We start from the raw sequence: 230,686 nt of genomic DNA on the forward strand, positions 1-230,686 counted from the left end.
GCTGCTGGTTGCGCGCGGCATCGCGCCGGCCGTGCTGCCGCGCCTGGCCGAACTGTATGCGACCAAGGACGTCGAATTGCGCGCCGATCCGGAAGCGTTCGCGATCCTGGCCGGCTATCCGCACCTGGTCGCGGCAACGGAAGAAGACTGGTCGACCGAATACCTGGCCCCGATTCTGGCCGTGAAGGTGGTGGCGGGCATCGACGAGGCGATGGACCACATCGATGCGTATTCGTCGAAGCACACCGAATCGATCGTTACCGAAGACCACAGCGGTGCCATGCGTTTCTTGCGCGAAGTCGACTCGGCATCGGTGATGATCAATGCATCGACGCGCTTTGCCGATGGCTTCGAATACGGCCTGGGCGCCGAGATCGGCATCTCGAACGACAAGCTGCACGCACGCGGCCCGGTGGGCCTCGAAGGCCTAACGTCGCTCAAGTACGTCGTGTTCGGGCACGGCGAAGTCCGCAACTGAATTCAACGTTCACCACAAGGAAAGCATGTACCTCTGGATCAAAGCACTGCACATCGTCTTCATTGCGTCCTGGTTCGCCGGCCTGTTCTACCTGCCGCGCCTGTTCGTCAACCTGGCCGAGGAAACCAACCCCGCAGCGCGTGACCGCCTGCTGGGCATGGCGCGCCGGCTATACCGCTTCTCGATGATCCTGTCGGTGCCAGCGGTGCTGCTGGGCGCGTGGCTGTGGATGGGTTACGGCATCCAGGGCGGCTGGCTGCATGCCAAGCTGCTGCTGGTGTTCCTGACCATCGGCTACCATCATATGTGCGGCGGCATCCTCAAGAAATTCGAGCGCGGCGTCAATACGCGCAGCCACAAATGGTATCGCTGGTTCAATGAAGTGCCGGTCGTGCTGATGCTGGCGATTGTCATCCTGGTGACCGTCAAGCCGTTCTAAACCTGCATTTTTTGTATGCCTGCGTCATCGGCCCGGGCCGGTGGCGCGTTTAATTTTTCATCGTTTCATCGTTTCATCAACGGACAAAGGGTACCCCTCATGGCTTCCTATTTTTGCCCATGCCCGCGCGGCATGGAAGCGGCACTGGCCGAAGAAATCGGCGAAATCGCCGCACAAAGCACCACGCTGAAAGTGCACAACCAGGTGCCCGGCGGCGTGCACTGCTCGGGCACGATGCAGGATGCCTGGCTGCTCAACCTGCACTCGCGCATCGCCTCGCGTGTGCTGATGCGCATGGCGCAGCGCAGCTACACCACCGAAAACGACATCTACGACCTGGTGCTCGAGCAGACCTGGGAAGACTGGTTCGGCCCCGATCACACGATCCGCGTCGACGTCACGGCCGTCAAGTCGCCGCTGCGCAGCCTTGAATTCACCACGCTCAAGATCAAGGACGCGATCTGCGACCGCTTCCGTGACCAGTACGACAAGCGCCCGTCGGTCAACACGCGCGAACCGGACATGCGCATCGTCGGTTTTCTGGACGCCCGCAACTTCATCGTCTACCTCGACACCTCGGGCGAAGCGCTGTTCAAGCGCGGCTGGCGTGAAGAGACGGGCGACGCGCCGCTGCGCGAGAACCTCGCCGCGGGTCTGCTGCGCGTGTCGGGCTGGAAGCCGGGCGTGCCGTTGTTCGACCCGATGTGCGGCTCGGGCACGATTCTGGTCGAAGCGGCCCAGATGCTGCAAGGGATTCCATCCGGCGCGCGCCGCAGCTTCGCCTTCGAAAAATTCGCCGACCACGACCGCCAGGCCTGGGCCGCGATGAAAGCGGCGGTCAAGCCGAACGTGCTGCCGCAGGAGCCGACCATCTTCGGCTCGGACATCTCGGGCGACATGGTCGAAATGACGCGCCATAACCTGAAGATCGCCGGCATCCTGTTCGACGTGCCGCTCAAGCAGATCGAAGCGCAGCACGTGTCGGCGCCGACGACCGAGCCGGGCATCCTGCTCACCAACCCGCCGTACGGCGAGCGGATCGGCGTGCGTGGCGACAGCACGGTGCCGCAGGACGACATGGCGGCCGGCTTCTACGCCGCGTTTTCCACGACGCTCAAGCAGCGCTTTGCCGGCTGGACCGCCTATCTGTTCACGGCCGACCTGGGCCTGCCGAAAATGCTGCGCCTGAAAGAGTCGCGCAAGACCCCGTTCTTCAATGGCGCGCTCGAATGCCGCCTGTTCCGTTTCGACATGGTGGCGGGCTTCAACCGCCGCGAGGAAGCCAAACCAAAGCAGGACTGACCCGGAACCGCCCCATGCTGCCAGAACCATCCGATCTGCCCAAGGACCCCGTCACACCCGTGCCGGCACCGCCGCCCCACAAGATCGCGATGCTCTCGGCAGGCGGACTGGCAACGCTGCTGGCAGCGCTGTCGATGCTGGGGCCATTCTCGATCGACGCCTACCTGCCGGCGTTCCCGCAGATCCAGGCCCAGCTTGCCGCCACGCCGCTGCAGGTCCAGCAAACGCTCACCGCCTACATGCTGGCCTTTGCCGTCATGGTGCTGTGGCATGGCGCGCTGTCCGATGCATTCGGGCGGCGCAACGTGATCCTGGTGGCGCTGGTGGTGTTCGCGATCGGCAGCTTCGGCTGCGCCTCGGCGTCCTCGGTGGAATACCTGTGGGTGTTTCGCATCCTTCAGGGTGTGTCGGCCGGGGCCGGCGTGGTGGTGGGGCGCGCGATCATCCGCGACCTGTATTCGGATACGGCGGCGGCGCGCCTGCTGTCGATGGTCACGATGATCTTCTCGATCGCCCCGGCCATCGCGCCGGTGGTGGGCGGCTGGATCGTCACGCTGCTCGACTGGCGCGCGATCTTCCTGGCGCTGTCGGTCTATACGGTGCTGCTGTTCTGGTTCTGCTGGAAGCACCTGCCCGAGACGGTGCCGCCGACCGAGCGCCAGCCGTTCAATCCCCGTTTTCTGGCGCAGAGCTACGGCGCCATCTTCAGCTCGTTCCTGTTTCTGACGATGGCCGGCGTGACGGCGCTGAACTTCGCCGGCCTGTTTTTGTACATCGCCGCGGCGCCCGTCATGCTGCCCGAAAGCCTGGGCCTGGGCCCGTCCGAATTCGCGTGGCTGTTCGTGCCGACCGTGAGCGGCATTTTCTTCGGTTCGCTCGTTGCCAACCGGCTGGCCGGCAAGATGGACTTCGCGCGCCAGATCCGCATGGGCTTTTTCTTCATGCTGGGCGCCGTGACCTTCAACGTGGTCTACCACGCGTTCCTGCCGCCGGCCCTGCCGTGGACCGTGGCGCCGATGTTCTTCTTCACCTTTGGCAGTTCGCTGATCGCGCCTGGCGCGACGCTGCTGGCGCTCGACCTGTTCCCGCGCATCCGCGGCACGGTCGCGTCGTGCCAGTCGTTCATCCTGACGCTGCTGGGCGCGGTCGTGGCTGGCGCCGTCGCGCCGGCGCTGTCGCATTCGGTGCTGGCGCTGGCGCTCGGCCAGGCATTCTTCGTACTGTTGTCGCTGGCATGCTGGGATACCGCGCGGCGCCATCGACGCAAGCTGCGCGCGCGGGGCGAACTGACACCCTGACCTTGCAGTGAATGAGCGTGAATTGGGGAAACAGTCGTATCGTTACAACAAGTTTTGGAGTGTGGCTGTGTTTACAGCCTGAGGAAGCCCGTTGCAACGGGTATTCCCGTAACTATTGTTCCTGATCAGAAATGTATATATGTTACGATACGTTTTTATCATCTGGAGCAGTTGGCAGACCTCTCGCCTGTTCCATGCACTGAAGTGCAGGGCGACGTGGCATGCCTGTTCGGGCGCGATCGCCACCTAATAGAACCCTTCGACAAGTGGCGGCCGTGCTTGATAATACGCTCCTATCCGATCAGGATATTCGCAATCGCTTGCTGATCGCCCGGCTGCCGGCCATGCCGCAGATCCTGGTCAAGCTGATCGAGCACCTGCAGGCCGACGATCTCGGCATGCCGGAACTCGCCGCGCTGATTGCGAAGGATGCCGGCATGACGGCCAAACTGCTGGCGGTCGCCAACAGCTCGGCGTACCACCGCAGCACGCGCAGCGCCAACCTCGAACAGTCGCTGGTGGCACTGGGTACCGACATGATCAAGACGCTCGTGATCAGCGATTCGGTGTTCCAGACCTTCAACAGCTTCCCGCATGCCGGCAGCATCGACCTGCGCGCGTTCTGGAAAAACTCCCTGACGGCCGCCGTGATCGCGCGCGATGCGGCGCGCATGCTCGACTACGTGCATCCCGAAGAAGCCTATCTGGCGGGCCTGCTGCACAATGTCGGCCGCCTGGCGCTGCTGGCCGCCGCGCCCAAGGAGTACGCATTCAACTTTACCGCGCTCGATGACGAAGACCTGTGCGCGGTCGAGCAGCGCACGCTCCAGATCACCCACGCCGAAGCAGGCGCCTGGCTGATCGAGCGCTGGCAGCTCGATTCGTTCCTGGCCGATGCAGTGCTGTACCACCACGAGCCGGGCGACCGCCTGGAAGGCAGTCACCTCCTGATCCGCATCGTGCGCCTGGCGCATGTGCTGACCTGCCACGCGCACGACGAGACGATGGTGCTGGACGCCTGCGCGCTTTGCGGGATCGACGCCGTGCGCACGGCGCACCTGATCGACGGCGCCGCGCGCCAGGTCGAGCAGGCCGCCGCGCATCTGGGCATCGATCTGACGGGCGCCGACGACATCCCGCAGCCATCGGCCTATGCGCCGCCGCCGCCGGTCGACCCGGTGCAAAAGCGCCTGAACGAAGAAGTGCGCAATATGGTGCTGGTGTCCGAGGTCGGCCAGACCCTGGCGCGCCAGCAGGGCGAGTCTGGCCTGCTTGACGCGATGACGCGCACTGCCCGCATCCTGTTCGATTTCGAAAGCGCCGTCGTGCTGCTCGAGAACCCCACCGGCCACCTGTTGTCGGGCGCCCCGGCGCCGGGCGTGGCGCGCATTGCCGATTTTTCGGTGTCGCTGGCCAAGGGCGGCCCGGTGGCGCGCAGCGCGCTGGAGCGCCGCCCCGCGTTCGTGGGGGGCAACCGCCAGCAGCTTGGCCTGGCCGAAGAGCAGCTGCTGCGCATCCTTGGCACCGACAGCCTGGTGGTGGTGCCGCTGGTGGCCGGCGCGCGCTGCCTGGGCGTGCTGATTGGCGGCGTGCCGGCCTGGCAGCTGCCGCATTGCCAGCGCCGCGAGCGGTTCATGCAGGCCTTCGGGGCGCAGGCCGCCGGCGCCCTCGAGAACCTGCTGCTCGAACGCGGTCACGCACGCCGCCAGCTGGCCAACGTGGCCGAAGAATTCCGCGACGCGTCGCGCCGCGTGGTGCACGAAGTGAACAACCCGCTGGCGATCATCAAGAATTACCTGAGCATCCTGGATGGCAAGCTGGCGCGCCAGGAACCGGTGGGCGGCGAGCTGTCGATCCTGAACGAAGAAATCGACCGCGTGGGCCAGTTGATCGGCTCGCTGGCCGAACCGCAGGTGCCGGATGCCGGCCCGCGGCCGGTCGACGCCGCCCGCGTCGTCGACGATGTGCTGCGCCTGTTCCGCACCAGCGGCTTCGTGCCGGGCGGCGTGCAGATCGTGGCGCACATGGATGGCGACAGCGCGATCGAGGGCGACCCCGATGTCCTCAAGCAGATCCTGGTGAACCTGATCAAGAATGCGGTCGAAGCATTCGGGCCGCAGCACAAGAACAGCGGCCGGATCGAGGTCGTCAACCGCGGCCACGTCAACCGTGAGCGCCACCTGTACGTCGAACTGGGCGTGAACGACAATGGCCCGGGCCTGTCGCGCGAGGTGCTGGCCAACCTGTTCATGCCCGTAAAAAGCAGCAAGGAAGGCGCGCTCGATGGCGGCAAGCGCGGCCTGGGCCTGTCGATCGTTCATGGCCTGGTCAAGAAGATGGGCGGCCATATCGCCTGCCGCAGCGCCAGTTCCGGTACCTCGTTTGAAATACTCCTGCCGGCGTACACCGGCGCTGGCAAGGCGCTCGCGCTGCCGGCGCGCGCGCTCGGTTCCGCCTGACCCTCACCATGCACGCGCACCCTGCCACCATGCTCCCTGGTGAACCCTCCCCATTTTCCCCGACACTCGACGCCGACAGTCAGCCACGCCTGCTGCTGGTCGACGATGAACCCCGCCTGCTGGCGTCACTGCACGAATTGCTGCAGGGGCGCGGCTACCGTCTCACGACCGCGGCATCCGGCACGGAGGCGCTGGCGCAGCTGTCGCGCCAGCGCTTCGACCTGGTCCTGCTCGACCTGCGCCTGCCCGATATCGGCGGTCACGAGATCATGGACTTCATCAACGACAAGGGGATCGACGCCGACGTGATCGTGATGAGCGGCGAGGTGGGCATCGATGCCGCAATCGGCGCGCTCAAGCGCGGCGCCTACAGCTACCTGCGCAAGCCGTACAGCCGCGAAGAGCTGCTCTCGACCGTCAGCAACGCACTGGGGCGCCGGCGCCTGGCGCTGGAAAACGCGCGCATCGCGAACCAGCTCGAGAACTCCGAGAAGATGTACCGCTACCTGGTCGACTCGTCGCCGGACATCATCTATACGCTCAACCACGAAGGCCGCTTCACGTTCGTCAACGACCGCGCCTACCAGCTGCTCGGCTACACCCGCGAAGAGCTGATCGGCAAGCATTACTCGATCGTCGTGCACGAAGAAGACCTGGAACGCGCGCGCTACGTGTTCAACGAACGCCGCATCGATGAACGCGCATCGCGCAACGTCGAATTGCGCCTGAAGTGCCGGGGCGGGAATGGCAACACCAGCAACGACCGCACGTTCAACACGACGCTGATGACGATCTCGCTGAACGCGATCGGCATGCACGTGCCGGACCAGGAAGTGAAAAAGCTCGAGTTCTTCGGCACCTACGGCGTGGCGCGCGATATCACGGACAGGAAGCGCGCCGAGGAAGTCATCGCCTACCAGGCCTACCACGACATCCTGACCGACCTGCCGAACCGCATCCTGTTCAAGGACCGCCTGGGGCTGGCCGTGATCCAGGCCAAGCGCAAGCAGACCGAACTCGCGGTGATGTTCATCGACCTCGATCGCTTCAAGCTCGTGAACGACACGCTCGGCCACGTCAAGGGCGACGAACTGCTGCAGCAGGCGGCCAGCCGGCTGAAGGAATGCCTGCGCAAGGGCGACACGCTGGCGCGCCAGGGCGGCGACGAATTCACCATCGTGCTGCCCGAACTGGTCAGCCACGACGACGCGCGCATGGTCGCCGATAAATTCCTCACCTGCCTGCAACTGCCGTTCGATCTCGATGGCCACGAAGTGCACATCTCAGCCTCGATCGGCATCGCGATCTATCCGAAAGACGGCGAATCGATCGACGAACTGCTGCGCCACGCCGACATCGCGATGTACCAGGTGAAAGCGCTGGGCAAGAACGGCCACAGCTTCTATCACGACTCGATGCTCGAAGTGTCGCACCAGAAGATCGCGCTGGAGCAGGCGCTGCGCCGCGCGCTCGAGCACGACGAGCTGGAGATGTTCTACCAGCCGCAGATCGACGCCATGACCGGCAACATCACGGGCGCCGAAGCGCTGATGCGCTGGAACCATCCAACGCGCGGACGCTTGTCGGCCGGTGAATTTTTGCCGTTCGCCGAAGAAAACGGCCTGATGCTGCCGATCTCGGACTGGATGATCGGCGCGCTGTGCCGCGACATGCTGCGCTGGAATGCCGTCGGCGGCAGCGACATCCGGCTCTCGCTGAACCTGTCGCCGCAATACCTCGACCGCGGCGACTTCTTTGAAAAGATGCGCGGCGCCCTGGCGCGTTACGCGATCTCGCCGCAGCAGATCGAAGTCGAGATCACCGAGAACATCTGCATCCGCAACCCGCAGTATGCGATCGAGCAGCTCAACAAACTGTGCGAGCTGGGCGTGTCGATCGCGATCGACGACTTCGGCACCGGCTACTCGTCGCTGTCGTATCTGCACCGCTTCCCGATCCACACGATCAAGATCGACCAGTCGTTTGTGAAAGAGATCCACGAGGAAGACGGCCACTATCCAGTCATCCTGGCGATCATCTCGATCGCGCGCGGCCTGGGCCTGAACCTGATCGCCGAAGGCGTCGAGACCGAGGAACAGGCGCGCTACCTGCGTGCCAACGGCTGCATGACGATGCAGGGCTACCTGTTCTACCGCCCGATTTCGCTGGGCGACTTCATGGTGGCGCTGCGCACCCGGCCCGGATCGAACCTGCGCGCCGTGCTGGCCTGAGTGGGCATGCCCGACACGTCGTTGTACAGCGCCGAATTCCTGCGTGTGAAAGGACTGGCCGAGCGTGGCGTCGCTGAAGCCCAGCACAGCCTGGGCTTCATGTACGTGAACGGCCAGGGCGTGGCGCAAAGCGATGAACTGGCAGTGCGCTGGTACCGGCTTGCGGCCACGGCCAACCTGGCGCAGGCCCAGTACAACCTCGGCGTGATGCTGCAGAAGGGCCAGGGCGTAACGCAGGACTTCATGCTGGCCGCCCACTGGTACGAGCGCGCCGCCAGCCAGGGCTACGCGCTGGCCCAGTACAACCTGGGCTGGCTGTACGCCAAGGGGCAGGGCGTGGCGCAGGACGTGGGCCGCGCGCTGCACTGGTTCCGCCTCGCCGCAGAGCAGGGCGAACCGGGCGCCCAGCACAATCTCGGGATGATGTACGACACCGGCAAGGGCGTGGCGCAGGACCAGGATGCGGCCCTGGACTGGTACCGGCGCGCGGCCACCCAGGGCTACGCGCGTTCGCAGCACAGCCTCGGCCTGCGCTACGACAGCGGCCAGGGCGTGGCACGCGATCCGGCGCAGGCGCTCGAGTGGTTGCGCAAGGCCGCGCTGCAGGGCTACGCGCCGGCCCAGTTCAATCTGGGCCTGCGCTACGACAAGGGCCAGGACGTGGAAGCGGACGGCGAACAGGCGATGCTGTGGTACGGCCGCGCGGGCATCCAGGGCCATGCCAGCTCGCAGTTCAATCTGGCGCTGATGTACGACACGGGCCACGGCGTGCCGCAGGACGATGCGCTGGCCGCCATCTGGTACCGGCGCGCCGCGCAGCAGGGCCATGCGGGTGCGCAGGACAGCCTGGGCATGCGCCACGAGCACGGCCAGGGCGTGGTGCAGGATGCGGCGCAGGCGGCCATCTGGTACCGCCGTGCGGCCGAGCAGGGCTTGCCGGTGGCGCAGTACCACCTCGGGCAGCTGCTCGACACCGGCAACGGCGTCGAGCGCGATGCGGTGGAGGCCACCGCCTGGTACCGCAAGGCGGCCGAGCAGGGCCACCTGGGCGCGCAGTTCGACCTGGGCCTGCGCCACGAAAACGGCATCGGTGCGGCGCAGGACAGCGTGCAGGCACTCGGGTGGTACCGGCGCGCTGCAGCGCAGGGTTACGCGGCGGCCCAGTACATGGTGGCCACGCTGCTCGACCGGCTCGATCTGGGCGATCCGGCCGAAGCTACCGACTGGCTGCACAAGGCGGCCGACCAGAAGCACGCGCTGGCGCAGTTCGAACTGGGGCTGCGCTACGACTGCGCCAAGGGCGCGGACAAGGATTACGAAGCCGCCCATTTCTGGTACCTGTGCGCAGCGCGCCAGGGCCACGCGCGGGCCCAGTTCAACCTGGGCGTGATGTATGCGGCGGGGCAGGGCGCGCCGCGCGATCTGGTGGAAGCGTATGCGTGGCTGCATCGGGCGGGCGGCGCCGGGATCCGGCCGGCACGCGACTACCTGGCCCGCACCGCGCGCCGCATGGATGCGCAGCAGCTGTCACTGGCCGAAAGCTTGCTGCATGCTTAACTAGCGTCCCGGCTTTGAACCGGCGCCACCCGCGCACGGGTGCGCTGCCGCACCCTCTGTCATGACACGCCACGCTATACTGTATGCCCATACAGCCACGGGCGTCCGATGGAACTCAACGACAAGCTCGAAATCCTGGCCGACGCGGCCAAGTACGACGCATCCTGCGCCAGCAGCGGTGCGCCCAAGCGCGGCTCCGAGGGCAAGGACGGCCTGGGCGCTACCACCGGCATGGGCATCTGCCACAGCTACACGCCCGATGGCCGCTGCGTCTCGCTGCTCAAGATCCTGCTCACGAACTTCTGCATTTACGACTGCCAGTACTGCATCAACCGGCGCACGTCGAACGTGCCGCGCGCGCGCTTTGCGGTCGACGAGGTGGTCAAGCTGACGCAGGATTTTTACCTGCGCAACTACATCGACGGCCTGTTCCTCAGTTCCGGCATCATCCAGTCGGCCGACTACACGATGGAGCAGCTGGTGGCCGTGGCGCGCACCCTGCGCGAGGTGCACAACTTCCGCGGCTATATCCACCTCAAGACGATTCCCGATGCCGACCCGCTCCTGATTACCGAAGCGGGACGCTGGGCCGATCGCCTGTCGGTCAACATCGAGCTGCCGACGCACGACAGCGTGACCAAGCTGGCGCCCGAAAAGAGCGTGCACACGATCAAGCTGGCAATGGGCTCCATCCGGCGCAAGCTCGATGAAAAAGCCGAAGAGCCAAGGTCACCCGCATTCGCGCCGGCCGGCCAGAGCACGCAGATGATCGTCGGGGCCGATGCCAGCGACGACCACACGATCCTCAACACCGCCGAGACGCTGTACGGCAGCTATAAACTCAAGCGCGTGTACTACTCCGCGTTCAGCCCCATCCCGCAAAGCCCCAAGAGCGTGCCGCTCGCGCCACCGCCGCTGCTGCGCGAGCACCGTCTGTACCAGGCCGATTTCCTGCTGCGCAGTTACGGCTTCACGGCCGGCGAGATCATGCCGCAGACGGGCAACCTAGCGCTGGATATCGATCCCAAGCTGGCCTGGGCGCTGTCGAACCGCGACCAGTTTCCAATGGACCTGAACCGCGTCGATGCGACGCTGATCGCGCGCATCCCCGGCATCGGCCTGCGCAACGCCAAGCGCATCGCGGATCTGCGCCGCATTCGCCGCATCCGCTGGGAAGATTTATCGCGGCTGCGCTGCAGCCTGAAAAAACTGGCGCCGTTCGTCGTCACCGCCGACTACAAGCCGGCGCAGGGCGCGACCAGCTCCGACCTGCTGCGCAAGCACATGGCCGACGCGCCGCAGCAGATGAATCTGTGGCCGGAGCTGCAGGCGGCATGACCCCCGCGGCCAGCGCAGCCGTCGTCGCCAGCGAAGCCGTTGCTGCGGTCCGCGCGGGCCAGCCGCTGCTGGTGGCCTCGTTCGTCGAGTGGCGCGCCACGGCCCGCGCCCTGCTGCGCGCTGGCGTGCCGCCCGAGGCGGTGACGTGGGGCGAGCCAGGCGCCGATTTGTTCTCGAGCGCGCCGGCAGCGCCGGCATCGGCCCTGGAGACGGTGCAGCCGACTGGCGACCTGCTGGCTGCGCCGCCTGCCGAACGGGTGGCACAAGCCACGCCCAGGCCGCAAGTCCCGCGCTCCCTGATGGAGATGCTGCAAACCGCCGCCTGCTACCGCGACCACGACCGCTGGGCCTTCCTGTACCGCGTGGTCTGGCGCTGGCAGCAGGGCGAGCACGATGTGCAGTCGCCCGCCGATCCCGATGGCGCGCGGCTGACGTCGATGGTCAAGGCCGTGCGGCGCGAGGTGCACGACATGTTTGCGTATATCCGCTTTCGCGAACGGCCGATCGAGGCCGGGCCACCACAGTTCGTCGCCTGGTTCGAACCCGCGCACGATGTGCTGCCGCAGGTGGCCGAACATTTCGTCGCCCGCATGGGCAAGATGACCTGGATGATCGCCACGCCCGAGGCCAGCGTGCTGTGGGACGGCGCCACGCTGCACGATGCCGGGCCGTTGATGTCCGGCCCCGCCGACCTCGAAGACGACGGCGAGGCGCTCTGGCTGACCTACTACCGCAGCATCTTCAACCCAGCGCGCCTGAACACGAAGGTCATGCAAAGCCATGTGCCGTCGCGCTTCTGGAAGAACCTGCCCGAGGGCGCGCTGGTGCCGTCGATGGTCAGCCAGGCCGGCCTGGGCGCGCGCCGCATCGGCCAGGTTGCCGAGGTGGGCCAGCGCCGCGGCACGACGATCCCGATCGCGGCCGAGAAAGCGCAGCCCGACCGCGAGCAGCCATCGAAGCTCGACGAATGCCGGCGCTGCGAACTGTGGCAGCACGCGACGCAGGCCGTCGGCGGCATCGGGCCGGACCATGCGCAGATCATGCTCGTCGGCGAGCAGCCGGGCGACCAGGAGGATCTGTCCGGCCAGCCGTTCATCGGTCCAGCGGGCCAGTTGCTCGATCGCGTGTTTGCGCAGGCGCAGGTGGACCGCAAGGGCGTGTACATCACCAACGCCGTCAAGCATTTCAAGTGGGAGCCGCGCGGCAAGCGGCGCCTGCACAAGACGCCGGCGCAGAAAGAAATCGAGGCCTGCCACTACTGGCTCGAAAAAGAAATCGCTACCCGCAAGCCGAAGGTGATCGTGGCGATGGGCGCTACTGCGCTGAAATCGGTGCTGCAGAAGGGGAACGTGACGCTCAGGGACAGTCTCGGCCAGCCGGTGCGCCATGGCGACGCGTGGGTGGTGACGATCTACCACCCGTCGTACGTGCTGCGCGTGCCGGACGAAGCGACCAAGCACGAAGCGTTTGCCGTGATGGTCGAGGGCTTGCGAGTGGCGCAGTCGCTGCTTGAGCAGTCTGGCGAGAACTGATCCACGTCGCGATATCGTGACGCGTGCGGAGGCGGGCTGGCACCCCTCCCAGGCCATCCTTGTCCGCACACTGCGTCTTGCGTATGCATTCGAAAGTCCTTGTGATCGCCGCGAAGGCCGCCGCATAATCGGCGCACGCTTCTGGCCACTTTCACAACAGGATATCTTCATGCGCCCACTCGTCGTTCCCGCACTGTGCTTGTCGTTGCTGGCTGCCCCTGGATGGGCACAGTCGCTTGACGGGGCCGATGCCCCGCCTGCCGCTGTTGTCACCACGGACGCGGTCGAACCTGCGCCGGAACAGATTCACGTCGTCGCCCAGCGCCCTGGCCCGGGCATGTGGAAGGTAAAGAAGGGCGATCATGTGCTGTGGGTGTTTGGCACCTACGCGCCGCTGCCGAAGAACATGACGTGGCGCTCGCAGCAGGTGGAAAACGTCATCAAGCATTCGCAGGAGTACCTGGCACCACCAGGCGCCACAGCCAAGCCGGGCTTTTTCAAAATGGTCACGCTGCTGCCAAGCCTGATCGGCGTGCGCAAGAATCCGGATGGCGCGCAGCTGCGTGATGTTCTGCCGCGGGAAGACTACGCACAGTGGAGCACGCTCAAGGCAACCTACCTGCCCGAGAACAGCGACGTCGAACGCGAGCGGCCGATCTTTGCCGCGCAGGCGTTGACGGAAGCGGCGCGCAAGGAAGCGGGCCTGGTGAACGGCTATGCGGTGCGCAAGCAGCTGCTCGCGCTGATCAAGAAGAGTGAGCTGAAACAGACGTCGACGGAGGTTGAACTACCGACGGACAATGCGCGCGCGTTGATCAAGAACTTCAAGAAGTCGAATCTGGCTGACGCCGCCTGCCTGAGGACAACGATGGCCACACTGAAGCAGGATCTCGACGGCGCAACAGCGCGCGCCAATGCATGGGCCAAGGGTGACGTGGATGAAATGCGCAAGCTGAACTACGCCGAACGCGAGGAGGCGTGTTTCGGCGCGCTGATGAACAGCGCCGCGCTCGATACGGAGCCTGAATGGAAGAACGTGAAGGCGCGCTCGCATGCGAAGTGGATTGCGTCGGCCGAGAAAGCACTTGCTGCCAATGCATCGACCTTTGCGCTGTTGTCGATGGATGATATTTTCGATCCGAAAGGCGTGATTGCGGCGCTGGCGGCGAAGGGGTATGAGGTCGTGGCACCTGAATGAAGTGATACCGCGCGCATGGCTGGAAAGCGGCATGCGCGCACTTCAGTTGGGAATTCTTTGATTAAAAAACCAGCAAAATCCAGGGGTTAGTTGCCATCGCATTTTCGACCCCACTTCCGTGTCGAAAAGCTGTTGTGGTGCATCGGTGACTTCAAGCCGCAAACCCGGGCGGTCCCTCGCCTTGACGGTGGACGATCCGCGCAGCATCGTCAAGGACTTCAATAAACCCTCGCTCGACGCCACGCGCCGGCGCGCCAACGCCTGGGCCAGGGGCGACATCGACGTCATCCGCAACAGCGCCGCAATGCGCGACAACCCGGCCTTCCAGATGGCCGAATCACGACTGAAGGCGCTGTGGGTCGCCAACGCCGAGGCGGCGCGGGCCAGGAACACGTCGAGCTTCGCCGTGCTGTCGATGAGGGACATCCTCAACCCGAAAGGGCTGGTAGCGGCGCTGGCAGCAAAGGGCTACAAGGTTGAGCGGCCGGGCGCGAGCGCGGCGCCTTTGCCGGGCAGCTGCGCTGGCATACAATGAGTCCCGATTTGCCCGTACACAGAGATGAGGAAGAGGACCATGACCAAAGCCGGGCCGGGCCAGGACGACCCCGAGCGCGTCCAGCGCCGCCTGCAGATGGCAGACATCGCGCGCCTGGCAGGGGTGTCCACGGCAACGGTGTCGCGTGCCCTGAGCCATAGCCCGCTGGTGAGCGAGGAAACGCGCACCCGGATCCAGGAGCTGGCCGGATCGCTGCGCTATTCCGTGAACGTGGCGGCGCAAAATCTGCGCATGAAGCAGAACCGCACGGTGAGCGTGCTGATTCCGTTCGACCACGCGACGCGCCAGCCGCTGTCCGACCCATTCCTGCTGGCCATGCTGGGCAGCCTGGCAGACGCGCTGACCGAGCAGGGCTACGAGATGCTGCTGTCGCGCATAGGCACCGATGAATTCGGCGCTGCCGCAGCGCCCTTCGATACCGGCCGCGCGATCGGCATCATCATGGTCGGACAGTGGGGGCGGCATCAACAGCTCAACGAGATGGCGGCCCGCAAGCTACCCATTGTCGTGTGGGGCGCCCAACTCCCCAACCAGCTGTATTGCTGTATCGGCAGCGACAATGTCAGCGGCGGCCGGATAGCCACTGAACACCTGATTGGCAAGGGGCGCCGCCGCATTGCTTTTCTCGGCGACATTGCGCTGCCGGAGCCGCAGCAGCGCTACCTCGGTTATTGCGAAGCCTTGGCCGCCCACGGCATCGGGTTCGACCCCCAGCTGCAAGTGAACGTGCCCTTTCTCTCGCAGGGCGGCATCGAAGGCGTACAGGCGCTGGCCGAGCGTGGCGTCGCTTACGATGCGGTGTTTGCGTGCAGCGACTTGCTGGCCATGAGCGCGGTCGACGCCCTGCGTTCCCGCGGGATCGGCGTGCCGGACGAGGTGGCGATCGTGGGCTATGACGACATCGCCCTGGCCGCGCTGTCGCACCCCCGGCTGACGACGATACGCCAGCCGATCGACGTCGCCGGCAAGGCATTGGTTGAAGCACTGCTGTCGCTGGTTCAAGGCCACGCCCCGGTCTCACTCCAATTGCCGACCGAACTGGTCGTCCGCGCCAGCACCTGATCTGTCCCCATACAAGGCTGAGAAAATGCAATCGATTGTATTTTCGCCGGTTTTTTTGATCCTCTCCCACAAAATTCCGTGCTGCGGCGCAGCAATTGCCCGTCAATTCCTACGGATTAAGACGAGAAATCGGTAGAGCTCCAGAGAGGGTTTGCGCCGAAAACAACATGCTGCGCCGCATCTTTGCAATCGATTGCACTAACTCTCACTTGGTGCGCATAATGTACATACCGCCTGGAATATGTCGACGTCTGCAGACGAGATCGATACCACCCCAACGGCCAATAATTACAATTCCGGAGACAAGTCATGAAAGCGAATATTTCACGGATGGCTGCTGCCGTGTCCGTGGCAGTACTGCAGATGAATGTTGCGTACGCTCAGCAGGAGGCGCCAGCACCGGCCGCCACGCCGGCGGCCGACAGCCTGAACATGGAGCGCATCGTCGTCACGGGTACCAGCAGCGCATCGTCCAAGATGAAGTCGAGCGTCTCGATCAGCACCATGGACAAGGACGTGATTTTGCAGGCCGCACCGACCAGCGCGGCCGAGGTATTGCGCTCGATCCCCGGCGTGCGCTCCGAGTCATCGGGTGGCGAAGGCAATGCCAACATGACGGTGCGCGGGGTACCGATTTCCGCCGGCGGCGCGCGTTACGTGCAGATCCAGGAAGATGGCTTGCCAGTGCTGCAATCGGGCGACTTCAACTTCATCACGCCGGACGCCTACGTGCGTATCGACGGCGCGCTATCGCACCTGGAAGTAGTGCGCGGCGGTTCGGCTTCGACCCTGGCGACCAATTCGCCGGGCGGTATCATCAACTTCATCAGCAAGACCGGTACCGAACAAGGCGGCAGCATCGGCCTGACCAGCGGACTCGACTACGACAGCACGCGGGTCGACTTCGACTATGGCGCGCCGATCTCCGACAAGACGCGATTTTTTGTCGGCGGCTTCTATCGCAATGGCGAAGGCATACGCAACAGCGGGGGCACCAGCGAGAAGGGCGGCCAGATCCGCGGCAACCTGACCCACGAGTTCGACAACGGATTCGTGCGCCTGTCGTTCAAGCACCTGGACGACCAGACCCCGACCACGCTGCCAGTGCCGGTCAGCGTGAGCAATCAGCGCATCTCCACCATCGACGGGATCGATCCGCGCACGGCCACGTTCTACTCGCCATACTGGGTACCCGATGTGACGCTCGACAAGGGCAACCGGCGCATCGCCAGCGATGTCAACGACGGCTTGACCGTCAAGAGCAACACCGTGGGGCTCGAAGCGCAATGGCGGATCGGCAACGGCTGGACGCTCAGCGAAAACTTCCGCAAGTCGCACAACAGCGGCCGCTTCATCGGCGTGTTCCCGGCCAATAACGGCACGGTCGGCAACTACGTCTTTGCCACCGGCCCGGCCGCCGGCAAGCCCTACAATGGCCGCGCATTCTCGGCCGTGGTGTTCAATACCTCGATCGACGACGCCGGATCGACCATGAGCGACACCCGGCTGGCAAAGAGCTTCACGCTGGCCGATCAGTCGAAGCTCACGGCCACTGCGGGCCTGTATGCGTCGCGCCAGCAGCTCGGCCTGACCTGGAACTTCAATGAGTACCTGATGCAGGCCAGCGGCGACAAGCCGGCCCTGCTCAGGACCGCCAGCAGCACGCCCGGGCTGATCGGGCCGGCATTCGGCAGCTGCTGCTCGCGCGCACTCGACATGCAATACGATTACCTGTCGCCCTACATCAACCTGGGCCTGGAGCGTGGCGCTCTCAATATCGACGCCAGCGTACGCCATGACCGGCAGGACGTGACCGGGGTCGCCAACATCGCCACCGCGGCGACCCGCTACGACCCGGCCACGCGCCAGTTCGTCGATTACGCGTTGAGCCACAATTCATTTTCCGTCGGCGGCAATTACCAGCTGACCTCGTCGCTGGCGCTGTTCGCCCGCGTCAGCGATGGTGTCGCGTTCAATGCCGACCGCATCCTGTTTGGCACGCCGCTCGACGGCAGTGCCCCCATCAACCTCAATACGGTCGAGCAGGTCGAAGGCGGCGTCAAATGGCGCAGCGGCGGCCTGAGCACCTTTATCACGGCCTTCCGCGCCAAGACCAAGGAAACCAACTACGAAGCCACCACGCAAAAGAGCACCGCCAACAGCTATGACGCCAAGGGTCTCGAAGTCGAAGCGGCTTACCGGCTGGGAGCGCTGCGGGTGGCCGCCGGCCTTACCTTGACCGATGCCGAGATCACGGCTACTGCGCCGGGGGGCGAAGCGGTGATCGGCAACACGCCGCGGCGCCAGGCGCGCGTGGTCTACCAGGTAGCGCCGACCTACACGGTCGGAAATGCCATGTTTGGCGTGAGCGTGATCGGCACCGGCAAGTCGTGGGCCGACGACGCGCACACCATCCTGATGCCTGCCTACCATGTCGTCAACGGCTTCCTGAACTACCAGGTCAGCGCGCCGCTGTCGGTGTCGCTCACCTTCAATAATGTGTTCGACAAGCTTGGCTACACCGAGGTCGAGGGCGACGGTCACGCTGCGCGCGCGATCACCGGGCGCTCGGTCAAGCTCGGCCTGAAATACACGTTCTAGAGCACGCTCTGTCCGGCGCGCGTGCGCGTGCGCCGGTCCACCCCACTTTCTGAACAATACGATGCAGATTCCCGCACCAGACCGGCTACTCGCCGTTCTTCCCTCGCACTTGCACGCCGACGCGCGCAGCCGCTACGCCGAACACGGCGCCACCTTGTACCGGCGCCTGGCGCAGCTTTACGGGGGGAGTGCCGGTTTCGATGCATGGTATGAGGACCTGCTCGCCTTGGCCGGCCAGCTCCTTGGTGCGCGTCCGGCGTCCCTGCTGGCGATCGACGCGCAGCGCGCCGCGCAGCCGGACTGGTTCGCCAGCGAGCATATGCTCGGGTACAGCGCCTACGTGGCGCAGTTCGGAAGCAGCTTCAAGGGCGTGGCCGAGCGCATCGGCCACCTGCAGGAAGCCGGCGTCAGCTACCTGCACCTGCTGCCTTTCCTGCGCCCGCGCGCCGGCGAGAACGACGGCGGGTTCGCCCTGGCCAGTTTCGATGACGTCGACGCTGCGCTGGGCACCAACGAGGATCTCGACGCGCTATGCACGGCGCTGCGCGAGGCCGGCATCAGCCTGTGCGCCGACCTGGTACTGAACCACGTGGCGGACGACCATCCGTGGGCCGTCGGTGCCGTCCAAGGCGATGCCCGGCTGCGCGAATTCTTCCACGTTTTTCCTGACCGCAGCATGCCAGACCGCTACGAGCCGACCCTGGGACAAGTGTTTCCCCAGGCCGCGCCTGGGAATTTCACCTATGTCGAGGCGCTGGACGGCTGGGTATGGACCACTTTCTACCCATTCCAGTGGGACTTGAACTACGCCAATCGCGCGGTGTTCGCCGAGGTGGCGGCAGCGCTGCTGCGCCTGGCCAACCGCGGCGTGGAAGCATTCCGGCTCGACTCCACCGCTTTCCTGTGGAAGCGTGAGGGAAGCAGCTGCATGAACCTGCCGGAGGCGCACGCCATCCTGCAGGCGCTGCGCGCGCTGGTCAGCATCGTCGCGCCCGGCGTGCTGCTCAAGGCCGAGGCGATCGTTCCCACCCGCGACCTGCCGGCCTACCTGGGCAGCGCCGACACCGCCGAATGCCATCTGGCCTACCACAGCACGCTGATGGCGGCCGGCTGGGCTGCGCTGGCCGAACAAGACACCTCGCTGCTGCGCGAGGTCATCGCCAACACGCCGCCCTTGCCGCCGGCAGCAAGCTGGGTCACCTATATCCGCTGCCACGATGATATCGGCTGGAAGATCCTCGCCGAGGAAGCACGCTCGCAGGAGCGCCTGGACGGCATCGCCGATTTCTTCCATGGCCGCCATGGCAGCTTCGCGCGCGGGGTGGCGTTCCAGTCGGGTCGGGCGACCAATGGCACTGCCGCGTCGCTGGCCGGTTTTGAGACGGCCTCTACCCCCGAGCAGGCGGCCGACTGCCTGCGCCGGCTGGTGCTGCTGCACGGCCTGGCGTTCTCATTCGGCGGCCTGCCCTTGCTCTATATGGGCGACGAGCTGGGCACGCTGAACGAGCATGGCTACCTGGCCGATCCAGGGCGCGCGCATGACACGCGCTGGGTGCAGCGGGCGGCGCTGGACCCGGCACGCCTGGCGCAGCGCCATGACGCGAACGGCGCTGCCGGCGCTGTGTTCGGCGCCTTGCGCACGCTGGCCGCGCGCCGCCAAAGCCAGCCCGACCTGGCTGCCGGACAGCCGCGCACCCTGTTGCACGCGGTCGATCCGGCGGTGCTGGCTCTGGCCCGCGGCGAGCGTTTCCTGAACCTGTCGAATTTTTCAGCCCGCAGCATCGAACTTGACCTGGCGGCAATTGGCGCCGGCCAGTGGGCGGTCGATGGCGGCCGCGTGGTGCTCGGTCCCTGGGCCATGCTGTGGCTCGAGCGCTAGCACGACTTTTGAAGGAGCACGACATGCAAACCGAGAGCACTGGCATCGCGGTCTTTGGCGAAGCGCTGGTCGATGATTTCCTTACCGAGCAAGTAGTCGGGGGAGCGCCGTTCAACGTGGCGCGCCACCTCGCCGCGTTTGGTATCGCGTCCCTGATGATCACGCGGATTGGCAGCGACAACAACGGCGCCATGGTGGCAGCCGAATTCGAGCGCTTCGGCATGCGTATCGACGGGCTGCAGATCGATCCGCAGGCGCCGACCGGGCGCGTGATCGTCGAGCGCAGCGCCGGCAATCACCGTTTCGAGATCCTGCCGCGGCAGGCCTACGACCTGATCGATGTGGACGCGGCGCTGGCCGCGATGGCGCGCTGCACGCCAGGCGTGATCTGTTTCGGCACGCTGGCACAGCGCGAAGCCACCTCGCGCGGGGCGCTCAGGGCGCTGCTGGCGGCCACGCCGGCGATGCGCTTCCTGGACCTGAATCTGCGCGAAGGGCAGGTGACCGAACGCTGCGTGTTCGAGTCGCTGCACGAGGCCGACGTCGTCAAGGTCAATGAACAGGAGCTGAGCGAACTGTTTCGTTGGTACACCGACACGCAGCCGCCGACGACGGACATGGCCGCCTCCGAAGTGCAGCTTGCCTGCTCGCGGCTGATGCAGGTGTTCGGAGTGCGCGGCCTGATCGTGACACTGGGACCGCGCGGCGTGGTCTATTTCGGCCCCGATGGGATCCGGCACGGCGCCAGCCCGCAGGCGGATACGGGCGCGCTGGTGGACACGGTGGGGGCGGGCGACGCCTTTTCGGCGATCTTCCTGCTGGGATCGACGCTTGCCTGGCCGCTGGCGACAACGCTGCAGCGCGCCAACGATTTTGCTGCGGCCATTTGTGCGCTTGCCGGCGCAGTACCCGCCGACATTGCGTTTTACGAGCAGTGGCATACTCGCTGGCTCGCTGACTGAACCTACAGAGGGAAACCGCGATGACGCATAAACCGCACTTGTCGTTCTGGCAGATCGTCAACATGAACGTTGGCTTCTTCGGCATCCAGTTCAGCTTCGGGCTGCAGCAAAGCAGCATGAGCCCGATCTACAAATACCTGGGCGCGGACGAGGCAACGCTGCCCTTGCTGTGGCTGGCAGGTCCGGTGACCGGCCTGGTCGTGCAACCGATCATCGGCGCGATGAGCGACCGTACCGTCACCCGCTGGGGCCGCAGGACCCCTTACTTCCTGATCGGCGCGATCCTGTGCAGCTTGGGGCTGCTGGCGATGCCGTTCAGCCCGACCCTGTGGATGGCGGCCAGCCTGCTGTGGATTCTCGATGCCGCCAATAACGTGACGATGGAGCCCTACCGGGCCTTCGTCAGCGACAAGCTGGCGCCGAAGCAGCACTCGCTCGGCTTCCTGACCCAGAGCGCATTCACCGGGCTGGGCCAGACGCTGGCTTACCTGACGCCGACATTGCTGGTGCTGTTAGGCATGAACAAGGACGCTACCAATTCCAGTAACATCCCGCATATCGTGATCGCGGCCTTCATGATCGGTGCTGTGTTTTCGATTTCCAGCGTGTTGTGGACCTTGAAGACCACCAAGGAGATACCGCTCGACGCAGACGAACTGGCCAGGCTGCGCGCAACGCGTCCGGGAGTGAAGGCAATCACTGCGGATATCGTGCTGGCCATCCGCGAGATGCCGCCGACCATGAAGCAGCTGGCTTTGGTCAAATTGTTCCAGTGGTACGCGATGTTCTGCTACTGGCAATACATCATGCTGTCGCTGGCAAGCACCGTCTTCGGAACCTCCAACCCGGCCAGCGCGGAGTTTCGCGACGCCGGCCTGCTCAACGGCCAGATCGGGGCATTCTATAATTTCGTCGCCTTCATCGCCGCCTTTGCACTGGTGCCGTTCACGCGCCGCTTCGGGCCAAAGGCCGTGCACAGCGTCTGCCTGGCGCTGGCGGGCGCCAGCATGCTGTATATCCCGATGATCCAGGCGCCAGGCCTGTTATTCGTGGCGATGATCGGAATCGGGCTGGCTTGGGCCAGCATCATGGGCAACCCCTACATCATGCTGGCCGGCTGCATTCCGCCGCGGCGCACAGGCGTGTATATGGGGATCTTCAATATGTTCATCGTGATTCCAATGATCATTCAGATCTTCACGCTGCCGCTGTACTACCACGCCTGGCTGGGAGGACGGCCCGAGAACGTGATCCGGCTCGCGGGGGCGCTGATGCTGTGCGCCGCTGCCGCAGTTTGCTTCGTCAGGATCAGGCACGCCGACACCGGCCAGGCGGCCAGCATGGATACCGCCGACGCGTCGTTGCCGCTGCGTCCGAGCGGTCACTGATTCAGGCATCCTGGGCATCCCGGCCCAAGCGGTCGAGCAAGCCGGGGCCGGGGCTTCAGGAGTCGCGGCGCCGCGCGGCAGCGGACTGGTGGCTTACTACGCTCGGTAGAGTATTCGGGAGACGTCCTTGGACAGTGGCGAATATGGGGAGTTTTTGGTCAGCCATCACACCTCGGACGAAGCGGCCATTCCATTTTCCATCACAGCTGCCGCAGTGGAAATTTGTCAAACACGCTGGAACCCGCGTAGAATGCGGCTGACGCGGGTGTAGCTCAATGGTAGAGCAGAAGCTTCCCAAGCTTACGACGAGGGTTCGATTCCCTTCACCCGCTCCAGGCGCCGCAGCACCGCGCCGCGCCATGTTCTGCTCAGACGACGTATCCTTGCATTTCCCCTTCAAAGCAAGGAGCGCGTCATATGTCTCCGATTTCTCCTTCACGCCGACGTCTGCTGGAATCGCTGATGGCCGCTATGGGCGGTCTGGCCCTGTCATCGGTTCGCGCAGCAACCCCACCCGTGTCCTTGCTCACCCGCCCGATCGCCTCGACCGGTGAACAACTCCCCGTCATTGGCCTTGGCAGCTGGATCACCTTCAATGTCGGCCGCGACCCGCAAGGCCGCCGCGAATCGGTCGACGTAATGCGCCAGTTCTTCGCCGGTGGCGGCAGGCTGGTCGACTCCTCACCCATGTACGGCTCGGCCCAGGATGTGATCGGCGAGGCCGTGCAAACTCTCAAACCCGCGCGGCTGTTTGCAGCCGACAAGGTCTGGGTCAGCGGCGGCGCGCGTGGCGTGGCGCAGGTCGAGGCGTCGCGCAAGTTGTGGCGCGTGCCGCGCTTCGATCTGCTGCAGGTGCATAACCTGCTGTCGTGGGAAGAGCATTTGCCAATCCTGCTGGCGATGAAGCGGGACGGGCGGCTGCGCTACGTTGGCATCACCACGTCCGAAGGCCGCCGCCACGCCGAGATCGAGAAAATCATGGCGTCGCAGCCGATCGACTTCGTGCAGATCTCGTACAACGCGCTCGATCGCGACGTCGAGCAGCGCATCCTGCCGCTGGCGCGCGAGCGCAGGATCGGCGTGATCGTCAACCGGCCATTTCGCCAGGGCGACCTGACGCAGGCGCTGGCCGGCAAGCCGTTGCCGGGGTGGGCGGCCGATATCGGCTGCACGACGTGGGCGCAGGCGCTGCTCAAGTTTATTGTTTCGCATCCGGCCGTCACGTGCGCGATTCCGGCCACGTCCAGCGTCGCGCATGTGCGCGAAAATCTGCTGGCCGGCACCGGTCGCATGCCGGACGAGGCGCTGCGCAAGCGCATCGCGCAGGATGTCGAAAGGCTGGCATGAGCGAGTGGTGGACGTATTCGCTGTCCGATTTTTTGATGTTTTCAAGCCGCAGCTACTACCGGCTTATCGAGAGCTACAACACCGCCATCTGGCCTGCGCATCTGCTGGCGCTGGTGGTGGGCGTCATCGTGATCGGCGCCATCGTGCGGCCACGCCAGCACCTTCAACGATCAGCGGCGCTGGTGCTGGCCGCCGCCTGGGGCTGGGTCGCCTGGGCGTATCATCTGGAGCGCTATGCCGAGATCAACACCGCAGCGCCGTATTTTGCTGCGGCGTTTGCCGTGCAGGCGCTGTTACTGTGCTGGCTCGCGTACAGGCCAGCTAACGTAGCTAACGCAGCGCCAGCACCGCAACCTCTAACACTCGGTCTTTCTGGCCTGGCCATCTGCGCCTATCCCTTGCTGGCACTAGCTCGTGACAACGGCACATGGCGCCAGGCAGAAGTCTTCGGCATCGTCCCCGATCCCACGGTCGCCGCCACCCTGGGCGTGCTGCTCGCATGGCGTGCCCCTGCAATCTTCTGGCTGATCCCGGTGAGCTGGTGCCTGGTCAGCGGCGCGACACTGATGGAGTTGAAGATCAACCATGCATGGCTGCTACCGGCGCTCGCATTGACAGCCGTACTTGCCCGAGTCATGCGCAGCAAAACACCGCACGACCTTAACTCGACAGCAAATCTCCGATCCTGAACGAGTCCGTCCCGGCCACTTTACAGACGTGCATCCCGCGCAGCAGATGCCGGTGCGCCGTGCAGGCAAACAGCAACCCCGGCCGGCTCGCCGCCACCGGCGTGACCTGCCCGCTGACCGGATTGACGATGTCCGCAATCGGCTCGCCCGCCTCGACCCGGTCCCCCAGCGTCTTGCGCAGCACGAGCACGCCCGCATGCGGCGCGGTCAGCGGTTCGACGGCGTCGAGCGGTGTCGGCGCGCAGGCGTAGGCGGGCATGTTGCCAACCGGGATGTCCAGCACGCCCTGGTGTGCCAGATAGCGCAGCAGCGCGTCGGCATCCTTGCGCGCGTAGTCGTAACTGACGTCGTTCTCGCCTCGCAGTTCGACGGTGACGGCCACGCAGGCCGGCGGAATCGCAGCATCCGGATAGTGACGCGCGAGGTCCCACCACAGGCGGCCGCACGCTTCGTCGAACGGCTCGCCGCCCGATTCGGTCGCCACCAGCAGCACGCGCGCTTCCATCAGCGCGGCCAGCGGCAGCACTGCCTCGACCAGCGGCGTGCCCGCGTACATGTGCAGCACCGCCTCGGTGTCGCAGTGCAGGTCGAGCATGATGTCGGCGTCGATCGCCATCGTGAGCAGCGTCTTCTTGAGCGCGGAGGTTGCATTGCCAGGCTCCCAGCTGGCCACCGAGCGCCGTGCATGCTCGCGGATCAGCGCGACGTTGGCGGCGGCGTCCTGCCCGAGCTGGCCATCGACTGCCGCCATCACATCCTGCGCCACGTGGCGGTAGGCGCGATTGAAGTTGGTGCCGGTCGCCAGGTCGTAGCGCCCGAACGGCGCGCCGTGAATCACCTGCGCCAGCCCGATCGGATTGGCCACCGGCACCAGGATCACCTCGCCCTTGATGCGGCCTTCGGCATCCAGCCGCTCGAGTTCCTGGCGCAGCACGTGCGCGACCAGCATGGCCGGCACTTCGTCCGCGTGCAGCGAGGCCTGGATATAGACCTTCTTGCCGCTGCCCGGCGCGCCGTAATGGAACGAGGTCAGGTTGACGGCGGCGATATGCTCGTCGGTGGCGATCGGGTGTTTCGTGGAATGCATGGACAGACTCCGGCAAGCTGGGTGAAGACGCGATTATGGCCGATCCGGACGGCGCAGCGCGTCGGCTATAATGACAGCCGCATTTTCCTCTTCACTTTCTTCGTCCCCACATCCCATGTCTCTTGATAAGCCCAACAATGGCCCGGCGCGGTCCATGCTGTACGATCCCACCGAACACCGCATCCGCAGTTTTGTCACGCGTGCGGGCCGGCTGTCGACCGCGCAGGCGCGGGCCTTCGATGAACTGGGCCCCAAGTTCCTGATCGGGTACAAGAAAGAACCGCTCGACGTCGCGCAGGCCTTCGGCCGCACCGCGCCGGTGATCCTGGAAATCGGCTTCGGCATGGGCGACACCACTGCACATATCGCCAAGCTGATGCCCGAGAAGGACTTCATCGGCGTCGAAGTACACACGCCTGGCGTCGGCAGCCTGCTCAAGCAGATCGGCGAGCAGGACATCGCCAACCTGCGCCTGATCCAGCACGACGTGTTCGAGGTGCTGAATCACATGATCGCCGATGGCTCGCTCGACGGCGTGCACGTGTTCTTCCCCGACCCATGGCACAAGGCGCGCCACAACAAGCGCCGCCTGATCCAGCCGGCATTCGTCAAGCTGCTGTGCCAGAAGCTGGCCCCTGGCGGCTACCTGCACCTGGCAACCGACTGGGAAGACTACGCGGTGCAGATGCTGGAAGTCTTGAGCGCCGAGCCCGAACTGACCAATACCGCCGACGGCTACGCGCCGCAGCCGGCTTACCGTCCGCTGACCAAGTTCGAGAACCGCGGCATCAAGCTCGGTCACGGCGTCTGGGATCTGGTCTTCACCCGCAAATAAGCCACATCGTCGCTCGTGCCTGTCTTCTCGTCGTTCGTCGCCCGTTGCTGTGCGCAGGCGCAGTAGTTTCCTAGACTGATCTCGTTGCTATACATTGACGAGAACGGAGGACACCATGTGGGCAGGGATCGCGAAGTGGTACCGGCAGTGGGAGCAGGAACAACTGGCAGTGCTGCAGGACCCGGCGCTGGCGCGCCAGGCGCCCTTTGGTTACCGCCGCTATGTCGCCTGCAAGCTGGCAGCGCTGCCGCTCCGCGAGCGCCAGGAGTTGTACCGGTTTTCCGTCTATTGGCGTGGACCCCGGGTATGGCTGGCACTAGCCTCGCTGTGCCTCGTGCTGTCCGTGCTCGGATTGCTGCTCCATCTGGCCTTCATGCCTGCCGCCCCATGGTGGAAGACGGTTGTTGCGGCCAATACGATCGGGCTGGCACTGTCGGCATCATTCGCGGGGGTCTGGTTCAACTACCGGAAGATCGCGCGCGCCAAGCTCAGGGCGCTGGCCTCAATGGTTGGCCTCGGAGCGATCGGTGGCCTGTTCGGGACCCTCATCGTTACGGTAAGCCGTGGCAAGCCATGGCAGGAACTGATCGATGATCTGCCACGCACGTTGATGCTGGTGACGGGTGCCGCAACGGTGCTGATCGCAGCACCGTCGATCGTGCTCGCTGTACTGCGCAACCGGCACTACGAAACTGCGAATGCCCAACTCCAGCGCGATGCCGAACAGGCGCGCCTGGCCCGCGAACTGAGCGAAACCCAGCTGCGCCTGTTGCGCGCCCAGATCGAACCGCACTTCCTGTTCAATACCCTCGGCGCCGTGCAGCAACTGGCACAAGAGAAAGCGCCGCGCGCCGCCGAACTCACGGCGCACCTGATCGATTTCCTGCGCGCCAGCATGAGCGACATGCGCTGCGAGCAGGTGAGCCTTGCCACCGAATTCGGTCTGGTCGAATCGTACCTGGCCGTGATGCAGATCCGGATGGGCGAGCGCCTGCGGTTCCGGATCGACCTCCCTACCAGCCTGGCCGCCACCCAGGTCCCCAGCATGCTGGTACTGACCCTGGCCGAGAACGCGATCAAGCACGGCATCGAGCCGTCGCTGCGCGGCGGCGCCATCACCGTCACCGCCCACGAAGACGCCGACCGGATCCGCATCGCGGTGCACGACAGCGGCGTGGGCATGAGCGACACGCCCGGCAACGGCACGGGCCTGGAGAATGTGCGCAGTCGTCTGCGCCTGGCCTATGGCGAGAGCGCCAGCCTGGTGCTGAGCGAAGCCGAACCGGGCCTGCTGGCCGAACTCTTCATCCCCCGCAAGGACGCGCAATGACAGTCACGATTCTGGTCGCCGAAGACGAACCGCTGATGCGCGAGCGCCTGCTCGGCATGCTGGCGCTGGCCTGGCCCGACGCGCAGGTGATCGCGGCGGTCGACAATGGCCTCGATGCCTGGGACGCCTATCTGGAGCACGCGCCGCGCGTGGTATTTCTGGATATCCGCATGCCCGGCCTGTCGGGCCTGGAAGTGGCCGAGCGTATCGGCCGTCAGGCGCACGTGGTGTTCGTCACCGCCTATGACCAGTACGCCGTCGATGCGTTCGACGCGGGCGCGGTCGATTATCTGCTCAAGCCCATCCAGCCGGGGCGCCTGGATAAAGCGCTGGCGCGGCTGCGCGAAAAACTCGACAGCCAGCCGATGGATGTGAGCGCAGTCGTCCGGCAGGTCAAGGCGGCGTCGCCCGCGCCAGCACGCGAAAAATTGAAATGGCTGAAAGCCAGCGTGGGCAAGCAGATCCGCCTGATCGACGTCGAGGAGGTGCTGTTCTTCCAGGCCGATACCAAGTACACGCGCGTGGTGCTGGAAGGGTCGGAGGCGCTGGTGCGCATCCCGCTGAAGGATTTATTGGGCGGACTCGATGCCGACCGTTTCTGGCAGATCCATCGCGGCACGGTCGTGAAGGTGACGGCGATCCGCGCCGCCGAGCGCATCGACGCCGAGCGCATGCAGGTGCTGCTGCGCGGCAGCAGCGAAGTGCTGCCCGTCAGCCGCAGTTTCACGCATCTGTTTCGCGAATAGCGTTACAGCATCTCGTTGATGATGGCGACGATCGCGTCGCCATACGACACGAGCTTTTTCTCGCCCACGCCGGTCACGCCACGCAGCTGGTCGATTGACGTTGGCTTGACCTTGGCGATCTCGCGCAGCGTCGCATCCTGGAACACGACGTAGGCCGGCACGCCGTGCTCGCGCGCGGTGCCCATGCGCCACGAGCGCAGGCGCTCGAAGATGCCTTGCTCGGAGCGCGACAGCTCCACTTCCTCGAACGTCGAGCGTGACGTGGAAGGGCGCTTGGCCTTGACCGGTTTCTGGTACTGACGCAGCTGCACCGTCTGCTCGCCCTTGAGCACCGGGCGCGCGGCGTCGGTGAGCTTGAGCGAACTGAAGGCGTCGTGGTCGACCGTGACGAGGCCCAGCGCAATGGCCTGACGCAGGATGGCGCGCCACTCCTGTTCGCTACGGTCGGCGCCCACGCCATACACGGTGAGCTTGTCGTGGTGCCACTGGGTGATGCGCTCGGTGGTCGCGCCGCGCAGCACGTCGATCACGTGGCCTCCAGCAAAGCGCTGGTCGACCCGGTAGATGGTGGACAGCAGTTTTTGCACCGGCACCGAGCCGTCGAAGCTCACCGGCGGGATCAGGCAGGTGTCGCAGTTGCCGCACGGGCCGGAGCGTTCGCCGAAGTAGTCGAGCAGGCGCATGCGCCGGCACGACAGGGTTTCGCACAGGCCCAGCATGGCGTCGAGCTTCATCGACAGCACGCGCTTGAACGTTTCGTCGGCCTCGGACTCGTCGATCATCCGGCGCTGCAGCACCACGTCTTGCAGGCCGTAGGCCATCCAGGCGCTGGCGGGGCCGCCGTCACGGCCGGCGCGGCCGGTCTCCTGATAATAGCCTTCGATGCTTTTTGGCAGATCGAGGTGGCACACGAAGCGTACATCGGGTTTGTCGATGCCCATGCCGAAGGCGATGGTGGCGACCATGACGATGTTTTCTTCGCGCAGGAAGCGCGCCTGGTTCTTGGCACGCACCGCGTATTCCATGCCGGCGTGGTAGGCCATGGCGCGGATGCCGTTTTCGTTGAGGAAGTCGGCGGTTTCTTCGACCTTCTTGCGCGACAGGCAGTAGACGATGCCCGAGTCGCCTGAATGCTCGCCGGCGATGAAGTCGAGCAGCTGCTTGCGGCCGTTGGCTTTCTCGACGATCGAGTAGCGGATGTTCGGGCGGTCGAACGACGAGACGAACTGGCGCGCTTCACCCAGTTGCAGGCGCAGCGCGATTTCGGCGCGGGTTTGCTGGTCGGCCGTCGCCGTGAGCGCGATGCGCGGCACGTTCGGGAAGCGCTCGTGCAAGATCGACAGGCGGATGTACTCGGGGCGGAAGTCGTGGCCCCATTGCGATACGCAGTGCGCTTCGTCGATCGCGAACAGCGAGATTTTGGATGCATCGAACAGCTCGAGGCAGCGCTGCGTCATCAGGCGCTCGGGCGCCACGTAGACCAGGTCGATTTCGCCGGTGCGCACGAGGCGCTCGATGCGCATCGCTTCTTCGAACGTCTGGGTCGAATTGAGGAACGCGGCGCGCACGCCGACTTCTTCGAGCGCATCGACCTGATCCTGCATCAGCGCGATGAGCGGCGAGATGACCACGCCGACGCCGTCGCGCAGCAGCGCGGGAATCTGATAGCACAGCGACTTGCCGCCGCCGGTGGGCATCAGGACCAGCGCGTCGCCGCCACTGGCCACGTGCTCGACGATTTCGCCCTGCTGGCCGCGGAAGGCGGGGTAGCCGAAGACGGTCTCGAGCACGTGAAGCGCACGTGCGCTGAGGTCGGCGCCCGTGTCGGCGCCGGTGTCTGAATTCATACGTTCAATGTCGGACAGAGTGTTCAAGCTGTGTGTTGGACCGGCTGATGCTGCAAGTTTAGTCCGCCCAGGTAAGCAGATCGAATTGGGCGGTCACGAGAATCAGGATACCGAATACGATACGGTACCAGGCGAAGATCGTGAAGTCGTGCGTACTGATGTAGCGCAGGAGCCAGCGCACGCACAGGAATGCGGAAATAAACGCTGAGAAAAAGCCCAGGCTAAACAGCGGCACATCGGCCATCGACAGCAGGTCGCGCTCCTTGGCGATCGAGTAGACCGTGGCGCCCAGCATCGTCGGCATGGCCAGGAAGAACGAGAATTCGGTGGCCGCCTTGCGCGACAGGCCGAACAGCATGCCGCCAATGATCGTCGAACCCGAACGGCTGGTGCCGGGGATCAGCGCGAAGGCTTGCGCGAAGCCGACCTTGAGCGCATCGAGCATGCTCATGTCGTCGACCGTCTCGACCCGCGCGGCCTTCGGATTCTGGCGGTTGCGGTGTTCGACCCACAGGATGACGATACCGCCGAGCACCAGAGCAACGGCCACGGGAATCGGGTGGAACAGCACTTCGGTAATGGCCGCGCTGAACAGCACGCCAGCAATCGCGGCAGGGAAGAATGCAATCACGACATTGCGCGCAAAGCGCTGCTGGACGGGATCGGCACCCAGTCCGGCGAACACCTTCGCGATGCGCGCACGGTATTCCCAGACCACGGCCAGCATGGCGCCGGCCTGGATGACAATCTTGAAAACAGTTGCCTTGGTACCCGTGAAATCGAGCAAGCTGCCCATCAGGATCAGGTGGCCGGTCGACGAAATCGGAAGGAATTCAGTGAAACCCTCGACCAGGCCCATGATGATTGCCTTAATGGCTAGAACGATATCCATGGTGTTTTTGTGCTGTGGAAGTGAACTGTGGGAGGTACATGCGAGGGGGCAAAGCTTACCATGAGCGCGGGGGCTGCCGTTGGGCTAACTGAACCGTACGAGCTGCCGCGGATGGCATCGGGGCTGTTTTAATCTCGCTGTAAAGATGTGTCATGCGTAAAAACGCGTGCTACACTCAAAGCCATGAGTCTTTTTCTTGTCCTCATTCTTGCTGCGCTGGCCTGGGTAGCATTTCATGATTGGCAGTTGCCCAACGCCCTGCGTTACCGGCCTTTCCAGGGCCGGGCGTGGCGTAGTTCTTTCCCTTCCGCATCCCGCAAGGACATCCGCGATTTCCTCGCCGTGTGTGGCTCGGCCTGCGCCTTTGGCGCTTGCGACCGGTTGCATTTGCGCCCTGACGACCCGGTACTCAATGTCGTGCGCGCCGCCAGGCCAACGCGCTGGATGCCCGACGCCACCGACATCGAACCGCTGGCACGCGCAGTGCGCGAACGCTATGGTGTCTTGCTGAGCGACATCTGGCACGACGGCCTGACGCTCGGCGGGTTGTTCCAGCGCGTGCAACAGGCCCGCGGCAAGCCAGCGGTCTAAGTCACCGCGTTTACACGGACTCCGGCGCCGTCAGCCGTTCCAGTTCACTCAACCAGATCATCGCCTGCGCGCGGGTATCGCCACACATCTCGTGTGACGGTTGCAGCCCGCCGCAAAAGGCCGGCCGCTCGGGTTGCCCGAAGATGCGGCAGCGCTCGTCCTCTCCCAATTGCACGCAACGTACGCCTGCCGGCTTGCCATTGGGCATGCCGGGGATCGGACTGGTGATCGACGGGGCGGTGCAGCAGGCGCCGCATTGCGGCCGGCACTGGAAGGGGGCGGGAGTGGACAGCATGGCGTTTGAAAAGTAGCAGACCGCGAGTATACAACGGACCGCGACGCCAGCATCAGATGATGCATTGACTACTTATTGTGGCTAAATATAATATATTTTTAGTTACGCAGCGGTCGCTTGACGGCAGCAACATGACGGGTCTATATTGGTTGTTCCTTAGATAATTTCTGAGTGGGAAAATGGACTGCCAAACAGACAGCAAGCCACGTTGGGAACGTCGCAAGGAAGCGCGGCCGCAAGAGCTGCTCTCGGCTGCCGTCGAGCTGTTCGTCGAGCGCGGCTTTGCCTCCACCCGCCTGGAAGACGTGGCCAAGCGCGCCGGTGTCTCCAAGGGCACCTTGTATCTGTATTACACCAACAAGGAAGATCTGTTCAAGGCCGTCGTACGCCAGAGTATCGTGCCGATGCTGGGGCAGGCCGAAATCTCGGTCGCTGAATTTGAAGGCCATAGCGCCGACCTGCTGCGCAGCGTGATCCTGTCGTGGTGGCATCGGGTGGGTGCGACCAAGGCGTCCGGCATTAGCAAGCTGATCTTTGCTGAAGCCGATAATTTCCCTGAACTGGCGCGCTTTTACCAGACAGAAGTCATGAGCCGCGGCATGCGCATGATCTCCAGCATGCTCGAGCGCGGCGTGCAGCGCGGCGAGTTTCGCGCGATCGATATTCCCCAGACCACCCAGGTTTTGATCGCGCCGATGCTGATGCTGTCCACCTGGAAACACACCATCGCCCCGTGCGAGCGCTGCGACCTGCATCCCGAAGCCTTCCTCGACGCCTTCCTCGACATCACCCTCAATGGCCTCGTGCCGGCTGGCCAACCGGCCCGCTGAACGCCCGTTCACGCCAGGGACGGTTTTCTGGCGTTCATCCCCTCCAAACTGCAGACTGTCGCAATTTTCCTCTGGGGAAGGCGTGCGTCGATAAGATGTGCCTCGAGATACCTATTCAGGTAGGTTCCAGCACCGTTCACGGATTAGAATATCGGATTGTTTATTTTTCCACCGAGAACTGAAATGAATATCGAACAAGCCCGCTTCAATATGATCGAACAGCAGATCCGTCCTTGGAATGTGCTGGACCAGGACATCCTCGACCTGCTGCACGTGGTCAAGCGTGAACAATTCGTGCCACAGGCCTACCAGAACCTGGCATTTGCCGATACCGAAATCCCGCTGCCGGGCGGTGAAGCCATGCTCAATCCGAAGGTCGAAGCGCGCATGGCGCAAGAGGCTGGCGTCAAGCAGGGCGACAACGTGCTGCAGATCGGCACCGGTTCGGGCTACCTGGCAGCGCTGCTGGCAAGCAAGGCGCGTCACGTGACGAGCGTTGAAATCCTGCCGGAAACCGCCGCCCAGGCCAAGCAGAACCTCGACGCTGCCGGCATCACCAATGTGGCGGTCGAAGTGGGCAATGGCGCGCAGGGCTGGGCGACCGGCACCGATTACGACGTGATCGTCGTGTCGGGCGCACTGCCGCTGCTGCCGGAGTCGCTGATCAAGCAACTGAAAATCGGTGGCCGCATGATCGCGATCGTCGGCACTGCGCCGGCCATGACGTGCCAGCGGATCACCCGCACCTCGGCCACCGCGCATGAGGCGGTCACCGTGTTCGAAACCGTCGCCAAGCCGCTGACGGGCGCAACGAAGCCGTCCGGTTTCACGTTCTGAGGACGCTGTGATGCAACAGATTACTGCTCCCGAACTGGCCGCCTTGCTGGCCGATCCGGCGCGCGAGCAGCCGCTGCTGCTCGACGTGCGCGAAAACTGGGAATTCGAGACGTGCCGCATCGCCGGCTCGACCCAGATTCCGATGAACCTGATTCCGGTGCGCGTGACCGAGATCGACGACGACCGCGAGGTCGTCTGCATTTGCCACCACGGGGCGCGCAGCATGCAGGTTGCTGCCTTCCTTGAGCGCAATGGTTTTGACAATGTAACCAACTTGACGGGCGGGATACACGCCTGGGCTGTGCAAGTCGATCCGTCGATGCCGACGTATTGACCTGATTCCAAAAACTTGATGACCCCTGTGGAGATAGCAATGCAGAAACCCCTTATCGCCGTGCTGCTTGCGAGCGCGTGCTTCTCGCTCAACGCCGGTGCTGCCGACCTGATCCAGGTGTATCAGCAAGCACTGGCCAATGACGCGACGTACGCGAGTGCGCGTGCTTCGCTGTCGGCGAGCCGCGAGCGCATCATCCAGGGGCGTGCAGGGCTACTCCCGACCGTTGGCATCAGCGGTGCACTGAGCAAGAACGACAGTGACTTCGACCCATGGAATGTGGGTCAGCTCGGCACCTTGCCGAACGGCCAGCCGGGCATCGTCGGCAGCAGTGGCTCGAATCTGCGCACCAACGAATACACGCTGGCGTTGCAGCAGCCGCTGTATCGCTGGGATCGCTGGGAAACGTACCAGCAGAGCAAGCTGCAGCAAGCCATTGGCGAAGCCCAGTTTGCCCAGGCCCAGCAAGACCTGATCACGCGCGTGGCGCAAGCCTACTTCGACGTGCTGGCAGCACAGGACAAGCTGGAATCAACCCGCGCCCAGAAGGAAGCAACCACGGAGCAATTGGCATCGGCCAAGCGCAATTTTGAAGTCGGCACCCAGACCATCACCGACACGCACGAGGCGCAAGCCGCGTACGACCTGGTGCTGGCGCAGGAATTCGCCGCCGTCAACGACCTGGACAACAAGCGCAATGCGCTGCAAGCCATCATCGGCACTGCGCCGGGCAACCTGGCGGCCCTGAAGCCCGGCACGACGCTGGCCGTGCCGCAGCCGGCCACGGTTGATCCATGGGTGTCGTCGGCCGAGAACCAGAACTATGGCGTGACGGTCAGCCAGCTCCAAGTGGAAATCGCCACGCGCGACATCTCGCGCAACCGCGCCGGCCACATGCCGACGCTCGACCTCGTGGCCAGCTCGACGCGCCGCGACGTCAACGGCCGCACGGGCAATTCGGGCGACACCAAGAACAATGCGATCGGCCTGCAATGGAGCGTGCCGATCTTCAGCGGCTATGCCGTCACCAGCCGCGTGCGCGAATCGATCGCACTGGAAGACCGCGCCCGCAACGAGCTCGAAGCAACGCGCCGCAATGCAGCGCTGCAGGCGCGCCAGTCGTTCCTGGGCGTGAACAGCGGCCTGGCGCAAGTGAAAGCACTGGAAGCGGCGGAAGTGTCGAGCCAGTCGGCGCTCGAATCGAACAAGCTCGGTTACCAGGTGGGCGTGCGAATCAATATCGACGTGCTCAATGCGCAGCGCCAGCTGTACCAGACCCGCACCGACCTGTCGCGTGCGCGCTATGACGTGATCGTCAATGGCTTGCGCCTGAAAGCGGCGGCAGGTTCGCTGCGCGAGACCGACCTGACGCCAGTGAACAGTTTGCTGGTAGAGTAATTTCTGCTGCATCACGCAAGCCCGGTCGACCATGCAAGTGGCGACCGGGTTTTTTGTTTTACAGCGCCCGCGCCTTGCGCCACTGAATCAGTTCAGCAATCGTCAGGATCGGAAAGTCGCGTTCCGCGGCGAACTGCTCGATCTGCTCGCCGCGCATCATCGTGCCATCGGGGTTCATCAATTCGCACAGCACGGCTGCCGGCTGCAGACCGGCCAGCCGGGCCAGATCGACCGAACCTTCGGTGTGCCCGGCGCGGGCCAGCACGCCGCCTGGCGTGGCGCGCAGCGGGAATACATGGCCCGGGCGCACGACGTCGTCCGGCCGGGCGTCATGCGCGATGGCGGCCCGGATCGTGGTCACGCGGTCGGCGGCCGAGACACCGGTAGTCACGCCATGACGCGCCTCGATCGACACCGTGAACGGCGTGCCGAAGCGGCTGCCGTTGTCCGGCGCCATCGGCGGCAGTTCAAGTGCGCGCACCTTGTCGTCAGGCAGGCACAGGCAGACGATGCCGCTGCATTCGCGGATCATCAGGGCCATGGTGTCACTGGTGATGTGTTCGGCGGCGACGATCAGGTCGGCCTCGTTCTCGCGATCGAAATCGTCGAGCAGGATGACCGGAATGCCGGCGCGCATGGCGTCCAGCGCCGCGGCGATGCGGCCTTCCAGGTCGTGGCTGAAAAGGGTATGGGTAGAAACCAGCATGTGAAACGCTCCTCGCAAAGTGGGCGAAAAACGCATCAGGGCAAAGCGCAGCCGCGCGCCCGTCTGCCCCACGCAAGGCAGGGCAGGCCGGGCGCGTGAACGCGCACATCTTCTTTCATCCGGACTATACCGTCGGCTCTGGCATCGCACCAGATCTGCTGACCCTGCCCGGCATGATGCCGGGCAGGCGCTCGCGGGCTCGACCGTTGCCGGTCATACCGCCGGTGGGGAATTGCACCCCGCCCCGAAGACGTAATGTTGTGTGCCTGCAGGATGCAGGCGCGGCGATTGTAGCAGCGCCGCGCGATCGCTGCAGGCGGCAGGCTTACTTGCTCAGGCCGCCACCGCTGGCGTTGTCGGCGCGTTCGATCAGCTCGACCTTGTAGCCATCCGGATCGGTAATGAACGCGATGACGGTGCTGCCGCCCTTGACCGGGCCTGGCTCGCGCGAGATGTTGCCGCCGGCCGCACGCACCTGATCGCACGTGGCGTAGATGTCAGCGGTGGAGATGGCGATGTGGCCGTAGGCCGTGCCCATGTCGTAGCTGTCGGTGCCCCAGTTATAGGTCAGCTCGAGTTCGGCGTGATCGGGATTGCTGCCGTAGCCGAGGAAGGCCAGGCTGTATTTGTACTCGGCGTTCTCGCTCGTGCGCAGCAGTTTCATGCCCAGCACGGTGGTGTAGAAGTCGATGGAGCGTTGCAGGTCGCCGACCCTCAACATGGTATGCAGGATGCGCATCGTGTGTGCCTTATGTGGTTCGGAAAGACCGTCATTTTATGCCTTTGACGGTTTCCTTGCCGGACAGGGCCCGATGCGCATCCAGTCCCGCTATCAGCTCTCGAGCTTGGCGTCGAGCGTGATGGTGGCGTTCAGCAGCTTCGACACCGGGCAGTTTTCCTTTGCCGTGGTCGCTGCCTTGTCGAAGGCTTCCTGGCTCGCGCCCGGGATCTTCGCGCGCAGTTCCAGGTGAATTGCCGTGATCGAGAAGCCGCCTTCGACTTTTTCCATCGACACGGTGGCCTTGGTGCGCAGTTCGTCGGCGGTCAGGCCGGCCTGGCCGAGCTGGCCCGACAGTGCCATCGTGAAGCAGCCCGCGTGCGCCGCACCGATCAGTTCTTCGGGGTTGGTGCCTGGTGCATCTTCAAAGCGGGTGTTGAAGCCATATGGCTGGTCCTTCAGTGCGCCGCTACCGGTCGACACCTGGCCCTTGCCATCCTTGATGCCACCACTCCATACTGCGCTGCCGTCGCGTTTGATTGTCATGTTTTATTTCCTTTCGTTGGTGTTGTCAGTATCGTCGTCTTCGCTTGCCTCGGGTGCCGGTTCGGCCTCGTGGTCGCGCATGTCGCGATGGCGGTCCGGCAGCGGGGTGGCCTGGCCACTCGCGCCGGGTGCGGCGTTGACCGCCTCGGAAATGCCCGGCGTGCCGCGTGCTTCGGTATCGATCAGGCCTTGTTCGAGGTCGCTTGCTGCCTGCTTCATGATGCCGCGTGGCTCGGTATCCTGGCCATCCGGCGTTTCATCGCGTTCGTGCGGCTGGCGTTTGACGCCATCGTTGCCCATCGGTTCGTCCGTATTCACGGCGCGGTCTTTTGCGTTGGTCGCCATCGCGATCTCCTTTTGTATTTTCGTCATCCTCATCCTAACTGCCCACGCCCAAAACGGTCGCTCAATTGAACTTTGTAAATATGATGCTTTTTTGCAATTACTTGGCTAAGATAGGATTTTGAACGTCTTGACGGAATATGCACCGTGACGCCTGACACCCTGCCGCAGCACGCCACCTCAGTCTGCAAGAACTGCTGCGCCGCCACTGATGGAAACTATTGCCATCAGTGCGGCCAGGCCACGCACCTGCACGTGCCGAGCGCGCGCGAGTTCCTGCACGAATTCATTGCGCACTACGTGGCGCTGGAAGGCGCGCTGTGGAAATCGCTTGGCGGGCTGATCTTCAAGCCGGGCTTTCTCACCTGCGAATATATTGAAGGCCGGCGCGCGCGCTACCTGCAGCCGCTGCGCCTGTATCTGACGTTCAGCATCATCTTTTTTGCGCTGTTCAAGTTCAGCGGGATGGAAGTGATCAATCTCGGCGAAGAGATACCGCCGTCGGCCGTCGTCGTGTCCGGGGACAGGAAAGCCCCTGAGCCTGCCACGGAATTCAACCGCGCCGTCGCGCCCCTCGTGACTGGCGCCGGATCCTTCAACGCCACCCTGGGCCAGAAAGTCCAGCACTTCCTCGACCTGCCGCGGCGCGATCAGGAAGTAGCGCTCAAGGGGGCGTTCTTCAGCTATACGCCGTATGCGGTATTCGCGCTGATGCCGGTGTTCGCCTTCTACCTGCGCATTCTGTATGTGCGCACGGGGCGGCGCTATGGCGAGCATTTCCTGTTCGCGCTGCACACCAATGCGTTTGCCTTTCTGATGTTCAGCGTGCTGCTGACGCTGCCGCCGATGCTGGATTTCCTGGAGCTGCCGCTGGCGCTGTGGCTGCTGCTGTATCTGCCGCTGGCGATGCACAGGGTGTATGGCGGGGCGCGCCTGGCCACCGGCCTGCGCTGGATCGTGCTGAGCCTGCTTCATGTGCTGAGCCTGGTCCTGGCGGTCGTGGTTGCCATGGGAGCGGCACTGGTGGCCTGAACTTGCGGGACCGGGGCGGCGACCGGTATACTGTGCATCTGTACAGTGTTTGCCGAGCGCTGCTATGGCAGCCGCAGGAATTATCGGTTAATCTCCAGCGTGTTGTTAACCTACTACTGCCGAGATCGCTATGCCCGCATCACCCCAACCGCAACAGATCATCGCGCTCGTGGTGCGGCATAACACGCCAGGCGTCGAAGAGCCGGTCAGCCGCATCCGCGATTTTCTGGCCGGGGCCGGCTACCGCGTCGTGTTCGAGGCCGATACCGCCGCCAATCTCGCGCTCGACAATCTCGAATCGATGACCGTGGCCGAGATCGGCGTGCAAGCGCAGATCGGCATCGTCCTCGGCGGCGACGGCACCATGCTCGGCATCGCACGCCAGCTGGCCGAATACGATATCGCCCTCATCGGCATCAACCTGGGGCGCCTGGGCTTCATCACCGACATCGCGCTGGACGACATGCTGCCCCAACTGAGCAACATCCTGGAAGGCCGCGCGCGGCGCGAAGAGCGCACGCTGCTCGAGGCGCGCGTCATGCGCGATGGCGTGCTGATCTTTTCCAGCGTGGCCGTCAACGACGTGGTCGTGGCACGCGGCACGGGCGCCGGCATGGTCGAACTCAAACTGAGCGTCGACGGTCAATTCATGTACAACCAGCGCTCGGATGGCCTGATCGTCTCCACGCCCACCGGCTCGACGGCATATGCGCTGTCGGCCGGCGGGCCATTGCTGCATCCGAGCCTGGGCGGCACGGTGCTGGTGCCGATCGCGCCGCACGCGCTGTCGAACCGGCCGATCGTGGTGCCCGACACGAGTGAGATCGTGGTTGAACTGGTCAGCGGGCGCGACATCAGCGTGAATTTCGACATGCAGACCTTCACGAGCCTGCAGCTGGGCGACCAGATCGTGATTTCGCGCTCGCCGCACACGATCACGTTCCTGCATCCACTCGACTGGAGCTATTACCACACGCTGCGCCAGAAACTGCACTGGAACGAGTACCCCACCAACGACGGCAGGCTCAAGTAAGCTAGCCATCGCAGCCGCCCGCATTTGCTACAGAGTCGTCAAAGAATCGCCCTAACCGCCGGAGACCCGATTTTTCATGCTGCGCACACTTACCATCCGCGACTTCGTCATCGTCGACGCCATCGAACTGGAATTCTCGAACGGCTTCTCGGTGTTCACCGGCGAAACCGGCGCCGGCAAGTCGATCCTGATCGATGCGCTGCAGCTGGCGCTGGGCGGCCGCGGCGACGCCAGCATGGTGCGCGAAGGCGCCGCCAAAGCCGACATCACCGCTGATTTTGCACCGACCGAAGTGGCGCGTGTCTGGCTGGCCGAACACGACTTCAGCGCCGACGAGGGTGGGGCGCTGCTACGCCGCGTGATCGATAACGCCGGCCGCTCCAAGGGTTATATCAACGGTGTCGCGGCCACGGCGGCGCAACTGCGCGAGCTGGGCGACCTGCTGGTCGACATCCACGGCCAGCACGCGCACCAGAGCCTGCTCAAGCCCGACGCCCAGCGCGCGCTGCTCGATAACCAGATCGGCGTGCGCGATCCCGCCGCGCGCATCGAAGCGCAAGAAGTCTCGCAAGCCTGGCGCACCTGGCGCGCGCTGGTACGCCAGCGCGAAGAATACGAAGCCGATGCCAAGAACGTGCTGATCGAGCGCGAGCGTCTCGAGTGGCAAGTGGCCGAACTCGACAAGCTGGCCCCGAAGGCCGGCGAGTGGCTCGACATCGGCAACGAGCACAGCCGCCTGTCGCATGCCGCGACGCTGCTCGAAGGCGCGCAGGAAGCGCTGGCGGCCATCTCGGAATCCGACCATCCGATCCTGTCGCAACTGTCGACGCTGAACGCCAAGCTGGGCAAGCTGGTCGACGTCGATACGCAGCTGCAATCAGTGCTCGACTGCATGGAGCCGGCGCGCATCCAGCTGCAAGAAGCCGTGTCCGAACTCAACACGTATATCGACAAGGTCGAGCTCGACCCGGCGCGTCTGCGCGAAGTCGACGCCCGCATGGAAGCGCTGCACACGGCGGCGCGCAAGTACCGCGTCACGCCCGAAGAACTGCCGGACGAACACGCGCTGCTGGCCACCAAGCTGCGCCAGCTGGCCGACGCCACCGACATTGACGGCCTGCGCAAGCAGGAAGAAAAAGCCGAGGCGGCGTACATGGACGTGGCCGGGCGCCTGTCGGTGCGCCGCGCGGCCGCGGCGCACGAGCTGGGCACGCAGGTGACAGCGGCAATGCAGGAGCTGAGCATGAGCGGCGGCAGCTTCGCCATCGGCCTGAACCGCGGCGAGCCAGGCGCGCATGGCCTGGAGCACATTGAATTTCTGGTGGCCGGTCACGCGGGCGTCGTGCCGCGCGCGCTGGCCAAGGTCGCGTCGGGCGGCGAGCTGGCGCGCATCTCGCTGGCGATCTCGGTCATCACGTCGAATGCAACGACGGTGCCGACGCTGATTTTTGACGAAGTCGACACCGGTATCGGCGGCGGCGTGGCCGAGGTGGTGGGACGCCTGCTCAAGCGCCTGGGCCAGCAACGCCAGGTGCTGTGCGTGACGCACTTGCCGCAGGTGGCCAGCCAGGCAAACCAGCACTTCCAGGTGGCCAAGGGCACGACCGACGCCGGCCGCACGGTCTCGCGCATCGACGTGCTCGACAAGCGCGCGCGGGTCGAGGAAGTGGCGCGCATGCTGGGCGGCATCGAGATCACGGAGACGACGCGCAAGCATGCAAGGGAATTGCTGGCGTCGTGATGGCTTGCATGCGCGGGCCCCGGGTGTTTTTGTGGCACAGTAAACATCCCCATCAACCACTCCGGAAGGAACTCGCATGAGCATCGAAAAAGTCCTGTATCGCGCACAAGCCACGTCGCAAGGCGGCCGTGAAGGCACGTCGAAAAGTTCGGACGGCGCCCTGGACGTGACGCTGTCCACGCCGAAGGAACTGGGCGGCGGTGGCGGCGCGGGCACCAATCCCGAGCAGCTGTTTGCTGCCGGTTACTCGGCCTGCTTCCTGGGCGCGCTGAAATTTGTCGCGGGCCAGGCCAAGGTCACGCTGCCGGCCGACCTGACCATTACCGGCGACGTCGGCATCGGCCAGATCCCGACCGGCTTCGGCATCGAAGTCGACCTGACGATCAAGGGGCCGGGCATGGACCAGGCCCAGTTGCAGGAGCTGGTCGACAAGGCCCACATCGTGTGCCCGTACTCGAACGCCACCCGCAACAACATCGACGTGCGCCTGCACGTGAGCACCTGATTCTGATTCTGACCTCGCGCTAGCCTTGCCGGTCCGTGGCTCGAACACCACGGACCGGCAACCCAAAGCGCGCTGACCCGCTGTTGGGTCCTGCGGGCAGGACATGCCAGACTTATAATGGCCAGATCCTGTCTTCACTACGCCCCCATGTCATTTCGCCCTGAACCGCCTTATACCCACGGTACCATCCCGCGCAGCGCGGTCTTGCTGGTCAACCTCGGCACGCCGGACGAGCCCACACGCGGCAAGGTGCGCAGCTACCTGAAGCAGTTCCTGTCCGATCCGCGCGTGGTCGAGGTGCCGCGCCTGGTCTGGTGGTGCATCCTGCACCTGATCATCCTGCCGTTCCGCTCGGGTCAGTCGGCCGCGAAATACCGCACGATCTGGACCCGCGACGGTTCGCCCCTGCGCGTGAACACGGCCCTGCAGGCCACGCGCCTGCAGGCGATGCTGACCGAACGCGGCCACGAAGACGTGAGCGTGGCGATGGCAATGCGCTACGGCTCGCCATCGATGCCCGAGGTGCTCGATCGCTTGAAAGAAGAGGGCGTCGACCGCATCGTCGTGCTGCCCGCCTACCCGCAATATTCCGGCACCACCACGGCCTCGATCTGGGATGCCGTGTTCCAGCACTACGCGAAGGTGCGCAACATTCCCGAGCTGCGCCTGGTGAAGCACTACCACGACCACGAAGGCTATATCCACGCGCTGCGCGATAACGTGCTGGCGCACTGGGACAATCATGGCCGCGGTCAGAAGCTGGTGATGAGCTTTCACGGCGTGCCCAAGCGCACCCTGCTGCTGGGCGACCAGTACCACTGCGAGTGCTATAAAACCGCGCGCCTCTTGGCTACCGCGCTCGACCTGTCGCAGGACGAGTACATGGTCACGTTCCAGTCGCGCTTCGGCAAGGCCGAGTGGCTGCAGCCGTACACGGCGCCGACCGTCGCGCAGCTGGCGCGCGATGGCCTCGAACGCATCGACATGATCTGTCCGGGCTTTACCAGCGACTGCCTGGAAACGCTGGAAGAAATCTCGATGGAAGTGCGCCACGATTTCGAAGCGGCTGGCGGCAAGGAGTTCCATTACATCCCGTGCCTGAACGCGTCGCCCGCCTGGATCCGCGGCCTGGCAGAAATCGCCGAGCAGCACCTGATCGGCTGGCCGACGATCCTCACGCCGGCGCAGCGCGAAGCGCGCCGCATCGATACCGAACGTGGCGCTGCGCGCGCCAAGAGCCTCGGCGCTCCCAACTAGTCCATACCGACTTGCCTGTTGACAACCTGCTAAAATAGCGGGTTGTTGGCGCTGCAGGGCCGCATTTGCCTGAATTTCAGATGGCTTTCCTGCAATTCCCCTTGTAATTGTAGGAGATCGCCCCATCTGGTGCGCTGTGTATCAATCAGGATACGTTTTTAAATCAGCCAAGTCCTTGATTCCAGGAGTTTTTCCGATGCAAGACCAAGACAACAAAGAGATGAGCAACGAACAGGATGTACAGGCGCCTGGCGCTGACATCAATGATGGTGCTACCGCTGGCGCCGCGCAGGCGGGTACGCCGGGCCTCGAAGAACAACTGAGCGCCACCGAAGCCAAGCTGGCCGAGATGCACGATGCCTTCATGCGCGCCAAGGCCGACGCGGAAAACATCCGCCGCCGCGCCCAGGAAGACGTCAGCAAGGCCCATAAATTTGCCATCGAAAGCTTTGCCGAGGCCATGGTGCCGGTGCGCGACAGCCTGGAGATGGCACTGAAGGTCGAAGCGCCGACGGTCGAGTCGATCAAGGAAGGCGTCGAGATGACGCTCAAGCAGCTCACCAGCGCGTTCGAAAAGAACCGCCTGGTCGAGGTGCTGCCGCAGGTAGGCGACAAGCTGGATCCGAACAAGCACCAGGCCGTTGCCGTGGTGCCGGCGGAGCAGGAAGCCAATACCGTGGTCACCGTGCTGCAAAAGGGTTACATGATTGCCGACCGCCTGCTGCGTCCGGCCATCGTGACGGCAGCAGCACCAAAATAAGAATGGCCGCGTGCCGCGTAATGCTCTTGAAAGCACGCCGTTTTTCCCAATATTGAATCCATCAGAAACTCAGCATATAAAAAGGAATACATCATGGGCAGAATTATCGGTATCGACCTTGGCACCACGAACTCGTGCGTGGCCATCATGGAAAACGGTCAGCCAAAAGTGATCGAGAACGCCGAAGGCGCGCGTACCACGCCATCGATCATCGCTTACCAGGAAGACGGCGAGATCCTCGTCGGCGCGCCGGCCAAGCGCCAGGCCGTGACCAACCCGAAGAACACGCTGTTCGCAGTCAAGCGTCTCATCGGCCGCAAGTTCGATGAAAAAGAAGTGCAAAAAGACATTTCGCTGATGCCATATGCCATCGTCAAGGCCGACAACGGCGACGCATGGGTTGGCGTGCGCGACAAGAAACTGGCTGCCCAGCAGATCTCTGCTGAAGTGCTGCGCAAGATGAAGAAGACCGCCGAGGACTACCTGGGCGAAGAAGTCACCGAAGCGGTCATCACCGTGCCGGCGTACTTCAACGACTCGCAGCGCCAGGCAACCAAGGATGCCGGCCGTATCGCGGGCCTGGACGTCAAGCGCATCATCAACGAGCCGACCGCTGCTGCACTGGCATTTGGCCTGGACAAGACCGACAAGGGCGACCGCAAGATCGCCGTGTATGACCTGGGCGGCGGCACGTTCGACGTCTCGATCATCGAAATCGCTGACGTCGATGGCGAAAAGCAGTTCGAAGTGCTGTCGACCAACGGCGACACGTTCCTGGGCGGCGAAGACTTCGACCAGCGCATCATCGATTACATCATCGACGAGTTCAAGAAGATCAACGGCCTGGACCTGTCGAAAGACGCGATCGCCCTGCAGCGCATCAAGGCTTCGGCCGAGCGCGCAAAGATCGAATTGTCGTCGTCGCAGCAGACCGAAATCAACGAGCCGTACATCGCCATGGCGAACGGCGCGCCGGTCCACCTGAACCTGAAGATGACCCGTGCCAAGCTCGAGTCGCTGGTGGAAGAGCTGATCATCAAGACGATCGAGCCATGCCGCATGGCCATCAAGGATGCCGGCGTCAAGGTCTCGGACATCGACGACATCATCCTGGTCGGCGGTATGACCCGTATGCCGAAGGTGCAGGAGAAGGTCAAGGAGTTCTTCGGCAAGGAAGCACGCAAGGACGTCAACCCGGATGAAGCCGTCGCTGTCGGCGCTGCGATCCAAGGTTCGGTCCTGTCGGGCGAGCGCAAGGATCTGCTGCTGCTGGACGTGACGCCACTGTCGCTGGGTATCGAAACCCTGGGCGGCGTGATGACCAAGATGATCCACAAGAACACCACGATCCCGACCAAGTTCTCGCAGGTGTTCTCGACTGCCGACGACAACCAGCCGGCCGTGACCATCAAGGTGTTCCAGGGCGAGCGTGAAATCGCGGCCGGTAACAAGGGCCTGGGCGAGTTCAACCTGGAAGGCATCCCGCCAGCATCGCGTGGCACGCCACAGATCGAAGTGACCTTCGACATCGACGCCAACGGCATTCTGCACGTCGGCGCGAAAGACAAAGCCACCGGCAAAGAGAACAAGATCACCGTCAAGGCGAACTCGGGTCTGACGGAAGAAGAGATCCAGAAGATGGTCAAGGACGCCGAGCTGAACGCCGAAGAAGACAAGAAGGTCAAGGAAATGGCGGAAGCGCGCAACCAGGGCGACGCCCTGGTGCACTCGACCCGCAAATCGCTGACCGAATACGGCGACAAGCTGGAAGCCGGTGAGAAAGAGCAGATCGAAGCAGCGATCACCGACCTCGAAGGCGCGATCAAGAGCGGCGACAAGGCGGACATCGATGCCAAGACGGCAGCCCTGTCGAGCGCGTCGCAGAAGTTGGGCGAAAAGATGTACGCCGACATGCAGGCGCAGCAGGCTGGTGGCGCTGGCGCGGCCGGTGGCCCAGGCGCCGGTGCAGCCGGTGGCGAGCAGTCGGGCAAGCAGGACGACGACGTTGTCGACGCCGACTTCAAGGAAGTCAAAGACGCGAAGTAAGCGTCTCCGGCGCGAAGGCCTTGTGCCTTCGCGTACAGGCCGAGCCGACACCTTCCAGGTACTCGGCTCGGTTTTTTTGGTTTAAAGAATTCAGTTTTCAGATAACTTTAGGTGCCGACCATGGCGAAGCGTGATTTTTACGAGATCCTTGGGGTCGCGAAGGGTGCGTCGGAAGACGAGATCAAGAAGTCTTATCGCAAGCTTGCGATGAAGTTCCACCCTGACCGCAATCCGGATAACAAGGAAGCGGAAGAGAAGTTCAAGGAGGTCAAAGAGGCCTACGAGATGCTGACCAACCCGGAGAAGCGCGAAGCGTATGACCGTTACGGTCACGCGGGCGTCGATCCGAACAGCGGCATGGGCGGCATGGGCGGCGGCGCCGGTGGTTTCGGCGATGCGTTCGGCGACATCTTCGGCGACATCTTTGGCGGTGGCCGAGGCGGGCGCAGTGCTGGCCCGCAGGTGTACCGCGGCGCCGACCTGCGCTACAACCTCGAGATCACGCTGGAACAGGCCGCTCACGGCTTCGACACGACGATCCGCGTGCCAAGCTGGGACAAGTGCGACACCTGCCATGGCAGCGGCGCCAAGCCGGGTACCCAGCCTGTGACTTGCACCACCTGCGCCGGTCATGGCCAGGTGCGCATGCAGCAGGGCTTCTTCAGCGTCCAGCAGACCTGCCCGAAATGCCATGGCAGCGGCAAGATCATCCCTGAGCCGTGCGCGGCCTGCGGCGGCGCCGGACGCATCAAGCGCAACAAGACGCTGGAAGTGAAGATCCCGGCCGGTATCGACAACGGCATGCGCATCCGCTCGTCGGGCAATGGCGAACCGGGTACCAATGGCGGGCCGGCGGGCGACCTGTATGTGGAGATCCACATCAAGCCGCACACCGTGTTCCAGCGCGAAGGCGACGACCTGCACTGCGAAATGCCGATCTCGTTCTCGAAAGCGGCCCTGGGCGGCGAAATCGAAGTGCCAACCCTGACCGGCAAGGTGTCGTTCACGGTGCCTGAAGGCACCCAGACCGGCAAGACCTTCCGCCTCAAGGGCAAGGGCATCAAGAACGTGCGTTCGGGTTACACGGGCGACCTGTTCTGCCACGTGATCGTCGAGACGCCGGTCAAGCTGACTGACAAGCAGAAGGACATGCTGCGCGAGTTCGAACGCCTGACGATCGAGGGCGGTGCCAAGCACAGCCCGCAGAGCAAGGGCTGGATGGACAAGGTCAAGGACTTCTTCGAGTAAGTCTACTTACCGCTGAACGGCATATGCCTTCAGCGGTTTTTTTTGCCTGTCCGGTTGGCCCGCCAACACGGTTATACTCCCCCTGTTTCGAGACCTACCCGCCTTTGAAGCCTGCTCCAGAACAGGCCTGGCAACGCCCCTTCTGGGACGGTAACAAGCACAAGGAACCATGATGGACAAATACAAGACCAAGGGATTGACCGCGGCAGAGCTGTTCGAACGCAACCGCACGTGGGCCGCCACGATGGTGGCCGAGGACCCGAACTTCTTCAAGGCGCTGTCGGAACAGCAGGCGCCGGAATACCTGTGGATCGGCTGCTCGGACAGCCGTGTTCCTGCCAACGAATTGCTGGGCATGGCGCCGGGCGAACTGTTCGTTCACCGCAATATCGCCAACGTCGTCGTGCATTCGGATCTGAATTGTCTGAGTGTGCTGCAGTTCGCCATTGACGTGCTGAAGGTCAAGCACATCATCATCTGCGGCCACTACGGCTGCTCGGGCGTGCACGCGGCGCTGACCGATGCGCGCGTGGGCCTGGCTGACAACTGGCTCGGCCACGTGCGCGACGTGCGCGACAAGCACGGCAAGTACCTGGGCCATGTGAGCGGCCGCGCCGCCACCAACCGCCTGGTCGAGCTGAACGTGGCCGAACAGGTCATGAACACGGCCCACACCACCATCGTGCGCGATGCGTGGGAACGCGGCCAGCCATTGACCATCCACAGCTGGGTGTACGGCGTGCACGACGGCCTGCTGCGCGACCTGGGCATCACCGTCAGCAGCTTCGACGAGATCGAGCCGAAGCTGCGCCGGGTGCTCGATGGCTACGTCGATGGCGGCGTCGTGCGTGAAGAGCGGCGTGGACAGTGATCTGATGCGACTGCGCGCGCTGGTGCGCGCGTTCGTCGACGAGCGTGACTGGGATCAGTTCCACACGCCGAAGAACCTCGCGGCGGCCTTGACGGTCGAGGCGGCCGAGCTGCTGGAGCATTTCCAGTGGCTGCAATCGGGCCGCGCCGATGAACTCGGCGCGGATAAACTGGTCAAGGTGCGGCACGAGATGGCCGATGTGCTGGTGTATCTCGTGCGGCTGGCCGACAAGCTCGACGTGGATCTGGTCGCGGCGGTCGAAGAAAAGATGGTGCTCAACCGGGCGAAGTACCCGGCCGAGCTGGTGCGCGGCGATGCACGCAAGTACTACGAGTACAAAGAGTACAAAAAAACGTGATCGCTGGCGCCGCTTACATGCCGCCCATGCAGATGTACTTCACGACCAAATAATCATCCATCCCGTAGGTCGAACCTTCACGGCCCAGGCCTGACTGCTTGACCCCGCCGAACGGCGCGACCTCGGTCGAGATGATGCCGGTATTGACCCCCACCATCCCGCTTTCGATCGCCTCGGCCACGCGCCAGACGCGGCCGATGTCGCGCGCATAGAAGTACGATGCCAGCCCGAACTCGGTGTCGTTGGCCATGGCAATCACGTCGTCTTCGGTCTTGAAGCGGAACAGCGGCGCCAGCGGCCCAAAGGTTTCCTCGTGCGCCACCAGCATGTCGGACGTCACGTCGGTCAGCACCGTCGGTTCGAAGAAGCTGTGCCCCAGCGCGTGGCGTTTGCCACCCAGCAGCAGCTTGGCGCCCTTGGCCTGCGCATCCTCGATGTGCTGCTCGATCTTGCGCACGGCTTTCTCTTCGATCAGCGGGCCTTGCGTGATGCCTTCTTCGCGGCCATCACCCACCTTCAGTTTGCCCACCGCGACGGCGAGCTTGCGCGCGAATTCGTCATACACGCCATCCTGCACGTACAGGCGGTTGGCGCACACGCAGGTCTGCCCGGCATTGCGGAATTTCGAGGCGATCGCGCCCTCAACCGCCGCGTCCAGATCGGCATCGTCAAACACGATGAACGGCGCGTTGCCGCCCAGTTCGAGCGAAATCTTTTTGACCGTCGGCGCGCACTGTTTCATCAGCAGACGCCCCACGGCGGTCGAGCCGGTAAAGCTCAGCTTGCGCACGAGCGGATTGCCCGTCATTTCGCCACCGATGGCTTTCGAGTCGCCAATCACGACGCTGAACACGCCTTGCGGTACACCGGCGCGCTCGGCCAGCACGGCCAGCGCCAGTGCCGACAGCGGCGTGAGTTCGGCCGGTTTGAGCACGATCGGGCAACCGGCGGCCAGCGCCGGCGCGACCTTGCGGGTGATCATCGCGGCCGGGAAGTTCCATGGCGTGATCGCGGCGCACACGCCGATCGGCTCCTTGGTCACGACAATGCGTTTGTCCGGCCACGGCGAGGCCAGCGTCTCGCCGGCCACGCGCTTGGCTTCTTCGCCAAACCACTCGAAATACGACGCGGCGTAGGCCACTTCGCCTTTGGCCTCAGCCAGCGGTTTGCCTTGTTCCAGCGTCATCAGCAATGCCAGGTCGTCGGCGTTTTCCAGCATCAAATCGTTCCACTTGCGCAGGATCGCGGCGCGTTCTTTCGCGGGGAGTTTGCGCCAGGCCGGCCAGGCGGTGTTGGCGGCATCGATGGCGCGCTTGGTTTCAGCAGCGCCCATGTGCGGCACGCTGGCCACGGTTTCGCCGTTGGCGGGATTGATCACGGCAATGGTCTGGCCGTCATCGGCGTCGCACCAGGCGCCGCCAACAAAGGCTTGCTGGCGCAGCAGGGAAGGGTCTTTCAAATTCGGCATAGTGTCCTCGTCAATTCATGTCGAGCATCGGCTGCAGGGCGCGGATGCAAGCCGTCATGGTAGACCCATTTACAAACGAACGTGCCGCCGCGCCCGATTACTGCATACTGAAATTCTCGAAATTGTCATGACTTTTGGAAACGTGTGGGCTGCCTCAGCCGAATGAAGTTAAGCTTTTGACATGAAATTTCCCCCGCGCCCGACCCGTTGACTGCCTTGTGGTCGCGCGCCTCAAAGAGAAGGACAACACCATGCGCCCTATCGTAATCGTCCCCGCATGCACGCGTGATTTCGGCGAACATCCGTATCACGCCGCCCAGCACAAGTATGTCGACGCCGTCACCCTGGGCGCCGATTGCGCCTCGCTGATCCTGCCATCGTCCGGCGAATCGCTGGATTTGGAAACCATCTTCGGCACCATCGACGGCATCATGCTGACCGGCTCGGCATCCAATGTGCATCCCAGCTACTACTCGGAAGAAGTGCTGGATCCAACGCTGCCACAAGACCCGGCGCGCGACCAGACCACCTTGCCCCTGATCCGCGAAGCGGTGCGCCGCGGCGTGCCGATCATCGCCATCTGCCGCGGCTTCCAGGAGATGAACGTGGCGCTCGGCGGCAGCCTGCACCAGGCGGTGCAGACGGTCGTCGGCAAGTTCGATCACCGCGAAAAAGCCGAGCTCGGCATGGATGAGCAATACGGCGACGCGCACAACGTCACCGTCACCCCCGGCGGCATGCTGGAAGCCATTCTCGGCGCGGCCGAGATCCCCGTGAACTCGCTGCACGGGCAGGGCGTCAATGAACTGGCGCCGGGCCTGTCGGTCGAAGCCGTGGCCGAAGACGGCCTGGTGGAAGCATTCACCGTGTCGACCTCGCCCGGCTTCACGCTGGCCGTCCAGTGGCATCCCGAATGGCGCATCCAGCACAACCCGTACTCGATGAAGATGTTCCGCGCCTTTGGCGACGCCTGCCGCGCTTACCGCGAGCAGCGCCTGAGTGGCGGCTCGCTGTTGAAATGACCCGGCGCGCCCCGCATGAAGCGGGCGCGCAATCGACTACCGACATGAGGCAATGATGGCAATACGTGAAAATTTCAGTTACACCGATATGGAAGAGTGGCTCGACGCAAAGCGGGTCACCGAAATCGAATGTTTGGTACCCGATCTGACCGGCGTTGCGCGCGGCAAGATCCTGCCGCGCGTGAAGTTTACGGACGATCGCGGCATGCGCCTGCCCGAAGTCGTGCTGGGCATGACCGTGACCGGCAACACGCCGGAACGCGACGATGCCTACGAGCGCGCCATCTCGAGCATCGACCGCGACATGATCCTCAAGGCCGACCCCACCACCATCACGATGGTGCCGTGGGCGGTCGACCCGACCGCGCAAGTGATCCACGACTGCTATTACGCCGACGGCCGCCTGGTCGACTTCGCGCCGCGCAGTGTGCTGCGCCGCGTGCTCAAGCTGTATGAGCAGCGCGGCTGGAAACCGCTGGTGGCGCCCGAACTCGAGTTTTATCTGACCGCGAAGAACATCGACCCGAACCTGCCGCTGGTGCCGCCGATCGGCCGCAGTGGCCGCGCCGAAACAAGCCGCCAGGTCTACAGCATCGATGCGGTCAACGAGTTCGATCCGCTGTTCGAAGACATCTACGATTACTGCGAGCTGATGAACCTGGACGTCGACACGCTGATCCACGAGATCGGCGCCGGCCAGATGGAAATCAACTTCCAGCATGGCGAGCCGCTGGGACTGGCCGACAAGGTGTTCTACTTCAAGCGCACGCTGCGCGAAGCAGCGCTCAAGCACGACATGTACGCGACCTTCATGGCCAAGCCGATGGTCGACGAGCCGGGCTCGGCGATGCACGTGCACCAGAGCGTGGTCGATGCCGGCACCGGCAAGAACATCTTCAGCACCGAAGACGGCGCGCCGTCCGACCTGTTCCATCACTACATCGGCGGCCTGCAGCGCTATATGCCGTCGGCGATGGCGATCGTCGCGCCGTACGTGAACTCGTACCGCCGCATCGTGCGCCACACGGCTGCGCCGATCAATCTGCAGTGGGGGATCGACAACCGCACGGTGGGCTTCCGCGTGCCGGTCTCGGGTTCGCAGGACCGCCGCGTGGAAAACCGCGTGATCGGCGCCGACGCCAACCCGTACCTGGCGCTGGCGATCACGCTGGCCTGCGGCTACCTGGGGATGGTCGAAGCGATCGAGCCGTCAGCGATGGTGGAGGGTAGCGCCTATGATCTGCCGGTGGAACTGCCACAAGGGCTGTCCGAAGCGATCACGGTGCTGCGCCGCGAAGACCGCCTGCGCGACGTGCTGGGCGAGCGCTTCATCGACGTCTACACGGCAGTCAAGGACCTGGAACACCAGGAGTTCATGCGGGTGATCAGCCCGTGGGAGCGTGAGCATTTGTTGCTGCACGTTTGATCGGACGATCGTTGAACGCGTGGACGGGCGACCCGTCCACCCTACGCGGGTTTGCGTGGTGATGAAATCGTTCCACCGATTGCCACGATGATCGACGTCCAACTAATGCTTACGCCGCCACTTCGCGGCGATTGACCAGCACCTGCGGCGCCAGCGACCCGACGACCATGCCGACAAACGCCATGATCAACCCGGCCAGCTGCCCCGGGAAATGCACGCCCCACCCGGTGATCTGCTCGAAGAACAGCACCCATGTCAGCAAACCACCCGCGATCGACAGGATCGCACCCTGGGTGGTCGCACACTTCCAGTACAGGCCCATCACCAGCGGCACGAAGGCCCCCACCAGCGGCACCTGATACGCGCTCGACACCAGCTCGTAAATCGACGTGCCTTCCATCGCAATCGCATACAGCAGCACCAGCGTCGCAAAGATCACGATCGTGACGCGCATCGCCAGCAGCTGCTGGCGGTCGGTCATGCCGGGCCGGATATTCTTGAGGATGTTTTCGACGAAGCTGGTCGACGGCGCCAGCAGCGTGGCTGACGACGTGCTCTTGATCGCCGAGAGCAGGGCGCCGAAGAACAGGATCTGCATCACCAGCGGCATCTTGGTCATCACGAACGTGGGCAGCAGGCGCTGGTAGTCGTTCTGCGCAATCTCGAGTGCCTGGCTGCCCATCACCACCACGGCAGCGGCCACGATGAACATCGGGACAAACGCGAACAGGATGTAGCTCACGCCGCCGATCACGGCGCCGGTGCGCGCAGTCGGGGCGTCCTTGGCCGACATCACGCGCTGGAACACGTCCTGCTGCGGGATCGAGCCGAACATCATCGTCACGGCGGCGGCGATGAAGAACATGATGTCGGTAAAACTCGGCTCGGGCCACACGCGCCACAGGTCGGCGTTCTGCGCCATCGCCATCACGTTGCCGGCGCCGCCGGCCAGGTCGGCCGCGAACCAGGCGATCACGCTCATGCCCACGACCAGCACGATCATCTGGATGAAGTCCGTGATCGCCACCGCCAGGAAGCCGCCCACCACCACGTAGATCAGCACCGTCAGCGTGCCGACGATCATGCCGGCGGCCGGCGACATCGCTCCCGCCGTCAGGACGCTGAACACTAGGCCCAGCGCCGTGATCTGCGCGGCGACCCAGCCGAGATAACTCATGATGATCGCGACCGAGCAGAAAATCTCGATGCCCTTGCCGTAGCGCTGGCGGTAGTAGTCGCCGATCGTGAGCAGGTTGAGTTTATACAGCTTGGTTGCAAAAAACAGGCCCACCAGCACCAGGCACATGCCGGCCCCGAACGGGTCTTCGATCACGGCGTTCAGGCCGCCCTGAACGAACTTGGCCGGAATGCCCATCACGGTTTCGGCGCCGAACCAGGTCGCAAACGTGGTGGTGATCACCATGACCAGTGGCAGGCTGCGCCCGGCGACGGCAAAGTCGCTGGTGTTCTTGATCCGCGTGCCCGCCCACATGCCGAGAGCCAGCGTGCCGAGCAGATAGAGCACGACGAAGGTGATCAAAGTGAGGTTCATGCAGTAGGTGCTCCGAGGCCAGGAAATTTATGAGCGGAAAATTCCGCGATTATAAATCCGAAACCTGGCCGGCGGCCTAAATTGCCATCTCGCGCAGCAGTCGGGATGCCTCGCGGTTGGCGCCGATGCAGGTCCCGTCGCGCATGAAGATCTGCAGTTGCGACTGGTCGTCCGCGCGCATCGATTCGACGAAGTCCAGGTTCACCAGCGCCGAGCGGTGTACGCGGATGAAGCGTTGCGGGTCGAGCTGCGCCTCGAGCTCCGAAATCCCGATCCGTACCAGGAAATGCTGGCCCCGCGCCGCGATCACGGTGTACTTCGAATCGGCCTTCATGTACTCGATCTCATGCGCTGCGAGCGGGAAGATGCGGCCACGGTCGCGCACGAGGATGCGGTCGAGCCGCGCCGGTCCTGCGCTGGCGCGGACCAGCGCGCCTTCGACGGCGGCGCGTTCCGGCTGCGCGCCATCGAGCAGGCGCGCCACGCTGTCGGCAAAGCGTGCCCGCGTAAACGGCTTGAGCAGGTAGTCGACGGCGTGCAGCTCGAACGCGGCCACCGCATATTGATCATAAGCGGTCGTGAAGACGATCTGCGGCAGGTAGTCGAGCTGGCGCAGCACCTCCAGGCCCGTCATCTCCGGCATCTGGATATCCATGAACACGACGTCAGGGCGCAGCGTCACGATGCAGGCCAGTGCGCTCGCGCCATCGGCCGCTTCGCCCACCAGCCGCAGGCCCGGATGGGCGTAGATGGCATCGCGCAGCACGTCGCGCGCGAGCGGTTCGTCTTCGGCGAAAAATACGGTCTTCATGGTCATGGCGTGATGGGCACGGTGACGCAGGCGGCAAAGCCGGCGCCGGGTTGGGAGTCGATGCGCAGTGCGGCGCGGCCGGCGTAGTCGAGGTCCAGGCGCCGGCCGATGGTGCGGATGCCCAGGCCGGGCGAGGCATCGATCGTCGCCGCTGCGGCGCCGGGGCCATCGTCGCGCACGGTCACGCGCAGCAGGCCGGTGACGGGTTCATGTCGGCTCTCGATGCGCAGGATGCCATGGCGGGTGAACGGATTGAAGGCGTGCTTGATGCTGTTCTCGACCAGCGGCTGCAGGCTCAGGGCCGGCACCAGGCAATCGCCCAGGTCGGGGTCAAGATCCCACTCGACCCGCAGGCGCTCGCCCAGGCGCAGGCTTTCCAGCTCCAGGTAGTCGCGCACGAAATCGAGTTCGGCGTCCAGCGTCACGCGGTCGATGCCGGCGCGTTCGGTGTCGAGCACGTAGCGCAGCATGTTCGAGAACTGGAACAGCGCTGTTTCGGCCGCCTGCGGATTGCGGCCGGTAAGGGCGATGATCGAGTGCAGCGTGTTGAACAGGAAGTGCGGATTGAGCTTGCTGCGCAGCGCGCCCAGTTCGCTCGCCACCAGCAGCGTCTGCGCCTGCTGCGTGGCGAGCGCCTGGCGCTGGGTCGCGGCGTTGGCGCGCACCAGGTGAAACACGCCGGCCACCACGGCGTAGCTCATCATGTTGTACAGGAAGGGCCACAGGTGCCAGGACAGCGGATGGGGTGGCGGGTTCTGCGTTACCACCAGCACCGTGTGCGCATAGGTGGCAAACGCCACTGCCGCCAAGACATGGATGACGAAGCGTTGCACGCCGGGGACGGCGCGCCGTTCGAAGCGGCCACTGAGCGGCCAGAGCAGGGCCAGCATCGCAGCCGATGGCGCAATGCTCACAAATGCTCGCCAGAACAGGGATGGATCGAGCCGACCCGCCAGCAGGGTGTCAGCCTGCATCACCAGCGCAATCACCAGCATGTAGCTCAGCCAGGCGGCGATGTACAGGCGCCACATTGGCGAGAGGACGTAAGACTTGGTCGTGGTCATCTGTCGAGTATCGCGCAGAAAAACCCCGCTGCGGCGGGTCTTGCGCCGAAATGCGGGAATCCGGTGCGAACTGCAGGATTACGTCATCAGGACACGGATCACGTCCTTGCGTTTTTATGCACGTTATTGCACGGACTTGCATGTTTGTGTACAGTGACGTGTCTAGAACAAGGAGAACGCCATGCAATTAGCCGAAGAACGGCGCGATGCCATCCTCGATGCGGTCGAGCGCGAGGGCAGGGTACTGGCGGCAGAACTGGCCACACGCCTGGCAACCTCGGAAGATACGATCCGGCGCGACCTGCGCGAACTCGATGCAGCCGGCCTGCTGCGCCGCGTGCATGGCGGCGCGATCCGGCGTCAACCGGAGCCCAGCTTCAGCGAGCGTGCGACCACCGACCTGCCGCGCAAGACCGCACTGGCGCATGGTCTGCGCGCCTGTATCCGGCCTGGCGACACCGTCCTGATCGACGCCGGCTCGACGCACCTGGCGCTGGCGCGCCTGCTCGACGATGGCTGCGCCGCGACGATCGTCACCAACAGCCCGCAGATCGCGCTGGCACTGGGCGCGTTCCAGCGTACCCGCATCGTGCTGCTGGGCGGCACTTACCATCCGGCGCTCGGCGCGACGGTCGGCGCAGCCACGCTGGCCGAAGTGGCGCGCCTGCGGCTCGATCTGGCGCTCGTCGGCGTCTGCGGCCTCGATCCGGCCCGTGGCGTGAGTGCCTCCGACCCTGAAGAAACAGCGCTCAAACGCGCGATGTTCGCCGCCAGCACGCGCCACGCGGTCGCGGCGCTCAACGAACGTTTCGACGACAGCGCGGCGTTCCTGTTCGGCGCGCTGTCAGAGATCGACCATCTGGTGCTGGAGCACGACGCACCCGCCGCCAGCATTGCCCTGCTGCGCCAGCATCATCCGGCGCTCGACATCACCATGACCACAAAGGCTGCCGCATGAATCCTGTCACTACCGCCAATCCACGCAGCATCGACGCGGCGCGCTGGGCCATCTCCACCGTGTTCCTGCTTAACGGCGCCGGCATCGGCCTGTGGGCCGCGCACGTGCCGACCGTGCAGGCGCGCATGGGGATCGATACCGGCATGCTGAGCATGGTGCTGCTGACCGTCGCCGCTGGCGCGCTGCTGGCGATGCCGCTGATGGGCGGTCTGACCGGGCGCTGGGGCACGCGCCGCATGGTGCTGCTCTCGGGCTTCGCGTTTGCGGCGATGACGCCCCTGATCATGGGCGCGCCGAGTCTGCCGCTGCTGTTCATCGCCGCGTTCCTGTTCGGCGTCAGCAACGGCGCGCTGGACGTGGCGATGAATGCCAACGCGAGCGAAGTCGAAAGCGCGCGCGGCCTGCCGACGATGTCGTCGTTCCACGGCTTCTTCAGCCTCGGCGGCCTGTTCGGCGCCGGCATCGGCGGGTTGCTGGTCGGGCAGGGCCTGGGCCATGGGCAGGGCGCGCTGATGGTCGGCGTGGTCACGGCGGTCGTGCTGGCGCTGTCCGCGCCGCGCGTGATGGGCTTTGCCGCCACGCACGGCGCGGGCAGTCACTTCTCGCTGCCGCGCGGCGCGGCATTGAGTCTGGGCCTGTTGGCGCTGCTGTGCTTTGCGGTCGAAGGCGCGCTGGTCGACTGGAGCGCCTTGCTGATGGAAGAACGCACCGGCGCCACGCCGGCATCGGCGGCGCTGGGCTTCTCGGCGTTTTCGATTGCGATGGCGGCGTGCCGCTTCGCCGGCGACCGGCTGATCGTGCGCTTCGGCGCGCTGCGCATCATGGTCATCGGCGGCCTGGCGATGTTTGCCGGGCTGGCGCTGGCAGTGGCCAGCACGCACTTCGTGCTGTCAGCAGTCGGTTTTGCGCTGGTGGGTCTGGGCGCGGCGAACGTGGTGCCGCTGCTGTTCGGGGCCGCCGCGCGCATTCCCGGCATGAGCGCCGGGAACGGCGTGGCAGCGGTGGCCACGCTCGGCTACGGCGGCTTGCTGCTGGCGCCGCCGGTGCTGGGCTGGGTCGCCATGCACTCGAGCATCATGGTGGCGCTGGGCGGACTGTCGTTGTCGGGCCTCGTGATCGCCCTGAGCGCCCGTATTATCAGGCGCTAGGGCGTCGCGTAGATCAGAAGCAGTGCTCGACGGCCGGGAAACTGCCATCCTTCACGGCTGCGACGTAGCTCGTGACGGCTGCGTCGATGCTGGTCTGGCCGTCCATGAAGTTCTTCACGAAGCGTGCCTTGCGGCCCGGGAATACGCCGAGCAGGTCGTGCATCACCAGCACCTGGCCCGAGCAATCGGGGCCGGCGCCGATGCCGATCGTCGGCACCGACAGCAGCTCGGTAACTTCCTTGCCCAGCGCCGCGGGCACCGCCTCGATCAGGATCAGCGCCGCGCCGGCCGCCTGGAGCGCCAGCGCATCGTTCTTGAGGCTGTCGGCGCCGGCGTCGGTCTTGCCCTGCACCCGGAAACCACCCAGCTGGTGCACGAACTGCGGCGTCAGGCCAATGTGCGCGCACACCGGAATGCCCCGTTCCACCAGCAGGCGCACAGTGTCGGCCAGCCAGGCACCGCCTTCGATCTTGATCATCTGCGCGCCGGCGCGCATCAGCTGCACGGCGCTGTCATAGGCTTGTTGCGGGTTGCCGTAGGCGCCGAACGGCATGTCGGCCAGCACCAGTGCGTGCTTGTTGCCGCGTGCGACCGAGGCCGTGTGATAGACCATGTCGGCCACCGTCACCGGCAGCGTCGAATCGTGACCGGCGCAGACCATGCCCAGCGAATCGCCGATCAGCAGGATCTCGACGCCGCAGCGGTCCATCAGCGACGCGAAGCTGGCGTCGTAGCAGGTCAGCATCGCGATCTTGTTGCCGGCTGCGCGCATGGCCAGCAGCGATGGCACGGTGACGGCTTTCGGGGTTGCCAGTACGGGGGCCGCGGGCGCGGGCACAGCGGCGGGCGTGGGTGCACCTGCGCCAGCCGTCATCTCGTTACCCTGCAAATATCCACTCATGAGAAATCCTTTAAAACAATACGTCCTGGCGCCTAGTGTAATGCGGCGCCTGTGAAGCTGCGGTCAGCGCGCATTCTACTGCAGCCTGCCTTTCCTGACACGGCCACCCCCATGTCATCAAGCCGTCAAAATACTTCAATATTCTTTGAATTGTTGTACCGTTCGGCTATCATTCTTATATCTTGTAATGCATCAATCGGGAACACCATGGATACCAAAGCCACACTTGCCGCCCTGTCAGCGTTGTCGCAGGGGAGCCGCCTTGCGATTTTCCGGCTGCTGGTTCAGGTGGGACCGGCGGGGCTGGCGGCCAGCCGGATTGCCGAACACCTCGATGTGCAGCCTTCGGCGCTGTCGTTTCACCTGAAAGAGCTGTCGCACGCAGATTTGCTGTCGTCACGGCAGGACGGGCGCTTCGTGATCTATTCGGCCAACATCGCGACGATGAATGGCCTGGTCGGCTTTTTGACCGAGAACTGCTGCGGTGGCGTGCCGTGCGACGCGGCCGCTGGCGAGCCATGCAAACCAAACTGACGCTGCACATAACCCCTCACCAGACCAACCATCCCATGAACATTCTCTTTCTCTGCACCGGCAATTCGTGCCGCTCCGTCCTCAGCGAGGGCACCTTCAACCATTTGGCCCCCGAGGGGTTCAAGGCAATCAGCGCCGGCAGCCAGCCAACGGGCACGCTGCATCCGCGCGCTGTCGCGCTCCTGCACCGCAAGGGCATCTCGACCGAGGGCTATTACAGCAAGTCGTGGGACGACTTGCCGGTCACGCCGGATATCGTCGTGACCGTCTGCGGCAGCGCGGCCGGCGAGACCTGTCCTGCCTATCTGGGCCCGGTGCTGCGGACGCACTGGGGCCTGGACGACCCGAGCCACGTCGTTGGTACCGACGAACAAATCGAAGCGGCGTTCGAGCGTACTTATGCCATCATCCTGGCCCGCACGCAGGCCTTCCTGGCCCTGCCGCTGGAAGAACTGCAAGCTGACCGCAACCGGTTCAAGGCAGAGCTCGACCGCATCGGCACCCTGTTGCCCTGAACGGCATCCGGCACTGCCGATGCTGTATTTGATTGAACTGTTCACTAGGACCCTTCGTGCTGATCGCATCGCTGATTTTTCTCGCAACACTCATTCTGGTCATCTGGCAGCCCCGTGGGCTGGGCATCGGCTGGAGCGCCACTGCCGGCGCTGCGGTCGCGCTGCTGACCGGTGTCATCCACGTTGCCGACATCCCAGTGGTGTGGGGCATCGTCTGGAATGCGACGGGGGCATTCGTCACCATCATCATCATCAGCCTGCTGCTGGACAAGGCGGGCTTTTTTGAATGGGCGGCCCTGCACGTTGCGCGCTGGGGCAAGGGCAATGGCCTGCGCCTGTTCATCCTGCTCGTGCTGCTCGGCGCTGCAGTGTCGGCCCTGTTTGCCAACGATGGCGCAGCGCTGATCCTGACGCCCATCGTGATCGCCATGCTGCTGGCGCTGCGCTTCACGCCCAAGGCGACGCTGGCCTTCGTCATGGCGGCCGGCTTCATCGCCGATACGGCCAGCCTGCCGCTGGTCGTGTCAAACCTCGTCAACATCGTCTCGGCCGACTATTTCGGCATCAGCTTCGCCCGCTATGCGTCGGTGATGGTGCCGGTCAATCTGGTCGCGGTGGCGGCAACGCTTGGCGCACTCATCTGGTTCTTCCGCAAGGACATCCCGGCGAACTACGACATGGCGCAATTGAAGCATCCAGGCGATGCCATCCATGACCGGGCAACCTTCATCACTGGCTGGTGGGTACTGGGGATCCTGCTGGTCGGGTTCTTCTGGCTTGACGACATGGGCGTACCAATCAGCGCCGTGGCGGCGGCCGGCGCAGCACTCCTGCTGGCGGTGGCCGCGCGCGGGCACCGCATCTCGACGCGCGCCGTGCTGCGCGATGCGCCGTGGCAGATCGTGATCTTTTCGCTCGGCATGTACCTGGTCGTGTATGGCCTGAGGAATGCCGGGCTGACGGTGTATCTGACCGAGCTGTTGAACTGGTGCGCGCAATACGGTGTCTGGGGTGCCGCGCTCGGCACCGGCTTCATCACGGCGATCCTGTCCTCGATCATGAACAATCTGCCGTCGGTGCTGGTGGGCCTCCTGGCCATCGACGCCACCACGACCAGCGGCGTGGTGCGCGAGACGATGGTGTATGCGAACGTCATCGGCGCCGACCTCGGCCCGAAAATCACCCCGATCGGCAGCCTGGCCACCCTGCTATGGCTGCATGTGCTGGCGGCGAAGGATATCCGGATCTCGTGGGGCTACTATTTCCGGGTGGGTATCGTGCTGACGCTTCCGGTCCTGTTCGTTACCCTGTGCGCGCTTGCGCTGCGCCTGAGCTAAGAAAGCTATCGCCATGAATGACACCATCCCGAACCTGCCGAATATCCGGCCCGAGCTGCTGGACATGCCGACCGTCGACAAGCTCGAGCCAGTGGGCGACATGAATCACCCGCCACGCATCCTGCTGCTGTACGGTTCGCTGCGCGAACGCTCGTTCAGCCGCTTTCTCACCTTCGAGGCCGCGCGCATCCTCGAGCACTTCGGCGCTGAGGTGAAAATTTTCGATCCGATGACCTTGCCGATGGTGGGCAGCGTGCCGGAGACGCACCCGAAAGTCGTCGAACTGCGCGCGTTGTGCCTGTGGTCGGAAGGCCAGGTCTGGTGCAGCCCCGAGCGCCACGGCACGGTAACCGGCGTGATGAAGAACCAGATCGACTGGATCCCGCTGGAACAGGGCGCCGTACGCCCGAGCCAGGGCCGGACGCTGGCCGTGATGCAGGTCTGCGGCGGGTCGCAATCGTTCAACGTCGTCAACACGCTGCGCCTCCTGGGGCGCTGGATGCGCATGATCACGATTCCGAACCAGTCGTCGGTGCCGATGGCGTACAAGGAATTCGATGACGAAGGCCGAATGCGGCCCTCGGCGTATTACGACCGCGTGGTCGACGTGATGGAGGAGCTGGTCAAGTTCACGCTGCTGACCAGGGGCCGGAGCGACTATCTGACCGATCGGTACAGCGAGCGTAATGAGCGTGCGCTCAAGGCGATTGACCGGCAGATTGGGAAAATTTGAACGACATCGATCTTCGTCGGACGCAGTTGTGTACGAACAATAAAGTTCAACACAAGAGGCGAGGGCGGACATGCTTTGGCGAACTTCCGCCTTCGGCCAAAAGCGGAAAGGATGGAACGTGAAGAATATTCAGATTTTTGATGGCGCCGATAACGCAGTCTATGACATCTTTGCTGCAGCTGATGAAGAATTCGCCCTTATCTTCCCAGACGGCACAGACGTAGCCTTTATCGATGAGGTCTATCAAAACCAGCCACCGGAAGCCTTAAATGCAGCCTTCACAGCGATCTGGAAACGCCGTGTCCCCAAGCGCGAAGCAATGGGCATTCACGGCATCCTCTTTTACGAGCGTGAGCACAAGAAGATCTACTATCCTACGCGTCGCGATGAGCAGGCAATCAATCCAGACGGTTCAAAACTAAGATAGCGAAGGTCCACAATCGGTCGGAACCGGTCCTTTATGCCAGTCTGCAATTTGCGGCCTTGATGGGCTGCTATGCTGGTCTGAAGGGCCGAGATCGGCCAGAAGCAGTCGTTCAAGAAAACGTGAATACGTCAGGCACTTGGCGTTGGCAGCATCGTTGAATCGGTCATCATTCGATGGAATCACAGATGAGTTTCGAAACCGTACGTCAAATTCTTTGTATCCGTGACGGCGACCTTCCTGACATCGATTTCGATTTCGGGCAGAAGCCGGTTGTCGGTGATGCATACGCCATTATTCAAGGCCGTGCTACTCATTTGGTGTCAAGGTCCGCTTATTACTGGTCACGCAGTAGAAGCGAAGAATGTGTGATTAGTTTTGGTGAAAATCCTGCACTTGCCGTTCTTACGGGCGAGGCCGAGCCGTTCCACGTCGTGTTTGGCGGGCTACGGTCAGCGAGTGGCGCACCAATTTCCGACTTAGGTGTCTTCGTTTGGGAAACTTCTATCACCTTGGACTATAGAGGGGGACCGGATTGGGATGACCCTGCAATACTTGGGCTATTTGAGATCATGCGGGATTTAAAAGCACTTGCGAAGCGTGCAACGATTTCTCACACCGGCAACATATATGAAACTGAAGAGGAGATCCTGCTCTCCGCGTTCCACGCCTGGTCAGACGCTCTTGGGAATTAGGCCAGCTCCGATTACGGATGGGTCAAGGTCTGCCTCGGGTCGGGTCCGGCTTTTCGTTACAGTCCGCGAACGTCCGCAGTGGGTCGGTACCGGCCTGTCGCGGCCACCGCCGAATTTTCAACGGGCAACCTGCTATGCTGGCTCGACCGACCGAATTCGGCCAGAAGCGGACATGCATAACGACTCTAAAGGGATGTAATGGACGTACTTACAGTGACGATTGAGCGATTCGTTGACGACCACTTTCCTGGTTTCGTGGAGTGCATCTTGCTTGACTCTGAAGACTGCTCACATCGTTTCGTTGAGAAAGTTCCTGTCGTAACTACTGCAAACCTGTCGCTCGACAGCGCCTATCCTCAGCCAGGTTGTATCGCTTGCGTGGTTGAAGACGAATGGATTGATGAGCGAGGGCGGCCACTGGCCCGCGTCAGCACTACCAATCCATGGGGTGTCGAATCGACAACTGGCGATACAACCTTTACGGTCCTGCGCAACCAGATTGATCGTGTGTGATGCCGTCTGCTTTGGGTCGGGAGCTGCCGTACACCTGGAGGGCAGAAACCGGCCAAACGCAATCGTTCGTGTCGAGACAAAGATTTGCCGGGAGAATGGATGCTAGATCCGACAATCAAGCTCTATGACGCTGTCAGGATCACGGAGTTACGGCAGCCCGTCCGTTCTGACTTGGGCGCCGGTGACATTCGCAAGCCACAGGTTGGTGACGTCGCATGGGTCATCGAGATTTACGAAAATCCACCGGGGTACGAGCTGGAATGCAGCGACAAGGACGGTACGACCGAATGGTTGCAGGGATTCCGGGCGGAAGAAATCAAGCTTGAGAAGCTCGTCAAAGCATAGTGCTCATGGAGCTTGGCATCTCCGCTTCGGGTCGGATCCGGTCCTCCATGACAGTCTGCGATTTTCCGCTCCTAGCGACCTGCGATGCCTGAACTGAACGGCCGCCATCGGCCTTGGATTCAACCGGTCGAATAGGGCGAAGTAACCAACAGGCCGTGTCAAACTTTATCCGCATACCCAGCATGTCGACATCTTTCGCCTCATAGCAGGGCTTGCGTCGAACTTTATTGTTCGCCCACAGCAGCGCCTGCCGCCAGCATGGCCAGCGCATACCTGAGCATCCACGTTTCACGCGCAATCGACAACCCCATGTGCGCCGGCTTGGTACCCAGTATCCGCTCGTTGTGTTCGATGGCGGCGTCGATATCGATCCAGCGCGGCACCATGCCGTTGGCCACCTCGTACGCTTCGGGCGAGGTCGCGCCCAATTCGCCGTCAACGCGGCAGCGATAGAAGTGCGAGCGCATTAACAGCACGTCGTAGCCACTTTTCAGCGGCGGGCGATGCTCGTCGAGATAGCCGACATAACCCTCGACGGTAACATTGGCGGCGCCCGTTTCTTCCCGCAGTTCGCGGCGCAGGCCGTCGATTGGGTCTTCGCCCGCATCCAGCCCGCCACCCGGGAAGCTGTAGTCATCGTACCGACGGGTATACAGCAGCAAAATGTCGCGGCCGCGCAGGATGATGGCGCGCACGGCCTGCCGTTCGAAGATGGTACCTTCGAGCGAGACGCCAGGATGGGTCAGTGTATGCAGCAGCGTCACAAGAACTCCTGGTACTTCATCAAAGTGGGCGCCGTGGCATCAAGGTCACAACTGGCGCGCTGCGACTGACGCCCGGGTATCAGTCGAGTTTGGCGATCGTCTGGCCGGCCACCAGTTGCGCGAAGTCGCGCGCAGCGCCGTGGCCGGGAATGACGATGTCCGGCGCGATTTCCAGCAGCGGCGCGATCACGAACGCGCGTTCGTGCATGCGCGGATGCGGCACGGTCAAGGTATCGGTGGCGATCGTCTCGTCGCCGTACAGCAGCAGGTCGAGGTCGAGTGTGCGCGGGGCGTTGTGGTACGGGCGCTCGCGGCCATGGGCCTGTTCGATGGCTTGCAGCGCCGCCAGCAGTTCGTGCGCGCCAAGTGACGTATCCAGGCAGGCCACGGCGTTGATGTAATCGTCGCCGCTCGAGTCGATCGGGGCGGTGCGGTACATGCTGGACGTGTGCAGCAGCATGCCGCCGTCCATGCGCGCCAGGCGCGCGAGCGCATCGAGCACATTGCCACGCGCGTCGCCCAGGTTCGCACCGATGCCGATATAGGCGATCATTTGCCGCGCATGGCCCGGTACTTGGCTTCTTCGTGCGCTGCATAGGCAGCATCGCGGGCCCGGTCTTCGGCGGTCAGGCCATCGTCAGGGTCCGGCGCATGCACGGCGCCGCCGACCTCGCCTTCGCCGCCGGCCTTGCGTGGCGCGCGCCGCGGACGGCGCTTCTTGGCCGGGCCGCCTTCGCGCTCGCGCGAGACGGCCACTTCAACCAGGCGCTCGCGATCGCCTCCTTCGGCGGCATAGAAATCGGTCCACCAGTCGCCGATTTCCATGTCGAGTTCACCCGATTCGCAGCGCAGCAGCAGGAAGTCGTAGCCGGCGCGGAAGCGCGGATGTTCGAGGAGCTTGTACGGCGCGCGGCCGGCGCGGCGTTCGAAGCGCGGCTGCATGGCCCAGATGTCGCGCATGTCGGTGGCGATGCGGCGTTGCAGGGCCAGGTTCTCGGTCTGCGTTTCGAGCACGTCGTCGGCCGCCAAGTGCAGGGCAGGGATCGGCGACTCGCCGCCGGCAACATAGGCCGTCCATTTTTCGAGTACCTGGTGCCACAGCAGTGACGCAAACAGGAAGCCTGGCGAGACGCCCTTGCCGGCCTTGATGCGGTTGTCGGTGGACTCGAGCGCCAGCGTGACGAACTTCATGCCGATCGGCTGCTCGAGCACGACATCCAGCAGCGGCAGCAGGCCATGGTGCAGGCCGGCCGAACGCAATTGCTGCAGGCAGGCCAGCGCGTGGCCGGACATGAGCAGCTTGAGCATCTCGTCGAACACGCGCGCGGCCGGCACGTTGTCGATCAACGGGGCCATGACGGGGATCGGCGCCAGCGTGGCCTGCTCGATCGAGAAGCCCAGCTTGGCCGCGAAGCGCACCACGCGCAGCATGCGCACCGGGTCTTCGCGGTAGCGTTCCTCGGGCACGCCGATGATGCGCAGCAGCTTGTTGCGGATGTCTTCCATGCCGCCGTGGTAATCGAGCACCTGCTGGCTGGCCGGGTCGTAGTACAGGGCGTTGATGGTGAAGTCGCGGCGCGCCGCGTCTTCGTGCTGCGGACCGAAGCTGTTGTCGCGCAGGACGCGGCCATGTTCGTCCTTCGGCGCGTTGTCGCTGCCGTTGCCGCGGAAGGTGGTCACCTCGAGCAGGTCCTGGCCGAACATCACGTGCACGATCTGGAAGCGCCGGCCGATGATGAAGGCGCGCCGGAACAGTTTTTTCACCTGTTCGGGCGTGGCGTCGGTGGCGATGTCGAAGTCCTTGGGTTTGACGCCCAGCAGCATGTCGCGCACGGCGCCGCCGACGACGAAGGCCTGGTAGCCGGCTTCCTGCAACGCCTGTGTCACGCGGATCGCGTTGGACGACACGCTGCGCGGGTCGATCCCGTGTTCGTCGGGGCCAAGGATGACCGGCTCGGTCGGGTCGCGCTGGTCTTTCACACCCAGGATTTTACGGATGAAGGTTTTAATCATTGAATAGTTGGATGGTTGGCCAGCCCTGTTCGCGCGCGTGGCTTGCGAGCGCCTTGCCGGGATTGGTGGCGACCGGGTGAGACACGATCGACAGCAGCGGGATGTCGTTGTGCGAATCGCTGTAGAAGTAGCTGCGCCCGAAGCTGTCGAACGGCTGCCCCAGGCGTTCGAGCCAGGCGTGCATGTGAACGACCTTGCCAGGGCCCGATGTCGGCGTGCCGGCCAGGCGCCCGGTGAGCATGCCGGCCGCGTCGAATTCGGGCATGGCGGCGATGTGGTGCTCGACGCCGAAGGCTGCCGCGATCGGCGCCGTGATGAAGTGGTTGGTGGCGGTGATGATCGCCACCAGATCGCCGGCTTCCTGGTGATCGCGCACGAGCTGAAGGGCCTGCGGCGTGATGGCCGGCTCGATCACTTCGCGCATATAGCGCGCATACAGTGCATCGAGTTCCGCGCGCGGGAACGCCGCCAGCGTGCCGAGCGCGAATTCGAGGTACTCGACCGGATCTAGCACGCCGGCATTGTACTGGGCGAAGAAGGCGTCGTTGCGGGCGCGGTAGGCGTCGCCATCGACCGCGCCGACCCGCGCCAGAAATTCGCCCCATTCGTGATCGGAGTCGATCGGCAGCAGCGTGTGGTCGAGGTCAAACAGGGCGAGGTTTTTCATTCTTTGGATTCGAGCGGCAGGTTTTCTTGCAACAGCAGGTCGCGCAGCAGCGGCAGCGTGACCGGCCGCTGGGTTTCAAGCGAATACTGGTCAAGCGCATCGAGCATCGTCGACAGGGAACGCATGTCGCGTTTGAAATGAGACAACAAATAGGGTAACACGCTGGCCGACAGCGTCAAACCGCGCGCCTCGGCGGCGTGCGTCAGCGCTTCGATCTTCTGGTCGTCGGACAGGCCGTGGATCTGGTACACCAGGCCCCAGCCCATGCGCGTACGCAGGTCTTCGCGCACCTGCAGCACTGCCGGCGGCACGGGGCCGGTGCAGACCATGTAGGCGCCGTGTTCGCGGATCTGGTTGAACAGTGCAAACGCATCGATCTGGCGCCGGGCACTGAGGCGATGGCAGTCGTCGAGCAGGTACAGCGTGGTGCCGGCGGCATGCACGAACTGGCTGGCCGGCGCATCGAACGGGATGTAGCGCGCGCCCGGGCTGGCGGCCAGGCCGTGCAGCAGGTGGGTCTTGCCGGCGCCGGTGTCGCCCCACAGATAGGCGAAATGCTCGCGCGAGCTGCGCTCGGCGAACAGGTGCATCAGGTGCGTCAGCTCGGCATTGGCCCCGACCTGGAAGGTGTCGAGGCTCTGGGCCGGTTCGGCGCCTAAATCGAGCACCAGCTGTTTCATCGCGAGGGCCGATTCATGCCGGAAGATGGAGGAATGGGCATGCCAGTAAGGATAAGTTTTCGTTGTTATGTACGTTAAACGGCGGCGGTCGGCCCATAAAAGGAATACAGGGGAAGCCGTTTTGCTAAAATAGTGGATTGACCAGTTTCGCCGGTCGCCTCCTATTTTACCGCCTCCGCTGCCAAATACCATGAACCAACCATCTAATGTTTCTCTCTCCTACCGCGATGCGGGTGTTGATATCGATGCCGGCGACGCGCTGGTCGAAGCGATCAAGCCACTTGCCAAGCGCACCATGCGTGAGGGCGTACTGGGCGGCATCGGCGGCTTCGGCGGTCTGTTCGAAATCAGCAAGAAGTTCAAGGAGCCGGTCCTGGTCTCGGGCACCGACGGCGTGGGCACCAAGCTGCGCCTGGCGTTCGAGCTGAACCGCCACGACACGGTCGGCATCGACCTGGTGGCCATGAGCGTCAACGACATCCTGGTCCAGGGCGCCGAGCCGCTGTTCTTCCTCGACTACTTCGCCTGCGGCAAGCTGGACGTGGCCACCGCCACCGCTGTGGTCAAGGGCATCGCCTTGGGCTGCGAACAGTCGGGCTGCGCCCTGCTGGGCGGCGAAACCGCCGAAATGCCGGGCATGTACCCGGACGGCGAATACGACCTGGCCGGCTTCGCCGTCGGCGCGGTCGAAAAATCGCAGATCATCGACGGCAGCAAGATCGTGCCGGGCGACGTGGTGCTGGGCCTGGCCTCGTCGGGCATCCACTCCAACGGTTACTCGCTGGTGCGCAAGATCATCGAAGTGGCCAAGCCTGACCTCGACGGCGACTTCCACGGCCGCAAGCTGGCTGACGTGCTGATGGCGCCAACCCGCCTGTACGTCAAGCCGCTGCTGGCGCTGATGGCATCGATGGAAGTCAAGGGCCTGGTCCACATCACCGGCGGCGGCCTGGTCGAGAATATCCCGCGCGTGCTGCAGGATCACCTGACGGCCGTGCTGGATGCTTCGTCGTGGACGATGCCGCCGCTGTTCCAGTGGCTGCAGCAGCACGGCGGCGTGGCTGACGCCGAAATGCACCGCGTGTTCAACTGCGGCATCGGCATGACCGTCATCGTCTCGAAAGAGAACGCCGACGCCGCCTTCGCCCAGCTCGAAGCAGCTGGCGAGACCGTCTACCGCATCGGCGAAATCCGCGCCCGCGCCGACGGCGAAGCGCAAACCATCGTCGTCTAAACCGCGATGACATCCCTGGCACCGTCCCTGTCCATTCGCGACGAGGAACGGCGCCAGCGGGCCGGCCACGGCGGCGCCGTGGTCTGGATCACCGGCCTGTCCGGCGCCGGCAAGACCACGCTGGCCGACGCACTCCAACGCACGCTGTTCGACCTGGGCTGCCAGGTATTCGCACTCGATGGCGACAAGGTCCGCAATGGCCTGTGCGCCGATCTCGGTTTTTCCCTCCCTGAACGTTCTGAAAACATTCGCCGTATCGGCGAAGTGGCGCACCTGTTCTGTCAGGCCGGCCAGATGGTGATCGTCTCGGCCATTTCGCCGCTGCGCGCCGACCGCGCCCGCGTGCGCGCGCTGGTGCCGGCGCCGCAGTTCATCGAGGTGTATTGCCGCTGCCCGCTGGCGGTGTGCGAGGCGCGCGATCCGAAAGGGTTGTACCGGCGGGCGCGGGCAGGGCAGTTGGCGGAGTTTACGGGGATTTCATCGCCGTATGAGGCGCCGGAGGCGGCTGAGGTGGTTGTTGATAGTGCTGCGGCTTCGGTTGATGATGGGGTGGGGAAGGTGTTGGCCAGGCTGCGGCAGCATGGGATTATCAATACCTCAAACGCCGACGGCGCGTAATTCCGTCGCAGGCATTTCAAACATCGATGCAGGATCGCTAACCGACGCTGGCGGGCTGGCTGCCGATCAGCTTGCAGCCGCATTCTGTTGTGCACCCTTCGACAGCAACAGGTACGCCGTTAATGGTGACGGTATTACAGGCGGTAACGATTTTGTTGATGCCATGTGGTTTTCCTCCAGGGTAGAACTGTGGACAGTCGACTTTATCTCCAAGCCTTGCGACCGCGCGGCCATGAATATTCTGGTTGGGCGCGCCGCTGATGACGGTTCCGCCGTGATCGGTCTTGTCGCCGACGGTGATGATTTTCAGGGACACGTCGTTCTCCTTGAAGTCGTTGATGTCAGTAGGTCGGGGGGCCGTCCGGCTCCGGCTCGATCGCGTCATTGATGCTCTGCCATGCGGGCAGTTCGGCAGGGGGCAATGGCAGTACCTGATCCAATCGGGAAAGTTTCAGATCTGGGTTGAGGTCGAGCGCGTCGGCGAGCTGATCGTACCGATGCTCGCGTTCCGGATCGGGCAGAATTTGCAACTCTTTAAAGGCAGCCTGATCCTGTTTTTCGCGTAGATCCCACTCCCTGATGTCAAACATCATCCGCAGTGATACTGCGGAATTCTTGCTACCGAATCTTGTTCCCGCCTGGTGGTACCTCACCGCAGCAGCGAAATCTTTTAGGATTTCCGCCCTGATTCCAAGTTTGTAGGCAGCAGGGCCATGGCCCTGTTTATAAGAGCACATCACCATAGCGGCATCGGCATCGCGACGCCCAGCTTTCAAATAAGCGCCTGCCAAGGCCATTTGTGCTTCCGGACTGCCAAGCTCTGCCGCTTTTAGGTAATACGCCCACGCGATATTTTTATCGTATGCGGCTCCACCGTAGCCATGCTCGTGAGCGACACCGAGATCGTAGTAGCCCCAAGCTTGGCCTGCAGCGACAGCAGTGCGCACGATCTCGACGACCTTGTCACCGTCGGGCTCAAGTACGTGATTGGACTTGAGAGGGCCGAGGCCGGACCGGTAGAAGTAGGCCATTAATGCGCGAGCACCCCAGTCACCCAGGTTGGCGGCGGTCTGTACGTCGCTTAGAATGGAAATTGCTTCTTGGCGCGTTAGCTGCCATTCGATCTTGCTGCGCCACAGATTGCGGGCATTGATATAGAGCCGATAGGCGTTAGCGTCACGGGTCTTCGGCATCGTGTCCTTCCAGCGGCCGCAGGCCGGGATCGGGTTGTTGACATCGAACGTGCGCAAGCCGGTAGGAATGGTATGCATCTTCACGTACTCCAAATGTCTTTGCAGGAAATAGGCCCCGGTCAAAATAGCGACGAATGCGGTGGCGATATAAATAGATTGACGAAGTAGTACTCGCATATCAGATCACTGGCCAGCCGGGTTGTCGGTTGACGTGAAAAGTAGCGATCTGGCCAGATAGCGGTGAGCAATTCGCCATCGCTTCAGTGTTTTTACTCATCAAGTCCAGCCATTTTCCAAACGTTTTATTCATATCTCCGAACTGCGCCGGCCCTTCATCATTCGTGCACTGTTTGAACAATTTCCTGCGTAATTCGAAAGCAACATCCATAGCCTGACTGAGCAAATTCAATTCGCTGTCCAATGCCATGCTGCGCACGTTCAGATTGGCCGACCCGACCGTGAAGGCCGCGTCATCGACGATCGCCACCTTTGCGTGGATATAAGTTTCCTCATAATCAGCTGCGGATGTTGGCTTGGCAGCGCCACTCCACATTGACGCCATGAGTGCCTTGATTCCTCGCTTTTCCAGCGCTTCGGGCGTAATCGGCATCTTGGCCTTGCCTTGTTCAGCCTGCGCGACCGTCTCCGCATGCTCCACCTTCATCTTCTCACTGCTCCCAAGCCGCAAGGCGATGTCGTAGGTCGCCAGATCCATGCCATCCGACTCTGGCGTCGAGGTCACGATAAACACGTAGATCGGCTTGAGATAGCCGGCGTTACGTAGCTTGTCGGCGCACTCGGTCAGATGGGTGGCCCAGTCTTCATATTGGACGTACTGGTTCTGGATGAAAAGGTAGTGCTCGGTGAGCCGATTCAGATTTGCATAGCATTCCTTGATCGCTTTTTCTTTCGTGGCCGGGTAGGTGCGCAGAAGCTGCGCACTGTGGCGAGCGCCGCGCACGATGAATTCGGCTGCCTTGATGTGCTTCCTGCTCTGCGCCGGATCGGGCAGGCGCGGCGCTGCGGTGGCGATCGCCCCGACAATGGCCTGTGTCGCCTTGACTGCAAGGCCAATTGGGGTCAGGCCCAAGGCCGTGCTGAAGGTCGATTTCACCGACCCGGTTTCGGCCCAGCCAGTGCAGAAATTGTGATTCAGGTCGTAGAGGACGGGACCGCACACGCGCAGCGATACATCTTGGTAGGGTTTGGCGACAAAGGCGTGCTGTTCCGCGAATTTAGCCATGCGCCCGGCCCGCCTGAGTCCCGGTTGAAAAGGGGTGGCGGAATAAGCCATTTGTTCGTAACGATCGTGGGCTTCATCGATCGTGGCCGTATACTGGCTGATCGCTTCGGCCGGATTTTTATTGAAGAGTACTTCACGATTCGGGTCGTGGAAGCGATGCTCGATCGTGTCCCAAAAGTCGGTCGTCGAGTTATGACCCATCACGTAACCAACGGCCCGCGCCGGCGTTTCGTAGTCGATCAGCAGCGACTTCTGGTGATGTGTCGGATAGGCTGATCCGAGCATGCCCTTGGCGCTGCTTTTGTAGTTTTCTCCTTCGAGCGCAGGGCCGCGACATTTCAATGCGACTTCACGCCCCTGCAGCACAATATTCGCTACCTTACCCCCGATGATGTCCTCGAACCACTCGCAGTTATAGCGTTCGTGCAGTTCGCCGAAAAAACCCGCATAGCCTTTGATAGTCGGGATACGGCCCCCGTAGTAGCCGGGGTTGTTCTTGGCCATTAAGTGCGAGGCGACGTCGTCGTTCCATAAAAGAAGACGAACCATGACCGGGTTGTCCTTGCGTGTCGCAATCCGCTTGAGCAGGTCTCCGTAGCGTAGGCCGGTTTCGCCTGCGCCAGTGCGAACCAGCACCATGCCCGGATCAAATCCCCACGTGATGATATCTACGCTGTGCTGTGCTGCCAGAAGGTCGGTCTGTATGCTGCGAAATACCTCTTCGCCACAGACGAGCGCCTCAAGGCAGCATGCGTGGCGCGGCGGGTATATTGCGTGTTTGCCAGTCCGTATCCACCAGGGTTTGGAAAGGCATTGGTACGGCCCCATTGTCTTGTTGTAGGTGAGCTTCTGCGTGTACAGTCCTGCATTCTCGTCCATTCCCATTGGGATCCTCTTTGGCTAGAGCTGCTATGAAAGACCGCATCAAGGCTTCTCGCGTGTCAAGGGACTGGCATCGATGCGATCCTGTTCTGAAGACACGACGTCTTCGGGCAGAAGTCCGCCAGGATTCTCGTAGCCGTGGTATCCCACGCCCGCATTGATTTCGTGCTGCTCGGCGGGATCACCGGGCGCGATGTCAAAGGACGGGCCAGTTGGAAGCTCAACCTTGTAGTTCGCCATGGCATCGAGTTCGTGTGCGAACCCGATATTTCCCTTGGCATCGAACTGTCCCTGCTCGACCAATGCGCCGTCCTTGAACAGCTTGAAGGGCAGCCCGGCACTGATGCGCCCGGCGGTCTCGGCATGGCTACCGATGTTCAGGGTGCCGCTCCCATTGCGCAAGACATCGGCCACCGGCGGCATATTGACCGCCATCGCCATGTTCTTTGCGCTGAGCAGACTGTGATTCGCAGCGTGCGCGACGAATGTCCCATTGGTGCCATGCTCAATGCCGCCAGCAGTGAATTTGACGTAGCTGCCGCCGCCGTTGATGACGACTTCTTCCTTGGCGGTGATCGTGATCCGGTTGGCCGTCTGCGTGATGTCCAGTTTTGCCAGAAGCTTGATGTTGTCCGTCAGCGCCTGCAGATCGATGTCGCCAGCGGCAGCGACCATTTTCATGCCGGCCTTCTGGACAAACAGCCGGAAGCTTTGGCGGATGCTGGCAAAGAAGTGCGTACCGGTAGCCAGCGACAGACTTTTTCCGGATGTGAAGGCGGTATGGCGGTCACTGGCGATGTGCGTGTCGCCGGCTGTCGTCGTGGCGATGCCAGCGGGGCTTGCCAGAACCAGATGCGGTTTACCCAGTTCCGGGAAGCTGCCAGCCTTTGATCCTGCCCCCTGCACCGCATCGGTTTGCACTTGCAGGAGTGCGGCAACGTCGTTCTGATTGTCTACAGGCTCTTGGGTACCGTTCTTTTGCGCGATTTCCGCCAGTAATTGATGCTGTTCGGTAGCGAGCGTGAGCCGGCGCGCTGTCTCATCCATATCCTTGATCGCCCCACGCGCCGCCTGCCTAGCCTCGGTCGTGATCAACAGCCCCTTGGCTGCCCGTGCGACGCCATGCCCGTCCGTACGCAGTTCCCAGCCTTCCCCGCGCGTATCCTTGCGCCCGGCGTTGTCCTCGATCCGCGTGATATGCCCGAGTGACAGCTGACTGCACTGGTGGTCGCTTTTCAGCTGCGCCTGAATCATCTCTTTCGTGTCATCCAGAACCAGGTGATTGCCGCGTGCACCACCGCCGAGCTCGCGGCTGCGCAAGCCTGCCAGGGCCGATTGCGCCGGCAGCGCCCATGGCGGCATGTGTGTGCCGTTGTAGAGCGCGCCCAGTATCAGCGGATGGTCGATGTTCCCGTTCGGATAGACAACGGCGACTTCTTCGCCAACGCGCGGCAGGCGGATGTGGCCGAACTCTTTGCCTGCAGCCGGGCTCAGCACGCGAATCCATGGCGAGCTGTTTTCGTCGTGCTGGCCCAGCCGGTCCCAGTGAAATTGCAGCTTGACCCGGCCGAAGCCATCGGTGTGGATGTCGGCGCCAGCCGGACCGACGACCGTCGCCGTGTGCAAGCCCATGTAGGCGCCTGGCTCGCTGTTGAAGTCGCGACCCGGCCGCCAGCGGATGTCCCTGTTGATGCAGGTGAACCGGTTTTCGTAGTGCGACGGGGCGCCCGCGCCAGCCTGGTAGTTGTTGGTGGCTTCGTGCTCGACAGACAGGATCAGGTAACTGCGATCACCGATGCCGCGGCGCGGTTCGGGGTCGTAGTCCATTGAGCGCGGCTCGGCACTGAAATGCCCGCCGAGTTTGAAGGTGCGCCCCGGCTGGACGCTGCGGGCATTGCTGGTGGCATCGAACGTTTGCGTATCCTTGTCCTGCTCCACCATGCGCTGCGTTGCGAGCCGTTCGCCATCGCTGCGCATGCGAAAGCCGTAGGCGCCGCTGTCTTCGTACACTTCGTAAGCGAATATGTCGCCTTGCCGGTTGGCGGAGTAACCGGCGGCGTGCTGTGCGCCGGGATTCTTGTAGTCGACGCTGGCCAGCGTGGTCGTGCCGGAGCCGAGGCGCCGGCTCGCGCTCCATTGATGAATGCCGTCATCTTCGAGCGAACCGCTCTTGTCGTGAAACGCGATGACGTCCACGTCGTCGTAGCTGGTGGCGTCGATCGGCTCGTTATGGAAGCTCTTGTCGGAGAGCATGAGCTTGTGACCATCAAAGCGGTGCTCGTACCAGTAATGCATGCCCCGCGCTTCCCAACGGCGGTGCAGGTGGTTGTAGTCGGTCTCGTTATATTGATTGGCAACGGTCAGTGGCGGATCTTCTTCAAACACATGCATGTGCCAGTCGGCCTGGCGGTAGTGCTTGAGCGTTGCTTCGGTGATCTGCTGCACGCTCTTGCCATGAAACGACACGTTGTCCTTGCGCAGTCGCGCGAAGGCAAGCCAGGGCTCGAGCACCATCCGGTAAAAGGCAAAGCCGCCATCGGCACGCAAGAACGACAGCTGCGTGATGTACCCGTTGAAGTAACGCAGCGAGCCGTCCTGGCGTACCAGCGAAATCGTGACCAGCCGGCCCATCAGCATCTTGAGCGGAATGCGCGGGTCGTCCGACAGGACGTCGACCTCGAACCGAAATCCGCGCGAGATCTCCTCGCGCGCGACCAGCTTGTTTGGTAGCAAAATGGCGGGCGGGCCATCCTCGAAAGGAAAGTCCAGTCGCATCAGCCGGTTGTGCTGCGAGTTGCCGCGAAATGCCGATAGTGCGGCGCCGGCTGCGATGGTCTGGCTCTCGCCCATTGCGTTGCTCCCGATGGCCGCTGCACGGCCGCAGTTGAAATAATCGACATGGTCAGCGACCACGTTAGCCCGCCGTCACGCAGCCTCAATTGACCGGCATCAACGCCGTTTTTTAAGCCACGACACCGTTTTTCTGTCTGTCTCTTTTTCGAGTCATCGGAGTCTGCAGCATCAACCGGACGTCGGGACGATCCGTGATGCCTGGTGTTGCGGTGAGAAACGTGTTCCATCCGAGCTGACGCGACGGCGTCTTCGTGCTCAGCGTGAGCGGCTTGATGACAGGCGGTGCAAGCAGTAACCGTAGTTCATAGTGCAAGGTCGGCACCGCAAACATCCTCGTCATTTCCCGCAGTGCCGCCAGCGCCGTGCCACCGGGAAGAAAACTGCGTGCTTGCGCTTCGTCCAGTGGCCCGACATGCAGACGCGCACAGATGTCATGCCGCCACAGGCGCGTGCCCAGCGCCGTACTGATGCCGAGCACGGGCCTGGTGACGCCCAGTGTGCTGCGCCGGTGTTCGGGAACCGGATCCCAGCAGCCAACGAATTGTTCGAGTCTGACCGGCACGTCGAAATAGTTGCTCAACACCTGTTCGACTGTGCCGGCCGCCACCGGGCGGGTGCGCAGCAGCCCGGCGAAACAGGCTGCAGTATCCGGTCTGACGTGCCTGACGGGTTGCCCGGCGCTTGCGGCCCTTGGCGCGCACGTGCCTGCCAAGGCAGTCATCATCGGCAGCAACCGGTCCCCGTCGCCGATGGCCAGGTCGTGTTCGACCCGGTACTTGACCGACGCCTCATAGAACAGGCCGATCAACCGCGTCGACATGACATCGAGCAGTTCGCGCTGGCTGGCATCGTCCCCAAGCGACTTGCGCGCTGCGATCCGTTCGGTATCGTGCACCGGCAGGGTGCCACTGGCGCCGAGCAGGCCGATGAACGCGGGCGTGATCCGGACGCGCCGTAGCGTGCCCGAACGCAGCGTGCCAAGTGGATCTTGTGTTGCCGGCTCGACGTCGAGCGCTTCGACTTCGCTGGCAGGAAACGACAGCGACAGGCTGTTGCGAAACGACAGCACGGTGCGCAACGCGCGTTCGCGGCCGATGCCATGGCATTGCAGCGCGCGTAGCAGGATGTTGACCAGCTGGGTGAAGCCGAACCGGTACGGCTCGGCCAGGAGCAGGGCCATTACAGCAGGCTCATGCTTCCGCTTCGTGGGGCGCATCGGATCAGCTCCTTTCCGCTTTGATGCGAGAGGGCGACGAGTTCGACGAAGCTGTTCAGCTGCACGTACAGCGCAAAGAACTGGTGCAGCACCTGGACGAACAGATGCAGGCCGGCGCCGGCATACGCTTCTTCGTCGAGCGTGACGCGCACTTCAAGGCCGTGTACCAGCGATGTGCCGCTCCTGTGCCTGATCCAGGCCGTGGTGTCCTGCTGGTCGAGCGCGATGATGCCGCGGATTTGCCGCCGCGAGACGGACGACGAGGCCAGGTCGTACAGGGACAGCATTTCGCGCAGGCCGTGCACGCCGTCGTCCATCAGGGAGTGATGGTTCAGCGCCAGGTGCGAGATCAGTCGCCAGTGCATGCCTGCGTCATTCGTCAGGCGGGCAGGGCGGGTTGGCCTGCGCACCATGCGGATCGCTGCGTTGCGTGTTGCGCCGGGAATGAACAGGTCGCCTTCAGGCGCGCCGATGGCCAGTGAGCAGGGTAGATCGCGGTTCGTGCAGCTCAGTTCAACCGACAGGATATTTCTTTCGATCTCAAACGGGTCGCAATCGGCACCGACGAGCGTGATCGATTTTTCATGGCCCGGACTGCACAAGGCGAGCGTCTCGTCGTGCCGCATGAACCAGTAACGTCCTTGCTCGCTGGCGTGTTGTGCGCCGTGCCGAAGCGCATAGAACGGCTGGAATGCCGTGATCGACGTGTCATTGCCGTTCTGGCGCACCAGGTGCACCGCATCGACCGAATACACCTCATATGCCTGCGGAAAATTGGCGTGCGCCAGAAGGGTGTAGTCGGCCGCGCGCTGGTCGTACGTGATCGGTACGCCAGGCTGCTGGAACAGATTGACGACGGGCGTGCAACCCTGCACCAGATGCTGTGTCGACAGGCCGGCGAGCATGCGCGCCTTGTCGGCGTCGGGCCGGATGCCGGCAAGGCCCAGACGTAACGTGACACTGGCGCAGCCGGCAGGTACTCGTGCCAGCAGCATGGCAATATCGATGTCGAAAAAATTGAACTTCTCGGGGAAGGCGAAATATTCGGCAAGAATGCGGTAAGCCCCATGCGAGCGGGCGTCGAACGGGATCAGGGCGTCGTCAGGAGCAAATCCAGCCGGTGCGATCGGTATGCAAGGTAACCGTTCCCACGGGCCGTCATCGTCAATCTGGACGTACGCTGCCACCGTGTGCATGAAGAGCGCATCGCGCAGCGTGGCGCAGAACGAGGCATCGCCATCGGCATACACGCGCAGCACGGTCGCCGTGTCCGGCGCCGGCAGCGGCCCCCATCCGGCGGCGCCGAATGTCAGCGTCAGCGACGATGTGACGTCGTCCGGCAGGCGTGTTGCGACCGGCGCCTGGATGACGGTCTCGAAACGTGCGGCGCGCAGTGCGACAGGCGACGGCTTGACGTCGTGGATGGTCTTGAAGCGGCATGCCACACCATGTATTGGCTTCGATTCCAGCAACGTCCCGCGCGGCATGGCAGGGATCGCATCCGGGCGATCGAGTGCGCTGGAAACGCGCACGATTGCGCAGGACGGAAACGGGCGCAGATAGTGGGGATAGAGCAGGTTGAGCAGGGCCTCAGTGAATTCGGGGTACGAATCGTCCAGTCGCTTCGACACGCGCGCGCTGAGCAGGGCCGTGCTTTGTATCAGGCGTTCGACATGCGGATCGTCGCAGGTATCGCCACCCATTTGCAGCCTGGCGGCAACCTTGGGATAGCGCTGCGCATATTCCCTGCACAGCGACCTGAGAATGACGAGCTCGCGCTCGTACTTTGTCAACAATTCGTCCATGGGATCAGCGCTTGCGCCCTCTAGTTGGCACCTTCGATCGAATACTGCTGGAGCGAGGGGCGAAATACCGCATTGAACGACATCGCCTCGGGCATCGACGCATGTTTCAGCTGCGCAGTGATCACGAATTCCACGCGGTTGATGGTGCCCCTGGCGCTCTTGGCGCCCCGCAGTGACACGAGGACCTTGTGCAGCCGGGGTTCATGGCGCTGGATGGCCAACTGGACGGCCTTGCAGATTTCCTGCTGGTCCGTATCGCTGTTCATGCACATGCCGGCGAAGTCGATCAGGCCATAGTTCAGGATGGAGCCCGATACCGCCGGGAGCGGGCTGAACGACGCCTGGTGCACGCCGCAGCGGGTGTTGAGCAGCGCCTGCAGGTCACGCGTGATGCTGCGCAGTGCATGCTCGACAGCGCGCACACGGGCGTCGCGCCGGTTACCGGATGGCGTTTCGGTGGTGTCGTCCAGGCGGTCGAACAGACCGGAAGTAAAGCCGCGCATCGCGTTCCTCTCGTCAAGGCGGGACAACACCCACGGCAGCCATTGTCGGATCGTGAATCCCAGCAATGTTGCGCCGTCACAAGGGAATGCACCGGCTGATCGATACGATGCCTCGCTGCGCGAAATCAATATCGCGCTTCAGGCGCAACGCCATCCTTCCCAGAATGTGTCCAGCGAAACTTCAATGGGAGGAACCATGAGCGCAACATCGAAGGTCCTGTGGTCGGAAGGTTTGACGCTGGGGCCGCAGCACTTTCAGCGTCAGGATCTCTATCATGAAACCCGGCTCCAGCGCATCGCCTCGGCCCTCAATCCGTACTGTTGGGGTGTGTGCAAGGTGACGTGGAATGTGGAAGGATTGGGACACAATCGGCTGAGCGCGACCACGATGTCGCTGATCTATCCCGACGGAGACATCGTCGAGGCGCCCGGCGCCGACCTGCTGCCCGAGCCGGTCGATCTCACGTGCCTGCCGCCAGAGGACGAATCATTCACGTTCTACGCAGCCCTGGCCCTGGTCAAGCCACATGGGGGCAATGCCGACGACAACAGCCGCTACGTGCGCTGCGACCTGGATACCACTGACCTGTTCAGTGATGCGCTGGCGATCGAGGTGCCTTTCCTTAAAAAACAGGTGCGGCTGTTGCTGCAGGCCGAGCCGCATGGGGCGCGTGCCAGCATCCCGGTGGTGCGGCTGCGGCGGGTAGCGGAAGGGGGTTTCGAGCTGGTACCGGAGTTCATTCCGCCGAGCGTCACGGTGGGCGCAGCCCCAGGCCTGGTGCGCATGCTCGATGGCTTGAGCAGTGTGATCACGACGAAGATCGAATCGCTCCAGCGCACGCACCGCATGACGAACAACAGCATGTACGAAGCCGGTGCGGGCGATATCTCGTCGTGGTGGATGCTCAACATCCTGAGCACGGCCAATGCGCTGCTGATGCACTGCGCCAGGTCGCCCGGGTTTCATCCCGAGGTGATGTTCCGGCAAATGCTCGCCGCCGCGGGTGGACTGATGACGTTTTCAGATCGCTACAAGACGGCCGACCTGCCCGCCTACCGCCACGAGGCGATGGGCGAGGCATTCGCCGAGCTCGACGCGTTGCTGCGCGATCTGGTCGATACGGCGATCGGCACCAACTATCTCATCATTCCGTTCGTGGCCGACAAGAGCCGGCGCACGTTCTCGCAGGCGATCCTGGATCCGGCCAAGGTCACGAAACAAAGCCAGCTTTATCTGGCGATCACTGCCGATATGGCGGGCCTTGATCTGGTGGCGACGGTGCCGATCCGGCTCAAGGTCGCTGCGCCCGAGAATATGGAAAGTATTATCGGGTCAGCATTGCCAGGCATACCGATCGCGCACATGCCGCAAGTGCCCCCGGCGATCCCGGTGCGGCCCAACACCTACTATTTTTCGCTGTCCACCAAACATCCCCTGTACGACAAGGCGCTGGAGGCAGGCGTGCTGGCGGTGTATGCGCCGGACGGGATCCCGGGACTGAAAATCGACCTGGTCGTGGTGCTCTAGTCAACCACCGCGATGTCAGCGCACCGCCCCGCTACCGATATTCTTGTCGAGGAACTTCTCGACCCGCCCCCAGAAATCGATGCGGTTCTTTTCCAGCGCCCAGCCGTGGCCTTCTTCCGGGTACTCGATCCATTCCACCTGCTTGTTGGTGCGCATGACGGCGTTGCGCAGCGCGGTGCCATGGTTGATCGGCACGCGCCGGTCGACGCCGCCGTAGGCCAGCAGCAGCGGCTGGGTGATGCGCGCCGCCTGCTGCAGCGGTGACGTGGCCTTGAACTGGTCGGCATCCTTGACCGGGTCGCCGATCCGTTCCGGCAGGCTGTGCTGCTTGACGTCGCGTGACGTGTCGCTGCTGAAATGCGCGCCATTGTCAAACAACAGGCCAATGTCGGTCACGCCGACAAAGCTGATACCGCAGCGGAACATGTCCGGATCGTTGACGAGTCCCATCAGCGTCGAATAGCCGCCGTAACTGGCGCCAGCGATGCAGACGCGCTTGGGGTCGACCAGCCCCTTGTCGACAGCCCAGCGTACACCGTCGGCGATGTCGTTCTGCATGGCCAGGCCCCATTGCTTGTAGCCGGCACGTTCATGGTTGGATCCGAAGCCCAGGCTGCCGCGAAATTCGGGTTCAAGCACGGCGTACCCGCGCGTGGCCAGAAATTGCGAGTCGGGGGCCCAGCCCCAGGATTTGCCACGCACCCAGGGGCCGCCGTGGACCATCACCACCAGCGGCAGGCCGGTGCGCTTGGCGCCCGGTGGCAGGGTGAGCAGGGCAGGAATGTCCAGGCCATCGCGCGCCTTGTAGCGCAAGAACTGCTGGCGCCCCATCTGCGTCGGATCGATGCCTGGCCGCGCTTCGCCGACCTTGTTCAGCGACTTGGTTTTGCTGTTGTACAAGAAAAACACCGGTGCGACCACGTCCGAATAGGCGGTGACCACGAGCAGTGGCGAGTCGCCCCGGGCCGGCACCGACATCAGGTTGACCGTCGTCGGGAGCAGCTTGTCGACGTCCTGCTGGATTGCCTTCATGCCGGCGTCGAACCATTCATTCGATACCGCATCGGTACGGAACTGCATGCCCAGCACCTTGTCGCGGTTGATCACCAGCTCACCGTCGATATCGTAGCCGGGCGCCGACAGCAGCGGTTGCGGATCGAGCTTGCCGGTGTTCACATCGAACGTGTGCATGGCGGTCGTTCCGGCCTTGCCGCGCGCCGTCACGAACAGCGTGCCGGTCGGCCCGAAGGCCACCGGTTCGATCGTCGCGGCGGTTTCCTTGAATGCCGGGAAACTGGTCAGTTCGCGCCACTTGCCGGTGGCCGGGTCGAGATACTGCAGCGTCGTGGTCAGGTCCTTGTAGGTGATCGCCAGGCGCGGTTCGCCCTTGTGGTCGAGCAGCCAGCCGCGCGTGGCGCCGGGGCGCGGCACCGTCTTGTACTGGCCCGACACGGTGTTCACCTGGAGCAGGTCGACATGGCTCAGTTCATTGCGGGTGTCGCCAACCGGCGCCAGCGCGTAGGTGTCATCCGAGTCGACCCACGGGGTGTTGCCGGCCATTTCGCTCGAGGGTGGCAGCAGCCGGCGCACGATGCGCGTGCCGGTGCTCTTGTTGACGAGATTACGGCTGGCCAGTTCAAGGAACCGGCCGCCGTCGAAGTCGACCGCGTACATGCCGGGCATGAAACGCTGGTCGCCCGGACCGACGCCTTTGTCATGCGTGTCGAACACCAGGCGCCGGTCGTTGATCCAGTAGAAATTGCGGACATCGGCGTCGTTGTAATGGGCGACGATCTTGGCGCTGTTGGTGTCCAGGTCGATGACCGTCAAAAAGTCGCGCTTGCTTGGCGCGCTGGCGCGCACGGCCAGATGGCGGCCGCTCGGCGAGAGCCTTGCGTCGCCGAATGGCGCGTTGCCGAAGAAGGCCGAGACGGGCGGCGGGGCTGGCGGGGTTTGTGCGAGGGTCAGTGGCGAAGCGACGAGGACGAGCGCCGCGAAGGTGGCCCTCCCCAGCACGCGGGTAAATGCAGACATGAAGTTTTCCGTGAAATGCTTGGTGTTGGTATGGTTCGGCCTATGTTGGCGCGGCCCAGAATAGCATTTGCATCACCGGGAAAATCTCTTCAATTCCCACCTCAGTTTCTACCTGCCTGTGTCATTCGGGCGCCCGGATATAGTCGACCATACCCGCGCTGGTGCGGCTCGGGCGGGGTGTGAGCAGGCTCACCACGACCACCGTCAACAGGCCTGCCGGCACGCCGAACACGCCGGCCGCCATTGGCAGGATGCCGAACCAGGTCTCCAGCGCATTGCCGCCCAGGACGGGGCTGGCGCGCAGCATGTAATACAGGCACACGGCAAATCCCGTGATCATGCCAGTGATGGCGCCGATGTGGTTGGCGCGCTTCCAGAACACCCCCAGCACCAGCACCGGGAACAGTGTGGAGCCGGCCAGCGAGAACGCCGCCGCCACCAGCGACAGGATGTCGGCCGGCTTTTGCGACGCCGCGTACGCCGCGATGAAGGCCACCGCCAGCAGCAGCAGCTTGGAGATCGTTACCCGCTTCTGGGTCGACGCGCCCGGTTCCACCATCTTGTAATACACGTCGTGCGACAGCGCGTTGGAAATGGCCAGCAGCAGGCCGTCGGCCGTGGACAGCGCCGCCGCCAGCCCGCCGGCCGCGACCAGGCCCGAGATCACGTAGGGCAGGCCGCCGATTTCGGGCGTGGCCAGCACCAGCACGTCGGCGTCAATGGCAAATTCGGCCAGCTGTACGATGCCGTCACCGTTGATATCCGCCACGCTGATCAGGGGATTGGCCTTGTCGACATTGGCCCAGTATGAAATCCAGGTCGGCAGCGCCGAGAAATCGCTGCCCACGAGCGACGTATAGATGTCGTACTTGGCCAGCACGGCCAGCGCCGGAATCGTCAGGTACACCAGCAGGATGAAGAACAGCGTCCAGAACACCGACACGCGCGTCTCGTGCACCGAGGGCGTCGTGTAGGCGCGCATCAGGATGTGGGGCAGGGCGGCGGTGCCGAACATCAGGCAGAACACCACGGCCAGAAAATTGTTGCGGCGCGCGTCGGATTCTTCCGGCGTCGCGCCGGGGAACGGCTGCGCATGCGGCTCGGGCGGGCGGGCCCGTGCCAGGTTAGCGTCACGCCGTTCGAGCCACAGTGCTCGCGCATCGTCGACCGAGTTGGGGTACGTGGTCAGTGCGCGTTCGGCCTGGCGCACTTCGGTCAGTGAGGCGTTGCGTGCACGGGCTGCGGCCAGCTGGCGCTGGGCATCGAGCTTGCCGGCTTCCCACGATTCGGGCAGGGCCGCCACGCGCGCCGCATAGCCGTCGGCGCGGCGCAGGAACTCGGCGCGCACCTGGGCTTCGCGCGGGTCCTTTGCCAGTTCGGCTTCGCGTGCGGTGAGCTTGGGCAGGAGCGATCCGTACGCTACCTGCGGGATCGGATTGTCGGCGTGCTTCACCGACAGCCACATGGTGGGAATCAAAAACGCGACCAGCAGGATGATGTACTGCGCCACCTGGGTCCAGGTGATGGCGCGCATCCCGCCCAGGAACGAGCAGACCAGGATGCTGGCCAGGCCCAGGAAAATCCCGACCGAAAAATCGACGCCGGTAAAGCGCGACGCGATCAGGCCGACCGCATAGATCTGCGCCACCACATACGTGAACGACACCAGGATGGTCGCGCTCACGGCCAGCGCCCGCACCGGGCCGCCACGGCCGCCCGCGCCGCCGCCATAGCGCGCCGCCAGGAAGTCGGGCACCGTGTACTGCGCAAATTTGCGCAGGTAGGGCGCGATCAGCAGCGCGACCAGCACGAAGCCGCCGGTCCAGCCCATGATGAAGGCCAGGCCGTCGAAGCCCTGCAGATACAGGCCCCCGGCCAGGCTGATGAAGCTGGCCGCCGAGATCCAGTCAGCCGCCGTCGCCATGCCGTTGAACATGGCCGGCACGCGCCGGCCGGCGACGTAGTATTCGGTAACGTTCGAGGTGCGGCAGATCACGCCGATGATCGCGTACAGGGCGATCGTGGCGAACATGAACAGGTAGCCGATCCACAGGCGCGGCATGCCTTCCTGCTCGAGCAGGGCGAGGGCCGCCAGGAACACCGCGAAGGCGCCGGTGTACGACAGGTAGTAGCGCGAGAGCTTCTTGAAATAGCCGTGCTTCACACCAGGCGTGGGGTTCGTGCTCATGGGCGCGGCGCCAGCGCGGCGTGGTAATCGCGGTCGAGCCGGCGCATGCGCCAGGCGTAGATGGCGATGATCGTCAGCGACACGAGCGCGGCGCCTTGCGCGGCCATGTAGAACGACAGCGGCCAGCCGAACACCTCGAAGCGCGCCAGCTCGCGCGCGAAGAACACGGTGCCGAAACCCGTGATGAGCCAGACGGCGAGCAGCAGCAGCGACATGCGCCGCGTGCGGTGCCAGTGGATCGCGCGGGCCTGTTCCAGGCGCGCACGCGCCATCGTGTCGGAGATTGGTTCGGGCATGGAATCAGTCGGCATGGTCGGGTTCGCCCACAGGCGGTGGGAAGGTCAGGCGAAACAGGCTGCCCGGAAAGCGCGGGGACACGCTGCGTGGATTGTTGAAGATGTCGATGTCGGCGCCGTGCTGCTGCACGATTTCGCGCACGATCGCCAGCCCCAGGCCGCTACCCTGGGTATTGCTGCCCAGGATGCGGTAGAAGCGTTCGAATACGTGCAGGCGCTCGGTCGGCGCGATGCCGGGGCCGGTGTCCTCGACTTCGAGCAGCGCGTGTTCGCCGCTGCTGCGCACGCGCACCGTCACGCTGCCGCCAGCGGGCGTATAGCGCAGCGCATTGTCGATCAGGTTCGACAGCATCTCGCGCAGCATCAGCGGCTGGCCGGCGATCATCACCCGCTCGTCATCATTGGCGGGCGGCTCGAATCCCAGGTCGATCTGGTGGGCGAACGACGCCTGCACCCAGTCCTGCACGGTCTCGCGCGCCACCGCAGCCAGGTCGATCTCGTCGAACGCCAGGCCCGCCTGCGGCTGGTTCTCGGCGCGCGCCAGGGCCAGCAACTGGTTGATCAGGCGCGTGGCCGATTCGGAGCTCTTGGCCAGCTGCTCGAGCGAGCGGTGGATCTCGGCCGGATCGACTTCGCGCAGGGCCAGTTCGGATTGCATGCGCATGCCGGCCAGCGGCGTCTTCATCTGGTGCGCGGCGTCGGCGATGAAGCGTTTCTGCATCTCTACCGTCTTGCCCAGGCGCTCGAGCATGTCGTTGAACGAGCCGACCAGCGGCGAGATTTCTTCGGGCACCTGGCGCGGATCGATCGGCGACAGATCGTCCTGCGGCCGCGCGCGGATGCGCTGCTGCAGCTCGGCCAACGGGCTCAGGCCGCGCGAGAGAGCGAACCAGACCAGCGCCAGGATCACCGGCAGGATGATGAACTGGGGCAGGATCACGCCCTTGATGATTTCATTGGCCAGGTGCGCGCGCTTGTCGAGCGTTTCGGCCACCTGCACCAGTGCCAGCGACGGCGCCGGTGATGCCGTGCGTTCGTGCAGCGGATCGAGATTTACGTAGGCATAGGCCACGCGGATCGGTGTGCCGTGGATGGTGTCGTTGCGAAACTCGACCGTGCCGCTGCGGGCCGGCTCGCCGGCGCGGTTGGCGCGTGGACGCGGCAGGTCGCGGTCGCCATCGAGGTGTTCGCCAGCCGGCCCGGCCAGCAGGTAATACACGCTGTCGACGTCGTCGGCGCGCAGGATGTCGCGTCCGGCCGTGCGCAGCTGGCCAACCGTCTTGCCGTCCACGGTGCGGATCTGCTGGCCCAGCACCGTGACCCGGTCCTCGAGCGCATCGTCGAACGGCTGGTTGGCGATCGATTTCGCCACCAGATAGGTGATCGCGATGCTCATCGGCCACAGCAGCAGCAGCGGCGCGAGCATCCAGTCGAGGATTTCCCCGAACAGCGAGTGACGGATGTTTTCGTCCGGCTCGGGGTTGGGTGGAACGTAGAGCGGCTCGAACTGCTGCTGCTGCTGCTGCGTGGGCTCGGGCGTGAAGCCGGCGTTCACTTGTCGGCAGCGGAGGTGGCGATACGGGCGTCGTTCGCAGCCGCAGCGGCTGCTGCGGCTGCGCTGGCCTCGGAGAATTTCTCGAGGCAATAGCCCAGGCCGCGCACGGTGGCAATGCGCACGCCGCCGACCTCGATCTTCTTGCGCAGGCGGTGCACATACACCTCGATGGCGTTGTTGGAGACTTCTTCGCCCCATTCGCACAGGTGGTCGACCAGTTGCTCCTTGGAGACGAGGCGCCCGGTGCGCGCCAGCAGCACTTCGAGCAGGCCCAGCTCGCGCGCCGACAGATCGAGCATCTGGTCGTTGATGTAGGCGCTGCGGCCGACCTGGTCATAGACCAGCGGGCCATGGCGCACGACCGCTGCGCCGCCGCCGGCGCCGCGCCGGGTCAGTGCCCGCACGCGCGCTTCGAGCTCGGACAGCGCGAACGGCTTGGCCATGTAGTCGTCGGCGCCCAGGTCGAGACCCTCGACGCGCTGCTCGACCGAGTCGGCCGCAGTCAGGATCAATACAGGCAGCAGCGAGGCGCGGGCGCGCAGGCGGCGCAGCACTTCGAGCCCGGACATCTTCGGCAGGCCCAGGTCGAGAATGAGCAGATCGAACTCCTGCGTGGACAGGGCGGTATCGGCATCCTGGCCGTTCTTGACACAATCGATGGCATAGCCGGACTGGCGCAGGGAGCGCGTCAGGCCATCGGCAAGTACGCTATCATCTTCGGCGAGCAGAATTCGCATGGGGCACCTCTTATTGACGTTGTCGCTTGTTCATCGAACACGCGTGATCGAACCGGTTCTCATTGTGTTGGATTTACCGCCACAATGCGAGTCCCGAGCGATTGTTGGTAAGATAACCACGTCTTTTCGCTTGCAAAAACCACTGGATTTTTATACAGTACTGGCTCTTGAAGTGCGCGTGACCGCCCACACCTTGCCTACTCCACGACAGAAAGTACACCATGGACGACAAAAAAACCGCATTGAACGCCGCTGATAAGGGCAAGGCGCTGGCTGCCGCCCTGGCGCAGATTGAAAAGCAGTTCGGCAAGGGCTCGGTGATGCGCATGGATGCGAACACGCCGGTCGAAGAAGTACAAACGGTTTCCACCGGCTCGCTGGGCCTGGACATCGCGCTGGGCGTTGGCGGCCTGCCGCGCGGCCGTATCGTCGAGATCTACGGTCCTGAATCGTCGGGTAAAACCACCCTGACGCTGCAAACCATCGCCCAGATGCAAAAGCTGGGGGGCACCTGCGCGTTCATCGACGCCGAGCACGCACTCGACGTCACCTACGCGCAAAAGCTGGGCATCAACCTGAGCGAGCTGCTGATCTCGCAGCCGGATACCGGCGAGCAGGCGCTTGAAATCACCGACGCGCTGGTGCGCTCGGGCAGTGTCGACCTGGTCGTCATCGACTCGGTCGCGGCCCTGACGCCACGCGCCGAAATCGAAGGCGACATGGGTGACTCGCTGCCCGGTCTGCAGGCACGTCTGATGTCGCAAGCGCTGCGCAAGCTCACCGGCTCGATCAACCGCACCAATACGCTGGTCATTTTCATCAACCAGATCCGCATGAAGATCGGCGTCATGTTCGGCAGCCCTGAGACCACCACCGGTGGTAACGCGCTGAAGTTCTACGCGTCGGTGCGCCTGGACATCCGTCGTACCGGCTCGATCAAGTCGGGTGACGAGGTGATCGGTAACGAAACCAAGGTCAAGGTCGTCAAGAACAAGATCGCCCCGCCATTCAAGGAAGCGCACTTCGACATTCTTTATGGAGAAGGCACATCCCGTGAAGGCGAAATTCTGGATCTCGGCGCAGATAACAAAATCGTCGAGAAGTCGGGCTCGTGGTACAGCTACAACGGCGAGCGTATCGGTCAGGGTAAAGACAACGCGCGTCAGTTCCTGCGTGACCGTCCAGCCCTGGCGCGTGAGATCGAAAACAAGGTCCGTACCGCCTTGGGTGTGCGTGAGCTGCCACCGACGATCGGTGGTGACGACAAACCGAAGCTGCAGGCGGTTGGTGAATAATCAGCCGGCGCAGGGCGCGGTGGCAGCAGCTTGCCACCGCCGCCCGGCGCCATGCTGATGGGCTGACGTTACCCATGCGAGCACCCGTACTCAGTCTCAAGGGCCGCGCGCTGCGCTATCTGTCGCAGCGCGAACACAGCCGCTTCGAATTGCGCCGCAAGCTGTCCAAGTATGCGGAAGAGGGCGATGACGTCGATGCCCTGCTCGATTTCCTTGAAAAAAACAATTGGTTGTCACAGGAGCGCTTTGCCGAATCCCTGGTCAACCGTAAAGCGAGCCGTTATGGCGACAGTCGTGTGATGGCCGAATTGCAAAGTCATGGATTAACGGGCGAGGCCCTGGTCGACATCAAGGCCGGGCTGTCCGACAGCGAGACCGCGCGTGCGGTCGAAGTCTGGCAACGCAAATTTGGCACGGTCGCTGAGGATGCAGCGGCGCGCGCCAAGCAGATGCGGTTCCTGCTGCAGCGGGGGTTTTCCCAGCGCGCGGCGCGTGCAGCGATGCAGGGCGCGCCCGACGACGACGAGTTTCCCGACTAATTAATGCTCTCGTGATGGCTTGCAGTCACAAGGTACAACTCGATGCTGCCTCAGGCGTCAGCGTGGAGCGTCATCCCCGATATGCGAACGCATATTCCTCAACGGGCGATGGCGCTGCACGCTGGCGCTTTTCTACGTCGGGAGTAATCAGAAAAAAATCCCATATCTCCCATTCATGGCATGAATGGCAACTACTACCGGCTGTTCTTCATGCGCATACCATATGCGTCAAACACGCTGTCAAGCGCCTGCCAAGTCCGGGTATCTCCGTCGACGCTGGCCGTGATGTCCCCTTTTAGCGATGCACCGGGCGGGACGCTGTGATAAACTTTACGGGTTTAAGCAGCGCCGCATGAGCGGTTGTTGCCGCAGAAGCTGCGGTGACGTGCACTAGCACACCGGCTGCATCACTAACCGCCGTCTCGACGGCACTGGTATTTATGCCTTTGTCTCTTCCCGTATCGCGCTCGCTCCGGCATACGCGCGCCATCACAGTCGATGCCTATGCGCGCGACGATGGCATGTGGGATCTTGATGCCAGCATCCGCGATGTGAAAGCGCGTACTGTTGAACTTGCTTCCGGCGAACGGCCCGGCGGCACGCCAGTGCACGACCTGAAGCTGCGCGTCACGATCGACCGCGACCTGAACATCGTCGATGCCGAAGCCGCATCCGATGCCGTCCCGTATCCGGGCTTTTGCGATACCATCGGCCCTGCCTACAAGAAGTTGATCGGGCTCTCGCTCGTGAACCATTTCCGGTTGCATCTGAAAGACCGCCTGTCCGGCGTGCTCGGCTGCACCCATCTGACCGAACTGGCCCAGGTGCTGCCCACTGCAGCGCTGCAAGCCTTTGCTGACGACACCGTCGATGCCCCAGGCGGGCAAGGCGTCACGTCATCCGACCGTCCATTTGAGCTCGACCGTTGCCATGCCCTGCGCAGCGACGGCCCCGCCGTGGCCAAATATTACCCGCGCTGGTCCATCAAGGCCGTGGCGGGTTAAGTCGTCGTTTGTTTTTTTTGTAGTTCAACCGTTTCTAATTCAGTAATAGATAGAAGGGAAGCCAGCATGAAGATCCATGAGTATCAGGGCAAAGAAATCCTCCGAAAATTCGGGGTGACCGTTCCGCGCGGCATTCCGTGCATGTCGGTCGAAGAGGCTGTCAAAGCTGCTGAAGAACTGGGTGGTCCGGTCTGGGTCGTCAAGGCACAGATCCACGCTGGTGGCCGCGGCAAGGGCGGCGGCGTCAAGGTCGCCAAATCGCTCGAGCAGGTCAAGGAATACGCTGACCAGATCATGGGCATGCAGCTGATCACGCACCAGACCAGCCCGGAAGGCCAGAAAGTCCGTCGCCTGATGGTCGAAGAAGGCGCCGACATCAAACAAGAACTGTATGTCTCGCTCGTCACCGACCGCGTCAGCCAGAAAGTCGTGCTGATGGCCTCGTCGGAAGGCGGCATGGACATCGAAGAAGTCGCGCACAGCAACCCGGAAAAAATCCACAACGTCGTGATCGACCCAAAAGTCGGCCTGACCGATGAGCAGGCTGACGACGTCGCCGCCAAGATCGGTGTGCCAGCCGGCTCGATCGCCGACGCACGCGCGAACCTGCAGGGCCTGTACAAAGCCTACTGGGAAACCGATGCATCGCTGGCCGAAATCAACCCGCTGATCGTTACCGGCAGCGGCAAGATCATCGCCCTGGACGCCAAATTCAACTTCGACGCGAACGCACTGTATCGCCGTCCTGAAATCGTCGCTTACCGCGATCTGGACGAAGAAGATCCAGCGGAAGTCGAAGCATCGAAATTCGACCTGGCCTACATCTCGCTCGACGGCAACATCGGCTGCCTGGTGAACGGCGCCGGCCTGGCCATGGCAACCATGGATACCATCAAGCTGTTCGGCGGCGAGCCAGCCAACTTCCTCGACGTCGGCGGTGGCGCCACGGCTGAGAAAGTGACCGAAGCGTTCAAGATCATGCTGAAGAACCCTGACCTGAAAGCCATCCTGGTCAACATCTTCGGCGGCATCATGCGTTGCGACGTCATCGCCGAAGGCGTGATCGCTGCATCGAAAGCCGTTTCGCTGCAAGTGCCGCTGGTCGTGCGCATGAAGGGCACCAACGAAGACTTGGGCAAGAAGATGCTGGCCGAATCGGGCCTGCCAATCATCGCCGCAGACACGATGGAAGACGCAGCCAAGTCGGTCGTCGCCGCTGCTGCCGGTCAAGCCTAATTGCTAAGGAAATAAAAAAATGTCGATTCTGATCAACAAAGATACCAAAGTAGTCACCCAGGGCATCACCGGCAAGACCGGTCAGTTCCACACCCGCATGTGCCGCGAGTACGCAAACGGCAAGGAAGCGTTCGTTGCTGGCGTGAACCCGAAGAAAGCCGGCGAAGATTTCGAAGGCATCCCGATTTTCGCAACCGTTGCTGAAGCGAAAAAAGAAACCGGCGCCAACGTGTCGGTCATCTATGTCCCACCAGCAGGCGCAGCCGCTGCAATCTGGGAAGCCGTCGAAGCCGAGCTGGATCTGGCAATTTGCATCACCGAAGGCATTCCAGTCCGTGACATGATGGAAATCAAGGACCGTATGGCTAAAGCAGGTTCCAAGACCCTGCTGCTGGGCCCTAACTGCCCAGGCCTGATTACCCCTGACGAAATCAAGATCGGCATCATGCCAGGTCACATCCACCGCAAGGGCCGCATCGGCGTCGTCTCGCGTTCGGGTACCCTGACGTATGAAGCAGTTGCACAGCTGACCGCACTGGGCCTGGGCCAGTCGTCGGCAGTCGGCATCGGTGGTGACCCGATCAACGGTCTGAAGCACATCGACGTCATGCAGATGTTCAACGACGATCCTGATACCGACGCGGTCATCATGATCGGCGAAATCGGTGGTCCTGACGAAGCCAACGCGGCTTACTGGATCAAGGACAACATGAAGAAGCCAGTCGTCGGCTTCATCGCTGGCGTCACCGCGCCACCAGGCAAGCGCATGGGCCACGCCGGCGCGCTGATCTCGGGCGGTGCGGATACCGCGCAAGCCAAGCTGGAAATCATGGAAGCCTGCGGCATCACCGTCACCAAGAACCCGTCGGAAATGGCGCGTCTGCTGAAGGCAATGCTGTAATTCTGACGATCTAGTGATCGAAAGCTAAAACGGGGAGCGCGAGCTCCCCGTTTTCCATTTGGTGCGCCACTTTTTGTTGATACGCGTCGCGTGTGACAAAAATTGCTGTAGGGTACTGACAAATTTTGTCATCCGAGGTGCCGTTTTTTGTGCTGGAACAGGATTTTGTTGGTTTGTTGTTCATAAAATCGACCGTTTTACGCCATTTTTGGGCTGGCACAGCGCTTGCATATAAGAAAGCGTAGCAGTGAGCAGCACAAGATACGTAGGTCCACTTTTTTGAAATACCCACCTGGAGATTTAAAATGAACTTCAAGCAAATGCCAAGCAAAAAAGCCGAAGGCGGCTTTACCCTGATCGAACTGATGATTGTCGTGGCAATTATCGGTATTCTGGCTGCTGTTGCAATTCCACAGTACAGCAACTACACCATCAAAGCAAAAATCGCTTCGGTGCTCTCTTCGGTTTCGGCTGTCAAGACCGCAGTCGGCGTATGCGCGCAAGAAAACGGCGGTGTTCTGGACAACTGCAATAGCGACGAAAATGGCATCCCAGCGACCTTCACGACCAAGGAAATCGCTAGTGTAGAGACGACTGCCGGACAGATCGTTGTGACTCTGGGTACCGGCATCGGTACCGGCGTCGATGGTGGTGTTATCACGATGGCGCCATCGACTGGCGCGAACGCAGCAAATCTCGTCTGGACGAATACCCCGACCGATTTCGACAATGACGTTGCTGAAGAAGCCATCACGAAAAATAATCCAGTAGCAGCATCCACCACCACCCCGACTCCTAACCCGTAATTCCCGGTAGAGCATCAAAAAGCCCGCTTCCCAGCGGGCTTTTTTTATTGCAGCTTTACTTCGCTGGCTGCGCCTTCAAGAACCGATCCAACCACCCATTCACGGTGTGATGCCACTGCACCGAATTGGCCGGCTTGAGCACCCAGTGATTCTCATCCGGGAACACCAGCAGCTTGCTCTCGACCCCCTGACGCTGCAGCGCCGTGAACGTCCCCAGTGCCTGCGCCGTCGGAATCCGGAAGTCCAGATCACCCTGGATCACTAGCATCGGCGTCTTCCACTTATTCACGTGATGAACCGGATTGAAGCGCTCATGGTTCTCCGGCACCTTGTAGTACGGCCCGCCGTTTTCCCAATCCGTGAACCACTGCTCCTCGGTCGAGTACGCCATGCCGCGTGTGTCGAACACGCCGTCGTGATTGACGATGCACTTGAACTCATCCGACCAGTTACCGGCGATCCAGTTCATCATGTAGCCGCCGTACGACGCGCCCAGTGCGCAGTCGCGTGAGCGGTCCAGCCATGGGAACTTCTTCACCGCGGCGTCGTAGCCTTTTTGCAGGTCGACCAGTGGCTTGCCGCCCCAGTCGTTGCTGATCGAGTCGGTGAACTTCTGGCCGTAGCCGGTCGAACCGTGGAAGTCGATGAACACGGCCGCGTAACCTGCGCCGGCATAGGTCTGCGGATTCCAGCGGTAGCTCCAGCTGTTGCCGAAGCTGCCTTGCGGCCCGCCGTGGACGATGAACGCGACTGGATATTTCTGGCCCGGCTGCGCATTCCACGGCTTCATCACGTAACCGTAGACAGTGTCGCCATTGGCGCCGGCGAACGAGAACTGTTCGGCCTCGCCCCAGCGTACATCCTTCAACAGCTCGGTATTCAACGTGGTCAGCTGCTTTGGCTTTGCGCCCAGCTTCATCGAGAACAACTGCGCACCAGCGGACAGGTTCGCATGGGTATAGACCAGCGTATCGCGACGCAGATCGAACGCGCCCACGGCGCCCGTGTCGGTCAGCGGGGTGACCTTGCCGCCGGCCACGTCGATGGAGAAGAGGCGGTGCTGGCCGATGTCTTCTGCATCGACGATCAGCGCCTTGCCATCGGCGCGCCAGACCAGGCTGCCAGCCGAACGGTCCCAGTTGGCTGCAAGCGGGCGCTTGGTGCCGGTTGCCACATCCATCAGCATGATCTGGTAGCGGTCGGCCTCGAAGCCAGGGCGCGCCATCGCCAGGTAAGCCAGGGTGCGGCCATCGGGTGAGAACGTGCCCTTGGTGTCCCAGGCCGGATTGTCCGCTGTCAGGTTGCGCGGCGCGGTGCCGCCTGCCGCGGGCACGCTGTACAGGTCGAAGTTGGTCGACCAGGCTTCGGTCTTGCCGGCGATGCGGGCCGAGAACACGACCGTCTTGCCGTCCGGGCTGAAGCGGTATTCTTCGCGGTCACCGAACGGTTTGGAGGGCACGTCGCCGTCGAGCGAGCCCGAGAGGCTGACCGGCTCGCCGGTAATCGCGCCTGCTGCGCCGATCGGCGCCGAGAACAGCACTGCATTGCGGTGGTCGTTCCAGGTATCCCAGTGGCGCGCGAACAGGCGGTCATACACCTTGCCGGTGGCCTTTTCTTTTTCTTTCGCGTCGAGCCGGGCCTTGGTGCAGGCCAGGTCGGCACAGTCGCGGAATACCGCCAGGCTGAACGCCAGGCGGTCGCCCGTGGGTGCGACGCGGAAGTTGTCGACGTCCAGCGGCAGATCGGTCACCTTGACAGGCGCGCCGCCGGCTACCGGCTGGCGCCATACCTGCGACGAGCCCGAACGCGCGGACAGGAAATACACAGCGTCGCCCGACGGCGACCATTCCGGATCGGCGCTGCTCGACGCATGGTCGGTCAGGCGCTGCGGCGTCGGCTTGGCGGCGCGCAGGTCGATCATCCAGAGTTGGGTGTTGCCGCGGTTCTTTTCCATGTCGGTGCTGCGCACAGTGTAAATCACGCGCGTGGCGTCGGGCGATACGGCCGGGCTACCGACCCGTTCCATATTGACCAGGTCTTCCACGGTGAAGCCGCGCGGCGCGGCCATTGCGGTGGTGGCGGCCAGGGTCGCCGCTGCCACCGTCATCAAACGAAATTTCATGCCATCCTCGTCGATCAGTCCCGCGGCCGGGTGCCGCAGGCAAGCCGGGAATGTACCACGCGCGCCACGCCAGCCGATACGACAACGCCCCCGCTATCCGGCAATGCCGGGCAGCGGGGGCGCTTTAACGTTCCTTAGCGCACAGGAAGTTTGTGATTATTTTGGCATGATGACCGTGTCGATGACGTGGATCACGCCGTTGTCGGCGACGATGTCGGTCTTGGTGACAGTGGCCTTGTCGACCATGACTTTGCCGCCGGCGACCTTGACCTTGAAGGCGCTGCCTTCGACGGTCTTGACGTCACCTGGCTTGACGTCGGCTGCCTTCACGGTGCCTGGCACCACGTGGTACGTCAGCACCTTGGTCAGCGCGGCCTTGTCTTTCAGCAGTGCGTCGAGTTTGGCTTTTGGAATCTTGGCAAATGCGGCATCGGTTGGTGCGAACACGGTGAACGGGCCCGGACCTTTCAGGGTGTCGGTCAGGCCGGCAGCCTGGACAGCCGTGACCAGCGTATTGAACGTGCCAGCCGATTTGGCGGTATCAACGATATCTGCTGCGTTGGCGGCGCCGAAGGCGAAGGCGAGTGGCAGTGCGATCAGAAATTTTTTCATCGTATGACTCCATGTGGTTATTGCAGTTCGTTGTGAACCGCGTTGATTCCAATGTAATCCTCTTTTTACAACTTGTCTAACGTGTGCACCGTTTCTGTAGCATAATAAAGGTTCAATCAAGGGACGAAAATCATGGAAAACTCATTAAGAACCCATCATGAACCGATCATGTACCGGACCGGTGCTGCTGCGCGCCTGGCCGGATTGCCTGTAGAAACCCTGCGGGTGTGGGAGCGCCGTTACAGTTTATCGGATGCGCAGCGTTCTGAGCGCGGCCAGCGTCTGTATTCCGCCGAACAGGTCGCGCGCCTTGGCCTGCTCAAGCAACTGGTCGACCAGGGCCATTCGATCGGGGTGCTGGCCGGCTTGAACCGTGAACAGCTGCAATCGATGCTGGGCCTGGATGGCCAGGCGAGGGCGATTGCCACCTCTCCGGCGCGCGTACTGCTGGTCGGCGCCATGCTGTCGCGCCGGATCGCTGCCACCGGCCAGGCTGCACTGGGGCTGGACGTGCGCGGTCATTGCGCCACCCTGGCACAGGCGCCGGGGTTGCCGCGCGATGTCGGGGCTGATGTGCTGGTAATCGAACAGTCCGAACTCGACGATACCGGCCTGGCGCCGATTGCCGCCGCGCGCGAGGCCAGCGGCGTTGCAGCCGTCGTGGTGCTGTACCGCTTTTGTTCCAGTGCCACGATTCGTGCCCTGCGCGCCCAAGGCTGCCTGGTGGCGCGCATTCCGGCAGACTTGTCCGAACTGGCGCTGCTGTGCCAGTCGGCGCTGACCGGCCACCGTCCGCCGCTGCAGGAGCAGCCGCTGCCGCCCGTGGCGCCGCCCCGCTTCGATGAGGAATCGTTGGGCAACATCATGACGGCGGCTGGCATTCGCCTCGATTGCGAATGTCCCCGGCACTTGTCCGAGATCCTGATGATGATTTCCAGCTTCGAGCGCTACAGCGACCAGTGTGCCCACCGCAATCCGGGTGATGAGGCGCTGCATGCGCGGCTGAAGATGGCGGCAGGCCGCGCGCGCGTCGTGATGGAAGATGCGCTGGAGCATCTGGCCATCACGGAAGGGTTGCCGTTGCCGAAAGCCCTTAACTGAGTCAAGCGTCGATGGCGGCAGTCCAGTCTCCGCTCTTGCCGCCGTGCTTTTCCAGCACCCGCACATTGGTCATCACCATGCCGCGGTCGACTGCCTTGCACATGTCGTACACGGTCAGCAGGCCCACCTGCACGGCAGTCAGCGCTTCCATCTCGACGCCGGTCTTGCCGATGGTGTCCACCTGCGCCCGGCAATGGACGCTGTTGGCCGCCGCATCGATCTCGAAATCGACCGCCACGCGCGTGATCGGCAATGGGTGACACAGCGGCACCAGGTCGCTCGTGCGCTTGGAGGCCATGATCGCGGCGATGCGCGCGATGCCGATCACATCGCCTTTTTTCGCGCTGCCCGACGTGATCAGGGCCAGCGTGGCCGGCTGCATGCGGATGGTGCCGGCGGCCACTGCGATGCGGTGCGTGTCCTGTTTGGCGCCGACATCGACCATATGGGCCTGGCCGGTGGCGTCGAAGTGGGTCAGATGGTCTGCGGTCGGGGTGGAGGGCGTCATGAATGGCTTGGTATCGTTGGGTAACAAAGTGTTCTGGGAGCAGCAGGGTGCATGCGGATACGGTTATGATAGCACCGTGAAATCTGTCGTCCGACCAGCATCCGTGCGCCGCTGGCGCCCCGTCCTGACCGCCGTTGCCCTGTGCACGACGGCAGCGTTTGCCGTGGCCGCCCAGTCCGATCCGCTCCAGCGCCCCGACCATATCCACTTGCCGACGCTGGGCGACACCGCGCGCGTCGACCTGTCGCCGGTCGTTGAGCGCAAGCTTGGCGAAGAGATCATGCGCGACATCCGGCGCGACCGCGATTACCTCGACGACGAACCGATCTCCGAATACCTGAACAACTTTGGCAATGGCCTCGTGGCTGCAGCGCCCGGCGCGCGCGGCGAAACCAATGCCGATTTTCACTTCTTTGCCGTGCGCGATGCGGCGCTGAACGCGTTCGCGCTGCCGGGCGGTTTCATCGGTGCGCACTCGGGCCTGGTCATCGCAGCCCAGACCGAATCCGAACTGGCCGGCGTCGTGGCGCACGAGATCGGCCACGTCACGCAGCGCCACATCGCGCGCATGCTGGGCCAGCAGCGCCAGGATATCCTGCTGCCGCTGGCGTCGATGATCCTGGCGGCGCTGGCCGCCAAGGCCGGCTCGGATGCGGCGATGGGCGTGCTGATGGGCGGCCAGGGCCTGGTGGTCCAGCGCCAGCTCAACTTCAGCCGCGACGCCGAGCGCGAGGCCGACCGCGTGGGCTTCCAGATCATGGAGGCAGGCGGCTACGACACTACCGGCATCGTCGCGTTTTTCCGGCGCCTGCAAAATGCGTCGAAGTTGTATGGCGAACTGCCGACAGGTTTGAGTAACCTGAGCAGCCACCCGCTGACCCAGGAGCGCATCAGCGACATGCAGGCGCGCATCCGCGAGATGCCCAAGAAGCAGCGCGTCGACAGTCTCGACTTTCACCTGGTGCGCGCGCGCATCCGGGTGCTGCAGGAGCCAAGCGAGCAGGGCCAGCGCAATACGCGCAGCGCGTTCAACACGCAGCTCAGGGAAACGCACCGCCATCAACAGGCCGGCGCGCAGTATGGCCTGGCCTACCTGGCGCTCAAGCAGGGCAACCTGGCCGATGCGCAGAGCTGGCTCGACAAGTCGCGCGAGACGATGAAGCCACGCGAAGGCGTGCTGTCGGTGGCGTCAAACGTCGGCGATGGCGCGACGATGTATGCCGGTCTGGCGATCGAGATCAAGATGGCGCCGGGCCAGCCGGCGGCGGTGCTGGCCGAGGCCGTGAAAGAAGCCGAGACGATGCACGCGCGTTTTCCGCTATCGCGCTCGCTGGCGCACCAGTATGCCGACGCCATGATCGCCACGGGCAAACTCGACGAGGCCACGCGCTTTCTGCGTGACCAGTCGCAGCAATACCGCGAGGAATACAAGCTGCAGGATCTGTTGGCCAAGGCCTATGCAAAGCAGGGCAAGATCGCTTTGCAGCATATGGCGCTGGCCGAATCGTACGTGCTGGCCGGCGCCACGCCGGCCGCGATGGCGCAGCTGGAGCTGGCGCGCAAGGCGCGCGACGCATCGTTCTATGACCAGGCCGTGATCGATGCGCGCGCCCGCGAACTCGAGGCGCAGCAAAAGAAGGACAAGGAAGAGAAGGACGATTGACGGTCAGGGTCAGGGTCAGGGCGCCGGCATCCTGTTGAACCCGAACCGCTGCGCCAAGTCGGCGTCCGCTACCCGTTCCACAGTGAACACCTTGCCCTGCCACGGCAACGCCAGCGTGCCAGCGCCTCCGCCCAGCCACGCCATCACGGCCTCGTCCGAAGCGCTGCGGCCATCCAGTGTGAACTGGCCCAGCACCTGCGCCACATCGCGGTCATCGAGCTGCGCCACGACTTCGCCGGCCGCAAACAGCACGGCGCCGGCATCGCTCAGGAACACGTGCTCGACAGCCGTCAGCGCCTGCCCGGTTTGCAATAGCAAACCCTGCTGCGGATCGGTGCGTGCGATGAACGGCGCGGCCTCCAGATTCACGTACACGCGCTGCGGGCCATTCTGGAAATACCAGTTGCCCCGCTCGTCGTGCAGGTAGTTGCGGTTGATGAACCCCACCAGTTTCTCGTTCTCGAGCCGGTCGCCGGGCAAGCCGGCCTGCTGGGTCGCTTCGTCGCGCATGCGCCAGTGGCCGCGCGCATCGAGTGCGAGCCAGCCGTAGCAGTGCGGTACGTTTGGCCACTTGGCCATTGCCTGTTTTACGATATCGTCCATAGTGTCAGCCAGCATCGCACAGTTCGGCGCCGGTCAGCGCGCGGGTGCCCGACACGCCATCGAAATGCTGCAGGATGCGCTGCGCCAGCCAGTCGATCCGCCCCGGAAACGGCCCGGTCGGAAAGCCCACGTGCCCGCCCGTGGCCGGATACTCGAGCGTCACCGCAGCCGATGCCGTCGTCGGCAAATACATCCCTGGCAGGAACGGATCGTTGCGTGCATTGAGCACGAGCGTCGGCACGGTGATCGCGTCCAGCACGTGGCGCGCGCTGGCGCGGTGCCAGTAGTCGTCGGTGTCGCGGTAGCCGTGCAGCGGTGCGGTCACCACATTGTCGAAGGCGTACAGGTCGCGCGCGGCGAGCAGCGCTGCGCGGTCGAACAGGCCCGGAAACTGGTCGAGCTTGGCCAGGCACTTGGGCTTGAGCGTCTGCAGGAACATCCGGGTGTAAATCATGTTGAAGCCCGACGACAGCGCCGCGCCGCCGCGCGCCAGGTCGAGTGGGGCCGAGACCGCGCACGCCGCATCGACGATCGATGCGCCATGGCCCGATTCGCCCAGCCAGCGCAGCAGCGCGTTGCCGCCCAGCGACACGCCGGCCGCGTAGAACACGCCGTCATGGCGCGCGCGCAATGAGCGCACGATCCACTCGACTTCCGCGGCGTCGCCCGAGTGATAGAAGCGGGGCGCCAGGTTCGGCTCGCCCGAGCAGCCGCGAAAATGCGGCACCACGCCCGACCAGGCGCGTGCGGCCAGCGCCGCCATCAATGCACGTGCGTAATGGCTGTCCGACGAGCCTTCCAGGCCATGAAACAGCACCACCAGCGGCTGGCCCGGCTGGCCGTCGACAAAATCGAGATCGACGAAATCGCCGTCCGCACTCGTCCAGCGCTCGCGGCGGTAGGCAACGGGCGGCTTGGCGATGCAGGTCGCCGGGTAGATGGTCTGGAGATGGCCGCCAGGCAGCCAGCGTGGTGCGCGGTAGGGCATGAAGAAGTGAGGATAGGGGCGCGCGCAGTCGCGTACGCCCCGAAAGATCAGTGGTTCTTGAGCACTGTGCCCGGCGCCAGGCGGTAGCCAGTACCGCAGTACGGGCATTTCGCCTCGCCATGGTGGTCGAAATCGAGGAAGACGCGCGGGTGCGACGACCACAGCGGCATGGCCGGGTTCGGGCAGTGCGCCGGCAGGTCTTTCGCCGTGAGTTCCACGATTGGCATCGTCTTTTGGGTCATCTGGTGTCTCCGTCTGGCAGGTGGGCAAAGACAGGATTCTAACGGATTCGCTCTATTGTCGAAATGACCGTAAAATAATGCGCTCAACATATTGAGCCCAAGTGCCCTTTCTCAAGAGGCCACGACCCATTCCATGCGTTTCATGCCCCTCTGTTTCCAGACCGCCGCTGTCGTCCCAGCCGTCATTTCGCCGCTGGGAAGTTGCACGAACGCCACACCACCATGCCCGTGAGCGCGGGCGAGCCGGCTGGCCAGCCGCCGGTCACGATCGGCGACGCGCCCGACCGCGACGCGTTTCGCGACGGATTCAAGACTGGCCTGCCGACGCTGTTCGGCATCGCTGCCTGGGGCCTGGTGGTGGGCATCGCCATGGTCAAGAGTGGCCTGTCCGTGCCTCAGGCGCTGGGCATGACACTGCTGGTGTTCGCCGGCTCGGCGCAACTGGCGTCGCTGCCGCTGATCGCGGCGCAGGCGCCGATCTGGGTCATCTTCGCCACGGCGCTGGTCGTCAATCTGCGCTTCGTGATCTTTTCGGCGCTGCTCGCGCCGCACTTTGCCCACTTGCCGTGGCGCCAGCGCCTGTATCTCGGCTATATCTCGGGCGATATTTCTGTCGCCTTGTTCTTGCAGAAATATCCGAGCCCGACGCCGGCGGTGGGCAAGCTGTCGTACCTGAAGGGCTTGATGTTCCCGAACTGGGGCGCCTGGCAGATTGGCTCAGTCATCGGGGTATTCCTGGGCAGCACCGTGCCAGCCGAATGGGGCCTGGGCTTTGCCGGCACGCTCGCCATCCTCTGCATCATGGTGCCGTTGATGATCAACCGCGCGGCCTTGTGCGGCGTGCTGGTGGCGGGCACGGTCTCGGTGCTGGCCTATGAGTTGCCCTACAAGTTGGGCTTGCTGTTGGCAGTGCTGGTCGGGATGGTGACGGCGATGGTCATCGAAGAAACAATGGACAAAATAAAGGCACGCCGTGGCTGATTGGGAAATCTGGGTCGTGATTGGCGTGCTGTGCGTGGCCACGGCCGCCACGCGCAGTTCGTTCTGGCTGATCGGCCACCGCGTATCGATTCCGCCACGGGTGCAGGAAATGCTGCGCTATGCGCCAGCCTGCGCGCTGGCGGCCATCATCGGGCCCGATTTTCTAATCGATCCGCAGGGCGGGCTGCAGTTCACGCTGGCCAATCCAAAGCTGCTGGCAGGGCTGGCCGCGTTTGCGTTCTATGTGTGGCGCCGTAACATGCTGCTGACGATTTTATTCGGCATGATTGTGTTCACCCTCCTGCGCGTTCTGCACGTTTTTGGCGCGACCCCCTGATGTACAATGACGTTTTTTCACTATTGCCACGCTGACCAATGGACGCTTCCCGCCGTTTCACCCGTTTGCAAGACCTGATCGATCAGAACGCCCTGCAGGGCAAGCGCGTCTTCATTCGCGCCGACCTGAATGTGCCACAAGATGACGCTGGCAATATCACCGAAGACACGCGCATTCGCGCTTCGGTGCCGGCGATCCAGGCCGCCATTAAGGCGGGCGCGGCAGTGATGGTGACGTCGCACCTCGGTCGGCCGACCGAAGGCGCGTTCAAGCCGGAAGACAGCCTGGCGCCGGTCGCCGCGCGCCTGTCCGAGCTGCTCGGCCAGCCGGTCGAACTCAAGCAAAACTGGGTCGACGGTGTCGATGTCGCGCCGGGTTCGGTCGTGCTGCTTGAAAACTGCCGCGTGAATGCGGGCGAAAAGAAAAACAACGACGAGCTGGCCCAGAAAATGGCCAAGCTGTGCGATGTGTACGTTAATGATGCGTTCGGCACTGCGCACCGCGCCGAAGCCACCACGCACGGCATCGCCAAGTTTGCACCGGTCGTCGCCGCAGGCCCGCTGCTGGCCGCTGAACTCGACGCACTGGGCAAGGCCCTCGGCCAGCCGCAGCGTCCGCTGCTGGCAATCGTCGCCGGCTCGAAAGTCTCGAGCAAGCTGACCATCCTGCAAAGCCTGGCCGACAAGGTCGACAACCTGATCGTCGGCGGCGGCATTGCCAACACGTTCATGAAGGCCGTCGGCCTGAACATCGGCAAGTCGCTCGTTGAAAACGATCTGGTGAACGAAGCCAAGGCGATCATCGACAAGATGGCCGCGCGCGGCGCGCAAGTGCCGATTCCTGTCGACGTCGTGTGCGCCAAGGAATTTGCGCCAACGGCTGCCGCCACCGTCAAGCTGGTGGCTGACGTACAAGACGACGACATGATCCTCGATATCGGCCCGCAGACCGCCGCCATGCTGGCAGAGCAGGTCGCCACGGCTGGCACGATCGTCTGGAACGGTCCGGTCGGCGTGTTCGAATTCGACCAGTTTGCCGAGGGCACCAAGACCCTGGCGCTGGCCATCGCAAGTTCCAAGGGCTTCTCGATCGCTGGTGGCGGCGACACCCTGGCCGCGATTGCAAAATACAAGATCGCCGACCAGATCGGCTACATTTCGACCGGCGGTGGCGCCTTCCTGGAATTCCTGGAAGGAAAAACGCTGCCGGCGGTGGATATCCTGCTGCAACGCAGCGCGCAGTCTGCAGCATAAATGAGACCCTAGCGCAGCCCGTGGCTGCGCTTTGTTTTTTACAAGGACACTTCATGTACCGTGGCACCAAGATCGTCGCAACCATCGGCCCAGCATCGACCGACTTCGATATTCTCGTCAAAATGATCCGCGCCGGCGTCGACGTCGTACGCCTGAATTTTTCGCACGGGAAGGCCCAGGATCACATCGATCGGGCCACCTTGGTACGCCGTGCTGCCGCCGAATGCGGCCGTGAAGTGGCCATCATGGCCGACATGCAGGGTCCGAAGATCCGCGTCGGCAAGTTTGAAGAAGGCAAAATCTTCCTGACCAATGGCGACCGGTTCATTCTGGACGCCAAGTGGGGCGAGAACGGCGAACTGGGCAACCAGGAGCGCGTGGGCCTCGACTACAAGGCACTGCCGCGCGACGTCAAGCCGGGCGACAGGCTGCTGCTCAACGACGGCCTGATCGTGCTGATCGTCGACCGCGTCGCCGGCCACGAAATCTGCACCACCGTCAAAGTGGGCGGCGAGCTGTCGAACAACAAGGGCATCAACCGCCAGGGCGGCGGCCTGACCGCGCCGGCCCTGACCTCGAAGGACATGGAAGACATCAAGACCGCGATGAGCTTCCAGGCCGACTACCTGGCGATTTCGTTCCCGAAGAGCGCGACCGACATGGAAATGGCGCGCCAGCTGGCCAATATCGCCGGCGAGCCGTACGGCCACAAGCCGATGATGATCGCCAAGATCGAGCGCGCCGAAGCGATTCCGCTGCTGCAGGAGATCCTGGATGCGTCGGACGGCATCATGGTTGCCCGTGGCGACCTGGCCGTCGAAGTGGGCAATGCCGCCGTGCCGGCGCTGCAAAAGCGCATGATCCGCATGGCGCGCGATTCGAACAAGCTGGCCATCACGGCGACCCAGATGATGGAGTCGATGATCGTCAACGCCGTGCCGACCCGCGCCGAAGTGTCGGACGTCGCCAACGCCGTGCTCGATGGCACCGACGCCGTCATGACCTCGGCCGAGACCGCATCGGGCAAGTACCCGATCGAAACCGTCGAAATGATGGCGGCGGTCTGCCTCGAAGCCGAGATGTCCGAATACAACAAGATCGACGTCGATTTCCTCAATAAACAGTTCACCCGCATCGACCAGACCATCGCGTACGGTACGCTGTTTACCGCGCACCACTTGCGCGTGAAGGCGATCGTGGCGCTGACCGAATCGGGCTCGACCGCGTTGTGGATGAGCCGTCACAGCATCGACACGCCAATCCTGGCGCTGACCCCGCTCAAGACGACCGAGCGCAAGGCTTCGCTGTACCGCAACGTGCGCGCCTTCCACCTCGAGCAGGAAGGCGGCAGCCACGCCGTGCTGCGCAAGGCCGAAGAGCTGTTGATGAACGAAGGCTATGTGCGCAAGGGTGACCTGATCGTCGTGACGTGGGGCTCGCCAATGGGCGAAGCCGGCGGCACCAATGCGCTCAAGATCGTGCGTGTGGGCGAATATGATTAACGGGATGGGGCGCCGCGCCTGATGCGTTCACGGCATGCCGGCAGTTGGGCATGCCGCGCTCGGCACGCGCCACTTCCCGACAAGTTTCTTTATTGTTTTGGAGTACTACCATGGCACTCGTATCACTGCGTCAGTTGCTGGACCACGCCGCCGAAAACGGCTACGGCCTGCCAGCATTTAACGTCAACAACCTCGAACAGGTGCAGGCCATCATGGCTGCCGCCGACGCTGTCAACAGCCCGGTGATCATGCAGGCATCGGCCGGCGCGCGCAAGTACGCGGGCGAAGCCTTCCTGCGTCACCTGATCGACGCTGCTGTCGAAGCCTATCCGCACATTCCGGTCGTCATGCACCAGGATCACGGCCAGTCGCCGGCAGTCTGCATGGCTGCGATCCGTTCGGGTTTCTCGTCGGTGATGATGGACGGTTCGCTCGAAGCCGATGGCAAGAGCGTCGCCAGCTATGAATACAACGTCGCTGTCTCGCAAGAGGTCGTCAAGTTCGCGCACTCGATCGGTGTGACCGTCGAAGCCGAACTGGGCGTGCTCGGTTCGCTCGAAACCATGATGGGCGACAAGGAAGACGGCCACGGCGCCGACGGTGCCATGACCCGCGAGCAGCTGCTGACCGACGTCGACCAGGCCGCCGACTTCGTCAAGCGCACCCAGTGCGACGCGCTGGCAATCGCCATCGGTACCTCGCACGGCGCGTACAAGTTCACGCGCAAGCCAACCGGCGACATCCTGGCAATCGACCGCATCAAGGAAATCCACGCGCGCATCCCGAACACCCACCTGGTGATGCACGGTTCGTCGTCGGTGCCGCAAGAGCTGCTGGCAATCATCCGCGAATTCGGCGGTGACATGAAAGAGACCTACGGCGTGCCGGTCGAAGAGATTCAAGAGGGCATCAAGCACGGTGTTCGCAAGATCAACATTGACACCGACATTCGCCTGGCAATGACGGCAGCGATTCGCAAGTACATGTTCCAGAATCCGTCGAAGTTTGATCCACGCGATTACCTGAAGCCGGCGCGCGAAGCGGCAATGGACGTGTGCAAGGCGCGCTTCCTGTCGTTCGGCTGCGAAGGCCAGGCTGACAAGATCAAGCCAATCCCGCTGGACAAGATGGCCGAGCGCTACAAGGCCGGCGAGCTGTCGCAGATCGTTCAATAAATCGTAGGGATGGCGGCAACGCCGCCATCCCCGGGTTCGATCGCCCGCGTCGCAAATTGACGTAAAATATCGCATTGACCAGGCTTTACCGCCTGACTTTCACAACCGGCGGCCCGTTCCGCCGGTTCCGCTTTCCTGATACCCCATCTATGAACAGCCTCTACCAATCCTCCATTCAGTCCCTGCCACTGCTCGGTCACGGCAAGGTGCGCGATAACTATGCCGTTGGCGACGACAAGATCCTGATCGTCACCACCGACCGCCTGTCGGCCTTCGACGTGGTCATGAACGAGCCGATTCCCGGCAAAGGCAAGGTACTGAACCAGATGAGCGATTTCTGGTTCGAGAAGCTCGGCCACATCGTGCCGAACCACCTGACCGGCGTTGCGCCGGAAAGCGTGGTCGCGCCGGATGAAGTCGGGCAGGTGACCGGCCGCGCGGTCGTGGCCAAGCGCCTGAAACCGATCATGGTCGAAGCCGTCGTGCGCGGCTACATCATCGGTTCGGGCTGGAAGGATTATCAGCAAAGCGGCGCCATCTGCGGCATCGCGCTGCCAGCCGGTCTTCAGCAAGCTGAAAAGCTGCCGGAACCGATCTTCACGCCAGCCGCCAAGGCCGACCTGGGCGAGCACGACGAAAACATCTCGTTCGCCCAGATGGAAGAAAAAATCGGCGCCGAACTGGCCGCCAAGATGCGCGACATCAGCATCAAGCTCTACACGACCGCTGCCGAATACGCGGCCACACGCGGCATCATCATCGCCGACACCAAATTCGAATTCGGCCTGGACGACAACAACGTGCTGCACCTGATGGACGAAGTGCTGACCGCCGATTCGTCGCGCTTCTGGCCAGCCGATTCGTACGCGCCGGGCATGTCGCCGCCATCGTTCGACAAGCAGTTCGTGCGTGACTATCTCGAAACGCTGACCGAGTGGCCAAAGACCGCACCGGCGCCAAGCCTGCCGCAGGACGTCATCGACAAAACCCAGGCCAAGTATTTCGAGGCCATCGAACGCCTGACCGGCGAAAAGCTGAAGGCATAAGTGATGACCGAGCAATCCAAGCCGCTCGTCGGCGTCATCATGGGCTCGTCGTCCGACTGGGACGTGATGCAGAACGCGGTCGCGATCCTGAAGCAGTTCGGCGTGCCGTTCGAAGCCTCGGTGATTTCGGCGCACCGCATGCCCGATGAAATGTTCACCTACGCCGAGACAGCCCGCGCGCGCGGCCTGCGCGCGATCATCGCTGGCGCCGGCGGCGCGGCGCACCTGCCTGGCATGGTGGCCGCCAAGACCATCGTGCCGGTGCTGGGCGTGCCCGTGCCATCGAAGTACCTGCGTGGCGAAGACTCGCTGCTGTCGATCGTGCAGATGCCCAAAGGCGTGCCGGTGGCGACGTTCGCCATCGGTGAAGCGGGCGCCGCCAATGCGGCCCTGACCGCCGTGGCGATCCTGGCTGCCAATGACGAGGCGCTGGCCGACAAGCTGGAGCAGTTCCGCCGCGACCAGACCGCCGCCGCCCAGGCCATGACCTTACCTGTTTGATCCGATGACCCAAGCGCAGCAGACTTCTCCAATTCTTCCATCGGCCGACCCATCCACCTGGCTCGGCGTGATGGGCGGCGGCCAGCTTGGCCGCATGTTTGCGCATGCCGCGCAAAGCATGGGCTACCAGGTCGCCGTGCTCGAACCGAGCGCCGATTGCCCGGCCGGGCAGGTTGCCGATCGCACCATCGAAGGCAACTACGACGATGCGGCGGCGCTGGCCGAACTGCGCGCGCTGTGCGCCGCCGTGACGACCGAGTTCGAGAACGTCCCGGCCGACAGCCTGCAATTGCTGGCCGAAGGCAGCTTTGTCGCACCGGGCGCATCGTGCGTGTCGATCGCCCAGGACCGCATCGCCGAAAAGCGTTTCTTTGTCGAGTGCGCGCCAGCCTCGAAGGTGATGCCGGCGCCGCACAAGACGATCGCCTCGCACGCCGACATCGACGCCATCGGTGACGATCTGCTGCCAGGTATTTTGAAAACCGTGCGCATGGGGTACGACGGCAAGGGCCAGGTGCGCGTGCGCACGCGCGACGACGTGCGCGCGGCGTTTGACGATATGGACGGCGTGACCTGCATGCTCGAAAAGATGCTGCCGCTGGCCTATGAAGTGTCGGTACTGACCGCGCGCGGCCATGACGGCGCCTCGGTCGTGTACCCGATCGCCGAAAACGTGCATCGCGACGGCATCCTGTTTACCACCACCGTGCCGGGCCCGAACGTGTCGCCGCAATGCGCGCGTCAGGCGCAGGATGCGGCGCGCGCCATCGTTGACCAGCTGGGTTACGTCGGCGTGCTGTGCATCGAGTTCTTCGTGCTCGACGACGGCACGCTGGTCGTCAACGAGATGGCACCGCGCCCGCACAACAGCGGCCACTACACGATCGACGCCTGCATCACGAGCCAGTTCGCGCAGCAGGTGCGCGCGATGGCCCGCCTGCCGCTGGGCGACGTGCGCCAGCATTCGCCGAGCGTCATGCTCAACATCCTGGGCGACGTGTGGTTTGACGGTGACACTGACAACACGCGCGAACCGGCCTGGGACCGCGTGCTGGCGCTGCCGGGCGCCAACCTGCACCTGTACGGCAAGGACGACCCGCGCCGCGCCCGCAAGATGGGCCACGTGACCTTCGTTGCGCCGACGCTCGGCGAAGCGCAGACCAGTCTGCGCGCCGCCTGCGCCATCCTCGGCATCGAAGCGTAACCATGACCGACCTGCAGATCGACCAGTCGGTCATCGACACCGCTGCCCGCCTGCTCGAAGCGGGCGAGCTGGTCGCGTTTCCGACCGAGACCGTGTACGGCCTGGGCGCCGATGCCGAGAATCCGGCTGCGGTGGCCGCCATCTACGCGGCCAAGGGCCGGCCGCAAGACCATCCCGTGATCGTGCACCTGGCGCCGGAAGCCCCGCTCGATTACTGGGCCTGCGACATCCCGGCCGAGGCGGGCGCGCTGGCCGCGGCCTTCTGGCCCGGCCCGCTGACGATGATCCTGAAACGCGCGCCGAATATCCCCGATGCCGTCAGCGGCGGCCAGGACACGGTCGGGCTGCGCTGCCCGTCGCACCCGGTCGCGCTGGCGCTGCTGCGCGCGTTCAAGGGTGGCAAGGGCGGCATCGCCGCGCCGTCGGCCAACAAGTTCGGGCACGTGAGCCCGACGCTGGCCGATCACGTCATCGACGAATTCGCCATGGACGACACGGTGGCGATGGTGCTCGATGGCGGAGCGTCGCAGGTCGGCATCGAGTCGACCATCGTCGACCTGTCGCGCCTGGACACGCTCGGCCCGGTGCTGCTGCGCCCTGGCCACATCAGCGCCGAGGCAATTGCGGCCGTGATCGACCGCCTGCCGGCCGCAGCCGATGCAGCGGCACCGCGCGCCTCGGGCACGCTCGAATCGCATTACGCGCCACACACGCCGGTGGCGATGCAGGCGCGCGCGGTGTTGCTCGAGACCATCGAGCAACTGCACGCTGCCGGGCGCAAGGTCGCGCTGATCCACGTCAGCACCATGCCGGAAACCCACGCCGCGCAGCGCCTGCCGCCCCAGCCGGCGGGGTTCGCCCACGCGCTGTACGCCGCGCTGCGCGCGATGGACGGGCAGGGCGCCGACGTCATCCTGGTCGAATCACCGCCGCAGCAGGGCGAGTGGCTGGGCGTCAATGATCGCCTGCGCCGGGCTGCGCATGGTTCGACGGGCATCGTCCACGGATTGCTCAACAGTCGACCAAACGTTTAATCCAAATCAACGAATCGATTGATGGGGCGTAAGTACACCGCAACTTACTGCCCCCCGTTACAAATTCCCCACTTTCTGTCGGGAACATGCTGGTTATAATCCGACCCCTATAGCCAGACCCATCCACTCTGATAGGTGCCTGTCGCAACAACTGTTGAAGCAATGGATTTTGCTATACAGGGGTAATGAACGCTGGCATAGTAATGAAGCGACGAATAGCACGAGCGTTCGTTTAGAAAAAATTCAACTCAGGAGACACAATGCGTCAAACCAATTTTGCGCTGGCCGTGCTGACGGCAGCGCTGCTGACCGCGTGCGGCGGCGGCACGAGCCCGGCGGGCGGCGACCAGGCGACCAAGGTCACGTTCACCAACCAGGTCTCCTTCGGCGACAGCCTGTCGGACGTCGGCACCTACCGTGTCGGCGCCGTGGCGGCGGCCGGTGGCGGCAAGTTCACCATCAACGGTGACAGCACCGCCAAGAGCGAAGATCTGAACGGCAAGATCTGGCTTGACTTCATGGCTGCCCAGCTCAAACTGCCGGCGCCATGCGCTGCGCAGACCGGTCTGCAGGGTGACGCATCCCTTGGCTTCTCGGTTCCGATCGTCAACCATCCGAATTGCTTCAACTACGCCCAGGGCGGCTCGCGCGTGGTCAATCCGATTGGCCCGGGCAATGCCGCGACCGGCTCGCCGATCGGCGAAATGACCACCCCGATGGTCACCCAGATCGCCAACCACCTGGCCAAGACCGGCAACAAATTTACCGGCACCGAGCTGGTGACGGTTCTGTCGGGCGGCAATGACGTGCTGATGCAACTGGCCGCCGTGACCAGCGCCGGTACCGCTGCCGGTGCGCAGGCCTTCGCCGGTGCCCTGGCTACCCGCCTGGGCGCAACCGCGACCAACCCGCAAACCGCCACCCAGGCAATCCTGGCCGCGATCGCCACCGAGAATGCCCGTCCAGGCAAGACCGATGCGACGCTGGTCGCTGCTGCCGTGCGCGCTGCCGCCACCCAGCCCGGCAACTCGGCTGTTGCCGCACCTGCCGTGTATGGTCCGCTCGTGACCGCCGCGCAAGCGGATGGCACTGCTGCCGGCAACACCGCCGCGACCGCCTACGCCAACACCAACGCCACCGCGATGGTGACGGCGCTGGGTACCGCCGGTGCGCAGATGGCTGGCCTGGTCAAGAACGAACTGCTGGCCAAGGGCGCGAAGTACGTCATCGTCGCCAACCTGCCTGACGTGGCGAGCACGCCAACCGCGAAATCGCGTCCGGCTGCGATCCAGTCGCTGGTCGCCGCGATGGTCAATGCCTTCAACACGCAGCTCAAAGCCGGCCTGGGCGCCGACGATGCGCGCGTGCTGTACTCCGATCTGTACTCGGTCAGCAACGACCAGGTGAAAAATCCTGGCCCGTATGGCTTGACCAACACCAGCACCCCGGCATGCGCCAACAACGCGCTGGGTGGGACCTCGCTGATCTGCACCGCCAACAACACGGTGGCCGGTGATGTGAGCCGCTACATGTTCGCCGACGGGATCCATCCGACCCCGTTCGAGAACGACCTTATCGCCCGCTACGTCTTCAAGGACATGGCTATCAAGGGCTGGCTGTAAGCAGGTTCTCAGCAACGAGCGGCGGGCCTGCCCTGGCGGCGGGCCCTCACACATCTATCAGGAGAAGTCATGAAAGTTCGTTTTAGCAGTATCGCCAAGGTCGCGGGTGTCGCTGCCGCACTGGCGTTCGCCACCGGCGCATCGGCGCAATCGGCTGGCCAGATCACCGCCAAGGTCGGTTTCAACCGCCTGATGCCAAAAGTGGAAAGCGGCGACATCAGCGCGCCGGCACTGCCAGGTACCAAGGCCGACGTCGGCAACGACATGCAGCCAGTGCTCATCCTGTCGTACAGCTTCACCGACAACCTGTCGGTCGAGGGTGCGCTTGGTACGCCATACAAGCACCAGATCTACGGTGCGGGTGCGATCACTGGCGTGGGTTCGGTGGGCACGGTCGAGGCGCTGCCGCCGACGGCATTCTTCCAGTACCGTTTCTTCGCGCCGACCGCGGCCTTCCGTCCGTTCATCGGTGTGGGCCCGACCTACGCGTACTTCATGAAGGAACGCGGTAATGGCAAGCTGACCTCGATCACCAATCCGGGCAGCGACGTGCCGACCACGTTCAAGATCGATAACAAGCTGACCTACAGCGCGCAAGTGGGTATCGCGATGAACTTCGACGAGCGCTGGTTCGCCGACGCGACGGTCATCAAGACGCGCCTGCGCACCGACGTGCACTTCTCGACCGGCCAGACCCAGTTCATGAAGCTGGATCCGGTGGCGATCGTGCTGGCGGTGGGTTACAAGTTTTAAGCACGGCGCAAGCCGCATGACGAGAGCCCGCCGCGTGCGGGCTTTTTTCATGGCGCATCGGCGCGCTCCAGCAGCCAGCCGGGATATTCGACCGGCAGTCGGCTGACGCCATCCAGCGCCGCGAGATCGGCATCATCGAGGATGATGCTGGTCGCGGCGATATTCTCTTCCAGTTGCCCGACGCGCCGCGCACCGATGATCACCGTCGAGACGGCCTGCTGCCTCAACAGCCAGGCAATCGCAATCTGCGCCGGCTGCCGGCCGTGCTTGTGTGCCACCGATCGCAGAACGTCGATGAGCGGTTCGCCGCGAACGCGATCGATTGGCGGAAAATCCAGCCCGGTCTGCCGACCGGCTTCGTGCTTGCCGCTGCCCGAGTATTTGCCGGTCAGGTAGCCGCCCGCGAGCGGGCTCCACACCATGAGGCCAACGCGTTCCGACGTGAGGAGTGGCACGATTTCGCGTTCGAGGTCGCGTCCCACGAGGGAGTAGTAAGCCTGAAGCGACGTGATCGGCGCCAGGTGGCGTGCCCTGGCGATGCCGATCGCCTTCATGATCTGCCAGGCGGCCCAGTTTGAAACCCCGACATAGCGCACGTCGCCTGTACGCACGAGGGTGTCGAGGGCCTCCAGCGTCTCCTCGATTGGTGTCGAGACATCGAAGCCATGTAGTTGATAGAGGTCGATATGGTCCACGCCCAGCCGCTTCATGCTTGCCCGACACTCGGCCAGGATGTGGCGCCGCGATGCACCCCGCCGGTTCGGCCCTCTCCCATGGCGCCATAGACCTTGGTGGCAATCACGACATCATCACGCGTCACGCCGAGGTTGTTCAGCGAGCGTCCCAGGATTTCCTCGCTGCGTCCATCGGCGTAGATATTGGCTGTATCGAACAGATTGATGCCAGCGTCGAGAGCGGCTTTTACCAAGGCGTCTGCCTCGCCCTGACCGAGCTGTCCAACGTGCCCCCATATGCCTGCCGACCCGCCAAACGTCATGGCACCGAAAGACAGTGCCGAAACAGACAGACCGCTGTTGCCCAGTTTTTGCATTCGCATACGACATCTCCACAGGTTTGCTTGGTCTGCGCCGCCGAAACGACGTCGGTCAATCCAGGTTTCTCTGCCGCTCGCCGGTCCGGGCTGCCCGCTCGAGCGCCGCAATGAGCCGGCTGTTGTGTACGGCGTGGGCGAAGCCGGGTGTGAGATAGGTGCCATGCGCCATATCGCGCGCAAGTGAGGCATACACCTCCCCGACGTTGATCGCGGCGCCGGCCCAGAAGTCGGCCGCTGTCGGGCCGACACCGGACGCGACCGGGGCGTCGGGCGCCTCGAACGTGACATTGGCCGACAGGGTCAGTTCACCGACCTGGACACCTGCAAGATGGTTGCCGGTGATCTTCAGCCAGCCCCCGGCGCCGCGAACCTCAAGAGTGAAGCTGGCGTCCTGCGCCGGGACATTTGCCAGAATCTGTACAGACACTGGCGCGCCGCTGGCGGTCTTGGCGATGAGATCGACATGATCGGGAATTTCCCGGACGGAGATAGCGCCAGTATCGACAATCTCGATAGCCGGCCAGAGCAGCTCGGTCCGTGCATCGAGTTCGGTGATGTGGCCGAGCACTGCTTCGATGACGTCCAGAACATGCCCGGTCGTGATCGTCAGGAAGCTCGCACCGGACGCCGCCTTGTTGAAATAGTCATAGCTGCTTGGTGACTGCGGCCCATAACCGAATGTCGTCGCGTTGACGCGCGCCGACAGCAGACGACCGAGCTTTCCGGCGGCGACCAGTTCTGCCGCGCGGCGCACCGCCGGACTGTGCCTTCCCTGCAAACCGATCGCGGTATGCAACGAGCCGGCTGCGGCTGCCATTTCCTCGGTCTCGGCAAGCGTCGCACCCAGCGGGGACTCGCAATACACCGCTTTGCCAGACTGGAGGGCAGCCAGCACGAGTTGCCTGTGCTCGGGCACTTTGACGGCGACCGTGACGATATCAATGCTGTTGTCGTTGATCAGCGCGTACGGATCTGCATACCAGCGCTCCGCGCCAAACGCCTCGGCGGCGGCTTTTGCGCTGTCTTCCCGGCGTGTGGCAACCGCAGCAAGAACCAGTCCGGGCTGCGATCGGATGGCGGGTACGTGGGAGGCACCTGCCCAACTAGCTTTTGTATCAGCGCCGATGATGCCAACTCGAAATTTACGTAAGTACATATCAGGTGTTCCTCTTGATCGATGGTCGGTGACGAAGCGTACTGGCAGGATTGGGGTGGGAAAAAGGAGGTAATCGATGCATGAGAAGTAAGCTGTGGTTTACAATCGGCTGATGGACCCGTCACTGCTCCCGTCACTCGCCTGGTTTGCCCACATTGCCCGCCACGGCAGTTTCACGCGCGCGGCAGAAGAGATGGGCGTGTCGCGCGCTGCCTTGTCACAAAGCCTCAAGTCGTTGGAGCGCCAGCTGGGCATGCGGCTGCTGTATCGCACCACCCGTCACATGTCCCTGACCGAAGACGGCCAGAAGCTGTTCGATACCCTCGGCCCTGCGTTAGGTGATATCGAACATGCCGTCATGACGATGGGCGAGACGCGCAATGCACCTTCCGGCCTGGTCCGGATCAATACATCGCGTCTGGCCGCGAAGGCGCTGATCGAGCCGCATCTTGCTGAATTTCGTGCGCGTTATCCGAAGATCACGGTCGAATTGGTCATGGCAGATTCACTGTCGAACATCATCGCCGATGGGGTGGATGTGGGCATCCGTCTGGGGAAAAGCCTGGCAGAGCACGTTGTTGCCATTCCCCTGACGCCGGCCCTGTCGATGGCAGTGGTGGCGTCACCTGCGTATCTGGAGCGTAATGGTGTGCCAGGCGTCCCCGCAGATTTGGTCGGACACGACTGCATCAACTACCGGTTTCCGGGCACAGGTGCCATGCACGAATGGGATTTCACCGACGTTGGGGGGAGCGGTCGCCACTTCACCCAGGCGGTGAGCGGATGGCTGACAACCAACGATGATCAGAGCATGACGCGCATGGCGCTGCAGGGCCTTGGCGTGATTCAGATTGTCGACCTCGCGGTACACGAACTCGTGGCCGAAGGCCGTCTGGTCAGGGTGCTGCGCGACTGGAGCTACCAACACGCGGCCTTCTACCTGTACGCGCCTTCGCGTGAGCACATGGCACCGAAGGTCCGCGCGCTGATCGACTTTCTGGTCGAGAAGCGTGAGTCCATATCGCTTCTGTAGAACGGGGGCGTGCTGCCCGTCGCTTTCCTTCCCTTATACTTGCTCATCGCCGATCCCGAAGCCCCCGATGACACGATTCCACCGTATCGCTACCTGGCCGGTATTGGCCGCGCTGACGTTTCCGCTTGCCGCTGCAGCGACTGACAACGCCCACCGCATCGCCAGCATCGAGCGGGGCCTGCGGCCTGCTCAGGCACTGGCCGGCGCGCCGGTGCCGCTGAGCACGCTCGAGGGGGAGATGCGTCGTCTTCACGTACCTGGCTTGAGCATCGCCGTCATCGACGAAGGTCGCCTGGCCTGGGCCAAGGGCTATGGCGTGGTTGGTCCGGGCGGCGGGCCGGTAACGCGGGAAACGTTGTTCCAGGCCGCATCGATCAGCAAGCCTGTTGCAGCGTTTGGCGCCATGACGCTGGTTCAGTCGGGAAAGCTGGACCTGCACGCCGATATCAACACGCAGCTGCGCAGCTGGAAATTGCCTGCGGCATTTGGCGGCGCGCCAGTGAGTCCCTTGCAACTGCTGTCGCACACCGGCGGCCTGAATGTCAGTGGGTTTCCCGGGTATGCGCCGGGAATACCGGTCCCGACCGTGCTGCAGGTTCTGGACGGCGCGGCGCCTGCCAACACGGCGCCGGTACGCATGACGTCACCACCGGGCGGCGCGTGGCAGTATTCGGGCGGCGGCTATACGGTGTTGCAGCAGCTGATGACCGACGTGGCTGGCCAACCTTTCGAGACGATCATGCAAACGCGCGTGCTGACCCCGTTGGGAATGCCATCCAGCACTTTCAGTCAGCCAGCCAGCGCCGCCATCCTCGGGAAGGCAGCATTGCCGCATGACAGCGCCGGCACACCATATGCCGGTGGCCCGTCCACCTATCCGGAGCTCGCTGCGGCCGGCATGTGGACGACGCCAAGCGATCTGGCCCGCTTCGTCATCGGCGTTCAGGCATCTGCGGCGGGGCGCAGCAAGGTGCTGACGCAAGAGAACGCGCGCAGGATGCTCGCCGCGGTCCGTAACGATTACGCCCTCGGCTTCGAGACCGCCGGCAGCGGCGCCGCCGCATCGTTTGCCCATGGTGGCAGCAACCGCGGGTACCAGAACTATCTGTTTGGCTACGTCGATGGCGGCCGTGGCGCGGTGGTGATGACAAACGGCGACGCTGGCGATGAAGTGGCGCGCGCGACCATGCGTGCCATCGCCGCCGAGTACGGCTGGCCCAGCTATCAGACCACACTGCGCGCAGCAGTGCCGATCGACGCCGTGATGGCGCAACAGATGACCGGGAAATATGCGATTCCCGGGTTGGGTGACTTTGACATCACCGTGCAGGACGGACAGCCGATATTCTGGATCAAGGCAGGCCAGGGGGAGCGCCTGTACCGGCAATCGGCAACGCGTTTTTTCGTGCTGTCGCAACAGCTTGAATTGCGCTTCGATGCGCTGCCTGGCGATACGGGCCAGATCGTCGCCGGGCCGTTCGACGTACGTTTCAGGCGCGTACCGTAATCACGGGCGACTTTCGTGAAAGTGGGAACGCACGGGGACAGGCACGGCGCCCTCAGTGCATGCCGGTCACGTACTGCGTGAATGTCTCGCCGCTCATGGCCTGCTGGTACAGGAAGCCCTGGTAGAGATGGCACCCCGCATCGGCCAGGAACTGGCGCTGGCCCGCCGTTTCCACGCCTTCGGCCATGACCTCCAGGCCCAGGCTGTCGCCCAGCGCGATGATCGAACGCACGATCGAGGCGTCGTTCTGGTCGGTGAGCACGTCGCGCATGAACGAGCGGTCGATCTTGAGCTGGTCCAGCGGCAGCTTGCGCAGGTAGGCCAGCGACGAGTAGCCGGTGCCGAAGTCGTCCAGCGAAAATGACAGACCCTGCCGTTTGAGCGCGCCCATCGTCTGCGCCGCCAGCGTGAAATCGGTGACCACCAGGCTTTCGGTCAGCTCGAGTCTGAGCCCCGACGGCTGCACGCCGGTTTCGGCAAAAATGGTCTCCAGCAGCGCGACGAAATCCGGTTCGGTGAACTGGCGCGCGCTGACGTTGACCGACAGCGTCAGGGCGGCTGTTGCCGGCTGGCGCTGCCAGCGCGCCAGTTCGCGGCAGGCAGAGCGCATGACCCAGGCGCCGATCTCGATGATGAGCCCGCTTTCTTCGGCGATGCGGATGAACTCGGCCGGCAGCAGGACCTTGCCATCGGGCTGGCGCCAGCGCAGCAGCGCCTCGGCGCCGGTCACGCGCCCGAAGCGGTCGAGCTGCGGCTGGTAGTGCAGCATGAATTCGTGGCGCTGCAGCGCGCGGCGCAAGCGGTTTTCGAGTTCGGCGCGCGCGAGCCATGCGGCCTGCGCTGTCGGGTCATGGAAGCGGAACGTGTTGCGCCCGGCCGCCTTGGCCTGGTACATCGCGGCGTCGGCCTGGCGCAAGGTCGATTCGACCGTGTCTTGCTGGCCGCACAGCGTGACCACGCCGACGCTGACCGACAACGCGTAATGCAGGTCGCCCAGCTGGAACGGCGCTGCCAGCGCTGCGACCACCTTCCTGGCAACGGTCTCGGCTTGCGCCGCGGCCACCGCGCGTGATTCGTCGACGGGCCGGATCAGCACCACGAACTCGTCGCCGCCCAGGCGCGCCACCATGTCGGTTTCGCGCACACAGCCTTCGAGGCGGCGCGCCACGGCCTGCAGCAGCAGGTCGCCGGCCGCGTGGCCCTGGCTGTCGTTGAGGTACTTGAAGTTATCGAGGTCGCAGAACATCAGCGCGCCGCACTTGCCGCTGCGGGCGCTGCCAACGAGCGCGCGGCGCAACTGGTCGAGCAGGTTGGCGCGGTTGGGCAGGTCGGTGAGATGGTCGAAGAACGCCAAGCGGAAGATCTTTGCTTCGCTGGATTTGCGCTCGCTGATGTCGGTGCCGATCACCAGGATCTTCTGGCATGCGCCCGGCACGGCATCGGGCACCAGCAAGGTCCAGCGGGTATCGGTGTCGACCTTCGAGCCATCGCGCCGTACATGGGCCAGTTCGCCCGACCATTCGCCATCGGCCAGCGTGTGTGCAAAGGCGGTTTCGTAGTGAGCCTGTTCATCGCACAGCAGCTCGCCAAAGCGCTTGCCCATCGCCTCCTGCGCGCTCCAGCCGTACAGGCGCTCGGCGCCATGGTTCCAGTAGCTGATGCGCGAGGTCATGTCCATCGCAATGATCGCGTCACGCGCCTGCTGCAGGAACGACGCCTGTTCGAGCATCACGAGATCGGCATGCTTGATCCGCGTGAAATCGGCCAGGAACCCTTCGAGCATGCCCGCCTGCCGGTTCAGGGCGCCTTGTTCCCAGATCCACCGGATGCGGCCATCGGCAGTGCGGATCCGGTACGTGACCTGGAATGGCTGGTTCTGGGCGAGGGCGATCGCGACCGACGCATGCATCTGGTCGCGGTCTTCCGGCAGGATGATGCTGGCAAACGACAGCCCCGGCTGGGTGGTAAACGCCGCGGCCGAGTAGCCGGTCACTTTTTCGATGCCGTCGCTGACGAACACCATGCTCCACTCGCTGTCGTTGCGACAGCGGTAGGCCGCGCCCGGCAAGTTACTCAGCAGCAGGTCGAGCGACAAGGCATCGCTGCGACTGGCTGCGGACGGATCGGATACTGGTTGCGTCAAGCTCATCATGCCTCTGCCGTGAATCGCGCCGGCCTGTGCAGGCCATGCAACATGCATTCGATGGTAGCGCAAATCGGGCCGCTGGCAAGTCCCGAGTGCGAGTGACAAGACGAATCGTCATCAGATGCATTCGGTATGCCACGCAAGGTGACGCGGCCTGGTCAAGTTGTCACAATTGAACAGCATCAGAGGTATCGGGGGCGCGACGTCGGCGGCGTATAAAAGTGTTCTCTTTGGCAAGTCGCATGCTAGACTGTGCGGCTCATTTTCATGGTGACGCGCATGTCTCCCGCCTCGTTTGCCTGCCTCGGCTTGTTGCTCTGTGCTGCCCTGCATGCGTTCGATGCGCATGGCAGCGGTCTGCGCGCGCTGCGCATCACGGCGGGCGACACACCCGTGATCGACGGCGCCCTGGATGACCCCGCATGGCGCCGCGCGCCCGTCTACCAGGACTTCCACAAGCACCAGCCACGCGACGGCGAGCCTGCGCCTGGCGCCTTGAAGACCAGCGTGCAAGTGCTGGTCGACGACGGCGCGCTGGTGTTCGGTATCCGCGCCTGGGATGACGCGCCGCACCTGCGCCGGGGCCTGCTGGCGCGGCGCGACAAGGTCGGCGTCGACCAGGATTTCATCGGCATCTGGATCGACCCGGCCGGCCATGGCCGCAATGCCCAGTTCGTGCGCATCAACACCACTGGCGTGGTCAGCGACGGCATCCACCGCGCCGAGGATGACGAATCCGATCTGGGGCCGGATTTCCCGGTCGAGACAGCCGTGACCATCCTGCCCGACGGCTACAGCATGGAAGTGCGCTGGCCGCTGTCGAGCCTGCGCTTTCCATACGCCGATGGCCGCAACTGGCGCCTGATGGTCGAGCGCAGCATCCCGCATGCCGACGGCATGCTCCTGGTAACGGCGCCGTGGCGGATCGATGCGCTCAGCCACCTGAGCTTCCTGCAGGAGATCGACGGCATGGAGACCACCGTGGCAGCGGTGCGCGACCGCCGCTTCCTCGAGCTGCGCCCCGAACTGACGGTGCGCAGCGAACGCGCCGCCATGCCGGGCACGCGCACGCGAGGCAGCCAGGCCGAACTGGGCCTGGAAATCAATGCCCGGCCACGCGCCGACTGGGTGTTCAACGCCACCATCAATCCCGATTACTCGCAGGTCGAGATCGACGAGCCGGTGTCGCAGGGCGCCGGTAATATCGCGCTGTCGCTGCCCGAGAAGCGCGGCTTCTTCCTGGAGAGTGCGGACGTGCTGGGCTTGCCACTGCCGGCCTTTTATTCGCGGACCGTGAACGATCCCGAATACGGCCTGCGCGCGACCTGGCGCGGGCCGCATGCCGACGCCACGGCGATGAGCCTGCGCGATGAGCCGGGTGGCCTGATCCTGCGTGGCAAGCCGTACGAAACGCTGGAATACGGGCAGACCAAACGGACGGTCGCGAGCCTCGTGCGTGCGCGCTGGCACGGGGAAGGCTTGCTGCTGGGCGCGTTTGCGTCGCAGCGCGACTACCACCGTTTCGGCGGCAACGATGTCGTCGGCGTCGATGCCCAGTGGCGCGGCGAAGGGGCGGATGGCGAGCAGCAGCAACTGTCCGGCGTGGCGATGGTGTCGCGCACGACCGCGGGCTTTGTCGACGATGATGTACCGGCGCGGGTGGCGGGGCGCTCGGGCGGCTACCTGTGGGGGAAATCCCTGCACAAGACCGAACGCTGGTGGTACGAGGCCGAGGTCGAAGCGATCGCGCCCGGCTTCGTCAACGACAACGGCTTCGTGCCACAAGCGGGGATCGCCCGCGCCACCGGCTCGATCAACCGCATCCTGGGGCCGCAATCCCTGGGAGGGCTCGAGCTGTACGAGTTCGAGACTTACCTGGTCCTGCACGAGATGCGCACGCTGGCCGATCGGGTGACGGGGCAGGCCGGCGGCGAAACAGTCGAGCGCAAGCTGCGCCCCGGCGTCTGGCTGGCCGCGACCCGGCGCACGGGCGTGTGGGCCGAGCTGGGCTTCGACCGCCAGCGCGCGCGGCCGCTGGGACGCCTGCACGATACGCGCGTCATCAATGTCGGCATCGAAACGACGCCCGCGCCGTGGGTCTCGAAGATCGCACTGGAAGCGGCGCTGGGCCGCCAGCTGGACGCCGATGCCGACCGCGTGGGGCCGGGCGGGAACGTGATCCTCGACGTGGGCCTGCGCTTTCCCTTGCCGCGCGGCTGGTCCCTCGAGCTTGATCAACATGTGAACCGTGCCTGGGTCCAGGGCACGCTGGGCCAGCCGGCATTCTCCGACACGGCCTGGCGCGCGCTGGCCATCGTCCATTTCAGCCCGCGCGATTCCGTGCGGCTGCTGGCGCAGAACACGTGGGCCGCACGGCGCGACGATGGCGTCACGCAGCTCGAGGCATGGAACGACCGCCAGGTGCACCGTTCGCTGCTGTACCGCTACCAGTGGCGCCACGGCCGCACCGTGTCGCTGGGGATCGTCGACGACAAGCTGCCGCTGGTGGATGAACGGAGCCGGTCGCTGACCTTCAAGCTGCAATGGGAAGTGTAACCGCCATCAAAAGCCGGGGTCAGGTCTGACATTCGGACACGACCTCAGCCCTAGTCGCTCAAAAGCCGGGGTCAGGTCTGACATTCAGACACGACCTCAGCCCTAGTCGCTTGACTGAGCGGGGCATTGAGATTCCGACACCGTTTTAATCGATCCGCCCGGAATTATCGCTTTCAGGAAATCAAAAAACGGATGCTAGTGCAGAGGCCGTGTCCGAATGTCAGACCTGACCCCGCTTTTGCCGCTTTTGTTTTCAGTATCAAACGATCCGCCCGGAATTATCGCTTTCAGGAAATCAAAAAACTGATGCCAGCGTAGAGGCCGTGTCCGAATGTCAGACCTGACCCCCGCTTTTGTTTTGCGATGCTGGCGTGCGCTACGCAACCTGTGGCTCGGTGCTATGCTTGTGCCATGACTACTGATACCGATATTGAACTGTCCGGCGCCTTTCAGGCCAAGGACAGCAACGGCCGTACCCTCGACGTCAAAGAGATCCGCATTTTCGACGAGGGTTACGGGATCATCGATGTGTACGTGGAGTTTGCTGCCAAGCTCGATCCTGATGCCTATAAGGATACTGTCCTGGTCCGTCAACTCGTCGAGCGCCTGCGTACGCTTGGGTATGTGGGGCCTGACTTCGGCCACAGCGACCCGGGCCTGCAGGAAAGCCGTCTGATCGTGCTCGAGGCGCCGGAAGAATTTTCGGCGTTCGCCAAGAGCCGTGGCTGGAAGAATCTGGCGGAAGAGTTCGACGAGTAAGCTGCGGCAACGTGGCAAAACAATGGGGCCGGGTTCGTCATCGAACCCGGCCCCATTTTTGTACTACCTGCGCTTACGAACCCAGGCGCAGTTGCAGGCCCGTGTCGGTGTAGGTCGGCGTCACGGTAAAGCCGTCGACCGTGATGGTCTCGAACTTGCCCTTCAGGCTTGCCGCGCTGATGACGGTGAGCGTGTCGCCCACGGCCGGCTTGACGCCGTCCTGGAACTTGATGCGCAGTGTGCCGCCGCCGATGGTGGCCGCACCCGTCACGCTCATGCGGCCGCCCTGGGCCGCGCCCAGGCGCAGTTCCAGCGTCGCGCCGGTCAGCTGCGTGTACTTGCCGCCCACGACCAGGGTGGCCGGTGCGTTGCTGATCACGGTACCGCCGCCCGCGACATACACGTCACCCGTGCCGAAGGCCGTCGTCGACAGCGCTTCGAGCACGCCGGCGTCGACTTGCGTGCCGCCTGTCCAGGCATTCTTGCCGCCCAGCTTCAACGCGCCCGAACCTTGCTTGACCAGCTTGCCGCTGCCGGTGATGTCGTTGCGCCAGCGGTCTGCTGCATTAAAGCCACCCTTGCTCGCATCCATGTTCAGCACGACGTTGCCGGTGAAGACCGCATAGCCTTCGGCAGCAGCAAACAGGTTCAGGCGGCCCCAGCCTTCAGCATCGTCCAGCGTCGGATAGCCCGAACCGATTGCGGTCGTTTTCAGCACCACGCGGCGCTGCGCGTCGGTCAGGTACGGCAGGCGCGTTTCCAGCAGTACTTCGGCGCCTTTCGGCACGACGGCCGGCGCGGTGGTCGAACCGATCAGCGGCAGGCCGTAGGTCATGCGGCGCAGGTAGTTGGCTTTGCTGGTCGCGTAGTCGGCAAAACGGTCGTTCGCCGGCGTACCCGAGATGGCGTAGCTCGGGAAGGTGCTGGCGGTGGTGCCGGTCAGCTTCATCAGCGTGCTCTGGGCCTGTTCGCGGGCGGCAGCGCGCGTGGTGGCGCCGGCGGCGATCAGGTTGGCGGCGGCGACGGCTTGCGCCTGCACGCGGCCGCTGATCACGTCCAGCGGCGAGTGCATGCCGGCGTAAATCCGGCTCTCGCCCAGTTCGAGACCACGGCCGACCAGTTCCTGATAACGCTCCGGCAGCACATAGGCCATGGCGATCGCGTTGCGCACGGCTTCGGCCGAGTGGCCGCTGGTGAAGCCGCCGTCGGTGCTTGGCGTCGTGCTTTTGGCTGGCTCGAGCTGCGGCACGACCTGCACCGCGCTGCTCCAGCGGTAAGGGCGTGCGTATTTGTAGAAGCGCTTGGCCGGCTCGGTCGAACCGTTGCCGCCCATCGCATTGACCAGGTCGATGACCTTGCCGAACTCGGCGTTGGCGGCGCCGCCGACACCGTTGTTGTTGCCGCCATCTTCGTACTTGACCTTGATGGCATCCGCCGGCATGTCGTTGATGGTGGTGGTCGCGCGCGAAGCGCTGCGCCACGCATCGGTCAGCGGGCCCATGCCGCCGGTGACGCTGTAGCCCTTGCCGCGCCGGTCGTCCAGATACGCCAGCAGAGCCTGCTCCGAGGTGCGGCTGGCAGTGGCCTTGACCACGTAATCGATGTTGGCATTGTGCACGGCGGCGTTGACGATCGTGCCGCCATTGGTGCCGTCGTTCGGCACGCCGGTCCAGGTCGATGCGGCAACTGCGGGGAAGCCGTCAACGGCCGGGGCCGTCTGGCCTGCATCGACGAGTTCGGTTACCGGCTTCCAGATGGCGAGCATGCCGCCCAGGACGCGCACGCCGGCATTCGTGGCCAAGGTCGCGTAGCGGGCATCGCCGCGCTGGTTGGTGGCGGCGGTGTCGACAAAAGCAAGCACTGCCGGCACCGGCGCCGTGTCGGCCGCGCCCTGGTCCGCTGGCGCGGCCGGGATGACGATCGCGACATCGGCGGGTGCGTCGTCATGGTGATCGGAACCACCGCAGGCGGACAGGGCAAGTGCGGCGCCGATGGCGACGGCAAGCGGAAGACGGCGGAGAACGACCTGATGCATGTGAACCCTTCAATGGTAGTGAGGCGAAAAATTGAAGGGATGATAAGAAGTGCGTGTGACGTCATGATGACGCGCGGTCGGTTGCGCCCGATCACCGGCGGTAGGTAGCGGTGATCGGGCGCCGCCCTGCGTCAGTCGACCGTCACACCGGCGTCCTTGACCACCTTGCCCAGCTTGACCGATTCGGTGCGCATCAGGGTGCCAAACGCTTCGGGCGTGCCGCCGACGACCGGCGTGCCCAGTTCTTCCCACTTCTTGCGGAAGGCCGGATCGGCGAAGATCTCGTTGAGCGCCTGATTCAGGCGCATCACCACCGGCTTGGGCGTGGCGGCAGGCGCCACGATGCCGTGCCAGCCCGTGAAGTTGTAGCCGGTGAGGCCCGACTCGGCCAGGGTCGGCACGTCCGGCAAGCTCGGGACGCGCGTGGCTGTCGTCACGGCGATCGGATGCAGCTTGCCCGTCTTGATGTACTGGACCGAGCTGCCGAGGATATCGAACATGACATTGACGTGCCCGCCGAGGACATCGTTCAGCGCCGGGCCGGCGCCCTTGTAGGGAACGTGCTGCAGCCTGGTGCCCACCGCAGTGTTGAACAGTTCGCCCGCCAGGTGCTGCGGGGTGCCGTTGCCGGCCGAGGCAAAGCTCAGCATCTCGGGATGCTCCTTTGCCATGGCAATGAACTGCTTGACGTTCTTGACCGTCACCGAAGGGTGCACCTCGAGCACCAGAGGGAAGGCCGAGATCTGGATCACGGGTGCAAAATCCTTTTCCGGGTCGAACGGGATCGATTTGTACAGCGTCTTGTTCACCGCCATCGGCCCGCTGGCCGCCAGCAGGATCGTGTAGCCGTCCGGCGTCGACTTGGCCACCATGCCGGTCCCGATATTGCCGCCGGCGCCGCCCCGGTTGTCGATGATGACGGGAACCTTGAACTTTGCCTGCAGCGGTCCCTGGATCAGGCGCGCCATGGCGTCGGTCGGCCCGCCTGGCGGGTAGGGCACGACGAAGCGGATCGGCTTCGACGGATACACGTCGGCGGCGCCGGCAACGAGCGCCTGGGTCATGAACAGCGTTGCGAGAAGTACTTTCTTGAGCATGCTTTGTCTCCGGTTTGTCTTGTTTTGTTTTGGTGGGGTGGTACGTTGTCGTTCAGGGTGCCTGCTGCGCCAGGCGCCGTTTCAGTTCATGCACGGCGCTGTGCACCGTGGTCAGCACGGGCGCGCCCGCGGCACGGACACAGGCATCATGCGCGCGCGCCATGCTGAATTGCGCCAGTGCGATCGTCGCGCAGCCATCATCGATCAGCCGCCGTGCGCTGTCGGCGATGATCTCGTCATGCAGGTCGACGTCGCCCCGGTTGAGCGCATCGAGCGCGCCTTCGGCCAGCGCGCAGCGCAGTGCCACGCGCGCCGGAAATTCGGGCGGCATCGAGGCCAGGGTGGGGCCGAACGTCGCGATCAGCCCCACCGGGCCGGCCGCCTGACTGGCCTCGGCATCGGCAATCATGGCCTGGTTCGGCTTGAGCACGGGGATGTGCGGATAGCGCTGCGCCACCGCTTCGATGCACGGGCCAAAGGCCGAGCAGGTAAACAAGATGGCTTCGGCCCCGCTGCCAAGCGCGTAATCCGCCAAATCGGCGAAGCGCTTGTGCATCGCAGCGTCGAGGCCACGGCCGGATCGGGCCAGGTCGGCCGACAGCGAATCGTCCAGCAGATTCATGCGTGTGGCTTCAGGCCATTGCTCGGCCATGAAGGCATTGATCGGCTCGACCGAATGGCTCAGGGCGTGGATCAGGGCAATGCGCGGCGCCGGGCGGGTCGCCGCTGAAGGGGAGGCAGACATGATCATTGGTCCTCGATCTTTGGCAGTTCAGGCGCCAGCAGGCGCAACCCGGCCATCAACAGGCCATCGTAACGTGCGCGCTCGGCGGCAATGGTGTCTGGCGTCCAGCGATAAAAGCCTTCGCCCGTCTTCATCCCGTAATGGCCGGCGTCATAGCGCTGCGCCAGCACCCGGGCTGGCGTGGTATTGGCCGCCAGCGACGGGTACATGGTGGCGGCGGCCGGGCAGTGCACGTCAATGCCGGCATGGTCGCGCTGCAGCACGGGGCCGGCCGCAAGAAAGCGGAAGCCGAAGCCGAAGCGCACCGCAGCGTCGACATCCTCGGCCGTGGCAATGCCGGCATCGATCAGCGCAAACGCTTCGCGCGCCAGGGCATGCTGCAGGCGGTTGGCCAGGAAGCCGGGCAGGTCCTTGCGGACCAGCACCGGCACCATGCCGCAGGCACGCATGAAGGTCATCAACGACTCGGCCAGTTCGCCCGACGAGTTCGCACCAAGCACCACCTCGACCAGCGGCACCAGATGCGCCGGCATGAAGAAGTGCAGGCCCAGCATCCGCCCGGTTGTTTCCAGGTGTTCGCCGATGGCCGAAATGGGAAAGCTCGAGCTATTGCTGCACAGCAGAGTATCGGGGCGCGCGCGCTGGACCAGCTCGGCAAACAGTGCCTGCTTGAGCGCCAGCTTCTCTGGAATGCATTCGATGACCAGGTCGATGGCCTGCCAGTCGAGTTCATCGAGGCTGGCGCAGGTCGTGATGCGCTCGCGCTTGTGTTCCAGCCCGAGCTTGCGCAGCGTGTCGCCAAAATAGGTGTCGAGCGCGGCGCGGCGCGTGGCGCCAGGTTCGAGCACGATCGCGCGGCAGCCGGCGCGTGCCAGCACGATCGCCACGTCGGCGCCCATCGTGCCGCCACCTGCGACGAGGGCCAGCGCGTGCGCAGGCTTGGGAAGCATCAAGTTTTCCATGATCATTTTCGAAAAGAGAATGAACTTAGTTTGCGCTTCATCAAATTATCTGAGAAACGCATTTTTTCTATAAACTTATCGATTATGGAAATAAATCTATCCGCACGTGAGTTGCGTGCGTTTCTCGCCCTGGCCGACACGCTCAGCTTCAGCAAGGCGGCGCAGCAGGTCTGCCTGTCGCAGTCGGCGCTCTCGACTCTGATCAGTCGTCTGGAGGAGGGCTTCGGGAGTCGCCTGTTCTCGCGCACCACGCGCTCGGTCGCCCTGAGTGCCGCCGGTGAAGTGCTGGTCCTGCACGCCCGGCAATTGCTGGCCGATATCGAGCGCTCGGCCGCAGCGGTACGCGACGTGACGGCGCTGCACCGGGGCCGGGTGGCATTGGCGGCGATGCCCTCGCTGGCGGCGCGGCTCGTGCCACGCCTGTTCCGTGTCTTTCACCAACGCCATCCCGACATTGCGCTGTCGCTGGCCGACACGCTGTCGGAACCGGCATTCGAGCTGGTGCGCCAGGGACGCGTCGACTTCGCCATCACCGCCGCCAATCCGGCCTACCAGGATCTGGAATACATCCCGTTGACGACGGACGATTTCGTGCTGCTGGCGGCCCCTGGGCATCCGCTGGGCCGCGACAGTAGCCCGATCCGCCTGCCCGAGACGCTGCCGTATCCGCATATTTCGATGTCGCGCCACACCAGCGTGCGGCAATACGTGGACGCCGCCGCGCTGCAGGCGGGGATCAATTTTTATCCGGCGTTTGAAGTCGACCACCTGGCCACGATTGGTGCCATGGTGGTTGAAGAGCTGGGAGTGGCGGCCTTGCCGAGCCTGGCAGCCGATGTGATTGCCAGCGCCGGGCTGGTGCGGCGCGAGCTGGTCGATCCCGTGATCCGGCGTTCGATCGGCGTGGTCCGGCGCAGCGAAGGCGCGCTGACGCCAGCGGCGCAGGCGATGCTGGCGCTGTTGCAGGAGCAGATTGCTGATGGTTCTTGAACGGCGCGGCGATGGCCGCGCCGTGGGGGCTACCTGATCAGAACGCGGCGATGCCGGTCTGCGCGCGGCCGAGGATCAGCGCGTGGATGTCGTGCGTGCCCTCGTAGGTGTTGACCACCTCGAGATTGACCATATGGCGGATGATGCCGAACTCGTCCGAGATGCCGTTACCGCCCAGCATGTCGCGCGCCATGCGCGCGATGTCGAGCGACTTGCCGCACGAATTGCGCTTCATGATCGAGGTGATTTCGGGCGCCGCCGTGCCTTCGTCCTTCATGCGGCCCAGGCGCAGGCAGCCCTGCAGGCCAAGCGTGATTTCGGTCTGCATGTCGGCCAGCTTCTTTTGCACCAGCTGGTTTGCCGCCAGCGGCTTGCCGAACTGCTGACGATCCATCGTGTACTGGCGCGCCGTGTGCCAGCAATCCTCGGCCGCGCCCAGCGCGCCCCAGGCGATGCCGTAGCGGGCCGAGTTCAGGCAGGTGAACGGGCCTTTCAGGCCGCGCACGTCGGGGAACGCGTTTTCTTCCGGGCAGAACACGTTGTCCATGACGATTTCGCCGGTAACAGAGGCGCGCAGGCCGAACTTGCCGTGGATGGCCGGGGCCGACAAGCCTTTCCAGCCTTTTTCGAGCACGAAGCCGCGGATCGCGCCTTCATCGTCCTTCGCCCAGACGACGAACACATCGGCCACGGGCGAATTGGTGATCCACATCTTGGCGCCACTCAAGCTGTAGCCGCCCTCGACCTTGCGGGCGCGCGAAATCATCGAGCCGGGATCGGAGCCGTGGTTCGGCTCGGTCAAGCCGAAGCAGCCGATCCATTCGCCGGTGGCCAGTTTCGGCAGGTATTTCTGTTTGGTGGCTTCATTGCCGAATTCGAAGATCGGCACCATGACGAGCGACGACTGCACGCTCATCATCGAGCGGTAGCCGGAATCGACACGCTCGACTTCGCGTGCGATCAGGCCGTAGGCAACATACCCCATTGCCGGGCCGCCGTATTCTTCGGGAATGGTCGGGCCGAGCAAGCCCAGTTCGCCCATCTCGCGGAAGATCGAGACATCCATCGACTCGTGACGGAACGCCTCGAGCACGCGCGGGCGCAGCTTGTCCTGGCAATAGGCGGCGGTGGCGTCGCGCACCATGCGCTCTTCATCGGTCAGCTGGCTGTTCAGCAGCAGCGGGTCATCCCAGTGAAAAGCGGCTTTCTTGGGCGAGTCGGTACGGGTCATCGGAAATCCTGTCTCTGAATTCTGGTTAGAAGTTACCTGACCATTATAGAAACGTGCCGCAGCCCGATCTTTTCAAACTGCGACAGGCATTTTCATTTTTGACTGGCGGTGCTGCCGAACTTGCCGCCGTGGAAGATCAGCGCCGGCTGTGGTTGCAACTGGCATTCTTCGACCTCACCGACGAAGATGACGTGATCACCCTCTGGGTAGCGGCTGCGGTTGTGGCATTCGAACCAGGCCGACACGCCCTTGAGGATCGGCAGGCCGGTGCGCGACAGTTCGTAGTCGACACCCTCGAACGGGTTTTCGCCGCGGCGCGCAAAGCGCATCGCCAGGTCTTCCTGGCCGGCGGACAGCACATTGATCACGTAGTGCGAGTTGCCGCTGAAGATCGGCATGCTGTTCGCGCCGGCGCCCAGGCTCCACAGCACCAGCGGCGGGTCGAGCGAGACCGAGTTGAACGAGCTGGCCGTCAGGCCGCGGAAGGTGCCGTCGGCCAGGCGCGTCGTAATGACGGTAACGCCGGTCGCAAACTGCGACAGCGCCTGGCGGAAATGCGTGGTATCGAAGCCGCGCGTGGTCGCGCGGGCAGAAAGTGTATTCATGGTGTTCCTGGAACTGTGACGCTCATTATGCCACCGTCCTGCGCAAGCTTGCCGCGCCTTGCTCTCTAGCAGCATCGGCAGCGGGTCAATACAGCGGGCAGCCGAGCTTTGCGCTACATTAAGCTTATCGAAATTTTACGAAACAAGGTTCATCATGAGTGAGCAAACAACGGGCGACGTTGCCATCCTCGGGGGCGGCTGCTTCTGGTGCCTCGAGGCGGTGTTTCTCGAAGCACGTGGCGTCACGCGCGTGGAGTCAGGCTATATGGGTGGCCATGCCGACCAACCCACCTACGAGGCCGTCTGCAACGGCACCACCGGCCACGCCGAAGTCGTGCGCCTGGAATTCGATCCGTCGGTGATCAGCTACCACGACATTCTCGAGATTTTCTTCACGATCCACGATCCAACCACGCTCAATCGTCAGGGTAACGATGTCGGCACGCAATACCGGTCGGTGATCTTCACCACGTCGCCGGCGCAGGAAGCCGTCGCGCGCACCGTGATGGCCGAGATGGCCATGGTGTGGGATGCGCCGCTGGTCACGCAGGTATTGCCGCAGGAAACCTGGTACAAGGCCGAGGATTACCACCAGAATTACTTCGCGCAACACCCGTTGCAGGGGTATTGCGCGTTCGTGGTGGCGCCGAAGGTCGGCAAGTTCCGCGCGACCTTCAGCGACCGCCTCAAGGCATAACGATTACGGTTGCAGGCGGCTACGCGTCCAGCTGCCGTCCGGCTGGCGCTGGTAGACGATCCGGTCATGAAAGCGCGAGCGCCGGCCTTGCCAGAACTCGATGCGTTCCGGCACCAGGCGGAAGCCGCCCCAGTTGTCCGGGCGCGCCGGATCGTCACCGGCGGCCTGCGCCACGGCGTCGTAATTCGCTTCCAGCGCGGCGCGACTGGCAATCGGGCTGCTCTGCTGCGAAGCGATGGCCGCCACCCGGCTCTTGAGCGGCCGGCTGCGGAAATAATGGTCGCTTTCTTCGCTCGACGTCATCTCGACGCGGCCTTCGATGCGGATCTGGCGCTCGAGCTCGCTCCAGAAGAACAGCAGGGCGGCCTGGTTGTTGCCGCGCAGTTCCTGCGCCTTCTGGCTGTCGTAATTGGTGTACCAGGTAAAACCGCGCGGATCGAATTGCTTGATCAGCACGATGCGCGAGCTCGGCCGGTTGCCCGGGCCGACAGTTGCCAGCGTCATCGCATTCGGCTCATTCACTTGCGCGGCCAGTGCCTGCTCGAACCATGCTGTGAACTGCGCGATCGGGTCGTCCAGCACATCGTCTTCATTCAGGCTGGCCTGGCCGTAATCCTGGCGCAGGTCGGCCACTGCCTGGCCGACGCCGGCTGTCTTGGCTGCCGCCGTGGCCGATGCCACCGGCTGGTCAAACGCCTCGGGTGCCAGCAGGCCGCGGCGGCGCTGCATCGCCTGGCCCAGCTGCGCCATCTGCTCGGGCGAGAACAGGCGCATCGCCATCGGCGCCAGCGTGCTTTCCTCGCGTTCCATGTGCGCCGTATAGCGGGCGACGAAGCGCTCGACGGCCGTGCTGGAGAGCATGGTGCCGGTGCCGGTTTCGATCGCGGTCAGTTGCTCGTGCAGGTCTTGCCACAGGGCGTCCATGTCGTTGTGGTCCTGCACGATCGTCGGCGCCAGCGCCTGCAGCGTCGCGGCGTCGTCGCCCTGCGCGGTAGCGCGCAGCATCGGGATCAGGTCCTGCTCTTCGTCGTCGTGGTGCAGGTGCGCCGCCTTGTCGAAGTAGCGCAGCACGGCGCCGGCGGCGTCGCGTGCCTGCTTGTCGACGCCATGTTCGGCCAGGTGCGGCAGCAGCTTTTCGAGGGTGGACAGTTGTTTGCGGATGCGGCCATGGCAATGCTTGAGCACGGCGATCGGCTGGGAGAAATCGGGGGCGGTGTCGGGCAGGAGAGAGGTCATTGTTCTGTGGGAGACACGCAGGTTATTTGGTTGACGAACGATTATTCTAGTGTAGTCGCGAAAGACCTGTCCGCTACAATATCGGGATGAATCAATTACTTGAGCAAGGGGCGGCCGCAGCGCCCACGGAGGATGTCGACTTTGCGCGCCGCTTCGGCGGCATCGGGCGCCTGTATGGTGAGCCTGCGCTGGAACGTTTCCGCGCGGCGCACGTTTGCGTGATCGGCGTCGGCGGCGTCGGTTCGTGGGTGGTCGAGGCGCTGGCGCGCAGCGCCATTGGCCACCTGACCCTGATCGACCTCGACAACGTGGCCGAATCGAACATCAACCGCCAGATCCAGGCATTGTCATCGACCATCGGCATGCCGAAGATCGAAGCGCTGCGCCAGCGCATCGCCGAGATCAATCCATTTTGCCAGGTGACCCTGGTTGAGGACTTCATCGACCTGGAGAACATCGAAACGCTGGTGGCCAATCAGGGCTTCGACTACGTGGTCGATGCCATTGACAGCGTCAAGCCGAAAGCCGCGCTGATCGCCTGGTGCAGCGCCAACAAGATGCCGCTCGTGGTCGTGGGCGGCGCCGGTGGCCAGATCGATCCGACCAAGGTCGAGATCCGCGACCTGGCCCGCACCGAGCAGGAACCGCTGCTGAAAAAAGTGCGCAAGCTGCTGCGCGCGCAATACGGTTTTTCGCGCGGCGAAAAGCAGAAGTACCACATCGATGCCGTGTTTTCGATGGAGCCGTTGCGGTATCCAGAGACAGGCGACGCCTGCGAGATCGACGACAACGGGATCACGGGCCTGAACTGCGCCGGATTCGGTTCGTGCATGGTGGTGACCGCCACCTTCGGCATGGTGACAGCGGGGCAGGTGCTGCGCCGGCTGGCCGAGGCGGCCAATGCCCAGGCTGCAGCGGCTGCCAATGCCGCTGACGGGCAAACTGTGCAAGCTGAGGCTGCCTTGCTATCATAGGTCCCGATGCAACCGCCCGGTTGCGACCTTTTGATGGAAGAGCACACATGATTCGTCGATCCGCAGTCATCGCCCTGCTCCTGGTGGCGGGCAGCGCCCAGGCCCAGGAAGGCGCACAGGACGCCAGCAAGCCCGCAACCCAGCCGCCACCGGAAGCGCAGCAGCCAGCGACTGCGCCTGCTGCTACCCCGGTCACGCCGCCGGTCGCCGCCGAAACCCAGGCGCCGCAGGTCGAGATCGTCGATCGCGTGGTTGGCACCGGCAAGGAAGCGTCGCTGGGCAGCAATGTCGTTGTCAACTACACGGGCTGGTTCCACAAACCGCTGGCCAAGCAGCAGCGCGGTCGCAAGTTCGATTCGTCGCTCGACAACGGCCGCGATCCGCTGGAATTCCAGCTGGGCGCAGGTCGCGTGATCAAGGGCTGGGAGCAGGGCGTGGCCGGCATGAAGGTCGGCGGCAAGCGCACCCTGATCATCCCGAGCGCGCTGGCCTACGGCAAGCGTGGCGCGGGCGGCGGGATGATTCCGCCGGATTCGGATCTGATCTTCGACGTTGAACTCCTCAACGTGAAGTAATGCTTTAACAGCGCGGCCCGCTTTCGGGCCGCGCCGGTCCTTCAGTGCGCGTGCCCGTGCAGCGTGCAGTGATGATGGGTCGTGCCTTCCTCGACCTGCAGCGTGCAGTGATGAATCGCGAACTGCGCGCTTAACCCGTCCACCATCGCATCAATCGCGGCATCGCCCGGATACCCGGCGGGCATCACGACGTGCGCCGTCAGCGCCGTCTCGGTCGTGCTCAGCGCCCAGATGTGCAGGTCGTGCAGATCCGCCACGCCGGGCTGCGCGAGCAGGAAGCCGCGCACCTTGTCGGCATCCACGCCAGGCGGCACGGCCGCCATCGACAGCTGCACCGATTCGCGCAGCAGCGACCACGTGCCCAGCACGATGACCACCACGATCACCAGGCTCACCGCCGGGTCGATCCAGGTCCAGCCCCAGAACATGATGATCAGGCCCGAGATCGCCACGCCCAGCGACAGCGCCGCATCGGCCGCCATGTGCAGGTAGGCGCCGCGGATGTTCAGATCGCCCTTGCTGCCAGCCAGGAACAGCCAGGCCGAGAAGCCGTTGATCAGCACGCCGATGGCGGCAACGATCGACACCGTGGCCCCGGCTACGGGCGCCGGTTCGGCGAAGCGCTGCACCGCTTCCCAGGCGATGGCGCCGCAGGCGACCATCAGCAGCAGGCCGTTGCCCATTGCCGCCAGGATCGACGAGCCGCGCAGGCCGTAGGTGTAGCGGCCGGTGGGCACGCTTTTGGCCAGCACCGCCGCGCCCCAGGCCAGCACCAGGCCCAGCACGTCGGACAGGTTGTGACCGGCATCGGCCATCAGCGCCGTCGAGTGCGCGATGAAGCCGTAGGCGAATTCGATGATGACAAAGGTCATGTTGAGCCCGATCGCCAGCGCGAAAGCGCGGCCGTTGCATTCGGGAGAGGGCATGTGGTGGTGATGGTGGCCAAAGCCATGACCGTGATCGTCGTGCTTGTGATCGTCGTGCTTGTGCTTGTGCTCGTGCTTGTGATCATGGTCGTGATCGTGATCGTGATCGTGCTGGTGATGTTGGCTCATGCGTCCATTCCGGTGGCGGGTTCGGCGATGTGCTCGAACATAGTGGAAAGCAGGCTGCTGATGTGGGCGTCAGCAGCTGCGTAGAAGACTTGCTTGCCCTGGCGCTCGGCCTTGACGATGCGGGCCGCGCGCAGCAGGCGCAGGTGGTGGCTGACCAGCGAACTCGACAGCGACAGCGTATTGGCGATGTCGCCCACGGCGGTCGGCTGCGTCAGGCAGGCCAGCACGATGCGCAGACGCGTTGCATCACCCAGCAGGTGGAACAGGTCGGCCAACTGGCCGATCGCTTCCTCGGGCGGCGGGGCGATCGGCTGGGCGGCCGGGTGCGTGTGGGTGTGTTCGTGCATGCGACTCTAACATGTGAATAGGTGTTCACATGTTAGTGCAACGAGCCGCGCCGGGCAAGCACGGCGTAGTGGGTTACCGGTTCAGTGGCGTGGCTTGTCGCTCACCTGCCCATCGTCATCCCGAATCTCTGGCTGCCCCAGCCCCAGCTTCTGCAACTGCGGCAGGATCTTGCGCCGTTCGCCCACCGCCACCACGATCATCCGGTCCGGATCGAGCCAGCGGCGCGCCACCGCCTGCACGTCGTCGACGCCGACATTGGCCAGGTGCGTGGCCAGGTTGTCGTAGTAATCCGGCGGTAACCCGTAGACGAACAACTCCGTCAGGCTCGCGCCGATGTCGGCATTGGTCTCGAACTGCCCCGGCAGCGACAACAGCTGCGCATTGCGCGCCGCTGTCAATTCGTCGCTGGAGATCGGCTGCTCGCGCAGCAGCGCGACTTCGCGCAGGATTTCGCGCACCGCTTCGCCGGTCGCATCCTGCTGCACGCTCGCTTCCACCGAAAACGGCGCCGGCTGGCGGTCGTAGTCGAAGTGTGAATGGATGCCATACGTCAGCCCGCGCGTTTCGCGCAGATTGTTGTTGAGCCGGCTCGAGAACATCCCGCCCAGCACCCCGTTCATGATTTGCAGCGCCGGGAAGTCGGGCGTGTCGCGCGCCGGGCCCATCGTCGCCACCTGCAGCGCCGTCTGGCCGGCGTCCGGCTGATCGATCACGACCAGGCGCGCAGCGGTCGGTTTGGCCGGGCCAACCGCAGCCGCTGGGGCATCAAACGCCGTCCAGCCGCCGAACTGCGCCTGCGCCAGCGCTTCCAGTTCGGCGCGCGTGATGTCGCCCGTGACCACCAGCGCCGCGTTCGACGGCACGTAGTGGCGACGCCAGAAGCCCACGATGTCATCCCGCGTCGTGCGCCGGATGGCCGGCTCCAGGCCAAGCTGGCCATAGCCTTTCGGATGGCCAGCGCCGAACAGTGCGCCCGCCGCCGCCAGCGCGGCGACGGTTTCCGGGTCGTCGCGCTGCTGCGTGAGCGCGCCGAGGCGGTCCTGGCGCTGGCGCTCGATCTCGGCGGCCGGGAATGCCGGGCGCTGGACGATGTCGGCGACGATTTCCAGCGCGCGCGCAAAGGTGGACGTCAGGGCCAGCAGCGAGACGGTGGAGACGTCGTCGCTGCTGCCCGTGTCCATGAACGCGCCCAGCTGGGCGATGTCGTCGGCGATGGCGGGTGCACTGCGCGTGGCCGTGCCTTCTTCCAGCATCTGGGCGGTAAAACCGGCCAGGCCGGGCAGGTCGGATGGATTGGCGGCGCCGCCGCTGCGCACCACGAGCTGGCTCGACACGAGCGGCAGCGCCGGATTGCGGTAGTGGATGACGGTCAGGCCATTGGCCAGCGTGAAGGTCTCGCCAAGCGGCTGCCTGAAGCGCGGCGCCGGGCCGGCTGTTGGCGGCGTCGCGCGCCACGCTTCGGCCACGTTGACCGGGGCTACCGGCTTTGGCACGGCAGCGGCGCGGGCAGGCTTGCCGGCGCGCGGATCGTCCACCTTCGGCTTGCCCGGCACGCCCGTGACGACGGCGCGCGCCTGCTGCGGCAGCCAGGTCTGCACTGCGCGCTGGACGGCGGCGGCGTCGATGCGGCGCAGGCGCGCCAGGTCCTTGTCCAGGTAGCCCGGGTCGCCCGTGTACAGGTTGTAGTGATTGAGCTGCTCGGCCAGGCCATCGCCGCCCAGCTTTTCGAGCGACGCCAGCAGCGACGTTTCCAGGCTGTTGCGCGCGCGTTCGACCTCGCGCGCCGTCGGGCCTTCGGTGCGGAGCAGGGCCAGTTCGGCGTCGATCGCCGCTTCGATCTCTTGCGGCGTGTGGTCGGCGCGCGCCGTCACGTCGATGACGAAGGTCGACGCCAGGCCCAGTGAGCCTTGCGAGGCCGAGACGTCCTGCGCGATCTGGCGTTCGTAGACAAGTGACTTGTACAGGCGGCTCGACTTGCCGCCGCCCAGGATCGTGGCCGCCACCATCAGTTCGGCGTCGCCCGGTTGATAGGCCGGCGGCGTGAGCCAGCCCATGAACACGCGCGGCAGCTCGACGCGGTCGCGCACAACGACGCGGCGTTCGGCCGTGATCGGGGGCGTGACCACGTGCGGGCGCACCACGTCCGGCCCACGGCGCAGGCCGCCGAAGTAGCGCGTGACCAGCTCACGCACGCTCTGCTTGTCGATGTCGCCGGCGATCACCAGGCTGGCGTTGTTGGGACCGTAGTACTGGGTGAAGAAGGCGCGCACGTCTTCCAGGCGTGCGCTCTGGATGTCGGCGTGCGAACCGATGATCGAGGCCGCGTACGGGTGCCCCTGCGGGAACAGCGTGCGCGCCAGCGCTTCCTCGACGATGCCGTACGGCTCGCCCTCGACGGTCTGGCGCCGCTCGTTGCGCACCACGTCCTGCTGGTTGGTCAGCGCCTGCTGGTCGAGCACGTCGAGCAGGTAGCCCATGCGGTCGGCGTGTACCCACAGCGCCAGTTCAAGCTGGTTCGACGGCACGGTATCGTAATAGCTGGTGCTGTCGTACCCCGTGCCGCCATTGCTGTCGGTCGCGCCGGCGCCTTCGAGCAGGCGGTCGGCCATGCCGCGCGGGATGTGCGCGGTGGCCGCGAACATCATGTGCTCGAACAAGTGGGCAAAGCCCGTCAGGCCGGGCGCTTCGTTGGCCGGGCCGACGTGGTACCACAGGTTCACGGCCACGATCGGCAGGCGCTTGTCTTCGACCAGGATGACTTGCAGCCCGTTGGGCAGCACCAGCTTGTCAAAAGCGATCGACGGCACCGGCGCGGCTGCCGGTGACGACGCAGGGGCGGGGGGCTGCGCCTGGGCCGGGCCGGAGGCCGGCGCAGCGGCCAGCATCAGCGGGACCATCAGGGTAGGAATATTCAAGCATTCTCCAGATAATTCATTGGCAACGACGCCGGCGTCGGCCAGGCGACGCCCTGGCCAGCCGGCAGGGTGGGGGGCTGCAGGACACCGTCGAACCGGCCTCGCACAACACGCTATTATCGCGGATACGCGCGAAAGGCGTGGGCCGGCGCCGCCTTTACCCGCCTATTCGACAAAGCGCAGCAGCCCGCGCAGCGCATGCGCCACAGCCTGCGCGCGCACGGCCTGGCGGTCGCCCTGGAACACCAGACGCTCGGTCTGCACGCGGTCGCCCTGCGCCCAGCCGAAGCACACGGTGCCAATCGGCTTGCCGGGCACGCCGCCGCTCGGACCGGCGATGCCGGTGGTCGAGACCGCCACGTCGGCGCTGCTGTTGGCGACGGCGCCCGCGGCCATGGCTGCGGCCACTTCTTCGCTGACGGCGCCGAACTGGGCGATGACGGCGTCGGAGACATCGAGCATGTCGTTCTTGGCCGTGTTCGAATAGGTGACGAAGCCGCGATCGAACCAGTCGCTCGAGCCGGCAATGTCGGTGAGCGCCTGGGCGATGCCGCCGCCGGTACAGGATTCGGCCGTGGCCAGCATCATTTTTTTGGCGCCAAGCGTCTGGCTGACCTGATTTGCAAGATCGGTAAGTTCATGCGTCACGTGCGTCTCCTTGTGCAGTCGGCGGACGGGCTGTCCGTGTGATTCCATTCTAGCGCGCAGTGTCCCGGTACGGCATGCTGGCAGCAGAGCAGCCGCGTTGGATATTGCCATACGCAAAGATGCTATGCTCTCGGCATGGACGCATCGAAGGCAAAGTTGTTGTCGAACCCTGACAGATGTTCCGTGCGACATGCGGCTTGGCCGGACTGCTATGCTGGAACGCAGCTGGCCCTGTAACTGGATGCCTCTTTTTTGTTTTACGTAGATCTTACAATGCCGTACGGACGCATCGCATGTGGCCAGCCAGGGTTGGCCCGATCGTGAAGTCGCCAGCCCAAACGGGTCAGCGCCCCGCGCACACGCGTAGCCGTTTCGTGAAACGGTTCGTGGAGGAAGCATGAGCCGCCAGCGCTCGATTCGCAAGAAGCTGGTAGCAATGGTGATGACGACCACACTCGTCGCACTGCTGGTCTCGATCGCCCTGGTGGTGGCCTATGACCTGCGCAGCTATCACCACACGCTCGTCAATGACCTGTCGACCGACGCCGAACTGGTCGGCCACATGACGTCTGCCGCACTCACGTTCGACGACCCGCGCCTTGCCAACGAAGACCTGCTGCTGCTGCGGGCCAGTCCCCTGGTGCGCGGCGCCGCGATCTACGATGCGCGCGGCCAGCTGTTCGCGTCCTATTCGGCTGCCGGTGAACAGCGGCCCGCGCCGCAGCGGCTCGAACAGATCGACGAAAGCGGCAACGGCATCATGGTGGTCAGCCAGCCGATCGTCGAAAATGGCGAGACGGTCGGCACGGTCGTGATGCGCGCCGAGAACCGCATGCTGGCGCGCTTCATCGATTACCTTGCCATCGCCGTTGGCGTGACCCTGATCGCAATGGCGATCGCCTACCTGCTCATGCGCCGCTTCGGGCGCGTGCTCACGTCGCCGATCATCGCGATCACCGAAGTGGCGCGCGACGTGGTGGCCACGCGCGACTATTCGCGCCGCGCGCCGCGTATCGGCGACGACGAGGCGGCCGAGCTGGCCGACTCGTTCAACGCCATGCTGACGGAGATCGAAGGCCGCACGCGCGAGCTCGAAGATTCGCACAACGCCACCCTGCGCACCGCCACCGAGCGCTCGCACGCCCAGCAAGAGGTGATGCGCCTGAACGAGCAGCTCGAGCAGCGCGTCGATGAGCGCACGCTGCAGCTGGCGCTGGCCAACGCCGAACTGGCCAACGCCAACGAAGAAGCGCGCAGCGCCAACCAGGCCAAGTCGGCGTTTTTGTCGTCGATGAGCCACGAGCTGCGCACGCCGCTCAATGCGATCCTGGGCTTTGCCCAGATCCTGACCTCCGACACGCTGCCGTCGACGCTCGAGCAAAAGAAGGAATTTGCCAACCACATCCTCAAGTCGGGCCGGCACCTGCTCACGCTGATCAACGAAATCCTCGACCTGGCCAAGGTCGAATCGGGCACCATCACGCTGTCGATGGAACCGGTTGCGCTGGCCGACATCCTGCTCGAGTGCCGCACGATGATCGAGCCGATCGCCGCCACGCGCAAGGTGCGGGTGCTGTTCCCGGACGTTGACGGCGCCGTGGTGATGGCCGACCGCACGCGCCTCAAGCAAGTGATGCTCAATCTGCTGTCAAATGCCGTCAAGTACAACCGCGACGAGGGCGCCGTGGTGCTCACGTGCGACCAGACCACGCCCACGCGCATGCGCCTGTCGATTCAGGACACCGGCAACGGGCTCAATCCCGAGCAGGTCGCGAGCCTGTTCCAGCCGTTCAACCGGCTGGGCCAGGAGTCGGGCACGCAGGAAGGCACCGGTATCGGCCTGGTGGTGACCAAGCGCCTGGTGGAGCTGATGGGCGGCGAGATCGGCGTGACCAGCAGCCCGGGCGTGGGCAGCGTGTTCTGGATCGAGCTGGCCAGCACCGCGCCGCGCACGTCCAGCCTGGCCGAACGCGCCGCCCCCGGCGGCGGCGGGGCGACCTCGCCCGCTTCCACATCCGACACCGCGCCGCGCCTGCTGCTGTATGTCGAGGACAACCCGGCCAACCTGCGCCTGGTCGAAGAGATCGTGGCGTTCCGGCGCGAGCTGCGCCTGCTGTCGGCGCACGACGGCCATCTGGGCCTGCAACTGGCGCGGGCGCACCGCCCCGACATCATCCTGATGGACCTGAACCTGCCCGGCATGAGCGGCTTCGAGGTGCTGCGCCAGCTGGGGGCGGACCCGGAAACCGCGGACATCCCGGTGATTGCGCTGACCGCCAATGCCATGCCGCGCGATATCGAGCGCGGCGTGGCAGCGGGCTTTCACCGCTACCTGACCAAGCCGATCGACATCGAGAAATTCACTGAAGCGATCAACAGCACCCTGGCGGAGGGCCCTGACCTGGCCGCGTCAGGCGAAAGGAACCACCCATGATTTCCCTGTCCGACATCAGACGGGCCCGCATTCTGGTCGTCGATGACGAACCGGTCAACGTCCAGCTGCTCGAATATCTCCTGAAGACCACGGGCTATGAAAACGTCACCTCGACATTCGATCCGCGCCAGGTCGTCGCGCTGCACCTGAAGCACCGTTTCGACCTGATCATCCTCGACCTGCACATGCCCGGCATGGACGGCTTCGACGTGATGGAAGCGCTGAAACCCCTGGAGAGCGATTCGTGGCTGCCGGTGCTGGTGGTGACGGCCGAACCGGACAAGAAACTGGCGGCGCTCGAAGCCGGCGCGCGCGACTTCATCGGCAAGCCGTTCGACACGGTCGAGGTCATGACGCGGATCCGCAACCTGCTCGAGGTGCGCCTGCTGCACCGCGAATCCCTTGACTACGGCAGCGAACTCGAACGCCAGGTGCGCGAGCGCACTGCCGAACTGGCGCGCTTTCGGGGCGCCATGGACGCCACGCCCGATGCGCTGTTCCTGATCGACACGGCCAGCATGGCGATGGTCGACGTCTCCGAAGGCGCCTGCCGCATGCTGGGTTTTTCGCGCGACGCGCTGCTGCGCATCGATCCGGTGGCGCTGGGCCTGGCCTCGCGCACGCAGCTCGAGCGCCACATGGGTGCGGCGGCGCAGGGTGGGCGGCCCGAACCCGACATCGTCGAGACCGACCTGCTGCGCGCCGGCGGCGAAGGCTCGGTGCCGGTAGAAATCAGCTGGAAGCTGCAAGACCCGGAAGGGCAGCGAAACGCCCAGCGCATGCTCATTGCCGTGGCGCGCGACATCAGCGAACGCCTGCAAGCCCAGGAACGGCTGCGCCACGCGGCCAGCTACGACGCGCTGACCGGCCTGCCGAACCGCACGCTGTTCTTTGAAAACCTGCGTGGCACGATCGAGCTGGCCCAGGACAAGAACTGGCGCGTGGCGGTGCTGTGCATCACGCTCGACCGCTTCAAGGTGATCAACGATTCGCTCGGCACTGCGCCGGGCGACGAGCTGCTGCGCCAGTTCAGCACGCGCCTGGTGCGCTGCGTGAAGGTGCGCGATTCGGTCGGGCGCCTGGGCGGCGATGAATTCGCGTTGATCCTGACGATGCCGCGCGAGCAGCAGGATGCCGTGAACATGGCCAACGAAGTACGCGAATCGCTGCGCCTGCCGTTCGACCTGCACGGCCAGCAGGCCGCGCTCACGGCCAGCATCGGCATCGCGATGTACCCGGACGACACGATCGACCCCGGCACGCTGGTCAAGTACGCCGACACGGCCATGGTGCGGGCCAAGGAAGCGGGGCGCGACGGCTACCGCTTCTTCACCGCCGGCATGAACGTGCAGGTGCTGGCGCGCCTGGACCTCGAACTGGCGCTGCGCGGCGCGCTGGCGGACAACCAGTTTGTGCTGCACTACCAGCCCAAGCTGGAACTCAATACGGGCCGCATTGCCGGCAGCGAAGCGCTCTTGCGCTGGAACCGGCCCGGCTATGGCCTCGTGTATCCGGCCGAATTCGTGCCGGTGATGGAAGAGACGGGCCTGGTCGTGCGCGTGGGCGACTGGATCATCAACGAAGCCTGCCGCCAGATCGCTGCCTGGAACGCGGAGGGTGTGCGCGACGTGCGGGTGGCGGTGAACGTCTCAAGCCGCCAGTTCGTCGAGGGCGACCTGGAAGACGTGGTGCGCAGCGCCCTCGAACGCCATGGGATCGAGGCGGGCCTGCTTGAACTGGAGCTGACCGAAAGCGCGCTGATGCAAAATGTCGAGCGCACGACGGCGGTACTCACGCGCCTGAAGGCGCTGGGAATCCGCATCGCGATCGACGACTTCGGCACCGGCTATTCGAGCCTGGCCTACCTGAAGCGCTTCCCGATCGACAAGCTCAAGATCGACATCGCATTCGTGCGCGACATCATCACCAATCCGGACGATGCGGCGATTGCGCTGGCCATCATCAGCATGGCGCACAGCCTGCACATGCAGGTGGTTGCCGAAGGCGTCGAGACTCGCGCCCAGATGGCCTACCTGCGGCGCAACCGCTGCGATGAAATCCAGGGCTTCTACTTTTCGCGCGCGCTGCCGGCGGCACAGCTAGCCAAGCTCGTGGTGTCGAACCGCGCCAATCCGAACGAGCCGCCGGAAGTCATCGACAACGTGCAGACGCTGCTCATCGTCGACGACGATGTGAACGTGCTGGCTGCGCTGCACCGGCTGTTCCGGCGCGACGGCTACCGCGTGCTGACGGCATCGTCATCGAGCGAAGGCTTCGAACTGCTGGCCCTGTACCACGTGCACGTGATCCTGTGCGACCAGCGCATGCCGGTGATGAGCGGGACCGAGTTTCTCAGCAAGGTCAAGGAGATGTATCCGGAAACGATCCGCATCATCCTGTCGGGCGATACGGGCGTGGAGGCGGTGCTCGATTCGATCAACCGCGGCGCGATCTACCGCTTCTATACCAAGCCGTGGGACGACATGGAACTGCGCGACAATATTAGGCTGGCGTTTCGCCATTACTGGATGACGCATGGGCCGTATGACGACCGCAAGGCGCCGCGCGAAGGCGATGCTCCCACGCACGGGGACACCGCGCATCAGGCGCCGCTGAAGTGATCCCAGCCTGACAGCGCCAGATCGAGCGCCACGCCGTGCGCATCGACCAGGCGCAGTCCGGGTGCGGCGTCGATCGTGCCCACCCGCGTGACCGGCGTGCCGGCCTGTGCCCCTGCCGCCAGCACGGCCTCGCGCGCGGCGCGCGGCGCGGTAAAGCACAACTCGTAATCGTCGCCGCCGGCCGCCGTGAAGCGCCGCCGCAATGCCGGCGCCTGCTGCGCCAGCACCGGGCCGGCCGGCAGCGCATCGACGTCGAGCGTCGCGCCCACCCGCGAGGCTTGCAGGATGTGGCCAAGGTCGCCCACCAGGCCGTCCGAGATATCCAGCGCTGCATGGGCAACCGGCAGGCTGGCCAGCGCCAGGCCGAGGGCCACGCGCGGCGTCGGCAGGTGCATGCGTGTGGCCGCCTCTGCATGCAATGCCGGGTCGAGTTCGAGTTCGTTCCAGTAGCCCGCCAGCGCCAAGCGCGCATCGCCCAGCGTGCCCGAGATCCAGATGTCGTCACCCGCCTGCGCCGCATCGCGCCGCAGCGCGTGGCCGGGCAACAGTTCGCCGAACACGGTGATGCAAATGTTCAGCGGCCCTCTGGTCGTGTCGCCCCCGATCAGCTCGCACCCATGCGCGTCGGCCAGGGCGAACAGGCCTTGCGAGAAGCCGGCGAGCCAGTCCGGGTTGGCCTCGGGCAGGGCGAGCGCCAGGGTAAAAGCGACGGGGCGCGCGCCCATGGCGGCCAGATCGGACAGATTCACGGCCAGCGCCTTGTGGCCCAGCATGCGTGGGTCGGCGCCGGCAAAGAAGTGGCGGTCTTCCACCAGCATGTCGGACGAGATGGCAAGCTGGCGCCCCGGCGTGATGGCGAGCAGGGCGCAGTCGTCGCCGATGCCCAGAGGCGCGCGGCCAGGCTGGTCGCGCTTGAAGTAGCGCTTGATGAGGTCGAATTCGGAGAGCATGGCGGCGATTGTACCGTGGCGCCTACCGCCAGCCAGCCCGGACGATTTTGCTGCAACCGCACATAATCATGTTGAAAATACGTAGTCGTTGCCAAGACCCTCTCTGATAGAATCGAAAGCCCCGTTTCGCACCAGGAAGGCCTCTCAGCATGGATTCGTCATCTGACAAAAAAGAAGAATTGCGTCAGCAATTGCGCCAAGCAGCGCTCGAATATCACCAGTTCCCACGTCCCGGCAAGATCAGCGTCACGCCCACCAAGGGCTTGCTGAACCAGCGCGACCTGGCGCTGGCGTACTCGCCGGGCGTCGCGGCGCCATGCGAAGAAATCGTCAAGGATCCCGCCAACGCCTACAAGTACACGGCGCGCGGTAACCTGGTAGCAGTCATCACCAACGGCACCGCCGTGCTGGGCCTGGGCAATATCGGCCCACTGGCCTCCAAGCCGGTGATGGAAGGCAAGGGCGTGCTGTTCAAGAAATTCGCCGCCATCGACGTGTTCGACATCGAGATCAACGAAACCGATCCCGACAAACTGGTCGACATCATCGCTTCGCTCGAGCCGACCTTTGGCGGCGTGAACCTCGAAGACATCAAGGCGCCCGAGTGCTTCTACATCGAGCGCAAGCTGCGCGAGCGCATGAAGATCCCGGTCTTCCACGATGACCAGCACGGCACGGCGATTATCGTCGGCGCCGCGATCATGAATGGCCTGAAAGTCGTGGGCAAGGACATCACGTCGTGCAAACTGGTGGTGTCCGGCGCTGGCGCGGCCGCGCTGGCCTGCCTCGACCTGATCGTCGATCTGGGCTTCCCGATCGAAAACATCTATGTCACCGACCTGGCCGGTGTGGTCTACAAGGGCCGCGTCGAACTGATGGACCCGGACAAGGAACGCTTTGCCCAGGACACGCCGCACCGCAGCCTGGCCGAAGTCATCCCGGGCGCCGACATCTTCCTGGGCCTGTCCGCTGGTGGCGTGCTCAAGAAGGAAATGGTCGCGTCGATGGGCCCGAGCCCGCTGATCCTGGCGCTGGCCAACCCGAACCCCGAGATCCTGCCCGAAGACGTGAAGGCCGTACGCAGCGATGCGATCATCGCCACCGGCCGTTCGGATTACCCGAACCAGGTCAACAACGTGCTGTGCTTCCCTTACATGTTCCGCGGCGCGCTCGATTGTGGCGCGACGACGATCACGCGCGAAATGGAAATCGCCGTGGTCCACGCGATTGCCGACCTGGCGCACGCCGAGCAGTCGGACATCGTGGCCTCGGCGTATGGCATCTCGAACCTGTCGTTCGGTCCGGAATACCTGATCCCGATGCCGTTCGATCCGCGCCTGTTGACCCATATCGCGCCGGCCGTGGCCAAGGCTGCGATGGACGGCGGCGTTGCGGCCCGCCCGATCGAGGACCTGGGCGCCTACGCCGAGAGCCTGCAGCAGTTCGTGTACCGCAGCGGCACCTTCATGAAGCCGCTGTTTACGATCGCCAAGAGCGCGCCGGATGAGCTCAAGCGCATCGTCTACGCCGAAGGCGAAGAAGAGCGCGTGCTGCGCGCCGTGCAGGTAGTGGTCGACGAGAAACTGGCGCGCCCGATCCTGGTCGGTCGCCCGGCCGTGCTGGAGCAGCGCATCGAGAAATTCGGCCTGCGCCTGAAACTCGGCGTGCACTTCGATGTCATCAACCCCGATTTCGACGAGCGTTACCGCGATTACTGGCAGAGCTATCACCAGATGGTGATGCGCAAGGGCGTCACGCAAGACCTGGCCAAGCTGGCCATGCGCCGCCGCCACACGCTGATCGGCGCGATGATGATCCACAAGGGCGAAGCCGACGGCATGATCTGCGGCACCTACGGTACCACCCAGATGCACCTGGAATTCGTCGACCAGGTGCTGGGCAAGCGCGCCGGCGCCAAGGTGTATGCGGCGATGAACTTCGTCATCACGCCAGAGCGTCAGCTGGCGATGGTCGATACCCACGTCAACGAAAATCCGAACGCCGAGCAACTGGCCGAGATCACGGTGATGGCGGCCGAAGAGATGGAACGCTTCGGCATCGTCCCGCGCGCAGCGTTGCTGTCGCACTCGAACTTCGGCAGCGCCAATACGGAATCGGCGCAAAAGATGCGCGCCGCGCTGGCACTCGTGCAGCAGAAGAAGCCCGACCTGGAAATCGATGGCGAGATGCATGGCGACACGGCGCTCGACGCCAAGATGCGCGCCAAGATCATGCCGAACTCGACGCTCAAGGGCGATGCGAACCTGCTCGTGATGCCGAATATCGACGCCGCAAACATCGCTTATAACCTGGTCAAGACGGCAGCCGGCAACGGCATTGCCATCGGTCCGGTCCTGCTGGGTTGCGCGCGACCGGTGCATATCCTGACGCCGTCAGCGACCGTGCGCCGGATCGTCAACATGACGGCGCTGGCCGTCGTCGAGGCGGTTTCGCCACGCTAAGCAGCGCAATGAACGCGTGGATGGCAGTGCCGTCCACGCGCCGCCGCCATGCTTTGTCTCGGGCTGTCGCCCTTTGTCGCGGTCCCGGGACACTCGTAACAAACCGTAAGCACGCGGTTTATCGCGTCATTTCCGCGTCATAATTGACCGGGTAAGCGTTGTCTGAATTGCACCAAACTCCGGAGCGCGAGCCAGTCTGGCGACCTCCTCTGTTACAATCTTCGTTTGGCCGGGCGCGTTTTTCATCACATTGCGCCTGCAAGACCAACTTCAAATCATCCATCATATGCATAACAAACGAGCCCTCATCACCGGCATCACCGGCCAGGACGGCGCCTATCTGGCGCAACTGCTTCTCGAAAAAGGCTACCACGTCACCGGCACCTATCGCCGTTCGAGCTCAGTCAATTTCTGGCGCATGGATGAGCTCGGCGTTACCACGCATCCGAACCTGTCGCTCGTCGAATACGATCTGACCGACCTGGCCTCGAGCATCCGCCTGCTGGAAACGGCGCAGCCGGGCGAGGTCTATAACCTGGCAGCGCAAAGTTTTGTTGGCGTGTCGTTCGACCAGCCACTGGCTACCGCATCGATTACCGGTCTGGGCGCCGTCCACCTGCTCGAGGCGATCCGCATCGTCAACCCGAAGATCCGCTTCTACCAGGCGTCGACGTCGGAAATGTTCGGCAAGGTGCAGGCGATCCCGCAAATCGAAGAAACCCCGTTCTACCCGCGCAGCCCGTATGGCGTGGCCAAGCTGTACGCGCACTGGATGACGATCAACTACCGCGAGTCGTATGACATCTTCGGTTCGTCGGGCATCCTGTTTAACCACGAGTCGCCACTGCGCGGCCGTGAGTTCGTCACGCGCAAGATCACCGATACCGTCGCCAAGATCAAGCTGGGCAAGCAGGACGTGCTCGAGCTGGGCAATATGGACGCCAAGCGCGACTGGGGTTTTGCCAAGGAATACGTCGAAGGCATGTGGCGCATGCTGCAGGCCGACAAGCCTGACACCTATGTGCTGGCGACCAACCGCACCGAGACTGTGCGCGATTTCGTCAACATGGCCTTCAAGGCCGTCGACGTGACACTCGACTGGAGCGGCAGCGGCGACAACGAAGTGGCCCACTGCACCGCCAGCGGCAAGCAACTGGTGCGCGTCTCGCCGAAGTTCTATCGTCCGGCCGAAGTCGAGCTGCTCATTGGCGATCCGGCCAAGGCCAGGCGCGAGCTGGGCTGGGAACCGAAGACCACGCTCGAAGAGCTGTGCCAGATGATGGTCGATGCCGATCTGCGTCGCAACGAACTGGGCTTCTCGTTCTGATATGACGCGCCTGGCCACGGACGACACCAGCGCATCTTCGGGGCGCGCCCCGCTGCGTGAAGGGGAAGGGCAGCGCGCCCTGATCACGGGCCTGCGCGGCTTTACCGGGTACTACCTGGCGCAAGAGCTGGCGGCTGCCGGCTACCGCGTGTTCGGCACCGTGATGCCGGGCGAAGAGGTCGGCCCCGACATGGTCGCAGTGGATCTGTGCGACCGCGATGCGGTCGCTGCCATGGTGGCCGAGGTGCAGCCCGATGTCGTGGCGCACCTGGCCGGTATCGCGTTTGTCGGCCACGCCAACGTCGAAGCGATTTACCGCGTCAACGTGGTGGGCACGCGCAACCTGCTCGAAGCGCTTGCGTCGGGCAGTCACCGGCCAACCAGCGTGCTGCTGGCGTCGTCGGCCAACATCTATGGTAATGCCAGCGTGCCTGTCATCGATGAAGACGTGCTGCCTTCGCCGGCCAACGATTACGCGGTGAGCAAGCTGGCCATGGAATACATGGCGCGCCTGTGGATGGACAAGTTGCCGATCACGATCGTGCGGCCGTTCAACTACACCGGCGTGGGGCAGGCGGACAATTTCCTGCTGCCGAAAATCGTTTCGCATTTCCGCCGCCACGAAGCGCGCATCGAACTGGGCAATCTCGCCATCGCGCGCGATTTCTCGGATGTGCGCATGGTGGCGCGTGCTTACCGCCGCATCCTGGCGGCAGCGCCGGCCGGCGAAGCCTTCAACGTCTGCTCGGGGACGCCGCATTCGCTGTCGAACGTCATCGAGATGATGGGCGAGATCGCCGGCTACCGCATCGACGTGCAGGTCAATCCGGCCTTCGTGCGTGCCAACGACGTGCTGCAACTGACTGGCAGCAATCGCAAGCTGACTGCCGTGGTGGGCGACCTGGCCCCGACGCCGCTGTACGAGACCTTGCGCTGGATGTACCTGGCGTGAACGCCGCAGCGATCAACGTCGGCCTCGGGACGACCATGATCGAACCGGGGCTGACGGGCGGACGCCTCGATGGCATCGGTGTCTACACCAATGCACTGCTGCGCCACCTTCCGGCCACCGGCTGCACCGTCACGCCGTGGTCCTGGCCGCGTGCGCGCGGTAGGGCTGGCGGCATCAGTGTCGGCCAGGCTTTTCCGTATTCATTTGAAGCCGCCACGCTGCTCGACCTGGTGACGCCGGCGGCGCACCGCGTCCACATGCCGCTCGACGTGTTCCACGTCACCGATTACCGCGTGGTGCGCATGGACTGTCCGGTCGTGGCCAGCCTGCACGACGCGCTGCCGATCAAGCACCCGGAGTGGTGCAATCCGCGCTTGCGCGGGCTGAAAAACCAGTTGCAGGCCAAGGCCGCGCGCAAGGCCGACCACGTGATCGCGCTGTCGCACTTTGCCATCCCCGAACTGGTCGAGTGCTTCGGCATCGACGAACGGCGCGTAACGGTGGTGCCGTGCGGCGTCGACGAAAGCTGGCTGACACCGCCCGCGCCAGAGGCCACGCGCGCCACGCTGGCAGCCTACGAACTGCAGGCGGGCTATTTTCTGTTCGTGGGCACGCTGCAGCCGCGCAAGAACGTCGAGCGCTTGCTGGCCGCCTGGCTGATGCTGCCGGCGGCCGTGCGCGCCGAACGCGCGCTGGTGATCGTCGGCGCGCCCGGCAGCCGCAGCGACGCTCTGGTGGCCAGCATGGGAGCGGCGCGCGCGGCGGGCGAGAACCTCGTCTGGCTCGATCGCCTGACCGACCAGGAACAATTGCGCCACCTGTATGTCGGCGCCGGTGTATTCGTCTTTCCCTCGCTGTACGAGGGCTATGGGATCCCGGTGCTCGAAGCGTTTGCGTCGAACGTGCCGGTGGTGGCGTCCAATACGACCTCGCTGCCCGAAGTGGCGGGCGATGCGGCCTTGCTGGTCGACCCGCTGTCGGCGGGCGAACTGGCCGAGGCCATGCGTACGCTGGCACAAGACAGCGTTGCGCGCACGCGCTGTATCGCCGCCGGGCGTGCACGTGCCGAACAACTGACATGGCAAAACACCGCACGCCTGACGGCAAATGTGTACCGAGCCGTACTTTCGCAGTAAGCTGAGTTGATTATGCGCGTCCTTCATTTTTACAAGACCTACCACCCGGATTCGGTCGGCGGCGTCGAACAGGTGATCCGCCAGATGGCCGTGGGCACCGGGCGCCTTGGCGTGACCAATACCGTGCTGTCGCTGTCGCGCCACCAGAACCTCGCACCGTTCGAGTTCGAAGGCCATATGGTGCACCGGGTCCCGCTCAATGCCGAGATCGCGTCCAACGCCATCTCGGTCCAATCGATCGGCGCGCTGGCGCGCCTGGCGCGTGAAGCCGACGTCGTGCACTACCACTTCCCGTGGCCGTTCATGGACCTGGCGCACTTCATGGCGCGCGTGAACAAGCCGACGGTGGTCACCTACCACTCCGACATCGTGCGCCAGCGCCACTTGCTGCGCCTGTACCAGCCGCTCAAGCACCGCTTCCTGCGCAGCGTCGACGCCATCGTCGCGACCTCGCCCAATTACCTGGGCTCGTCGACGGTGCTGGCGCGTTATCCGGACAAGACCAGCGTGATCCCGTTTGGCCTGGACCGCACCACCTACCCACAGCCCGATCCCGATCGCCTGGCGCACTGGCGCGAGCGGGTCGGCCCCAAGTTCTTCCTGTTCGTGGGCGTGCTGCGCTATTACAAGGGCCTGCACATCCTGCTCGAGGCGGCGGCTGGCACCGATTACCCGGTCGTCATCGTCGGCGCGGGGCCCATCGAGCAAGAACTGAAGGAACAAGCCGCGCGCCTCGGCCTGAAGAACGTCCTGTTTGTCGGCGCGATCGACGAACCCGATAAAGCCGCGCTGCTGACGCTGTGCTACGCGGTCTCGTTCCCATCGCACCTGCGCTCGGAAGCTTTCGGCATCTCGCTGCTCGAAGGCGCGATGTACGGCAAGCCCATGATCTCGAGCGAGATCGGCACCGGCACCACGTACATCAACATCGATGGCGACACGGGCCTGGTGGTCCCGCCATCGGACGCACTGGCATTGCGCGCCGCAATGCGCACGCTGTGGGACAACCCCGAACTGGCACGCACGATGGGCCGGCGCGCCGCCGCACGCTTCGAAGAGCTGTTCACCTCCGAGCAAATGGCCGCCAACTACACCGCGCTCTACCACGACCTGATCGCCCGCCGCGCCACCGGTTCAAGCACCGCTACGCTTGATCAAACGGAAGCAGGTTTGTCGCAGACGAAAGTCTGAGACGACGCATCGCAGACGAAAGTCTGAGACGACGCATCGCAGACGAAAGTCTGAGACACCGCATCACCCCGCGATCGGCAACGCCGATCGCATCCCCAATCCCCGCCTGCGTCGCTGTCACCAATAAATCCATGCCCAAAAACCCTTGAAAAACAATTAGGGTCAGAGTCGAATTGTTTGACAACTTTGAGGAATTGCCCAATAAATCGACTCTGACCCTAATTAATTTTTGCCAGTTTGGCGTGTAATTTGATGCTTCAAAAAAATTCAATTACAGCCGGCATCGGAAACGCCGCGCACCGTCGAAAAAGCCCTGAAAACAATTAGGGTCAGAGTCGAATTGTTTGGCAACTTTGGGTAATTGCCCAACAATTCTACTCTGACCCTAATTAATTTTTAGAGGGGGGTTAGGGTTTTTCGGCCCAGCGGGTGCGGATTTCGCGGATGGCGGGGAGGCGGGTGGTGAAGAGGTCGACTAGCTGGGGGTCGAAGTGGCGGCCTTTCTGGTCGTGCAGGAAGGCGACTGCGTCTTCTTCGGTCCAGGCTTTCTTGTAGGGGCGCAACGAGGTCAGTGCGTCGAAGACGTCGGCGATGGCCACGATGCGGCCGACCAGCGGGATTGCTTCGCCGGCCAGGCCGTTCGGGTAGCCGCTGCCATCGTATTTTTCGTGGTGCGTGAGCGCGATCTTGCGCGCCAGTGCGAGCATGCCGCTGGCGTGTTCGCCGATGATCTCGGCGCCGATCGTCACGTGGCTCTGCATGATCTTCCACTCGTCGGGGTCGAGCGGTCCCGGTTTTTGCAGGATGCGGTCCGGGATGCCGATCTTGCCCACGTCGTGCATTGGCGCCGCATGCAGCAGGTCGTCCGCTTCCGCCTCGTTCAGGCCGGCCGCGATACCCAGGACGTGCGAAAAATGGCTCATGCGGATCACGTGCAGGCCGGTCTCGTTGTCCTTGTACTCGGCCGCCAGGCCCAGGCGCTGGACGATTTCCAGGCGGCTCGCGCGCAGCGCTTCCATGCGCACCAGCGACAGGTGGGTGCGCACGCGCGCGCGCACGACTGGCGGGCTGACCGGCTTGGTGATGTAGTCGACCGCGCCGGCCTCGAACCCTTCCACTTCGTCGGCCGTCTCGGTCAGGGCGGTCACGAAAATCACCGGCACCGACGCCGTGGCCGGATGGGCCTTCAGCGCCGCGCACACTTCGTAGCCGGACATCCCCGGCATCATCACGTCCAGCAGGACCAGGTCGGGCTGCTCCTGGCGCGCCAGTTCGAGCGCACGCGCGCCATCCTTGGCGAACAGCAGGCGGTAGTGGTCCTGCAGGATCTGGCGCAGCAGCTGCAGGTTGCTCGCTTCATCGTCGACGGCCAGGATCAGCGGCCGGGTATTCGGTTGGTTCATGCGGAAGGATCGTTGGTGGCGTCGCCAGGCGCGCCGTCAGAGGACTCGGCCCCCAGGATCGCCATCACGGCCTCCAGGTGATCGAGGGCGAGATCGAAATCGAAATCGGCGATGGCCGACTGCACCTGGACCACGCGGGTGATGGCCGGATGGGCGGCCAGCGCCACAGCGAGGCTGGTCATGGCGCCGTCGTTCAGGGCGCCGCGGCGCAGCGCTTCGAGCAGCACGCCGCCGGCGCGCCGCGCGCGTGTCAGGTCGACGGTGGCGCCTGGCGTGGCCGGCACTGGCGTGGCGGCCACGTTGCCGATCGCGGCCAGCGCGGCCTCGAGCGCCTGTCCCGCCACGCCGAGCGCCTCGGCCGCGTGCCGCTCGTCGGTCGGCACCGCATTGGTCGCCTGCTCCAGCGTGGCCAGCGCGTCGGACAAGCGCTCCAGGCCGACGTTGGCGGCGGCGCCGCGCACCTTGTGCGCCAGCATGCGCAGTTGCACGTGCTCGCCGCCGGCGGCATGCAGGCGCATCGCGCCGTCCAGCTGCGCGTACTGGCGGCCGAAGTGGTCGAGGGCTTCGGCGTAAGCGTCTTCGCGGTTGCTCCAGCGGTGCAGGCCGGCGCGCCGGTTGAGCACTTCGCGTGGCGCCGTCGGGACGGCGGCCGCTTCGACCGGCACGCCACCTTCGAGGCCGAGCACGCGCGCGATCTCATGCGACAGGGCGAACCAGTCGACCGGCTTGCTGGCAAAGCCGTCCATGCCTGCATCGACGCTGGCCTGGCGGTGCTCGGCCAGCACGCTGGCGGTCATCGCGATCACCGGCAGGCGCGCCGTTCCATGGCGCGCCTCGTGCTCGCGAATGGCGCGGGTCGCGTCCAGGCCATCCATCACCGGCATCTGGAAGTCCATCAGCGCCACGTCGTACTCGCCGCTGGTGGCCAGTTCGACGATCGCGCCGCCGTCGCGCGCGGCCGTCATCGTGTGCCCGCGGCGCGTCATCAGGAGCTGCATCAGTTCGAGATTCTGCGGCACGTCGTCGGCCACCAGCACGCGCAGCGGCGGCAGTACGGCGGCGCTGCGCACCCGCGGCGCGTGATTGCAGAAGCGCGCCAGGATCAGCGGCACACGCACGTGAAAGGTCGCGCCCTGGCCCGGCTCGCTCTCGGCCCAGATCCGTCCGCCCATCAGCTCGACGAGCTGCTTGCTGATCGTGGTGCCCAACCCGGTGCCGCCGAAGCGGCGCGTCATCGACGCGTCGGCCTGGGTGAACGGATCGAAGATCGCGGCCAGGCGGTCGGGCGCGATGCCGATGCCGGTGTCGATCACGGCGATGCACAGCTGGTCGACATCGGCGCTCACGGTCAGCGTCACGCCGCCGGTGGCGGTGAACTTGATCGCGTTGTCGAGCAGGTTGGTGAGCACCTGGCGCATGCGCAGTTCGTCGCCGCGCAGGCCGGTCGGCAGCGCCGGGTCGTACTGGATGTCCAGGTGCAGGCCCTTGGCGCGGGCATTGGCCGCCAGCGTCGATGACAGTTCATCGATCAGCGACAGCAGGTTGTAGTCGTTCTGTTCGAGTTCGACCGCGCCTTTTTCGAGCTTGGCCGTGTCGAGGATTTCATTGAGCAGCCGCAGCAGGGCGCGGCCGGCGCTGCGCACGGTGTCCAGGTGGCGGCGCTGCTCGAGATTGAGTTCGCCGTCGAGCAGCACGTCGGTGAAGCCAAGGATCGAATTCATCGGCGTGCGGATTTCGTGGCTCATATTTGCCACGAAGGTAGCGCGGGCGGCCGCGGCCTGCTCGGCCTTCTCCTTGGCGCAGCGCAGCGCTTCTTCCATCTCGCGCCGCTCGGTGATGTCGAGGATGACGCCGTCGAGGTACTGGAGGTTGCCTGCCTCATCGTGCACGCCGGTGCCGTTTTCCCACAACCAGCGCACGCTGCCATCGGCGTGCAGCAGGCGGTATTCGACCAGGTACGGCCGGTGCTCGCGCATCGCGGCGCTGGTTTCCTTGCCCACCCGCAGGCGGTCTTCGGCGTGGATCATCGCGCCGAACACGCGGCGCGGCGGGCTGCCCAGGAAGTCGCGCGCGGGGTAACCGGTGACGCGTTCGACCGCATCGCTGATGAAAATCAGCGGCCAGTCTTCATTGAGCGCACTGCGATACGAGATGCCGGGAATATTGCCGATGAGGGAGCGGAACTGCTGCTCGCTGGCCTGCAGCGCGCTCTCCATTGCGCGCCGCTCGCTGATGTCGGTGACGAAGCAGACGAACAGGTCCTGCTCGCGCAGCCGCGCATGGCCGATCGCACCCCGTACCGGGACTTCGTGGCCATCCTTGTGCAGGCACCAGGTTTCGGTACTGGTGTTGATGCCTTCAAGGCTGCCACGCGCCAGCACGGTCAGTACGTTGAAGTTGGCGGCGCGACCGCGCTCGGTGAGCAGCAGTCTGATGCTGCGCCCGACGATCTCTTCGCGGCGCCAGCCGAAGATGCGCTCGGCCGAGGCATTGAATTCGGTGATGATGCCGTCACGCCCGACCGTGATCACGCCGTCGACCGTTGTGGTGAGCAGGGCGCGCATCCAGGCTTCGCTGCGCGAGAGGTCCTGGAACATCTGGCGATAGCGCAGCAGGCCGTTCACCCCCAGCACGGCCACCGACAGCGCCACCGTGGTCACCGTGATCGACAGCGCCAGAAAGCCGCTGTTGGCACTGCCCGCGTCGCCCGGATCGATCGTGCCCGAGAAGCGCGCAGCCGCCATGCCGGTGTAATGCATGCCGGCGATCGCGCAGCCCATCACGCACGCCGACAGCAGCAGGCGGCGCGATTCGGACACCGACTGGAAGCGCGACAGGCCGTGGCGCACGCTCAGGGCCAGCGTGGCCAGGATCACGGCCACCAGGATCGAGACCGCGAACGTGAACGGGTCGTAGTGCAGCGACAGCCGCATGCGCATGCCGTCCATGCCGGCGTAGTGCATCGCGCCGATGCCGGCGCCGACCAGCACGCCGCCGACCAGCAAGTGGGACAGGCGCAGTTCGGGACGCGAGATCAGGCTCAGCGCCACCCACGACGCGCCGATGCTGGGCAGCGCCGACAGCACCGTCGTCCAGTGGTCGTAATGCACCGGCGTGCACAGGTCGAAGGCAAGCATGCCGATGAAGTGCATCGCCCAGACCCCGGCGCCGAGTGCCAGACTGCCTGTGCCGAGCGCAATGGCGCGTTGCGACGGATGGGCGTTGGCCTGGCCCGTCACCTGCAACCCCATCCACGACGAGAAGATCGCCACCAGCAGCGACAGCACCACCAGGGTGGGGTCGTACATCCCGTACGTCAGCAGGGATGGATCTTCAGGAACGGCGAACGATGGCAGCATAGTGAAGGCAGGGTTGTGCTGAGGTAAAAAAAACTTCCATGTGGCATTAATTCAAAGTATCGCATTTTCCGAATTTGCTGTGTGGGTGCACGTGAGAATGCTGGACGAATTGTTGTGTTTTGTAGCGCCCGAACGACCATCTCAGGCTGTTCATTGCGTAAAAATCATGCTCGCTGGTATGCTGAGGGCGCAGTCAACGACATCCCGTCGCCCTTGCGCACCGCGCCCATGGCGGTCATCCCAAGAGAATTAAATGCGATTTCGGCAACTCTGCATTGGCCTTGTCATCCTGTCGGCGACGGCACGGGCGGCGCCGCTGCCCGTACCTTACCTGTCGATCACCACCGAGAGCTCGGCGCCGTCGAGCATGCTGGAGGACGGGCGCGTGGTGGGTATCGCTACCGACAAGATCCGGGTTGTGATGGAACGCGCCGGCGTCACCCACGACATCACGCTGCTGCCCTGGAAGCGCGCGTACGCGGCCGCACTGCAACAGACCAACGGCTGCGTGTACTCCGCCACCCGCACGCCGGAACGCGAAGCCTTGTTCAAATGGATCGGGCCAACCGACGTGGCGCAGTGGGTCCTGATGGGGCGCACCGACCGCGCCTGGCGTATCACGAGCCTGGAAGACGCACGCGGCCTGCGCATTGGCACCTATGCCGGCGACGCACGTGACACCTATCTGCGTAGCCGGGGCCATGTCGTCGATACATCGCCCCATGACATGCTCAATCCGCCCAAGCTCCTGCAGGGCCGCATCGATCTGTGGGCCGCCAGCTGGCGCGCGGGCAGCGACGTGCTGGCCCAGAATGGCTGGGACAAGCAGATCGTGCCGGTACACGTGTTCAACCGGGTCGCCGTCTACCTGGCCTGCAACCGGGCCGTGCCCGATGCACTGGTCAAGCGCCTGAATGCCGGGTTTGAAGCGATCGAGCGCGACGGCACGGCACGTGCCATCGAGCGGCGCTACGAGTGGCGTGCTACTACACGGTGACAGGGCCGTTGGTTTGACTTATAGTTATTCACGATTATCGCCAATCAAGCGAGCCTGTCCTTTGCAACACGGTTGATGTTACTTTCGCAAGTACACGATTTCACGAGGATGCAATGGACACACTCGAGCAATTCGTCGAAAAATTCAGGAACGCGGTCGACTTCCAGGACGTTGTGCACCTGACCGGGGACACCAATCTCAAGGCACTGGCCGAATGGGACTCGCTGGCGGCGCTGGGCGTGATCATCATGTTCGACATGGAGTACGATAAGGCGATCACCGGCAAGGATCTGGTCGGGTGCCAGCTCGTGAGCGACGTCTACAAACTGATCGCCTGACACCATGGCCCAGGCGACCATCCGCAATGTCCGTTACGCCGGCATGGCGTCCTGCGTGCCACGGCGTATTCTGTCCAACCTGCACGACTGCCCGCCGCAGATAAAGAGCGCGCGCGAACGCGTGGTGCGCAATATCGGCATCGAGACGCGCCGCATCTGCCCCGAATGGCAAACCTTTTCCGACCTGGCGTTCGACGCCAGCGAGCGCCTGCTGGCCGAGCTGCAATGGAACAAGAACGAGATCGACGCGCTGATCGTCATCACCCAGTCGCCCGATTACCTGATCCCGGCCACCGCGATCATCCTGCAGGACCGCCTGGGCCTCAAGCCTGGCACGATTGCCTTCGACATCAACCTGGGTTGTTCGGCCTATGCCTTTGGCCTGCACGTGCTGGGCGCGATGATGGCTTCTGGTGGCATCAACAAAGCGCTGCTGCTGGTGGGCGACAAGGCTGCCACCGTGGTCGAGCCGCTGTTCTCGGATGCGGGCACCGCCACTGCGCTCGAATACGATCCGGCGGCGCCACCGATGTACTTCGACCTCAACAGCGACGGCAGCGGCTATCGCGCCATCATGCTGCCGGCGGGCGGGCATCGCGAACCGATCGGCCCGCAGCACCTGCTGCCCTACAAGGATGAAGACGGAATCCTTCGCAGTCCGGCCGCGCTGGTGCTCGACGGCCCGGCGGTGCTGAGCTTCTCGACCCAGCGCGTGCCGCCCGCCGTGCGCGCTCTGCTGGCGTGTGCCGATTGCCCGATCGAGGCTGTCGACTACTTCGTCTTCCACCAGGCGAACCGGATGATCAACGACACCATCCGCAAGAAGCTTGGCCTGCCGGTCGAGAAGGTGCCGTCGACGCTGCACGACTTTGGCAATACCAGCGGGGCCTCGATCCCCGTGACGATGACGGCGCGCCTGCGCGAGGCCCTGCAGGGCGGCAAGCACAAGGTGTTGATGTCGGGCTTCGGCATCGGCCTGTCGTGGGGCAGCTGCATCGTCGACATCGACCGCGCGGTGTTCCCGGCGCTGGTCGAATCATGAGCCGAATCATGAGCAGATCATGAATGCATCGCCGTTCAGCCTCGCGGGCCGGACGATCCTGATCACCGGCGCGTCGTCGGGCATCGGCGATGCCACGGCGCGCCTGTGCGCTGGCATGGGCGCGCGCATCCTCGCCTGCGGCCGCGATCACGAGCGCCTGGCGCGCGCGGTTGCCAGCCTGGCCGGCGCGGGCCACCAGGCCATCATTGGCGACCTGACCGATCCGGCCGCGCGCCAGGCGCTCGTCGATGCCGCGCCCAGCCTGGATGGCTGCGTGTTCAGCGCCGGCGCCGCGCAGCTCGCGCCGATGCGCATGGTGACCCAGCGCCACCTCGATCAGCTGTTTGCCGTGAACTACGACGCGCCCGTGCTGCTCACGCAAGCCTTGCTGGCCAGGCGCAGGATCGCGGCCAATGCGTCGCTCGTGTACGTGACGGCGGTGGCCGAACACGTCGCGCCACACGCCACCGGCATCTATTCCGGCGCCAAGGCGGCGCTGACCGCCACCGTGCGCACGATCGCGGTCGAACACGCAAAGCAGGGCGTGCGCGCCAACTGCGTCTCGCCTGGCTACGTCGCCACGCCGATGCTCGACGGCCTGCAAAACGTCATGAGTACGGGCGACAAGGCAGCCCTGGCGCCTCTGGGCATGATCGAACCGGACGACGTGGCCGGCGCCATCGCCTGGCTGCTGGCGCCGGCCAGCCGCTGGGTATCCCGGACGTCCCTGGTCATCGATTCGGGCTTGACCCTGCACGTGCGATGAACAACGAATCCAAATTCCAGCATCCGTTCCACCTGCGCGGCAAGACCGTGCTGGTCACCGGCGCGTCGAGCGGCATCGGGCGCGCCGTCGCCGTCGAATGCGCCCGCGCCGGCGCGCGCGTTGTCATCAACGGCCGCGATGCGGTGCGCCTGGCCGATACGCTTGCCTTGCTCGACGCCGGGCTCGAGCACGTGGCCTGCGTAGCCGACCTGACCGATCCGCCGCAGATGGCGCGGCTGGTGGCCGCGTGCGGCGAGCTCGATGGCGTGGTGCACGCGGCCGGTGTGCATGGCGTGACGCCGCTGCGCATGCTGCGCCAGAGCTTCATGCAGACAGTGCTCGATGCGAACTTTCTGGCCCCGCTGATGCTCACCCAGCAGCTGCTGGCCAAAAAGATGCTGCGCAACGGCGCCTCGCTGGTGTTCATGTCGTCGATTGCGGCGCATACCGGCACCGTCGGTGTGGGCCCGTATTCGGCGTCCAAGGCCGCGCTCGAAGGCATGATCCGGCCGCTGGCGCTGGAAATCGCGTCGCGTGCCATGCGCGCCAACGCCATTGCACCGGGCCTGGTCGATACGCCGCTCGTGAACAACGACCGCGCCTGGCTCGACGACAAGGCCAACATGTATCCACTGGGCCTGGGCAGGCCCGAAGACGTTGCCTACGCAGCCATCTACCTGCTGGCCGATATCAGCCGCAAGGTGACGGGCACGCAGCTGCACCTGGACGGAGGCATTCCATGGACGTGACGCCCCGCCTGAAGGACGCATTGATCATCAGCGCCGGCGGCTTTGGCCGCAGCGTCTACAACATCATGCAAAACGACGTCGCCAATGGCGTCGACTGGAAGGTCATCGGCTTTCTCGACAACCGCACCGACCTGGCGGCCGACACGCCGCTGCCGGTGCTGGGCGACCCGCTGACCTGGCAGGCGAGTCCGCATGAAGAATTCCTGTGCGCGCTGGGCCAGCCGGCCCAGCGCCGCCGTTTCGCTGCGCCGCTGGTGGCGCAGGGCGCGACCTTCATGAGCCTGCGTACCGGCCTGCACAAGGCGATCGGTGTCGAGATGGGCGCCGGCTGCCTGTTCGAACCCGAGGTGCGCATGGGCGTGAACACGCGCCTGGGCGACTTCGTGTTCGTCCAGTCCACCAGCGTGATCGGCTACGACGTGCAGATCGGCGACTACACCACGATCGGCAGTTTCGTGTTCGTTGGCGGCGGCGCGCGGATCGGCAGCGACGTGATCATCCACCCGCACGCGACCATCCTGCCGCGCGTGACGGTGGGCGATGGCGCCGTCATTGGCGCCGGCGCCGCCGTCATGACCGACGTGCCGCCGGGGGTGACGATGATCGGCAACCCGGCCAAGATCTTCAGGTTCAGATAATGCGCTCGCGGATGCCGCCGCAGGCGTACATCGACGAGGCCTGGTTCGCGCGCGAACGCGAACTGCTGTTCAAGCCGTTATGGCAGTTCATCGGCCTGAAGATCATGCTCGAGAAGCACAACGCGTTTATCACGCGCACGCTGTTTGGCATTCCGGTCGTGGTCCAGAACTTTCATGGCGAGTTGCGCGCATTCGAAAACATCTGCCCGCACCGGCAAAATCCCATCCAGGTCGCGCCACATGGCGTGCGGCCGCTGTTTTGCGGCTACCACGGCTGGAGCTTCGACCGCGAGGGCGCCCCGCGCATCCCGCACGAGGACGCGCTGTACCGCTTCCCGCAAGAAGAGCGGGCCTGCATCCACCTGCGCCGCTTTGCGCTGGAAGTGGTTGGCAACCTGGTGTTCGTGTGCCTGGCCGAAACGCCCCTGCCGATCAGGCAGCAGTTTGGCGCGGCGATGCTTGCCTCGCTCACGGCGTCGTCGCTGGCCTACGACAGCGAAGTGATCATGACGACGTACGAGGGCCACTTCAACTGGAAGCTGGCCTACGAAAACCTGCGCGACGGCCACCACCCGCGCTACCTGCATGCGCGCTCGCTGTACCAGGACGTCAAGTTCGAGGCCAGCATCAGCGAAGAGGGCGTGGCGGGCCTGCGTCGCCTGCAGGAAGCCGGCATCGCCGACCGTAATCGCGCACTGGGCCTGATGCGCAGTTTCAGTGGCGGCGGGCGCGATGCGCCAATGGCGGCGCCCCCGGACGAGCCGTACCACGCCCACGTCGAGCGCTACCGCGACCAGGACTGGTACTACAACTGGCTGGCGTTCCCGAACCTGCACATCGCGTCGGCCAATGGCGGCCATGCGTTCATCATCGAGCACCATATCCCCGTCGCGGCCGGGCGTACCGACCTGGTGGTGTACTACCTGACAGCAAAGAAGAAGCAGCCGTACGCATCGTCGGCCGCGGTTTTACATGCGCACATGATGGGCGCCGATGTCGTCATGCGCGAAGACATCGCGGTGATGGAACAGATCCAGCGCACGCTGCACCCCGGCGCGCGCTCGCCCCATCTGGGCGATTACGAATGCATCAACGCCAGCCTGGAATTCTGGTATCTGGACCTGATGGAGGGGAACTTTGCCTTGTAAGCACGTGATCGGTCATGGGCCGGAACTGGCGCGCGCGCTGGCGGCGTGGCGTTCGGTTGCGTCGCCGTCGGCGCTGGAGTTGCGGCCGCTGGAACTCGACCCGGCAGCTGGCCAGACGATGCTGGACGGCCTTGATGGCCTCGGCGACGAGGGCGCCAGCGCTTTTGTCGCACTCGACGCGCGCTTCCTGAATGGCATGCGCCTGGACCTGATGGCAAGCCTGCGGTTGCGCGGCATCGCCATGCCGGCGCTGGTCGAACCCGGCGCCCTGGTGGCCGCTGGCGTGCGCATGGACGACAACTGCTGGATCGGCGCCGGCGCGATCATCCAGCATGGCAGCCGGATCGGCTTCAACACCGTGATCGGCGCCGGTGCCATCGTCGGAAGTGGCGTCACGGTCGGCCACTCGGCCTGGATCGACGAGGGCGTGGTGATCGGGCGCGGTGCACGCATTGGCGCCCAGGTCACGCTCGGCCTGGGCGTGATCGTCGGTCATGGCCGCCAGATCGGCAAGCTGTGCATCGTCGACAAGGCGGGGCGCATCGAGCAGGACGTCGCCGCCAGGACGTTCATCCATGCGACCCACGCCCAGCCGATCGTGATCGTTGGCGCCTAGCTGAAATCCTGGCGGTCCGAGAACAGCAGCTGCGTGTCGTACAGGCTCGATGAGTAGTGGCGCAGCGCCACGTGCTGGTAGCGGTTGATGTCGTCCATCGTGGCCAGCAGCGCCGGGATATCCTTCGCATAGTGGTAGGCCGAGATGGTCATGTCCGGCTTGCAGGCCGCTATCGTGCGCGCGCCGCCCTTGAGCACCTGCGCTTCCCAGCCTTCGACATCGATCTTCATGACCGTGGCTTCATCGACGACGCTGTCGACGGTCATGATCTTCATTGTGGTCTTGATGCCGCCACCAGCGAAGTTGCTGCCGAAACGGTTGTCCGGGTTTTCGTAGAAATCGACCTCGCCATCTTCTGCGCCAAGGCCGGCGAAATACGGGTGCACATCGGGCAGGTGCGCAGCCAGGTTGTGCAGCGCCGCGAAGTTGGTCGCATCGGGCTCGAACGCATGCACTGCGCGGTACTGGCCGCGCGCGATGTGGAAGAAGTGGGCCACCGTGTCGCCGTGCGCCGCCCCGGCATCGATGAAGATGTCGTTCGTGCCGACCTTCAGGCCAGCCCGGGTGGAAAAGCTGTTCATGAATTCACCGAGCGGGAAGGCCACTTCGATCAGCGGGCGGCGATCGAGCGTCAGGAACGCGCGCAGACGCGCCAGCAGCGTGGTGCGCGACCAGTCATCGCTGAAACGCCCGGCCAGCGCGATGAACTGGGCCAGGTTGGCCACCACGTGCTCGCGCTCCTCGCGCACGGTCTGGTAGGTGTGGACGTTTTCCAGCTGGTGCATCGCGTACAGGCAGTCGCGCACCGGCACGCCCTGCGCCGCGACCTTCGCGGGGACCTGCTTGCCGGCGAGGTTGTCGTTGAAATCGATGACGACGATGCGTTTGCTGGCCGCGCGCGCCACCAGGTCGGCGATCTCGATGAAACTCCAGTTGACCCGCAGCGGCAACTGCTGCGCGATGCGGGTGCGCTTTTCGGGCGAGACCGAGAACACGGCGATGCCGGCAAAGTTGGGCAGCGACCTGGCGATGGTGTTGGCGCGCAGCGCAAAGCTGCCGGTATGGTCGCCCAGGAAGTAGACCTCGTCGAACGCATGCAGGTCGTCGAAGGCGGTATCGGCGTGGCTGGCGAGCGCGTTGAAATCGGCAAGCGTCGCATGGCGAAACGGCTGGATGGTCATGGTGTGTCCTGTGGTTCGTCAGGATGACGCGAGCAGACCGACGATGCGCTCGACGTCCTGCGCACTCAGTGCCGGATAAATGGGAAGGCAGATGACCTGATTCGCGATCACGTTGGCGTGGGGCAGGTTCGCGGACGCTGCCGACGGCATCGCGCTGTACATCGGGAAGTGGCTGATCAGGGGATAGAAATACCGGCGCGCGTGGATGCCCGCATCGTGCAGCTTCTGGTGCAGCGCATCGCGGCTGAGGGGATAGGTGTCGCGCACCAGCACCGCGAAGTAGCTGTTGTTGGCGTCGTCGCCGAGGTCCGGCATCGGATCGATACCGGGAATGTCCGCCAGCAGGCACCGGTAGTGCGCGGCAATCTGGCGGCGCTGCGCGAGCACGGCGTCGATGCCGCGCAGCTGCAGCAGGCCGAAGGCGGCGCTGACCTCGTTCATCTTGCCGTTGATGCCGGCCGCGACGACCGTTTGTTCGTCGTGGATGCCGAAGTTTCTGAGCAGGTCGATGTGGCGCTTGGTGGCCGCGTCGTCGCAGATGATCGCGCCGCCTTCGAAGGTATTGAATACCTTGGTCGCATGAAAACTCAGCACCGACAGGTCGCCGTGGCGCAGGATGCTGGCGCCGTCCTGGCGCACACCGAAGGCATGGGCCGCGTCGTAGATGACCTTCAGGCCGTGCTTGCGGGCGATGCGCCCGATGGCCGCCACGTCGCACGGGATGCCGTAGCAGTGCACCGGCATGATGGCCGTGGTGCGCGGCGTGATCGCCGCTTCGATGCGGGCCGGATCGAGGTTGAACGTGATCGGGTCGATGTCGGCGAAGATCGGCTGCAGGCCGTTCCACAGCAGCGCGTGGCTGGTGGCGACGAACGAATACGGCGTGGTGATCACCTCGCCCTCGATGCCCAGCGCCTGCAAAGCCGTCATCAGCGCCAGCGTGCCATTGGCGAACAGCGAGATATGTGAGACGCCCAGGTAATCGCACAGCGCTGCTTCGAGCTGCTGGTGGAACTGGCCGCCGTTGGTCAGAAATTTGCTCTCCCAGATCTGCTCGAGGTAGGGAATGAAATCGTGCAGCGGCGGCAGGTGCGGCTGGGTGACGCGGATCAGGGTTGCGGTCGGCACCGGCACATTCTCCGATTGCGCATTCAGCGTCTGAGGCGGCTTGCGCTTCGGCGGCATCGGCACATCGAAGCTGATGGCCGGCTCGCCTGCGCACCAGCGCCGCCATATCAGCCGCAGCGCGTGCTCGACGCTGTCGGCGATCCGGTTCATGGGGCCGGACGTGGTGGGCGGGAAGCGGCCGCGCATGCCGGCGCGCAGCGTGGCCAGTGCGGGCAGGTCGCTGCACGCGGCCACGCCCCTTGCGGCAAAGTCGGCGGCGTCGTGTGCGATGAACTGCGGCAGCGCATTGTGTTCGAGGATGCAGGCCGTCTGGCGGCCGGCGGCGGTCTCCCCCGCGAGCGTCAGCGTCGGCACGCCCATCCACATCGCGTGCAGCGTCGTCGTGCCGCCCGAGTACGGGAAGGTGTCGAGGCAGATGTCGACCTCGTTGTGCAGGGCCAGATAGTCGTGCATGCCGGTGCGGCCATGAAAGCGCAGGCGCTCCGGCGCGATGCCTTCTGCGCCGAACCACGGCAGCAGGCTGTCGTGGCCATGATCGGGCAGGCCGGCCACGAGCAGCTGCGCAGTGGGTACGGTGCGCAGCAGGCCGGCCCAGGCGGCGACCACATCGCGGCTGATCTTGCTGAGGCGATTGAAGCTGCCGAACGTGACGTAGCCATTGACCAGCGCCGGGGGCGCGACGACATCGGGCGCGTCGGCGGCCGGCTGGAACGGCGCCGAGACCGGCAAGCGAAGGAGTTTTTCGGTGAACAGGTGGTCGTACTGGCCGGCCGGCAGGATGAAGCGGTCGGTCAGGTAGTAATCCATCGCTGCCAGGCCCGTGGTGCCCGGGTAACCGATCCAGGTGGCCTGCAGCGGCGCCGGCTTGCGCGCAAACACGGGCAGCCGGTTGTGGGCGGTGTGGCCGGCCAGGTCGATCAGGATGTCGATGCCATCGGCGACGATCTGCGCGTCCAGCGCCCTGTCGTCCAGGCCAGCAACGTCGCGCCACTGCGCCATGTGACCGCGCAGGCGCGCGGTGACCGCATCGTGCACCTGGTGCGTGTAATACGCGTGCAACGCCAGGCCGGGTCGGCCCGCCAGCCGCGCCAGCAGCGGTTCGATGAACGCGGCCAACGCGTGGTTGCGCAGGTCGCCCGAGACGAGGCCGACGCGCAGGGGGCGTTCGGGGTCCGGCGTGTTGTCCCAGGCGGTGCGCGGCGCCCCGGTGCGTGCTTCGAGCTGCTGCCCGAAAGCCCGATGCGCGGCAAACAGCGCATCGGGACCGATGCTGCTCACCTGGCTCATGCAGAACAGCATATTGCTGTGCGCATCGGTGTTGTGCGGATCGCGCGCCAGCACGCTGCGGTAAGCGGCGACCGCTTCGAGCGCGCGGCTCTGGTGCTGCAGGATCGTCGCGAGCGTATTGCCGGCCTGCGCGTGCGCCGGATCGAGCGCGAGCGCGGCGCTGGCGCTGGCATGCGCTTCGTTCAGGCGGCCGGCGTCGAGCAGCGTGAGCGCCATGTGGTTGTGGGTGTGGGCATCGTCGGCCCGCAGCGCAACGGCGCGTTCGAGTACGGCCTGCGCATCGGCCAGCCGGCCTGCGCTTCGCAGCAGCAAGCCCAGGTTGCTCAGCGCCTCGGCGTCGTCCGGCGCGTACTGCACGGCCACCTGCATCGACTCGAGCGCCTGCTGCAGATTGCCCTGCAGATGATGGATGCCGCCCAACAGCTTGTAGCCGAACGAATGCTGCGGAAACTGCCCGGTTAAAAACTGCGCCGCATAACCGGCTTCGTCCAGGCGCCCGGATGCGAACAACGCAGTAGCGGCGGCGATGGTTTCGGGATCCGGGGCCCCGGTCGTGGCCAGTTGTTGCTCGAACGCGTCGACTTCCGGCCCGGCCAGACCGTGGCTGCGACCGAGTGCGATCAAGTCGGTCGCCGTGGCGAACTGGCGCGCGGCGATCAGCGCCTCGATATAGGCGAGCCAGTAGCGCTGTTCGCTCGTCGCGCCCTGTAGGGCCTCGGTCAGGTGCGGGATGGCGGCAGCCAGATCGCCGGCCTGGCGCGCCAGCAGGCCCAGGCCAAAATGGGCTTCGGCATGGCCGGGAGCGAGGTCGAGTACGGCGCGGTACAGCGCCTCGGCCTGCGCCGGCTGGCCGGCCGCTGTTTCGTGCGCGGCGGCCTGTAATGCTTCATCGACGATGTGCCGGATCGCTTCGCTGGGGGGAGTGTGCTGTGGTTCCATGGATGCGGGCGGTGGCCTTTGCATAGCAAGAGAACGTACAAGAAACACGGCGCTGACGACCGGCGCGGGGCAATGAAGAGCACCGGCAGGATTGTTCTATAGAATCATTGAACACGATAGATCATGCATTTGCCACGGTCAAGAACTGGCCGCATGCGGCTGTCTCTGGAGCGTAACATGCACACATGATAAGCTGATTCATTCTGCAAAAAAGGTGAGTTCATGAGCACGTTGGTGAGGACAGGGATTGTGGGGCTGGACGAGATCCTGCACGGCGGCATCCCACGCAATAACAACCTGCTCGTCGAAGGGCCGCCCGGCGCGGGCAAGACGACGCTGGGCCTGGGCTTCATCTACCGCGGCGCCGTCGACTTCGATGAGCCGGGGGCCATCGTCTCGTTCGAGCTCGACCCGGCCAAGCTGCTGCGCGACGCTGCTGGCTTCGACTGGGACCTGCAGGGCATGATCGACCAGGGCCGTGTCAAGATCATCCAGACCAGTCCCGCCGTGTTGATGAGCGAATTTCGCAGCAGTGACGGCGCATTCTCGGCCGCGCTGCTGGCGATGGGCGCCAAGCGCCTGCTGATCGACGGCCTGACGCCATTGCGCCTGTACGCCGAAGGCAACGACATCCCGTTCCGCGAAGACGTGCATCTGCTGATCGAGGGGCTCACGCGCCTGGGCGTGACGACGATGGTCACGGCCGAGAAGGACGCGTCGCTCGGCGGCGTGCTGGCGCACGAGCGCTTCGTGTTCGACACCATCATCTCGCTGACGTTCGAAGAATCGCGCCGCCGCGTGCATCGCCGCCTGACGGTGGCCAAGTCGCGCGGCCAGGATTTCATCGGCGGCAGCCACACCATGCGCATCGAAGCGCATCAGGGCGTGCACGTGTACCGCCGCGCCCAGTCGCGCCCGGTCATGTCGCCCGATCAGCCGACGTCGGAAGAACGCCTGTCGACCGGCTCGGCCGCGATCGACAAGATGATGGACGGTGGCATCTACAAGGGCTCGGTGACGCTGGTCAGCGGCATTTCCGGCACCGGCAAGACGGTGCTCAGCGTGCAGTTCCTGAGCGACGCGATCAAGAATGGCCACAAGGCGCTGCTGGTGAGCCTGGACGAACATGCTCGCCAGCTGATGCGCAACGCCAGGCCCCTCGGCTTCGATCTGCAGGCGCTGGTCGATGCGGGCGACCTGTTCATCCATTACGAGTCGCCGCTCGAACTCGAGCTGGACGTGCACTTCGACCGCATCATCAAGCTGGTGGAAAAGGAAGGCATCGACTGCGTGGTGTTCGATTCGATCGCCGTGTATGAGATGACCAGCCGCAGCGAAGTGGCCGATTACCTGTACGCGCTGGCGAGCTTCTTCAAGAACCGGCTGGCCACGACGCTGTTCAACTACGAAAGCCCGGAACTGCTGGGCGTATCGCAGATCAGCGAAGAGCTCAAGGGCTCGCACCTGGTCGACAACATCATCCTGCTCAATTACGTCGAAATTTCCACCGTGCTGCGCCGTGCGTTGGCCGTGCCGAAAGTGCGCGGCAGCCGCAACCTGCAAGTGACGCGCGAATACACGATCGGCGTGGGCGGTTTGAGTCTGTTGGACGAAAGCGACAACAATAACCAGGCCGTCCCGCAACTGCCGTTCTCGTCGTATTACGGCCTGCTGTCGCGGTCGCCATCGCGCCAGAGTCCGATGATCGAAGAAGCCGTCGCCAATGGCGAGCCCTTGCCTGAGTCGACACACCAGCCGGTCGAAACGAATCGGTGATCGCCGTCGACCTGCCTGACAAGCCGTCCATCGATTGGGACGACTGGCGCGCTCCGCTGCGCCAGTACACCGAGGCGACCGGGCTGGTGACGTCCGTCTACGACGCGACCGGCGTGCGCCGCATCGGGCCGCTGACCGGTTCGCGCATGTCGACCTTCCTCGCCGAGCAGTCGACGCTGTGGGCCGAGGACGGCCCCGGCACGGCGCTCGAGCGCAGCCTGGCGCGCGACGTTTGCCAGCAGGGTGCACCTAGAGCCAGCGACTTCAGCGAAGGCTTCTGCGTGCGCGCGTTGCCGCTGCTCTTGCACGGCAACGTGTATGGCGTGCTCGTGTTCGGCTGGCGCTTTGCCGATTTCAGCTCACCGCTGGCCTGCGAGCGTATCGGCCGGCAGATCGGCGTGTCGGGCCATCTGTTGTGGAGTGAAGTGCGGCTTGACGCGCCGGTCTCGGCGCAGCGCATGGCCACCTACGAAACCCTGCTGCTCACGCTCTCAAGCACGCTCGACCGGCAGCGCGAAACCATCGATGACCTGACGCGCGTGAACCGCACGCGCGAGCTGTTTTTGGCAACCGTCTCGCACGAGATGCGCACGCCACTGTCGGCGCTGTCGATGCGCATCGAACTGATGCTGCGCACGATTCCCGACCTGCCGGAGAAGGCCGTCAGCGGCCTGGAGTCGATGCGCGTGCACGTGCGCCAGGAGGCCGGCATGGTCGACGACCTGATCGACGCGGCGCGCACGCTGACCGGGCAGATGTCCATCGTGCGCAAGCCGATCGTGCTGGGGCAGGTGCTGCGCGAAGCCATCGCCACGGTGGAGCCGCACGCGCATGCCAAGCAGATCCTGATGCAGGTGACGCCTGCGGATTATGGCGCAGACATCCGCTTCGAGGCCGATGGGCAGCGGCTGCAGCAGGTGTGCTGGAATCTGCTGTTCAATGCGGTCAAGTTTACGCCGGTGGGTGGGGTGATTCGCATTGGTATCCGGCGCAGTGCCGGATGGGTAGAGATCGATATCGCCGATTCAGGGCAGGGGATCGAGGCGGACGATTTACCGCACGTGTTTGGCGCGTTCAAGCTGCAGCAGCATGACAATGCGACCGGACTGGGACTGGGGTTGTATATCGCGCGGCGGATTGTGGAGCTGCATGAGGGGACGCTCAATGTCAGCAGTGAAGGACGGGGAAGGGGGGCGACGTTTGCGATTCGGTTACCGGTGATAAGCACTGGGGTAGTGGCACTTGGCGATGCTGAGGTTAAATAGCAAACAAAACCGCGTTTCCTGGTAGGAGTGCGGGTTTTTAGCATCAGTCGAATGTGTGATGCGAGTAAGTGGTGCCCCGGGCTGGAATCAAAGCCTCTTGATAATCAATAATTTGCACATCGGACGCTTAATCATGCGTTGTCTCGAAACATAAAAGCGGTACAAATCTAGTACGTCATGCTAAATCTAGAACTGCGATCGGCTGCTTTCGAACCAGGATTGTGTAAAAACGCCCGATCGCCTTTTCAGCGGTCCTTTACCACTCTCGCCCTCAAGAAAACACCGTAGCGAGCGATCTAATAGGTCGAGTGTCGCTAAGCCGACAACAAAGTTGCGTCTTTAAACAGCCTTCACCCGAAGCAGAGCTTCGGCGGGACACGATCTGCCCTCGATCATACCTATTGGCGTGGAGGCTACCGCCATATCCCGGCATTGCTAGACTTCGTGCACCTAGTCCAGGTAACGCACGCTGGAGCCTCGCGCGCTCACGGGACGCGGCAGCGTGCTCGAGATTAAAAAGGTGATATTAAAAACTCCGCCAATATCCCGTGCGCGAGGCGCTACCGCTGAGGAGTGTGGGCAAATGTGGCATGGCGGTTCTATCGCGTTGTTGATCAAACGACAGAATTTTCTTAGAACGACACTGTACTGCTCAAACCCGACGAATCATGCCTACCAGCGCAAAATTGTTCAGCAAACGACGTTGCTCATCGCCGTCAACCGCGAACTGGCACTTGCGGATCATGTTCATCAGCTCGATGCCGGAAAATAAAGAGAGCACAGAGTGGAGCAGTTTGAAGTTGAGCATCGGCCTAGTCATCAGCTTGATGGCGCAATGGTCCTGCTCGACGGTATTGTTGAGGTACCTGACTGGCGCACATGGATCAGTTCATTACGACCGGCGTCAATCATACTGATCGCGGCCTCGTTAGCACCGCTCTTGCACAACTACAGACTAATTCATAGCCCTATTTACTAAAAAATAACATAGCGTAGGACTTTACCTACATGTTACTGACTGTTACTATTTGGGGATGAACCGTTCATTTTCCCTGTACCTAGACCTCCTGCGCTTTCTCGCGGCATTTGCCGTTTATATCTTCCATGCAAAACATTTTGCGAAGGTCAAAATTCCATTTGTAGGAAACTTGGGAAGCGAAGCTGTTATCGTCTTCTTCGTATTGTCAGGCTTATTAATTGCGACTGCAACCAGAAATCAACCAAAAGTAGGCGCCTTCGTCCGAGCTCGACTGTCTAGGCTATGGTCAGTTACCATTCCAGCGCTTATGCTGACGCTATTGGCTGACATAGCAGGCCAATATCTTTCCATTGTTTCATATGATCCAATGCAGCCTTATTCAATCGTCAAATGGATATCATCTATTGGCATTAATGCACTATTTTTAAATCAGGTCTGGTATCTTAGTGTTTGGCCTGGTACGAATGGCCCATTCTGGTCACTCTCATACGAGTTTTGGTACTACATGTTTTTCGCTGCGTTTGTGTATCTGAGAGGCAGTAGACGAATTGTGATATTGGCAATAACCATGCTAATCGCTGGACCGTTAATTCTCGGTGCATTTCCGGTTTGGCTTTTAGGGACTGCCGTATATTTAGCATTGGGCCGCAGCCCTGTTGCACAGTACCGAAAAGGCTGGGTGCTGTGGTTAGGTTCGTTTGCTGCAGCGTTTGCTTTCTCGTATTTCAACCTCCACAGCATACTTACAGGCGTGTTTCCGGGAGTGGCAGCAGAGACGCGTTGGGCAGTAAATTTCTGGCCCGCGAGTTATTTGATTGGCGCAATAATTGCAACTAACATTTACGGGTTTGCTTTAATGGGCAACAGCGTCAGTGAATCGTTAGAAAAAATTTCCACTTTCATACGTTTCGGTGCAAATATCAGCTTTGGTCTTTATTTATTTCACTACCCCTTAATGTATTTTACAAAAGCAGTCTTAATGGTACTTGGATTCGAGAGTGGGATAGTGTTCATCTCTTCAATCTTCATTGTGCCGTTTATGCTTTCGGCGCTTTTTGCAATCAAATGTGAGAAATATAAAGATTCCTTTTCCCACATAATCGATGTTGTAATTAGTTTTGTTTCTACACGACGTTCCAAATGGTCGCCAGAAAGAGCCGTTGGTGTTGAGGAATTGAGTAAAGATAATAAAATCATTGAAAAGGGAAACCTACTTCAACCGCACACTCCTTCCCAATGAAGGCGGAATAAAGATTGTGGCGTTGTTGATCAAAGGACAACGCTTATTTTTTGATTGGCGTGATATGGGGCCGTTGCGATAGCTATCGACGATGCTATGCCAGTTACTCAAGGTTCGATCATGCCTGTAGCTAGTGTCAGGTCTGACATTTGGACACAGCCTCAGCTGTGCACGAGTCAAATGCAGCGTACGGGTTTATTTTTTGCCCCGGCTCCAGTGCTAGGTCACGGCATTTTGAAAAGCTGAGATTTCCTCAGCTACACTCTTGAAAAGCAAGTGAGTTTGACTACATCAGATTGGTGTCCAGATGTCAGACCTGATCCGGAGTGGGTGCCCTAGAAGACCAGGTGCAGGCGGGGTCAGGTCTGACATTTGGGCGCAACTTAGATTCACCCTATTCAACTACAGGGATTCAGTGTTTTTTACCACCTTCAACGATAAGCAACTTCATTTCGAAAGCCAATGCTTCTGTAGCGATGAAGTTAATAGGCGAACGAGTTTGACTGAACCAGAGTTCGTGTCCAAGTATCAAACCTAACCGCAAGATCCGATTCGGCCCCAAGTCCGATTGCTGCTTGCGTCAGTCAAGCCGACGGATAGTGATCTGCGGATCAGTAGAATATTGAAAAGATCTGCTTCCTAGTTTCTTTTAGAAATTTCGGATTAGGTTTTGCTGTCTTCATAACACAGCCACATGAAAAACCTGAGAGAGAGAGGAGCCAGAGTTTGAGTGCAATTCCACCAAGCACTAGAACTAAAAGAGAAATTTTCCACAAAAAACCCTCTGGCATCTTGCTATATATATTAACGCTGAACAAAGCATAGTTTTCGAGGGAATAGGAAAAGACACGCCAAGTGTAATATCCGATCGGAACAAGCGACAGCATACCCAAAAAAATATACCCCACCGACCTTTTCGCTGGGTCCTTGAACGTGCAGGGCCAGAGCCATACTTCACCAAGTACTCAGCAAGATCCACGCTTTTCTTTTGCTCTATCTTCCAGTTGACCGTATTTTGATCATCTACGAGAAGAACGTTAGCCTGTTGCGTATCAGCGAGCGACTGCCCGTCTACGTAATGGCCGAACTGATTACGCGCGTCACTCATATTTTTCCATTTCAAGAAGCACGGAGTCAGTGTGGTAACGCCGAGAATTAGTTAAATTTTCGAACCCAAGTAGACATCAGCATGCCGGTGAAATTAGTTGATGTCAACGAACTGGGCAACGCAGGCGTTTGAGCTTGCTGAGCTGACTTCGACGAAGCGGAAACGATCTCGCTTTTCGGTGATGGATTCTTGTCGGTTACGAAATCTCTCCGATGCGCATTGTCTCCTATCTGTACGTCCATGAAACACGGACTACCTCCTCTTAAAAGAGAGTTTTTGACCTCAGAGTTTTAACTGGATCGCAAAGCGGTATAACGGCTTGCTCAGTGTTAGTAGTGCGGAGTGGGGCAGGTAGTGACGTTTGGAATTCGGTCAACCGTTGGAGAATAGCGCCATCCGTGCTTGATGATCCTGACGCCAGGTGGCAAAAAACCCGCACTTCCTGGGAAGATTGCGGGTTTTTAGCGTGATACGAATGCGTGATGCGAGTAGGTGGTGCCTCCGGCCGGAATCAGAAATCCATTAAAATCAAAGTGTTGCGAAGATTGTGCGTAAATTTTGAGTAATAAGATTATGCCAAGTAGTCTGACCCACTAAGCAGCGATTTAGCCAGAGACAACAATCCTAAGGATTCGGAGTAGGAGCAGACCAGACAATTTCTGGCGCCTTCCCGCTAACATGGTAGCGAATTTCTTTAACTTTTTCTTTTGGCAATGATAGTGCAGCCTGCATCATGTTCTCTCGGTAATTTGGTTTTTCAAGTAGGGCGCCTATCTCTCGGCCTATGCGAGTAAATGCGATGAAAGTCCAGTGGCCAGGGAATCCCTCATGGTGGAGAACGATGATAGATTGATTCTCGGCGTACATTGGTTGCCAAGCTGCAAGTTCTCCTACGACCGCTTCAAAGTCAGGAAGCATTCTGTCAGTCTCCGAGTCCGCAAGTAAGCCTGCCTCGATTAGTCGCCTCCATCGCATATATCCATCACCCCGTTTCCACTCGAGTGTGTAATCGACGCCACCACCAACGCTCTTTGACCAAGCCTGTACGAAATCACTTGCGATGCCTTGGTCTAGCTCACTAACGGCCCTCAATGTGGCGACTCCAAACGCGCCAGGGTGCAGTATCTGTCCAGCAAGAATTCTTCCAAAAAGATCTTGAAGACGCTGTGACGAGGCATCTTCAGCGCCCCGCATGAACTGGTTCATCCAGTCATCATCTGGTGGAGAAGCCCCGTCATCTGCGGTTCCAGCTGCTGCCTCATCAGCGACGTGCTCAGCAGCTTTTTGAGCAACTGCCAACTTGTTTGTTACCTTGCGAATCGAATCCGGTAGAAGAACTTGTGTTGCAGCTTGCATGACTAAAGGATCGTTACTACTTGTATTGGCCACCACCTTCGCCAGCGCGTTAGAGAGGTTCGATCTGGCTGTTGTCGTATCTTCGATTCCTTGAGCAATCTGCTTTAGTTTGGCAGCAGGGATGGACATTGCGCCACCAAGTAGTCGGCTTAGTGACTTAATAAAGGTGTTCTGTATCGGCTCTGGCACCATGCTCAGAGAGTCTTGAATCAGAGCTAACCCAGTCTGTTCCGAATCAGTCATAGCCACTCACCCTATTGAAAAAATCAGTGGCAAAGGCATGTGTTTGCCTCAGCCAAAATATTCCTATTGGAAATATTTGCAATTCACTAAATATATATGAAAATCTAATTCTTGTCTTGGTATCGCGCCACCCATTGGATGACTTCCTTAGCCTTATACAGTGCTTGGCCGCGTGCTGAACGAGTCGAGGGTAACCGGATCGCTTTCGGGAAGTCTGGTAGACAGGCCATGCGCTCGCGTACAACTGACTCGCTGCGCTTGAGGTACGTCGCGATGGTTGCGATATCCCACAAGTCGATTTCGATTGGCAGTGCCGGCCTGAGTTGCTTTGCCAGCTCGGCGGCAAGTCGGGCGATCAGGTCGCTGTCGTTGTACATAGGTGAGCCTGCTGCGTCGATAGCGGTATTCATGCATTCTCTCCCTAGCGGCCGTCGAGCTGGGTGGCGCGTTTGTTCACCGCCGCTACTGCTTTGTCCATGATCTTCAATTGACGCTGCTGCTCCTTGTGGCAAATTTCTATGATCTTTCTCTTCGCGGCATTGTCGCCGCCCGATACAGTCCCGCCTTCAAGGAGTGCGACGACTGCCCCAAAGATGTTCAGATTGGACTTTGCGGTCATTGCGGTGTCAACGTCCTTGGCTGGGATTGGGTATGTCATCACGCACCTACCTTCGGCGCTGCGGCTTGCTGGGGCGTGGCTACTGGCTCCTGCTGTGCGGTGACAGCATGTTTAGCAATAGCGGCGACGATCTGCGAGGATGCTGTCCCAGTCATGGAGAAACCAGCCGCACGCAGCAAACGCTCAGCCTGCAGGAGCGCATGCACCAGTTCGAGTGTCGTCGGCTCGGCCTGCTCCTGCGCTGATTGATGCGCGAGTGCTTTTGCAGCGGCGCGGATATGGCGAACGGTCAAGGTTCCCCGGTAATCCTGCATGATGTGGTCCGTGTCGAAGTTGCCTTCAAACGGCTTGGCCAGTTTGGCAAAGGGGCGCAGCGCTTTCTCAAGTTTTCGATTATAAGAATCCCCTGCTGGCACTGTCGACGCTGGCTGGTTGGCGAGGGCAGCGCGAGCTTGTTCCTGGCACTTGGCGCAAAATCCTTCAGCCGGATCACAGTGTGTTGGTGGGACGGGCGGTGCGCCTTGTTCGGCGGCGAATAGCGCGATGACCGGCACGATGGGTCGTCCGTATTCTTTCGAGGCCGATTCGACTTGAGCGCGATTCTTGGACCAGATGATGACGTTGTCATCTTTGGCAAAGACCGCCCACGCGAACGCCTCGGCATGATGGGTATGTTCCATCGGTTGATGCTTCAGCAGCGCGGCGCGGTACTGGCCTGATGTCTGAAACGTCAATGCGTGGGAGTCGTCTGCGATCACTTCGCGCAATGACCTCTGCGTAGCAGTTGTTGATGGTTTCGTCATACCGTTTTCCCTTCTTGGGCTGTGTGTTTAATTTGAATCTGGCTGCTGTCGATGGCCCCCGACTTGCCGGCCAAGTAGACGGACATCGAGATGCGCCCGCCGTCGCGGTTCGCTGTCAGGCAGGTGATGTATTGGTTCAAGCCCTGGTAGACCACTGGCCGGCAGCAGTGCATCGACTTGAGCAGCAGCAAGTGGTGCCTGTACGACTCGACATCGTTCGGCTCGTCCTGGTTGTTCGGTACGGGCCCTGTCACCGTGCTTCCTTCACCTGGTTTGGCGTGCATAGCACGCACGCGGCGCACGCGCCGTATTGCGTCAGCTGCTTGGCCGTGACGACCTTGCCACACGCGCACCGGCGACGACGCAGCGAGACAGGCGGTGTCGCTGCCGTGCGTTCGCGGTAAAGATCGGAGCTGATCCGGCTCGGGGTTCCCCAGCTGCTCACGTCGGGCTCGCCACGGGTGGCGTTGGCATCGGCATCCAGTGCGTCACACGTTCTTTTTCGATCGGGAATCCGTCCGAATATCGCCACGCGCCGTTGATGTGGTAACCGGTCCACGTATCGTCGTCGTTAACTGCAATAAGCACCAGGAGGTCGTTGTCGGGCAGTCGTTCGTTGATCGGCGTCCAGGCTTTCTCGCGCTCTTGCTCAAGAAGAGCCACTGCACTGGTGACCATGTCGATGTGCTTGCGGAACGATCGCTTAGCGTCGCGATGTGATTTGCTGGAAGGACGTTCTGCCGTCTCCACCGCGTCGAGGTGGGCATGTCCAAGGCGAGCCAGCGTTGCGGAAATGGCAGTCGTAATCATGGTTACGCGACCTCCTCGTGTTGCAGCTCGTTCACCGGGACTCGCCACGGTGCGCCGTCCAGAGTGCCATTGACGCGTACGAACGCGACGCGGGCGCCGTTACCGATGTCGGTGAGGATTTCGGCGACGGTGCCTTGCTGTGGGCCGGCTTCGCTGTCAAACTTGACGGTCGAGCCGGGGCCAATAGTCTTGAGATTCATGGTGCTCCTTCAGGTGGTAGTGCTGTGGGAAATTGCGTTGGCGATCAGGGTGCGGAGATCGTCACTGTCTGCTGCTCCGTGGGGCACGGACAGGTCGAGCTCGTAGTAGCGCGCCTTGTCGCTGATGTATGCCTGGCTAAACTTGATGTTCTCAACCATCCAGTCGACGATCTGCTTGTCTGTCACCTTGGGGCTGGAGCGGCGTGCCAGTGCGCGAGGAGTGACTTTCTCCTTGCCCTCGGCCTTGGCCTGCTCCAGGCCTTCCTGGATGACTGCGCCGGCCTTGCTGCCGTGCTGCTTAACCATCTTGAGTGCGGCGGTGCCGGAGATCAGGCCAGCGTTCACCGCCTGGTGCACGTCGCTGTTGGCCTCGGCCAGCTGGACCATGTCCTTGACGTGCTGGACCGACTTGCCGCGACGGTTCGCGATCTGCGGTTCGGTCCAGCCGAAGGCAAGCAGCTTGCGGTACTGGACGCCGAGCTGTAGCGGCGTGAGCGCGAGGCCGGATGCGCTGTTGAGCATGTGCGCGACGCGGTCTGCATCGTTGCCACGAAAGTGGCGACAGTCCAGTGCCTTGATCTCGAAGCCCTCGGCCATAGCTTTAAGCGCAGCGGCGTGGCGGTGGTGCCCGTCAACGATCAGGATATGACCGTCGTCAACGCGTACCTCAAGCGCGGGAAACGTAGCGCCATTGCGCATGGCCAGCGACATTTCGGCCACGTGGTCCGGGTTCAGCGGGCGGGCGTTGAAGCCTTCCTCGATCTGCAACAGGTGTGGGGCGACAGCAAACGAAGTCACCTTCGATACGTCGTCGCCGTGAATCTTCTTCTCGGCTGCGACCTTGAGGGAAACGAAATTATCGAGCTTGCTCATATGTTTAGATTGTTGACAATAAGTTGTGTGAGAATCGGTATTTGCCAAACTGTGAGAACCTATGAATCTGAGTGACGACAAGCGAACTGTGCATCTATCGATCGATGGCGATCTAACGGCCGATGCTCTGCAAGACCTGATCGCGGAACTCGCAAGAGTCCGAGCGCGCATGCTTCCAGCTGTACCAAATGCTCCGATTTCTGATGATCTCGACACTGCCGAGAGGGCAGAGGGCTTTGCCGTGCGCACGTTGTCAGACGAATACATTCAATTACTTATCCGTGATCTCGGGCTCGGCTGGCTGTCCATTGCCTTGGACATCGGCCAGGCCTGCACGCTCCGCGACTTCTTGGTTGCAAACACCCCCGCCGGCCATCCAAACCCACTCGCCGACTTGCAAATCGACAGCGGCGATCTCCCGCAATGACGCAGCCTCTGATTGGGCGCAGACGAACATTTCGCTGCTGGGCTTGATCATTTCGGCCAAGCCGTCCTTGGCAATTACACGCACTTGTTCGTTCATTTCTAGTTGTCTCTGTCGTTGGCCTGCAGCTTCTTCACATCGATCCGCGCGCGGCGCTGCATGTGCCGGCGGGCGATAGCCTCCAAGATGATCTTGAGGGCCGAGTGTTCGAGCATCTCGTCCAGCCGGGTGTCTGTGTGAAGCGCGCGGTGCGCAATTTCAAGAGACGCTCGGTCGGGCGAGATGCGTTGCATGGTCAGCTCACGTGCATCCGGTGATTGCGCGCCAAGCGGATCGACTGAACGAGCGGCATGCCTAGGAAGCGGTAATAGCGGTAGAGGCACAGGAAGCCCATGACTACCCCCAAAACCGCGCTGGAGCGGGCATCGGAATCGGATTGAGTAGCGGTGCGGCGCACAGCCGGGTAGGGGGAGGCATGTCGAACAGGCCCCAGATCATCGCGTCGAGCTCATGGTCGCCGAGCGATTCCATGCTGCCGGACAGGCGCGCGACGAATGCAGTGACGCGCAGCTCGGCGTCGGTTGGCGCATCTGCACTTGCCTGGGCGACGCAGTTAGCAATGGCCGTGCGGATGGCGGCGACGGTAATCATCAGCCTGCCTTGGTCATGACAGTGATGCCGCAAGGGACGTCCGCAAACTTAGTTGCAGCGTCGTCGAAGGCGTCAGCTGACGATGCAGCAATCGCACTGAACACGTGTGCGGTGCCGGCGGTACGGACGGTGACTTGGTAGGTGTTCATGTGGGCTCCATCGAAGTTGATAGAATAATTATGGGGATTCCGGTATTTTAAGTCAACCGGTTTTCCCATATTACTGGCGAAAAAAAACCCCGCGATAGCGGGGCCCGTGGTGGTACCGATGCCTAAGATTAGCTAGATCGTTTTAAGACATACTCAACTATTGGCTTTAAATCGTTTAGCTGCTTGCCTGCGCAGTAACGGTTCCATAGCTTGGCGGAAGTGCTGAACTTCCCCTTTGTATAAAGGGTCTGTTCGAAGTTGACGCCACCGAAGCCGTTTTTTGCCCTGTACTCGACACACACTAAGCTTGCGTCGTCACTCACGGAAACAGAACTCCATCTTACTGAGTCAGGATCGCGTAGGCCGTGCCTAAGTGCAGTTACCACAAAAATCGCCCGCTGAGCGCGTGACTTCTCCGCTTCTTCTGCCTCAATTTGCTCTGGTGTTTTGGCAATCGGAGCGGGCTTCTCGACAGGTTTGTCCTCACCTCTTGACGAGAACACTGAGATTCCGACGCTCAAGGCAATAACTCCCAGAACGACTCGCCCAATGGGCCCCATGGTCGCGCGTGGCTTGGCGCCGCAACGAGGGCAGGCTTCCGCTTCGGTGCTAATCCGCGCACCGCACTCTGCACATGGTCTCAACGCCATTGGTTCCTCCGGTTGCTCATGCTATAGCCTGCCTGTGACCATGCGTCCAGGTTGGTAGACAACCCGTCCAACGATATCGCACTGGCCGCTACGAACACTCAACGGACCGTAGTCTGGATTTAATGAGTGGAGGTACCACTGGCCAGCCTTGTGTATCAGTTGCTTAATGCATGCCTCGCCATTGAAGTTCACGGCATACAGCTCGCGGCTTCGTGGGTCCCTATCAGCAGTATTGATCACTACAAGGTCATCTTCAAATAGCATCGGCTCCATGCTACAGCCTTTAATGGGGATCGCTAGTAGCTGATGTGGCACCAAGTTAGCACTTTCGATGAGGTGGAGCGGCATATGGAGCACGCCACCATCGTCAGCGATTGGTTCAGTTTCATACCCTGCCACCCCAGCGTGCAGCTTAAGTTTCACTTTGCGTATAGGAACAGTCTCTGGCTCATCTCCAACACGGATAGGGACCTTGTTTTTTAGAAATGGGCTGCCCTCATTGAGCGCTGCTGGAGGATCAGGCAGGTCTACGTTCCTTGTACCTTTGCCGGCCTCGAGCCATAGGGGGCTCACACCCATAGCGAGTGCAAGAGACGCAACATAAGTTGTCCCCTGCGACTTGCCGGTCTCAAGGTCGGAAATCGTACTCTGCTTTAGCCCACTGCGTGCGGCCAACTCACCTTGAGTCATGCCGGCATCTTTCCGGGCTTGCTTTAAACGTGCGCTTATCGACATACCGGTATTATCGCGCAGCATTAAACCGGTTTTCCGGTTGACAGAAAATACCGGAGTTCCCATAATGGTGGTCATGGACATCCCTCATACAATTTCGAGCCTTCGGAAGGCTGGGCTTACCCAAACGCAGATCGGTTGTGCCGTTGGGCTTAAGCAAACGTCAATCAGCGATATGGAGGCTGGCAAGGCGGGCATTAAGCGACCGTCCTACGCTGTCGTAAGCGCGCTCCAGAAGCTGGCCGCAGATCATCAGGTTTCTACCGAACCTGTGGAGCCAGCAGCGAGCGCCCCAGGCCCGAGTTCATAGGACCATTTCAACTTTCCCCCGTCCCTGGTGGCCGATAGAGACACTAGGTCGCCAGATTGGACGCGAACCGTCAACCGAATAACCACATCGTTAGACCGTTGGCTCTTGGAGCAAGTGGATTTTACTGCGCTCTCTAAGTTGCACATAGGAAATAGTTTTTAGGAATGATTCTGAATACTAAGCGCCTTGCTCGAAAAGCAATACCCAAGAATCAGAGGGAAACACTATGGAACTTTTGTCGTCTTATCAAGAAATGATCAAGGTGCATGGCTGGAATGGCACGGCAGCGACACTCGGTATGACGCGGTCGCAGCTGGAAGCGCGCGTGTACGAGGTCAAAGGCTCCGGCATGCGTGTTGACACCGCGTTGCTGATCCAGGCGCATGCCGGCACTACACACTTCGCGCAGGCAATTGCGGTTGCGAGCGGTGGCGTCTTCGTCGAGCTGCCATCGGGTGAGGGCGTCAATGGCGAGTCCCTGCAAGGCAAGTTCCACGAGCTGTACACCGAGCTGGGTCTCTTGTCGGGCACCTATACCAAAGCAATCGAGGACAACGAGATCGACCCCCGTGAGCGTGTTGAACTCGACGACATCTCGCAGCAGATGCACAAGACCATGAAAGAGCTGATGGGCTTGATGTTCCAAGTTTATTGCCGCCCGACCGTGGCCGGCGCTCCACCGAATCAATCCAATGACAGCTGATAAGCACTTGCCTGGACCAATTGTCCCGGCTCAGTGGGGCCTGTGCGACGACCGTCCGGTCGAGCGCACCCAGGAAGAAAAGGCGCGCATCCTCGCGCACCTGCAATGCATGCTGGCCGAGGCCTGCGCGGCAAAGAAAGCAAAACATGCTGACGCGTGAGCAGATCATCGCGCAGATGGCGGAAGCCGGTCTCCCGGCGCTGCCGGATGGACACCCTGTTTATGACGGAAAAGCACATCGCTTTGGCCCGAAGAAAAAAGCGTGGTATCTCTTCCGCCAGGTAAAGCTCGATTCGGGACGCGAGGTGCGGAATGGTTCGTTCGGTGTCTGGCAAGGTCAAGACTCGAATTCGGTCAAGCTCAGGATGGACTGGTCAGGCGTATCGGACGAGGAGCGTGCTGAGGTCCAACGCAAGCAAGAAGCATATGAGAAGGCCGAAGCCGAGCGTAAGCAACGCAAGGCCGAGATGGCTGCCAACCGTGCGCGCCAAGCATGGACCGCCGCTGCCGACAGCGACCAGCCTTCACCGTACTTGGCGCGCAAGCGCGTCCAGAGCGAGAAGACCCGTGTCGATAGTGATGGCGTTCTACTGGTGCCGGTGATGAAGTACAGCGAAGTCGGCGCGACGCTGGCCGGCTTGCAGCGTATTCAGGCGGACGGCGAAAAGCGGTTCAGTAGCGGCATCGATATGGTTGGCGGCGCTTGCCTACTCGGCCGGCTTGCACCCGAAGCCAAGCTCATCGAGATCGGCGAAGGATATGCGACCTGTGAGACCGTGCGCATGGCGACGGATTTCGACACGCCGACCATGGTCGCATTTAATGCAGGTAATTTGCTGCCGGTTGCAAAGCAACTGCGTGCACTTTTCCCCGGTGCCCACTTATTGTTCCTGGCCGATGACGACATGCGCGTGATCGCTCGCCTTGCCGAGTGCCTGCGGGAAGACTTCGGCGTTGAATGGACGCCCGTCATCGACGGTGCTGACCACCAGCTCACGTCGGCCAAGGACGAAGCCGTCAGCGTGCGTGCAACTTGGCGCAATGATGCGGCAGGCACGCCATACATCGAAGCCGACGTTCGCGCAGGGCGCATGGTGCGCCTGCTCAAGTTCGAGAACGCTGGCGTGTCGCGATCGCGCGCTGCAGCCCGCGTCGTCGGCAATGCCTCGGTGGTCGTGCCAACGTTCGCGGCACGTGCGGTCGATAGCAAGGATTCGGACTTCAACGACCTGTACCTGGCCGAATCGCTCGACGTCGTGCGCGACCAAGTGCGGGCCGCGCGCTCCCTTGCCCTCACGATGGAGCAGGCACCGACGACGAGCCCCACGGACGATGAGCCGCCGGCGTACTTGGACGACGTGCCAATGCCCGACGCGCCCGCTGTCGAGACGCCCATTGACGTGGCCACCTCCATCCGTGTGCCAACGCTTGAAGTGCTGCTCGCGCACATGCAGCTGATCTACCCGACGACGGACATCTGGGATGGCCTGCGCAAGCAGCGTCTCAAAAAGTCAGCATTCGCCGCATGGGTCGGCAAGGACCTCGCCAGCGCGTGGGAGAAAGATGTAACGCGCCGCACCATCCTTCGCGAATCCCTCCCCACCCTCGTTGGTGGCAAGGCAGTCGAAGGCGCAGGCGCAGGCGGCGGCAAGCTTGGCGAGATGCTCGATAACCTCACGCTCCTGCGCGGCACCGAGACGGTGTGGGATGGCATCGGCCAACAGGTTATGTCGCTGGGCGCCGTGCGCGCCGACTATACCGCCGAGCTCACCGGCAAATGGCAGGAGCATGCCCTGCGCAAAACGATCGAGGCGCGCAACCTGGTGTTCGATCCGACGCAGCAGGCCGACCCGGTCAGCCACGTCAACATCTTCCTCGGCTGGCCGCTCACGCCCAAGCACGACGACACACTCGTCGGCCCGATCCTCGCGCTCCTGGCCTCGTTGTGCGATACAGAAGACAAGGCCGACGAAGCCATGGAGTGGATCCTGCGCTGGCTCGCGTACCCGCTGCAGCACCCGGGCGCCAAGATGCAGACCGCGCTGCTGATGTTCGGCGAGAAGCAAGGCACCGGCAAGTCGCTGTTCTTCCAAGACGTGATGCAGCCGATCTATGGCGACTACGGCACGGTGGCCAGTCAGCACCAGTTGGAGTCGAGCTTCACTGCTTGGCGCAGCCGCAAGTTGTTCGTGCTGTTCGAGGAGGTACTGTCGCGCGACGACAAGTACTCCCACAACGGCACGCTCAAGTACATGATCACCGGCAAGACCACGTCGATCAACGAGAAGAACCTGCCGCTGCGCGATGAGCGCAACCACATGAATGCGACGTTCCTCTCGAACGAGCCGCAGCCGATCCCGATCGAGCTGGAAGACCGGCGCTTCATGGTCATCGAGGCGCGGCGCAAGCAGGACCCAGCGTTCTATGCCGACGTGCAGCGTTCCATCGCGGCAGGTGGCATCCAGGCGTTCTATCACTTCCTGCTGAACCTGCCGCTCGACGGCTTCAACGAGCACACCAAGCCGCCGATGACGCTGGCCAAGGAGCGCGTGATCGAGTTCGGCTTGGCCGGATGGATGTCGTTCCACCGTGCCTGGAAGGACGGCTACCTGGACGCGCCGTACACGTCGTGTCTGTCTGAGGATCTGTACATCATTTACAAGCGGTGGTGCGACAAGAGCGGTGAGAAGCCCCTGACGCTGTGCAAGTTCGCCGGCCTGATCGGTAGTCGCGAGACGAAGTCGAAGAAGAGCGTCGCGGTCGACAGCAAGCACAAGAAAACCCGAATGGTGTTCGTAGTGGACAACCCCGATTTCCCGGACCCATTAGATGAGCAGATCGCCAAGTTTAGAAAGCTCGGCGACGTTCGTGCGGACCGGGCATTGCAGGGTTGAGCAGGGTAGGGAATGAACCCTGCAAGCCGGAGAGCCAGTCTCCATGCGGGTTTCAGCAGGGTATGCAGGGTTTGCGGGGTTTAGCGCACGTAGGCGCGAAACGTTTGTTGGTATTCCGATGTGTTTTTTTTGACACTCACATCTAAAACAGCCCTGCAACCCTACATACCCTGCCAAGAGTAAGTATCCATGCGGGTTCCAGACTTGCAGGGTTTGAATAACAGGCTGCAAAGCCGGAAAAAGGAGTGAAACGATGCGAATGAATCTGCGAACCGACTTCCCGGCTGTTGCCGCACGGATCGAGGGGCTGGGCCGACGCGGTCCGATCGTGGCTGCCATTGCGCTGACCCGCACGGCCAAGGACGTCCAGGCCGCGATCAAGGCCGAGATGCGCTCAGTGTTCGATCGTCCGACGCCATACGCGGTGAACGGCACGTTCCTCAAGCCTGCCACCAAGATCAGCCTCGAGGCGCGCGTCTGGGTCAAGGATGACCCATGGGGCAAGGGCACGCCGGCTGACCGCTTCCTCGGCCCACAAATCTTCGGCGGCAACCGTGGCCTCAAGGGCATGGAACGCCTGCTGCAGGCCAACGGCATGATGCCGCAGGGCTGGTTCGCCATGCCTGGCGACGGCGCCACGCTCGACGCGAACGGCAACGTGCGCCGCGCCCAGATCACCCAGATGCTGTCGCAGCTGAAGGTGCAGCGTGGAGCTGGCCACGAGTCGCGTGCATCAGGCAGCACACGGTCGAACCGCACCATCGCGCGTCAGGGCGTGACGTACTTCGTCCTGCCGAATGGTAACCGCGGCCTGCCACCAGGCGTGTACATCAAGCGCCGCTTTGCGCACGGCACGGCCATCAAGCCGATGTTCGTGTTCGTGCAGCAGGCGCAATACAAGACGCGCCTGCGCTTCCACGAGATCGGCCAGACCACCATCGATGCCAAGTTCGTCGGGCACTTTGATGCTGAATTTAATCGCCCGCGGCCGGACTCAACCTGACACCCCCCCGGGGGTTAGGTTCTTCCTGGAGCAGGGCTAGCAAGGGTAATTCAGGCCACGTCATCGCACTAGCAGAACCCAAAAACATTTCCTGACAACTGACCTGACAACGAAGAAATATGACGCAAAACCTGACAACCGTCGCCGAGTGGGCAAAGACCGTGGGCATCGCGCGCCAGTCCGCATACGACGCGGTGACCAGGTGCGGCATCCCGGTCACCGATGGTAAGGTCGACCCGGAGTACGCGACGCACCTCTACAAAAAACATACCCGCCCGCGCGCGAACGGCCAACGCCCTGACCCCCTGGCAAGTGGGGCGCAGCCCAGCACTCCGGCGGGTACGGGAGGCCCGGAGTCTGTAGCCAAGGTGCCGGGCTACGACACGAGCCGCGCACGCCGGGAGGCAGCGGAGGCAGCAGCCGCCGAGATCAAGCTGGCCGAGATGTCGGGCCAATTCCTGCTCAAGGACGATGTCGACTCGGCCGTGTTCGACGCGGCGCGCTCGCTGCGCGACGGGCTGCTGAACTGCGCCCGCCGCATCGCTGCCGACGTGGCGCCGTTGCGTACCGCCGAGGAGTGCGAGGAAGTGATCGAGCGCGAGCACCGGATCCTGCTCGAGAGCATGGCGCACACGTTCAACGAGCGCCTGGACGTGCAGCTCGAGGAGCACGCGGGATGATCGGGCTGACCGCAGCTGCGACCATCCTGCGCCCGGCAATCGCGCGCGGGCTGCAGCCCGATCCGAACATGACGGTCGACGAATGGTCGGACCTGCACATGGTGATCCCGAAAGAGTCGGGCGCCAACGAGGCTGGCAAGTACCGGACCGACCGCACGCCGCACGCGCGCGAGGTGATGCGCGCGCTGTCCGACAAACACTGGTGCAAGACCGTCGCCCTAATGGGTGCATCGCAGATGCTTAAGACGCAGGTGGGCCTGAACTGGTTCTGCTCGACGGTGCACCAGTCTCCGGCCAACTTCCTGTGGATCCTGCCAACCGGCAAGCTGGCCAAGCGTACCAGCGCGCGCGTGAGCAAGACCATCGCCGCGGTGCCCGAGGTGCGCGATCGCGTCGCTGCGCCGCGTTCGCGCGATTCGGTCAACACGCTCGACACCAAGGAATATATTGGCGGTTCGCTGCACATCGTCACCGCCGGCGCGGCCGCCAACCTGTCCGAGATCCCGGCGCGCCGCGTGCTGTTCGATGAGGTCGACCGCGCCAACACCAACGTGAACGGCGAGGGTGACCCGGTGCAGTTGGCGAAGGCGCGCCAGACGTCGTTCGAGCGCAATCGCAAAAGCTACTTCCCCAGCTCGCCGACCATCACCGGCCAGTCGATCATCGAGAACCTTTACCTGCAGGGTACGCGCCAAGAAGCGCTGGCCGACTGCGTGCACTGCGGCCATGAGCAGCCGCTGGTGTTCGAGCGTCTGGATGAGGACGACGCCGGCCAGGCGATCTACCCATGCAGCGCGTGTGGCGCCGTCATGTATGAGACTGACAAGAACCGCATGTTCGCGCGCGGCGCGTGGTCGGCTGGCGTGCCTGGTGATGGCGAGACGGTCAGCTTTACGATCAGCGCGATGTTCGCACCGTACGGGTGGCTCACCTGGATTGCCCTACTGCGCGAGTACCGTGCAGCCCGGGCCAAGCTGGACGAGGGCAGCGAAGAGCTGATGATCGTGTTCTACAACACGCGCCTGGCGCGGTGCTGGGAGCGCAAAAAGGAACAGACCAAGGCCACAGAACTCAAGGCCCGGGCCGGCGGCTATAAGCTGGGCACGGTGCCGATGAAGGGCCTGATCCTGACCGCCGCTGTCGACACGCAGCCTGACCGCCTCGAGCTCAAGGTCGTGGCCTGGGGCGAGGGCATGGAAGATTGGATCGTCGACTACCAGGTGGTGTCGGGATCGCCAACAGAGCAGGCGACGTGGGACGCGCTCGATACGTTGTTGCTGGGCCGGTACCAGCACGCCGGTGGACGCATGCTCGGCATCGCCGCCACGTTCGTTGACTCAGGCGGTGCCAATACGCATGACGTCTACAACTTCACACGTACGCGCCAGCACCGCCATATCTACGCGATCAAGGGGCATTCGACCTACAACAAGCCGATCCTCTCTGCCAAGCCAACGCTGGTAGACGTGAACTGGATGGGCAAGGTCATGCCGCACGGCGCAAAGCTGTGGCTTATCGGTACCGACACGGCCAAGGATTATCTCGCCGGCCGCTACAAGGTGGTCGAAGGCCCGGGCGCCACCCACTTCCCGGAGGGCCTGCCGGACGACTACTACGACCAGCTCACTGCCGAGTACAGCATCACTGTCTACAAGCGCGGCCGCAAAGTCACCGTGTGGGAAAAGAAGAAGAGCGCCCGCAACGAGGCTGGCGACTTGATGGTCTACAACTTGGCCGCGGCGCAGTACCTCGGCCTGCACAAGAAGACTCCCCACCAGTGGCAGCTGGTGCGCGAGAAGGTCAACCCTGCCACGTCCGACCTGTTCCACGATGCCGACCCGGTCGACCAGCCAGTCCCGGATGGGGATCAGCCCGCTACTGCAATCACGCCACTACCAACTACAACAGCGCAACCAGCACACGAACCATGGAAACCGAAACCGCCATCGACCCCATCATCCCACCTGCGCCGGCCAGTCGGGAGGCAGTGGTGACCGCCGCACTACTCGACAACGTTGACCTGATCGACAAGATCTTCGAGTTCATTCAAATCGAGTTTCCCGAAATGCGTGACAAAGCCTTCGCGCTCAAGGAGCTGGCGCGCCGCGAGTTCGCCGGTATCGAGACGTACATCCCACGGCGATCCCAGGCCGAGCGCGATCGAATCGTGGCTGAAGTCATGGTGTTGTTCAATGGACGCAATGCCACAGAGGTTGGCCGTCGGCTCAACATCAGTAGGGCATCGGTCTACCGCATCATCAAGACGCCCGGCTCGAGAAAGTAACGTGGCTTTGCTGCTACGTTTAAATATACCCTCGGCACATTGGCAATATTGTTGTCAACGAGTTACTATAATTCGACAACGTGGAGCATATCGTTGAAGGCCAAAAAGCAAAGTTGAAATCCAAATCGAATCGAGAGACCATGAATTTATTGAAAGCGACAGACGCAGCCGCACTGGCCGCATTTGCTAATGCATATAACTATCCCCACATTGCGCAATGCCTAGAGAAGGTCCAAGAAGCTGCGTCGAAGGGGAAGAGCGAGTATATCCAGGATGCACCAGGAGCACTTGTTAATATTCCACTTCTTACCGCAGGCTTAACATCGCTCGGCTATACCGTAACCAACCTCAATGGAACGGCAACGCCGGACGGAGGAGACTACGTCGGCGACGCCTACAAAGTAAGCTGGTAAGCGGAGGAAATACACGGGTTTTTGTAAGTGGAAATTAGTCTCAGTTTTCCGAGAATTGAGACAGCCTTATCGCTACCGTGGGCGGTATGGCTATCTCCCAAGCAGACATTGACGCACTCGACGCCGCGATTGTATCCGGCGCACTCTCGGTCGAATTCGACGGACGGCGTATCACCTACCAGAACACGGCACAGCTGATCGCTGCCCGGGCGCACGCGGTGCAGGTCATCAGCGGTAACGCCCAGCGCACCGTTCCTTACATCTTCGGCTTCCGCTTCACCACGAGTCGGGGCGACTGATGGCCAACATCATCGATCGCGTCATCGGCTTCGTTAGCCCGCAAGCAGGGATCGCGCGCCACTTCGCGCGTCGCCAGTTGCAGCGTGCGTACGAAGCGGCCAGCCGGCGCGACACGTGGCGCCCCCGCCGCGCTGGCGCCAGCGCGAACGCTGATCACCAGGCAGATGCCAAGGCGCTGCGCTCCAAGGCGCGCGCCCTAGTGCAGAACGTCCCGTACATCTGGGCCGGCATGGATGGCCTGGCGGTGGCGACGGTCGGCGCGGGCATCATCCCGCGCGCCACCGGCAAGGACAAGGACAAGATCAACGAGCTGCTCACTGCCTGGTTCAAGGTATGCGATGCCGATGGTCGCTTCGACTTCTTCGGATTCGTGAAAGCCGCCTATATGGCGATGGAGCAGGATGGCGAAGTCCTGGTGCGCAAGCGCACCCGCAGCGCCAGTTCGGGTATGGCGGTGCCACTCCAGTTGCAGCTGCTCGAAATTGACTGGCTCGACAGCGCACGCTCGGGCACGCTAAACGGCAACTCAATTGTCAACGGCATCGAGTACGACGTGCTCGGTGCGGTCGCCGCTTACTACCTGTGGGACCAGCACCCAGGGGATGTCGCCGCAGTGCGCGGTCGGTCGCAAAGCCAGCGCGTGTCAGCGAACCAGATCATCCACCTGTACAACCCGGGCCGCCCAGGGCAGGGCCGTGGCTTTACGCGGCTGGCGCCAGTGATCGCGCGCGTGCGCGACCTGCAGCTGTATGAGGACGCGGAGATGTCGCGCAAGAATCTGGAAGCCCGCCTGTCGGTGCTGGCCAGTGGCGACATCAGCGGCGCGGAGAACCCGGCCAGCATGGGCAACGCAGGCGACGGCCAGCCCAGCGGTCACCACGACCTGGGCGAGCTGGGGGGCGGGAGCATCGTCGGCATGCCGCCGGGGATGAACTTCACGGTCATCGAACCGAAGGCGGCACCGGGCTACGTCGAGTACGTCAAGTTCCAGCTTCACCTGATCGCGGCGGGTATCGGCGTGCCATACCACCTGCTGACCGGAGACATGAGCTCGGTGAACTTCAGCAGCGCCCGCGTGCGGCTGCTGGACTTCCGGCGCTCGGTGACGCAGATGCAGTGGCTGACCCTGATCCCGAAGCTGCTAGTGCCCATCCATGATGCATTCATCGAGCACGCTTACCTGGCTGGCCAGATCAAGTCGCGTGACAAGGCTGTGGATTTCAGCCCGCCGAAGTGGGACTACGTGAACCCACAGCAGGATGTGCAGGCCGACCTGGCCGAGATCAGCGGTGGCCTGTCCAGCTTCAGCGAGAAGCTGCGGCAGCGGGGTTACGACCCGGAGGTGGTGTACACCGAACTCGCGAAAGATATCGCCAGGCTCAAAGAGCTGGGGATTCTCGACACGATGCTGTTTATGCAGCGCGGGAACATGCCGACGCCGCCGGCTGGTACGGATCCGAACGCAGCAGCGTAGGCCATCGATATTTTTACAACAGACTTTCAAGGACAGATAATGCCAACCTTACAAAAGATCCCCGACTTCGCCGAGCAGGTGCTGCGCGGCGTGCACAACTTCGGGGTCCATACGCTCAAGGCGGCGCTGACGAACACCGTGCCGGCCGCGTCTGCCGCCTTGCTGGCCGACCTCACGCAGATCAGCGGTGGCGCCTATCCGGCAGGCGGCTTCCAGCTGGACTCAGTCGTGCTGGCCGAAACCGCCGGCCTGGCCAAGGTGACGATCGCCGACGAAGTGATCACTGCATCCGGCAGCGCGATCGGGCCATTCCGCTACGCGGTGGTCTACAACGACACGGCCACTAGCAAGCCGTTGATCGGCTACATCGACTATGGCTCGACGATCACCCTGGCCGATGGTGAAACACTGACGCTCGACTTCGACGCGAGCGCTGGTGTACTGACGCTGACCTGATCATGACGCCAGAACAACAAGCAGCGCTCCGCCAGGCGGCGCGCTCGAACCCGGCCTGTGCCAACGCGCTAGTCGCACGCGACTGCGACGCGATCGCTGCGCTGCTGTCGCCCGGGCGCATGCGTGCCAACGGGCGCGAGATCGGGTACGGCGTGATCTTGGAAACCATCGGCATCGACGCTGGTAACCAGCTGATCGATTTCATCCAGGCGCAGCCGGCGTTGCGTCATGTGGTGCAACTGCTGGCCAATGGCTGGCTCAGCATCGGCTCGCCGCTGGCCCAGGGCGCGCTCCGCTCGTTCGGGCCTGAGGCGATCTCGCCGGCTGACGCTGAGGCGTTGTGCGCGCTTGGCCTTGAGCCTGACCCATACACCGCGCAGCAAGTGGCCGAGGCCTTGTTCCACCCAGACGGAAGTGAGAAATAAATGCCAACAGCAAAGCAGGCCGTAACTATTCTGGCACCGACTGAGGTGCCGGCCGGACGCACCGTTGCGAACCCAGTGTGGGGGCCGGCTGTCGACGTTACCGGCTTCATGGGCGGCGAGTGGGGCTACATCGTCAAGAACGGCACATCGGGCCCACCGGTGGGCTGCACCATCGTGCTGCAGACATCACCTGACGGCGTCAACGACTGGACCGATTACTACACCATCACCGGTGACACCCAAGCCAATGGCGGCATTGCTCGCTCCGTCACCATGTCCCATGGCGTCATGTGGGCGCGCGTGGGCGGCTACGGCAACACGACCAACGCAGTGACGATCTCGTCGAAGCTTCAAGCCCGGGTGAGCTGATATGTCGGGCATGCGCTATCAGCCGCAGGGCCAGTCGAAGGTGAACATGTCGCACCCGCTGGCTGCGGGGCTGGTGGACGTATGGGTGCCGCATGCAACCTCGTTCGGCCTACTCACTGGCTACGACAGCGATACCAGGTCGGTTGGGTCGAACAAAGTCACGCCCGAAGGCGTCGGGTACAACCTCACGAGCGTGCCTCGGAAGTACTCGACCGCGCTGTTCAACGGCCAGTCGATAGCCTGGTTGGTTGTCGCATACCGGGACGGCAGCGGGAACCAGAGCAATTCGCTGGTCAAAAAGGATGGCACGGTAATTGCCGTACAGGAGTGGAGCGGCGACGTACGGTCGATCATGTGGACCCCGGGCTTGGCGGCTAATATCTCCTATGGTTCTGCCGCCAGCATGCGCAACAAGATGTGCGTGTTTGCTGGACTTGTCGGCCCCTCTGAAAAAGGGATCATGTTCAATGGCGGAAACTTCAATACCTTCACAGGCGGCGGGACGACAGTCGTATCTACATCGAACGCGTTTGCGATCGGCGGCGATGCGCGCGGCACGGAAGTCGGATCGCAGTGGACCGTCCTGGCAGTCTTTGCATGGCAAGGCGATAGGCTGCCCACCTCTGTCGAACTGAGGGAGCTGTCGGCCAATCCCTGGCAGCTGTTCGCGGAACCCGAGGAAGAAGAACTCGCCGCCACCGCAGCAGTGAACTACATGCTGAGTGTGAGTTCAGCGAGCATGGCCGCCAGCGGTGGCCAGGTCGGCATGAAGGTGTCACGACTCCTGCGTGCAGCTCCCGCAAGCCTCACGCTTTCGCCTGGGGCTGTTGCGGTACGCGCGGCCCGGCAACTGAGAATTGCACCAGCCATGCTGGCAATTGCGGGTGGCGACATTGCGGTGCGCGCAGGACGGCGCTTGAGCGTGGCACCTGCATCAATGGGCATGACGAGCAGCACGGTAGAGATGCTGTATAGCCCGAAGCCAGAACCTGGCTCTTACACGATCTCGGTGTCCGCTGCGGCCATGACGCTTGTCGGCGGCAACGTCGGCATGCGCGTAGCGCGGCGGCTGCGCGTCGCTCCCGCGAGCTTGACGCTGGCGGCGGGCGCGGTGCGCACATTGGTCGGTCGGCGCTTGATGGTGTCGCCCGCTGGCCTGCAGCTGGCCGGCGGCCCGGTGACGCTGCGCTTCTCGGCGAAGGGTGAGCCGTTTGATATTACAAAAATCCATCCGTCTCGGATCGTGATCTTCGAAGGCAGTGGCAGCCGCGTCACCCCATTCGAGGGAAGTGGTAGCCGGGTCACGCCGTTTGACAGTACTGGCACTAGAAAAGTGAGGTTCGAATAATGGCTGATATGCCGTGGAAAGAGGGCGATGACTGGTACGTCTATCGCGACCCTGATGAGAAGAGCCGCTACCTGGCCGACATCACGCAGGAACTGATCGACCGGGCCACGACGCCGCTCGACGACAGCAGCAACGCAATCGAGTTGATTCTGGTCGGCGTTGTTTCGATCGAGCCGCCAGAGATTCAAAGCGTGGACATCGACGGTGTCGTGCGCACCTACGTCGTTGCATTCCTGGGCGGCACCGGCGACGAACCGCCAGAGGATTGGCGGTGGGAAGCGCGCGTTAGTTGCAAGAACCGTGAGCAGTTCGACAAGACAACCCATTTCAAGCGGAGGGACACATGACCATCAACATCGCCGATCTACCAGGCGTACGCGCCCAGTTCAAGCGTGACGTGCCCGAGGCCGGGATTGGCCAGGCGCGCGGCCCATCCAACTTGGTCGGGGTAGCGACACAGCTACCGGCGGGCGGTCTGTCAAACCTGCCGTCCGATTTGAAGACGATGGCCTTGCGGGGAGGCCGCTACTACGTCGTCAGCGAACAAAAATAGCTGTCTGAAAAGTTGTCTCAGTTTTCCGAGAATTGAGACAGGGAAATCCGCATCATGCGGATATGACGACGCCAACCACTCAGCAGATCGCAGCCCGCTCCGCTACCGATCCCCGGATCATGCCACCTCTTTCGCGTGGCGCGGAGCTTGTCCCATCGACCTATAACGAGATCGACAACACGATCGACGTCATCTGGACGACTGGTTCGATGGGGCGACGCTACGACTGGTACAACGACACCCCGTACGACGAAGAGTTGGTCGTCACGCCGGAAGCTGTCGACATGACGCGCTTCGACAAGGGCGTTGTGCAGGTCATTGACAACCACGATATTCAGGGTGGCCTCAAGTCCATCATCGGCATTGCCACGCGTGGCAGCATCCAGAACGGAGAAGGCAGTGCAACGTTGCGGCTGTCGAACCGGCCCGAGCTGGCCGGCATCGTCGCCGACATCAAGGCCGGCATCATCCGCTCGATCAGCTTCACGTACCGCGTCGCGAAGTACGAAATCACTCGCGCCATTGACCGCACCGATGGCGTCAACGTACCGCTGTACCGCGCTGTGGCGTGGGAGCCGTACGAAATCAGTTTCGTGACCGTCCCGTTCGACGCTGGCGCAAGTTCGCGCAGCGCGCCGCAGAACGGTCACCCATGCGAATTCATCACCCGGGCGCCCGCCCTTTCCGCTTCACCCAACCAGGAAGACAACATGACCATTGCTACCCAGCCGGGCGCCCAGAATCCAGCGCCTATCGATCCAACCCGCGCCGCACCTGCGCCTGCACCAGCCCCGGCACCAGTGTCGGCGCCAGCACCAGCTGCGCCCGCCGTCACCGACGACGCCGCCTCTCGCGCAGCACAGGAAGCCGTCACCCGCTCGGCTGACATCATCGAGCTGTGCGCACGTCACGGCGTTACCAACCTGGCCCCCGGCCTGATCCGTGGTGGCAACTCGGTCGACCAAGCACGCGCTGCCGTGCTGGACGAGATGGCCCGTAACTCGACCGCGAGCGGTGGGCACCAGAATACCCGCATAGTTTTGGTCGGCGATGTCGAGCAAACGCGCATGGCCGGTATGGAAGAAGCGATCATGCACCGCGTGTACGCCCGCACGAAGATGACCGAGAACGGTGCCCAATTCCGCGGCATGAGCTTGCTCGAACTGGGTCGTGACTTCCTGGAAGCGCGTGGTGTTTCGACACGTGGCATGGATCGCATGCAGCTGGCCACGAATATGTTGAATTTCCGTTCGGCAGGCATGCACGGCACCAGCGACTTCGCAGCTCTGTTCGGTAACGTCGCGAACAAGCGAATGCGCGATGCCTATGCCGAGAACGCTGGCACCTATACCCAGTGGGCGCGCCGCGCGCCGAACGCGCCAGACTTCAAGAACATCAGCATCGTGCAGCTGTCCGGCGCGCCCGAGCTGTTGCAGACGAATGAGCATGGCGAATTCAAGTACGGCACCATGAAAGACGCGGGCGTGTCCTACTCGCTGGTGACCTATGGCCGCATGGTATCGCTCACCCGCCAGGCCATCATCAACGACGACCTGCGTGCATTCGAGCGCCTGGTCTCGTCGTTCGGTGCGAGCTCGAGCCGCCTGGAAAACCGTCTGGTGTACAGCCAGCTCACCAGCAACCCGACGATGGGCGACGGCGAGCAGCTGTTCGATACGGATCACAAGAACATCGGCACGGGCGCTGGCTCGGCGCTGTCGCTGGCTGCGCTCAAAGTCGGCCGCACCGCAATGCGCCTGCAGAAGGGCTTGCAGAACGAAGAGCTGAATCTGGCGCCAAACTTTCTGATCGTCCCGGCTTCGCTGGAACAGGATGCTTACGCCCTGACCAGCGCGAACTACGTGCCGGCCAAGCAGAGCGACATCAACGAATTCCGTACCGGTGGCCGCACGGCGGTCGAACCGATCGTGGAACCGATCCTCGACGCAATGAGCGACTCGGCGTGGTACCTCGCCAGCAACAACAGTCAGGTCGACACCGTCGAGTACTGCTACCTGGACGGCGCGGAAGGCCCGGTCATCGAAAGCCAAACCGGCTTCGAGACTGACGGCGTGACCTGGAAGTGCCGTCTGGACTTCGCCGCCAAGGTCGTGGATCACCGCGGCCTGTACCAGGGCGTCGGCAAGTAAGCCTCCGCTGCCGGTCCATCCATCCATCACAGGAATCGAACATGAAGAATTTCATCCAGAACGGCGACACGCTCACCGTCATCGCGCCAGCCAATGTGCTCAGCGGCCAGGCGTTGCTGGTCGGCGCGTTCTTTGGCGTCGCCTGCAACGACGCCCTGCAGGGCACGCCGGTCGAGATCAAGCGCACCGGCGTGTATTCCCTCGCGGCTACAACCGCCGATACCGGCGCGACCGGCGCCAAGATCTACTGGGACAACACCGCCAAGCGCCTGACTACGACCGCTACCAACAACACCTTGGTCGGCGCACTTGCTATCCCGAAGGGCGGCACCGAGGCCAGCGCTACCGTGCTGCTCGACGGCGTCATCCGTTAACCCACGCCCATGCTCTTCGCCCACCTCCAGCTGGCCGTGAACAGCGCGGTTCTGAATCACCTGGCTAATAAGCAGGTGACGATTGGCGGCGCGGTTGTGCCTGGGATCTTCCGCAACCTGGCCAGCGAAGCGCAGATGGGTATGGGGGTGGCGTCCAGCAGCCCTGTCGTCACCGTCGCGGACAGCGCGGTCATGGCTGAGCCGGTTGGGCAGCAGATCACGATCGACGCTGTGCGTTACGAGATCCTCACCGCCGACCCGGATAACACCGGCCTGACCATCCTCACGCTGACAGTGGCCGCATGAGGACCGCGTTCGCAAACATCGTGAGCGCAGTCATCGCGGTGCTCGAGGCGCAGCCGCCGGTGTGCAAGGCGATCTATCGCGCCCGCGCCATGGCCGTGCCCGACCAGGACAAGCTTGCGATCAGCGTGCAGTGGGAGAACTCGGTACCAGCCGGCAGCACGATCAGCGGGGCCCCGATTGACTGGGCGACCCGCCTCACCGTTGAATGCTACGCAGCCGGCATCAACGAGAGCGGCGACCTCGCGGTCGACCCGCTGCTCAAGGCTGTGTTCGAACGCCTTGCCGCCAACTCGACACTGGACGGCGTCGTCTCCGATCTGCAAGTGATCGGCGTCGAAGCTGAGAACACGACGGATGGAAAGAAAACCGGGTGGGTCCGACTTACCTATACCGCAGATCACCGCACCAGCAACTTCACATTGAGCTGACATGAATATCGACAAGACGCAAGCCGCGCCGCACGAGCGCGAAATCCCGCCGCCACCTGGCGGTGGTTCGTGGACGTTCGACCCGGACAACTGGGAGTGGGTCTCGAATGACCCAGTGCCAGTCCCTGCCAATGAAACCCCAGCCGCGGTCGTCGATTACGACATCGCGGCCAACCAGGAGTAAGCAATGCCTCGTCGTATCAAAAACACTGTCGTGACCGCGAAGGTGGAAACGACGCCGGGCCTCGATGCCCTGCCTACGGGCGCTGCCAATGCCGTGCTGGTATCGGAAGTGAGCGTTACCCCGCTTGACGCGCAGTCGATTGACCGCGCGCTCATTCGTGGCTACTTCGGTGGCAGCGAGCAGCTGGTCGGCCCGGGCAGTGTCAAGCTGTCGTACTCGGTTGAGCTGGCTGGCTCGGGCGCTGCAGCCACGCCACCGGCTTGGGGCCAACTCCTCCTGGGCTGCGCTGCTGCCGAGGGCGTCTTGACTACGCCAGCCCGCGTCGAGTACACCCCGGTATCGACTGGCCTGAAAACGATCACCCAGTACTACTACGACGACGGCCTGGTACACAAGCTCACCAGTTCCATGGGCAACTGCACGCTGTCCGCAAAGGTCGGCGAGCGCCCAATGTTGCGCTTCGAGTGGACTGGCCTGGACGGTGGCATCGTGGTTACCCCGAATCCAACGGGCACCTTCACCCCGTGGAAGAAGCCAGTATCGATGACGAAGGCAAACGTCATCGACATCACGCTTGGCGCGACGTATGCAGCGGGCGCCCTGACCGGCGGAACCATCTACAACAGCACCGGCTTGGAACTGAATTTCGGCAACGTCGTAAATTTCAGCGCGATGCTCAGCTCCGAAGTTGTCGATATTTCCGATCGTCAATCGACCGCGACGATGGAAATCGAACTGACCGCGGCGCAAGAGGCGGCGTTGATGGACGACGTCAAGGCCAACGTCACGCGAAGCCTCGCCTTCACCATCGGCACGGCTACCGGCAACAAGGTCATCGTCTTCGCGCCGTCAGTCCAACTGACCAACCCTCGCAAGTCCGAGCTCAACGGTAACCGCCTGATCGGCTTCGATCTGCGCCTGGTCCCCGTCAATGGCAACGACGAGTGGCGCTTCGTCTGCCTGTAACAAACAACCCATCCATAACAGAAAGGAAACGCCATGGCGTTCAAACTTGTACGACTGAATAAGCTCCCTGTCCGTGTCAAAGGCGCACTGCCAGGCGAAGACGGCAAGCGGGCTGCCTTTGATTTCACCCTCCACTGTAAGCGTCTGAGCCAGGCTGAAATCGATGCTGTCATGAACAACAAGCAGGGCGAGGTCAAAGGCTTCGTTCAAAACGTTGTCGAAGGATGGGACGGTGTGCTGGATGCCAGTGGTGATCCAGTCCCATTTGCCGGCGAGCATCTGGAAGAAATGATCGACAACGCCGGCCTGCCAATGTTGATCATGCACGCTTATCTTGAACAGGTGTCGGCCATCGCAAAAAACTGACCGAGGTCGTGCGCCTTTTGGCGCGCGGCCAAATCGAGTTTGGCAACGATGCGCCAGCTGAACACGATCATGTCAACGATGCAGCAGCCGCAATGGGCCTCTCTGCAGAGGGTGGCATAACGCTGCAAGAGGATGAGTACTGGCTTTGGCCAGAGAACGACGAGGCATTCTCGATGTGGCTTTCTGTTCAAACCCAGTGGAACGCCGGAATGGGTGGGGCGACAGGTCTCAATTACCCCGGCGTAGAAACATGTCTCCGTCTACGGGGGCTAAGGAAGAAGGCGCAGCAGAAGCTCTTTCTGCTGATTCAAATGATGGAGCGCGCTTGCTTGGAAGAGTGGGCGCGGAAGCGAAAAAGCTAGGAACGGAATGACCTCCCCACGCGCACTTATTGAAATGGTTGTCGACGGCGCTGCCGAGAGCCGGCGGCGTGTGGAGAGTGTCGCTGATGCGCTGCGCCAGATGAACGGTCAGTCGCTCCAGAACATCTCGAATCAGATGAATTCGCTGAACGACCGGTTCAGCGGTTTGCAATCGACCATCGGGAATGTCACATCGTTCGCCATCGCCGGCGTGTCGTTGGCTACGCTCGGTAGCAAAGTGGTCGGTGTCCTTGATTCAATGGGCGAACTGGACGATCTGTCGCAAAAGATCGGTACCAGTGTGGAAAGTCTGTCGCGCATCCAGAGGGTGGCGAAAACGTTCGGAGTGGATTTTGCCGGGACTGTTGATCCCGCCATGGTGAAATTGGCGCGCAACCTCACGACCGTTGACGACAAGTCGAGCAGGACTTCCAAAGCGCTGGCGGCCATTGGCGTGTCCGCTAAAGACAGCGCCGGTAAGCTGCGTGACCCTGGCCAGGTCATGATCGAGGTTGCCAAAAGCCTCGCGCAGTACGAGGACGGTGCCGGGAAGGCAGCCGTAGTAACGGACTTGTTCGGTAAGTCGGGGGCGGACCTTTTGCCATTCTTGAATGACTTGGCAGACAACGTCGATAAATTTACTGGTGCTACCCCAGAGGCGGTGAAGCAAGCAACTGACTTGCAAGACAAGTTTGGGATGCTGAGCCAGCGCACGGATCAAGCCTTCACGTCGATCGTAACGGCAGCGTTGCCGGCACTGACTGGTTTGTCTGAAGGATTCACCGATGTACTCGAAGCCGAGAACGGCCTGATCGACAACGGTGAAATTGCCGAGTGGGCTGGGATGGCCGCGATGGGGATTGCCCGGGTAGCTGACGTAGCAGTGCTGGCAGTCCGTGGATTTTCAGCTCTCGCAAGTAGCGTCGAAGTGATTACTGCCGATCTTGAGGTGCTATGGACGGCCTCGCCTGCGAACATGGGTCTTACCTTAGCCAAAGGTGGGTCGCCTCTTGCTGACCTGAAAAAGGTGGTTGCCGAGCGAAATCAAGTTTTGGAAGCTGCAAACGCGAAGTGGTCAGCGTTCTACAACGCTGACGGCAATATGTTCGAACAGGCAGTCAAGAAAAGGCTGTCTGCGAAAGTTGTTGATGTAAAGCCGCCGGCGGACGAAAAGCCGAAAGATAAAGATCTCAATGGCTACAAGCCAGGTAGCGACGCTGCAGATAAGGATGCAGACAAGCAGGCCAACGCCTATCAAAATCTGACGAAAGCCATCCAAGCAAAGATCGTCCAAGCCAATCTCGAACTCAGTGCAGGGGCTCCCTTAATTGCGAGCCAGCAGGAGCAGCTTGGATTGACCGAACAATTGGCCGAGATGAAAGGGAAGCTTACCTCGATTCAGTATGCCTACTTGGAAAGCCAGGCCAAAGAGCTCGTTACTAAACTGGAAGTGATCGAGTCAAACAAGCGCGCGGCGGCAGGTTTCGAGTCATACAGCAAGATGAGGGCTGCGTATGAAACCAACGTCGCCAAGGCGATTGAGAACGCGATTACTGAGGCAGACCGTAATGAAGAGCTTGCCCTCACATTCGGTAAGACAAAAGGCCAGATTGAAGCGCTAGAGCTGGCTCGTCTCGAAGAGCAACTGGCGCAGCGATCTTCGCTCGGTCTGACTCTGGATGAGATCGAGAATCTCGAAAAGCTGATTGCGGCGAAGAAACGCAGTACAGCTGCGACGGGCAAAGTCGATATGTTCACTGCTGGCCAGAAGGCCGCTGAGAGTCTCGACGAGTTCCTCGACCCTGCCAAGGCACAGTCGTTCGGTGAAGCCTTGCGCGAATCGCTTGGCGGTGCTGGCACCGCGCTGTCCGCATTGACCTCGACGCTTGACGGCTTCGGCAAGCGGCAAGCAGCGATTGATGAGCAGCGGCAGAATGCGGCGATCGCATTCTCCACCGGGCAGCGCACCGAAATGCAGCACATGGAGGACCTCGCGCGTCTGAACGAGATGGAAACCAAGAACCGTCTGTCCGGCTACGGCGACATGGCAGGTGCAGCAGCTGGCTTCTTCGGCGAACAGAGTCGTGGGTACCAGGCGCTGATGACGGTATCCAAAGTCTTCCACGCCGCCGAGCTGGCGATGACGATGGCCGAACTGGTGCCAAAGGGTATCGGTGCGGTACTGGGGCAGGGCGCAGGTGATCCGTACTCTGCACCCGTACGCATGGCAGCAATGGCAGCAGTCGTCGCTGGCCTGGGCGTGGCCATCGGTAGCGTGTCGGGCGGCAGCAGCGTCAGCCTGTCCGAGTCCCGCCAGAAAGAGCAGGGCACCGGCACCGTGCTGGGTTCGGACGCGAAGTCCGGATCGATCGCCCGCGCGCTCGCCGAGATCGAACAGTCGTCGCAAGACACGCTCGGCGTGAATAACGACATGCTGATCTCACTGCGTAACATCGAATCGGGGATCGACCGCTTCGCCTCCCTGCTCGTGCGTACAACCGGCGTGACCGGTGACTTCGGCAAGGACATGAACAAAAACGTGTTCGATTCGAAGGCGATCGGTATTGGCGGTGCCGCAGCCGGAGCTGTAGGCGGCGCAATGGCTGGCGCCTACGTCGGCATGGGCGCGAGCCAGATCGGTCTGCTGCTCGGCGGTCCGATTGGCATGGCACTCGGTGCGGTGCTGGGGGCGGTGATCGGCAAGACCTTCATTGGCAAGGCACTGGGTAGCGTCTTCGGCGGCAAGCAGACGGTTGAAGACACCGGCTTCACCATGGACAAGTCGAGCTTCGGCAGCATCTTGGGTGGTGGCGTCAAGGCGTCGCAGTACGCCGACATCAAGAAAGATGGCGGCTGGTTCGGCAGCGACAAGACCAGCGTGAAGATGGAAGGGCTGGGCGACGAAGGTAACCGCCAGATCGCGAGCGTGCTGACCTCGCTGTACGACACGGTATTCAAAGCCGGCACCATCCTTGGGCTGGGCGCGGACAGCTTCAATGCGCAACTGAGCAGCTTCGTTGTCGACATCGGCAAGGTCAGCCTCAAGGGTTTGTCGGACGACGAGATCCAGGAAGAGCTGCAGGCGGTCTTCTCGAAAGTCGGCGATAGCCTGGCGGCATCCGGCGTGGCCGGCCTTGAGTCGTTCCAGAAAGTGGGCGAGGGCTACCTCGAGACGTTGGCCCGGGTGGCGTCGAACTACCAGAGCCTTGACGCCATCATGGCCTCGATCGGCACAACTGTCGGCGCGGCGGGTATCGCCAGCGTGCCGGCGCGTGAGCGGCTGATCGATATGTCGGGCGGCATCAGCGCGCTGGCCAGCCAGGTCAGTTCGTTCGCGGACAACTTCCTGACCGAGGCCGAGCGCCTGGCGCCGATCCAAAAGTACGTAACCGAGCAGCTCGCCGGCATGGGCCTGGCCTGGGTTGATACCAGCGCCGAGTTCAAGAATGCGGCACTTGGCATCGACAAGACAACCGAGGCGGGTGCCAAGCAGTTCACGGCCATGATGAGCTTGGCCGACGCGTTCGCCAAGGTGTACCCGGCCGTGAAAGACCTCAGCATGTCACTCGAGGAAATCGCGGACCAGCGTGCCACGCTGCAAGACCGGCTCGACGAATTGACAATGACGCGCGAGCAGCTGCTGGCAAAAGAGCGCGATACCCTGCATGACACCAATCGTCCACTGTGGGATCGGATCCAGTCGCTGCAGGCAGAGGCCGCGGCGCAGGAGAAGATCGCGCAGGAGCGCACCACGCTGCAAGAGCAGCTCGACCAGCTCACGATGACGCGCGAGCAACTGCTGGCCCGGGAGCGCGCCGCTCTTGGCGAGGGCAACCGTCCGCTGTGGGATCGCATCCAGGCACTGCAGGCCGAGAAGGACGCGACGCTGTCGGCAAAGGATGTTGCGGCCGGCTTGATGAGCGACGTCGACAGTGCGTTCGCCGTGCTGGAGCGCGCCGTCGACCGTGAGCGTACCGCCATTCAAAAGCAGGTGGCTACCCATACCGAAGCGGCCAACAAGATCCGTACGGTATCGGACAGCCTGCGTAGCACGATCAACGGCATGCGTGGCCCCGGTGCCGAGGTGATGGAGCGCACGCGCGCCCAGAGCGATCTGCAGGGCTTCCTGGCGATCGCCCGCGCCGGCGGCATGCTGCCGGACTCGGACAAGCTGCAGGCCGTCCTGAGCGTGCTGACGCAGGATGCCAGTGCGCAGTTCGCCAGCTTCGCCGATTACCAGGCTGACTTCTACTCGACCAAGAACACGATGGCCGACCTGGCGTCTATCTCGGACGCGGCGCTGTCGGTCGAGGAACGCACGCTCAAATCGCTGGAGAGCCAGCTGAATTCATACGAGCAGATGCTCGAACGTGAGCAGGAGCAGATCGACCAACTAAACGGTATCAGCACGACCGCGCTGTCAATTCATCAGGCCATTTTGGCACTGCACTCGGCTGTGCAGGGCGCAGCGTCGAACCCGATCAACGCATCGGCGAGCGCGATCAGCAATGCCTATCAAAGCACGTTGGGTCGCGCGCCCGACGCTGCTGGGATGCAGTACTGGAATGACCGCGCTGCGGCCGGTAGCTCGATCTCGGACATCGTGGGCGCCATCAGCAATTCGCCGGAAGCAAAGATCAAGGCGCTGTACCAGTCGACGTTCGGGCGACCTGCTGATGCGGCTGGACTGAAGTACTGGATGGAACGTGTCGCAGCCGGTACGTCATACGGCACGATCGAGCAGGGCCTGAAGGAAAGCAACGAGTACAAGGCGAAGACAAAGGTGCCTGGCTACGCTGCCGGCGGCGATCATGGCGGCGGCTGGCGCATCGTTGGCGAGAACGGCCCGGAGCTGGAAGCTACTGGCGCGGCCCGCATCTTCAATGCCAGCCAAACGCGCGACCTGATGTCGCGGTTCAGCAGTCCGGTCGACAACAGTGCTGCACTAGTCAGCGAAATCAGAGCGCTACGTGAGGAAGTTATCACGCTGCGGCGAGTCAATAGCGATGAGAACTACTCGATCGCAAGGCACGCGATGAACACTGCCAGCGCGCTTGATGACGCGCTCAACGGCGATAAACCGCTGGCTACAAAAATTGTCAAAGAGGAGGCAACACAGTGATCGTCGTTGATCCAGTAGTGCTGGGGGACGTGCCGTTCACGCGGCTATCCTCCAAGTGGGTGTACGACCGGACCGGCACGCTGGTCGAGGTGCCAGCCAATACCCTGGGCGTGACGTACGATCCCGCCGACCTAAGCACAGCGCCGTGGGCGCTGCTCGAGACGGCGGCGACGAACCTGTTGCGGTACTCTGAGCAGTTGAATTATGCAGACGCATGGGGTGGATCTGCGCGGATCGTGCAGCCAAACACAGCGGTCGCACCTTCCGGAGCTATCAATGCTGACCGCGTGGTCGCCACAACTGATCCTGGTTACCACTACATCGATCAGTCGGTTGTAGGCGCGTACGTTGATGGCGAAACTTATACATTCAGCGTGTTCGCGCGCGCAGAAACATTTAATCGAATAAAGCTTGAGCTCTATTACGCGATCGGAAACACCGGTGGTTTTGCCGTTGGGTTCAATCTTGCGACCGGCACCATCGATGGTGGCGCCGCTCACATTGCCGCGACTGGGGCAAAAATTCAAGCGCTGCCAAACGGCTGGTTTCGATGCTCTATCACTGGAACCGTCACTTATGCAGCCGAACACCAGCGGGTTTTGTGCCGCGTTGTTCTGCTCAATTTGACTGGGCAGGGATCTTATATTGGGACTAACGAGCCAGGAGTATATCTGTGGGGAGTGAGCTTTACGAAGGGGACCGATCTCGGTTCCTATATTCCAACCATAAGCGGAGCTGCTACCCGCGCTGCTGACGTGGTGGGCGCCGGCGCTGGCCTGGTCTATTCGAATGTGCCGATGGCCGAGCCGCCCTACAACGCGGCAGCGACCTATGCAAAGGACGCGGCGGTCTACGATCCGGCGACGAAGATCGTCTACTGGTCAATGGTTGCCGGCAATGTCGGCAAGTCGCTGAGCGACCCGGCGTTTTGGAACAAGCGCACGGCGATCAACCGCTGGGCCATGTTCGACGACCGCAACAGCACGCAGACCAGTAACCCGGAAGAGATCGTGTCCGTGTTTTCGGCACAGGCAATCACGCAAGGCCTGTTCGCTGGCGCTATGGATGCGAGCGAGGTTCGGGTTTCGATGACGCACCCGACGCGTGGCCTGGTGTTCAGCGAAGCTAAAAGCCTGGTGCTGCCGCGCTCCGGCAGCAGCTTCTATGGCTGGTGCTTCAACCGGCTACGGCTGCGCACCTGGTTCCTGACCCTGAAGCTGCCGGTATTCGCGAACGCCCTGGTCACTGTCACGATCAAGAAGCCCGGTGGCGTGCCGAAGTGCGGCATGTGTCTGCTCGGTCCAACGATTGATGTCGGCCTGTCGATGATGGGCCTGTCGACCGAGTTGAAGGATTACTCGACCACTACGTTCTTTACCGACGGATCCAGCTCGACGGTCGAGCGCGGCTTCTCGAAAAAAATGAGCGTGGATATTTCGGTGGAAAGCGATCGCGTCGAGTCGATCGAAGATGATCTGATCAAGCGCCGGCAGAAGACGCTGGTGTTCTTAGGCTCGACCTTGCGCGGCGACACAATGTTAGTCGGCCGGTTCAGCAGCCTGCGCAAGGTGATCGACTCGTTCCCGCGCTCAAAGATGGCCCTACAAATTGATGGAGTATTGTCTCAATGACCCCGATTACAGCACTTACTGATCCTGCCCGCCTGCCCAATCAGTTGCAGGACCAGCAGACGTTCGACGCCAACAATGCGTACATGATTGATATGTATCCCGAGCGCGCGCGGCAAGAGAATGCGCTGGCCGGCGAAATGATGGACATGGTGGCGCAGATGGCCGTCATTGCCGCCGGCGGCGCCTTCGCCATCCCGTATATGTTTGATGCCACCACCACGGACGCTGACCCAGGCGCCGGCAAGCTGCGTTTGTCGAGTACGACGCAGAGTGCCGCAACGGTCATGCGCCTGGATCTGACGTCGGCCGGCCAAGACTACACCACGCTGATCGATACTTTCGACGACTCGAGCAGCGCGGTGAAGGGCTCGATCCGGCTGGTGAAGCAGGGCGATATCACGAAGTGGATGACGTTCAACCTCACCGCGCTGGCCACGCCGAGCGGTTACCGCAACCTCACGGTAGTGTGCACCGATAGCAGCACGACCAGTCCATTCGCGAATGGTGATGCGCTGATGCTCTCGTTCCAGCGCACGGGCGACAAAGGCGACAAGCCGCTCGGCGGTGCAATGGTCTGCCTTGCGAGCGCGACGATTTCAAACGTCTCGGCGATCAACTACCTGAATCTTTTTACCAGCGAGTACGACCATTACCTGATCGACTTTTCGGAGTACCTGCTTTCGGGTGGGTCTGCCATCCTTTATATGCGGCTGGCTATTGCGGGCGCTGCATACACTGGCTCCACACATACCACCAACCCTGTCGGTAGCTCGTCTGATCCCGTAGGCGTTATACCCGCTTGGGCATTATCTGGCGCCCTTTCAGGTTCGGCGTACTCGCCCGGCGTGAGCGTCGATCTTCTGAATACGTCGTCCAATAACTCGCCGACTCTTGCCCGGGTTTCGGGTATCCATCGGGGCCCGAGCGCTTTTGATACGAAAGACGGCCTGATGATGGTGAATGTAAATTCGATAATTACGGGATTCCAGCTCTATGCGTCTACCGGAGTTATTGCAGCCGGCAAACTCCGGGTCTATGGATACCGCAATCAAGTAGGGGTCGCATGATGACAGCATTGATTTTTGATAGCGGCGAATACCGCGAAGCCACCGTCGAAGAACTCGCCGAGATTGAAGCGCGCGAGGCCGAGGCGCTGCAACCCGCAGTGCCGCAAGAGGTGAGCATGCGCCAAGCCCGCCTGGCCTTGCTCGCACGCGGCGTGCTCAGCCAGGTCGACACCGCCATCGATTCACTACCAAGCCCGGACCGCGAGGCTGCGCGCATCGAGTGGGACTATTCGAGCGTCGTTGCTCGCAACAGCCCGCTCGTCGTGATGATGGGCACCGCGCTGGGCTTGGACGGCAGTGCCCTCGACGATCTGTTTATCGCTGCGGTTCGGTTGTGATCAGCACCATGTTGCTGTCATTCACAAAAGTGACATAGCTCTGTCAGATTGTCTCAGTCTTCCGAGAAATGAGACGGTGATATCGAGACACTGGTGTTTCCCGGTGGCTCGATCTGCAACATAGCAAATGAGTTTCTTGCCGGGTTGAATACCTCCCTGAAAGAGACACATGAGCGAACCAATTTCCGGCACTGCCGCCGGCGTAGCAGGCTGGAAAATCCTCGGCGGGCTCGCTGGCATGGGGGCCATCGGCCTCGGTCTGGCGGCCTTCGTCGTCATGGCAATGACGAAGCCCACTTCTGAACAGGAGTGGCGCGTGGCGTTGGCCTGCACCTTTGCTGGATCGATCGGCGGCGGTGCGGTGCTGATCAAATACCTGGCAGTCGAACACTGGTCCCACGACGTCCTGGGCCTGACAGCACAGGGTGCGCTCATGTTCACCTGTGGCCTGCCGGCCTGGGCACTGATCCGAGCGCTGTTCAAGTTCCTTGAGAAGCGCAAGGACGCTGACCTGGCCGAACTGGTGCGCGACGTGAAAGAGGTGCTGTGATGCGGATCTCGGCAGAGGTCATCCGCCGCATCGCCCCCCAATGCGGGGCCAACGCGGCTGCAGTCGCTGCTGCACTAGCCCCAGCAGTTGAGCGCTTCGGCATCAACACTCGGCTGCGTCTGATTCACTTTCTTCCGCAAGCCGCTCATGAAAGTGGTGGCTTCGTGCGCAAGCGAGAGAATCTGAACTATAAGCCTGAAGCTATCCTGTCCACCTTCAACACGCCAAAGGTAAAGCGTTTCACACCTGCCCAAGCGGAGCAGTATGGGCGCACCGCGGCGCACGCCGCCGACCAGCAGGCCATTGCGAACATCGCTTACGCAAACCGTATGGGCAATGGTGATGCAAAGAGCGGTGATGGCTGGCGTACGCGTGGTGGTGGCTGGATGCAGCTGACCGGTACGACAAACCACAATGCCTGTGCTGACTTCTTCGGCATCGCTCGTAACGAGATCGGTGACTGGCTGGCCACCGATATAGGCGCGGCGCTTTCAGCGGCCTGGTTCTGGCACCTCAACAATCTGAATCGGTTTGCCGACTTGGATGACGTCGATGGCGTTTCCGACTGCGTGAACATCGGCCGCAAGACCTCCGCCATTGGTGACGCGATCGGCTACCAAGAGCGGCGGTTCCTCACTGACGAAACGAGGAAGGTAATCGCATGACCAGCATCGAAAAGCTTTTGATTGGCGCCATCGTCCTCATCGGCCTGGCGTTGTTTGGCTGGCTCAGTCTGCTCGACTACGGCGCTGAGCGCTACGACGAGGGTTTCGAGGCCGCAATAAATATTGGCAAGCAGCGGCGCGATGCTGATGCCGAAATCAACCGGCAAACCGAAATGAACTTACGCGCGCAGCTCGGCATCAAAGACGCCGCCGCTTTTAAAAAGGAGAAGGACCATGCGCAATCTCTCGCGGCCGCTCAGCGCCGCCATCTTACTGGCACTGACAGCCTGCGCTGCCCCGCAAGGCCAGTATCAACCACCACCACGGCCGTTGATCGATCCGTTGCCAGCGGACCTGCAGCTGACGACGATGGACCGGAGCTTGTGCCAGAGGCTGCTGCTGATCTTGTCGGCATCGCCTCAGACGTTGAGCGACTCGTGCGGCAGTACGACCGCGTTGTGGAGCGGTTCGAAGCATGTCGCGCAGTGAACTCGAAGTAGGGGCGACGTTCGATATCCACATCATCACGCCTACTGGAGGCGGCCATCTCTTTACCGTGCATCAGGATCGGAAAGACGAAGGGCCACTGCAACTGATCAGCGCGGGGAAGCTGGCCCGCCTGGAGGAGATTGAGGCAATGATGGAACGGATGATGGGCGAGCCCCTCGACGCGGACCGCGCTCGATAAGGACGCGCTGTACAACCGCAGGAGAGACGCCTTGCTCATGCAGCGCTCGTACCCCAGCAGCTAAGTTAAACGCGGCTGCAACGTTCACTGCCAGGTCGACGTGTGTCGCGGTCAGACGGTTGATTCGTTTGTTCATCTCTAGATGGTACCGCCCCAATCATTACCGGAGTTTGACCGAAATCAACGGTGCTACACTTTGGCCATGATTGGAAAAGTCAAACGACTGCGCCACCAAGGTAAGAGATTGTCGGATCGAGAGATCGGCGCGGCACCAGCTGTCGAAGGCGAAGTGAAGGTCTACGGGGTCGGCACAACGATCTGGGCCAGCGTCACCGACCCGAACCGCCAGGTCGGCGATCCACTACTGCCGATACTATATGAAGCGCGCCTGACGGCCATGCACGGCCCTGGGCTGCTGCTCAAAGGCGAGGAGCGACCGCAGGGCAATGCAGGCTCGGCCTACGTGCAGGAATGGTCCGTACGGATCAGCGACTGACCGTGGTTCACTAGGCGTAGCTTTCAGCGTAACTTTCTCAATACTCCGCTTTTCCCCATAGGAACACACCCCCATGCATCAACAGTCCTTTTTGTCCTATGTGAAAAGGCCGCCAAACTAATTGGCGGCCTTCTCTTCAAATAGAGCGGTTATCTGCAATACCGACCCAATTAATAATTGACGACTGATTTAAAATCAACCTTCGGTGACAATTTTTTTTGCTCTTTTAGTCGCAGGTTTTTTACTCGGCTTGATCTTTTCAATTTTAAAAGACTCAAGTGCAAGCTCCCACTTTCTTACATCTTCCGCTGCATCAAGATCCGCTTTTTCATTGAAAGTTGGAGCTGGAAGAAACCAAAGGCCGTGAGAACTTCGTGAAGTAAAGTTTGCAACTTGCTCTCTGAATGCTCCATACAACATCATGTAAGCAGTTGCACGAACCGCCCGAAATCTCTCAATTCCAGTATGTTCACCCTTAAAATACAAGAATGCCGATCCTTGCAAAGTAACTGAGTATGGAAGAACGACATCGTCCTGCATTGATTGTCGGACTGCAAAGCTGGCGGCCACTGTGAAATGCCTAGGGTCATCCAGCTCATTGTCTGGATAAAGCAACTGCGCTCCGAATTCAAAATTTACATTATTGAATTCGAAGTCAATTTGCGGAAAAGATTCTTCTGCTTTGCCTGCGGAAAATTCACGGTTTCTTTCGACTTCAAAGTGGGTGAATTCGAGACGCAAAAGATTGAAAACACTTGGCTTCATAATATAGCCTTAGCACATAGCAGCAGCGTAATGACCAAAGCTTTTCATGCTTGGATCATTTCCGGCATCGGTCACAAATTTTCTTCTATGCTGCTCCATATCAATAATGTGGCAGAACTTCCCGACGTTGATGCCAACACTACTGTTTTCTTCGAATTTACTGACGGTGATTTCAGTCTCGAATTTATATGTATGAGAAGAATCGTCGCAACCAATACAAACTTCAAGTGATTCTTCCAACGCATCAGCCAAGAGATACAGTGTGTCGATTTGAACGTTTTGATTTCCGCGGAGCAAACGCGACAAGCTCTGTTCAGAAATATTCATCCGCTCAGCCATATCTTTACTGAGCAAATTTTTCTTCTTCATCATTTTGCGAACTTGCTGGATCGGCTGAGCTCGGCGAACAGGGGCCCACAGAGCATTCCTTTCCGAAACTTCACTGGCAACGATCTCATTTTTTCGCGACATTTTTTTCCTCACAATATTCAATTTCCCCACGGGCTTGCAAAATTAATTTTATAGTTTTTTCACAATAATCGGAAACTTCAGAAGGAGTTTTGTTGTCCTTCTTATGATAAGCCATTAGCATAAAAACTGCTTTTTTATTGTTTGGTAGGCCGTCCTTTAAAGGAAAAAAATATAAGCGGTTCTTGTTGTCTGGTTTCAGCTCCCAAACTTTGTAAGTTGCGCCTGAGAACAAAAAAGAATGCGCTACCTTGCAAGATAAGCCAGCACTCTCCAATTCCTCTTGATAGTCTTCAGAGCAAATTGCATCATAGAGATCACTAAGGGCTCTCAAGATGGCACCCTTTTTCTTTAAGTCATCTAGATGCTTTGTAATACTTTTGTGAAAGTTGCTAACACTTTCACAATCTCTTACTACAACGACAACATCCCACCGTTGGGCCGCTGCTGATATCAGCTTTGTTCCCGGTGGAATAGCTTTTGCCACGGCAGTGTAAGCCTGCTCTTGTGTAAGTTTTTGAACTTTCATATTGAGTATGATCTTAACACATAGGTTAAACTGCTGCAAAAAAAAATAATTTTGAATTATCTTTAAAAATCAATAGCTTACATGATTTGTTGCTAGAAATTATTTGGCAAATTTCTGGAAGTCTTACTCAATTTCTAGGTGAAATTGGCGTCTAGCCTTGTAGCCATATCCTCTGCACTCTCATTGTAGTAGACCTGCAACTGACGCAAGTCTTTATGCCCGACCATGCGCGCCAGGTCGAGGACGTTCAGCTTTTTTGCGAGGCGGGTAATCGCCAAGTGCCGCGTGTCATGGAACGTGCCGTCTTCGATCAGTGCCCGCTTCTTCGCTTTACGGAATAGTGCGTCGAGTGATCCGGAGGTCATGCCGAACAGTGGCTCCTTGTCAGGCACCTCTGGCAACAAGCGCAGAAGCTGAGTCGCGCGACGCGACAGCGGAACACCTCGCTTCGTTCCGTTCTTGGTCTGCCGGAGCGTGGCGGTCCGGCCCACGATATCGCTGGCCACCAGGCCGCAAATCTCGCCAGCTCGCATTGCAGTCTCGATCGCGAACAGGAAAGCGACGGCTACGCGCTGATACCCAGTGGTGGCCAGCTCGGTCTCTGCCTGGTCGAAGCCGAGTGCAAAGCAGATCCGTTCGATCTCGTCGTCCGAATACACGCGATCGCGTGCAGGTGGATCGGCAGGGCGCCTCACGTCGGTCGTGGGGGACTTGGCCATCCACTTCCATTCTTTTGTGGCGGACGCAAATACGTGGGACAGTAGGTTGAGGTCGCGATTTACGGATGAGCCTTTGACCTTGTCGACGGTAAGGCGCTGGTCGCGCCAGCGGCCTAGAATGTCCGACGTGATCTCTGCCAGCTTCATGGCGCCGAGCGGTGTGCCGGCGATCTCGTAACGACCGATCGCACCCATGCGCAGGATCTCATGGCGTGTGCCGCGCTTGTGAGCTGAGACCTCTTTCTCATATCGTCGAAATGCATCATCAAGCGTGCGGCCCTTTTGTATTCCAGTCGTATCGCCCTCGCGAATTTCTGTCTCGCGTTTGCTCGCCCAGCTAACTGCCTCGGCCTTGGTGGAGAAGACCTTTGAGTCGCGTGTACCCTTGATGGCGATCTGAGCGCGCCATCCCTTGCTTAGCCTGGCTATGGATGCCATATGCGCCTACGTGGAGTGAATGCGTAATTGTGTGCGTAAATCGTGCGTAACTCAACACAATAAAAGGCGGTGCAAGGTGGGATTTAGTCGGTGTGAGCATCAAGGCGCGTAGGCCTTAAGTGCTTGAAATTACTAAGGAAACTGCATAAAGCGGGGTATTGCGCTGCGAGTAGGTGGTGCCTCCGGCCGGAATCGAACCGGCACGCCTTACGGCGCTTGATTTTGAGTCAAGTGCGTCTACCAATTCCGCCACAGAGGCCCAATCGCAGGCGGGCATCTTAGCACATCGATTGCTCAGCTGGCCAGTGCGCCGCGAAATTCGCTGTACGGGCTGCCTGATGGACACTCCAGCGGCGAACTTCACTCTGGCTAACACGTCATCCGATGCTGCAACAACCGCAAGCTCCCCATCGGCCCGACGATCTCCAGCACATGCTCGCGCACTGCGACATCGATCGCGCCTTCCTGCCCGCGCAGCCAGGGGCGTGGACGGAAGTAGCGGATGCTGGTGCTGTCGGCGGCCGTGCGGCGGTAGCCAAGCGCGCCAAGCGCTTCGTCGAGTCTGGCAATCATCTGGCAGTCATCGGCGCGGCTACGCATTTCAAAGCGGCCCGGGCCCAGCATGCAGATGGGGAGCAAGCCGCCGACCACGGCAGGCACGACGAGGAACGGCATCGGGGTGCCGGGATCGATCAGGTGCAGGGCCAGTACCAGTAGCGGCAACCCGGCCAGCAGCGTGAGCGCCCATGGCAGCGACTGGCGCCAGGTGTCGATGCGCTGCAGGAAGCCAGGGCGTTTCCTGATACGCTCGATTTCAGAAAATGTCACGCTGTTCATGCTGCTCTCCCTGGGGCCTGCATCAGTCCGTGTTCGCGCCGATCAAGAAAACTGGTGCAATATCCAGCCAACTATTATTTGAATCGTCATTGACTTGATCATTGTGACAAGCACTTAGTGGCTGACGTTTGACTGCGCGCAAACACGCATTCGTTGAAGCCAGCTTCTCATAAAGACAACACTTGCCGCGCACAGGTGGATTTCGGCCAGTCATTAGCCCAGAACGAACAAGCCGCACAGAAGTGCGGCTTGTCGGGGAAGTGCTCAGGGCTTCTGGCGGAATAACCGGAAGCGTTCGTCACGGTCCGATGCACGCCGGCCTTCCCACAGCGGCACTGCGTCGCGCACGTTCCAATTAGGCAGCAGGGTGGCGTCGCGGCGGTTGCGCAGGCTGTCCTGCAGCAGCACGTAGTCGCACTTGCCACCGGCCAGCGTGACGAATGGCAGGCGGCCGTAGAAGGCCAGCGAGGCGCGCTGGGCGGCGCCGACGTTGGTGGCGATGCAGTTGGCGTCCGCCGGCAGGCGGGCGGCGATTTGCTGGGCGACGCCGGCGTAGCTCTTGCCGTAGTTCAGGTCGGGCAGGAACAGTGTCATCAACAGCACCCACAGCAGGATCAGGCCGCCAGAGGACAGCACCACGGCGCGCCACAGCACCGCCGGCTGGCGCGACAGGCGCCAGTGCACCAGCATGATCCAGCCGACGCTGGCGCCGGCCGCAACGATGAAGGTGACCACGCCGATTTCGGGTGTGAAGCCCGGCACCAGCTTGAGCGCGTTCTTGGCCAGCTGTGCCGGCCAGCCGGTCAGTTTGGCAATCCAGAACAGCCAGATGATCGCGCTCAGCATCGTCAGCACCATCACCGAGAACCAGTCGATGGCGTTGATCGCGCCGCGCTTCATTGTCGGCAGGCCAAAAGCGGCCATCAGTGCCAGCGGTGGCAGCATTTTCAGGAAGTCGCTGTTTTCGGGCGCTGGGTCGGCCAGCAGTTGCAGCACCAGCGCCAGGAAGAAGAATACGGGCAGCACGATGTGCAGCATCTGCTGGCGACGCCAGGCCCAGACTGCCCACAGGGCGAATGGCCAGGCTGGCCAGAAGAACCAGATGCCGATCCGGAAGAAGGCTTTCAGTGCTGGCCAGCCGGGCAGGCCGATCTGGTGCGCGTTCCAATTGAGCCAGTCGGCGACCGGCGACAGGCCATAGGGTTGCAATACCGTAGCCGGCACGATCCAGATCAGCGTAATGCCGAAGCCCACACCGGCGGCAACGGCCAGGTCGCGCAGCGCGCGTGGTGTGGGCAGCTCGAGGTAGCGGGTGCAGGCAAACAGTGCCACGAGCAGCACCAGCGGTGGCAGGAAGCCTTGCGTGAGCGTCAGCGCGCCAAGGGCGATGCCCACCAGCACCGCGTTGCGCGTGCCGGCGAGTTCGACGTAGCGCACGGCGCGGTACAGGAAGAAGGCGAGCAGGGCGCCCTGGAGCGTCGCTGCGAGCGTCAGGTGGCTTTGCAGCAGCAGGCCCAGGCTGCCGAGGTAGATCAGGACGGCGGTATCGCCCAGCGTGCGGCCGTAGTCGTCCGGTTCGGGCTGGCCGCCGAAGGCCAGGCGCAGCGGCTGCGCTTCAGCGCGCCGGCCCAGGTGAAAGGCGGTGTACCAGAGCGACATCGTGCCCAGCACGAAGATGCCGACGGTCGAGACGCGCGCGGCCAGTACGTCGCCCAGCAGCCAGCCGAACAGCTTGATGCACACGGCGCCGAGCCAGAATGCGAGTGGCCCTTCGTCGACGCTGGCAAGGCCCGCGATGTTCGGATACAGCCAGTCGGCCAGCGTGCCATGCGCCATCGTCCACATGATGCCGAAGCTGGCGGCGTCTTCCTTCCACAGGTCGCGGCCGATCAGGCCTGGCAGGATGTAGAGCAGGCCCAGCGCAAGCAGGGCCCAGCGGGGCAGTGCCAGGGTGGCGGCGGCGGGAAGACGGACTGGTTTCATCGATAAGTCTGATGGCGGAAATGAGCGCGTAGTATAGCCGCGAAAAAAAAGAAGCCGGGTAAGCGGCTTCTTTTTTGAAGCCGGCAAAGCCGGCTGTCTGGCCAAAGCCGGTGAAGGCTTTGACGGTATTACGTCGGCAATTAGCCGTTGGCGACCGAAGTCTTCGAACCAACTGCGCCGAATTTCTGGCGGAACTTCTCGACGCGACCGGCGGTGTCGACGATCTTGTGCTTGCCGGTGAAGAACGGGTGCGATTCAGCCGACACCTCGATCTTGACCAGTGGGTATTCTTTGCCTTCGTGTTCGATCTTGTCGCGGGTGTTGATGGTCGAGCGCGTGATGAACTTGAAGTCGCACGACACGTCATGGAACACGACGTCGCGGTATTCTGGGTGAGTTTCGGTCTTCATGGTCTTGCTTTCTATAGAGTTGGTAGCCAAACAGCACTTCGTCGGTCGTCTCGCTTCTTGACCCGATTGCCGATCACTTGCCAGGGTTGGGCAGAACCGGCGATTATAAATAGGTTTTCTGCTTCCGGCAATGCCCAACAAAAAAGGCAGCCCGAAGGCTGCCTTTGCGCGTACTGCGTTGCGGTGGCTTAGCCGCCGCGGCGCATCATGTCGAAGAACTCCACGTTGTTCTTCGTTGCGCGCATCTTGTCGAGGATGAATTCCATCGCTTCGATTTCGTCCATCGAGTACAGCAGCTTGCGCAGGATCCAGATTTTCTGGAGCTGGTCCGGCTTGATCAGCAGTTCTTCGCGACGGGTGCCCGATTTGTTCAGGTTGATCGACGGGTAGACGCGCTTTTCGGCCAGACGGCGCTCGAGGTGCACTTCCATATTGCCGGTACCCTTGAATTCTTCAAAGATCACGTCATCCATGCGCGAGCCGGTTTCGATCAGCGCAGTCGCGATGATGGTCAGCGAGCCGCCTTCTTCGATATTGCGGGCCGCGCCGAAGAAACGCTTCGGACGCTGCAGCGCGTTGGCGTCGACACCACCGGTCAGGACCTTGCCCGAGGCAGGGATCACGGTGTTGTAGGCGCGCGCCAGACGGGTGATCGAGTCCAGCAGGATCACGACGTCCTTCTTCATTTCGACCAGGCGCTTGGCTTTTTCCAGCACCATCTCGGCAACCTGCACGTGGCGGGTTGCTGGTTCGTCGAAGGTCGAGGCGACGACTTCGCCGCGCACCGAACGCTGCATCTCGGTCACTTCTTCCGGACGTTCGTCGATCAGCAGAACGATCAGCGTGACGTCGGGGTGATTGGCCGTGATCGCATGCGCGATGTGCTGCAGCATGACCGATTTGCCGGACTTCGGCGACGCCACCAGCAGGCCGCGCTGGCCCTTGCCGATCGGCGAAATCAAATCGACGATGCGGCCGGTGATGTTTTCGGCGCCGTTCATGTCGCGCTCGAGACGCAGCGGCTCGTTCGGGTGCAGCGGCGTCAGGTTCTCGAACAGGATGCGGTGCTTCGAGGCTTCCGGTGATTCGCCATTGACCTTGTCGACCTTGACCAGCGCGAAATAGCGTTCGCCGTCTTTTGGCGTACGCACTTCGCCTTCGATCGAGTCACCCGTATGCAAATTGAAACGACGGATCTGCGACGGGGAGATATAAATGTCGTCGGTCGAGGCCATATAGCTCGCATCAGGCGAGCGCAGGAAACCGAAACCGTCCGGCAGCACTTCGAGAGCGCCGTCGCCGAAGATCTGCTCACCGCCTTTTGCGCGCTTTTTCAGGATTGCAAACATCAATTCCTGTTTGCGCAGGCGGGCTGCGTTGTCGATATCGAGGCCGATTGCCATTTCCAGCAGCGCGGAAACGTGCATCGCCTTCAGTTCAGATAAATGCATGTGTTTGGGTAACCCGTGACGGGTAAAAAAGGTAGGGGAGGGAACTGCGTGGGTTAATCAAGGCGGGAAGGTGGCGATGGGCCGTGGGCCCTCCCGGCCGGGAGGCGATGACGCGGGCGCGTCGTCGCCGCTTATTGTATCAGCTGAATCAGATGTTGCTGTCGATGAACGCGGTAAGTTGGCCTTTTGCCAGTGCGCCGACTTTCTGCGCAGCGACTTCGCCATTCTTGAACAGGATCAGGGTCGGGATGCCGCGGATGCCGAACTGGGCTGGGACAGCCTGGTTCGCGTCGACGTCCATCTTGGCGATCGTGATCTTGCCGCCGTATTCCTTGGCGACTTCTTCGAGGATCGGGGCAATCATCTTGCAAGGACCGCACCACTCGGCCCAGAAATCGACCAGCACCGGCAGCTCGGATTTGAGCACGTCGGATTCAAAGGATGCATCGCTGATGTGTTTGATGTTTTCGCTCATGGTTTCCTCGATAAGAGGTAGTAACTGTGATTAACGCCTTGAGACAGGACATGCGGAACGTCTCGACCGGCTACCGGGTATCTTCCTGTGTTGCTTAATATTGTTACTACACAATGGTGGAGGCACTGTGTGCGAATTTCAATATTGGAAGAACGGCTAGAGGGTGTCAGGCGGGGAATGAGCCGAATAATACCGCATTTTTTTGAAAAGTGTTTAGCCGGTTGTACAAAAATTCAACAGGCCAGCGCTGCGCGCAACTGGTTTTGTTCGAGCGGCTTGCGAAATGAACCGACGACTTGCAGCCCCAGTGCACGCGCCAGTTCGCCAGCCGCTTCGCGCACGCCGTCTTCAAGCGCCGAAATCAGGATCACCTTGCCCTGATACCCTTGCGCCGCAGCGGCTTGGAGGAATTCGATACCGTCCATTTCCGGCATCATCAGGTCGCAGATCAGGACATCGGGCATGGATTGGGCGAGGTGCTGCAGTGCGTTGCGCGCCTCGGTCTCGAGCACGACCGTATTCGGCCCGCATGCGGCCAGCATTTCCCGCATCATTTCCAGCAGCAGCGGATCGTCGTCGAGCACCAGCACATGCAAGGGCGCTTCCGGGGCTGGCGCGTTGGCGGCTGGCGATGGCATGGTCATACCCGACGGGGAAGGTGATGGCTGGTCCGCCAGATGGCCAGAGTGTGGCATGGTTTATTGTCTGTTCGAATAATTAATTGCTACACGCTGCCCGTGAAGCGCGTCAGGTGGCCCGGATGCCACATCGTGGCCACCGAGGCAATACGGCCGGCCGATGTCGTGCGCCGATGCAGCACCAGGCACGGCGCGCCGGGCGCGATGCCAAGATGCCTGGCCGTGTCACCCGATGCCGGCAGGGCCTCGATCGTATACGTCGCGCCCTGTAGCGGCGCGCTCACCATCAGGTGTTCATTGGGCGTGATGCTGGAAAAATCCTGTTCCAGGTAGGCCGGGGCACAGGTTGGATTCACCCAGCGGTCTTCAAACTGGATCGGCACGTCATTCTCGAAGTGGACGATCAGCGAGTGGTACAACGTGCTGCCCGCTTCGAGCGCGAATTCGGCCGCCAGTCCATCGTCCGCCACGCCGGCCGCCAGCACCAGCACGCGGCTGGTGTGCTGCTTGCCGCGTTCGCGGATCTCGTCGGCGATGTTGCGGATCTCCACCAGCGTGGCCTGGTACTTCTGCGGCGCGACATACGTGCCCGAGCCCTGGCGTCGCACCAGGACGTGCTCGGCGGTGAGTTCGCGCACGGCGCGGTTGACCGTCATGCGCGAGACGCCGAACAGGCGCACCAGTGCCTGTTCGGACGGCACCAGGTCGCCTTCCTTCCAGCGCCCGGTCGCGATTTCGCCGACCAGGTAATCCTTGATTTGCCGGAAAATGGGTGCTTTGTCCGGGGGGCTGTCTTGCAGGGGATCGTGTGTGGTCCTTGGGTCCAAGCGGTTCTCCGAAGTGACGGCCTGTCTGACCAGCCGAGATTCTAGCATTCGATTCGAAAGCAAGACCCGGCGTGCATAGCACCAGGCATAGGGCTACGATAGGCTTGCCGCCTGACCCATGGAGATGAACATGACCATTCCCACCGATGCCAATGCCGATGCCGGCGCCGACAGCGCCGATCTGCGCTGGGCCGCTGTGCAGCAGCGCGACCCGGCCTTCGACGGCCGCTTCGTGTACTCGGTGCGCACCACCGGCGTGTATTGCCGGCCGTCGTGTCCATCGCGCGCGGCGCGGCGCGCCAACGTGGCCTTTCATGCGGACCCAAATGCCGCCGAAGCGGCCGGCTTTCGGCCCTGCCTGCGCTGCGCGCCGCATTTGCCGCCGCTCGCCGAGCGCCAGCGCGAGGCCGTCGCGCGGGTCTGCCGCCTGATCGATGCCGCCGACGAAGCGCCGGATCTCGACAGCCTGGCGCAGGCCGCCGGCATGAGCCGCTTTCACTTTCACCGTGTGTTCAAGGCGCAGACGGGGATCACGCCAAAAGCGTATGCGGCCGCGCGGCGCGGCGAGCGCGTACGGCGCGGGCTGGCGCAGGGCGCGCCGGTGCTCGATGCGCTGTTCGATGCCGGCTACGGCTCGAGCACGCGCTTTTATGCGGGCGCGCAGGCGGTGCTGGGCATGGCGCCGGCGCACTACCGGGCCGGCGGGCGCGGCGAGACGATCCGCTTCGCCATCGGGCAGTGCTCGCTGGGCGCGATCCTGGTGGCGGCGACCGAGCGCGGGATCTGCGCGATCCTGATCGGCGACGCACCGGCGCCGCTGCTGGACGATCTGCAGGCGCGCTTTCCGCAGGCCGCGCTGGAAGGCGCCGACGCTGCGTTCGGGCAGACCGTGGCGCAGGTCATCGCGCTGGTCGAAGCGCCGCGCATCGGTTTCGAACTGCCACTGGACGTGCGCGGCACCGCATTCCAGCAACGTGTGTGGCAGGCGCTGCGCAGCATCCCCGCCGGCCGCACGGTCAGCTACGCCGAGCTGGCTGTCATCGTCGGTGTGGCCGGCGGCGCGCGCGCCGTGGCCGGGGCCTGCGCCGCCAATCCGGTGGCGGTCGCGATTCCCTGCCACCGCGTGGTGCGCACGGGCGGGGCACTGTCGGGTTATCGCTGGGGGATCGAGCGCAAGCGCACGCTGCTCGAACGGGAACAGGAGCAGGTAGCATCCAACCCGGATTGAACGGGCGCCGGTGCTATGCCGGGCATGCAAATTTCGATACACTCTGCCGAGCTGCGCCCACGAGGCGCGGGATCCCAACCGACGGAGAAAACCACGCATGCGCGCCCGCTTGACCCCCCTTTGTTCCCTGATCGTCCTGGCCATTGCCGGCAGCCTGCCAGCCCACGCCGCGACCCTGATCGACAACGCCAACGGCTATACCCTCAATACCAAGGGTGACCTGGTGCAATTCACCGCGCTCGCGTTTGACGATGCCGGTCGCATCATCGCCGTGGGCGCCAGCGCGGATGTCGCGGCCAAGGCCCCGCAAGCCAAACGCATCGACATGGGTGGCCGCACGCTGCTGCCTGGCCTGATCGACGCCCACGGCCACGTGTTCGGCCTGGGCCAGCAACTGACGCAGCTCGACCTGTTCAACAGCACCTCGCTGGCCGGCGCGCTCAAGTCGATCGGCGAGTACGCAGGTGCCAATCCGGGACACGCATGGCTGCGCGGGCGCGGCTGGAACCAGGAAAACTGGAAGCTGGGGCGCTTCCCCACCGCGGCCGAACTCGACGCCGTCGTCAGCGACCGGCCGGTGTGGCTCGAACGCGTCGACGGCCACGCCGGCTGGGCCAATAGCCGCGCGCTGGCGCTGGCCGGCATCACGAAGGCCACGCCGGATCCGGTCGGCGGCAAGATCGTGCGCGACGCAAATGGCGAAGCGACCGGCGTCCTGGTCGATACGGCGCAAGACTTGCTGACCAAGGTGCTGCCGCCGCAGACCGAAGCCGAATCGCGCACGATCCTCGACCGCGCCCTGAGCGAACTGGCGCGCGTGGGTCTCACCAGCGTGCACGACGCGGGCGTGGACGTGACCCAGGACCGCCTGTACCGCGCCTACGCCGATGCGGGCAAGCTGACGACGCGCGTGTACGGCATGATCGGCGGCGCCGGTGCGGATTTCGATGTGCTGGCCAAGAACGGCCCGCTGAACGACTATGGCAACGGCATGTACGCACTGCGGGCCGTGAAGCTGTATTCGGACGGCGCGCTGGGTAGCCGCGGCGCAGCGCTGATCAAGCCATACAGCGATGACGCGCATTCGCACGGCCTGCTGTTCTTCAAGAGCGGGCAGATGGATACCATGATGACGAAGGCGATGCGCCGCGGTTACCAGGTCAACGTGCATGCGATCGGCGACGCCGGTAACAAGCAGATCCTCGACATCTACCAGAAAGAGGTGTCGGCAACCAAGAGCAGTGCGCAGCGTCACCGCATCGAACACGCGCAAGTCGTGCAGCCGGGCGACATCCCGCGCTTCAAATCGATCGGCATCATCCCGTCGATGCAGCCAACCCACGCGACGTCCGACAAGAACATGGCCGAGACCCGCGTCGGCCCCGAGCGCATCAAGGGCGCGTATGCCTGGCGCACCTTCCTGCACCAGGGTTCGCGCATCGCCTGCGGTTCGGACTTCCCGGTCGAAGCGCCGAACCCGTTCTTCGGCCTGCACGCCGCCGTCACGCGCCAGGATGCGCAGGGCCAACCGGTGGCTGGCTGGTACCCGAACCAGGCGATGTCGCTGAAAGAGGCATTCCGCTGCTTCACGCTCGACGCCGCCTACGCCGGGCACCGCGAAGACAGCCTCGGCTCGCTCGAAGCCGGCAAGCTGGCCGACTTCATCGTGATCGACCAGGACTTGTTCAAGATGCCGACATACGACATCCACAAGACCGGCGTGCTCGAAACCTGGGTGGCAGGCAAACAGGTCTTCAAAAAGTGAATTGATAGGGTTGTATAGACAACCTGAATAAGGTACCGTGGACGCATTCTGCGTTCACGCGGGGACGGTTGGCGCCAACCCATTCGTAGGGTGGACGGATTCTCCGTCCACGCGGTGATGGTTGGCAGCCAAGTCATCCGGCAAGCACGCGGAGCCCCATCCCTGACCCGAAGGAGCCGCCATGTCCCAAGATGCCAGTCTCATCGACGATCCCCGCTTCGACCCCTCGCGCGTGATCCAGGCCCCGCGCGGCACGACGCTCAGTTGCAAGAGCTGGCTGACCGAAGCGGCCTACCGCATGATTCAAAATAACCTGGACGCCGAGGTCGCGGAAAACCCGCAGCGCCTCGTCGTCTACGGCGGCATCGGCCGCGCAGCCCGCAACTGGGCCTGCTACGACCAGATCCTGGCCAGCCTGCGCGAGCTCGATGACGACCAGACCCTGTTGATCCAGTCCGGCAAGCCGGTCGGCGTATTCCAGACCCACCCGGACGGCCCGCGCGTGCTGCTGGCGAATTCCAACCTGGTGCCGAAATGGGCCGACTGGGCCCACTTCAACGAGCTCGATCGCCGCGGCCTGTTCATGTACGGCCAGATGACGGCCGGCAGCTGGATCTACATCGGCACGCAGGGCATCGTGCAGGGCACCTACGAAACCTTTGCCGAAGCAGGGCGCCAGCACTTTGGCGGCGACATGCTGGGGCGCTGGATCCTGACGGCGGGCCTGGGCGGCATGGGCGGCGCGCAGCCGCTGGCGGCGAGCTTCGCCGGCGCCGTGTCGCTCACCATCGAATGCCAGCAAAGCAGCATCGATTTCCGGCTGCGCACGCGCTACCTCGACAAGCAGGCACGCGACATCGACGAGGCGCTGGCGATGGTGCAGCAGCACACGGCGCAGCGCGAGGCGGTCTCCATTGGTCTGCTCGGCAACGCGGCCGACGTGCTGCCGGAACTGGTGCGCCGCGCCCGTGCCAGCGGCATCAAGCCCGACCTGGTGACCGACCAGACCTCGGCCCATGACCTGATCAACGGCTACCTGCCAAGCGGCTGGAGCGTGGCCGAATGGCAGGCCGCGCAGCGCGATCCCCGCCAGCACGCGCGCCTGACGCGCGACGCGGCGGCATCCTGCGCGCAGCACGTGCGCGCCATCCTCGACTTCAAGGCCATGGGCTGCCACGCGGTCGACTATGGCAACAACATCCGTCAGGTGGCCAGGGACGAAGGCGTACAGGATGCGTTCGACTTTCCTGGCTTTGTGCCGGCGTATATCCGGCCGCAGTTCTGCGAAGGGCGCGGGCCATTTCGCTGGGTGGCGCTGTCGGGCGACCCCGAAGACATCTACAAGACGGACGCCAAGATCAAGGAGCTGTTCCCGCACGACACGCGCGTGCACCGCTGGCTCGACATGGCGCGCGACCGCATCGCGTTCCAGGGCCTGCCGGCGCGCATCTGCTGGCTGGGCCTGGGCGAACGCCATCTGGCGGGCCTCGCGTTCAACGAGATGGTGCGCACGGGCGAACTAAAGGCGCCGATCGTCATCGGGCGCGATCACCTCGACACCGGCTCGGTCGCCAGCCCGAATCGCGAAACCGAAGCGATGCGCGACGGGACCGATGCGGTGTCTGACTGGCCGCTGCTGAACGCGTTACTGAATACGGCCGGCGGCGCCACCTGGGTCTCGCTGCACCATGGCGGCGGCGTCGGCATGGGCTATTCGCAGCACTCCGGCGTCGTCATCGTGGCCGACGGCACCGACGCCGCCGCCAAGCGCCTGGCGCGCGTGCTGGTCAACGACTGCGGCTCGGGCGTCATGCGCCACGCCGACGCCGGCTACGACACCGCCATCGACTGCGCCCGGCGCAATGGCCTCAATCTTCCGATGATCAAATAAACCCATGAACGAATTCACTCTGCAACCCGGCCAGCTGACCCTGGGCGACCTGCGCGCCGCCTGGAGCGCGCACGCACCATTGACCCTGGCCAGCGCGGCCTGGCGCGACATCGCCGCATCCAGCGCGGCCGTCGCCGCCATCGTCGCCAAGGGTGATCCGGCCTACGGCATCAACACGGGCTTCGGTATCCTGGCCAAGGCCCATATCCCGGTCGAGCAACTGGCCACGCTGCAGCGCAACCTGATCCTGTCGCATGCGGTGGGTACGGGGCCGCTGATCGACGACCATATTGTCCGCCTGATCCTGCTGACCAAGATCGGCAGCCTGGCGCGCGGCTACTCGGGCGTGCGCCCGCTGATCGTCGAGACGCTGATTGCGCTGTACAACGCCAACATCATGCCGGCCATTCCCGCGCAGGGTTCGGTCGGCGCGTCGGGCGACCTGGCGCCGCTGGCGCACATGACGCTGGCCATGCTGGGCGTGGGCCAGGTGCGCCACAACGGTGTGCTGGTCGACGCGGTCGATGCGCTGGCGGCAGCCGGCATCGAGCCGGTCGTGCTGGGCGCAAAAGAAGGCCTGGCGCTGATCAACGGCACGCAGGTCTCGACCGCACTGGCGCTGCACGGCCTGTTCCTGGCCGAGCGCCTGCTCGAAGCGGCGCTGGTCACCGGCGCACTGTCGGTCGACGCCGCGCGTGGCAGCGACGCGCCGTTCGACGCCCGCATCCACGCCGTGCGCGGGCAGCCGGGCCAGATCGCGGCAGCGGCCATCTACCGCGAGCTGGTGGCCGGCAGCGCGATCCGCGCCTCGCACCTGGTGGGCGACGAACGCGTGCAGGATCCGTACAGCCTGCGTTGCCAGCCGCAGGTGATGGGCGCCGTGATGGACCTGATCGGCAATGCCGGCCGCACGCTGCTGATCGAGGCGAATGCCGTCACCGACAATCCGCTGCTGTTCACCGACGGCGAGGCGGGCAGCGTCATCCTGTCGGGCGGGAATTTCCACGCCGAGCCGGTGGCGTTTGCCGCCGATTCGCTGGCGCTGGCCATCGCGGAGATCGGCGCCCTGGCCGAACGCCGTATCGCGCTGCTGATCGACGCCAACCTGTCCGGCCTGCCGGCGTTCCTCGTGCGCGAGCCAGGCCTGAATTCCGGCTTCATGATCGCCCACGTGACGGCAGCAGCGCTGGCGTCCGAAAACAAGTCGCTGGCCCATCCCGCCAGCGTCGACAGTCTGCCGACGTCAGCCAACCAGGAAGACCACGTCAGCATGGCCACCTTCGCGGCGCGCCGTCTTCACCAGATGGCGCACAATACCTGCGTGATCGTCGGCATCGAACTGCTGGCCGCGTGCCAGGGCATCGAGTTCCACCGGCCGCTGCGCAGTTCGCAGACGCTGGAATCGGTCCATGCGCAGTTGCGCGAGCAGGTCGCGCCGTACGATGCCGACCGCTTCTTCGCGCCGGACATCGAGGCGGCGCGCACGATGGTGTGGCAGGGCGCGTTGTCGGCCTCGTGCAAGACGCTGTTCTCGGCGCTGCATCCATAAATCGACCAGGGAGTTGCAATGGAATTCCGCTTCAAGGCAGGCAGGCTTCCCATGCTGGTATCGATGCCGCATGCGGGCACCGATATTCCCGACGAGGTAGCGCACACGCTGGCGCCGTGCGCCGCGGCGCGCGCCGACACCGACTGGCATTTGCCCGAGCTGTACGGTTTTCTGGAAGAGATGGGTATCTCGACCATCTCGGCGCGCTGGTCGCGTTACCTGATCGACCTGAATCGGCCGCCCGAAAACACCAACCTGTATCCGGGCCTGGACACCACTGGCCTGTGCCCGCTCGACACGTTCGGACGCGAGCGCCTGTACCGCGATGGGATGGAGCCCGACGGGGCCGAGGTGCAGCGGCGCCTGGCGCGCTACTGGCAGCCGTACCACGCGCAGTTGCGCGCGGAGCTCGACCGCCTGAAGATGGCGCACGGGCGCGTGGTGCTGTGGGATGCGCATTCCATCGCCTCCGTCGTGCCGCGCTTTTTCGAGGGCACGCTGCCCGACCTGAACTTCGGCACGGCCGAAGGCACGTCCTGCGCCCCGGGCCTCGAAGCCGCGGTGCTGGGCGTGGCGCGCGCGCAGGAGCGCTTCTCGATCGCGCTCAATGGCCGCTTCAAGGGCGGCCACATCACGCGCCACTACGGCCAGCCGGCATCGGGCGTGCATGCAATCCAGCTCGAGAAATGCCAGTACCTGTACATGAACGAAGCACCGCCGTTCGCGTACCGGCCAGCGGTCGCCGCGACGCTGCAGCCGCTGCTGCGCGACATGGTCAAGGCCGCCGTCGACTGGGTGCGCCCATGACAGCGCTGTTCGCGCGCCACGCGCTGCTGTCGCAGGGCTGGCAGCGTGACGTGCTGCTCGAATGGGACAGCGCGGGTGACCTGACGCAGGTTGCCCCCGGCGCGCGCCCACCACTGAACGTGGCGCGTGCCGAGTACGTGCTGCCGGGGATGGTCAACCTGCACTCGCACGCGTTCCAGCGCGCGCTGGGCGGCCTGACCGAAACGGGCAGTGAAGGGCCGGACAGCTTCTGGACCTGGCGCGACCTGATGTACCGCTTCGCCGCGCGCATCACGCCGGAGGGGATCGAAGCCATTGCCGCGCAGCTGTTCGCCGAGTGCCTGCGCCATGGCTACACGTCGGTCTGCGAATTTCACTACCTGCAGCGCGCGGTCGATGGCGCCAGCTATGCGCGGCCCGCCGAAACCGCCGAGCGTGTGGCCGCGGCCGCGCAACTGGCCGGCATGGGCGTGACGCTGCTGCCGGTGCTGTACAGCCACGCCGGGTTTGGCGCGCAGCCGCTTACACCGGGCCAGGCGCGCTTTCGCACCGACGTCGACGATGTGCTGGGCATCGTCGAATCACTGGCGCCGCTGCGGGGTGGCCAGCTCGAAGTGGGCGCGGCGCCGCACTCGCTGCGCGCGGCCGGCATCGATGCGATCCGCGCGCTGGCGGCCGGCTTGCCTCCCGCGCGGCCACTGCACATCCACATCGCCGAGCAAGAGGCCGAGGTGGCCCAGTGCATCGCGCACACAGGCCGGCGGCCCGTTGCCTACCTGCTCGACCAGCTCGCGCCTGATGAGCGCTGGTGCCTCGTGCATGCCACGCACCTGGACGCGGTGGAAATCACAGGGCTGGCAGCCAGCGGCGCCGTCGCCGGCCTGTGTCCGACCACCGAGGCGAATCTGGGCGACGGCCTGTTTCCGCTGGCGCCGTACATCGCCGCCGGCGGGCGCTTCGGCATCGGCAGCGACAGCCATGTCTCGCAGAGTCCCGTCGAAGAATTGCGCTGGCTCGAATACGGCCAGCGCCTGCAGCACCGGCAGCGCAATGTGGCGCACGTGCCAGCGCAGCGCAGCGTCGGCGACTTTTTGTGGCAAGCTGCGTTGATTGGTGGCGCGCAGGCCACTGGCCGGCGCGTCGGTGCACTGGAAGCAGGGCGGCGCGCCGATCTGCTGGTGCTGGATGCGCAGCATCCGAACCTCGACGGCGTTGACCACGCCGAGGTCCTTGGTCGCATGGTATTTTGCGGTAACGATAACCTCGTGCGCGACGTGCTGTGCGGCGGCCGCTGGGTCGTGCAGGCCGGCCGCCATCGGGCGCAGGAGGCGATTGCTTCGCGCTACCGCCAGGCGCTCCGGGATTTGCGTTCTTAGAAAGGTGACCACATGACTGTCTTGATTCCGTTTGCAGGCCTGGCCCCGGTACCGTGGAAGAACGGCGGCGGCAACACGACCGAGATCGCGATCGGCCCGCTCGACGCCGGCTTCGACGATTTCGACTGGCGCGTCAGCCTCGCCACCATCGCCGAAGACGGCGCGTTCTCGCAGTTCGAGGGTGTCGACCGCACGCTGGCGCTGGTCGACGGCCACGGCATGACCTTGCAGATCGATGGCGAGCCGACCCTGATCACGCATGCCGAGCCGGTCGTCGCGTTCGACGGCAGCTCTGAAGTGCGGGCCAAGCTCAATCGCGGGCCGACGACCGACTTCAATGTCATGTCGCGCAGCGAGCGCTGTTATCACCAGTTCGGCCGGCGGCGCCTGAGCGGCGATTCGACCTTCATTGCGCGCGCCGAAATCACGGTGCTGTTTTTGGCCGAAGGCGACAGCCTGCAGCTGGCCAGCGACAGCGAGCGCATTGGCCTCGTGCGCTACGACGCTGTGGTGCTCGATCAGGGCACCGTGTGGACGCTCGAGGCGGGGCAGGCCACCATCTATATCGTCGACGTCCACTATTATTCCGACGAGGATGATGACGACGACGCGGGGATGTATGACTGACCTGCTGCTGTCCAACGTGCACCTTGCCACGATGGACAACGGCTACGGCGTGCTGCACGACGCCGCGCTGGCGATCAAGGATGGCCGCATCGCCTGGATCGGCGCGCGGTGCGATGCGCCGCCGGCCGCGCGCGAACACGACTGTGGCGGCGCCTGGCTCACGCCCGGCCTGATCGATTGCCACACCCATATCGTCCATGGCGGCAACCGCAGCGACGAATGGGAAGCACGCCTGAACGGCGCCACCTATGAAGACATCGCGCGTCAGGGCGGCGGCATCATGGCCACCGTGCGCGCCACGCGCGCGCTCGACATCGATGCGCTGGTCGCGGCCAGCCTGCCGCGTGTGAAGGCCTTGCTGGCCGAAGGCGTGACAACGCTCGAGATCAAGTCGGGCTACGGTCTCGCGCTGGACGCCGAAGAACGCATGCTGCGCGCGGCGCGCCGCATCGGCGAACTGCTGCCGGTACGCGTCGTCACCACCTTTCTGGGCGCGCACGCGCTGCCACCTGAATTCGCGAGGCGCCCGGACGACTACATCAGCGACGTGTGCGACGTCATGCTGCCGGCACTGGCGGAGCAGGGCCTGGTCGACGCAGTCGATGCGTTCTGCGAGCGCATCGGCTTTACCAATGCGCAGACCGCGCGCGTGTTCGACAAGGCTGGCGCGCTGGGCTTGCCCGTCAAGCTGCATGCCGAGCAGTTGTCCGACCAGGGCGGCGCAGAACTCGTGGCGCACCATGGCGGCTTGTCGGCCGATCATCTGGAACACCTGAGCGAACAGGGCATCGCTGCAATGGCGCAGGCCGGCACGGTGGCCGTGCTGCTGCCGGGCGCTTATTACTATCTGCGCGAAACGACCATGCCGCCAATCGCCGCCTTGCGCGCTGCCGGCGTGCCGATGGCCGTGGCCACCGACTGCAATCCCGGCACCTCGCCACTGACGTCATTGCTGCTGGCACTGAACATGGCCTGCACGCTATGGCGCCTCACGCCGCAAGAGGCGCTGCTGGGCGTGACCGCGCACGCGGCGCGCGCGCTTGGTCTGCAGGACGAGATCGGCAAGCTCACGGTTGGCAAGCGCGCCGACCTGGCCTTATGGAACATTGCGCGACCTGCCGATCTTGCCTACGCGATCGGTTTGAATCCCTGCCAGGCCGTCATTCATG

216 protein-coding genes, 2 tRNA genes, 1 pseudogene and 1 riboswitch (2 of these 220 cut by a window edge) are annotated in these 230,686 nt (G+C 63.1%); of the genes and pseudogenes, 139 read left to right on the forward strand and 80 right to left on the reverse strand.

The window, feature by feature from the left end:
* The 19 genes from IFU00_00490 to IFU00_00580 all read left to right on the forward strand — a co-directional run.
* On the forward strand, positions 1-478 hold the final stretch of the coding sequence (locus IFU00_00490) for a glutamate-5-semialdehyde dehydrogenase (protein MBD8540753.1). It extends 788 nt beyond the left edge of the window; the window shows 478 of its 1,266 coding nt (coding positions 789-1,266); its start codon lies beyond the left edge, outside the window; it ends in the stop codon at positions 476-478.
* 25 nt (positions 479-503) lie between these two features.
* Entirely contained in the window at positions 504-917 is a 414-nt protein-coding gene (locus tag IFU00_00495; protein ID MBD8540754.1) for a CopD family protein, read from the forward strand.
* 132 nt (positions 918-1,049) lie between these two features.
* Positions 1,050-2,219, forward strand: a complete 1,170-nt coding sequence (locus IFU00_00500; GenBank protein ID MBD8540755.1) for a class I SAM-dependent RNA methyltransferase — start codon at positions 1,050-1,052, stop codon at positions 2,217-2,219.
* A 14-nt stretch (positions 2,220-2,233) separates the two neighbouring features.
* Positions 2,234-3,517, forward strand: a complete 1,284-nt coding sequence (locus IFU00_00505; protein MBD8540756.1) for a multidrug effflux MFS transporter — start codon at positions 2,234-2,236, stop codon at positions 3,515-3,517.
* Positions 3,518-3,861: 344 nt separating this feature from the next.
* Entirely contained in the window at positions 3,862-5,976 is a 2,115-nt protein-coding gene (locus tag IFU00_00510) for an HDOD domain-containing protein (protein ID MBD8540757.1), read from the forward strand.
* Between the two features lie 8 nt (positions 5,977-5,984).
* Positions 5,985-8,207 (forward strand): EAL domain-containing protein, encoded by a 2,223-nt coding sequence (locus tag IFU00_00515; GenBank protein ID MBD8540758.1) that lies wholly within the window; start codon positions 5,985-5,987, stop codon positions 8,205-8,207.
* A 6-nt stretch (positions 8,208-8,213) separates the two neighbouring features.
* Positions 8,214-9,764: a sel1 repeat family protein gene (locus IFU00_00520; GenBank protein MBD8540759.1), complete on the forward strand. Its 1,551-nt coding sequence runs from the start codon at positions 8,214-8,216 to the stop codon at positions 9,762-9,764.
* 108 nt (positions 9,765-9,872) lie between these two features.
* A complete protein-coding gene (locus IFU00_00525) occupies positions 9,873-11,102 on the forward strand; it encodes a putative DNA modification/repair radical SAM protein (GenBank protein MBD8540760.1) in 1,230 nt (409 codons plus the stop codon).
* Positions 11,099-12,634, forward strand: a complete 1,536-nt coding sequence (locus IFU00_00530; GenBank protein MBD8540761.1) for a UdgX family uracil-DNA binding protein — start codon at positions 11,099-11,101, stop codon at positions 12,632-12,634. Before IFU00_00525 ends, IFU00_00530 begins: the two co-directional genes overlap by 4 nt.
* Before the next feature lie 169 nt (positions 12,635-12,803).
* Positions 12,804-13,832, forward strand: coding sequence for a TraB/GumN family protein (locus IFU00_00535; protein MBD8540762.1), 1,029 nt, complete (start codon positions 12,804-12,806; stop codon positions 13,830-13,832).
* Positions 13,833-13,977: 145 nt separating this feature from the next.
* Positions 13,978-14,367, forward strand: coding sequence for a hypothetical protein (locus tag IFU00_00540; GenBank protein MBD8540763.1), 390 nt, complete (start codon positions 13,978-13,980; stop codon positions 14,365-14,367).
* 24 nt (positions 14,368-14,391) lie between these two features.
* Positions 14,392-15,450 carry a LacI family DNA-binding transcriptional regulator gene (locus IFU00_00545; GenBank protein ID MBD8540764.1) on the forward strand — a complete coding sequence of 353 codons (1,059 nt, stop codon included), beginning with the start codon at positions 14,392-14,394 and terminating at the stop codon, positions 15,448-15,450.
* A 309-nt stretch (positions 15,451-15,759) separates the two neighbouring features.
* Positions 15,760-18,051 carry a TonB-dependent receptor gene (locus IFU00_00550; protein MBD8540765.1) on the forward strand — a complete coding sequence of 764 codons (2,292 nt, stop codon included), beginning with the start codon at positions 15,760-15,762 and terminating at the stop codon, positions 18,049-18,051.
* A gap of 61 nt (positions 18,052-18,112) precedes the next feature.
* Complete coding sequence (locus IFU00_00555) at positions 18,113-19,930, forward strand: amylosucrase (GenBank protein ID MBD8540766.1); 1,818 nt, start codon at positions 18,113-18,115, stop codon at positions 19,928-19,930.
* Between the two features lie 23 nt (positions 19,931-19,953).
* Complete coding sequence (locus IFU00_00560) at positions 19,954-20,892, forward strand: fructokinase (GenBank protein ID MBD8540767.1); 939 nt, start codon at positions 19,954-19,956, stop codon at positions 20,890-20,892.
* A 20-nt stretch (positions 20,893-20,912) separates the two neighbouring features.
* Entirely contained in the window at positions 20,913-22,280 is a 1,368-nt protein-coding gene (locus IFU00_00565; protein ID MBD8540768.1) for an MFS transporter, read from the forward strand.
* A gap of 261 nt (positions 22,281-22,541) precedes the next feature.
* Positions 22,542-22,615 (forward strand) — tRNA-Gly (locus tag IFU00_00570).
* A gap of 82 nt (positions 22,616-22,697) precedes the next feature.
* Entirely contained in the window at positions 22,698-23,627 is a 930-nt protein-coding gene (locus IFU00_00575) for an aldo/keto reductase (protein MBD8540769.1), read from the forward strand.
* Entirely contained in the window at positions 23,624-24,316 is a 693-nt protein-coding gene (locus IFU00_00580) for a hypothetical protein (GenBank protein MBD8540770.1), read from the forward strand. Before IFU00_00575 ends, IFU00_00580 begins: the two co-directional genes overlap by 4 nt.
* On the opposite strand, the gene IFU00_00585 is transcribed toward IFU00_00580, so the two are convergent.
* Positions 24,288-25,403, reverse strand: a complete 1,116-nt coding sequence (locus IFU00_00585; GenBank protein MBD8540771.1) for a succinylglutamate desuccinylase/aspartoacylase family protein — start codon at positions 25,401-25,403, stop codon at positions 24,288-24,290. The genes IFU00_00580 and IFU00_00585 overlap by 29 nt on opposite strands.
* 154 nt (positions 25,404-25,557) lie before the next feature.
* Between IFU00_00585 and trmB the strand changes: the two genes are divergently transcribed.
* The 3 genes from trmB to IFU00_00600 all read left to right on the forward strand — a co-directional run bounded on the left by trmB (position 25,558) and on the right by IFU00_00600 (position 28,314).
* A complete protein-coding gene (gene trmB, locus IFU00_00590; protein ID MBD8540772.1) occupies positions 25,558-26,238 on the forward strand; it encodes a tRNA (guanosine(46)-N7)-methyltransferase TrmB in 681 nt (226 codons plus the stop codon).
* A gap of 115 nt (positions 26,239-26,353) precedes the next feature.
* Complete coding sequence (locus tag IFU00_00595; GenBank protein MBD8540773.1) at positions 26,354-27,568, forward strand: histidine kinase; 1,215 nt, start codon at positions 26,354-26,356, stop codon at positions 27,566-27,568.
* On the forward strand, positions 27,565-28,314 hold the full coding sequence (locus IFU00_00600) for a response regulator transcription factor (GenBank protein ID MBD8540774.1): 750 nt from the start codon (positions 27,565-27,567) through the stop codon (positions 28,312-28,314). Before IFU00_00595 ends, IFU00_00600 begins: the two co-directional genes overlap by 4 nt.
* Positions 28,315-28,316: 2 nt before the next feature.
* Here IFU00_00600 and recQ read toward each other — a convergent pair whose 3' ends face one another.
* Both recQ and IFU00_00610 read right to left on the reverse strand, forming a co-directional pair.
* On the reverse strand, positions 28,317-30,161 hold the full coding sequence (recQ, locus tag IFU00_00605) for a DNA helicase RecQ (protein MBD8540775.1): 1,845 nt from the start codon (positions 30,159-30,161) through the stop codon (positions 28,317-28,319).
* A 58-nt stretch (positions 30,162-30,219) separates the two neighbouring features.
* Complete coding sequence (locus IFU00_00610; GenBank protein ID MBD8540776.1) at positions 30,220-31,053, reverse strand: undecaprenyl-diphosphate phosphatase; 834 nt, start codon at positions 31,051-31,053, stop codon at positions 30,220-30,222.
* A gap of 183 nt (positions 31,054-31,236) precedes the next feature.
* On the opposite strand from IFU00_00610, the gene IFU00_00615 reads away from it, so the two are divergent.
* Complete coding sequence (locus IFU00_00615; GenBank protein ID MBD8540777.1) at positions 31,237-31,644, forward strand: hypothetical protein; 408 nt, start codon at positions 31,237-31,239, stop codon at positions 31,642-31,644.
* A gap of 10 nt (positions 31,645-31,654) precedes the next feature.
* Here IFU00_00615 and IFU00_00620 read toward each other — a convergent pair whose 3' ends face one another.
* On the reverse strand, positions 31,655-31,939 hold the full coding sequence (locus IFU00_00620; protein MBD8540778.1) for a YkgJ family cysteine cluster protein: 285 nt from the start codon (positions 31,937-31,939) through the stop codon (positions 31,655-31,657).
* A gap of 179 nt (positions 31,940-32,118) precedes the next feature.
* On the opposite strand from IFU00_00620, the gene IFU00_00625 reads away from it, so the two are divergent.
* The 4 genes from IFU00_00625 (at position 32,119) to IFU00_00640 (ending at position 35,338) form a co-directional block, all read left to right on the forward strand.
* Positions 32,119-32,769, forward strand: coding sequence for a TetR/AcrR family transcriptional regulator (locus IFU00_00625; protein MBD8540779.1), 651 nt, complete (start codon positions 32,119-32,121; stop codon positions 32,767-32,769).
* Between the two features lie 183 nt (positions 32,770-32,952).
* Positions 32,953-33,606 carry a protein-L-isoaspartate O-methyltransferase gene (locus IFU00_00630; GenBank protein ID MBD8540780.1) on the forward strand — a complete coding sequence of 218 codons (654 nt, stop codon included), beginning with the start codon at positions 32,953-32,955 and terminating at the stop codon, positions 33,604-33,606.
* Between the two features lie 10 nt (positions 33,607-33,616).
* On the forward strand, positions 33,617-33,940 hold the full coding sequence (locus IFU00_00635) for a sulfurtransferase (protein MBD8540781.1): 324 nt from the start codon (positions 33,617-33,619) through the stop codon (positions 33,938-33,940).
* 39 nt (positions 33,941-33,979) lie between these two features.
* A complete protein-coding gene (locus IFU00_00640; protein MBD8540782.1) occupies positions 33,980-35,338 on the forward strand; it encodes a TolC family outer membrane protein in 1,359 nt (452 codons plus the stop codon).
* Between the two features lie 58 nt (positions 35,339-35,396).
* Here IFU00_00640 and ribB read toward each other — a convergent pair whose 3' ends face one another.
* From ribB to IFU00_00660, 4 genes are all read right to left on the reverse strand, one after another.
* Positions 35,397-36,044, reverse strand: a complete 648-nt coding sequence (gene ribB, locus IFU00_00645) for a 3,4-dihydroxy-2-butanone-4-phosphate synthase (protein ID MBD8540783.1) — start codon at positions 36,042-36,044, stop codon at positions 35,397-35,399.
* Between the two features lie 103 nt (positions 36,045-36,147).
* Positions 36,148-36,300: riboswitch (FMN riboswitch) on the reverse strand.
* A 69-nt stretch (positions 36,301-36,369) separates the two neighbouring features.
* Complete coding sequence (gloA, locus tag IFU00_00650) at positions 36,370-36,783, reverse strand: lactoylglutathione lyase (GenBank protein ID MBD8540784.1); 414 nt, start codon at positions 36,781-36,783, stop codon at positions 36,370-36,372.
* 93 nt (positions 36,784-36,876) lie between these two features.
* Positions 36,877-37,308 carry an OsmC family protein gene (locus IFU00_00655; GenBank protein ID MBD8540785.1) on the reverse strand — a complete coding sequence of 144 codons (432 nt, stop codon included), beginning with the start codon at positions 37,306-37,308 and terminating at the stop codon, positions 36,877-36,879.
* A 3-nt stretch (positions 37,309-37,311) separates the two neighbouring features.
* On the reverse strand, positions 37,312-37,653 hold the full coding sequence (locus IFU00_00660; GenBank protein ID MBD8540786.1) for a hypothetical protein: 342 nt from the start codon (positions 37,651-37,653) through the stop codon (positions 37,312-37,314).
* Between the two features lie 144 nt (positions 37,654-37,797).
* On the opposite strand from IFU00_00660, the gene IFU00_00665 reads away from it, so the two are divergent.
* The 10 genes from IFU00_00665 (at position 37,798) to IFU00_00710 (ending at position 48,501) form a co-directional block, all read left to right on the forward strand.
* Entirely contained in the window at positions 37,798-38,682 is an 885-nt protein-coding gene (locus IFU00_00665) for a DUF3667 domain-containing protein (GenBank protein ID MBD8540787.1), read from the forward strand.
* Between the two features lie 130 nt (positions 38,683-38,812).
* The gene (locus IFU00_00670) at positions 38,813-39,715 is read left to right on the forward strand and encodes an NAD kinase (GenBank protein MBD8540788.1); all 903 of its coding nucleotides are present in this window, start codon (positions 38,813-38,815) and stop codon (positions 39,713-39,715) included.
* Positions 39,716-39,791: 76 nt separating this feature from the next.
* Entirely contained in the window at positions 39,792-41,456 is a 1,665-nt protein-coding gene (recN, locus tag IFU00_00675) for a DNA repair protein RecN (protein MBD8540789.1), read from the forward strand.
* 76 nt (positions 41,457-41,532) lie between these two features.
* Positions 41,533-41,961: an organic hydroperoxide resistance protein gene (locus tag IFU00_00680; protein ID MBD8540790.1), complete on the forward strand. Its 429-nt coding sequence runs from the start codon at positions 41,533-41,535 to the stop codon at positions 41,959-41,961.
* A 147-nt stretch (positions 41,962-42,108) separates the two neighbouring features.
* Positions 42,109-43,218: a ferrochelatase gene (locus tag IFU00_00685; protein MBD8540791.1), complete on the forward strand. Its 1,110-nt coding sequence runs from the start codon at positions 42,109-42,111 to the stop codon at positions 43,216-43,218.
* 196 nt (positions 43,219-43,414) lie between these two features.
* Positions 43,415-43,978: a nucleotide exchange factor GrpE gene (gene grpE, locus IFU00_00690; protein MBD8540792.1), complete on the forward strand. Its 564-nt coding sequence runs from the start codon at positions 43,415-43,417 to the stop codon at positions 43,976-43,978.
* 93 nt (positions 43,979-44,071) lie between these two features.
* Positions 44,072-46,024, forward strand: coding sequence for a molecular chaperone DnaK (dnaK, locus tag IFU00_00695; GenBank protein ID MBD8540793.1), 1,953 nt, complete (start codon positions 44,072-44,074; stop codon positions 46,022-46,024).
* Between the two features lie 120 nt (positions 46,025-46,144).
* Positions 46,145-47,272 (forward strand): molecular chaperone DnaJ, encoded by a 1,128-nt coding sequence (gene dnaJ, locus IFU00_00700; protein MBD8540794.1) that lies wholly within the window; start codon positions 46,145-46,147, stop codon positions 47,270-47,272.
* A 172-nt stretch (positions 47,273-47,444) separates the two neighbouring features.
* Positions 47,445-48,143 (forward strand): carbonate dehydratase, encoded by a 699-nt coding sequence (can, locus tag IFU00_00705; protein MBD8540795.1) that lies wholly within the window; start codon positions 47,445-47,447, stop codon positions 48,141-48,143.
* Positions 48,106-48,501, forward strand: coding sequence for a nucleotide pyrophosphohydrolase (locus IFU00_00710; protein MBD8540796.1), 396 nt, complete (start codon positions 48,106-48,108; stop codon positions 48,499-48,501). The genes can and IFU00_00710 overlap by 38 nt, the downstream gene beginning before the upstream one ends.
* Positions 48,502-48,514: 13 nt before the next feature.
* On the opposite strand, the gene gabD is transcribed toward IFU00_00710, so the two are convergent.
* Positions 48,515-49,969: an NADP-dependent succinate-semialdehyde dehydrogenase gene (gabD, locus tag IFU00_00715; protein MBD8540797.1), complete on the reverse strand. Its 1,455-nt coding sequence runs from the start codon at positions 49,967-49,969 to the stop codon at positions 48,515-48,517.
* A gap of 251 nt (positions 49,970-50,220) precedes the next feature.
* Here gabD and IFU00_00720 point away from each other — a divergent pair, with 251 nt between their 5' ends.
* Together IFU00_00720 and IFU00_00725 are read left to right on the forward strand one after the other, a co-directional pair.
* Positions 50,221-50,991, forward strand: coding sequence for a gamma-glutamyl-gamma-aminobutyrate hydrolase family protein (locus IFU00_00720; protein MBD8540798.1), 771 nt, complete (start codon positions 50,221-50,223; stop codon positions 50,989-50,991).
* A gap of 55 nt (positions 50,992-51,046) precedes the next feature.
* Complete coding sequence (locus IFU00_00725; GenBank protein MBD8540799.1) at positions 51,047-52,417, forward strand: glutamine synthetase; 1,371 nt, start codon at positions 51,047-51,049, stop codon at positions 52,415-52,417.
* 109 nt (positions 52,418-52,526) lie between these two features.
* Here IFU00_00725 and IFU00_00730 read toward each other — a convergent pair whose 3' ends face one another.
* The 3 genes from IFU00_00730 to IFU00_00740 all read right to left on the reverse strand — a co-directional run bounded on the left by IFU00_00730 (position 52,527) and on the right by IFU00_00740 (position 55,844).
* Positions 52,527-53,969, reverse strand: coding sequence for a sodium:solute symporter family protein (locus tag IFU00_00730; GenBank protein MBD8540800.1), 1,443 nt, complete (start codon positions 53,967-53,969; stop codon positions 52,527-52,529).
* A 76-nt stretch (positions 53,970-54,045) separates the two neighbouring features.
* A complete protein-coding gene (locus tag IFU00_00735) occupies positions 54,046-54,786 on the reverse strand; it encodes a response regulator transcription factor (protein ID MBD8540801.1) in 741 nt (246 codons plus the stop codon).
* Positions 54,783-55,844 (reverse strand): histidine kinase, encoded by a 1,062-nt coding sequence (locus tag IFU00_00740; protein ID MBD8540802.1) that lies wholly within the window; start codon positions 55,842-55,844, stop codon positions 54,783-54,785. The genes IFU00_00735 and IFU00_00740 overlap by 4 nt, the downstream gene beginning before the upstream one ends.
* Before the next feature lie 181 nt (positions 55,845-56,025).
* Between IFU00_00740 and IFU00_00745 the strand changes: the two genes are divergently transcribed.
* On the forward strand, positions 56,026-56,802 hold the full coding sequence (locus tag IFU00_00745; GenBank protein ID MBD8540803.1) for a DeoR/GlpR transcriptional regulator: 777 nt from the start codon (positions 56,026-56,028) through the stop codon (positions 56,800-56,802).
* The gene (locus IFU00_00750) at positions 56,799-57,950 is read left to right on the forward strand and encodes an MFS transporter (GenBank protein ID MBD8540804.1); all 1,152 of its coding nucleotides are present in this window, start codon (positions 56,799-56,801) and stop codon (positions 57,948-57,950) included. The genes IFU00_00745 and IFU00_00750 overlap by 4 nt, the downstream gene beginning before the upstream one ends.
* Positions 57,951-57,963: 13 nt before the next feature.
* On the opposite strand, the gene panB is transcribed toward IFU00_00750, so the two are convergent.
* The gene (gene panB / locus IFU00_00755; protein ID MBD8540805.1) at positions 57,964-58,851 is read right to left on the reverse strand and encodes a 3-methyl-2-oxobutanoate hydroxymethyltransferase; all 888 of its coding nucleotides are present in this window, start codon (positions 58,849-58,851) and stop codon (positions 57,964-57,966) included.
* Between the two features lie 207 nt (positions 58,852-59,058).
* Between panB and IFU00_00760 the strand changes: the two genes are divergently transcribed.
* The 8 genes from IFU00_00760 (at position 59,059) to IFU00_00795 (ending at position 63,947) form a co-directional block, all read left to right on the forward strand.
* Positions 59,059-59,385, forward strand: coding sequence for a helix-turn-helix transcriptional regulator (locus IFU00_00760; GenBank protein ID MBD8540806.1), 327 nt, complete (start codon positions 59,059-59,061; stop codon positions 59,383-59,385).
* 35 nt (positions 59,386-59,420) lie between these two features.
* Positions 59,421-59,900, forward strand: a complete 480-nt coding sequence (locus tag IFU00_00765) for an arsenate reductase ArsC (GenBank protein MBD8540807.1) — start codon at positions 59,421-59,423, stop codon at positions 59,898-59,900.
* Positions 59,901-59,956: 56 nt separating this feature from the next.
* Positions 59,957-61,237: an arsenic transporter gene (locus IFU00_00770; GenBank protein ID MBD8540808.1), complete on the forward strand. Its 1,281-nt coding sequence runs from the start codon at positions 59,957-59,959 to the stop codon at positions 61,235-61,237.
* A gap of 13 nt (positions 61,238-61,250) precedes the next feature.
* The gene (gene arsH / locus IFU00_00775) at positions 61,251-61,970 is read left to right on the forward strand and encodes an arsenical resistance protein ArsH (GenBank protein MBD8540809.1); all 720 of its coding nucleotides are present in this window, start codon (positions 61,251-61,253) and stop codon (positions 61,968-61,970) included.
* A gap of 118 nt (positions 61,971-62,088) precedes the next feature.
* A complete protein-coding gene (locus IFU00_00780) occupies positions 62,089-62,397 on the forward strand; it encodes a hypothetical protein (protein MBD8540810.1) in 309 nt (102 codons plus the stop codon).
* A 185-nt stretch (positions 62,398-62,582) separates the two neighbouring features.
* A complete protein-coding gene (locus tag IFU00_00785; GenBank protein MBD8540811.1) occupies positions 62,583-63,089 on the forward strand; it encodes a hypothetical protein in 507 nt (168 codons plus the stop codon).
* Positions 63,090-63,287: 198 nt separating this feature from the next.
* Positions 63,288-63,602, forward strand: coding sequence for a hypothetical protein (locus IFU00_00790; protein ID MBD8540812.1), 315 nt, complete (start codon positions 63,288-63,290; stop codon positions 63,600-63,602).
* 99 nt (positions 63,603-63,701) lie between these two features.
* Positions 63,702-63,947 carry a hypothetical protein gene (locus IFU00_00795; GenBank protein ID MBD8540813.1) on the forward strand — a complete coding sequence of 82 codons (246 nt, stop codon included), beginning with the start codon at positions 63,702-63,704 and terminating at the stop codon, positions 63,945-63,947.
* 224 nt (positions 63,948-64,171) lie between these two features.
* Here the strand turns inward: IFU00_00795 and IFU00_00800 are convergent, their stop codons facing one another.
* From IFU00_00800 to hda, 5 genes are all read right to left on the reverse strand, one after another.
* The gene (locus IFU00_00800; GenBank protein ID MBD8540814.1) at positions 64,172-64,711 is read right to left on the reverse strand and encodes an NUDIX domain-containing protein; all 540 of its coding nucleotides are present in this window, start codon (positions 64,709-64,711) and stop codon (positions 64,172-64,174) included.
* Positions 64,712-64,790: 79 nt separating this feature from the next.
* Entirely contained in the window at positions 64,791-65,264 is a 474-nt protein-coding gene (folK, locus tag IFU00_00805; protein ID MBD8540815.1) for a 2-amino-4-hydroxy-6-hydroxymethyldihydropteridine diphosphokinase, read from the reverse strand.
* Entirely contained in the window at positions 65,261-66,724 is a 1,464-nt protein-coding gene (gene pcnB, locus IFU00_00810; GenBank protein ID MBD8540816.1) for a polynucleotide adenylyltransferase PcnB, read from the reverse strand. The genes folK and pcnB overlap by 4 nt, the downstream gene beginning before the upstream one ends.
* A complete protein-coding gene (locus tag IFU00_00815; GenBank protein ID MBD8540817.1) occupies positions 66,717-67,391 on the reverse strand; it encodes an HAD family hydrolase in 675 nt (224 codons plus the stop codon). Before IFU00_00815 ends, pcnB begins: the two co-directional genes overlap by 8 nt.
* A complete protein-coding gene (gene hda / locus IFU00_00820; protein MBD8540818.1) occupies positions 67,388-68,071 on the reverse strand; it encodes a DnaA regulatory inactivator Hda in 684 nt (227 codons plus the stop codon). Before hda ends, IFU00_00815 begins: the two co-directional genes overlap by 4 nt.
* Positions 68,072-68,261: 190 nt before the next feature.
* Between hda and purM the strand changes: the two genes are divergently transcribed.
* Entirely contained in the window at positions 68,262-69,305 is a 1,044-nt protein-coding gene (gene purM, locus IFU00_00825; GenBank protein MBD8540819.1) for a phosphoribosylformylglycinamidine cyclo-ligase, read from the forward strand.
* A gap of 6 nt (positions 69,306-69,311) precedes the next feature.
* Complete coding sequence (gene cysC, locus IFU00_00830; protein MBD8540820.1) at positions 69,312-69,923, forward strand: adenylyl-sulfate kinase; 612 nt, start codon at positions 69,312-69,314, stop codon at positions 69,921-69,923.
* A 37-nt stretch (positions 69,924-69,960) separates the two neighbouring features.
* On the opposite strand, the gene IFU00_00835 is transcribed toward cysC, so the two are convergent.
* The 7 genes from IFU00_00835 to tssE all read right to left on the reverse strand — a co-directional run bounded on the left by IFU00_00835 (position 69,961) and on the right by tssE (position 79,618).
* The gene (locus IFU00_00835; protein ID MBD8540821.1) at positions 69,961-70,239 is read right to left on the reverse strand and encodes a PAAR domain-containing protein; all 279 of its coding nucleotides are present in this window, start codon (positions 70,237-70,239) and stop codon (positions 69,961-69,963) included.
* Between the two features lie 25 nt (positions 70,240-70,264).
* Entirely contained in the window at positions 70,265-71,269 is a 1,005-nt protein-coding gene (locus tag IFU00_00840; protein MBD8540822.1) for a sel1 repeat family protein, read from the reverse strand.
* A 25-nt stretch (positions 71,270-71,294) separates the two neighbouring features.
* A complete protein-coding gene (locus IFU00_00845) occupies positions 71,295-73,244 on the reverse strand; it encodes a phospholipase (protein ID MBD8540823.1) in 1,950 nt (649 codons plus the stop codon).
* A gap of 39 nt (positions 73,245-73,283) precedes the next feature.
* Positions 73,284-76,016 (reverse strand): type VI secretion system tip protein VgrG, encoded by a 2,733-nt coding sequence (gene tssI / locus IFU00_00850; GenBank protein ID MBD8540824.1) that lies wholly within the window; start codon positions 76,014-76,016, stop codon positions 73,284-73,286.
* Between the two features lie 187 nt (positions 76,017-76,203).
* Positions 76,204-77,274 carry a type VI secretion system baseplate subunit TssG gene (gene tssG / locus IFU00_00855; GenBank protein MBD8540825.1) on the reverse strand — a complete coding sequence of 357 codons (1,071 nt, stop codon included), beginning with the start codon at positions 77,272-77,274 and terminating at the stop codon, positions 76,204-76,206.
* Entirely contained in the window at positions 77,274-79,115 is a 1,842-nt protein-coding gene (tssF, locus tag IFU00_00860) for a type VI secretion system baseplate subunit TssF (protein ID MBD8540826.1), read from the reverse strand. The genes tssG and tssF overlap by 1 nt, the downstream gene beginning before the upstream one ends.
* A 20-nt stretch (positions 79,116-79,135) precedes the next feature.
* A complete protein-coding gene (gene tssE / locus IFU00_00865; protein MBD8540827.1) occupies positions 79,136-79,618 on the reverse strand; it encodes a type VI secretion system baseplate subunit TssE in 483 nt (160 codons plus the stop codon).
* Between the two features lie 52 nt (positions 79,619-79,670).
* Here tssE and tssK point away from each other — a divergent pair, with 52 nt between their 5' ends.
* Positions 79,671-81,146 (forward strand): type VI secretion system baseplate subunit TssK, encoded by a 1,476-nt coding sequence (gene tssK / locus IFU00_00870; GenBank protein MBD8540828.1) that lies wholly within the window; start codon positions 79,671-79,673, stop codon positions 81,144-81,146.
* 15 nt (positions 81,147-81,161) lie between these two features.
* Here the strand turns inward: tssK and IFU00_00875 are convergent, their stop codons facing one another.
* From IFU00_00875 to IFU00_00895, 5 genes are all read right to left on the reverse strand, one after another.
* A complete protein-coding gene (locus IFU00_00875) occupies positions 81,162-83,180 on the reverse strand; it encodes a S9 family peptidase (GenBank protein ID MBD8540829.1) in 2,019 nt (672 codons plus the stop codon).
* 121 nt (positions 83,181-83,301) lie between these two features.
* A complete protein-coding gene (locus IFU00_00880; GenBank protein MBD8540830.1) occupies positions 83,302-85,368 on the reverse strand; it encodes a cation acetate symporter in 2,067 nt (688 codons plus the stop codon).
* Complete coding sequence (locus tag IFU00_00885) at positions 85,365-85,640, reverse strand: DUF4212 domain-containing protein (protein MBD8540831.1); 276 nt, start codon at positions 85,638-85,640, stop codon at positions 85,365-85,367. The genes IFU00_00880 and IFU00_00885 overlap by 4 nt, the downstream gene beginning before the upstream one ends.
* 28 nt (positions 85,641-85,668) lie before the next feature.
* Positions 85,669-87,090 (reverse strand): sensor histidine kinase N-terminal domain-containing protein, encoded by a 1,422-nt coding sequence (locus IFU00_00890; GenBank protein ID MBD8540832.1) that lies wholly within the window; start codon positions 87,088-87,090, stop codon positions 85,669-85,671.
* 125 nt (positions 87,091-87,215) lie between these two features.
* Positions 87,216-87,956, reverse strand: coding sequence for a response regulator transcription factor (locus tag IFU00_00895; protein ID MBD8540833.1), 741 nt, complete (start codon positions 87,954-87,956; stop codon positions 87,216-87,218).
* A 221-nt stretch (positions 87,957-88,177) separates the two neighbouring features.
* On the opposite strand from IFU00_00895, the gene recA reads away from it, so the two are divergent.
* The 6 genes from recA (at position 88,178) to IFU00_00925 (ending at position 93,737) form a co-directional block, all read left to right on the forward strand.
* Positions 88,178-89,251: a recombinase RecA gene (gene recA / locus IFU00_00900; protein ID MBD8540834.1), complete on the forward strand. Its 1,074-nt coding sequence runs from the start codon at positions 88,178-88,180 to the stop codon at positions 89,249-89,251.
* 74 nt (positions 89,252-89,325) lie between these two features.
* Positions 89,326-89,790, forward strand: a complete 465-nt coding sequence (recX, locus tag IFU00_00905; GenBank protein ID MBD8540835.1) for a recombination regulator RecX — start codon at positions 89,326-89,328, stop codon at positions 89,788-89,790.
* A 440-nt stretch (positions 89,791-90,230) separates the two neighbouring features.
* Positions 90,231-90,794 carry a DUF2889 domain-containing protein gene (locus IFU00_00910; protein ID MBD8540836.1) on the forward strand — a complete coding sequence of 188 codons (564 nt, stop codon included), beginning with the start codon at positions 90,231-90,233 and terminating at the stop codon, positions 90,792-90,794.
* Between the two features lie 66 nt (positions 90,795-90,860).
* A complete protein-coding gene (gene sucC / locus IFU00_00915) occupies positions 90,861-92,030 on the forward strand; it encodes an ADP-forming succinate--CoA ligase subunit beta (protein ID MBD8540837.1) in 1,170 nt (389 codons plus the stop codon).
* A gap of 19 nt (positions 92,031-92,049) precedes the next feature.
* Entirely contained in the window at positions 92,050-92,931 is an 882-nt protein-coding gene (gene sucD, locus IFU00_00920) for a succinate--CoA ligase subunit alpha (protein MBD8540838.1), read from the forward strand.
* A 305-nt stretch (positions 92,932-93,236) separates the two neighbouring features.
* A complete protein-coding gene (locus IFU00_00925; protein ID MBD8540839.1) occupies positions 93,237-93,737 on the forward strand; it encodes a pilin in 501 nt (166 codons plus the stop codon).
* Positions 93,738-93,792: 55 nt separating this feature from the next.
* Here IFU00_00925 and IFU00_00930 read toward each other — a convergent pair whose 3' ends face one another.
* Entirely contained in the window at positions 93,793-95,859 is a 2,067-nt protein-coding gene (locus IFU00_00930) for a S9 family peptidase (protein MBD8540840.1), read from the reverse strand.
* Between the two features lie 156 nt (positions 95,860-96,015).
* Entirely contained in the window at positions 96,016-96,471 is a 456-nt protein-coding gene (locus IFU00_00935) for a fasciclin domain-containing protein (GenBank protein MBD8540841.1), read from the reverse strand.
* Between the two features lie 132 nt (positions 96,472-96,603).
* Here IFU00_00935 and IFU00_00940 point away from each other — a divergent pair, with 132 nt between their 5' ends.
* Positions 96,604-97,572, forward strand: coding sequence for a MerR family transcriptional regulator (locus IFU00_00940; protein ID MBD8540842.1), 969 nt, complete (start codon positions 96,604-96,606; stop codon positions 97,570-97,572).
* A gap of 1 nt (position 97,573) precedes the next feature.
* On the opposite strand, the gene moaC is transcribed toward IFU00_00940, so the two are convergent.
* A complete protein-coding gene (gene moaC / locus IFU00_00945; protein MBD8540843.1) occupies positions 97,574-98,080 on the reverse strand; it encodes a cyclic pyranopterin monophosphate synthase MoaC in 507 nt (168 codons plus the stop codon).
* Between the two features lie 124 nt (positions 98,081-98,204).
* Here moaC and IFU00_00950 point away from each other — a divergent pair, with 124 nt between their 5' ends.
* Positions 98,205-99,743: a M48 family metallopeptidase gene (locus tag IFU00_00950; protein ID MBD8540844.1), complete on the forward strand. Its 1,539-nt coding sequence runs from the start codon at positions 98,205-98,207 to the stop codon at positions 99,741-99,743.
* 15 nt (positions 99,744-99,758) lie between these two features.
* Here IFU00_00950 and IFU00_00955 read toward each other — a convergent pair whose 3' ends face one another.
* Genes IFU00_00955 through IFU00_00965 form a run of 3 tightly spaced genes read right to left on the reverse strand, consistent with a single transcriptional unit; the run spans position 99,759 to position 101,576 of the window.
* A complete protein-coding gene (locus IFU00_00955) occupies positions 99,759-100,346 on the reverse strand; it encodes a DUF2946 family protein (protein ID MBD8540845.1) in 588 nt (195 codons plus the stop codon).
* Positions 100,347-100,350: 4 nt separating this feature from the next.
* Positions 100,351-101,334, reverse strand: a complete 984-nt coding sequence (locus IFU00_00960; GenBank protein MBD8540846.1) for an alpha/beta fold hydrolase — start codon at positions 101,332-101,334, stop codon at positions 100,351-100,353.
* A gap of 47 nt (positions 101,335-101,381) precedes the next feature.
* Positions 101,382-101,576, reverse strand: coding sequence for a zinc-finger domain-containing protein (locus tag IFU00_00965; protein ID MBD8540847.1), 195 nt, complete (start codon positions 101,574-101,576; stop codon positions 101,382-101,384).
* Between the two features lie 222 nt (positions 101,577-101,798).
* On the opposite strand from IFU00_00965, the gene IFU00_00970 reads away from it, so the two are divergent.
* The 11 genes from IFU00_00970 (at position 101,799) to IFU00_01020 (ending at position 112,984) form a co-directional block, all read left to right on the forward strand.
* Positions 101,799-102,557 carry an AzlC family ABC transporter permease gene (locus IFU00_00970; GenBank protein MBD8540848.1) on the forward strand — a complete coding sequence of 253 codons (759 nt, stop codon included), beginning with the start codon at positions 101,799-101,801 and terminating at the stop codon, positions 102,555-102,557.
* Entirely contained in the window at positions 102,550-102,894 is a 345-nt protein-coding gene (locus IFU00_00975) for an AzlD domain-containing protein (GenBank protein ID MBD8540849.1), read from the forward strand. The genes IFU00_00970 and IFU00_00975 overlap by 8 nt, the downstream gene beginning before the upstream one ends.
* 38 nt (positions 102,895-102,932) lie before the next feature.
* Positions 102,933-104,147 carry a phosphoglycerate kinase gene (locus IFU00_00980; protein MBD8540850.1) on the forward strand — a complete coding sequence of 405 codons (1,215 nt, stop codon included), beginning with the start codon at positions 102,933-102,935 and terminating at the stop codon, positions 104,145-104,147.
* A 53-nt stretch (positions 104,148-104,200) separates the two neighbouring features.
* Positions 104,201-105,649, forward strand: a complete 1,449-nt coding sequence (pyk, locus tag IFU00_00985; protein MBD8540851.1) for a pyruvate kinase — start codon at positions 104,201-104,203, stop codon at positions 105,647-105,649.
* 110 nt (positions 105,650-105,759) lie between these two features.
* On the forward strand, positions 105,760-106,824 hold the full coding sequence (locus IFU00_00990; GenBank protein MBD8540852.1) for a fructose-bisphosphate aldolase class II: 1,065 nt from the start codon (positions 105,760-105,762) through the stop codon (positions 106,822-106,824).
* A 149-nt stretch (positions 106,825-106,973) separates the two neighbouring features.
* The gene (locus IFU00_00995) at positions 106,974-107,870 is read left to right on the forward strand and encodes a phosphoribosylaminoimidazolesuccinocarboxamide synthase (protein MBD8540853.1); all 897 of its coding nucleotides are present in this window, start codon (positions 106,974-106,976) and stop codon (positions 107,868-107,870) included.
* A gap of 3 nt (positions 107,871-107,873) precedes the next feature.
* A complete protein-coding gene (gene purE / locus IFU00_01000) occupies positions 107,874-108,371 on the forward strand; it encodes a 5-(carboxyamino)imidazole ribonucleotide mutase (GenBank protein ID MBD8540854.1) in 498 nt (165 codons plus the stop codon).
* Between the two features lie 4 nt (positions 108,372-108,375).
* Entirely contained in the window at positions 108,376-109,575 is a 1,200-nt protein-coding gene (locus tag IFU00_01005; GenBank protein MBD8540855.1) for a 5-(carboxyamino)imidazole ribonucleotide synthase, read from the forward strand.
* A 2-nt stretch (positions 109,576-109,577) separates the two neighbouring features.
* Complete coding sequence (locus IFU00_01010) at positions 109,578-110,609, forward strand: threonylcarbamoyl-AMP synthase (protein ID MBD8540856.1); 1,032 nt, start codon at positions 109,578-109,580, stop codon at positions 110,607-110,609.
* Positions 110,610-110,869: 260 nt separating this feature from the next.
* On the forward strand, positions 110,870-112,231 hold the full coding sequence (locus IFU00_01015) for an SGNH/GDSL hydrolase family protein (GenBank protein ID MBD8540857.1): 1,362 nt from the start codon (positions 110,870-110,872) through the stop codon (positions 112,229-112,231).
* Positions 112,232-112,300: 69 nt separating this feature from the next.
* Positions 112,301-112,984: an OmpW family protein gene (locus IFU00_01020; protein MBD8540858.1), complete on the forward strand. Its 684-nt coding sequence runs from the start codon at positions 112,301-112,303 to the stop codon at positions 112,982-112,984.
* A 47-nt stretch (positions 112,985-113,031) separates the two neighbouring features.
* Here IFU00_01020 and IFU00_01025 read toward each other — a convergent pair.
* Together IFU00_01025 and IFU00_01030 are read right to left on the reverse strand one after the other, a co-directional pair.
* Positions 113,032-114,041 (reverse strand): annotated as a pseudogene (locus IFU00_01025) (aldo/keto reductase).
* Positions 114,042-114,090: 49 nt separating this feature from the next.
* Entirely contained in the window at positions 114,091-115,194 is a 1,104-nt protein-coding gene (locus IFU00_01030) for a Gfo/Idh/MocA family oxidoreductase (GenBank protein MBD8540859.1), read from the reverse strand.
* Positions 115,195-115,306: 112 nt separating this feature from the next.
* On the opposite strand from IFU00_01030, the gene IFU00_01035 reads away from it, so the two are divergent.
* Positions 115,307-116,227, forward strand: coding sequence for a LysR family transcriptional regulator (locus IFU00_01035; GenBank protein MBD8540860.1), 921 nt, complete (start codon positions 115,307-115,309; stop codon positions 116,225-116,227).
* Between the two features lie 67 nt (positions 116,228-116,294).
* A complete protein-coding gene (locus IFU00_01040) occupies positions 116,295-117,734 on the forward strand; it encodes a beta-lactamase family protein (protein ID MBD8540861.1) in 1,440 nt (479 codons plus the stop codon).
* Between the two features lie 52 nt (positions 117,735-117,786).
* Here the strand turns inward: IFU00_01040 and IFU00_01045 are convergent, their stop codons facing one another.
* A complete protein-coding gene (locus tag IFU00_01045; protein MBD8540862.1) occupies positions 117,787-119,757 on the reverse strand; it encodes an EAL domain-containing protein in 1,971 nt (656 codons plus the stop codon).
* A 402-nt stretch (positions 119,758-120,159) separates the two neighbouring features.
* On the opposite strand from IFU00_01045, the gene IFU00_01050 reads away from it, so the two are divergent.
* Together IFU00_01050 and IFU00_01055 are read left to right on the forward strand one after the other, a co-directional pair.
* A complete protein-coding gene (locus tag IFU00_01050; GenBank protein ID MBD8540863.1) occupies positions 120,160-122,436 on the forward strand; it encodes a hypothetical protein in 2,277 nt (758 codons plus the stop codon).
* Positions 122,437-122,847: 411 nt separating this feature from the next.
* Complete coding sequence (locus tag IFU00_01055; GenBank protein MBD8540864.1) at positions 122,848-123,195, forward strand: hypothetical protein; 348 nt, start codon at positions 122,848-122,850, stop codon at positions 123,193-123,195.
* 73 nt (positions 123,196-123,268) lie between these two features.
* Here IFU00_01055 and IFU00_01060 read toward each other — a convergent pair whose 3' ends face one another.
* The 4 genes from IFU00_01060 to IFU00_01075 all read right to left on the reverse strand — a co-directional run bounded on the left by IFU00_01060 (position 123,269) and on the right by IFU00_01075 (position 128,040).
* Positions 123,269-125,230 (reverse strand): phosphatase PAP2 family protein, encoded by a 1,962-nt coding sequence (locus IFU00_01060; protein ID MBD8540865.1) that lies wholly within the window; start codon positions 125,228-125,230, stop codon positions 123,269-123,271.
* 131 nt (positions 125,231-125,361) lie between these two features.
* Positions 125,362-126,327 carry a tripartite tricarboxylate transporter substrate binding protein gene (locus IFU00_01065; protein ID MBD8540866.1) on the reverse strand — a complete coding sequence of 322 codons (966 nt, stop codon included), beginning with the start codon at positions 126,325-126,327 and terminating at the stop codon, positions 125,362-125,364.
* Between the two features lie 52 nt (positions 126,328-126,379).
* Positions 126,380-127,072 carry an arylsulfatase gene (locus IFU00_01070; GenBank protein MBD8540867.1) on the reverse strand — a complete coding sequence of 231 codons (693 nt, stop codon included), beginning with the start codon at positions 127,070-127,072 and terminating at the stop codon, positions 126,380-126,382.
* A gap of 2 nt (positions 127,073-127,074) precedes the next feature.
* Complete coding sequence (locus IFU00_01075; GenBank protein MBD8540868.1) at positions 127,075-128,040, reverse strand: 3-hydroxyacyl-CoA dehydrogenase; 966 nt, start codon at positions 128,038-128,040, stop codon at positions 127,075-127,077.
* Between the two features lie 78 nt (positions 128,041-128,118).
* Here IFU00_01075 and IFU00_01080 point away from each other — a divergent pair, with 78 nt between their 5' ends.
* A complete protein-coding gene (locus IFU00_01080) occupies positions 128,119-129,024 on the forward strand; it encodes a LysR family transcriptional regulator (protein ID MBD8540869.1) in 906 nt (301 codons plus the stop codon).
* A gap of 37 nt (positions 129,025-129,061) precedes the next feature.
* On the opposite strand, the gene IFU00_01085 is transcribed toward IFU00_01080, so the two are convergent.
* Both IFU00_01085 and IFU00_01090 read right to left on the reverse strand, forming a co-directional pair.
* Positions 129,062-130,255, reverse strand: a complete 1,194-nt coding sequence (locus IFU00_01085) for an acyl-CoA dehydrogenase (GenBank protein ID MBD8540870.1) — start codon at positions 130,253-130,255, stop codon at positions 129,062-129,064.
* A 92-nt stretch (positions 130,256-130,347) separates the two neighbouring features.
* Positions 130,348-130,860, reverse strand: coding sequence for a flavin reductase family protein (locus IFU00_01090; GenBank protein MBD8540871.1), 513 nt, complete (start codon positions 130,858-130,860; stop codon positions 130,348-130,350).
* Positions 130,861-131,014: 154 nt separating this feature from the next.
* Between IFU00_01090 and msrA the strand changes: the two genes are divergently transcribed.
* Positions 131,015-131,557 (forward strand): peptide-methionine (S)-S-oxide reductase MsrA, encoded by a 543-nt coding sequence (msrA, locus tag IFU00_01095; protein MBD8540872.1) that lies wholly within the window; start codon positions 131,015-131,017, stop codon positions 131,555-131,557.
* A gap of 3 nt (positions 131,558-131,560) precedes the next feature.
* Here msrA and pdxH read toward each other — a convergent pair whose 3' ends face one another.
* Complete coding sequence (pdxH, locus tag IFU00_01100) at positions 131,561-132,793, reverse strand: pyridoxamine 5'-phosphate oxidase (GenBank protein MBD8540873.1); 1,233 nt, start codon at positions 132,791-132,793, stop codon at positions 131,561-131,563.
* Between the two features lie 86 nt (positions 132,794-132,879).
* Here pdxH and tcdA point away from each other — a divergent pair, with 86 nt between their 5' ends.
* Positions 132,880-133,767 (forward strand): tRNA cyclic N6-threonylcarbamoyladenosine(37) synthase TcdA, encoded by an 888-nt coding sequence (tcdA, locus tag IFU00_01105; GenBank protein MBD8540874.1) that lies wholly within the window; start codon positions 132,880-132,882, stop codon positions 133,765-133,767.
* 47 nt (positions 133,768-133,814) lie between these two features.
* The gene (locus IFU00_01110; protein ID MBD8540875.1) at positions 133,815-134,342 is read left to right on the forward strand and encodes an FKBP-type peptidyl-prolyl cis-trans isomerase; all 528 of its coding nucleotides are present in this window, start codon (positions 133,815-133,817) and stop codon (positions 134,340-134,342) included.
* Between the two features lie 41 nt (positions 134,343-134,383).
* On the opposite strand, the gene IFU00_01115 is transcribed toward IFU00_01110, so the two are convergent.
* The 4 genes from IFU00_01115 to IFU00_01130 form a co-directional block, all read right to left on the reverse strand.
* Positions 134,384-135,397: a cation transporter gene (locus IFU00_01115; protein ID MBD8540876.1), complete on the reverse strand. Its 1,014-nt coding sequence runs from the start codon at positions 135,395-135,397 to the stop codon at positions 134,384-134,386.
* Positions 135,394-135,744 (reverse strand): helix-turn-helix transcriptional regulator, encoded by a 351-nt coding sequence (locus IFU00_01120; GenBank protein MBD8540877.1) that lies wholly within the window; start codon positions 135,742-135,744, stop codon positions 135,394-135,396. Before IFU00_01120 ends, IFU00_01115 begins: the two co-directional genes overlap by 4 nt.
* An 81-nt stretch (positions 135,745-135,825) precedes the next feature.
* Positions 135,826-138,642 carry an insulinase family protein gene (locus IFU00_01125; protein MBD8540878.1) on the reverse strand — a complete coding sequence of 939 codons (2,817 nt, stop codon included), beginning with the start codon at positions 138,640-138,642 and terminating at the stop codon, positions 135,826-135,828.
* Between the two features lie 183 nt (positions 138,643-138,825).
* Positions 138,826-139,356, reverse strand: coding sequence for a CinA family protein (locus tag IFU00_01130; protein MBD8540879.1), 531 nt, complete (start codon positions 139,354-139,356; stop codon positions 138,826-138,828).
* A gap of 349 nt (positions 139,357-139,705) precedes the next feature.
* Between IFU00_01130 and IFU00_01135 the strand changes: the two genes are divergently transcribed.
* Positions 139,706-141,742, forward strand: coding sequence for a response regulator (locus IFU00_01135; protein MBD8540880.1), 2,037 nt, complete (start codon positions 139,706-139,708; stop codon positions 141,740-141,742).
* The gene (locus IFU00_01140) at positions 141,739-144,363 is read left to right on the forward strand and encodes an EAL domain-containing protein (GenBank protein MBD8540881.1); all 2,625 of its coding nucleotides are present in this window, start codon (positions 141,739-141,741) and stop codon (positions 144,361-144,363) included. The genes IFU00_01135 and IFU00_01140 overlap by 4 nt, the downstream gene beginning before the upstream one ends.
* On the opposite strand, the gene thiL is transcribed toward IFU00_01140, so the two are convergent.
* Positions 144,345-145,313, reverse strand: coding sequence for a thiamine-phosphate kinase (thiL, locus tag IFU00_01145; GenBank protein MBD8540882.1), 969 nt, complete (start codon positions 145,311-145,313; stop codon positions 144,345-144,347). The two genes, IFU00_01140 and thiL, sit on opposite strands and share 19 nt — an antisense overlap.
* 149 nt (positions 145,314-145,462) lie before the next feature.
* Here thiL and IFU00_01150 point away from each other — a divergent pair, with 149 nt between their 5' ends.
* The 5 genes from IFU00_01150 (at position 145,463) to IFU00_01170 (ending at position 152,381) form a co-directional block, all read left to right on the forward strand.
* Complete coding sequence (locus tag IFU00_01150) at positions 145,463-147,775, forward strand: NADP-dependent malic enzyme (protein MBD8540883.1); 2,313 nt, start codon at positions 145,463-145,465, stop codon at positions 147,773-147,775.
* A 286-nt stretch (positions 147,776-148,061) separates the two neighbouring features.
* Positions 148,062-149,102 (forward strand): GDP-mannose 4,6-dehydratase, encoded by a 1,041-nt coding sequence (gene gmd, locus IFU00_01155; protein ID MBD8540884.1) that lies wholly within the window; start codon positions 148,062-148,064, stop codon positions 149,100-149,102.
* A 1-nt stretch (position 149,103) separates the two neighbouring features.
* Entirely contained in the window at positions 149,104-150,054 is a 951-nt protein-coding gene (locus IFU00_01160; GenBank protein MBD8540885.1) for a GDP-mannose 4,6-dehydratase, read from the forward strand.
* Between the two features lie 35 nt (positions 150,055-150,089).
* On the forward strand, positions 150,090-151,190 hold the full coding sequence (locus IFU00_01165) for a glycosyltransferase family 4 protein (protein ID MBD8540886.1): 1,101 nt from the start codon (positions 150,090-150,092) through the stop codon (positions 151,188-151,190).
* A 12-nt stretch (positions 151,191-151,202) separates the two neighbouring features.
* Positions 151,203-152,381 (forward strand): glycosyltransferase family 4 protein, encoded by a 1,179-nt coding sequence (locus IFU00_01170; protein ID MBD8540887.1) that lies wholly within the window; start codon positions 151,203-151,205, stop codon positions 152,379-152,381.
* A gap of 407 nt (positions 152,382-152,788) precedes the next feature.
* Here IFU00_01170 and IFU00_01175 read toward each other — a convergent pair whose 3' ends face one another.
* Both IFU00_01175 and IFU00_01180 read right to left on the reverse strand, forming a co-directional pair.
* Complete coding sequence (locus tag IFU00_01175; protein ID MBD8540888.1) at positions 152,789-153,784, reverse strand: two-component system response regulator; 996 nt, start codon at positions 153,782-153,784, stop codon at positions 152,789-152,791.
* On the reverse strand, positions 153,781-157,143 hold the full coding sequence (locus IFU00_01180) for a PAS domain S-box protein (protein ID MBD8540889.1): 3,363 nt from the start codon (positions 157,141-157,143) through the stop codon (positions 153,781-153,783). The genes IFU00_01175 and IFU00_01180 overlap by 4 nt, the downstream gene beginning before the upstream one ends.
* A 253-nt stretch (positions 157,144-157,396) precedes the next feature.
* Here IFU00_01180 and IFU00_01185 point away from each other — a divergent pair, with 253 nt between their 5' ends.
* From IFU00_01185 to IFU00_01220, 8 genes are all read left to right on the forward strand, one after another.
* Positions 157,397-158,140 carry a transporter substrate-binding domain-containing protein gene (locus tag IFU00_01185; GenBank protein MBD8540890.1) on the forward strand — a complete coding sequence of 248 codons (744 nt, stop codon included), beginning with the start codon at positions 157,397-157,399 and terminating at the stop codon, positions 158,138-158,140.
* A gap of 113 nt (positions 158,141-158,253) precedes the next feature.
* Complete coding sequence (locus IFU00_01190; GenBank protein MBD8540891.1) at positions 158,254-158,478, forward strand: acyl carrier protein; 225 nt, start codon at positions 158,254-158,256, stop codon at positions 158,476-158,478.
* Between the two features lie 4 nt (positions 158,479-158,482).
* On the forward strand, positions 158,483-159,520 hold the full coding sequence (locus IFU00_01195) for a ketoacyl-ACP synthase III (protein ID MBD8540892.1): 1,038 nt from the start codon (positions 158,483-158,485) through the stop codon (positions 159,518-159,520).
* Positions 159,521-159,539: 19 nt separating this feature from the next.
* On the forward strand, positions 159,540-160,286 hold the full coding sequence (locus IFU00_01200; protein MBD8540893.1) for an SDR family oxidoreductase: 747 nt from the start codon (positions 159,540-159,542) through the stop codon (positions 160,284-160,286).
* A complete protein-coding gene (locus IFU00_01205) occupies positions 160,283-161,035 on the forward strand; it encodes an SDR family oxidoreductase (protein ID MBD8540894.1) in 753 nt (250 codons plus the stop codon). Before IFU00_01200 ends, IFU00_01205 begins: the two co-directional genes overlap by 4 nt.
* Complete coding sequence (locus IFU00_01210; protein MBD8540895.1) at positions 161,026-161,673, forward strand: acetyltransferase; 648 nt, start codon at positions 161,026-161,028, stop codon at positions 161,671-161,673. Before IFU00_01205 ends, IFU00_01210 begins: the two co-directional genes overlap by 10 nt.
* Positions 161,673-162,821, forward strand: coding sequence for a Rieske 2Fe-2S domain-containing protein (locus IFU00_01215; protein MBD8540896.1), 1,149 nt, complete (start codon positions 161,673-161,675; stop codon positions 162,819-162,821). The genes IFU00_01210 and IFU00_01215 overlap by 1 nt, the downstream gene beginning before the upstream one ends.
* Positions 162,811-163,437, forward strand: coding sequence for a hypothetical protein (locus IFU00_01220; GenBank protein ID MBD8540897.1), 627 nt, complete (start codon positions 162,811-162,813; stop codon positions 163,435-163,437). Before IFU00_01215 ends, IFU00_01220 begins: the two co-directional genes overlap by 11 nt.
* Here IFU00_01220 and IFU00_01225 read toward each other — a convergent pair.
* Together IFU00_01225 and IFU00_01230 are read right to left on the reverse strand one after the other, a co-directional pair.
* The gene (locus IFU00_01225; GenBank protein MBD8540898.1) at positions 163,434-164,618 is read right to left on the reverse strand and encodes an FkbM family methyltransferase; all 1,185 of its coding nucleotides are present in this window, start codon (positions 164,616-164,618) and stop codon (positions 163,434-163,436) included. The genes IFU00_01220 and IFU00_01225 overlap by 4 nt on opposite strands.
* A gap of 18 nt (positions 164,619-164,636) precedes the next feature.
* Positions 164,637-167,972 carry a DegT/DnrJ/EryC1/StrS family aminotransferase gene (locus IFU00_01230; protein ID MBD8540899.1) on the reverse strand — a complete coding sequence of 1,112 codons (3,336 nt, stop codon included), beginning with the start codon at positions 167,970-167,972 and terminating at the stop codon, positions 164,637-164,639.
* A 222-nt stretch (positions 167,973-168,194) separates the two neighbouring features.
* Between IFU00_01230 and IFU00_01235 the strand changes: the two genes are divergently transcribed.
* A complete protein-coding gene (locus IFU00_01235) occupies positions 168,195-169,748 on the forward strand; it encodes an AAA family ATPase (GenBank protein ID MBD8540900.1) in 1,554 nt (517 codons plus the stop codon).
* Entirely contained in the window at positions 169,745-171,013 is a 1,269-nt protein-coding gene (locus tag IFU00_01240) for a HAMP domain-containing histidine kinase (protein MBD8540901.1), read from the forward strand. Before IFU00_01235 ends, IFU00_01240 begins: the two co-directional genes overlap by 4 nt.
* 652 nt (positions 171,014-171,665) lie before the next feature.
* Here the strand turns inward: IFU00_01240 and IFU00_01245 are convergent.
* Positions 171,666-171,842: a hypothetical protein gene (locus tag IFU00_01245; protein MBD8540902.1), complete on the reverse strand. Its 177-nt coding sequence runs from the start codon at positions 171,840-171,842 to the stop codon at positions 171,666-171,668.
* Between the two features lie 205 nt (positions 171,843-172,047).
* Here IFU00_01245 and IFU00_01250 point away from each other — a divergent pair, with 205 nt between their 5' ends.
* Positions 172,048-173,232 (forward strand): acyltransferase, encoded by a 1,185-nt coding sequence (locus IFU00_01250; protein MBD8540903.1) that lies wholly within the window; start codon positions 172,048-172,050, stop codon positions 173,230-173,232.
* A gap of 1,732 nt (positions 173,233-174,964) precedes the next feature.
* Here the strand turns inward: IFU00_01250 and IFU00_01255 are convergent.
* The 8 genes from IFU00_01255 to IFU00_01290 form a co-directional block, all read right to left on the reverse strand.
* Positions 174,965-175,825 carry a DUF2806 domain-containing protein gene (locus IFU00_01255; protein MBD8540904.1) on the reverse strand — a complete coding sequence of 287 codons (861 nt, stop codon included), beginning with the start codon at positions 175,823-175,825 and terminating at the stop codon, positions 174,965-174,967.
* A 218-nt stretch (positions 175,826-176,043) separates the two neighbouring features.
* Entirely contained in the window at positions 176,044-176,316 is a 273-nt protein-coding gene (locus IFU00_01260; protein ID MBD8540905.1) for a hypothetical protein, read from the reverse strand.
* A 44-nt stretch (positions 176,317-176,360) separates the two neighbouring features.
* Positions 176,361-176,558 carry a hypothetical protein gene (locus IFU00_01265; GenBank protein MBD8540906.1) on the reverse strand — a complete coding sequence of 66 codons (198 nt, stop codon included), beginning with the start codon at positions 176,556-176,558 and terminating at the stop codon, positions 176,361-176,363.
* Positions 176,559-176,596: 38 nt separating this feature from the next.
* Positions 176,597-177,361 carry a hypothetical protein gene (locus IFU00_01270; GenBank protein ID MBD8540907.1) on the reverse strand — a complete coding sequence of 255 codons (765 nt, stop codon included), beginning with the start codon at positions 177,359-177,361 and terminating at the stop codon, positions 176,597-176,599.
* Positions 177,358-177,645: a hypothetical protein gene (locus IFU00_01275; protein MBD8540908.1), complete on the reverse strand. Its 288-nt coding sequence runs from the start codon at positions 177,643-177,645 to the stop codon at positions 177,358-177,360. The genes IFU00_01270 and IFU00_01275 overlap by 4 nt, the downstream gene beginning before the upstream one ends.
* 157 nt (positions 177,646-177,802) lie before the next feature.
* Positions 177,803-178,171, reverse strand: coding sequence for a DUF551 domain-containing protein (locus IFU00_01280; GenBank protein ID MBD8540909.1), 369 nt, complete (start codon positions 178,169-178,171; stop codon positions 177,803-177,805).
* Between the two features lie 2 nt (positions 178,172-178,173).
* Positions 178,174-178,371 (reverse strand): hypothetical protein, encoded by a 198-nt coding sequence (locus IFU00_01285; GenBank protein MBD8540910.1) that lies wholly within the window; start codon positions 178,369-178,371, stop codon positions 178,174-178,176.
* 9 nt (positions 178,372-178,380) lie between these two features.
* Entirely contained in the window at positions 178,381-179,244 is an 864-nt protein-coding gene (locus IFU00_01290) for a ParB N-terminal domain-containing protein (GenBank protein MBD8540911.1), read from the reverse strand.
* Positions 179,245-179,305: 61 nt separating this feature from the next.
* Here IFU00_01290 and IFU00_01295 point away from each other — a divergent pair, with 61 nt between their 5' ends.
* Positions 179,306-179,671, forward strand: coding sequence for a hypothetical protein (locus IFU00_01295; protein ID MBD8540912.1), 366 nt, complete (start codon positions 179,306-179,308; stop codon positions 179,669-179,671).
* Positions 179,672-179,769: 98 nt separating this feature from the next.
* On the opposite strand, the gene IFU00_01300 is transcribed toward IFU00_01295, so the two are convergent.
* The 4 genes from IFU00_01300 to IFU00_01315 all read right to left on the reverse strand — a co-directional run bounded on the left by IFU00_01300 (position 179,770) and on the right by IFU00_01315 (position 181,928).
* Positions 179,770-179,961: a hypothetical protein gene (locus IFU00_01300; GenBank protein ID MBD8540913.1), complete on the reverse strand. Its 192-nt coding sequence runs from the start codon at positions 179,959-179,961 to the stop codon at positions 179,770-179,772.
* 103 nt (positions 179,962-180,064) lie between these two features.
* On the reverse strand, positions 180,065-180,319 hold the full coding sequence (locus IFU00_01305) for a hypothetical protein (GenBank protein MBD8540914.1): 255 nt from the start codon (positions 180,317-180,319) through the stop codon (positions 180,065-180,067).
* Positions 180,319-180,468 (reverse strand): hypothetical protein, encoded by a 150-nt coding sequence (locus IFU00_01310; protein MBD8540915.1) that lies wholly within the window; start codon positions 180,466-180,468, stop codon positions 180,319-180,321. Before IFU00_01310 ends, IFU00_01305 begins: the two co-directional genes overlap by 1 nt.
* A 671-nt stretch (positions 180,469-181,139) precedes the next feature.
* Positions 181,140-181,928: a LexA family transcriptional regulator gene (locus IFU00_01315; GenBank protein ID MBD8540916.1), complete on the reverse strand. Its 789-nt coding sequence runs from the start codon at positions 181,926-181,928 to the stop codon at positions 181,140-181,142.
* A gap of 458 nt (positions 181,929-182,386) precedes the next feature.
* Between IFU00_01315 and IFU00_01320 the strand changes: the two genes are divergently transcribed.
* The 33 genes from IFU00_01320 (at position 182,387) to IFU00_01480 (ending at position 210,755) form a co-directional block, all read left to right on the forward strand.
* Positions 182,387-182,863 (forward strand): hypothetical protein, encoded by a 477-nt coding sequence (locus tag IFU00_01320; protein MBD8540917.1) that lies wholly within the window; start codon positions 182,387-182,389, stop codon positions 182,861-182,863.
* A gap of 7 nt (positions 182,864-182,870) precedes the next feature.
* The gene (locus IFU00_01325) at positions 182,871-183,023 is read left to right on the forward strand and encodes a hypothetical protein (protein MBD8540918.1); all 153 of its coding nucleotides are present in this window, start codon (positions 182,871-182,873) and stop codon (positions 183,021-183,023) included.
* Positions 183,010-185,757, forward strand: a complete 2,748-nt coding sequence (locus IFU00_01330; GenBank protein MBD8540919.1) for a hypothetical protein — start codon at positions 183,010-183,012, stop codon at positions 185,755-185,757. Before IFU00_01325 ends, IFU00_01330 begins: the two co-directional genes overlap by 14 nt.
* Before the next feature lie 259 nt (positions 185,758-186,016).
* Complete coding sequence (locus IFU00_01335) at positions 186,017-186,760, forward strand: hypothetical protein (GenBank protein MBD8540920.1); 744 nt, start codon at positions 186,017-186,019, stop codon at positions 186,758-186,760.
* A 368-nt stretch (positions 186,761-187,128) separates the two neighbouring features.
* Positions 187,129-187,440 (forward strand): hypothetical protein, encoded by a 312-nt coding sequence (locus IFU00_01340; protein ID MBD8540921.1) that lies wholly within the window; start codon positions 187,129-187,131, stop codon positions 187,438-187,440.
* The gene (locus tag IFU00_01345; protein MBD8540922.1) at positions 187,437-189,434 is read left to right on the forward strand and encodes a phage terminase large subunit family protein; all 1,998 of its coding nucleotides are present in this window, start codon (positions 187,437-187,439) and stop codon (positions 189,432-189,434) included. The genes IFU00_01340 and IFU00_01345 overlap by 4 nt, the downstream gene beginning before the upstream one ends.
* Entirely contained in the window at positions 189,368-189,724 is a 357-nt protein-coding gene (locus IFU00_01350) for a hypothetical protein (protein MBD8540923.1), read from the forward strand. Before IFU00_01345 ends, IFU00_01350 begins: the two co-directional genes overlap by 67 nt.
* 140 nt (positions 189,725-189,864) lie before the next feature.
* The gene (locus IFU00_01355) at positions 189,865-190,137 is read left to right on the forward strand and encodes a hypothetical protein (protein ID MBD8540924.1); all 273 of its coding nucleotides are present in this window, start codon (positions 189,865-189,867) and stop codon (positions 190,135-190,137) included.
* A gap of 86 nt (positions 190,138-190,223) precedes the next feature.
* Positions 190,224-190,436, forward strand: a complete 213-nt coding sequence (locus IFU00_01360) for a hypothetical protein (GenBank protein ID MBD8540925.1) — start codon at positions 190,224-190,226, stop codon at positions 190,434-190,436.
* Positions 190,436-191,911 carry a phage portal protein gene (locus IFU00_01365; GenBank protein ID MBD8540926.1) on the forward strand — a complete coding sequence of 492 codons (1,476 nt, stop codon included), beginning with the start codon at positions 190,436-190,438 and terminating at the stop codon, positions 191,909-191,911. The genes IFU00_01360 and IFU00_01365 overlap by 1 nt, the downstream gene beginning before the upstream one ends.
* Positions 191,912-191,950: 39 nt before the next feature.
* Positions 191,951-192,367 (forward strand): hypothetical protein, encoded by a 417-nt coding sequence (locus IFU00_01370; GenBank protein ID MBD8540927.1) that lies wholly within the window; start codon positions 191,951-191,953, stop codon positions 192,365-192,367.
* Positions 192,368-192,369: 2 nt separating this feature from the next.
* Complete coding sequence (locus tag IFU00_01375; protein MBD8540928.1) at positions 192,370-192,792, forward strand: hypothetical protein; 423 nt, start codon at positions 192,370-192,372, stop codon at positions 192,790-192,792.
* Entirely contained in the window at positions 192,793-193,161 is a 369-nt protein-coding gene (locus IFU00_01380) for a hypothetical protein (GenBank protein ID MBD8540929.1), read from the forward strand. It abuts the gene before it with no gap.
* Between the two features lies 1 nt (position 193,162).
* On the forward strand, positions 193,163-194,509 hold the full coding sequence (locus tag IFU00_01385; GenBank protein ID MBD8540930.1) for a hypothetical protein: 1,347 nt from the start codon (positions 193,163-193,165) through the stop codon (positions 194,507-194,509).
* Complete coding sequence (locus tag IFU00_01390; protein MBD8540931.1) at positions 194,509-194,856, forward strand: hypothetical protein; 348 nt, start codon at positions 194,509-194,511, stop codon at positions 194,854-194,856. The genes IFU00_01385 and IFU00_01390 overlap by 1 nt, the downstream gene beginning before the upstream one ends.
* Positions 194,853-195,062 carry a hypothetical protein gene (locus tag IFU00_01395; GenBank protein MBD8540932.1) on the forward strand — a complete coding sequence of 70 codons (210 nt, stop codon included), beginning with the start codon at positions 194,853-194,855 and terminating at the stop codon, positions 195,060-195,062. Before IFU00_01390 ends, IFU00_01395 begins: the two co-directional genes overlap by 4 nt.
* A 119-nt stretch (positions 195,063-195,181) precedes the next feature.
* On the forward strand, positions 195,182-197,212 hold the full coding sequence (locus IFU00_01400) for an HK97 family phage prohead protease (protein MBD8540933.1): 2,031 nt from the start codon (positions 195,182-195,184) through the stop codon (positions 197,210-197,212).
* Between the two features lie 41 nt (positions 197,213-197,253).
* The gene (locus IFU00_01405) at positions 197,254-197,586 is read left to right on the forward strand and encodes a DUF2190 family protein (protein MBD8540934.1); all 333 of its coding nucleotides are present in this window, start codon (positions 197,254-197,256) and stop codon (positions 197,584-197,586) included.
* A 9-nt stretch (positions 197,587-197,595) separates the two neighbouring features.
* A complete protein-coding gene (locus IFU00_01410) occupies positions 197,596-197,892 on the forward strand; it encodes a hypothetical protein (GenBank protein ID MBD8540935.1) in 297 nt (98 codons plus the stop codon).
* Complete coding sequence (locus IFU00_01415; GenBank protein ID MBD8540936.1) at positions 197,889-198,320, forward strand: hypothetical protein; 432 nt, start codon at positions 197,889-197,891, stop codon at positions 198,318-198,320. Before IFU00_01410 ends, IFU00_01415 begins: the two co-directional genes overlap by 4 nt.
* Before the next feature lies 1 nt (position 198,321).
* A complete protein-coding gene (locus IFU00_01420; GenBank protein MBD8540937.1) occupies positions 198,322-198,504 on the forward strand; it encodes a hypothetical protein in 183 nt (60 codons plus the stop codon).
* 3 nt (positions 198,505-198,507) lie between these two features.
* Positions 198,508-199,470 (forward strand): hypothetical protein, encoded by a 963-nt coding sequence (locus IFU00_01425; GenBank protein ID MBD8540938.1) that lies wholly within the window; start codon positions 198,508-198,510, stop codon positions 199,468-199,470.
* 33 nt (positions 199,471-199,503) lie between these two features.
* On the forward strand, positions 199,504-199,836 hold the full coding sequence (locus IFU00_01430) for a hypothetical protein (protein ID MBD8540939.1): 333 nt from the start codon (positions 199,504-199,506) through the stop codon (positions 199,834-199,836).
* A gap of 8 nt (positions 199,837-199,844) precedes the next feature.
* A complete protein-coding gene (locus IFU00_01435) occupies positions 199,845-200,198 on the forward strand; it encodes a DUF1799 domain-containing protein (protein MBD8540940.1) in 354 nt (117 codons plus the stop codon).
* A gap of 7 nt (positions 200,199-200,205) precedes the next feature.
* Positions 200,206-205,320 carry a DUF4214 domain-containing protein gene (locus IFU00_01440; protein MBD8540941.1) on the forward strand — a complete coding sequence of 1,705 codons (5,115 nt, stop codon included), beginning with the start codon at positions 200,206-200,208 and terminating at the stop codon, positions 205,318-205,320.
* Entirely contained in the window at positions 205,317-206,951 is a 1,635-nt protein-coding gene (locus IFU00_01445; GenBank protein ID MBD8540942.1) for a hypothetical protein, read from the forward strand. Before IFU00_01440 ends, IFU00_01445 begins: the two co-directional genes overlap by 4 nt.
* Positions 206,948-208,018, forward strand: coding sequence for a hypothetical protein (locus tag IFU00_01450; protein MBD8540943.1), 1,071 nt, complete (start codon positions 206,948-206,950; stop codon positions 208,016-208,018). The genes IFU00_01445 and IFU00_01450 overlap by 4 nt, the downstream gene beginning before the upstream one ends.
* On the forward strand, positions 208,015-208,356 hold the full coding sequence (locus IFU00_01455) for a hypothetical protein (GenBank protein ID MBD8540944.1): 342 nt from the start codon (positions 208,015-208,017) through the stop codon (positions 208,354-208,356). Before IFU00_01450 ends, IFU00_01455 begins: the two co-directional genes overlap by 4 nt.
* A gap of 169 nt (positions 208,357-208,525) precedes the next feature.
* The gene (locus IFU00_01460; protein ID MBD8540945.1) at positions 208,526-208,906 is read left to right on the forward strand and encodes a hypothetical protein; all 381 of its coding nucleotides are present in this window, start codon (positions 208,526-208,528) and stop codon (positions 208,904-208,906) included.
* Positions 208,906-209,571 (forward strand): glycoside hydrolase family 19 protein, encoded by a 666-nt coding sequence (locus IFU00_01465; protein MBD8540946.1) that lies wholly within the window; start codon positions 208,906-208,908, stop codon positions 209,569-209,571. The genes IFU00_01460 and IFU00_01465 overlap by 1 nt, the downstream gene beginning before the upstream one ends.
* Positions 209,568-210,071, forward strand: a complete 504-nt coding sequence (locus IFU00_01470) for a hypothetical protein (GenBank protein ID MBD8540947.1) — start codon at positions 209,568-209,570, stop codon at positions 210,069-210,071. Before IFU00_01465 ends, IFU00_01470 begins: the two co-directional genes overlap by 4 nt.
* On the forward strand, positions 210,047-210,259 hold the full coding sequence (locus IFU00_01475) for a hypothetical protein (GenBank protein ID MBD8540948.1): 213 nt from the start codon (positions 210,047-210,049) through the stop codon (positions 210,257-210,259). The genes IFU00_01470 and IFU00_01475 overlap by 25 nt, the downstream gene beginning before the upstream one ends.
* 244 nt (positions 210,260-210,503) lie before the next feature.
* Complete coding sequence (locus IFU00_01480; GenBank protein ID MBD8540949.1) at positions 210,504-210,755, forward strand: hypothetical protein; 252 nt, start codon at positions 210,504-210,506, stop codon at positions 210,753-210,755.
* A 195-nt stretch (positions 210,756-210,950) separates the two neighbouring features.
* Here the strand turns inward: IFU00_01480 and IFU00_01485 are convergent, their stop codons facing one another.
* From IFU00_01485 to hutC, 12 genes are all read right to left on the reverse strand, one after another.
* Positions 210,951-211,520 carry a hypothetical protein gene (locus tag IFU00_01485; protein MBD8540950.1) on the reverse strand — a complete coding sequence of 190 codons (570 nt, stop codon included), beginning with the start codon at positions 211,518-211,520 and terminating at the stop codon, positions 210,951-210,953.
* 9 nt (positions 211,521-211,529) lie between these two features.
* Positions 211,530-211,991, reverse strand: a complete 462-nt coding sequence (locus tag IFU00_01490; protein ID MBD8540951.1) for a helix-turn-helix transcriptional regulator — start codon at positions 211,989-211,991, stop codon at positions 211,530-211,532.
* Positions 211,975-212,517 (reverse strand): hypothetical protein, encoded by a 543-nt coding sequence (locus IFU00_01495; GenBank protein ID MBD8540952.1) that lies wholly within the window; start codon positions 212,515-212,517, stop codon positions 211,975-211,977. Before IFU00_01495 ends, IFU00_01490 begins: the two co-directional genes overlap by 17 nt.
* A gap of 134 nt (positions 212,518-212,651) precedes the next feature.
* The gene (locus tag IFU00_01500) at positions 212,652-213,674 is read right to left on the reverse strand and encodes a site-specific integrase (protein ID MBD8540953.1); all 1,023 of its coding nucleotides are present in this window, start codon (positions 213,672-213,674) and stop codon (positions 212,652-212,654) included.
* A 174-nt stretch (positions 213,675-213,848) separates the two neighbouring features.
* Positions 213,849-213,933 (reverse strand) — tRNA-Leu (locus tag IFU00_01505).
* 110 nt (positions 213,934-214,043) lie between these two features.
* On the reverse strand, positions 214,044-214,511 hold the full coding sequence (locus IFU00_01510) for a hypothetical protein (GenBank protein ID MBD8540954.1): 468 nt from the start codon (positions 214,509-214,511) through the stop codon (positions 214,044-214,046).
* 264 nt (positions 214,512-214,775) lie between these two features.
* The gene (locus IFU00_01515; protein MBD8540955.1) at positions 214,776-216,494 is read right to left on the reverse strand and encodes a glycosyltransferase; all 1,719 of its coding nucleotides are present in this window, start codon (positions 216,492-216,494) and stop codon (positions 214,776-214,778) included.
* Positions 216,495-216,634: 140 nt separating this feature from the next.
* Complete coding sequence (locus tag IFU00_01520) at positions 216,635-216,904, reverse strand: type B 50S ribosomal protein L31 (GenBank protein MBD8540956.1); 270 nt, start codon at positions 216,902-216,904, stop codon at positions 216,635-216,637.
* 188 nt (positions 216,905-217,092) lie between these two features.
* Positions 217,093-218,355 carry a transcription termination factor Rho gene (rho, locus tag IFU00_01525; GenBank protein ID MBD8540957.1) on the reverse strand — a complete coding sequence of 421 codons (1,263 nt, stop codon included), beginning with the start codon at positions 218,353-218,355 and terminating at the stop codon, positions 217,093-217,095.
* A 148-nt stretch (positions 218,356-218,503) separates the two neighbouring features.
* Positions 218,504-218,830, reverse strand: a complete 327-nt coding sequence (trxA, locus tag IFU00_01530) for a thioredoxin TrxA (protein ID MBD8540958.1) — start codon at positions 218,828-218,830, stop codon at positions 218,504-218,506.
* 233 nt (positions 218,831-219,063) lie between these two features.
* A complete protein-coding gene (locus IFU00_01535) occupies positions 219,064-219,468 on the reverse strand; it encodes a response regulator (GenBank protein MBD8540959.1) in 405 nt (134 codons plus the stop codon).
* Between the two features lie 86 nt (positions 219,469-219,554).
* Positions 219,555-220,343 (reverse strand): histidine utilization repressor, encoded by a 789-nt coding sequence (hutC, locus tag IFU00_01540; GenBank protein ID MBD8540960.1) that lies wholly within the window; start codon positions 220,341-220,343, stop codon positions 219,555-219,557.
* Positions 220,344-220,419: 76 nt separating this feature from the next.
* Between hutC and ada the strand changes: the two genes are divergently transcribed.
* The 8 genes from ada to IFU00_01580 all read left to right on the forward strand — a co-directional run.
* Positions 220,420-221,523 (forward strand): bifunctional DNA-binding transcriptional regulator/O6-methylguanine-DNA methyltransferase Ada, encoded by a 1,104-nt coding sequence (gene ada, locus IFU00_01545; GenBank protein ID MBD8540961.1) that lies wholly within the window; start codon positions 220,420-220,422, stop codon positions 221,521-221,523.
* 97 nt (positions 221,524-221,620) lie between these two features.
* The gene (locus IFU00_01550; GenBank protein ID MBD8540962.1) at positions 221,621-223,288 is read left to right on the forward strand and encodes an amidohydrolase; all 1,668 of its coding nucleotides are present in this window, start codon (positions 221,621-221,623) and stop codon (positions 223,286-223,288) included.
* 181 nt (positions 223,289-223,469) lie between these two features.
* Positions 223,470-225,179 (forward strand): urocanate hydratase, encoded by a 1,710-nt coding sequence (locus tag IFU00_01555; protein ID MBD8540963.1) that lies wholly within the window; start codon positions 223,470-223,472, stop codon positions 225,177-225,179.
* 4 nt (positions 225,180-225,183) lie between these two features.
* Positions 225,184-226,728: a histidine ammonia-lyase gene (gene hutH / locus IFU00_01560; GenBank protein ID MBD8540964.1), complete on the forward strand. Its 1,545-nt coding sequence runs from the start codon at positions 225,184-225,186 to the stop codon at positions 226,726-226,728.
* A gap of 18 nt (positions 226,729-226,746) precedes the next feature.
* Entirely contained in the window at positions 226,747-227,535 is a 789-nt protein-coding gene (gene hutG, locus IFU00_01565) for an N-formylglutamate deformylase (protein MBD8540965.1), read from the forward strand.
* Positions 227,532-228,890: a formimidoylglutamate deiminase gene (locus tag IFU00_01570; protein ID MBD8540966.1), complete on the forward strand. Its 1,359-nt coding sequence runs from the start codon at positions 227,532-227,534 to the stop codon at positions 228,888-228,890. Before hutG ends, IFU00_01570 begins: the two co-directional genes overlap by 4 nt.
* 12 nt (positions 228,891-228,902) lie before the next feature.
* Positions 228,903-229,517, forward strand: coding sequence for a HutD family protein (locus IFU00_01575; GenBank protein ID MBD8540967.1), 615 nt, complete (start codon positions 228,903-228,905; stop codon positions 229,515-229,517).
* Positions 229,510-230,686: the 5' portion of an imidazolonepropionase gene (locus IFU00_01580; protein MBD8540968.1), read on the forward strand. 26 nt of this gene lie beyond the right edge of the window; 1,177 of the gene's 1,203 nt are visible here — the first part of the coding sequence; the start codon lies at positions 229,510-229,512; its stop codon lies beyond the right edge, outside the window. Before IFU00_01575 ends, IFU00_01580 begins: the two co-directional genes overlap by 8 nt.

Origin of the sequence: Oxalobacteraceae sp. CFBP 8761 (genome assembly GCA_014841595.1) — a bacterium.
Classification (GTDB): Bacteria; Pseudomonadota; Gammaproteobacteria; order Burkholderiales; family Burkholderiaceae_D; genus Telluria.

Coding starts and splice junctions, on each gene's coding strand:
- IFU00_00495 (MBD8540754.1), top strand. CDS start 504: ATGTACCTCTGGATCAAAGCACTGCACATCGTCTTCATTGCGTCCTGG.
- IFU00_00500 (MBD8540755.1), top strand. CDS start 1,050: ATGGAAGCGGCACTGGCCGAAGAAATCGGCGAAATCGCCGCACAAAGC.
- IFU00_00505 (MBD8540756.1), top strand. CDS start 2,234: ATGCTGCCAGAACCATCCGATCTGCCCAAGGACCCCGTCACACCCGTG.
- IFU00_00510 (MBD8540757.1), top strand. CDS start 3,862: ATGCCGCAGATCCTGGTCAAGCTGATCGAGCACCTGCAGGCCGACGAT.
- IFU00_00515 (MBD8540758.1), top strand. CDS start 5,985: ATGCACGCGCACCCTGCCACCATGCTCCCTGGTGAACCCTCCCCATTT.
- IFU00_00520 (MBD8540759.1), top strand. CDS start 8,214: ATGCCCGACACGTCGTTGTACAGCGCCGAATTCCTGCGTGTGAAAGGA.
- IFU00_00525 (MBD8540760.1), top strand. CDS start 9,873: ATGGAACTCAACGACAAGCTCGAAATCCTGGCCGACGCGGCCAAGTAC.
- IFU00_00530 (MBD8540761.1), top strand. CDS start 11,099: ATGACCCCCGCGGCCAGCGCAGCCGTCGTCGCCAGCGAAGCCGTTGCT.
- IFU00_00535 (MBD8540762.1), top strand. CDS start 12,804: ATGCGCCCACTCGTCGTTCCCGCACTGTGCTTGTCGTTGCTGGCTGCC.
- IFU00_00545 (MBD8540764.1), top strand. CDS start 14,392: ATGAGGAAGAGGACCATGACCAAAGCCGGGCCGGGCCAGGACGACCCC.
- IFU00_00550 (MBD8540765.1), top strand. CDS start 15,760: ATGAAAGCGAATATTTCACGGATGGCTGCTGCCGTGTCCGTGGCAGTA.
- IFU00_00555 (MBD8540766.1), top strand. CDS start 18,113: ATGCAGATTCCCGCACCAGACCGGCTACTCGCCGTTCTTCCCTCGCAC.
- IFU00_00560 (MBD8540767.1), top strand. CDS start 19,954: ATGCAAACCGAGAGCACTGGCATCGCGGTCTTTGGCGAAGCGCTGGTC.
- IFU00_00565 (MBD8540768.1), top strand. CDS start 20,913: ATGACGCATAAACCGCACTTGTCGTTCTGGCAGATCGTCAACATGAAC.
- IFU00_00575 (MBD8540769.1), top strand. CDS start 22,698: ATGTCTCCGATTTCTCCTTCACGCCGACGTCTGCTGGAATCGCTGATG.
- IFU00_00580 (MBD8540770.1), top strand. CDS start 23,624: ATGAGCGAGTGGTGGACGTATTCGCTGTCCGATTTTTTGATGTTTTCA.
- IFU00_00585 (MBD8540771.1), bottom strand. CDS start 25,403: ATGCATTCCACGAAACACCCGATCGCCACCGACGAGCATATCGCCGCC.
- trmB (MBD8540772.1), top strand. CDS start 25,558: ATGCTGTACGATCCCACCGAACACCGCATCCGCAGTTTTGTCACGCGT.
- IFU00_00595 (MBD8540773.1), top strand. CDS start 26,354: ATGTGGGCAGGGATCGCGAAGTGGTACCGGCAGTGGGAGCAGGAACAA.
- IFU00_00600 (MBD8540774.1), top strand. CDS start 27,565: ATGACAGTCACGATTCTGGTCGCCGAAGACGAACCGCTGATGCGCGAG.
- recQ (MBD8540775.1), bottom strand. CDS start 30,161: ATGAATTCAGACACCGGCGCCGACACGGGCGCCGACCTCAGCGCACGT.
- IFU00_00610 (MBD8540776.1), bottom strand. CDS start 31,053: ATGGATATCGTTCTAGCCATTAAGGCAATCATCATGGGCCTGGTCGAG.
- IFU00_00615 (MBD8540777.1), top strand. CDS start 31,237: ATGAGTCTTTTTCTTGTCCTCATTCTTGCTGCGCTGGCCTGGGTAGCA.
- IFU00_00620 (MBD8540778.1), bottom strand. CDS start 31,939: ATGCTGTCCACTCCCGCCCCCTTCCAGTGCCGGCCGCAATGCGGCGCC.
- IFU00_00625 (MBD8540779.1), top strand. CDS start 32,119: ATGGACTGCCAAACAGACAGCAAGCCACGTTGGGAACGTCGCAAGGAA.
- IFU00_00630 (MBD8540780.1), top strand. CDS start 32,953: ATGAATATCGAACAAGCCCGCTTCAATATGATCGAACAGCAGATCCGT.
- IFU00_00635 (MBD8540781.1), top strand. CDS start 33,617: ATGCAACAGATTACTGCTCCCGAACTGGCCGCCTTGCTGGCCGATCCG.
- IFU00_00640 (MBD8540782.1), top strand. CDS start 33,980: ATGCAGAAACCCCTTATCGCCGTGCTGCTTGCGAGCGCGTGCTTCTCG.
- ribB (MBD8540783.1), bottom strand. CDS start 36,044: ATGCTGGTTTCTACCCATACCCTTTTCAGCCACGACCTGGAAGGCCGC.
- gloA (MBD8540784.1), bottom strand. CDS start 36,783: ATGCGCATCCTGCATACCATGTTGAGGGTCGGCGACCTGCAACGCTCC.
- IFU00_00655 (MBD8540785.1), bottom strand. CDS start 37,308: ATGACAATCAAACGCGACGGCAGCGCAGTATGGAGTGGTGGCATCAAG.
- IFU00_00660 (MBD8540786.1), bottom strand. CDS start 37,653: ATGGCGACCAACGCAAAAGACCGCGCCGTGAATACGGACGAACCGATG.
- IFU00_00670 (MBD8540788.1), top strand. CDS start 38,813: ATGCCCGCATCACCCCAACCGCAACAGATCATCGCGCTCGTGGTGCGG.
- recN (MBD8540789.1), top strand. CDS start 39,792: ATGCTGCGCACACTTACCATCCGCGACTTCGTCATCGTCGACGCCATC.
- IFU00_00680 (MBD8540790.1), top strand. CDS start 41,533: ATGAGCATCGAAAAAGTCCTGTATCGCGCACAAGCCACGTCGCAAGGC.
- IFU00_00685 (MBD8540791.1), top strand. CDS start 42,109: ATGTCATTTCGCCCTGAACCGCCTTATACCCACGGTACCATCCCGCGC.
- grpE (MBD8540792.1), top strand. CDS start 43,415: ATGCAAGACCAAGACAACAAAGAGATGAGCAACGAACAGGATGTACAG.
- dnaK (MBD8540793.1), top strand. CDS start 44,072: ATGGGCAGAATTATCGGTATCGACCTTGGCACCACGAACTCGTGCGTG.
- dnaJ (MBD8540794.1), top strand. CDS start 46,145: ATGGCGAAGCGTGATTTTTACGAGATCCTTGGGGTCGCGAAGGGTGCG.
- can (MBD8540795.1), top strand. CDS start 47,445: ATGGACAAATACAAGACCAAGGGATTGACCGCGGCAGAGCTGTTCGAA.
- IFU00_00710 (MBD8540796.1), top strand. CDS start 48,106: ATGGCGGCGTCGTGCGTGAAGAGCGGCGTGGACAGTGATCTGATGCGA.
- gabD (MBD8540797.1), bottom strand. CDS start 49,969: ATGCCGAATTTGAAAGACCCTTCCCTGCTGCGCCAGCAAGCCTTTGTT.
- IFU00_00720 (MBD8540798.1), top strand. CDS start 50,221: ATGCGCCCTATCGTAATCGTCCCCGCATGCACGCGTGATTTCGGCGAA.
- IFU00_00725 (MBD8540799.1), top strand. CDS start 51,047: ATGGCAATACGTGAAAATTTCAGTTACACCGATATGGAAGAGTGGCTC.
- IFU00_00730 (MBD8540800.1), bottom strand. CDS start 53,969: ATGAACCTCACTTTGATCACCTTCGTCGTGCTCTATCTGCTCGGCACG.
- IFU00_00735 (MBD8540801.1), bottom strand. CDS start 54,786: ATGACCATGAAGACCGTATTTTTCGCCGAAGACGAACCGCTCGCGCGC.
- IFU00_00740 (MBD8540802.1), bottom strand. CDS start 55,844: ATGACCACGACCAAGTCTTACGTCCTCTCGCCAATGTGGCGCCTGTAC.
- IFU00_00745 (MBD8540803.1), top strand. CDS start 56,026: ATGCAATTAGCCGAAGAACGGCGCGATGCCATCCTCGATGCGGTCGAG.
- IFU00_00750 (MBD8540804.1), top strand. CDS start 56,799: ATGAATCCTGTCACTACCGCCAATCCACGCAGCATCGACGCGGCGCGC.
- panB (MBD8540805.1), bottom strand. CDS start 58,851: ATGAGTGGATATTTGCAGGGTAACGAGATGACGGCTGGCGCAGGTGCA.
- IFU00_00760 (MBD8540806.1), top strand. CDS start 59,059: ATGGATACCAAAGCCACACTTGCCGCCCTGTCAGCGTTGTCGCAGGGG.
- IFU00_00765 (MBD8540807.1), top strand. CDS start 59,421: ATGAACATTCTCTTTCTCTGCACCGGCAATTCGTGCCGCTCCGTCCTC.
- arsH (MBD8540809.1), top strand. CDS start 61,251: ATGAATGACACCATCCCGAACCTGCCGAATATCCGGCCCGAGCTGCTG.
- IFU00_00785 (MBD8540811.1), top strand. CDS start 62,583: ATGAGTTTCGAAACCGTACGTCAAATTCTTTGTATCCGTGACGGCGAC.
- IFU00_00790 (MBD8540812.1), top strand. CDS start 63,288: ATGGACGTACTTACAGTGACGATTGAGCGATTCGTTGACGACCACTTT.
- IFU00_00795 (MBD8540813.1), top strand. CDS start 63,702: ATGCTAGATCCGACAATCAAGCTCTATGACGCTGTCAGGATCACGGAG.
- folK (MBD8540815.1), bottom strand. CDS start 65,264: ATGATCGCCTATATCGGCATCGGTGCGAACCTGGGCGACGCGCGTGGC.
- pcnB (MBD8540816.1), bottom strand. CDS start 66,724: ATGATTAAAACCTTCATCCGTAAAATCCTGGGTGTGAAAGACCAGCGC.
- IFU00_00815 (MBD8540817.1), bottom strand. CDS start 67,391: ATGAAAAACCTCGCCCTGTTTGACCTCGACCACACGCTGCTGCCGATC.
- hda (MBD8540818.1), bottom strand. CDS start 68,071: ATGAAACAGCTGGTGCTCGATTTAGGCGCCGAACCGGCCCAGAGCCTC.
- purM (MBD8540819.1), top strand. CDS start 68,262: ATGAACCAACCATCTAATGTTTCTCTCTCCTACCGCGATGCGGGTGTT.
- cysC (MBD8540820.1), top strand. CDS start 69,312: ATGACATCCCTGGCACCGTCCCTGTCCATTCGCGACGAGGAACGGCGC.
- IFU00_00845 (MBD8540823.1), bottom strand. CDS start 73,244: ATGGGAATGGACGAGAATGCAGGACTGTACACGCAGAAGCTCACCTAC.
- tssI (MBD8540824.1), bottom strand. CDS start 76,016: ATGCGACTGGACTTTCCTTTCGAGGATGGCCCGCCCGCCATTTTGCTA.
- tssG (MBD8540825.1), bottom strand. CDS start 77,274: ATGGCCCTGCTCCTGGCCGAGCCGTACCGGTTCGGCTTCACCCAGCTG.
- tssF (MBD8540826.1), bottom strand. CDS start 79,115: ATGGACGAATTGTTGACAAAGTACGAGCGCGAGCTCGTCATTCTCAGG.
- tssE (MBD8540827.1), bottom strand. CDS start 79,618: ATGCGCGGCTTTACTTCCGGTCTGTTCGACCGCCTGGACGACACCACC.
- IFU00_00875 (MBD8540829.1), bottom strand. CDS start 83,180: ATGTCTGCATTTACCCGCGTGCTGGGGAGGGCCACCTTCGCGGCGCTC.
- IFU00_00880 (MBD8540830.1), bottom strand. CDS start 85,368: ATGAGCACGAACCCCACGCCTGGTGTGAAGCACGGCTATTTCAAGAAG.
- IFU00_00885 (MBD8540831.1), bottom strand. CDS start 85,640: ATGGCGCGTGCGCGCCTGGAACAGGCCCGCGCGATCCACTGGCACCGC.
- IFU00_00890 (MBD8540832.1), bottom strand. CDS start 87,090: ATGCTCGCGCCGCTGCTGCTGCTGTGGCCGATGAGCATCGCGATCACC.
- IFU00_00895 (MBD8540833.1), bottom strand. CDS start 87,956: ATGCGAATTCTGCTCGCCGAAGATGATAGCGTACTTGCCGATGGCCTG.
- recA (MBD8540834.1), top strand. CDS start 88,178: ATGGACGACAAAAAAACCGCATTGAACGCCGCTGATAAGGGCAAGGCG.
- recX (MBD8540835.1), top strand. CDS start 89,326: ATGCGAGCACCCGTACTCAGTCTCAAGGGCCGCGCGCTGCGCTATCTG.
- IFU00_00910 (MBD8540836.1), top strand. CDS start 90,231: ATGCCTTTGTCTCTTCCCGTATCGCGCTCGCTCCGGCATACGCGCGCC.
- sucC (MBD8540837.1), top strand. CDS start 90,861: ATGAAGATCCATGAGTATCAGGGCAAAGAAATCCTCCGAAAATTCGGG.
- sucD (MBD8540838.1), top strand. CDS start 92,050: ATGTCGATTCTGATCAACAAAGATACCAAAGTAGTCACCCAGGGCATC.
- IFU00_00925 (MBD8540839.1), top strand. CDS start 93,237: ATGAACTTCAAGCAAATGCCAAGCAAAAAAGCCGAAGGCGGCTTTACC.
- IFU00_00930 (MBD8540840.1), bottom strand. CDS start 95,859: ATGAAATTTCGTTTGATGACGGTGGCAGCGGCGACCCTGGCCGCCACC.
- IFU00_00935 (MBD8540841.1), bottom strand. CDS start 96,471: ATGAAAAAATTTCTGATCGCACTGCCACTCGCCTTCGCCTTCGGCGCC.
- IFU00_00940 (MBD8540842.1), top strand. CDS start 96,604: ATGGAAAACTCATTAAGAACCCATCATGAACCGATCATGTACCGGACC.
- moaC (MBD8540843.1), bottom strand. CDS start 98,080: ATGACGCCCTCCACCCCGACCGCAGACCATCTGACCCACTTCGACGCC.
- IFU00_00955 (MBD8540845.1), bottom strand. CDS start 100,346: ATGGACGATATCGTAAAACAGGCAATGGCCAAGTGGCCAAACGTACCG.
- IFU00_00960 (MBD8540846.1), bottom strand. CDS start 101,334: ATGCCCTACCGCGCACCACGCTGGCTGCCTGGCGGCCATCTCCAGACC.
- IFU00_00965 (MBD8540847.1), bottom strand. CDS start 101,576: ATGACCCAAAAGACGATGCCAATCGTGGAACTCACGGCGAAAGACCTG.
- IFU00_00970 (MBD8540848.1), top strand. CDS start 101,799: ATGCCCGTGAGCGCGGGCGAGCCGGCTGGCCAGCCGCCGGTCACGATC.
- IFU00_00980 (MBD8540850.1), top strand. CDS start 102,933: ATGGACGCTTCCCGCCGTTTCACCCGTTTGCAAGACCTGATCGATCAG.
- pyk (MBD8540851.1), top strand. CDS start 104,201: ATGTACCGTGGCACCAAGATCGTCGCAACCATCGGCCCAGCATCGACC.
- IFU00_00990 (MBD8540852.1), top strand. CDS start 105,760: ATGGCACTCGTATCACTGCGTCAGTTGCTGGACCACGCCGCCGAAAAC.
- IFU00_00995 (MBD8540853.1), top strand. CDS start 106,974: ATGAACAGCCTCTACCAATCCTCCATTCAGTCCCTGCCACTGCTCGGT.
- purE (MBD8540854.1), top strand. CDS start 107,874: ATGACCGAGCAATCCAAGCCGCTCGTCGGCGTCATCATGGGCTCGTCG.
- IFU00_01005 (MBD8540855.1), top strand. CDS start 108,376: ATGACCCAAGCGCAGCAGACTTCTCCAATTCTTCCATCGGCCGACCCA.
- IFU00_01010 (MBD8540856.1), top strand. CDS start 109,578: ATGACCGACCTGCAGATCGACCAGTCGGTCATCGACACCGCTGCCCGC.
- IFU00_01015 (MBD8540857.1), top strand. CDS start 110,870: ATGCGTCAAACCAATTTTGCGCTGGCCGTGCTGACGGCAGCGCTGCTG.
- IFU00_01020 (MBD8540858.1), top strand. CDS start 112,301: ATGAAAGTTCGTTTTAGCAGTATCGCCAAGGTCGCGGGTGTCGCTGCC.
- IFU00_01030 (MBD8540859.1), bottom strand. CDS start 115,194: ATGTACTTACGTAAATTTCGAGTTGGCATCATCGGCGCTGATACAAAA.
- IFU00_01035 (MBD8540860.1), top strand. CDS start 115,307: ATGGACCCGTCACTGCTCCCGTCACTCGCCTGGTTTGCCCACATTGCC.
- IFU00_01040 (MBD8540861.1), top strand. CDS start 116,295: ATGACACGATTCCACCGTATCGCTACCTGGCCGGTATTGGCCGCGCTG.
- IFU00_01045 (MBD8540862.1), bottom strand. CDS start 119,757: ATGGTGTTCGTCAGCGACGGCATCGAAAAAGTGACCGGCTACTCGGCC.
- IFU00_01050 (MBD8540863.1), top strand. CDS start 120,160: ATGTCTCCCGCCTCGTTTGCCTGCCTCGGCTTGTTGCTCTGTGCTGCC.
- IFU00_01055 (MBD8540864.1), top strand. CDS start 122,848: ATGACTACTGATACCGATATTGAACTGTCCGGCGCCTTTCAGGCCAAG.
- IFU00_01060 (MBD8540865.1), bottom strand. CDS start 125,230: ATGCATCAGGTCGTTCTCCGCCGTCTTCCGCTTGCCGTCGCCATCGGC.
- IFU00_01065 (MBD8540866.1), bottom strand. CDS start 126,327: ATGCTCAAGAAAGTACTTCTCGCAACGCTGTTCATGACCCAGGCGCTC.
- IFU00_01070 (MBD8540867.1), bottom strand. CDS start 127,072: ATGTCTGCCTCCCCTTCAGCGGCGACCCGCCCGGCGCCGCGCATTGCC.
- IFU00_01075 (MBD8540868.1), bottom strand. CDS start 128,040: ATGATCATGGAAAACTTGATGCTTCCCAAGCCTGCGCACGCGCTGGCC.
- IFU00_01080 (MBD8540869.1), top strand. CDS start 128,119: ATGGAAATAAATCTATCCGCACGTGAGTTGCGTGCGTTTCTCGCCCTG.
- IFU00_01085 (MBD8540870.1), bottom strand. CDS start 130,255: ATGACCCGTACCGACTCGCCCAAGAAAGCCGCTTTTCACTGGGATGAC.
- IFU00_01090 (MBD8540871.1), bottom strand. CDS start 130,860: ATGAATACACTTTCTGCCCGCGCGACCACGCGCGGCTTCGATACCACG.
- msrA (MBD8540872.1), top strand. CDS start 131,015: ATGAGTGAGCAAACAACGGGCGACGTTGCCATCCTCGGGGGCGGCTGC.
- pdxH (MBD8540873.1), bottom strand. CDS start 132,793: ATGACCTCTCTCCTGCCCGACACCGCCCCCGATTTCTCCCAGCCGATC.
- tcdA (MBD8540874.1), top strand. CDS start 132,880: ATGAATCAATTACTTGAGCAAGGGGCGGCCGCAGCGCCCACGGAGGAT.
- IFU00_01110 (MBD8540875.1), top strand. CDS start 133,815: ATGATTCGTCGATCCGCAGTCATCGCCCTGCTCCTGGTGGCGGGCAGC.
- IFU00_01115 (MBD8540876.1), bottom strand. CDS start 135,397: ATGAGCCAACATCACCAGCACGATCACGATCACGATCACGACCATGAT.
- IFU00_01120 (MBD8540877.1), bottom strand. CDS start 135,744: ATGCACGAACACACCCACACGCACCCGGCCGCCCAGCCGATCGCCCCG.
- IFU00_01125 (MBD8540878.1), bottom strand. CDS start 138,642: ATGGTCCCGCTGATGCTGGCCGCTGCGCCGGCCTCCGGCCCGGCCCAG.
- IFU00_01130 (MBD8540879.1), bottom strand. CDS start 139,356: ATGGAATCACACGGACAGCCCGTCCGCCGACTGCACAAGGAGACGCAC.
- IFU00_01135 (MBD8540880.1), top strand. CDS start 139,706: ATGAGCCGCCAGCGCTCGATTCGCAAGAAGCTGGTAGCAATGGTGATG.
- IFU00_01140 (MBD8540881.1), top strand. CDS start 141,739: ATGATTTCCCTGTCCGACATCAGACGGGCCCGCATTCTGGTCGTCGAT.
- thiL (MBD8540882.1), bottom strand. CDS start 145,313: ATGCTCTCCGAATTCGACCTCATCAAGCGCTACTTCAAGCGCGACCAG.
- IFU00_01150 (MBD8540883.1), top strand. CDS start 145,463: ATGGATTCGTCATCTGACAAAAAAGAAGAATTGCGTCAGCAATTGCGC.
- gmd (MBD8540884.1), top strand. CDS start 148,062: ATGCATAACAAACGAGCCCTCATCACCGGCATCACCGGCCAGGACGGC.
- IFU00_01160 (MBD8540885.1), top strand. CDS start 149,104: ATGACGCGCCTGGCCACGGACGACACCAGCGCATCTTCGGGGCGCGCC.
- IFU00_01165 (MBD8540886.1), top strand. CDS start 150,090: ATGATCGAACCGGGGCTGACGGGCGGACGCCTCGATGGCATCGGTGTC.
- IFU00_01170 (MBD8540887.1), top strand. CDS start 151,203: ATGCGCGTCCTTCATTTTTACAAGACCTACCACCCGGATTCGGTCGGC.
- IFU00_01175 (MBD8540888.1), bottom strand. CDS start 153,784: ATGAACCAACCGAATACCCGGCCGCTGATCCTGGCCGTCGACGATGAA.
- IFU00_01180 (MBD8540889.1), bottom strand. CDS start 157,143: ATGCTGCCATCGTTCGCCGTTCCTGAAGATCCATCCCTGCTGACGTAC.
- IFU00_01185 (MBD8540890.1), top strand. CDS start 157,397: ATGCGATTTCGGCAACTCTGCATTGGCCTTGTCATCCTGTCGGCGACG.
- IFU00_01190 (MBD8540891.1), top strand. CDS start 158,254: ATGGACACACTCGAGCAATTCGTCGAAAAATTCAGGAACGCGGTCGAC.
- IFU00_01195 (MBD8540892.1), top strand. CDS start 158,483: ATGGCCCAGGCGACCATCCGCAATGTCCGTTACGCCGGCATGGCGTCC.
- IFU00_01200 (MBD8540893.1), top strand. CDS start 159,540: ATGAATGCATCGCCGTTCAGCCTCGCGGGCCGGACGATCCTGATCACC.
- IFU00_01205 (MBD8540894.1), top strand. CDS start 160,283: ATGAACAACGAATCCAAATTCCAGCATCCGTTCCACCTGCGCGGCAAG.
- IFU00_01210 (MBD8540895.1), top strand. CDS start 161,026: ATGGACGTGACGCCCCGCCTGAAGGACGCATTGATCATCAGCGCCGGC.
- IFU00_01215 (MBD8540896.1), top strand. CDS start 161,673: ATGCGCTCGCGGATGCCGCCGCAGGCGTACATCGACGAGGCCTGGTTC.
- IFU00_01225 (MBD8540898.1), bottom strand. CDS start 164,618: ATGACCATCCAGCCGTTTCGCCATGCGACGCTTGCCGATTTCAACGCG.
- IFU00_01230 (MBD8540899.1), bottom strand. CDS start 167,972: ATGGAACCACAGCACACTCCCCCCAGCGAAGCGATCCGGCACATCGTC.
- IFU00_01235 (MBD8540900.1), top strand. CDS start 168,195: ATGAGCACGTTGGTGAGGACAGGGATTGTGGGGCTGGACGAGATCCTG.
- IFU00_01250 (MBD8540903.1), top strand. CDS start 172,048: ATGAACCGTTCATTTTCCCTGTACCTAGACCTCCTGCGCTTTCTCGCG.
- IFU00_01255 (MBD8540904.1), bottom strand. CDS start 175,825: ATGTCCATCCCTGCTGCCAAACTAAAGCAGATTGCTCAAGGAATCGAA.
- IFU00_01260 (MBD8540905.1), bottom strand. CDS start 176,316: ATGTACAACGACAGCGACCTGATCGCCCGACTTGCCGCCGAGCTGGCA.
- IFU00_01265 (MBD8540906.1), bottom strand. CDS start 176,558: ATGACCGCAAAGTCCAATCTGAACATCTTTGGGGCAGTCGTCGCACTC.
- IFU00_01270 (MBD8540907.1), bottom strand. CDS start 177,361: ATGACGAAACCATCAACAACTGCTACGCAGAGGTCATTGCGCGAAGTG.
- IFU00_01275 (MBD8540908.1), bottom strand. CDS start 177,645: ATGCACGCCAAACCAGGTGAAGGAAGCACGGTGACAGGGCCCGTACCG.
- IFU00_01280 (MBD8540909.1), bottom strand. CDS start 178,171: ATGATTACGACTGCCATTTCCGCAACGCTGGCTCGCCTTGGACATGCC.
- IFU00_01285 (MBD8540910.1), bottom strand. CDS start 178,371: ATGAATCTCAAGACTATTGGCCCCGGCTCGACCGTCAAGTTTGACAGC.
- IFU00_01290 (MBD8540911.1), bottom strand. CDS start 179,244: ATGAGCAAGCTCGATAATTTCGTTTCCCTCAAGGTCGCAGCCGAGAAG.
- IFU00_01295 (MBD8540912.1), top strand. CDS start 179,306: ATGAATCTGAGTGACGACAAGCGAACTGTGCATCTATCGATCGATGGC.
- IFU00_01300 (MBD8540913.1), bottom strand. CDS start 179,961: ATGCAACGCATCTCGCCCGACCGAGCGTCTCTTGAAATTGCGCACCGC.
- IFU00_01305 (MBD8540914.1), bottom strand. CDS start 180,319: ATGATTACCGTCGCCGCCATCCGCACGGCCATTGCTAACTGCGTCGCC.
- IFU00_01310 (MBD8540915.1), bottom strand. CDS start 180,468: ATGAACACCTACCAAGTCACCGTCCGTACCGCCGGCACCGCACACGTG.
- IFU00_01315 (MBD8540916.1), bottom strand. CDS start 181,928: ATGACCACCATTATGGGAACTCCGGTATTTTCTGTCAACCGGAAAACC.
- IFU00_01320 (MBD8540917.1), top strand. CDS start 182,387: ATGGAACTTTTGTCGTCTTATCAAGAAATGATCAAGGTGCATGGCTGG.
- IFU00_01330 (MBD8540919.1), top strand. CDS start 183,010: ATGCTGACGCGTGAGCAGATCATCGCGCAGATGGCGGAAGCCGGTCTC.
- IFU00_01335 (MBD8540920.1), top strand. CDS start 186,017: ATGAATCTGCGAACCGACTTCCCGGCTGTTGCCGCACGGATCGAGGGG.
- IFU00_01345 (MBD8540922.1), top strand. CDS start 187,437: ATGATCGGGCTGACCGCAGCTGCGACCATCCTGCGCCCGGCAATCGCG.
- IFU00_01350 (MBD8540923.1), top strand. CDS start 189,368: ATGGAAACCGAAACCGCCATCGACCCCATCATCCCACCTGCGCCGGCC.
- IFU00_01355 (MBD8540924.1), top strand. CDS start 189,865: ATGAATTTATTGAAAGCGACAGACGCAGCCGCACTGGCCGCATTTGCT.
- IFU00_01360 (MBD8540925.1), top strand. CDS start 190,224: ATGGCTATCTCCCAAGCAGACATTGACGCACTCGACGCCGCGATTGTA.
- IFU00_01365 (MBD8540926.1), top strand. CDS start 190,436: ATGGCCAACATCATCGATCGCGTCATCGGCTTCGTTAGCCCGCAAGCA.
- IFU00_01370 (MBD8540927.1), top strand. CDS start 191,951: ATGCCAACCTTACAAAAGATCCCCGACTTCGCCGAGCAGGTGCTGCGC.
- IFU00_01375 (MBD8540928.1), top strand. CDS start 192,370: ATGACGCCAGAACAACAAGCAGCGCTCCGCCAGGCGGCGCGCTCGAAC.
- IFU00_01380 (MBD8540929.1), top strand. CDS start 192,793: ATGCCAACAGCAAAGCAGGCCGTAACTATTCTGGCACCGACTGAGGTG.
- IFU00_01385 (MBD8540930.1), top strand. CDS start 193,163: ATGTCGGGCATGCGCTATCAGCCGCAGGGCCAGTCGAAGGTGAACATG.
- IFU00_01390 (MBD8540931.1), top strand. CDS start 194,509: ATGGCTGATATGCCGTGGAAAGAGGGCGATGACTGGTACGTCTATCGC.
- IFU00_01395 (MBD8540932.1), top strand. CDS start 194,853: ATGACCATCAACATCGCCGATCTACCAGGCGTACGCGCCCAGTTCAAG.
- IFU00_01400 (MBD8540933.1), top strand. CDS start 195,182: ATGCCACCTCTTTCGCGTGGCGCGGAGCTTGTCCCATCGACCTATAAC.
- IFU00_01405 (MBD8540934.1), top strand. CDS start 197,254: ATGAAGAATTTCATCCAGAACGGCGACACGCTCACCGTCATCGCGCCA.
- IFU00_01410 (MBD8540935.1), top strand. CDS start 197,596: ATGCTCTTCGCCCACCTCCAGCTGGCCGTGAACAGCGCGGTTCTGAAT.
- IFU00_01415 (MBD8540936.1), top strand. CDS start 197,889: ATGAGGACCGCGTTCGCAAACATCGTGAGCGCAGTCATCGCGGTGCTC.
- IFU00_01420 (MBD8540937.1), top strand. CDS start 198,322: ATGAATATCGACAAGACGCAAGCCGCGCCGCACGAGCGCGAAATCCCG.
- IFU00_01425 (MBD8540938.1), top strand. CDS start 198,508: ATGCCTCGTCGTATCAAAAACACTGTCGTGACCGCGAAGGTGGAAACG.
- IFU00_01430 (MBD8540939.1), top strand. CDS start 199,504: ATGGCGTTCAAACTTGTACGACTGAATAAGCTCCCTGTCCGTGTCAAA.
- IFU00_01440 (MBD8540941.1), top strand. CDS start 200,206: ATGACCTCCCCACGCGCACTTATTGAAATGGTTGTCGACGGCGCTGCC.
- IFU00_01450 (MBD8540943.1), top strand. CDS start 206,948: ATGACCCCGATTACAGCACTTACTGATCCTGCCCGCCTGCCCAATCAG.
- IFU00_01455 (MBD8540944.1), top strand. CDS start 208,015: ATGATGACAGCATTGATTTTTGATAGCGGCGAATACCGCGAAGCCACC.
- IFU00_01460 (MBD8540945.1), top strand. CDS start 208,526: ATGAGCGAACCAATTTCCGGCACTGCCGCCGGCGTAGCAGGCTGGAAA.
- IFU00_01465 (MBD8540946.1), top strand. CDS start 208,906: ATGCGGATCTCGGCAGAGGTCATCCGCCGCATCGCCCCCCAATGCGGG.
- IFU00_01470 (MBD8540947.1), top strand. CDS start 209,568: ATGACCAGCATCGAAAAGCTTTTGATTGGCGCCATCGTCCTCATCGGC.
- IFU00_01475 (MBD8540948.1), top strand. CDS start 210,047: ATGTCGCGCAGTGAACTCGAAGTAGGGGCGACGTTCGATATCCACATC.
- IFU00_01485 (MBD8540950.1), bottom strand. CDS start 211,520: ATGAAGCCAAGTGTTTTCAATCTTTTGCGTCTCGAATTCACCCACTTT.
- IFU00_01490 (MBD8540951.1), bottom strand. CDS start 211,991: ATGTCGCGAAAAAATGAGATCGTTGCCAGTGAAGTTTCGGAAAGGAAT.
- IFU00_01495 (MBD8540952.1), bottom strand. CDS start 212,517: ATGAAAGTTCAAAAACTTACACAAGAGCAGGCTTACACTGCCGTGGCA.
- IFU00_01500 (MBD8540953.1), bottom strand. CDS start 213,674: ATGGCATCCATAGCCAGGCTAAGCAAGGGATGGCGCGCTCAGATCGCC.
- IFU00_01510 (MBD8540954.1), bottom strand. CDS start 214,511: ATGAACAGCGTGACATTTTCTGAAATCGAGCGTATCAGGAAACGCCCT.
- IFU00_01515 (MBD8540955.1), bottom strand. CDS start 216,494: ATGAAACCAGTCCGTCTTCCCGCCGCCGCCACCCTGGCACTGCCCCGC.
- IFU00_01520 (MBD8540956.1), bottom strand. CDS start 216,904: ATGAAGACCGAAACTCACCCAGAATACCGCGACGTCGTGTTCCATGAC.
- rho (MBD8540957.1), bottom strand. CDS start 218,355: ATGCATTTATCTGAACTGAAGGCGATGCACGTTTCCGCGCTGCTGGAA.
- trxA (MBD8540958.1), bottom strand. CDS start 218,830: ATGAGCGAAAACATCAAACACATCAGCGATGCATCCTTTGAATCCGAC.
- IFU00_01535 (MBD8540959.1), bottom strand. CDS start 219,468: ATGCCATCGCCAGCCGCCAACGCGCCAGCCCCGGAAGCGCCCTTGCAT.
- hutC (MBD8540960.1), bottom strand. CDS start 220,343: ATGCTAGAATCTCGGCTGGTCAGACAGGCCGTCACTTCGGAGAACCGC.
- ada (MBD8540961.1), top strand. CDS start 220,420: ATGAACATGACCATTCCCACCGATGCCAATGCCGATGCCGGCGCCGAC.
- IFU00_01550 (MBD8540962.1), top strand. CDS start 221,621: ATGCGCGCCCGCTTGACCCCCCTTTGTTCCCTGATCGTCCTGGCCATT.
- IFU00_01555 (MBD8540963.1), top strand. CDS start 223,470: ATGTCCCAAGATGCCAGTCTCATCGACGATCCCCGCTTCGACCCCTCG.
- hutH (MBD8540964.1), top strand. CDS start 225,184: ATGAACGAATTCACTCTGCAACCCGGCCAGCTGACCCTGGGCGACCTG.
- hutG (MBD8540965.1), top strand. CDS start 226,747: ATGGAATTCCGCTTCAAGGCAGGCAGGCTTCCCATGCTGGTATCGATG.
- IFU00_01570 (MBD8540966.1), top strand. CDS start 227,532: ATGACAGCGCTGTTCGCGCGCCACGCGCTGCTGTCGCAGGGCTGGCAG.
- IFU00_01575 (MBD8540967.1), top strand. CDS start 228,903: ATGACTGTCTTGATTCCGTTTGCAGGCCTGGCCCCGGTACCGTGGAAG.